209 protein-coding genes and 5 tRNA genes (1 of these 214 cut by a window edge) are annotated in these 228,895 nt (G+C 66.8%); 135 read left to right on the top strand and 79 right to left on the bottom strand.

What is annotated here, in order from left to right:
- On the bottom strand, positions 1 to 679 hold the 5' portion of the coding sequence (locus tag ACOGXD_RS01300) for an NUDIX hydrolase (RefSeq protein ID WP_419917430.1). 80 nt of this gene lie to the left of the window's left edge; 679 of the gene's 759 nt are visible here — the first part of the coding sequence; the start codon lies at positions 677 to 679; its stop codon lies beyond the left edge, outside the window.
- Positions 680 to 813: 134 nt separating this feature from the next.
- Here ACOGXD_RS01300 and ACOGXD_RS01295 point away from each other — a divergent pair, with 134 nt between their 5' ends.
- The gene (locus ACOGXD_RS01295; RefSeq protein ID WP_419916129.1) at positions 814 to 2,169 is read left to right on the top strand and encodes an LLM class flavin-dependent oxidoreductase; all 1,356 of its coding nucleotides are present in this window, start codon (positions 814 to 816) and stop codon (positions 2,167 to 2,169) included.
- 10 nt (positions 2,170 to 2,179) lie between these two features.
- On the opposite strand, the gene ACOGXD_RS01290 is transcribed toward ACOGXD_RS01295, so the two are convergent.
- A complete protein-coding gene (locus ACOGXD_RS01290; protein WP_419916128.1) occupies positions 2,180 to 4,210 on the bottom strand; it encodes a polysaccharide deacetylase family protein in 2,031 nt (676 codons plus the stop codon).
- A 64-nt stretch (positions 4,211 to 4,274) separates the two neighbouring features.
- Between ACOGXD_RS01290 and ACOGXD_RS01285 the strand changes: the two genes are divergently transcribed.
- The 5 genes from ACOGXD_RS01285 to ACOGXD_RS01265 all read left to right on the top strand — a co-directional run bounded on the left by ACOGXD_RS01285 (position 4,275) and on the right by ACOGXD_RS01265 (position 12,479).
- Positions 4,275 to 5,336: a hypothetical protein gene (locus ACOGXD_RS01285; RefSeq protein ID WP_419916127.1), complete on the top strand. Its 1,062-nt coding sequence runs from the start codon at positions 4,275 to 4,277 to the stop codon at positions 5,334 to 5,336.
- 96 nt (positions 5,337 to 5,432) lie between these two features.
- Complete coding sequence (locus ACOGXD_RS01280) at positions 5,433 to 6,407, top strand: hypothetical protein (protein WP_419916126.1); 975 nt, start codon at positions 5,433 to 5,435, stop codon at positions 6,405 to 6,407.
- Positions 6,408 to 6,416: 9 nt separating this feature from the next.
- Entirely contained in the window at positions 6,417 to 7,304 is an 888-nt protein-coding gene (locus ACOGXD_RS01275; protein ID WP_419916125.1) for a hypothetical protein, read from the top strand.
- Positions 7,305 to 7,313: 9 nt separating this feature from the next.
- Positions 7,314 to 9,851: a CaiB/BaiF CoA transferase family protein gene (locus tag ACOGXD_RS01270; protein ID WP_419916124.1), complete on the top strand. Its 2,538-nt coding sequence runs from the start codon at positions 7,314 to 7,316 to the stop codon at positions 9,849 to 9,851.
- Between the two features lie 72 nt (positions 9,852 to 9,923).
- Positions 9,924 to 12,479 (top strand): CaiB/BaiF CoA transferase family protein, encoded by a 2,556-nt coding sequence (locus ACOGXD_RS01265; protein WP_419916123.1) that lies wholly within the window; start codon positions 9,924 to 9,926, stop codon positions 12,477 to 12,479.
- 36 nt (positions 12,480 to 12,515) lie between these two features.
- Here ACOGXD_RS01265 and ACOGXD_RS01260 read toward each other — a convergent pair whose 3' ends face one another.
- A complete protein-coding gene (locus ACOGXD_RS01260) occupies positions 12,516 to 15,953 on the bottom strand; it encodes a carboxyl transferase domain-containing protein (protein WP_419916122.1) in 3,438 nt (1,145 codons plus the stop codon).
- Between the two features lie 248 nt (positions 15,954 to 16,201).
- Here ACOGXD_RS01260 and egtB point away from each other — a divergent pair, with 248 nt between their 5' ends.
- From egtB to ACOGXD_RS01245, 3 genes are read left to right on the top strand one after another with little or no spacing between them, the layout of a single operon-like run.
- Entirely contained in the window at positions 16,202 to 17,503 is a 1,302-nt protein-coding gene (gene egtB / locus ACOGXD_RS01255; protein WP_419916121.1) for an ergothioneine biosynthesis protein EgtB, read from the top strand.
- On the top strand, positions 17,464 to 18,540 hold the full coding sequence (gene egtD / locus ACOGXD_RS01250; RefSeq protein WP_419916120.1) for an L-histidine N(alpha)-methyltransferase: 1,077 nt from the start codon (positions 17,464 to 17,466) through the stop codon (positions 18,538 to 18,540). Before egtB ends, egtD begins: the two co-directional genes overlap by 40 nt.
- Positions 18,541 to 18,594: 54 nt before the next feature.
- On the top strand, positions 18,595 to 19,695 hold the full coding sequence (locus ACOGXD_RS01245; RefSeq protein ID WP_419916119.1) for a zinc-binding dehydrogenase: 1,101 nt from the start codon (positions 18,595 to 18,597) through the stop codon (positions 19,693 to 19,695).
- Positions 19,696 to 19,702: 7 nt separating this feature from the next.
- Here the strand turns inward: ACOGXD_RS01245 and ACOGXD_RS01240 are convergent, their stop codons facing one another.
- Genes ACOGXD_RS01240 through ACOGXD_RS01230 form a run of 3 tightly spaced genes read right to left on the bottom strand, consistent with a single transcriptional unit; the run spans position 19,703 to position 21,899 of the window.
- Positions 19,703 to 20,356: a nitroreductase family protein gene (locus tag ACOGXD_RS01240; protein WP_419916118.1), complete on the bottom strand. Its 654-nt coding sequence runs from the start codon at positions 20,354 to 20,356 to the stop codon at positions 19,703 to 19,705.
- A gap of 7 nt (positions 20,357 to 20,363) precedes the next feature.
- Complete coding sequence (locus ACOGXD_RS01235; RefSeq protein WP_419916117.1) at positions 20,364 to 21,098, bottom strand: SCO6745 family protein; 735 nt, start codon at positions 21,096 to 21,098, stop codon at positions 20,364 to 20,366.
- 60 nt (positions 21,099 to 21,158) lie between these two features.
- Positions 21,159 to 21,899, bottom strand: a complete 741-nt coding sequence (locus ACOGXD_RS01230) for a dienelactone hydrolase family protein (protein ID WP_419916116.1) — start codon at positions 21,897 to 21,899, stop codon at positions 21,159 to 21,161.
- A 151-nt stretch (positions 21,900 to 22,050) separates the two neighbouring features.
- Here ACOGXD_RS01230 and ACOGXD_RS01225 point away from each other — a divergent pair, with 151 nt between their 5' ends.
- The 4 genes from ACOGXD_RS01225 (at position 22,051) to ACOGXD_RS01210 (ending at position 25,303) form a co-directional block, all read left to right on the top strand.
- The gene (locus ACOGXD_RS01225; RefSeq protein ID WP_419916115.1) at positions 22,051 to 22,866 is read left to right on the top strand and encodes an enoyl-CoA hydratase-related protein; all 816 of its coding nucleotides are present in this window, start codon (positions 22,051 to 22,053) and stop codon (positions 22,864 to 22,866) included.
- Between the two features lie 135 nt (positions 22,867 to 23,001).
- The gene (locus ACOGXD_RS01220) at positions 23,002 to 23,244 is read left to right on the top strand and encodes a FitA-like ribbon-helix-helix domain-containing protein (RefSeq protein WP_419916114.1); all 243 of its coding nucleotides are present in this window, start codon (positions 23,002 to 23,004) and stop codon (positions 23,242 to 23,244) included.
- Positions 23,241 to 23,654, top strand: a complete 414-nt coding sequence (locus ACOGXD_RS01215) for a type II toxin-antitoxin system VapC family toxin (protein WP_419916113.1) — start codon at positions 23,241 to 23,243, stop codon at positions 23,652 to 23,654. The genes ACOGXD_RS01220 and ACOGXD_RS01215 overlap by 4 nt, the downstream gene beginning before the upstream one ends.
- Before the next feature lie 107 nt (positions 23,655 to 23,761).
- Entirely contained in the window at positions 23,762 to 25,303 is a 1,542-nt protein-coding gene (locus ACOGXD_RS01210) for an amidase (protein ID WP_419916112.1), read from the top strand.
- Between the two features lie 29 nt (positions 25,304 to 25,332).
- Here the strand turns inward: ACOGXD_RS01210 and ACOGXD_RS01205 are convergent, their stop codons facing one another.
- From ACOGXD_RS01205 to ACOGXD_RS01195, 3 genes are all read right to left on the bottom strand, one after another.
- Positions 25,333 to 26,349, bottom strand: a complete 1,017-nt coding sequence (locus ACOGXD_RS01205) for a transporter substrate-binding domain-containing protein (RefSeq protein WP_419916111.1) — start codon at positions 26,347 to 26,349, stop codon at positions 25,333 to 25,335.
- A gap of 38 nt (positions 26,350 to 26,387) precedes the next feature.
- On the bottom strand, positions 26,388 to 27,323 hold the full coding sequence (locus ACOGXD_RS01200; protein ID WP_419916110.1) for a DMT family transporter: 936 nt from the start codon (positions 27,321 to 27,323) through the stop codon (positions 26,388 to 26,390).
- A gap of 186 nt (positions 27,324 to 27,509) precedes the next feature.
- On the bottom strand, positions 27,510 to 28,865 hold the full coding sequence (locus ACOGXD_RS01195; RefSeq protein WP_419916109.1) for an alkyl sulfatase dimerization domain-containing protein: 1,356 nt from the start codon (positions 28,863 to 28,865) through the stop codon (positions 27,510 to 27,512).
- A gap of 192 nt (positions 28,866 to 29,057) precedes the next feature.
- Here ACOGXD_RS01195 and ACOGXD_RS01190 point away from each other — a divergent pair, with 192 nt between their 5' ends.
- The 5 genes from ACOGXD_RS01190 (at position 29,058) to ACOGXD_RS01170 (ending at position 34,257) form a co-directional block, all read left to right on the top strand.
- On the top strand, positions 29,058 to 29,783 hold the full coding sequence (locus tag ACOGXD_RS01190; RefSeq protein WP_419916108.1) for a hypothetical protein: 726 nt from the start codon (positions 29,058 to 29,060) through the stop codon (positions 29,781 to 29,783).
- 104 nt (positions 29,784 to 29,887) lie between these two features.
- The gene (locus ACOGXD_RS01185; protein WP_419916107.1) at positions 29,888 to 30,460 is read left to right on the top strand and encodes a VOC family protein; all 573 of its coding nucleotides are present in this window, start codon (positions 29,888 to 29,890) and stop codon (positions 30,458 to 30,460) included.
- A gap of 41 nt (positions 30,461 to 30,501) precedes the next feature.
- Entirely contained in the window at positions 30,502 to 32,067 is a 1,566-nt protein-coding gene (locus tag ACOGXD_RS01180; protein ID WP_419916106.1) for a 4-hydroxyphenylacetate 3-hydroxylase family protein, read from the top strand.
- A gap of 85 nt (positions 32,068 to 32,152) precedes the next feature.
- Positions 32,153 to 33,448: an LLM class flavin-dependent oxidoreductase gene (locus ACOGXD_RS01175; RefSeq protein ID WP_419916105.1), complete on the top strand. Its 1,296-nt coding sequence runs from the start codon at positions 32,153 to 32,155 to the stop codon at positions 33,446 to 33,448.
- A complete protein-coding gene (locus ACOGXD_RS01170; protein ID WP_419916104.1) occupies positions 33,445 to 34,257 on the top strand; it encodes an alpha/beta fold hydrolase in 813 nt (270 codons plus the stop codon). The genes ACOGXD_RS01175 and ACOGXD_RS01170 overlap by 4 nt, the downstream gene beginning before the upstream one ends.
- An 11-nt stretch (positions 34,258 to 34,268) precedes the next feature.
- Here the strand turns inward: ACOGXD_RS01170 and smpB are convergent, their stop codons facing one another.
- Positions 34,269 to 34,766: an SsrA-binding protein SmpB gene (gene smpB / locus ACOGXD_RS01165; RefSeq protein WP_419916103.1), complete on the bottom strand. Its 498-nt coding sequence runs from the start codon at positions 34,764 to 34,766 to the stop codon at positions 34,269 to 34,271.
- A 199-nt stretch (positions 34,767 to 34,965) separates the two neighbouring features.
- On the opposite strand from smpB, the gene ACOGXD_RS01160 reads away from it, so the two are divergent.
- The 7 genes from ACOGXD_RS01160 (at position 34,966) to ACOGXD_RS01130 (ending at position 39,976) form a co-directional block, all read left to right on the top strand.
- Positions 34,966 to 35,241, top strand: a complete 276-nt coding sequence (locus ACOGXD_RS01160) for a ubiquitin-like small modifier protein 1 (RefSeq protein WP_419916102.1) — start codon at positions 34,966 to 34,968, stop codon at positions 35,239 to 35,241.
- Between the two features lie 42 nt (positions 35,242 to 35,283).
- Entirely contained in the window at positions 35,284 to 36,231 is a 948-nt protein-coding gene (locus ACOGXD_RS01155; protein WP_419916101.1) for a PLP-dependent cysteine synthase family protein, read from the top strand.
- Positions 36,232 to 36,290: 59 nt separating this feature from the next.
- The gene (locus tag ACOGXD_RS01150) at positions 36,291 to 37,076 is read left to right on the top strand and encodes a hypothetical protein (RefSeq protein WP_419916100.1); all 786 of its coding nucleotides are present in this window, start codon (positions 36,291 to 36,293) and stop codon (positions 37,074 to 37,076) included.
- Positions 37,077 to 37,136: 60 nt separating this feature from the next.
- Positions 37,137 to 37,886, top strand: coding sequence for an MBL fold metallo-hydrolase (locus tag ACOGXD_RS01145; RefSeq protein WP_419916099.1), 750 nt, complete (start codon positions 37,137 to 37,139; stop codon positions 37,884 to 37,886).
- A 34-nt stretch (positions 37,887 to 37,920) separates the two neighbouring features.
- Positions 37,921 to 38,649, top strand: a complete 729-nt coding sequence (gene rph / locus ACOGXD_RS01140; protein ID WP_419916098.1) for a ribonuclease PH — start codon at positions 37,921 to 37,923, stop codon at positions 38,647 to 38,649.
- A gap of 98 nt (positions 38,650 to 38,747) precedes the next feature.
- The gene (gene rdgB / locus ACOGXD_RS01135; RefSeq protein ID WP_419916097.1) at positions 38,748 to 39,275 is read left to right on the top strand and encodes an RdgB/HAM1 family non-canonical purine NTP pyrophosphatase; all 528 of its coding nucleotides are present in this window, start codon (positions 38,748 to 38,750) and stop codon (positions 39,273 to 39,275) included.
- An 80-nt stretch (positions 39,276 to 39,355) separates the two neighbouring features.
- Complete coding sequence (locus ACOGXD_RS01130; protein ID WP_419916096.1) at positions 39,356 to 39,976, top strand: ATP-dependent Clp protease proteolytic subunit; 621 nt, start codon at positions 39,356 to 39,358, stop codon at positions 39,974 to 39,976.
- A gap of 29 nt (positions 39,977 to 40,005) precedes the next feature.
- Here the strand turns inward: ACOGXD_RS01130 and ACOGXD_RS01125 are convergent, their stop codons facing one another.
- The 6 genes from ACOGXD_RS01125 to ACOGXD_RS01100 form a co-directional block, all read right to left on the bottom strand.
- Complete coding sequence (locus ACOGXD_RS01125) at positions 40,006 to 40,452, bottom strand: hypothetical protein (RefSeq protein ID WP_419916095.1); 447 nt, start codon at positions 40,450 to 40,452, stop codon at positions 40,006 to 40,008.
- Positions 40,453 to 40,457: 5 nt separating this feature from the next.
- Positions 40,458 to 41,177, bottom strand: coding sequence for a ribulose-phosphate 3-epimerase (gene rpe, locus ACOGXD_RS01120; RefSeq protein WP_419916094.1), 720 nt, complete (start codon positions 41,175 to 41,177; stop codon positions 40,458 to 40,460).
- A 51-nt stretch (positions 41,178 to 41,228) separates the two neighbouring features.
- A complete protein-coding gene (locus ACOGXD_RS01115; RefSeq protein ID WP_419916093.1) occupies positions 41,229 to 42,458 on the bottom strand; it encodes an acetyl-CoA C-acetyltransferase in 1,230 nt (409 codons plus the stop codon).
- Positions 42,459 to 42,602: 144 nt separating this feature from the next.
- Positions 42,603 to 44,903 (bottom strand): xanthine dehydrogenase family protein molybdopterin-binding subunit, encoded by a 2,301-nt coding sequence (locus ACOGXD_RS01110; protein WP_419916092.1) that lies wholly within the window; start codon positions 44,901 to 44,903, stop codon positions 42,603 to 42,605.
- Positions 44,904 to 45,053: 150 nt separating this feature from the next.
- Positions 45,054 to 45,851, bottom strand: a complete 798-nt coding sequence (locus ACOGXD_RS01105; RefSeq protein ID WP_419916091.1) for an alpha/beta fold hydrolase — start codon at positions 45,849 to 45,851, stop codon at positions 45,054 to 45,056.
- A gap of 42 nt (positions 45,852 to 45,893) precedes the next feature.
- Positions 45,894 to 49,946 carry a hydantoinase B/oxoprolinase family protein gene (locus ACOGXD_RS01100; RefSeq protein ID WP_419916090.1) on the bottom strand — a complete coding sequence of 1,351 codons (4,053 nt, stop codon included), beginning with the start codon at positions 49,944 to 49,946 and terminating at the stop codon, positions 45,894 to 45,896.
- A gap of 122 nt (positions 49,947 to 50,068) precedes the next feature.
- Here ACOGXD_RS01100 and ACOGXD_RS01095 point away from each other — a divergent pair, with 122 nt between their 5' ends.
- The 5 genes from ACOGXD_RS01095 (at position 50,069) to ACOGXD_RS01075 (ending at position 56,495) form a co-directional block, all read left to right on the top strand.
- The gene (locus ACOGXD_RS01095; protein ID WP_419916089.1) at positions 50,069 to 51,403 is read left to right on the top strand and encodes an aspartate aminotransferase family protein; all 1,335 of its coding nucleotides are present in this window, start codon (positions 50,069 to 50,071) and stop codon (positions 51,401 to 51,403) included.
- An 8-nt stretch (positions 51,404 to 51,411) separates the two neighbouring features.
- Positions 51,412 to 52,569, top strand: coding sequence for an aromatic ring-hydroxylating oxygenase subunit alpha (locus tag ACOGXD_RS01090; protein ID WP_419916088.1), 1,158 nt, complete (start codon positions 51,412 to 51,414; stop codon positions 52,567 to 52,569).
- A gap of 80 nt (positions 52,570 to 52,649) precedes the next feature.
- A complete protein-coding gene (locus ACOGXD_RS01085; protein ID WP_419916087.1) occupies positions 52,650 to 53,984 on the top strand; it encodes an aspartate aminotransferase family protein in 1,335 nt (444 codons plus the stop codon).
- Between the two features lie 103 nt (positions 53,985 to 54,087).
- Positions 54,088 to 55,560 carry an amidase gene (locus tag ACOGXD_RS01080; protein WP_419916086.1) on the top strand — a complete coding sequence of 491 codons (1,473 nt, stop codon included), beginning with the start codon at positions 54,088 to 54,090 and terminating at the stop codon, positions 55,558 to 55,560.
- 80 nt (positions 55,561 to 55,640) lie between these two features.
- Entirely contained in the window at positions 55,641 to 56,495 is an 855-nt protein-coding gene (locus tag ACOGXD_RS01075) for an acyl-CoA thioesterase (RefSeq protein WP_419916085.1), read from the top strand.
- Positions 56,496 to 56,608: 113 nt separating this feature from the next.
- On the opposite strand, the gene ACOGXD_RS01070 is transcribed toward ACOGXD_RS01075, so the two are convergent.
- The 5 genes from ACOGXD_RS01070 to ACOGXD_RS01050 all read right to left on the bottom strand — a co-directional run bounded on the left by ACOGXD_RS01070 (position 56,609) and on the right by ACOGXD_RS01050 (position 64,383).
- Positions 56,609 to 57,289 carry a hypothetical protein gene (locus tag ACOGXD_RS01070; protein ID WP_419916084.1) on the bottom strand — a complete coding sequence of 227 codons (681 nt, stop codon included), beginning with the start codon at positions 57,287 to 57,289 and terminating at the stop codon, positions 56,609 to 56,611.
- 1,295 nt (positions 57,290 to 58,584) lie between these two features.
- Complete coding sequence (locus ACOGXD_RS01065; protein WP_419916083.1) at positions 58,585 to 60,864, bottom strand: DEAD/DEAH box helicase; 2,280 nt, start codon at positions 60,862 to 60,864, stop codon at positions 58,585 to 58,587.
- A gap of 16 nt (positions 60,865 to 60,880) precedes the next feature.
- Positions 60,881 to 62,044 (bottom strand): CaiB/BaiF CoA transferase family protein, encoded by a 1,164-nt coding sequence (locus ACOGXD_RS01060; RefSeq protein ID WP_419916082.1) that lies wholly within the window; start codon positions 62,042 to 62,044, stop codon positions 60,881 to 60,883.
- Positions 62,045 to 62,055: 11 nt separating this feature from the next.
- Positions 62,056 to 62,865: an alpha/beta fold hydrolase gene (locus ACOGXD_RS01055; protein ID WP_419916081.1), complete on the bottom strand. Its 810-nt coding sequence runs from the start codon at positions 62,863 to 62,865 to the stop codon at positions 62,056 to 62,058.
- Positions 62,866 to 62,928: 63 nt separating this feature from the next.
- Positions 62,929 to 64,383, bottom strand: coding sequence for an amidase (locus ACOGXD_RS01050; RefSeq protein ID WP_419916080.1), 1,455 nt, complete (start codon positions 64,381 to 64,383; stop codon positions 62,929 to 62,931).
- A gap of 167 nt (positions 64,384 to 64,550) precedes the next feature.
- Here ACOGXD_RS01050 and ACOGXD_RS01045 point away from each other — a divergent pair, with 167 nt between their 5' ends.
- A complete protein-coding gene (locus ACOGXD_RS01045; protein WP_419916079.1) occupies positions 64,551 to 65,231 on the top strand; it encodes a hypothetical protein in 681 nt (226 codons plus the stop codon).
- A 400-nt stretch (positions 65,232 to 65,631) separates the two neighbouring features.
- Positions 65,632 to 68,082: a CaiB/BaiF CoA transferase family protein gene (locus ACOGXD_RS01040; protein WP_419916078.1), complete on the top strand. Its 2,451-nt coding sequence runs from the start codon at positions 65,632 to 65,634 to the stop codon at positions 68,080 to 68,082.
- A 35-nt stretch (positions 68,083 to 68,117) separates the two neighbouring features.
- Here ACOGXD_RS01040 and ACOGXD_RS01035 read toward each other — a convergent pair whose 3' ends face one another.
- The gene (locus ACOGXD_RS01035; protein WP_419916077.1) at positions 68,118 to 69,146 is read right to left on the bottom strand and encodes an isopenicillin N synthase family dioxygenase; all 1,029 of its coding nucleotides are present in this window, start codon (positions 69,144 to 69,146) and stop codon (positions 68,118 to 68,120) included.
- Positions 69,147 to 69,308: 162 nt separating this feature from the next.
- Between ACOGXD_RS01035 and ACOGXD_RS01030 the strand changes: the two genes are divergently transcribed.
- A complete protein-coding gene (locus ACOGXD_RS01030) occupies positions 69,309 to 70,295 on the top strand; it encodes an NADPH:quinone oxidoreductase family protein (protein WP_419855946.1) in 987 nt (328 codons plus the stop codon).
- Positions 70,296 to 70,348: 53 nt separating this feature from the next.
- Here ACOGXD_RS01030 and ACOGXD_RS01025 read toward each other — a convergent pair whose 3' ends face one another.
- Positions 70,349 to 72,034 (bottom strand): AMP-binding protein, encoded by a 1,686-nt coding sequence (locus tag ACOGXD_RS01025; protein WP_419916076.1) that lies wholly within the window; start codon positions 72,032 to 72,034, stop codon positions 70,349 to 70,351.
- A 100-nt stretch (positions 72,035 to 72,134) separates the two neighbouring features.
- On the opposite strand from ACOGXD_RS01025, the gene ald reads away from it, so the two are divergent.
- From ald to ACOGXD_RS01005, 4 genes are all read left to right on the top strand, one after another.
- Positions 72,135 to 73,247 carry an alanine dehydrogenase gene (ald, locus tag ACOGXD_RS01020; RefSeq protein ID WP_419916075.1) on the top strand — a complete coding sequence of 371 codons (1,113 nt, stop codon included), beginning with the start codon at positions 72,135 to 72,137 and terminating at the stop codon, positions 73,245 to 73,247.
- Between the two features lie 322 nt (positions 73,248 to 73,569).
- Positions 73,570 to 74,646: a hypothetical protein gene (locus ACOGXD_RS01015; RefSeq protein WP_419916074.1), complete on the top strand. Its 1,077-nt coding sequence runs from the start codon at positions 73,570 to 73,572 to the stop codon at positions 74,644 to 74,646.
- 457 nt (positions 74,647 to 75,103) lie between these two features.
- Positions 75,104 to 76,189 (top strand): DNA cytosine methyltransferase, encoded by a 1,086-nt coding sequence (locus tag ACOGXD_RS01010; protein ID WP_419916073.1) that lies wholly within the window; start codon positions 75,104 to 75,106, stop codon positions 76,187 to 76,189.
- Positions 76,190 to 76,203: 14 nt separating this feature from the next.
- On the top strand, positions 76,204 to 77,130 hold the full coding sequence (locus tag ACOGXD_RS01005) for a NaeI family type II restriction endonuclease (RefSeq protein WP_419917429.1): 927 nt from the start codon (positions 76,204 to 76,206) through the stop codon (positions 77,128 to 77,130).
- A 98-nt stretch (positions 77,131 to 77,228) separates the two neighbouring features.
- Here the strand turns inward: ACOGXD_RS01005 and ACOGXD_RS01000 are convergent, their stop codons facing one another.
- From ACOGXD_RS01000 to ACOGXD_RS00965, 8 genes are all read right to left on the bottom strand, one after another.
- On the bottom strand, positions 77,229 to 77,684 hold the full coding sequence (locus ACOGXD_RS01000) for a hypothetical protein (protein WP_419916072.1): 456 nt from the start codon (positions 77,682 to 77,684) through the stop codon (positions 77,229 to 77,231).
- Between the two features lie 104 nt (positions 77,685 to 77,788).
- Positions 77,789 to 78,046 carry a hypothetical protein gene (locus tag ACOGXD_RS00995; protein ID WP_419916071.1) on the bottom strand — a complete coding sequence of 86 codons (258 nt, stop codon included), beginning with the start codon at positions 78,044 to 78,046 and terminating at the stop codon, positions 77,789 to 77,791.
- Between the two features lie 125 nt (positions 78,047 to 78,171).
- Positions 78,172 to 79,383 carry an ATP-binding protein gene (locus tag ACOGXD_RS00990; protein ID WP_419916070.1) on the bottom strand — a complete coding sequence of 404 codons (1,212 nt, stop codon included), beginning with the start codon at positions 79,381 to 79,383 and terminating at the stop codon, positions 78,172 to 78,174.
- A 157-nt stretch (positions 79,384 to 79,540) separates the two neighbouring features.
- Complete coding sequence (locus ACOGXD_RS00985; RefSeq protein WP_419917428.1) at positions 79,541 to 79,933, bottom strand: very short patch repair endonuclease; 393 nt, start codon at positions 79,931 to 79,933, stop codon at positions 79,541 to 79,543.
- Positions 79,934 to 79,982: 49 nt separating this feature from the next.
- A complete protein-coding gene (locus ACOGXD_RS00980; RefSeq protein WP_419916069.1) occupies positions 79,983 to 81,344 on the bottom strand; it encodes an HTTM domain-containing protein in 1,362 nt (453 codons plus the stop codon).
- Between the two features lie 228 nt (positions 81,345 to 81,572).
- The gene (locus ACOGXD_RS00975; protein WP_419916068.1) at positions 81,573 to 82,712 is read right to left on the bottom strand and encodes an imelysin family protein; all 1,140 of its coding nucleotides are present in this window, start codon (positions 82,710 to 82,712) and stop codon (positions 81,573 to 81,575) included.
- 20 nt (positions 82,713 to 82,732) lie between these two features.
- Positions 82,733 to 84,055: a di-heme oxidoredictase family protein gene (locus ACOGXD_RS00970; protein WP_419916067.1), complete on the bottom strand. Its 1,323-nt coding sequence runs from the start codon at positions 84,053 to 84,055 to the stop codon at positions 82,733 to 82,735.
- Between the two features lie 100 nt (positions 84,056 to 84,155).
- Positions 84,156 to 85,286: an imelysin family protein gene (locus ACOGXD_RS00965; protein ID WP_419916066.1), complete on the bottom strand. Its 1,131-nt coding sequence runs from the start codon at positions 85,284 to 85,286 to the stop codon at positions 84,156 to 84,158.
- 252 nt (positions 85,287 to 85,538) lie between these two features.
- Between ACOGXD_RS00965 and ACOGXD_RS00960 the strand changes: the two genes are divergently transcribed.
- The 4 genes from ACOGXD_RS00960 to ACOGXD_RS00945 are packed head-to-tail and all read left to right on the top strand — an operon-like array spanning position 85,539 to position 90,302.
- On the top strand, positions 85,539 to 87,716 hold the full coding sequence (locus tag ACOGXD_RS00960) for an ABC transporter substrate-binding protein (RefSeq protein ID WP_419916065.1): 2,178 nt from the start codon (positions 85,539 to 85,541) through the stop codon (positions 87,714 to 87,716).
- On the top strand, positions 87,713 to 88,759 hold the full coding sequence (locus ACOGXD_RS00955) for a branched-chain amino acid ABC transporter permease (RefSeq protein WP_419916064.1): 1,047 nt from the start codon (positions 87,713 to 87,715) through the stop codon (positions 88,757 to 88,759). The genes ACOGXD_RS00960 and ACOGXD_RS00955 overlap by 4 nt, the downstream gene beginning before the upstream one ends.
- On the top strand, positions 88,756 to 89,562 hold the full coding sequence (locus ACOGXD_RS00950) for an ABC transporter ATP-binding protein (RefSeq protein ID WP_419855957.1): 807 nt from the start codon (positions 88,756 to 88,758) through the stop codon (positions 89,560 to 89,562). The genes ACOGXD_RS00955 and ACOGXD_RS00950 overlap by 4 nt, the downstream gene beginning before the upstream one ends.
- Positions 89,559 to 90,302 (top strand): ABC transporter ATP-binding protein, encoded by a 744-nt coding sequence (locus ACOGXD_RS00945; protein WP_419916063.1) that lies wholly within the window; start codon positions 89,559 to 89,561, stop codon positions 90,300 to 90,302. Before ACOGXD_RS00950 ends, ACOGXD_RS00945 begins: the two co-directional genes overlap by 4 nt.
- A 36-nt stretch (positions 90,303 to 90,338) precedes the next feature.
- Here the strand turns inward: ACOGXD_RS00945 and ACOGXD_RS00940 are convergent, their stop codons facing one another.
- Positions 90,339 to 90,908 (bottom strand): peroxidase-related enzyme, encoded by a 570-nt coding sequence (locus ACOGXD_RS00940; protein ID WP_419855959.1) that lies wholly within the window; start codon positions 90,906 to 90,908, stop codon positions 90,339 to 90,341.
- A gap of 84 nt (positions 90,909 to 90,992) precedes the next feature.
- Between ACOGXD_RS00940 and ACOGXD_RS00935 the strand changes: the two genes are divergently transcribed.
- Complete coding sequence (locus tag ACOGXD_RS00935; protein ID WP_419916062.1) at positions 90,993 to 91,562, top strand: carboxymuconolactone decarboxylase family protein; 570 nt, start codon at positions 90,993 to 90,995, stop codon at positions 91,560 to 91,562.
- Here the strand turns inward: ACOGXD_RS00935 and ACOGXD_RS00930 are convergent.
- The 3 genes from ACOGXD_RS00930 to ACOGXD_RS00920 form a co-directional block, all read right to left on the bottom strand.
- Positions 91,555 to 92,100: a beta-class carbonic anhydrase gene (locus tag ACOGXD_RS00930; RefSeq protein WP_419916061.1), complete on the bottom strand. Its 546-nt coding sequence runs from the start codon at positions 92,098 to 92,100 to the stop codon at positions 91,555 to 91,557. The genes ACOGXD_RS00935 and ACOGXD_RS00930 overlap by 8 nt on opposite strands.
- Positions 92,101 to 92,146: 46 nt before the next feature.
- Positions 92,147 to 92,223: transfer RNA gene (locus ACOGXD_RS00925), tRNA-Lys, on the bottom strand.
- Between the two features lie 57 nt (positions 92,224 to 92,280).
- Positions 92,281 to 92,356, bottom strand: a tRNA-His gene (locus ACOGXD_RS00920).
- Between the two features lie 106 nt (positions 92,357 to 92,462).
- Here ACOGXD_RS00920 and ACOGXD_RS00915 point away from each other — a divergent pair.
- The 3 genes from ACOGXD_RS00915 (at position 92,463) to ACOGXD_RS00905 (ending at position 94,415) form a co-directional block, all read left to right on the top strand.
- Positions 92,463 to 92,972 (top strand): glycine/sarcosine/betaine reductase selenoprotein B family protein, encoded by a 510-nt coding sequence (locus tag ACOGXD_RS00915; RefSeq protein WP_419916060.1) that lies wholly within the window; start codon positions 92,463 to 92,465, stop codon positions 92,970 to 92,972.
- A 69-nt stretch (positions 92,973 to 93,041) separates the two neighbouring features.
- On the top strand, positions 93,042 to 93,458 hold the full coding sequence (locus ACOGXD_RS00910; protein WP_419916059.1) for a hypothetical protein: 417 nt from the start codon (positions 93,042 to 93,044) through the stop codon (positions 93,456 to 93,458).
- Between the two features lie 18 nt (positions 93,459 to 93,476).
- The gene (locus ACOGXD_RS00905) at positions 93,477 to 94,415 is read left to right on the top strand and encodes an NUDIX hydrolase (protein ID WP_419916058.1); all 939 of its coding nucleotides are present in this window, start codon (positions 93,477 to 93,479) and stop codon (positions 94,413 to 94,415) included.
- 41 nt (positions 94,416 to 94,456) lie between these two features.
- Here the strand turns inward: ACOGXD_RS00905 and ACOGXD_RS00900 are convergent, their stop codons facing one another.
- Positions 94,457 to 94,930: a cupin domain-containing protein gene (locus ACOGXD_RS00900; RefSeq protein ID WP_419916057.1), complete on the bottom strand. Its 474-nt coding sequence runs from the start codon at positions 94,928 to 94,930 to the stop codon at positions 94,457 to 94,459.
- A 137-nt stretch (positions 94,931 to 95,067) separates the two neighbouring features.
- Here ACOGXD_RS00900 and ACOGXD_RS00895 point away from each other — a divergent pair.
- A tRNA-Arg gene (locus ACOGXD_RS00895) sits at positions 95,068 to 95,141 on the top strand.
- Here the strand turns inward: ACOGXD_RS00895 and ACOGXD_RS00890 are convergent.
- Positions 95,103 to 95,606 (bottom strand): DUF6159 family protein, encoded by a 504-nt coding sequence (locus tag ACOGXD_RS00890; RefSeq protein WP_419917427.1) that lies wholly within the window; start codon positions 95,604 to 95,606, stop codon positions 95,103 to 95,105. The two genes, ACOGXD_RS00895 and ACOGXD_RS00890, sit on opposite strands and share 39 nt — an antisense overlap.
- 232 nt (positions 95,607 to 95,838) lie before the next feature.
- Between ACOGXD_RS00890 and ACOGXD_RS00885 the strand changes: the two genes are divergently transcribed.
- From ACOGXD_RS00885 to ACOGXD_RS00875, 3 genes are all read left to right on the top strand, one after another.
- Positions 95,839 to 96,063, top strand: coding sequence for a hypothetical protein (locus ACOGXD_RS00885; RefSeq protein ID WP_419916056.1), 225 nt, complete (start codon positions 95,839 to 95,841; stop codon positions 96,061 to 96,063).
- Between the two features lie 236 nt (positions 96,064 to 96,299).
- A complete protein-coding gene (gene folE / locus ACOGXD_RS00880; protein WP_419916055.1) occupies positions 96,300 to 96,968 on the top strand; it encodes a GTP cyclohydrolase I FolE in 669 nt (222 codons plus the stop codon).
- An 81-nt stretch (positions 96,969 to 97,049) separates the two neighbouring features.
- The gene (locus ACOGXD_RS00875) at positions 97,050 to 99,878 is read left to right on the top strand and encodes an ATP-dependent DNA helicase UvrD2 (protein WP_419916054.1); all 2,829 of its coding nucleotides are present in this window, start codon (positions 97,050 to 97,052) and stop codon (positions 99,876 to 99,878) included.
- Positions 99,879 to 99,893: 15 nt separating this feature from the next.
- Here the strand turns inward: ACOGXD_RS00875 and ACOGXD_RS00870 are convergent, their stop codons facing one another.
- Positions 99,894 to 100,550 carry an NUDIX hydrolase gene (locus ACOGXD_RS00870; protein WP_419916053.1) on the bottom strand — a complete coding sequence of 219 codons (657 nt, stop codon included), beginning with the start codon at positions 100,548 to 100,550 and terminating at the stop codon, positions 99,894 to 99,896.
- Between the two features lie 77 nt (positions 100,551 to 100,627).
- Positions 100,628 to 101,470 carry an LLM class F420-dependent oxidoreductase gene (locus ACOGXD_RS00865; RefSeq protein WP_419916052.1) on the bottom strand — a complete coding sequence of 281 codons (843 nt, stop codon included), beginning with the start codon at positions 101,468 to 101,470 and terminating at the stop codon, positions 100,628 to 100,630.
- Positions 101,471 to 101,704: 234 nt separating this feature from the next.
- Here ACOGXD_RS00865 and ACOGXD_RS00860 point away from each other — a divergent pair, with 234 nt between their 5' ends.
- Both ACOGXD_RS00860 and ACOGXD_RS00855 read left to right on the top strand, forming a co-directional pair.
- Positions 101,705 to 101,896: a ferredoxin gene (locus tag ACOGXD_RS00860; RefSeq protein ID WP_419855975.1), complete on the top strand. Its 192-nt coding sequence runs from the start codon at positions 101,705 to 101,707 to the stop codon at positions 101,894 to 101,896.
- 140 nt (positions 101,897 to 102,036) lie between these two features.
- Positions 102,037 to 102,110 (top strand) — tRNA-Pro (locus ACOGXD_RS00855).
- Positions 102,111 to 102,114: 4 nt separating this feature from the next.
- Here ACOGXD_RS00855 and ACOGXD_RS00850 read toward each other — a convergent pair.
- Entirely contained in the window at positions 102,115 to 103,611 is a 1,497-nt protein-coding gene (locus ACOGXD_RS00850) for a CoA-acylating methylmalonate-semialdehyde dehydrogenase (RefSeq protein WP_419916051.1), read from the bottom strand.
- A gap of 150 nt (positions 103,612 to 103,761) precedes the next feature.
- Between ACOGXD_RS00850 and ACOGXD_RS00845 the strand changes: the two genes are divergently transcribed.
- The 4 genes from ACOGXD_RS00845 (at position 103,762) to ACOGXD_RS00830 (ending at position 106,518) form a co-directional block, all read left to right on the top strand.
- Positions 103,762 to 104,274, top strand: coding sequence for a VOC family protein (locus tag ACOGXD_RS00845; protein ID WP_419916050.1), 513 nt, complete (start codon positions 103,762 to 103,764; stop codon positions 104,272 to 104,274).
- Between the two features lie 3 nt (positions 104,275 to 104,277).
- Positions 104,278 to 105,228 carry an SDR family NAD(P)-dependent oxidoreductase gene (locus tag ACOGXD_RS00840; RefSeq protein WP_419916049.1) on the top strand — a complete coding sequence of 317 codons (951 nt, stop codon included), beginning with the start codon at positions 104,278 to 104,280 and terminating at the stop codon, positions 105,226 to 105,228.
- 72 nt (positions 105,229 to 105,300) lie between these two features.
- Positions 105,301 to 106,395 carry a glycine cleavage T C-terminal barrel domain-containing protein gene (locus ACOGXD_RS00835; protein ID WP_419916048.1) on the top strand — a complete coding sequence of 365 codons (1,095 nt, stop codon included), beginning with the start codon at positions 105,301 to 105,303 and terminating at the stop codon, positions 106,393 to 106,395.
- A gap of 48 nt (positions 106,396 to 106,443) precedes the next feature.
- Positions 106,444 to 106,518, top strand: a tRNA-Gly gene (locus ACOGXD_RS00830).
- Positions 106,519 to 106,619: 101 nt separating this feature from the next.
- Here the strand turns inward: ACOGXD_RS00830 and ACOGXD_RS00825 are convergent.
- Complete coding sequence (locus ACOGXD_RS00825) at positions 106,620 to 107,228, bottom strand: ATP-dependent Clp protease proteolytic subunit (RefSeq protein ID WP_419917426.1); 609 nt, start codon at positions 107,226 to 107,228, stop codon at positions 106,620 to 106,622.
- 80 nt (positions 107,229 to 107,308) lie between these two features.
- A complete protein-coding gene (gene tig, locus ACOGXD_RS00820) occupies positions 107,309 to 108,868 on the bottom strand; it encodes a trigger factor (protein ID WP_419916047.1) in 1,560 nt (519 codons plus the stop codon).
- A 213-nt stretch (positions 108,869 to 109,081) separates the two neighbouring features.
- Here tig and clpX point away from each other — a divergent pair, with 213 nt between their 5' ends.
- The 18 genes from clpX to ACOGXD_RS00730 all read left to right on the top strand — a co-directional run bounded on the left by clpX (position 109,082) and on the right by ACOGXD_RS00730 (position 129,768).
- The gene (gene clpX / locus ACOGXD_RS00815) at positions 109,082 to 110,347 is read left to right on the top strand and encodes an ATP-dependent Clp protease ATP-binding subunit ClpX (protein ID WP_323673050.1); all 1,266 of its coding nucleotides are present in this window, start codon (positions 109,082 to 109,084) and stop codon (positions 110,345 to 110,347) included.
- Positions 110,344 to 111,768, top strand: coding sequence for a bifunctional folylpolyglutamate synthase/dihydrofolate synthase (locus ACOGXD_RS00810; RefSeq protein WP_419916046.1), 1,425 nt, complete (start codon positions 110,344 to 110,346; stop codon positions 111,766 to 111,768). Before clpX ends, ACOGXD_RS00810 begins: the two co-directional genes overlap by 4 nt.
- A 62-nt stretch (positions 111,769 to 111,830) precedes the next feature.
- Positions 111,831 to 112,319 (top strand): nucleoside-diphosphate kinase, encoded by a 489-nt coding sequence (gene ndk, locus ACOGXD_RS00805; protein WP_419916045.1) that lies wholly within the window; start codon positions 111,831 to 111,833, stop codon positions 112,317 to 112,319.
- Complete coding sequence (locus ACOGXD_RS00800; RefSeq protein ID WP_419916044.1) at positions 112,319 to 113,377, top strand: rod shape-determining protein; 1,059 nt, start codon at positions 112,319 to 112,321, stop codon at positions 113,375 to 113,377. Before ndk ends, ACOGXD_RS00800 begins: the two co-directional genes overlap by 1 nt.
- A 53-nt stretch (positions 113,378 to 113,430) precedes the next feature.
- Positions 113,431 to 114,300 (top strand): rod shape-determining protein MreC, encoded by an 870-nt coding sequence (mreC, locus tag ACOGXD_RS00795; RefSeq protein WP_419916043.1) that lies wholly within the window; start codon positions 113,431 to 113,433, stop codon positions 114,298 to 114,300.
- 13 nt (positions 114,301 to 114,313) lie between these two features.
- Positions 114,314 to 114,850: a hypothetical protein gene (locus ACOGXD_RS00790; RefSeq protein ID WP_419916042.1), complete on the top strand. Its 537-nt coding sequence runs from the start codon at positions 114,314 to 114,316 to the stop codon at positions 114,848 to 114,850.
- The gene (gene mrdA / locus ACOGXD_RS00785) at positions 114,843 to 116,987 is read left to right on the top strand and encodes a penicillin-binding protein 2 (protein ID WP_419916041.1); all 2,145 of its coding nucleotides are present in this window, start codon (positions 114,843 to 114,845) and stop codon (positions 116,985 to 116,987) included. Before ACOGXD_RS00790 ends, mrdA begins: the two co-directional genes overlap by 8 nt.
- Positions 116,984 to 118,153, top strand: coding sequence for a rod shape-determining protein RodA (rodA, locus tag ACOGXD_RS00780; RefSeq protein ID WP_419916040.1), 1,170 nt, complete (start codon positions 116,984 to 116,986; stop codon positions 118,151 to 118,153). Before mrdA ends, rodA begins: the two co-directional genes overlap by 4 nt.
- A 40-nt stretch (positions 118,154 to 118,193) precedes the next feature.
- A complete protein-coding gene (locus tag ACOGXD_RS00775) occupies positions 118,194 to 120,230 on the top strand; it encodes a radical SAM protein (protein WP_419916039.1) in 2,037 nt (678 codons plus the stop codon).
- Complete coding sequence (locus ACOGXD_RS00770) at positions 120,220 to 121,116, top strand: TIGR03936 family radical SAM-associated protein (protein WP_419916038.1); 897 nt, start codon at positions 120,220 to 120,222, stop codon at positions 121,114 to 121,116. The genes ACOGXD_RS00775 and ACOGXD_RS00770 overlap by 11 nt, the downstream gene beginning before the upstream one ends.
- Entirely contained in the window at positions 121,109 to 122,935 is a 1,827-nt protein-coding gene (locus tag ACOGXD_RS00765) for an Rne/Rng family ribonuclease (protein WP_419916037.1), read from the top strand. The genes ACOGXD_RS00770 and ACOGXD_RS00765 overlap by 8 nt, the downstream gene beginning before the upstream one ends.
- Positions 122,936 to 123,000: 65 nt before the next feature.
- Complete coding sequence (gene rplU / locus ACOGXD_RS00760) at positions 123,001 to 123,312, top strand: 50S ribosomal protein L21 (RefSeq protein ID WP_419916036.1); 312 nt, start codon at positions 123,001 to 123,003, stop codon at positions 123,310 to 123,312.
- A 46-nt stretch (positions 123,313 to 123,358) separates the two neighbouring features.
- Positions 123,359 to 123,610, top strand: a complete 252-nt coding sequence (gene rpmA / locus ACOGXD_RS00755; RefSeq protein ID WP_419916035.1) for a 50S ribosomal protein L27 — start codon at positions 123,359 to 123,361, stop codon at positions 123,608 to 123,610.
- Positions 123,611 to 123,658: 48 nt separating this feature from the next.
- Positions 123,659 to 124,915: a GTPase ObgE gene (gene obgE / locus ACOGXD_RS00750; RefSeq protein WP_419916034.1), complete on the top strand. Its 1,257-nt coding sequence runs from the start codon at positions 123,659 to 123,661 to the stop codon at positions 124,913 to 124,915.
- Positions 124,916 to 124,961: 46 nt separating this feature from the next.
- The gene (gene proB, locus ACOGXD_RS00745; RefSeq protein WP_419916033.1) at positions 124,962 to 126,056 is read left to right on the top strand and encodes a glutamate 5-kinase; all 1,095 of its coding nucleotides are present in this window, start codon (positions 124,962 to 124,964) and stop codon (positions 126,054 to 126,056) included.
- Positions 126,057 to 126,089: 33 nt separating this feature from the next.
- Entirely contained in the window at positions 126,090 to 127,322 is a 1,233-nt protein-coding gene (locus tag ACOGXD_RS00740; RefSeq protein WP_419917425.1) for a glutamate-5-semialdehyde dehydrogenase, read from the top strand.
- Between the two features lie 98 nt (positions 127,323 to 127,420).
- Positions 127,421 to 128,302: an AAA family ATPase gene (locus ACOGXD_RS00735; RefSeq protein WP_419865220.1), complete on the top strand. Its 882-nt coding sequence runs from the start codon at positions 127,421 to 127,423 to the stop codon at positions 128,300 to 128,302.
- Positions 128,303 to 128,331: 29 nt separating this feature from the next.
- Entirely contained in the window at positions 128,332 to 129,768 is a 1,437-nt protein-coding gene (locus ACOGXD_RS00730) for a vWA domain-containing protein (protein WP_323673528.1), read from the top strand.
- 86 nt (positions 129,769 to 129,854) lie between these two features.
- On the opposite strand, the gene ACOGXD_RS00725 is transcribed toward ACOGXD_RS00730, so the two are convergent.
- On the bottom strand, positions 129,855 to 131,276 hold the full coding sequence (locus ACOGXD_RS00725) for a class II 3-deoxy-7-phosphoheptulonate synthase (RefSeq protein WP_419916032.1): 1,422 nt from the start codon (positions 131,274 to 131,276) through the stop codon (positions 129,855 to 129,857).
- A complete protein-coding gene (locus ACOGXD_RS00720; protein ID WP_419855998.1) occupies positions 131,254 to 132,120 on the bottom strand; it encodes a sigma-70 family RNA polymerase sigma factor in 867 nt (288 codons plus the stop codon). The genes ACOGXD_RS00725 and ACOGXD_RS00720 overlap by 23 nt, the downstream gene beginning before the upstream one ends.
- A gap of 354 nt (positions 132,121 to 132,474) precedes the next feature.
- On the opposite strand from ACOGXD_RS00720, the gene ACOGXD_RS00715 reads away from it, so the two are divergent.
- Entirely contained in the window at positions 132,475 to 133,068 is a 594-nt protein-coding gene (locus ACOGXD_RS00715) for a nicotinate-nicotinamide nucleotide adenylyltransferase (RefSeq protein WP_419916031.1), read from the top strand.
- Positions 133,069 to 133,070: 2 nt separating this feature from the next.
- A complete protein-coding gene (rsfS, locus tag ACOGXD_RS00710) occupies positions 133,071 to 133,490 on the top strand; it encodes a ribosome silencing factor (protein WP_419916030.1) in 420 nt (139 codons plus the stop codon).
- Between the two features lie 22 nt (positions 133,491 to 133,512).
- On the opposite strand, the gene ACOGXD_RS00705 is transcribed toward rsfS, so the two are convergent.
- Positions 133,513 to 134,334, bottom strand: coding sequence for a DUF3048 domain-containing protein (locus ACOGXD_RS00705; protein ID WP_419916029.1), 822 nt, complete (start codon positions 134,332 to 134,334; stop codon positions 133,513 to 133,515).
- Here ACOGXD_RS00705 and ACOGXD_RS00700 point away from each other — a divergent pair.
- Both ACOGXD_RS00700 and galE read left to right on the top strand, forming a co-directional pair.
- On the top strand, positions 134,321 to 134,830 hold the full coding sequence (locus ACOGXD_RS00700) for a hypothetical protein (RefSeq protein WP_419916028.1): 510 nt from the start codon (positions 134,321 to 134,323) through the stop codon (positions 134,828 to 134,830). The genes ACOGXD_RS00705 and ACOGXD_RS00700 overlap by 14 nt on opposite strands.
- Complete coding sequence (gene galE / locus ACOGXD_RS00695; RefSeq protein WP_419916027.1) at positions 134,827 to 135,834, top strand: UDP-glucose 4-epimerase GalE; 1,008 nt, start codon at positions 134,827 to 134,829, stop codon at positions 135,832 to 135,834. Before ACOGXD_RS00700 ends, galE begins: the two co-directional genes overlap by 4 nt.
- Here galE and ACOGXD_RS00690 read toward each other — a convergent pair.
- Positions 135,792 to 137,390: a hypothetical protein gene (locus ACOGXD_RS00690; protein WP_419916026.1), complete on the bottom strand. Its 1,599-nt coding sequence runs from the start codon at positions 137,388 to 137,390 to the stop codon at positions 135,792 to 135,794. The genes galE and ACOGXD_RS00690 overlap by 43 nt on opposite strands.
- A 94-nt stretch (positions 137,391 to 137,484) precedes the next feature.
- Here ACOGXD_RS00690 and ACOGXD_RS00685 point away from each other — a divergent pair, with 94 nt between their 5' ends.
- Genes ACOGXD_RS00685 through ACOGXD_RS00670 form a run of 4 tightly spaced genes read left to right on the top strand, consistent with a single transcriptional unit; the run spans position 137,485 to position 142,831 of the window.
- A complete protein-coding gene (locus ACOGXD_RS00685; RefSeq protein ID WP_419916025.1) occupies positions 137,485 to 138,885 on the top strand; it encodes a sugar transferase in 1,401 nt (466 codons plus the stop codon).
- The gene (locus ACOGXD_RS00680; protein ID WP_419916024.1) at positions 138,882 to 139,883 is read left to right on the top strand and encodes a glycosyltransferase family 2 protein; all 1,002 of its coding nucleotides are present in this window, start codon (positions 138,882 to 138,884) and stop codon (positions 139,881 to 139,883) included. Before ACOGXD_RS00685 ends, ACOGXD_RS00680 begins: the two co-directional genes overlap by 4 nt.
- A 31-nt stretch (positions 139,884 to 139,914) precedes the next feature.
- Complete coding sequence (locus ACOGXD_RS00675) at positions 139,915 to 141,630, top strand: N-acyl-D-amino-acid deacylase family protein (RefSeq protein ID WP_419916023.1); 1,716 nt, start codon at positions 139,915 to 139,917, stop codon at positions 141,628 to 141,630.
- Between the two features lie 4 nt (positions 141,631 to 141,634).
- Complete coding sequence (locus ACOGXD_RS00670) at positions 141,635 to 142,831, top strand: CaiB/BaiF CoA transferase family protein (protein ID WP_419916022.1); 1,197 nt, start codon at positions 141,635 to 141,637, stop codon at positions 142,829 to 142,831.
- Positions 142,832 to 142,941: 110 nt separating this feature from the next.
- Here ACOGXD_RS00670 and ACOGXD_RS00665 read toward each other — a convergent pair whose 3' ends face one another.
- The 3 genes from ACOGXD_RS00665 to ACOGXD_RS00655 form a co-directional block, all read right to left on the bottom strand.
- Positions 142,942 to 144,276, bottom strand: a complete 1,335-nt coding sequence (locus ACOGXD_RS00665) for a bifunctional o-acetylhomoserine/o-acetylserine sulfhydrylase (RefSeq protein ID WP_419916021.1) — start codon at positions 144,274 to 144,276, stop codon at positions 142,942 to 142,944.
- A gap of 149 nt (positions 144,277 to 144,425) precedes the next feature.
- Complete coding sequence (locus tag ACOGXD_RS00660) at positions 144,426 to 145,451, bottom strand: D-2-hydroxyacid dehydrogenase (protein WP_419916020.1); 1,026 nt, start codon at positions 145,449 to 145,451, stop codon at positions 144,426 to 144,428.
- Entirely contained in the window at positions 145,448 to 146,227 is a 780-nt protein-coding gene (locus tag ACOGXD_RS00655) for a 2-keto-4-pentenoate hydratase (protein ID WP_419916019.1), read from the bottom strand. Before ACOGXD_RS00655 ends, ACOGXD_RS00660 begins: the two co-directional genes overlap by 4 nt.
- Positions 146,228 to 146,316: 89 nt before the next feature.
- Between ACOGXD_RS00655 and ACOGXD_RS00650 the strand changes: the two genes are divergently transcribed.
- Entirely contained in the window at positions 146,317 to 146,760 is a 444-nt protein-coding gene (locus ACOGXD_RS00650) for an ArsI/CadI family heavy metal resistance metalloenzyme (protein ID WP_419916018.1), read from the top strand.
- A gap of 15 nt (positions 146,761 to 146,775) precedes the next feature.
- On the opposite strand, the gene ACOGXD_RS00645 is transcribed toward ACOGXD_RS00650, so the two are convergent.
- From ACOGXD_RS00645 to ACOGXD_RS00620, 6 genes are read right to left on the bottom strand one after another with little or no spacing between them, the layout of a single operon-like run.
- On the bottom strand, positions 146,776 to 147,603 hold the full coding sequence (locus tag ACOGXD_RS00645; protein ID WP_419916017.1) for an acyl-CoA thioesterase: 828 nt from the start codon (positions 147,601 to 147,603) through the stop codon (positions 146,776 to 146,778).
- 60 nt (positions 147,604 to 147,663) lie between these two features.
- On the bottom strand, positions 147,664 to 148,881 hold the full coding sequence (locus ACOGXD_RS00640; protein WP_419916016.1) for an acyl-CoA dehydrogenase family protein: 1,218 nt from the start codon (positions 148,879 to 148,881) through the stop codon (positions 147,664 to 147,666).
- 40 nt (positions 148,882 to 148,921) lie between these two features.
- Positions 148,922 to 149,740, bottom strand: coding sequence for an enoyl-CoA hydratase/isomerase family protein (locus ACOGXD_RS00635; RefSeq protein ID WP_419916015.1), 819 nt, complete (start codon positions 149,738 to 149,740; stop codon positions 148,922 to 148,924).
- 38 nt (positions 149,741 to 149,778) lie between these two features.
- A complete protein-coding gene (locus ACOGXD_RS00630; RefSeq protein ID WP_419916014.1) occupies positions 149,779 to 150,900 on the bottom strand; it encodes an acyl-CoA dehydrogenase family protein in 1,122 nt (373 codons plus the stop codon).
- Entirely contained in the window at positions 150,897 to 152,048 is a 1,152-nt protein-coding gene (locus tag ACOGXD_RS00625) for an acyl-CoA dehydrogenase family protein (protein WP_419916013.1), read from the bottom strand. The genes ACOGXD_RS00630 and ACOGXD_RS00625 overlap by 4 nt, the downstream gene beginning before the upstream one ends.
- Positions 152,049 to 152,076: 28 nt before the next feature.
- Entirely contained in the window at positions 152,077 to 153,702 is a 1,626-nt protein-coding gene (locus tag ACOGXD_RS00620; RefSeq protein WP_419916012.1) for a flavin-containing monooxygenase, read from the bottom strand.
- A 141-nt stretch (positions 153,703 to 153,843) separates the two neighbouring features.
- Here ACOGXD_RS00620 and ACOGXD_RS00615 point away from each other — a divergent pair, with 141 nt between their 5' ends.
- Positions 153,844 to 155,367 (top strand): amidase, encoded by a 1,524-nt coding sequence (locus ACOGXD_RS00615; RefSeq protein ID WP_419916011.1) that lies wholly within the window; start codon positions 153,844 to 153,846, stop codon positions 155,365 to 155,367.
- 23 nt (positions 155,368 to 155,390) lie between these two features.
- On the opposite strand, the gene ACOGXD_RS00610 is transcribed toward ACOGXD_RS00615, so the two are convergent.
- Positions 155,391 to 157,721 carry a hydantoinase/oxoprolinase N-terminal domain-containing protein gene (locus tag ACOGXD_RS00610; RefSeq protein WP_419916010.1) on the bottom strand — a complete coding sequence of 777 codons (2,331 nt, stop codon included), beginning with the start codon at positions 157,719 to 157,721 and terminating at the stop codon, positions 155,391 to 155,393.
- Positions 157,722 to 157,885: 164 nt separating this feature from the next.
- On the opposite strand from ACOGXD_RS00610, the gene ACOGXD_RS00605 reads away from it, so the two are divergent.
- Complete coding sequence (locus tag ACOGXD_RS00605; protein ID WP_419916009.1) at positions 157,886 to 158,293, top strand: rhodanese-like domain-containing protein; 408 nt, start codon at positions 157,886 to 157,888, stop codon at positions 158,291 to 158,293.
- A gap of 38 nt (positions 158,294 to 158,331) precedes the next feature.
- A complete protein-coding gene (locus ACOGXD_RS00600; RefSeq protein WP_419916008.1) occupies positions 158,332 to 160,632 on the top strand; it encodes a N,N-dimethylformamidase beta subunit family domain-containing protein in 2,301 nt (766 codons plus the stop codon).
- A gap of 21 nt (positions 160,633 to 160,653) precedes the next feature.
- Here ACOGXD_RS00600 and ACOGXD_RS00595 read toward each other — a convergent pair whose 3' ends face one another.
- Complete coding sequence (locus ACOGXD_RS00595) at positions 160,654 to 161,370, bottom strand: hypothetical protein (protein ID WP_419916007.1); 717 nt, start codon at positions 161,368 to 161,370, stop codon at positions 160,654 to 160,656.
- Positions 161,371 to 161,463: 93 nt separating this feature from the next.
- Between ACOGXD_RS00595 and ACOGXD_RS00590 the strand changes: the two genes are divergently transcribed.
- Complete coding sequence (locus tag ACOGXD_RS00590; RefSeq protein WP_419916006.1) at positions 161,464 to 162,618, top strand: epimerase; 1,155 nt, start codon at positions 161,464 to 161,466, stop codon at positions 162,616 to 162,618.
- A 60-nt stretch (positions 162,619 to 162,678) separates the two neighbouring features.
- Here the strand turns inward: ACOGXD_RS00590 and ACOGXD_RS00585 are convergent, their stop codons facing one another.
- The 3 genes from ACOGXD_RS00585 to modA are packed head-to-tail and all read right to left on the bottom strand — an operon-like array spanning position 162,679 to position 165,550.
- Positions 162,679 to 163,872, bottom strand: a complete 1,194-nt coding sequence (locus tag ACOGXD_RS00585) for a sulfate/molybdate ABC transporter ATP-binding protein (protein ID WP_419916005.1) — start codon at positions 163,870 to 163,872, stop codon at positions 162,679 to 162,681.
- Complete coding sequence (gene modB / locus ACOGXD_RS00580; RefSeq protein WP_419916004.1) at positions 163,857 to 164,702, bottom strand: molybdate ABC transporter permease subunit; 846 nt, start codon at positions 164,700 to 164,702, stop codon at positions 163,857 to 163,859. Before modB ends, ACOGXD_RS00585 begins: the two co-directional genes overlap by 16 nt.
- The gene (modA, locus tag ACOGXD_RS00575; RefSeq protein ID WP_419916003.1) at positions 164,699 to 165,550 is read right to left on the bottom strand and encodes a molybdate ABC transporter substrate-binding protein; all 852 of its coding nucleotides are present in this window, start codon (positions 165,548 to 165,550) and stop codon (positions 164,699 to 164,701) included. The genes modB and modA overlap by 4 nt, the downstream gene beginning before the upstream one ends.
- Before the next feature lie 58 nt (positions 165,551 to 165,608).
- On the opposite strand from modA, the gene ACOGXD_RS00570 reads away from it, so the two are divergent.
- Entirely contained in the window at positions 165,609 to 166,520 is a 912-nt protein-coding gene (locus tag ACOGXD_RS00570) for an MBL fold metallo-hydrolase (RefSeq protein WP_419856031.1), read from the top strand.
- A gap of 42 nt (positions 166,521 to 166,562) precedes the next feature.
- On the opposite strand, the gene ACOGXD_RS00565 is transcribed toward ACOGXD_RS00570, so the two are convergent.
- Positions 166,563 to 167,687, bottom strand: coding sequence for a DUF418 domain-containing protein (locus ACOGXD_RS00565; RefSeq protein WP_419916002.1), 1,125 nt, complete (start codon positions 167,685 to 167,687; stop codon positions 166,563 to 166,565).
- A gap of 43 nt (positions 167,688 to 167,730) precedes the next feature.
- A complete protein-coding gene (locus tag ACOGXD_RS00560; RefSeq protein WP_419916001.1) occupies positions 167,731 to 168,822 on the bottom strand; it encodes a Zn-dependent alcohol dehydrogenase in 1,092 nt (363 codons plus the stop codon).
- A 179-nt stretch (positions 168,823 to 169,001) separates the two neighbouring features.
- Here ACOGXD_RS00560 and ACOGXD_RS00555 point away from each other — a divergent pair, with 179 nt between their 5' ends.
- Genes ACOGXD_RS00555 through ACOGXD_RS00530 form a run of 6 tightly spaced genes read left to right on the top strand, consistent with a single transcriptional unit; the run spans position 169,002 to position 172,793 of the window.
- Positions 169,002 to 169,268 (top strand): hypothetical protein, encoded by a 267-nt coding sequence (locus ACOGXD_RS00555; RefSeq protein ID WP_323673011.1) that lies wholly within the window; start codon positions 169,002 to 169,004, stop codon positions 169,266 to 169,268.
- Positions 169,269 to 169,274: 6 nt separating this feature from the next.
- Positions 169,275 to 169,598, top strand: coding sequence for a carboxymuconolactone decarboxylase family protein (locus tag ACOGXD_RS00550; protein WP_419916000.1), 324 nt, complete (start codon positions 169,275 to 169,277; stop codon positions 169,596 to 169,598).
- 55 nt (positions 169,599 to 169,653) lie between these two features.
- Complete coding sequence (locus ACOGXD_RS00545) at positions 169,654 to 170,505, top strand: acyl-CoA thioesterase domain-containing protein (protein ID WP_419915999.1); 852 nt, start codon at positions 169,654 to 169,656, stop codon at positions 170,503 to 170,505.
- 21 nt (positions 170,506 to 170,526) lie between these two features.
- On the top strand, positions 170,527 to 171,378 hold the full coding sequence (locus ACOGXD_RS00540; RefSeq protein WP_419915998.1) for an acyl-CoA thioesterase: 852 nt from the start codon (positions 170,527 to 170,529) through the stop codon (positions 171,376 to 171,378).
- On the top strand, positions 171,375 to 172,253 hold the full coding sequence (locus ACOGXD_RS00535; RefSeq protein WP_419915997.1) for a 1,4-dihydroxy-2-naphthoate polyprenyltransferase: 879 nt from the start codon (positions 171,375 to 171,377) through the stop codon (positions 172,251 to 172,253). The genes ACOGXD_RS00540 and ACOGXD_RS00535 overlap by 4 nt, the downstream gene beginning before the upstream one ends.
- A 33-nt stretch (positions 172,254 to 172,286) precedes the next feature.
- On the top strand, positions 172,287 to 172,793 hold the full coding sequence (locus tag ACOGXD_RS00530) for a YbaK/EbsC family protein (RefSeq protein WP_419915996.1): 507 nt from the start codon (positions 172,287 to 172,289) through the stop codon (positions 172,791 to 172,793).
- Here ACOGXD_RS00530 and ACOGXD_RS00525 read toward each other — a convergent pair.
- The gene (locus tag ACOGXD_RS00525) at positions 172,790 to 173,506 is read right to left on the bottom strand and encodes a ubiquinone/menaquinone biosynthesis methyltransferase (protein ID WP_419915995.1); all 717 of its coding nucleotides are present in this window, start codon (positions 173,504 to 173,506) and stop codon (positions 172,790 to 172,792) included. The genes ACOGXD_RS00530 and ACOGXD_RS00525 overlap by 4 nt on opposite strands.
- Complete coding sequence (locus ACOGXD_RS00520) at positions 173,503 to 173,940, bottom strand: hypothetical protein (protein WP_419915994.1); 438 nt, start codon at positions 173,938 to 173,940, stop codon at positions 173,503 to 173,505. The genes ACOGXD_RS00525 and ACOGXD_RS00520 overlap by 4 nt, the downstream gene beginning before the upstream one ends.
- 130 nt (positions 173,941 to 174,070) lie before the next feature.
- Here ACOGXD_RS00520 and mshD point away from each other — a divergent pair, with 130 nt between their 5' ends.
- From mshD to ACOGXD_RS00500, 4 genes are read left to right on the top strand one after another with little or no spacing between them, the layout of a single operon-like run.
- Positions 174,071 to 174,829 (top strand): mycothiol synthase, encoded by a 759-nt coding sequence (gene mshD, locus ACOGXD_RS00515; RefSeq protein ID WP_419915993.1) that lies wholly within the window; start codon positions 174,071 to 174,073, stop codon positions 174,827 to 174,829.
- A 14-nt stretch (positions 174,830 to 174,843) separates the two neighbouring features.
- The gene (gene rlmN / locus ACOGXD_RS00510) at positions 174,844 to 175,959 is read left to right on the top strand and encodes a 23S rRNA (adenine(2503)-C(2))-methyltransferase RlmN (RefSeq protein ID WP_419915992.1); all 1,116 of its coding nucleotides are present in this window, start codon (positions 174,844 to 174,846) and stop codon (positions 175,957 to 175,959) included.
- Between the two features lie 9 nt (positions 175,960 to 175,968).
- Positions 175,969 to 176,610, top strand: coding sequence for an endonuclease III (gene nth / locus ACOGXD_RS00505; RefSeq protein ID WP_419915991.1), 642 nt, complete (start codon positions 175,969 to 175,971; stop codon positions 176,608 to 176,610).
- A gap of 54 nt (positions 176,611 to 176,664) precedes the next feature.
- Positions 176,665 to 177,582 carry an HpcH/HpaI aldolase/citrate lyase family protein gene (locus tag ACOGXD_RS00500; protein WP_419915990.1) on the top strand — a complete coding sequence of 306 codons (918 nt, stop codon included), beginning with the start codon at positions 176,665 to 176,667 and terminating at the stop codon, positions 177,580 to 177,582.
- A 41-nt stretch (positions 177,583 to 177,623) separates the two neighbouring features.
- Here the strand turns inward: ACOGXD_RS00500 and ACOGXD_RS00495 are convergent, their stop codons facing one another.
- The 3 genes from ACOGXD_RS00495 to ACOGXD_RS00485 all read right to left on the bottom strand — a co-directional run bounded on the left by ACOGXD_RS00495 (position 177,624) and on the right by ACOGXD_RS00485 (position 181,942).
- Positions 177,624 to 177,812, bottom strand: a complete 189-nt coding sequence (locus ACOGXD_RS00495) for a hypothetical protein (protein ID WP_419915989.1) — start codon at positions 177,810 to 177,812, stop codon at positions 177,624 to 177,626.
- Between the two features lie 36 nt (positions 177,813 to 177,848).
- On the bottom strand, positions 177,849 to 179,789 hold the full coding sequence (locus tag ACOGXD_RS00490) for a cell wall-binding repeat-containing protein (RefSeq protein WP_419915988.1): 1,941 nt from the start codon (positions 179,787 to 179,789) through the stop codon (positions 177,849 to 177,851).
- A 122-nt stretch (positions 179,790 to 179,911) separates the two neighbouring features.
- The gene (locus tag ACOGXD_RS00485) at positions 179,912 to 181,942 is read right to left on the bottom strand and encodes a cell wall-binding repeat-containing protein (RefSeq protein ID WP_419915987.1); all 2,031 of its coding nucleotides are present in this window, start codon (positions 181,940 to 181,942) and stop codon (positions 179,912 to 179,914) included.
- Positions 181,943 to 182,043: 101 nt separating this feature from the next.
- Between ACOGXD_RS00485 and hisD the strand changes: the two genes are divergently transcribed.
- The 7 genes from hisD (at position 182,044) to ACOGXD_RS00450 (ending at position 188,986) form a co-directional block, all read left to right on the top strand.
- A complete protein-coding gene (gene hisD / locus ACOGXD_RS00480) occupies positions 182,044 to 183,348 on the top strand; it encodes a histidinol dehydrogenase (RefSeq protein WP_419915986.1) in 1,305 nt (434 codons plus the stop codon).
- A complete protein-coding gene (hisC, locus tag ACOGXD_RS00475) occupies positions 183,345 to 184,418 on the top strand; it encodes a histidinol-phosphate transaminase (protein ID WP_419915985.1) in 1,074 nt (357 codons plus the stop codon). The genes hisD and hisC overlap by 4 nt, the downstream gene beginning before the upstream one ends.
- A gap of 81 nt (positions 184,419 to 184,499) precedes the next feature.
- Complete coding sequence (gene hisB, locus ACOGXD_RS00470; RefSeq protein WP_419915984.1) at positions 184,500 to 185,093, top strand: imidazoleglycerol-phosphate dehydratase HisB; 594 nt, start codon at positions 184,500 to 184,502, stop codon at positions 185,091 to 185,093.
- Between the two features lie 10 nt (positions 185,094 to 185,103).
- Positions 185,104 to 185,745, top strand: a complete 642-nt coding sequence (gene hisH / locus ACOGXD_RS00465) for an imidazole glycerol phosphate synthase subunit HisH (protein ID WP_419915983.1) — start codon at positions 185,104 to 185,106, stop codon at positions 185,743 to 185,745.
- Positions 185,742 to 186,545, top strand: coding sequence for a HisA/HisF-related TIM barrel protein (locus tag ACOGXD_RS00460; RefSeq protein ID WP_419915982.1), 804 nt, complete (start codon positions 185,742 to 185,744; stop codon positions 186,543 to 186,545). The genes hisH and ACOGXD_RS00460 overlap by 4 nt, the downstream gene beginning before the upstream one ends.
- 31 nt (positions 186,546 to 186,576) lie before the next feature.
- Positions 186,577 to 187,359 carry an imidazole glycerol phosphate synthase subunit HisF gene (hisF, locus tag ACOGXD_RS00455; RefSeq protein WP_419915981.1) on the top strand — a complete coding sequence of 261 codons (783 nt, stop codon included), beginning with the start codon at positions 186,577 to 186,579 and terminating at the stop codon, positions 187,357 to 187,359.
- A gap of 70 nt (positions 187,360 to 187,429) precedes the next feature.
- Positions 187,430 to 188,986, top strand: a complete 1,557-nt coding sequence (locus ACOGXD_RS00450) for an acyl-CoA synthetase (RefSeq protein WP_419915980.1) — start codon at positions 187,430 to 187,432, stop codon at positions 188,984 to 188,986.
- Between the two features lie 9 nt (positions 188,987 to 188,995).
- Here ACOGXD_RS00450 and ACOGXD_RS00445 read toward each other — a convergent pair whose 3' ends face one another.
- Entirely contained in the window at positions 188,996 to 189,742 is a 747-nt protein-coding gene (locus ACOGXD_RS00445; RefSeq protein WP_419915979.1) for an alpha/beta hydrolase, read from the bottom strand.
- A 25-nt stretch (positions 189,743 to 189,767) separates the two neighbouring features.
- On the opposite strand from ACOGXD_RS00445, the gene ACOGXD_RS00440 reads away from it, so the two are divergent.
- The 12 genes from ACOGXD_RS00440 to ACOGXD_RS00385 all read left to right on the top strand — a co-directional run bounded on the left by ACOGXD_RS00440 (position 189,768) and on the right by ACOGXD_RS00385 (position 199,029).
- The gene (locus ACOGXD_RS00440; protein WP_419915978.1) at positions 189,768 to 190,226 is read left to right on the top strand and encodes a GroES family chaperonin; all 459 of its coding nucleotides are present in this window, start codon (positions 189,768 to 189,770) and stop codon (positions 190,224 to 190,226) included.
- Positions 190,227 to 190,254: 28 nt separating this feature from the next.
- Positions 190,255 to 192,489: an anthranilate synthase component I gene (locus ACOGXD_RS00435; RefSeq protein WP_419915977.1), complete on the top strand. Its 2,235-nt coding sequence runs from the start codon at positions 190,255 to 190,257 to the stop codon at positions 192,487 to 192,489.
- A gap of 5 nt (positions 192,490 to 192,494) precedes the next feature.
- Positions 192,495 to 193,370 (top strand): YgfZ/GcvT domain-containing protein, encoded by an 876-nt coding sequence (locus tag ACOGXD_RS00430; protein ID WP_419915976.1) that lies wholly within the window; start codon positions 192,495 to 192,497, stop codon positions 193,368 to 193,370.
- Between the two features lie 73 nt (positions 193,371 to 193,443).
- The gene (locus tag ACOGXD_RS00425) at positions 193,444 to 193,758 is read left to right on the top strand and encodes a putative quinol monooxygenase (RefSeq protein WP_323673075.1); all 315 of its coding nucleotides are present in this window, start codon (positions 193,444 to 193,446) and stop codon (positions 193,756 to 193,758) included.
- Positions 193,759 to 193,832: 74 nt separating this feature from the next.
- Positions 193,833 to 194,507, top strand: a complete 675-nt coding sequence (locus ACOGXD_RS00420; protein ID WP_419915975.1) for a phosphoribosylanthranilate isomerase — start codon at positions 193,833 to 193,835, stop codon at positions 194,505 to 194,507.
- A 12-nt stretch (positions 194,508 to 194,519) separates the two neighbouring features.
- On the top strand, positions 194,520 to 195,731 hold the full coding sequence (gene trpB, locus ACOGXD_RS00415; RefSeq protein ID WP_419915974.1) for a tryptophan synthase subunit beta: 1,212 nt from the start codon (positions 194,520 to 194,522) through the stop codon (positions 195,729 to 195,731).
- 10 nt (positions 195,732 to 195,741) lie between these two features.
- On the top strand, positions 195,742 to 196,548 hold the full coding sequence (gene trpA, locus ACOGXD_RS00410) for a tryptophan synthase subunit alpha (RefSeq protein ID WP_419915973.1): 807 nt from the start codon (positions 195,742 to 195,744) through the stop codon (positions 196,546 to 196,548).
- A 3-nt stretch (positions 196,549 to 196,551) separates the two neighbouring features.
- Positions 196,552 to 196,950 (top strand): hypothetical protein, encoded by a 399-nt coding sequence (locus ACOGXD_RS00405; RefSeq protein ID WP_419915972.1) that lies wholly within the window; start codon positions 196,552 to 196,554, stop codon positions 196,948 to 196,950.
- Positions 196,947 to 197,360 (top strand): c-type cytochrome, encoded by a 414-nt coding sequence (locus ACOGXD_RS00400; RefSeq protein WP_419915971.1) that lies wholly within the window; start codon positions 196,947 to 196,949, stop codon positions 197,358 to 197,360. Before ACOGXD_RS00405 ends, ACOGXD_RS00400 begins: the two co-directional genes overlap by 4 nt.
- 10 nt (positions 197,361 to 197,370) lie before the next feature.
- Positions 197,371 to 197,841 (top strand): 3-hydroxyacyl-ACP dehydratase FabZ, encoded by a 471-nt coding sequence (gene fabZ / locus ACOGXD_RS00395; protein WP_419915970.1) that lies wholly within the window; start codon positions 197,371 to 197,373, stop codon positions 197,839 to 197,841.
- Between the two features lie 100 nt (positions 197,842 to 197,941).
- Complete coding sequence (locus tag ACOGXD_RS00390) at positions 197,942 to 198,451, top strand: hypothetical protein (protein ID WP_419915969.1); 510 nt, start codon at positions 197,942 to 197,944, stop codon at positions 198,449 to 198,451.
- 41 nt (positions 198,452 to 198,492) lie between these two features.
- Positions 198,493 to 199,029, top strand: coding sequence for a hypothetical protein (locus ACOGXD_RS00385; protein ID WP_419915968.1), 537 nt, complete (start codon positions 198,493 to 198,495; stop codon positions 199,027 to 199,029).
- Positions 199,030 to 199,070: 41 nt separating this feature from the next.
- On the opposite strand, the gene ACOGXD_RS00380 is transcribed toward ACOGXD_RS00385, so the two are convergent.
- The 3 genes from ACOGXD_RS00380 to ACOGXD_RS00370 form a co-directional block, all read right to left on the bottom strand.
- A complete protein-coding gene (locus tag ACOGXD_RS00380) occupies positions 199,071 to 199,490 on the bottom strand; it encodes a putative toxin-antitoxin system toxin component, PIN family (protein WP_419915967.1) in 420 nt (139 codons plus the stop codon).
- Positions 199,491 to 199,492: 2 nt separating this feature from the next.
- The gene (locus ACOGXD_RS00375) at positions 199,493 to 199,840 is read right to left on the bottom strand and encodes a hypothetical protein (RefSeq protein WP_419915966.1); all 348 of its coding nucleotides are present in this window, start codon (positions 199,838 to 199,840) and stop codon (positions 199,493 to 199,495) included.
- Positions 199,841 to 199,929: 89 nt separating this feature from the next.
- Positions 199,930 to 200,763, bottom strand: a complete 834-nt coding sequence (locus tag ACOGXD_RS00370) for an SDR family NAD(P)-dependent oxidoreductase (RefSeq protein WP_419915965.1) — start codon at positions 200,761 to 200,763, stop codon at positions 199,930 to 199,932.
- A gap of 207 nt (positions 200,764 to 200,970) precedes the next feature.
- Between ACOGXD_RS00370 and ACOGXD_RS00365 the strand changes: the two genes are divergently transcribed.
- Entirely contained in the window at positions 200,971 to 201,855 is an 885-nt protein-coding gene (locus ACOGXD_RS00365; protein WP_419915964.1) for an alpha/beta hydrolase, read from the top strand.
- Positions 201,856 to 201,897: 42 nt separating this feature from the next.
- On the opposite strand, the gene ACOGXD_RS00360 is transcribed toward ACOGXD_RS00365, so the two are convergent.
- From ACOGXD_RS00360 to ACOGXD_RS00350, 3 genes are read right to left on the bottom strand one after another with little or no spacing between them, the layout of a single operon-like run.
- On the bottom strand, positions 201,898 to 202,596 hold the full coding sequence (locus ACOGXD_RS00360) for a type 1 glutamine amidotransferase (RefSeq protein WP_419915963.1): 699 nt from the start codon (positions 202,594 to 202,596) through the stop codon (positions 201,898 to 201,900).
- On the bottom strand, positions 202,593 to 203,930 hold the full coding sequence (locus ACOGXD_RS00355) for a cytochrome P450 (protein ID WP_419915962.1): 1,338 nt from the start codon (positions 203,928 to 203,930) through the stop codon (positions 202,593 to 202,595). Before ACOGXD_RS00355 ends, ACOGXD_RS00360 begins: the two co-directional genes overlap by 4 nt.
- The gene (locus ACOGXD_RS00350) at positions 203,890 to 205,197 is read right to left on the bottom strand and encodes a cytochrome P450 (RefSeq protein ID WP_419915961.1); all 1,308 of its coding nucleotides are present in this window, start codon (positions 205,195 to 205,197) and stop codon (positions 203,890 to 203,892) included. The genes ACOGXD_RS00355 and ACOGXD_RS00350 overlap by 41 nt, the downstream gene beginning before the upstream one ends.
- A 127-nt stretch (positions 205,198 to 205,324) precedes the next feature.
- Here ACOGXD_RS00350 and ACOGXD_RS00345 point away from each other — a divergent pair, with 127 nt between their 5' ends.
- Positions 205,325 to 206,707, top strand: a complete 1,383-nt coding sequence (locus ACOGXD_RS00345) for a glutamine synthetase family protein (RefSeq protein WP_419915960.1) — start codon at positions 205,325 to 205,327, stop codon at positions 206,705 to 206,707.
- A 45-nt stretch (positions 206,708 to 206,752) separates the two neighbouring features.
- Here ACOGXD_RS00345 and ACOGXD_RS00340 read toward each other — a convergent pair whose 3' ends face one another.
- A complete protein-coding gene (locus ACOGXD_RS00340) occupies positions 206,753 to 208,057 on the bottom strand; it encodes a glutamine synthetase (protein ID WP_419915959.1) in 1,305 nt (434 codons plus the stop codon).
- Between the two features lie 116 nt (positions 208,058 to 208,173).
- Between ACOGXD_RS00340 and ACOGXD_RS00335 the strand changes: the two genes are divergently transcribed.
- The 10 genes from ACOGXD_RS00335 to ACOGXD_RS00290 all read left to right on the top strand — a co-directional run bounded on the left by ACOGXD_RS00335 (position 208,174) and on the right by ACOGXD_RS00290 (position 216,282).
- A complete protein-coding gene (locus ACOGXD_RS00335) occupies positions 208,174 to 209,400 on the top strand; it encodes an ABC transporter substrate-binding protein (RefSeq protein ID WP_419915958.1) in 1,227 nt (408 codons plus the stop codon).
- Positions 209,401 to 209,498: 98 nt separating this feature from the next.
- Complete coding sequence (locus ACOGXD_RS00330; RefSeq protein ID WP_419915957.1) at positions 209,499 to 210,272, top strand: ABC transporter ATP-binding protein; 774 nt, start codon at positions 209,499 to 209,501, stop codon at positions 210,270 to 210,272.
- Complete coding sequence (locus tag ACOGXD_RS00325; protein ID WP_419915956.1) at positions 210,269 to 211,156, top strand: branched-chain amino acid ABC transporter permease; 888 nt, start codon at positions 210,269 to 210,271, stop codon at positions 211,154 to 211,156. Before ACOGXD_RS00330 ends, ACOGXD_RS00325 begins: the two co-directional genes overlap by 4 nt.
- Before the next feature lie 13 nt (positions 211,157 to 211,169).
- Positions 211,170 to 213,062 (top strand): ATP-binding cassette domain-containing protein, encoded by a 1,893-nt coding sequence (locus ACOGXD_RS00320; protein WP_419915955.1) that lies wholly within the window; start codon positions 211,170 to 211,172, stop codon positions 213,060 to 213,062.
- A gap of 57 nt (positions 213,063 to 213,119) precedes the next feature.
- Complete coding sequence (locus tag ACOGXD_RS00315; protein WP_419915954.1) at positions 213,120 to 213,872, top strand: Phenylacetic acid catabolic protein; 753 nt, start codon at positions 213,120 to 213,122, stop codon at positions 213,870 to 213,872.
- 6 nt (positions 213,873 to 213,878) lie between these two features.
- On the top strand, positions 213,879 to 214,172 hold the full coding sequence (locus ACOGXD_RS00310; protein WP_419915953.1) for a hypothetical protein: 294 nt from the start codon (positions 213,879 to 213,881) through the stop codon (positions 214,170 to 214,172).
- Between the two features lie 50 nt (positions 214,173 to 214,222).
- Positions 214,223 to 214,672: an FAS1-like dehydratase domain-containing protein gene (locus ACOGXD_RS00305; protein ID WP_419915952.1), complete on the top strand. Its 450-nt coding sequence runs from the start codon at positions 214,223 to 214,225 to the stop codon at positions 214,670 to 214,672.
- Entirely contained in the window at positions 214,669 to 215,061 is a 393-nt protein-coding gene (locus tag ACOGXD_RS00300) for a MaoC family dehydratase (protein WP_419915951.1), read from the top strand. The genes ACOGXD_RS00305 and ACOGXD_RS00300 overlap by 4 nt, the downstream gene beginning before the upstream one ends.
- Positions 215,062 to 215,110: 49 nt before the next feature.
- Entirely contained in the window at positions 215,111 to 215,899 is a 789-nt protein-coding gene (locus tag ACOGXD_RS00295; RefSeq protein ID WP_419915950.1) for an enoyl-CoA hydratase/isomerase family protein, read from the top strand.
- A gap of 14 nt (positions 215,900 to 215,913) precedes the next feature.
- Positions 215,914 to 216,282, top strand: a complete 369-nt coding sequence (locus ACOGXD_RS00290) for an MmcQ/YjbR family DNA-binding protein (protein WP_419915949.1) — start codon at positions 215,914 to 215,916, stop codon at positions 216,280 to 216,282.
- 25 nt (positions 216,283 to 216,307) lie between these two features.
- Here the strand turns inward: ACOGXD_RS00290 and ACOGXD_RS00285 are convergent, their stop codons facing one another.
- Positions 216,308 to 216,775, bottom strand: a complete 468-nt coding sequence (locus ACOGXD_RS00285; RefSeq protein WP_419917424.1) for a PPOX class F420-dependent oxidoreductase — start codon at positions 216,773 to 216,775, stop codon at positions 216,308 to 216,310.
- Between the two features lie 157 nt (positions 216,776 to 216,932).
- On the opposite strand from ACOGXD_RS00285, the gene ACOGXD_RS00280 reads away from it, so the two are divergent.
- The 5 genes from ACOGXD_RS00280 to ACOGXD_RS00260 all read left to right on the top strand — a co-directional run bounded on the left by ACOGXD_RS00280 (position 216,933) and on the right by ACOGXD_RS00260 (position 224,350).
- On the top strand, positions 216,933 to 219,383 hold the full coding sequence (locus tag ACOGXD_RS00280; RefSeq protein ID WP_419915948.1) for a CaiB/BaiF CoA transferase family protein: 2,451 nt from the start codon (positions 216,933 to 216,935) through the stop codon (positions 219,381 to 219,383).
- A 510-nt stretch (positions 219,384 to 219,893) separates the two neighbouring features.
- A complete protein-coding gene (locus ACOGXD_RS00275; RefSeq protein ID WP_419915947.1) occupies positions 219,894 to 221,720 on the top strand; it encodes a DEAD/DEAH box helicase family protein in 1,827 nt (608 codons plus the stop codon).
- The gene (locus ACOGXD_RS00270; protein ID WP_419915946.1) at positions 221,713 to 221,946 is read left to right on the top strand and encodes a hypothetical protein; all 234 of its coding nucleotides are present in this window, start codon (positions 221,713 to 221,715) and stop codon (positions 221,944 to 221,946) included. Before ACOGXD_RS00275 ends, ACOGXD_RS00270 begins: the two co-directional genes overlap by 8 nt.
- On the top strand, positions 221,943 to 223,910 hold the full coding sequence (locus tag ACOGXD_RS00265) for an AAA family ATPase (RefSeq protein ID WP_419915945.1): 1,968 nt from the start codon (positions 221,943 to 221,945) through the stop codon (positions 223,908 to 223,910). Before ACOGXD_RS00270 ends, ACOGXD_RS00265 begins: the two co-directional genes overlap by 4 nt.
- Complete coding sequence (locus ACOGXD_RS00260) at positions 223,910 to 224,350, top strand: hypothetical protein (protein ID WP_419915944.1); 441 nt, start codon at positions 223,910 to 223,912, stop codon at positions 224,348 to 224,350. Before ACOGXD_RS00265 ends, ACOGXD_RS00260 begins: the two co-directional genes overlap by 1 nt.
- Here ACOGXD_RS00260 and ACOGXD_RS00255 read toward each other — a convergent pair.
- A complete protein-coding gene (locus ACOGXD_RS00255; RefSeq protein WP_419915943.1) occupies positions 224,274 to 225,260 on the bottom strand; it encodes a DNA-methyltransferase in 987 nt (328 codons plus the stop codon). The two genes, ACOGXD_RS00260 and ACOGXD_RS00255, sit on opposite strands and share 77 nt — an antisense overlap.
- A 110-nt stretch (positions 225,261 to 225,370) precedes the next feature.
- Between ACOGXD_RS00255 and ACOGXD_RS00250 the strand changes: the two genes are divergently transcribed.
- On the top strand, positions 225,371 to 225,499 hold the full coding sequence (locus ACOGXD_RS00250) for a hypothetical protein (RefSeq protein WP_419915942.1): 129 nt from the start codon (positions 225,371 to 225,373) through the stop codon (positions 225,497 to 225,499).
- A 6-nt stretch (positions 225,500 to 225,505) separates the two neighbouring features.
- On the opposite strand, the gene ACOGXD_RS00245 is transcribed toward ACOGXD_RS00250, so the two are convergent.
- The gene (locus ACOGXD_RS00245) at positions 225,506 to 226,498 is read right to left on the bottom strand and encodes a CapA family protein (protein ID WP_419915941.1); all 993 of its coding nucleotides are present in this window, start codon (positions 226,496 to 226,498) and stop codon (positions 225,506 to 225,508) included.
- Positions 226,499 to 226,853: 355 nt separating this feature from the next.
- On the opposite strand from ACOGXD_RS00245, the gene ACOGXD_RS00240 reads away from it, so the two are divergent.
- Positions 226,854 to 228,020, top strand: coding sequence for a serine hydrolase domain-containing protein (locus ACOGXD_RS00240; protein WP_419915940.1), 1,167 nt, complete (start codon positions 226,854 to 226,856; stop codon positions 228,018 to 228,020).
- A gap of 12 nt (positions 228,021 to 228,032) precedes the next feature.
- Here the strand turns inward: ACOGXD_RS00240 and ACOGXD_RS00235 are convergent, their stop codons facing one another.
- Positions 228,033 to 228,839, bottom strand: a complete 807-nt coding sequence (locus tag ACOGXD_RS00235; protein ID WP_419917423.1) for a beta-ketoacyl-[acyl-carrier-protein] synthase family protein — start codon at positions 228,837 to 228,839, stop codon at positions 228,033 to 228,035.
- Between the last annotated feature and the right edge of the window lie 56 nt (positions 228,840 to 228,895).

The following is a 228,895-nucleotide window of genomic DNA, read 5'->3' as shown; positions in this document are numbered from 1 at the left end:
AGAGCACGGCGCCGGTGGGCGCATGGATCAGGTCGCCGCCGATCGGAACCTGCACGACGGGACGGTCGCTCTCCGGGATGCTCACGAATCGGGGAGAGTCGGGCCGCGTCAGCTCTCGCAACGACACCCGATGCACCGATGCCACCTCGGCCGGGTTCGCCACCGGCTCACGATCGTCGGACAGCCAGAACACGAACGGGCTGATGACATAGCCCGAGCGGGTGGGGTAGTCGTCGAGCTGACCGAGCAGGTCATCGCTGGTCAGCTCCAGTCCGACCTCTTCGGAGCACTCGCGGATGGCTGCTTCGAGCACGGTCTCGCCGTCGTCCACCCGGCCGCCGGGCAGCGCCCACTGACCGCGATGGCCGCGCAGATGAGAGCCGCGGCGGGTCAGCAGCACGGCTGCCCCGCCCGCAGTGCCCTCGACGTCGCCCGTGAGCGTCGGGTCGTCGATCGCGCCTGGGATGTCTGCCAGCAGCTCGCGCCGCTCGTCGGCGCCGAGGCCGCTGAATGCGGGATCCGATCCGTGCAGGTCGGCGTCGCTGTCCAGCACGATCACTGCGACCGCAGCGTGCTTGCGACCTCCGCCCGGGTGCTGCCGTACCTCGTGGCGGGCCAGGTTGGCCGCCAGCCGCACCCGCAGCGCGGCGTCGTGCGCGATCTCGCTTGCTTCGGGCATGGCCGGCATGGCCGCAGAGTTTGACACCGCGACTGTCCCTGTGCCGATCCGACAAGCGGGCGATATCGACTGATCGGTGTGCAGGCCGCCGGTGAGCCGCCCTCTTGCGCGATTGCTCTCTACCATCGCTGGGCGTGAACGCTCAGCGTCAGATCGTGCTGGTGGGCTTTCTGCAGGCGCAGAACTGCACGACCATCCCCGCTGCCTGGCGGCACCCCGCTGCCCGCCACGACGTCACCAGCTTCGACTACTACCGCCACATCGGCCACGTGCTCGAAGCGGGCTTCTTCGATCTCGGCTTCTTCGACGACCGGCTGGCGATGCCCGACATGCTCGGCGGAGACCACCGGCACACGGTGGAGGCGGGCATCCGCTGTGTGAAGCTCGATCCGGTCACGGTGCTCACGGCGATGGGCATGGCCACCACCCGGCTCGGCTTGGGCGCCACCTACTCGACCACCTACTACGAGCCCTTCCACGTGGCCCGTGTGTTTGCGACCTTGGACCATCTCACCGGCGGGCGAGCGGCGTGGAACGTCGTCACCTCGGTCAACGACAACGAGGCCCGCAACATGGGCCTTGCTCAAGCGCCTGCGCATGATGAGCGATACGACCGGGCCGACGAGTTCATGGAGGTGGTGCACGGCCATTGGGATACGTGGGAGGCCGACGCGATTGCTGCCGACCGGGCAAGCGGGCTGTATGCGCACGGCGACCGGGTCCACCGGCTCGACCACCGCGGCCAGTGGTTCACTTCTCGTGGACCGTTCACGGTCCCCCGCACACCGCAAGGACACCCGGTGGTCATCCAGGCCGGCCAGAGCGGTCGCGGCACCACGTTCGCGGCTCGCTGGGGGGAGCTGCTGTTCGTCAGCCAGGTGCGACTCGACAGCGCCGTCGAGCACTACGCCGCTGTGAAATCCCAGATCGCGGCACTCGGCCGCGATCCGGACCACGTCAAGATCACCAACCTGACATTCCCGGTGGTGGGCCGCACCATGTCCGAAGCCGAGGATCGCCGTGCCGCCTACGACGAGCTGCCGACGCTGGTGGACGATCTCTCGCTGCTGTCGGAAGGGCTGAACTTCGATTTCGCCAGCCGTGAGCTGGACGAGCCGCTGTCCGACGACGACCTCGACGCCATGACCGGCATCCAGGGCATCCGCAACCAGGTGCTGCAGATCACCGGGAGGGCTAACCCCACCGTGCGCGACTTCGTGCAGGTGTCAGGACGGGGCCGACTGGCGCACCCGACCGTGGGCGGGCCCGTCGAGCTTGCCGATTACTTCGAGGAGTGGTTCACCGAGCGCGCAGTAGACGGGTTCGTGATCGCAGGCACCCACATGCCGGGAGCCTTCGAAGACTTCGTCGAGTTGGTCGTGCCCGAGCTGCAGCGCCGCGGCCTGTTCCGCCGCGAGTACGGCGGCACCACGCTGCGCGACCACCTCAGCCTGCCCCTACCCGAGCCAGGAGCCTGGCGCCTGGCATAGCTGCCCGGTCTCAGCGGAGTGTCGAACGTGCGTGGGAAGCCAGCTCGCTCGCGGTGGCCGTGTGGAGACTGCCGAGTGCGGACACCTGCGCGAGTGCATCGTCGAGCACTTGGGCCCGGAAGGGCTGGCCCGCCAGCCACGGTCGCAGCGTCAGCATCAGCAGGCGGCTTCCGGCCGGGTGGTCAGCACCGTCGCGGTGCATGCGTGTTGCGGCACCGGTGAGGATCTCGCCCCAGCCGTCGAGTGACACACGCCGGTGCCACAGCGCGAACTCGTCATCGGCTTCGAGGAACAGCGGCAGCGACACCATCGGTGCCGTGCCTTCGGGTCGGTGCACACCGGCCAGCACCCCGTCCGTCGTCATGAGCACGGGCTGCTCGTCGTTGGGCCAATCGAGCAGGGTGTCCACCCCGGCCTCGGCCAGCAGCGCCGGCGTGCGGAACGACTCGACCCCCTCAGCGGAGAACCACGTGGTCGAGCGGATGCCAGTGGCCGACCCGATCGCGTCGAGGCTTCGGGCGATGGCATCCCGCTCTTCCTCTTCAGTGTTCTTGGAGGTGATGAGCCGGGTGGCAGCGATGCCCCGTCCGGCGATCTCGCACCCGCGCTCAGCCAGATGCGAGACCAGCCAGCCGTAGTGCTCAGCAGTCAGCGCATCGACGGCGACGGTGGCCGCGATGCCATGGCGGTCCAGCAGGTCAAGCAGGCGGAAGATGCCGACCCGGTGGCCGTATTCGCGGATGGTGAGCTGGGGGTAGTCGGGTGCAGGCAGGCGTGCCAGCCCACCGCTGCGGCGGCGCAGCGAGTAGGCGTCGGGAGGAGGCTCCCACTCGACGTGCTCGAGCACGATGACGGCGCCGACGGCGAGCGGGCTGCGGTCGGGCCACTCGAAACGGGGCCGGCTCGGCAACGGCGACCAGTCGTAGTAGGGGTGGTCCATGCCGTGCTGGTGCTGAGCAGGGCCGAACTCGTAGCCCTGCGCCCAGTCCTCGGTAGCGGCACTCCCGGCTGCGTGGCTGGCCGAGCCGGGGTTGGCAGCAGTGGTGCCGGCCGAGCTTGCGGCCGTCGCCGCAACCTTGGGTCGATCTGCCGGCGGTTCAGGCTCGTGAGCGACGAAGTGGTCGTAGTGATGGTCGATGAAGTGCTGGGCGATCTGGCTGGCCGTGGTCTGCCACACGTCGTCGTGGCTCATCAGGTAGTCGAGCATCGCCGCAAGTCCGTCGACCCGGTGCGGCATGCCCATCAGGTAGGGGTGCAGCGCCACGCACATCACCCGACCGCCGGCGCCGTCGTCGGCTTCGCGGCGCAGGACATCGAGCTGCGCCTTCGCCATCGCCACGAATTCGTCGGTGTCGAAGTGCTGGGTGAACACCGGCACATCGTTCAGCTCCATCGAATAGGGCACCGACACCAGCCGCTGCCCGCTGCGGGTTGCAAGCGGCACGGGCTGGTCGTCGTGAAACCAGTCGGCGTGGTAGATCAACCCGGCCTCGGCCATGAGGTCGGGCGTCGCCGCGGTGTTGGACACGGCAGGGCCGAGCATTCCCCGCAACTGCTGCCCGGTGTGGCTGCGCAGCGCCTCGATGCACTCGATGTAGAACGCCCGCTCGGCGGTCTCGTCGATCGCAGATATGTAGCGGGTGTTGTAGATGCCGTGGGACATGATCTCCCACCCGCGCTCGACCATCGCAGCGCCCACTTCGGGGTAGTGGTCGAACACGGCGAGATTGGTGGAGGCCGTGGCAACGACGCCGAAGCGATCAAGCACCTCTGCCATGCGCCAGAAGCCCACCCGGTTGCCGTAGTCGCGGTAGCTGTAGCCCTGCACATCTGGATGCGGCGAGCGCGTCCAGGTGTTGCGCTGGGGATCCCGCGGCGGCAGGAATTCGTAGTGCTCCACGTTCGGGGCGATCCACAGCGCCACACGCGCATCATTCGGCCACCGGATACGCGGCCGGTCGGTGATCGGCAGGTACCTCACCCGGTGCGGCGCCAAGCTGCCGGGCAGCGGTGCAATCAGGCCAGATGCCGTGTTGTCCATGCCTGCGACGCTACGCGCGTCCCTTGCCGACCATCAGGAGTAGCGGCCGACCTAACATCTGGCCGTGGCCGAGAGCGACGAGCGACCCCGATCCGTGCCGCCGCCGTCCGACGGCGATGGACACGCTCCGTCTTCCCAGGACGATGACGAAGCCGGACTGTGGTCACCACCGCCTCCCGGGCGGCCACGGCCTGCACCGCCTCCTGGATCCAATCCGGGTCGACCACCGCAGTATGTCCCCCGGCGCCGGCCCGGCGACTTGCGCCGCATCCCGCAGCTCTTCGGGGACACCCTCGCGCTTGTCGGACGGCGTTGGCGAGGATTCGGCGAGTATGCGCTGATCGGTGTGGCCGGCTACTTGGTGGCGCTTGTCATGCTGTTCTTGGGCCTGAACGCACTGTTCGACGGCCAGTTCTTCTCCAAGATCGAGGAACTCACCGATCCGCTAGGGGACTCCACTGTCGATTTCGACGCGTGGCTGGAGTCCTTCGAGGTGACGCCGACTCCGCTGGCGATCGGTCTTCTCATGGCCTTCGGTCTTGCGAGCGTCGTCGGTTTCACGCTCCAGGACATCGCCACGACCCGGCTAGCCCTCGACGATGTCCAGGGACGAGAGGTGAACGCCAACCGCACGCTGATGGCGACGCTGCGATGCCTGCCGAAGATCTTCGCCTTCTGTGTCGCAATCGGACTAGCGATCGGTCTGCTGGGGTGCGGCCTCTGTGCGCTCCTGCTCTGGGCAGCGCCTGTGCTCGGCATTCTGTGGGCTCTCGCATTCATCGGCGCGGCACTCGTGTTCGGCCCGCTGCTCGCCGTCTATTTCGTGATGGTTTACGTGGAACCTCGCCTTCCCTCACCGCGCCGCTGGTGGCACTTGATGAAGGGTCGCAAGGCGGCGATCTGGGGGCGGGTTTTCCTGATCTCGCTGGCAGCCGAGTTGGTCTGGCTCGCCTTGTCGATGTCGCTCGGCGCGCTGCCGATTGCACCCCTCTTCGGAGACCTGATCGTCAATGCCATCATCCTGCCGATCGTGTTCATGGTGGTCGCCGTCGCGCATCTGCTGATTTACGCCGACCTGCTCAGCGGGGAGGAATCGGCACCGGCCGAGGTCGAGTCGCCGAGCTGACGTTGGCGCGTCAGACTCGATCCCGCGCCACCGGATCTCGGCCGATCTCTTCGCTGGTTTCAATCCGTGCCTGTTGGGCGGCCACCTCAGCTGGGAATGCCGCAGATCATTCGCCAGATTCCGAGAGCCGAGCCGGCCGACCCGATCGAAGCTCCCGACGCACCGCCTGCAGATCCGCCTGAACCGTTCTTCTGGACCAAGCCATCCGAAACCGACCGGGGCAGGCTGCGGCCGATCTCAGCGCTCATCCGCGACACCTTCTGGTTCAGCGTTCGGAACCTGCGCAGCGCTCTCGTCGTGGCGCTTCCCGCGGTGGCCGCCTTGGCGATCCTGTCGCTCGTGTACGGCTGGGCCCTTCGACCGCTCTTCGATGACACTGTCGACGGCGATATTCAGCTGCGTTTCTTGTTGGCGAGCCCGGTGAGCTTGGTCGTTGGGGCCATTGGCTTCTACTTATTCACCACGGCATTGGCGAATCTCGTCGTGCAGTCCGAGTCCGGCGACACGGTCGCGCCGGGTGCGGCTCTGCGACTGGCAGCACGTCGCCTTCCCAGGGTGATCACCGTCAATCTCATATACGGCCTTCTCGTGTTTGCGGTATTCGCCGCACCGGTGTTCTTCCTGCAGCTGTACTTGTTCGAACGAGACCGTGGTGCGTTGACTGTGTGGCTGTACTTGACCGCAGGCATCGTCGCTTACGCGGCGCCGCAGATCAACGTCTACTTCACTGCGATCAAGATCGAAGAACGACGACCCAGATTCCGCCAGGCCCGCCGGCTCGTTCGAGGCCAGCGTGCTGCTGTCTTGGGTCGGGTACTGCTCTGGCAGATCGTCCGGGTTGCGAGCACTGCGGCATGGGCGATTGTTGCCGTTGACCTCGGAAGTCTCGGCTGGTTCTGCTTCAGCGTCGTCCTCGCGGTCGTTAACGACACCATCCTGACGACGGCCTTCACGCTCCTCTATGCCGATTTGGCGGGAATCTCCGCCAGCAAGGCTGTCATGGAGACGGGCGTCACACGTAGCGAGGAAATGGGCGCCGGAAACAACGCCCCTATATCGCGATCGGCATAGTCTCTCGCCGTGGCATCGGGTGAGTTGCGGCACCGGCCTATTCCGGACCTGATCGGGGGCACCTTCAGCGTTGTGGGTCGGCGCTTTCGTGAGATTGCGGTCATTGCCATCGTCGCGGCTGCGGTAGCCGTCGTTTCTGTCGTTGCGTTCACATCAGCCTTCGACATCATCAACGAGGAGATCCTCGAAAATCCCAGGTTCGAAGAAGTCATGGACCTCACGGCCCAGCAAGAGGTCGAGAGCGAAGAGATTGAAGCGGCGGTCGAAACGTGGCTCGAATCAGTCGAAGGGGACCGTCTGGTCAATGCAGCTTTGCTGCTGGCAGCGAGCCTGCTGATCGGGCTGCTGGGCTGGGCGACCACCATCGCCTTCTCGTTGGTCGCGCTCGATGACGTCGAGGGTCGCCCCTCGGCAATCGGGCAGGCATTCCGCACCGGTCTTGCACGGGTGCCGAAGGCCGTCCTGCTGGGGATCGTGTACCTCGCAGTGTCTGTGGCGCTGCTCATTGCACTCGGCATTGGCATGTTCGTGCTGTCGCTCATGCATCCGTACCTGGGAGTGGCTTTTCTCGTCGTCGGGATCTTGGGCACGATCCTGTACTTCATGCCGCTGGTGCAGATGCACTTCGTCATCGCCTACCTGGAGCCGGGTTTCCCGTGGTTTCCGAGATGGTGGCGACTGCTCGCAGGGAACAAGGTGGCTACGTGGGGCCGGTCGGCGCTGATCTTCCTGGTGAACATCGCAGTGGGGCTGATCCTGTGGCTTGGCCTGCTCGCGCTGCCGAGCCCCTACGGGGACTTCATCTCGAACGCGATTGCTGGACCCATCCTCGGCGCGCTCTCGGCTGTTGCCTATTCGTTGATGTACGCGGACTTGTCGGGTCGGTCTGCGTGCTGAAATGTGCGCATGAGTGGGGATACGAACACTGATGCCCGAGGCGTTCTGGCCGACTACCGCGTCATCGATCTAACCGACGAGCGCGGCCACCTGGCCGGGGCGATCTGGGCCCAGATGGGCGCCGATGTGATCGCGATCGAGCCTCCAGAAGGCTCGTCGGCGCGAAGGCTGGCCCCCTTCGCAGGCGATGTCGAAGGACCGGAGCGCTCGCTGCATCACTGGTCCTACAACCGCGGCAAGCGCAGCGTGGTGCTCGACCTCGGCGCCGCCGATGGCGTCGAGCAGGCCAAGGCGCTCATTGCCGGGGCCGACGTCGTGTTCGAGTCATTCGAGCCGGGCGAGGCAGAAGCGCTGGGCCTCGGACGCGATGTCCTGGCCGAGCTCAACCCTGCGCTCATCCATGTTTCGATTACGCCATTCGGCAGCGACGGGCCGAAGGCCAACTGGGTCGCGTCAGATCTGGCACTGCAGGCCTCTGCAGTGAACATGGCCGTCACCGGCGACAAGGACCGTGCGCCGCTGCGGGCTGGCGGCACGCTGCCCCAAGCCATGCACAACGCGGCCTCCGAAGGGGCCGGCGCTGCGCTCATTGCCCTGTGGGAGCGCCAGACCCGCTCGGGGCTCGGCCAGCACGTCGACACGTCCGCCCAGCAGTCGATGAGCCAGGCATCCATGTCTTCGACGCTCAACACGTCGCTGAATGCCACCGTGACGCAGCGGATCGCCGGCGGCGCCAGCCTGCAGGGCATCGACATCCAGCTCATGTGGGCCTGTGCCGACGGGCATGCCTCGGTGACATTCCTGTTCGGGCCGGGCTTCCGTGCGTTCACCCAGAACCTCATGGACTGGGTGCACGACGAGGGCTTCTGCGATGAGGCCAGCAGGGACAAGAACTGGACTGAGTACGCGATGATGCTGCTCGACGGCCGTGAGCCGGTCTCCGAATACGAGCGGCTCAAGCAGATCCTGACCGAGTTCTTTGCCACCAAGACCAAGGCCGAGCTGCTCGATGCGGCCATGAGCCGCCGGCTGCTCATCACGCCGGTGTCAACGACGGGCGAGGTGGTCGACTCCGAGCAGCTGGCGGTCCGCGAGTACTGGGAGGACGTCGACCACAGCGATGTTGTGCCCGACGCCGGCGCGGGCTCGTTTGATCCCGCCGCGGTCCGCTATCCCGGTCCGTTTGCAAAGTTCAGCGAGACCCCGCTCGTCAACCTGCGGCGCCCGCCCACGCTGGGCGAGCACACCGATGAAGTCCTGGCCGAGCTGAATGCGTCAGAGCGCTTGCCCGCGGTGCCGGCGTCGGTTGCGCCGGTGGCGCACACATCGCCGCCGCTCGAGGGCGTCAAGGTGCTCGACTTCATGTGGGCGATGGCCGGGCCGGCGGCGTCGCGTGTGCTCGCCGACTATGGCGCCGAGATCATCCGCGTCGAATCGGCCAACAAGCTCGACGCGGTCCGATCCATCCAGCCATTCCACGACGACGTTGGCGACCCGGACGGCTCCGGCCTGTTCAGCAACCTGAATGCAGGCAAGCGCGGCCTCGCGCTCGACATGTCCAAACCCGAAGCGCTCGATGTCATCTGGGACCTCATCGACTGGGCCGACGTGATCCTGGAGTCGTTCTCGCCCAAGGCCATGACCGGATGGGGCATGGGCTGGTCCCAAGTACATCAGCGCCGACCGGACGTAGTGATGGCGTCGAGCTGCCTGATGGGGCAGACCGGGCCGCTGGCGATGCTGGCGGGCTTCGGCACGATGGCTGCGGCGATCTCCGGGTTCTTCTACCCGGTGGGATGGCCCGACCGGGCACCCTGCGGCCCGTTCACTGCCTACACCGACTACACCTCGCCCCGCTGGCTGGTGGCCGCGGTGATGGGGGCGCTGGAGCACAGGCGCCAGACCGGCCGTGGCCAGTACGTGGACCTGTCCCAGTCCGAGGCTGCGTTGCACCTGATGGCACCGGCCCTGCTGGAGCGGACCACCAACGGCCGCATCTGGGAATCGGCGGCCAACCGGGACATGGTGTTCGCGCCCCAGGGCGCATACCAGACCGCTGCGGGCAGCTCGGCCGGCGACGACCACGACGACAACTGGATCGCAATCTCCTGCCTCGACGACGGCCAGTGGGCTGCGCTGGCTGGCGCCATGGGCCGCGACGACCTTGCGTCGCTGAGCGCCGCCGAACGCCACGCACGGCACGACGAGTTGGACGGCGTCATCTCGGCGTGGGCCCGCGGCCGCAATGGCAACGAGCTGATGGCTGAGCTGCAAGCTGCGGGCGTGGCCGCCCACATCGTGCAGAACTCGCCCGAGTTCACGGTGGACCCGCAGTTGCTGCACCGCAACGCGCTGGTCGAGGTGCCGCACGGCAAGCAGGGCACCACGACGGTCGAGAACACGCGCTTCGTGCTGTCTCGCACTCCAGCCCAGGTGGACCGCGGCGGGCCGACGCTCGGCGAGCACACCTTCGAGGTGCTCACCGAGACGCTCGCCTACGACGGCGACCGCATCGCCGAGCTGGCCGTGGCCGAACTATTGGAGTAGCTCCGGCATCTTTGCGAGCGGAGCGCGGACCTGAGCCCGGAGCGCGATGCGCGTCCGTGCTGAAATGTGCGGATGCCTGACGCCGCGAGTGATTCTGAGACCGCCTCGATGCTGAGCCCGTTCCGGGTGCTGGACCTGACCGACGAGCGGGGTCATCTGTGCGGGGCAATCCTCGCCCAGATGGGTGCCGATGTCATCGCGGTGGAGCCGCCCGAGGGTTCGTCTGCCCGGCGGCTGGCGCCGTTTGCCGGCGATGTCGAGGATCCCGAGCGTTCACTGCATCACTGGGCTTACAACCGGGGCAAGCGCAGCGTGGTGCTGGACCTGGCGACCGACGATGGCGCAGCCACGCTGCGGGAACTGGCTGCGGCGGCCGACATCCTGATCGAATCGGCCGGCCCGGGCCGGATGGAGGCCCTGGGGCTGGGCTACGGCGCCCTGTCGGAGATCAATCCCGAGCTGGTGTACGTGTCGATCTCGCCGTTCGGCTCCGACGGACCCAAGGCCGACTGGGCGGTCTCGGATCTGACGTTGCAGGCCTCCGCGGTGAACATGGCGATGACCGGCGATTCCGACCGGGCACCGGTGCGCACCGGGGGTCTGTTCCCGCAGGCGTTCCACAATGCGGCCTCCGAGGCAGCGGGCGCCGCGCTGATAGCCCTGTGGGAGCGCCAAACCGTTTCAGGGCTCGGCCAGCACGTGGACATGTCAGCCCAGCAGAGCATGAACCAGGCCTGCCAGTCGTACGCGCTGTCGACGCCACTGGGCGCGACGCCGCCGACCCGCCACGCCGGCGGAGTGCTGGTGGAAGGTCTGCATGTCCAGCTGATGTGGCCGTGCAAGGACGGGCATGCGTCGGTCACGTTCCTGTTCGGGCCGGGCTTCCGCGCCTTCACGCAGAGCCTCATGGACTGGGTGTGCGAGGAGGGCTTCTGCGACGAGGCCACCCGCGACAAGAACTGGACCGAGTACGCCATGATGCTGCTCGACGGCCGTGAGCCGATCTCGGAGTACGAGCGGCTGAAGCAGGTTCTGCACGACTTCTTCGCCACGAAGACCAAGGCCGAGCTGCTGGATGCGGCCATGAGCCGCCGGGTGCTGATCACCCCGGTGTGGACGGCCGACGAGGTGGTGAACTCGCACCAGCTGGCCGCCCGTGAGTACTGGGAGACCGTCGCCCAGGATCTGGAAGACCGGGACGGCAGCCCCGCCGAGGTGCGCTACCCGGGTCGCTATGCCCGTTTCAGCGCCACGCCGATGCAGCCGCTCGGTCCGCCGCCGAAGCTGGGAGAGCACACCGACGAGGTATTGGCTGAGCTCGACGCGTCCGATGCAGCACCGGCACGGACGCGGCCCCGCATCGAGGCCACCGGCGCTGACGTCAGCGCCCAGACGGCTTCGACCGCACGACCGCTCGAGAACGTCAAGGTGCTCGACTTCATGTGGGCGATGGCAGGGCCCGCTGCGGCGCGGGTGCTGGCCGACTACGGAGCAGACATCATCCGGGTGGAGTCCGAAACCCGACTGGAAGTGGCCCGCTCGCTGCAGCCGTTCCGTGACGACATCGGCGACCCGGAGTACTCGGCGCTCTACAACAACATGAACGCCGGCAAGCGAGGCATCTGCCTGGACATGTCCAAGCCGGCCGCGTTAGACGTCATCTGGGACCTCATCGACTGGGCCGACGTGATCGTGGAGTCGTTCTCGCCGAAGGGCATGGCCGGATTCGGGATGGGCTGGGAGCAGGTGCGCGAGCGCCGGCCCGACGTGATCATGGCGTCGAGCTGCCTGATGGGCCAGACCGGGCCGCTGGCGATGCTGGCCGGCTTCGGAACGATGGCCGCAGCGATCTCGGGGTTCTTCTACCCGGTGGGCTGGCCTGACCGGGCGCCGTGCGGGCCGTTCGGCGCCTACACCGACTACACCTCACCCCGCTGGCTGGTGGCCGCAGTGATGGGAGCGCTGGAGCACCGGCGCCGCACCGGCGAGGGCCAGTACATAGACATGTCCCAGGCCGAGTCGGCGCTGCACCTGCTGGCGCCGGCAGTGCTCGACCGCACGGTGAACGGCCGGGTGGCGCACCGGGTGGGCAACCGCGACCGGCACATCGCCCCCCAGGGCGTCTACCAGACGGCAGCCAGCGACCGGTTCCCCGCCGTGGTGCCCGACGACAGCTGGATCGCCATCTCGTGCGTCGACGACGCCCAGTGGCAGTCGCTGGCTGCACTGATGGGCCGCGGCGACCTGGGCGATCTGAGCCTGGCGGAACGCCACGAGCGCCACGACGAGCTCGACGAGATCATCTCGGCGTGGGCCCGAGGACAGGACGGCGTGGCGCTGATGCATCGCCTGCAGGATGTCGGCGTGGCCGCGCACATCGTGCAGAACTCGCCGGAGTACACCGCCGATGCGCAAGTGATCCACCGGGGCCAGCAGGTCGAGGTGCCCCACGCCAAGCAGGGCACCACGATCGTCGACGCCTCCCGCTTCGCTCTGTCTCGCACCCCGGCGCAGGTGACCTACGGTGGCCCGACTCTCGGAGAGCACACCTTCGACATCCTCACCGACGTGCTCGGCTACGACAGCGACCGCATAGCCGAACTCGCCGTCGCCGAACTCCTCGCCTGATTCCCGCCTGCGGCGTACTGGTTGCAGCCTCGGGCGTTACCAGGTGTCGACCATGGGGCGCTTCTTGCCGGTGCGCGGGGGCTGCTTGGGCGCGGCGAGCAGCGCCATGCGGATCCAGTCGCGGCTCTCGGCGGGATCGATCACGTCGTCGATCTCGAAGAACGTGGCCGTGTTGACGGCTTTGCCCTGCTCGTACAGGCGGGCGACGCGCTTCTCGTACTCCGCTATGCGCTCCTCCGGGTCGTCGATGGCCTCAAGCTCGCGGCGGTAGCCCAGCTTCACGAAGCCCTCGAGGCCCATGCCGCCGAACTCGCCGGTCGGCCACGACACGGTGAACGTCGGCGCCTTGAAGCTGCCGCCGGCCATGGCTTGGGCTCCCAGTCCGTAGCCCTTGCGCAGCACGATGGTCATGAACGGCACCGTCACGTTGGCCGCCGTCACGAACATGCGGGCCGCATGACGCACTGTGGCCTCGTACTCCGCTTGGGGTCCCACCATGATCCCCGGCGTGTCGCACAGGAACAGCAGCGGGATGTCGTGCGCGTCGCAGAGCTGGATGAAGCGGGCGGCCTTGTCGCCGGTGTCGGCATCGACCGCACCGCCGAGATGGTGGTTGTTGTTGGCCACCACGCCGATCGGGCGTCCTTCGATTCGTGCCAGCGCCGTGACGCAACCCGGCCCCCAGCCGCGTCGCAGCTCCATCACCGAATCCACATCGCAAAGCTTGTCGATGATGTCGCGTACGTCGTAGGCCCGCAGGCGATTCTCGGGCACCAGGTGCCGCAGTTCGCGCTGGTCGTGGCACTCCCACTCGTCGACAGAGCCCTGGAAGTACGACAGGTACTGCTTGGCGGCCACGATCGCCGCGGCCTCGTCTTCCACCAGCACATCGATGACGCCGTTGGGCCACTGCACGTCGACCGGGCCGACTTCCTCAGGACGGAACACGCCCAGGCCGCCGCCTTCGATCATGGCGGGTCCGCCGACGCCGATGTTCGAGCCCTCGGTCGCGATGATCACGTCGCAGCAGCCCAGCAGCACCGCATTGCCCGCAAAGCAGCGACCGTTGGTGACGCCCACCAGAGGCACCAGGCCGCTGAGCTGGGCAAAGAAGGTGAACGCCCAGCAGTCCAGACCCGAGCCGCCGATGCCGTCAGTATCGCCCGGCCGGCCGCCTCCGCCCTCGGCCAGCAGCACCACTGGCAGGCGGTTGTGCTCGGCGATCTCGAACATGCGGTCCTTCTTGCGGTGGTTGTTCCCGCCCTGGGTGCCCGCCAGCACCATGTAGTCGTAGGACATCACCATGGCTTGAGACTGCTCGGGGCCGAAGAGGTCGCCGTTGACGCTGGCCACGCCGGCCACCATGCCGTCGCCCTGGGTGTTGGCGATCAGGTCTTCCATCGAGCGGCGGCGGCGCTGCGCAGCCACCATCAGCGGGCTGTACTCCACGAACGTGCCCGCATCGACGAGGTCGGCCATGTTCTCGCGCGCCGTGCGGTGGCCCCGACCGTGACGCTTGGCAACAGCGTCGGGCCGGTTCTCGTCGAGGCCGAAGCCGCGGCGGTCGAACACTTCGGCCAGATCGGGCCGGATGTAGTCGAGATCGACTGAGGAGGCTGCTTCGGCGAGCTCCACGGAAACCTCGGCCTCCTCGACGAACAGCAACGAGTGCCCCTCGTACACCGTGTCGCCGGGCGCCACGCCCAGCATCCGCACGATGCCCGTGACCGTGGAGGTCACGACGTGCTCCATCTTCATCGCTTCCATCACCGCGACCTGCTGGCCCTCTGCGACGGGATCGCCTTCGGCGACCGCGAGTGAGACGATCGTGCCCTGCAGCGGAGCCGCAACGGCGATGCTGCCGTCGGGGCCGGTCACGGTCGCTACCGGCACGCCGTGCAGCGAGGCCGTACCCGAGGCCATGGCTTGAGCCCGAACAGCGTCAGATGCGGCCCGGTCGGCAGGGGCGTCATCAATGTCGCCGTGGTGCAGCACGGCGAGCGGATCGTTTCCGACAGTGGCACCAGCACGTCCACCGGCACCGGCACCAGCGGTGGCTGCCGGCTCGGCCGGCGCCCAGACCGATGCCGCCTGCGCAGCAGCGGTGCACAGCGCCTCGGCGTGATCGGCCACGAAGCTGGTGGTGAGATCGTTGCTGGTCACCTCGGGCCGATCGAGCAGCGCGGCCAGGAATCCCAGGTTCGTCGCCACGCCGTCGATGCGGAATTCGCCCAGGGCCCGGCGTGCCCGACGGACCGCATCGGCGTACTCGCGGCTGGGGCTGTAGGCGATCACCTTGGCGAGCAGCGAGTCGAAGCTGGGGTTGGTGCCGTATCCGACGTAGCCGTAGGTGTCGGTGCGTATCCCTGGACCGGTGGGAGGCTCGAAGGCGGCGAGCACACCGCCGCTTGGGCGCGAGGTGCCGTCTGGCTGCATCGTCTCGGTGTTGACGCGGCATTGGATGGCGTACCCGCGCGGCGATGGCACGTCTGGCTGCACCAACCCCACATCGGCCACGCAGGCGCCGCCGGCGATTCTGAGCTGTGCAGCCACGAGGTCAACGCCGGTGACTTCCTCGGTGACCGTGTGCTCGACCTGGATGCGAGCGTTGACCTCGCAGAAGGCGATCGTGCTCGGGTCGTCGGCGTCGATGAGGAACTCCCAGGTGCCCAGGCTGCGGTAGCCGACCGCTCTGGCCATCTCGGTGGCGGCGTCGCAGACCGCTTGGCGGGTATCGGTCGTGAGCGTGGGCGAGGGTGCGATCTCGACGATCTTCTGGTTCTGGCGCTGCAGCGTGCATTCCCGCTCGCCCAGATGGGCGACCGACTCGCCATCGCCCACAATCTGCACCTCGATGTGGCGGGCACGCTCGATCAGCTGCTCCACGTAGAGATCGCCGTTGCCGAACGCGGCGGCAGCCTCGCTGGCACAGCGCTCGTATGCCGCCTCGAGCTCGTCCGCTGAGCGCACCACGCGCATGCCGCGCCCGCCGCCCCCGGCCAGAGCCTTGATCATCATCGGCCCGTGCTCGGCGAAGAAGGCCTGTGCGGCCTCGACCGATGTCGGCTCGGAGGTGGCGGGCAGCAGCGGAACGTCGTGCTGCTGCGCGAGCGCCCGAGCGGCGAGCTTGTCGCCGAAGAGCTCGAGCTGGAGCGCGCTGGGCCCCACGAAGGTGATGTCGGCGGCCTTGCACGCAAGCGCCAGGGCCGGGTTCTCGGCGAGGAACCCGTAGCCGGGGTGGATCGCGTCGCAGCCGGCCCCCGCAGCGGCACTGATCACCTGGTCGATGTCGAGGTAGGGCGCGACACCCCGGCCGTCGAGCGTCACCGACTCGTCTGCGACCCGCGTGTGCAGCGAGGCAGCGTCGTCGTCGCCCGCGATCGCAACCGTGCCGATGCCGAGCTCGCTGGCCGCCCGCACCACCCGTACGGCAATCTCGCCGCGGTTCGCAATCAGCAGCTTCTTGAGGCCCATCGATGCTGTCTCCCTGTTCCCGACCCTGCTGGGCGCCGGCACAAACGGCCGCGAACCCGTCGCGGCAATCACGGCGCGCCATTTCCGCCCTGCGTGTTTACCGCAGAGCGCCCAGTTCGCGTCGATTGAGCGCCTGATCTGTGCCATGGCTATGCGGATTCCGGCCCACGATCGCCAGAAACATGAGCGCTCTTCCATCTGATACTTGCATTGGCTTCATACAGGCCCACTACCCTCCGGCGGGCCCTATGGCCACATCCATGACCAGCGACTCGTTGTCTGACCTGCTCGGGAGCTACCGCTCGGTCCGAGCGCACACCGATGCACTCACCGCACCGCTGAGCGATGAAGACCAGTGCATCCAGACGATGCCCGATGTCAGCCCCACCAAATGGCACCGGGCGCACGTCACCTGGTTCTTCGAGACGTTCCTGTGCAAACCGCACCTCGACGGCTACGTCGAGCACGACCCGGCCTTCGGATTCCTGTTCAACTCGTACTACGAGACCATCGGGAAGCGACACCCGCGCCCGGAGCGCGGCAACCTGTCGCGCCCGTCGTGCGCTGAGATCACGGCATACCGCCGCTATGTCGACATGGCGATGGAACGGCTGCTCTGCGGCGGCATTGCCCCCGAGATCGCGGACCTGGTGACGCTCGGCCTGCATCACGAACAGCAGCATCAAGAGCTCATCCTCATGGACATCAAGCACGTGCTGTCGTGCAACCCGGCGCTGTGGCCGGCGTACCAACAGCCCTGCAACACAGCAGCGATCAGCGCCGACGCGACCTGTGCCGCCGACACCCGCTGGGTGAGCTTCGACGGCGGCGAGGTCGAGGTCGGTCACGACGGATGCGGCTTCGCGTTCGACAATGAGTGGCCCCGTCACCGGGTGCTGACCGAGCCGTTCCGGCTGGCCGACCGCCCGGTCACCTGCGCCCAGTGGCTGGCGTTCATGGACGACGGCGGCTACGACACGCCGACACTGTGGCTGTCTGACGGCTGGGGCCAACGCATTGCTCACGGCTGGGATTCGCCGGCGTACTGGCATCTCGCCGACGACGGCTGGCAGGTGTTCACACTCCAAGGTCTCAAGGCGGTCGCACCCAACGACCTGGTGTGCCATCTGTCGTACTACGAGGCCGAAGCGTTTGCTCGCTGGGCCGGTGCCCGGCTCCCGACGGAATTCGAGTGGGAGCATGCTGCCGACGGCTTGCCCATCGGGGGCAACATCGGCAGCGGTGCCGGGCTGCACCCCGCCCCAACGCCGGCGGTGCCGCAAGCAGGCGCCTCGGGGCCTGCGTCGCTGCTGCAGATGTACGGCGACGTGTGGGAATGGACGTCGAGCCCCTACAGCGCGTACCCGGGTTTCCGTGTCGCTCCCGGCGCCGTGGGCGAGTACAACGGCAAATTCATGATCAATCAGATGGTGCTGCGAGGCGGCTGCTGCGCGACCCCTGAAGGTCACATCCGGCCCACCTATCGCAACTTCTTTCATCCACATACCCGGTGGCACTTCTCGGGCTTGCGCCTGGCCGGCGACGCCTGATGATGCTCCCCGAGGGGGCGGTGCCTCCCGCCGCCGATCCCGTGATCGACAACTGGCTCGACGCCGGCTGGTCGGATCGGGAACTGCGCGCCGATGTCTCGGTGGGCCTCTCATCGAACCCCAAGGAATTGCCGCCGAAGTGGTTCTACGACGACCGTGGCAGCGAGCTGTTCGACGAGATCACCCGTCTCGACGAGTACTACCCGACCCGCCGCGAGCGGGAGATTCTCGAACGGGAATCCGGTGCCATCGCAGCGGCTGCAGGGGCCAACTGCATCGCCGAACTGGGATCGGGCACTTCGACGAAGACGCGCATCCTGCTCGACGCATTCGCGGCCGCCGGCCGGCTCCGACGCTACGTGCCGTTCGACAACAGCGCGGCGACGCTGCGCACCGCTGCGGGTGAAGTGGCCAGGGCGTACCCCGGTCTGGCTGTGCACGGCGTCGTCGGCGACTTCGAGCACCACCTGGGGCACCTGCCGCTTGATGACGTTGACGCCCCGCCCGACTCGCCGCCCCGTGCGCCTGCGATGGTGATGCTGCTCGGCGGCACGATCGGGAATTTCTCGCCGGCACGCCGGCCAGCGTTCCTGGACGCCGTCGCCGGCGCGATGCGGACCGGCGACACGTTCCTGCTGGGCACCGATCTGGTCAAGGATGTCGACCGGCTGGTCGCCGCCTACGACGATGCCGCCGGCGTCACGGCGCGGTTCAACCTCAATGTGCTGTCGGTGCTCAATCGGAGGCTCGGCGCCGACTTCGACCTCGATGCCTTCGCCCACGAGGCAGTATTCGATGCGGACAACGAGTGGATCGAAATGCGCCTGCGTTCCTTACGAACGCAGACCGCGCACATCCCAGCCTTGGAGATGACGGTCGACTTCGCGGCGGGCGAGCGGATGCGTACCGAGATCAGCGCCAAGTTCCGGCCCGAGCGTGTGCGCTCAGAACTCGGCGCCGCAGGCCTCGTGGTGCAGCGAATGTGGACCGATGCCGACGGTGACTACGCCCTCACCCTCGCACGGCGGGTGCTGTGACGCGGTCCGCCGATTCCAGCTAGACAGCGGGGCAGCGCAAGGGAGGGGAATGCAATGCCCGTTGACGCCAGAGTTGTTGTCATCCCGCAGGAGGCCGGCGCCGGGCCTGAAGTGATGGACGTGACGCTGCCCGATCCGTGCGGTCATGAGGTGGTGGTGAAGCAGTACGCGTCGGGTGTCTGCCACAGCCAGCTGCACACCATTCACAACCCGCGGGCGGCGCCGCAGGTGCTGGGTCACGAGTCCACCGGCGAGGTGATTGCAGTGGGCGACGACGTGACCGGCCTTGCCCCGGGGGACACCGTGATGGTCACGTGGGTGCCGAAGGACCAGGAGAGCGCGCGCCGCCGGGGCGGTCCGCTGCGGCTCGATCTCGGCGATGGCCGCACGGCAACCTCCATCAACGTGTTCACCTGGGCCACCCACACGATCGCGGATGAGATGTTCGTGGTGAAGGTGCCCGAGGGCATCGACGTGGAGGCCACCTGCATCATTGGCTGCGCGGTCATCACCGGCGCCGGTGCGGTGCTCCACACCGCCGGAGTGAAGGCCGGGGACAGCGTGGCCGTCTTCGGTGTCGGTGGAGTCGGCCTGTCCGCAGTGGCAGCGGCGAAGGTCGTCGACGCCGACCCGATCATCGCCGTGGACCTCTCCGAGGAGAAACTGGACTTTGCGAAACGCTTCGGGGCCACCCATGGCGTCAACGCTTCCGAAGGCGATCCCGTCGAAGAGATCAGGGCGCTCACGACCGACGAGCACCGCTTCGACATCAGGCGTCAACCGCTTCGCGGCGTCGACTTCGCCTTCGACTGCATCGGGCACCAGAGCACGATGGCCCAGATCCACGAGGCCACCCGCGCGGGCGAGTTCGGCCAGAGCCGCGGCGGAACAGCGGTGCTCGTGGGCGTGCCTCAGCGCAACCTTGAACTCGACACGATGCACCTGTTCATTGGTGAGCGGGCGTTCATCTCCAGCCTGGGCGGCAGTTGCGAGCCGGCCGTCGACTTCCCCCGCTTCTTGCAGTGGCACGCCGACGGCGACTTCGACCTCAATTCACTCGTGACGCAGAGCTACCTGATCGACGACATTGGCCAAGCAGTCGATGACCTTGAGAACGGACGGATCGCTGGCCGGTCCATCCTGGTGTTCGACTGACCGGTCGTCACCAACCGTTCGTGTGAACGAACTGGTCGAAGGGCTTGCGACGGCCCGGCTTGAAATCGGTGCCGATGGTGTGAGCCACGGGCAGCAGCGCCACCTGCTGCACTTCGTCGAAGGGGATGCCCAGGATCTCGGCGATTTCCTGCTCGCGGGCCAGGTGCACCGTTGTCCAGCAGGTGCCCAGACCTCGATTGCGAGCGGCGAGACAGAAGCTCCACGCCGCTTGGATGACCGAGCCCCAGCGCAGTGCCTGCAGCCCCGCAGGAGCTCCGTCGAGGCGACCTTCGATGCACGGCACGAAGATCGCGGGCGTGCGCGGGAAGTTCTCTGCCAAGTAGCGGGCTGAGTCCATCATGCGCAGCCAGTCCGCCCGCGCCGCCGGATCGGTCTCGGCTGCCGCGGCCTTGGCCAGGTAGTTGTCGTCGATCCGGCCGAGCCAGACCTCCTGATAGATCGTGCCGACGGCACGGCACTGCTCGGGATCGGTGGAAACGACGAAGTGCCAGTCTTGGCGCAGCGATCCGGTGGGAGCTTGCAGCGCCAGCTCGAGGCATTCGCGCAATGTTGCGTCGTCGACAGGCCGGTCAAAGTCGAGCCGGCGCCGCACCGCACGGGTGGTGGCCAGCACCTCGTCGGCACTGAGGGCCAGTGTCATCGCTGCGCTAGTCGGCGAGCGCAGCTTCGATGACTGCGACGCCGTCGGCCAACGCCTGGGCCTCGGCGCTGTCGAGCACGCCGTAGATCGGCTCGATCAGATCGTCGGTCAGCGCTTCGGCGGTCTCCCATTTCGCACGATGCTCGTCTGTGACCTGCGCGTCATTCGTCCAGCCGAACATCTCGACGTCGTCGGGCCGGCGCACCCGGTGAGCCATCTCGGTCGACAGGCCCGAGGCCACGATGGCGACCAGGTGCAGGCTGCCGCGCAGCTCGCGCAGCACGGCAACGTTCTGGAACGCGCGGGCAGCGGTCTCATCGCTGCGCGGTTCGGACGCGACTGCTGCGAAGAGTGCCTGTGCGGAACTGTCGGCGAGTCCGGCGTCGATCACCTTGTCGGCGGCGGCATTGAACGCATCGAGACCTGCGACGTCACCGAGCTTGGATGAGCCGTACGCGCCCGCGCACTGCATGTAGAGGCGGCCTCCATCACGCGGCGCCATGATCTCCTTGGCCGAATTCCAGATCTTGGCAACCAGCGCGGGGTTGAAGTAGCCGAAGGCGCTGTGCACCACCGTGGCCTCGACATCGCCCAGCACGCCGCCGCGGCCGAGCACGTACAGGCGGAAGCCGTCGAGGCCGGCTTCCTTGCCGCGGGCCAGCGTTCCGGGGTCGAAATAGAACCTCGAGCCCAGCGCAGCTATCGGCGGGCACACCGTTTGGACGAGTTCACGTGTCTCCATGAGGCGACAGTGTGGCATCGCCCCGCCCCGCATGCCGGGGCGGTCCGGTAACCGTATGGCTCAGTGCAGACGACGGGCGAACATGTCCAGCAGCAGCTCCCAGTGGCGCTCGGCCGCTGGCTTGTCATACACCGGGCGCTCCGGAAACACGAATCCGTGGTGCGTGCCGTCCACCCAGTAGGTCTGCGCGTCTGTGCCGGCGTCCGCGAAGGCCTTGCAGAGCCGGTCGTAGTGCGCCCGATCCACGTAGTCGTCATGCTCGGCCGACATCACCAGCACTTCACCGCGGATGTCTGGCGCCCTTAGGTGGGGCGAGTCGCTGGCGTCGACCGCCAACCGGACGCCGTGAATCGATGCGGCAGCGGTGATCGTGTCGGGGTAGTCGGCAGCGAGCCAGATTGCCATCGGGCCGGTCATGCAGTAGCCGGTGGTGCCGATCCGCTCGATGCTGGCAGCAGGGTCCGCGTCGGCATATCGCATCAGGGCTGCGGCATCACGCGACACCATGGCATTGGACAGGTTGGTCATCAGCTCGAACATGAACTTCCGGCTGGCCGGGTCGTCTCGCTGCACGATGAAGCCGGGAATGTCGCGGTAGTACAGGTTCGGCAGCAGCACGTAGTACCCGACGGTGGCGATGCGGCGGGCCATGTCGTGCAGTTCTTCGCGCTTGCCGGGCGCGTCCATCAGGAACAGCACGGTCGGGAACGGCCCTGGCCGCCGCTCGCTCGGCTCCGGATGCACCACGAACGTGCTCATCTCGCCTTCGCCGGTGTCGATCGAGACGTGGTCTTCAAACATTGCTGCCTCCTCCAAGCTCCGTTTGTGGCGCCGCACCAGCCGAACTGCGGCCACGCATGCCGGCTCTTGTGTAGTGCCTTCGGCACGGCAGTGCTGCTCGCGCTGGAGTCTCCGCTGATCGCAGCCAGCGACCGGCATACGATCCCGGGCCATGCAGGCACTCGACTTCGAACCGCAGTACTTCGTCTACGAGGAGATCCGGCCGCGTGTGGCCCGCATCACCATCAACCGGCCGGAGGTGCGCAACGCCATCAACACCCCGGCCCACAAGGAGTGGTCCGACATCTTGGACCACGCCGCCGCCGATGACGATGTGTGGCTGATGGTCATCACCGGTGTCGGCCGGCAGGCGTTCTGTGCCGGCCGCGACCTCAAGCACCTGTCGATGATCCGTCAGTCCGACGAGGCCACCCAGGCTGCCGACCGTGAGCTGATGAGCCAGGTGACACGGCTGATCGAGCGCTTCGACTATCCCAAACCGCTCATTGCACAGGTGAACGGCGTGGCGCTCGGCGGCGGTTTCGAGGTGGCGATGGCGTGCGATCTGGTCGTGGCAGCAGACCACGCCCAGTTCGGGCTCACCGAGCCGTTGCGCGGCCTGTATGCCGGTGGCGGGGGAGTGCACCGGCTGCCGCGGCAGATCCCGATGAAGCTGGCCATGGAGTACCTGCTGACGGCCCGAACCATGAGCGCGCAGCGTGCGCTGGAGCTGGGCATCGTCAACGACGTGGTGCCATACGACGAGCTCGACGCAGCCACTGACCGGCTGATCGACGACATCATGCGGTGCGCGCCGCTGTCCATCCAGGCCACCAAGCAGGCGGCGATGCGCGGGCTCGACATGCCGCTCGGCGAGGCGTTCCACCACCCGTATCCGGCGGTGGCCCGCCTGATGGCCAGCGAGGACGTGAAGGAAGGTCCCCGGGCATTCGCCGAAAAGCGCCAGCCCAACTGGCAAGGCCGCTGACCAACGGCCGACGTGGCGCTGATCAAGCGGCCTGATGACGCCCTTGTGCACATTTGCGCAGGTGCGTAACTGAGCTGTTGCGCTAAAATAGCGCTATTAGCGCATATTCAGCGCTTGCAGCGCTAAGGTAGCGTCATGGCAACCATCCAAGTCAGGCACGTGCCCGACGAAGTTCACGAGAAGCTCTGCCAACGCGCCGCCGATGCAGGACAGTCGCTGCAGCAGTACATGCTCGAGGCCGTCTGCCGCGAGGCCGAACTGGCGAGCATGGAAGAACTGCTCGCGCGCAAGCGCGTGGAAGCGTTGGTGTACGGCGAGACCAACTTGGATATGGACACCATTGTCGAGGTCATCCGCGCCCACCGCGACGCGGAATGATCGTCGTCGACGCCAGCGTCGCCGTTTCCGCTGTCGCAGATGCCGACGAAGCGGGTCGAGCTGCGGTGCGTCGACTCATGCAAGAGCGGGCGATGGCCCCCCATCTCATCGACATCGAGGTTGCTCACGCGTTGCGATCCATGAATCGGCGGGGCGAGATATCCGCCGCGGCGGCACTTCGTGGGCTCCGCAACCTCGCAGCGTTGCAGATCATGCGGGTCGACCACAGCCTGCTGCTGGAGCGCTGCTGGGAACTCCGCCACAACCTCTCTGCCTACGACGCGTCCTATGTCGCGCTAGCGGAGTTCACCAGCGCGACACTGCTCACTGGCGATGGCTCCCTCGCTCGTGCCCCAGGCATTCGCTGCGACGTGGAACTGTTCGACCCAGCCGCTGAGGCCGCCAATTGATGCGAGCCTGACCGTCGTCAGCAGCCCACCAGCCAGGCACGCTGCGCGAGACTGCGCCGTTGACGGCGGGGCCCTGAGCACCGGGGCCGACGGTGACAGGGGTGATGATGAGCGACGCGACGGCGCAGGCTGAGCAGGTACGAGCTGGCGAGACCGACGCCGCGACGACGGTTGAAGATGCCATTGCCCGCTGCGAGCAGGTGAACCCGTCGATCAATGCGATCGTCGAGCGAACGTACGAGTCGGCGCGGCATCGAGCCGCGCAATTGGATGCGGCGCGGCATCGAGCCGCGCAATTGGATGCGGCGCGGCATCGAGCCGCGCAATTGGATGCAGAGTCCTCGGGCCGCGCCGCTGGTGGACTGCTCGCGGGCGTGCCGACTGCGCTGAAGGACCTGTTCTGCCCGGCCGAGGGCGAACCCGGCTACCAGGGCAACCGCCGGCTGGCCGAGCTCGACTATCGCTACGCCGAGACCGGTGCGGTCGCTCGACGCTTGGCCGAGGCGGGCGCCATCAGCATCGGGCACTCGCACAGTCCCGAGCTCGGCGGCGGCCAGTGCCCCGCCGCAGCGGAGACGGCGCTGTACGGGCCCTGCCGCAACCCGTGGAACACCGATCACACCGTGCTCGGCTCCAGCGGCGGTGCGGCGGCAGCAGTCGCGGCGGGCATCGTGCGCATCGCTCACGCCAGCGACGGCGGCGGGTCGATCCGCATCCCTGCCAGTGCCAACGGCCTCGTCGGGCTCAAACCCTCCCGGGGTCGGATCTCCAGCGCACCGGCGGGTGAAGGCTGGGGAGGCGGCACCACTGACGGCGCCGTCGCGCTCACCGTGCGCGATGCGGCGCTGGCGCTCGATGTGCTCGCCGGCGCCGAGCCCGGCGATCCGTACGCGCCCGCACATCCCGCGCCCGCGGCCGGTTACGTCGCCGAGGTCGGCCAGCACCCCGGCCAACTGCACATCGGCGTGAGCTCGACGATCCCCTTCGAAGTGACCGACCCGCTGTGCACCCAGGCCGCCGAAGCTGCAGCCGGTTTGCTGGACAGCCTCGGGCACCGGGTCGAACAAGCGTTGCCGGAACCGATGGCCAGCAATGACTACATGTACGACTACGTCCGGATCATGCGCGCCAGCGCGACCGCGACCCTGCGGTCCTACGAGTCGGCGCTCGGCCGACCCTGGACCGAAGACGATGTCGAGCCGGTCGCGTGGATCAACTACCAGCGCGGCACCAAGATCAGCGGTGCGGATTTGCTGGCCAGCCGTGAGCGCTTGCACCAATTCACGCGGCAGATCGTGCAGTGGTGGAATGCCGAGCCCGGTCAGGGCGACGGCTTCGACCTGCTGCTCACCCCCACGCTCGGTGTCTTGCCGCCACGTGTCGGCCATCTCGTCGAGGGCGACGAGCGCACGCTGACCAAGCGCCTGGCCAAGGTGACTCCGTACCTGCCGCAGTTCAACGTCAGCGGCCAGCCCGCCATCTCTGTGCCGCTCGGCACCCCCGAAGGCATGTCCCCCGAAGGTCTGCCCATCGGCATCCAGCTCGTCGCAGCACCGGGCCGCGAGGATGTCTTGCTGCGGGTCGCCGCGCAGATGGAGCAGGCAGCTCCATGGGTCCACCGGCGCCCGCCGGTCCACGCTGCCCAGTGACGGGCACTCACCCGAATTGGCTGGGTGGGCTAGCGCGGCGGTTGCCAGGTTTGGGCGCGCTTTGCGAACACTTCGTTGTCGGCGAGCCATTCGCCGATGCCGATGCGTCCGGCGTCGGTGAGCCAGGCCACTGCGGAGTTGAGCTTGTCGAGCAGCTCGGTGTCGTCCACGCTGACGGCGAATCCTCCGAACTCCACCTGCTCGTCCAGCGCGGTCACGGCGAACTGCCCGCCCGCGTCGACCGCAGCCTGCGTGTTGCCGATGGTGCCCCTGGCGATGGCGTCGATCCGCCCGTCGCTCAGCGCGGCGAGCAAGGCCGCCTCGCCGGACTCTTCGCCGAGGTAGACCACGGTGGGACGTGCCGGATCTGCGGGCACGAGGCGGGTGCGGTGCTCGATCTCGGGGGATGCCTCGGCGGCGCTGATGCTCAACGCCCTGTCCGACTCGACGGTCACCACGCCCGCCGGGGTGTGCACCTGGGTGCCTGCGGCCAGCCGGCCTTGGGAGTCGGCGATGCCGAGCAGCTGCAGCAGCCTCGCCTCGCCGGTGGTCGCCGGCAGCGCTCCCACCACGTCGGTGCTGCGCAAGGCATCGTGATTCGGGAGACGGCCGACGTCGTCGGAGCGGACCAGCAGCGACTGGCGGAACTCGATGTGCGGTTCGGCGAACGCGACCACGGTATTGCCGTCGGCGTCGAGTCTGCGGGAGTCCAAGATGGTGATGCCGCCGCCGACCATGTCCACGTCGTCGCGTGACGGCAGGAGCCAGATTCCCGGCCACTCAGCGATCGGCGTCCGGCGGAATCGCAGGCCGAGCCCGCCCATCATCTCCATGGCGGTGAGCAGATCGGCCTCGTAGCCGACATGTATGTCGAACCCAGCAGCGTCAGGATCCGGGTCTGCCGCGGCGCTGACCGGTTCGAAGAACGCGTAGAAACCCACATGCACCGTGTGCTCGGCATCGCCGGACGCAGAACAACCCGCGCTGAAGCCGAGCAGCGCCAGCACCAGCCATGCCAGCCCACCGAGGGAGCGCCGCCAGGTCATGGGGCCAGTCAAGAGGCTCGCCACCCCGTATGGAATCGCTAGGTCAGCTTCGTGCGGGACTGGTCCAGCACGACGGCTGCGAGCGCGAACATCACCACCGCCATGCCAACGAACTGCCACAGCGACACCTGATCGCCCAGGAACACCCAGGCCATCAGCGTGCTGGTGACCGGGATAGCCAGCGTCATCGTGGAGCCCAGCCACGAAGGGATGCGCACCAGCGACCAGTTCATCAGCATGTGACTGGCAACGCCGGGGCCGATCGCCATGATGCCCAGCCACAACCACGCCCCCGCCGATGGCCAGTCGAAGACCTGCCCCGAGGCCAGCGCGAACGGCGTGGCCACCAACGAGCACACCAATGCGCTGCCGCCCGTGTACTGCGCTGCTGCGATCTTCTGCGTGCTCAGCTTCGAGAACACGAAGTAGCCCGTCCAGGCGAACAGCGCACCGAATGCCAGCAGGTCGCCGAACACGCTCCACTCGGTCAGGCCCGATGAGCCCAACACGACGATCGCGATGCCGCCGATCGCCACCAGCGCCAGTCCCCAATGGCGCCGACCCGGCTGTTCGCCGAAGATCCTCGGTGCCAGAAACAGCATCAGCAGCGGTTGCAGCGACGCAACCACCGTGGCGTTGGCCACTGTGGTCATCCGCAAGGCGATGAAGAACAGCATGATGTCGAACGCCAGCGAGAACCCGCCCCAGAACGAGATCTTGATCGACGACAGCCGCAGCGGCGTGCGGTTGGCCCACAGGAACAGCGCGACGAGACCCGTGTAGAGCCACATCCGCCAGAACACGACAGCCAGCGGCCCCAGTTCGGAGATGCCCTTGGCAATCACGCCCGAAGCGGCCCATCCCACCATCGCCACGGCAGCGGCAGGCACGCCGAGCGCGCGATCGGACAGAGCGGGTGCGCCGCGCCCCCCATACGGCGCTCCCGGCGCCGACCCCGATCCAATGTCGGCCATGTGCGTGCTCCAGCCCCGCCGTTCCGGCTAGCAAGTCACGGCCGCGGGCATGCCGAGCTGACACGAGAGTTGCTGCGGGGAACACTACGCCCAGCGAGCACGGCGGGTGCAGTTGCTCGGGGCCAAGACCCAGAGGCTGAGCCGAATGGCAATGCCGCGGCCCGAGCGGCCCGTGAGCGACGCTGACTAGCCGCTCTCGCTGTTCTGGGCGATCTCGCGTGACTCGGCGGCAGCGGCGCTGAAGATTCCGATGGACATGAGTCCCTGCTCCGCCGTCCGCCGGGCTTCGTAGATCTCCGCTCGCACGCCGTGGAGGCTCGTCGATGCGGGATCAGCGGCCACGGCCAGCTCGATCAGGTGGCAGGCCAGCTTGAGGTCGCCGGCCTCAACCAGCTCTTGAGCCCGTGTCGCGAACGCCGCGGCACCGCCGCCCAGTCGCACCAGTTCGTCGGCCAGTTCGGCCCTGGGGGAGGGCTTGAGGTTCGACGGGTCCAGATCCCACCATCCGCCGTACTGACGCCAGACGTTGCGGATGACGAATTCGGGTTCGTCATAGACCGGCCGCATCCACGGGCGCGCCAGCCATTCGGCGGGCAGCGAGACGCCCTGGAGGATCTCATCCAGCGAGGCTCCGGCGTTCATGAGCTCGATCGTCTGGCTCACCAGGGATTCCAACGCTTCGGCCAGCGACAGCAGCACAGTGCCGATGCGCTCACGACCCCGGACCGGCGGCCCGTGCGCTGGGATCAGCAGCTCGGGTTCGAGGGAGTCCATGTGGCGCAGCGCCCGCGCCCACTCCAACGGGTAGCGCTGCACCTTCTGGGGGTTGCCGGCGTTCGGGAACACCCACGCCACCAGGTCGCCGGGGCAGATCGCGCGATGCGAGGGCACCCACGCCCACGTGTGATCGTCGGTCTCGCCCTTGTCGTGGTGCAACTCGAAGTCGAGCCCGCCGACCGACAGCGAGTCTTCCGTGCTGAAGGTGCGGTTCGGCCACAGTGCGTCCGACGGCAGGAAGCGGTCGTCGTCGAAAGCGATACCCACCCCGCGCTGTCGCAGCCCGATTCCGAACTGGCGCCGGTTGATGATGAGGTTGTAGCCGTTGGTGGCGTTGTAGCGCTCGAAGCGAGGGATGACGTTGTCATGCCCGACCACATCGGGCAGCGGCTGGCGGCGCTCCGCGGCATCAGCCGCCAGCGCGCCGCTGCCGCCCACATGATCGACATGGCCGTGCGTGTACAGCAGCGTGTTGACCCGCTCGGCCGACCAGCCGCGCAGCGATTCCACCACGGCGGTACCGCTGAACGGGCCGCTGGCGTCGAAGCACACCAGGCCGTCGTCGGTGCCGAAGGCCACCATGTTGCTGAACGCCTCGACCACAGCGACGTTGTCGTCGATCTCGCTCAGCGCGTTGTTGACGCGCACCACCTGCTCATCGGCCACGCCGGTGTCGATGAGCCGGCTCGACAGCTCGATTGGGTCGATGGTCTTCGAAGGCGCCACAACGCTTCCTTCCGGTTCGAGCGATAGATCTCGCAGCATCGCCGACGCCTAGGCGTCGGGAGCCGCCGATGCGCCAGTCTTGTCGCCGATACACCGAGCGGAGCACCAGCGAGCAGCGACGGGAGCGCGCAGGTGCGACCGGCTTTCGGAAAACGGGACTTGACTACATTGGCGAGGCCCGTCGACACACCGCAACCACACAGCGCAATCGGGCTCAGCAAAGGGGATTCCATGGCCGATGCAGAACACCGCCCAGTGGTGCTCACCGACGACATGCGTATGAAGTTCAACGCGGTGTCCACGGCAACGCTTGCGGGCCAGATGCAGCGGCGTGGGATGCGGAACAGCTTCCTCAACGGCCTGCGACCGCTCAACGAGGGCCAGCGCATGGTCGGCTACGCCCACACGCTGCGCTTCGTGCCCAAGCGCGAAGACTTCGAACGCCGGCTGGAGGGTCCGAACGCGCAGCGCCGGGCCGTGGAATCCATCGAGCCCGAAGAGGTGCTCATCGTGGAGGCGCGGGGAGAGCCGCATGCCGGCACCATCGGCGACATCTTCACCATGCGTATCAAGCACCTCGGCGCTTCCGGCTTCGTCACCGATGGTGCGCTGCGCGACACGCCAGCCGTGGCCGATGTCGGCCTGCCCGTGTATCACCAGTCATCCCATGCGGCGACCCTCGGCCGCGTGCATACGCCGCTCGAACACCAGGTGCCCATCGCATGCGCCGGGGTCACGGTGTTTCCGGGCGACATCATCGTGGGCGACGGCGAGGGGGCCGTGGTCATCCCGGCGCTGCTCGCCGAGGAGATCGCCGACGACTCCTATGCCCAGGAGCTCGAGGAGGAGTGGGCCATCGAGCGGGTCGCTGCCGGTGAGAGCTCGATCGGGACGTTCCCCATCGCTAAGGATCGTCGTGCCGAATTCGAGGAGTGGCTGGCCAAGCGCCAGGGCTGAGGTCGACCGCCCACAGGCTGAAATGCGGGCGGGGCTAGGCTCCTGCGAAGGAAGCAGCGGTCGGCTGGAGGCACCCGCAACACATCCGACAAGGCGGTCAGTCCATGAGCGAAGCGATCAAGAAGCGCACGAGCGCAGTCACGCCGCGGGGCCTGAATCACTTGGTGCTGAACGTACGCGACATGGAGGAGTCGCATCACTTCTGGTGCGACTTGCTGGGCTTCAAGCAAGTCGGCGAGCTTGAGCCGCGCAACGGCAAGCCACCGGCCATGAACATGCGCTTTTACAGCGGCGTCGTCGACGACGTGAACCACCACGACATCGCGCTCGTGGAGCGTCCGGAGCTGCCGGCGCCGCCCGAGAAATGGAGCATGGTCGAGGGCGCGTGCGCGGTGAACCACATCGCGATCACCTATCCCGACCGGGAGTCGTGGCTGGAGCAGGTGCAATTCCTCGAGGAGCGGGGCGTGCCGATGAACGTCCGCGTCGATCACGGCATGACTCACAGCGTTTACGTGAACGATCCCAACGGCTACGGCGTGGAAGTGCTGTACGAACTGCCTGAGGAAGTCTGGAAGCACGACATCAACGGGGCCCTCAACTACGCCAAGCGGTTGCCTCCCGAAGACCTGCTGGTGGACGACACCGACTACGAGACCGACTTCTCACCAGCCTGAGCTGCCTGGCCGATGAGGGCAGGCACACGGGGGCAAACGCGATGAGCAGGTCGACTGAGACATGGTCGCCGATGACCGGCGAGGAGTACATCGAGAGCCTGCGCGACGGTCGCACGGTGTACTTCCATGGCGAGAAGGTGCGTGACGTCACCACTCATCCGGCGTTCCGCAACAGCGTGCGCTCCATCGCCCGGCTGTACGACGCGCTCGGCGACCCCGCCCAGCAAGACGTGCTGACGTGCGAGACCGACACGGGTTCAGGAGGCAGGACCCACAAGTTCTTTCGGGTGCCTCACAGTGCAGACGACCTCGTCGGCGCCCGCGACGCCATCGCCGGCTGGCAGCGCCTGACCTATGGCTGGATGGGTCGCAGTCCCGATTACAAGGCGTCGTTCCTGGCCACCTTGGGAGCGATGCCGGAGTTCTACGACGACTATTCCGACAACGCCATCTACTGGTACCAGCGCAGCCAGGAGGAGGTGTTGTACTGGAACCACGCCATCGTGCATCCGCCGGTCGATCGTCACCTCGGCCCCGATCAGATCCGCGATGTCTGCATGCACGTCGAGCGCGAGACCGACAACGGCCTCGTCGTGTCGGGCGCCAAGGTCGTGGCCACCGGCTCGGCGCTGACGCACTACAACTTCATCGCCCACTACGGCCAGATACCCATTCAGGATCGTGCCTTCGCCATCGTGTGCACCGCGCCGATGGACGCCGACGGGGTGAAGCTGATCTGCCGCAACTCCTATGAGTTGCAGGCGGCTGCCACCGGAAGCGTGTTCGACTACCCGCTGTCGAGCCGGCTCGACGAGAATGATTCCATCCTGGTGTTCGACCAGGTGCTGATTCCGTGGGAGAACGTGTTCCTGTACGGCGACGTGCCCAAGGCCAACAACTTCTTCCCCTCGATCGGCTTCTTGCCGCGGTTCACCTTCCATGGGCTGGCCCGCCTGTGCGTGAAGCTGGACTTCATCGCCGGGCTGCTGTCGAAGGCGCTGCGCGCCACCGGCACCCGCGACTTCCGGGGCGTGCAGGCCAACCTGGGCGAGGTGATCGCCATTCGCAACCTGATGTGGGGTCTGAGCGACGCGATGTGCCGCAACCCCGATCCGTGGGCGAACGGCGCCGTGCAGCCGTCCGCGCTCTACGGCTTGGCCTACCGCACCTTCACACCGCACTTCTATCCCCGGATCAAGGACATTGTCGAGCAGGTGGTGGCGTCAGGCCTCATCTACGTCAACTCGAACGCCGCCGACTTCAAGTCGGACGAGATCCGGCCGTACCTGGAGCGTTTCGTGCGAGGCTCAGACGGCATCCCGGCGCTCGAGCGGATGAAGATCATGAAGCTGCTGTGGGATGCCATGGGCAGCGAGTTCGGCGGCCGTCATGAGCTGTACGAGCGCAACTACGCCGGCAACAACGAACAGATCCGCTACGAGAACGTCCATGCGGCCGATGCGGCGGCGCCCGGTCAGGAGTCCTTGACAGCGATGCTCGAAGGCTTCGCCGAGCAGTGCATGGCCGAGTACGACCTCGACGGCTGGACGATTCCCGGTTTCTTCAACCCCGACGACGTCTCCATCGTGGGCCACGACTGGGACTGAGCCGCCCCCGCAGCGGGCGCACGCTCGATCACAACGCAGAGTCGAACGCGGAGTAGATTTTCTGGCGAGCCGCAAGGAGCACGCCGTGAAGTCGATCTTCTTCCATTTGATGCCCTACCCGGAGCTCCCGCCGGACTTCCCCGAGCAGCACCGCTCGGTCTGGGTCGACATCGACCCCAAGCTGTATGACCCCACCGTCGGGCACCAGACCTACAACGCGTATCTCGACCAGCTCGAGTTCGCGGCCGAATGCGGGTTCGACGCCGTCGGCATCAACGAGCACCACTCCAACGGTTACGGCCTCATGCCCAGCCCGAACATCATCGCGGCGGCTCTGTCACGCAACTGCCCCGACACCAACATCGTCGTGCTGGGCGACTCGGTAGCGCTGTACAACCCGCCGCTGCGGGTGGCCGAGGAGATCGCCATGCTGGACGGGATCACCGGCGGGCGCATGATCGCCGGCTTCCCGGTGGGCTCGCCGATGGACACCATCTACGCCTACGGACAGAACCCGGCCACGCTGCGCGAGCGCTACCACGAGGGCGTTGACCTCATCCGCCAGGCGTGGACGTCGGACGAGGTGTTCAGCTTCAACGGCAACTACAACAAGCTGCGCTACGTCAACGTCTGGCCCCGTCCGGTGCAGCAGCCCCACCCGCCCATCTGGATTCCCGGCGGCGGTTCGGTGGACACCTGGGACTGGTGCGCCGCAGAAGACCTCGTGTACTGCTACCTGAGCTACTTCGGCTACAAGGCCGGTCTGCGCACCATGCAGGGCTTCTGGAAAAAGGTCCAGGAGCTCGGCAAGGAGACCAACCCGTTCCAGGGCGGCTTCGCGCAGTTCATCGCCGTGGCCGACACCGAGGCCGAAGCGTGGGATCTGTACCGCGAACCGGCTGAGTACTTCTTCAACACCTGCCTGCACGTGTACGCCGGCTATGCCGACCCGCCGGGTTACAAGACGCCCAACACGGTGCGTGCCGGAGTGGAAGGCATGGTGGAACGAGCCGCGCGGGAAGCCACCGCCCGACGCGAGGCCAACGCCGCCGATGCTGCCAAGGCCGGCAGCGCCAAGCCCTCATACGGCTCGAAGAAGCTGACCTTCGAGGACATGGTGGAGAAGGGTTACATCATCTTGGGCGACCCCACCCAGGTCACCGAGCAGGTGCACGAGCTGGCCACCACCATGAATGTTGGCCACCTGATGGTGTTCAGCCACTTTGGCAACATGGATCCCGAACTGGTGAAGATGAACACCGAGATGTACGCGACCAAGGTGATGCCAGAGGTTGCGGGCCTGTTCGAGGACGACTACGAGGACCACTGGTGGCCCAAGACCGACCACCAGCTCGCGCCCGTCGGGAGCCGCGCCCAGTGAACGCAGGCGCACCGCTGGCCGGCCATTTCGCACCGGGCACGCTGCCGTACCGAGACGGACATATCGGCATCGTTGAGCTGGGCGAGGGCCCGACCGTGGGCTACCTGCACGGGATGCTCGGCAATCCCGGCGTGCACGCAGTACTCGAGGAGTTGGCCGCAACGGGCCATCGCGTGGTGGCACCGAGCCTGCCGGGCTTCACCGGCTCCAGCGAACCCGAGAGGCTGCGAACCCTGCACGACTGGGTGGTCGCGACCAGCGAGGTCGTCGATCTAGCCGGGCTCACCGGGGTGCCGCTGGTGGCTTCCAGCGTGGGTGCCATGCTGGCGCTCGAGCTGGCGGCGGTACGGCCCGAGGCGTTCGGTTCGATGGTGCTCGTGGCACCGTTCGGCCTCTGGGACGATGGCGATCCGGTCGCTGACCCGTTCGGCACCACGCTGAGCGTGCAGCGGGCGATGCTCACCGAAGACACGGCGGCGTCAGCGGCGTTCTTCGACGACCCAGCCGACCTGCCGGCTGACATGGTGGTGGAGCACGGCGTGCACCGCTATCTCACGCGAACGGCCGCTGCACAGCTGATCTGGCCGCTGCCCGAATGGGGTCTGGCAGAACGACTGCACCGGGTGCTGAACCCGGTGACGCTGGTGCACGGCGCCAAGGACCGGATCATTCCGGCGTCGTACCTAGAACGCTGGGCCGGGGCACTCCCCAACGTCGCGGGCACGCATCTGCTGGACGACGCCGGCCACCAAGCCGACTTCGACCAGCCGGCCACAGTGGCCCGAATCGCCGCTGCTGCCCTGGCCTGAGAACTCAGCAGCTAGACGGATCGGTCGCGCAGCGCCCGGCGGGCCTCGCGGTCCGTTTCTCGCTTGCGAATCGCCTGCCGCTTGTCGTACAGCCGGCGGCCCCGGGCAAGGGCGAGCTCCAGCTTGGCTCGCCCGTCACGGAAGTAGATCTCGAGCGGGATGAGCTGCAGACGGTCCTGCTCAGTCCGGGCCCGCAGCCGGTTGATCTCGGCACGATGCATGAGCAACTTGCGGGGGCGCTCCACCTCGTGGCCCAAGGTGGGCGATGCATGGATCCACGGGGCAATGTGCAGGCCCATCAACCACATCTCGTCGTCGCGCACCCGGGCATAGGCGTCGCCCATCTGGGCGCCCCCGGCACGCAGCGACTTCACCTCCGTGCCGCGCAGGACCATGCCGCACTCGAAGGTGTCGAGCACCTCGTAGTTGCGGCGCGCACGGCGATTTGACGCCACGACGTTCCGGTCGCTCGACGACGCGAGCGAAGGTGAGCCTCCTCGTTGCGTCACCTGTTACCTCCCGCTCTTGTTCGCTTCGCTCACGGGCCGCTCGGGCCACGGCTTCGCCTATCGGCTCAGCCTCTGCTCCATCAACCCGAGGGTACGGCTGGTGCGGCCCGTAGAATCCTGAGTCAACAGGTCAGGAATAGCCGAGGCGGCTTGCAAGTTCCTGGCCAGCAATTGGCTAGCCGCCGAAACGGGAGCTCCGATGGCTGTCACCGTCCGTCTGCCGACCGTCCTGCGTCCCCACGCCAACGGGCAGTCACGGGTTGACGCCGAGGCCAGCACCGTGGCCGAAGCCGTGTCGTGGCTGGTCGGCGAGTTTCCCGGCATCGCCCCCAACCTGCTCGCCGAAGACGGCAGCCTGCACCGCTTCGTGAACGTCTATGTCAACGACGAGGATGTGCGCTACCTCTCCCAGATGGACACCGCGCTGTCCGACGGCGACGAGCTGTCGATCCTGCCGGCCGTCGCCGGTGGCTGAGCCGGTCCGGCCTCGCTCCAATACGCACGACTGAGCCAGCACGTGGCCGTCTATCGCTCTGTCGACGAGCTGATCGGCGCCACACCCACCCTCGACGTCAGCCGCCTCAGCCCCAACCCGGCGGTCGAGTTGTACGCCAAGCTGGAAGGGCAGAACCCGACCGGCTCGGTCAAAGACCGGGTTGCGCTGGCGATGCTGGACCGCGCTGAGGCCGAAGGCCAGCTCGCGCCCGGATCGGTGATCATCGAGCCCTCGTCGGGCAACACCGGCATCGCGCTGGCCATGCTCGGGCAGCGCCGCGGCTACCGGGTCAAGATCGTGCTGCCGGGCAACGTCACCGCCGAGCGGAGGCAGATGCTTGAGATCTTCGGCGCCGAGATCATCGACAGCCCGGCCGAGCAAGGCTCCAACGGGGCAGTGCGGCTCGCAGTGGAGCTGGCCGAGGCCAACCCCGACTGGACGATGCTCTACCAGTACGGGAACGAGGCCAATCCCGAGGTGCACTACCGCACCACCGGTCCTGAGATCGTCGCCGACGTTCCCGGCATCACACACTTCGTGGCAGGGCTGGGCACAAGCGGCACGCTGCTCGGCGTAGGCCGCTATCTCAAGGAGCACTCGCCGACGGTGCAAGTGTGGGCGGTCGAACCTCCGGCAGGCGAGCAGGTGGAGGGCCTGCGCAGCCTCGACGATGGGTACGTGCCGCCCATCTTCGAGCAGTGGGGGGGCGTCGATCTGCTCGATCGCAAGATGATCGTGCGCCCGCGCGAATCGATCGAGGCGACGAGGATGCTGGCGGCCGAAGGGGTGTTCTCGGGCATCTCGGGTGGCGCGGCGCTGGCCGGCGCACGCAAGGCGGCTGCCCGCATCGACGAAGGCGTCATCGTGTTCGTCGTGAGCGACCACGGCTGGAAATACCTGTCGGTCGGCGCCTGGACCGACGACCTCGATGCTGCCGCTGCCCAGGCCGAGAACGTCATCTACTTCTGACCGTCTCTGCAGGCAGTTCGGCGGTTGATCGCCCGAGTCGCTGTCGTACCGTTGCCGGCATGAGGGGCGCCAGATCCCGATGCCGGGCGGCGGCGGTGGCCGTGGTGCTGGCGGTGGCTGCGGGTGCCTGCACGGGTCCGCCGCTGCGGGTGGCCCCGACTCCGCCGTCTACCAGCGCTCTGTCCCTCGACGTCACCGCGACGACACTGCTGCCCTCGCAAACATCATCTGAACGTCCCGCGGCAGTGCTGGTGACAGCTCCGGCGGGAGGCGATGCGGGTACATCCGCCGACGCCGCGTCCGCCACCACAGCGCCCGAAAGGCTGGGCGGGGCGGCAGTGCCCCGTCCCGAAGGCGTCGTGCTCGCGAGTGACGGCCTCGGACTCGTGCCATTCGGCACCGACGCGCAAACTGCCTTGGACGCGCTCACCGTCGCGCTCGGCCAGCCGGTTGCCGACAGCGGCTGGACCGACACGTTCTCCATCTACGGTGACTGTCCGGGCAGCCGCCTGCGAGCTGTGGAGTGGCCCGGCCTCCTGGCGCTGTTCGGGAATGCCGAAGACGGCTACCAGCACCGCGGCGCCGGCGATGAGCACTTCATGACCTGGCGGCTGGGAGCGTTCGGACCCGATCCGTACATGCTGCAAACGGCCGCGGGGATCGGTGTCGGTGCCGGGCGTGCCGAGGTCGCCGAGGCGTACCCGGCAGCCACATTCCACCCCGCAACCGCCAGTGAGCCGGCCTCGGTATCGCTCGCAACCAGCGGTGGGCGGTTGGTCGGCGTCTTCGACGAAGCCGGCGTCCTCCGGCTGCTCGAAGCAGGAACGCGCTGCCCGATCGGCTGAAGTTCTGTTGGGCTGGGCACGATGTGAGAAGCCTCGGCTACCTGCGTAGTATCGGCCTCCGTGAGCAAGCTCTCGGTGACGGTGTTGGGTTGTTCGGGCAGCTACGCCGCCGCTGGCGAGTCGTGCAGCGGGTACCTCGTGCGCAGCGAGGCCACGAACCTGTGGGTGGACTGCGGGCCGGGCACCTTCGCCAACCTGCAGTCCCATGTGCCGCTGGAGACGGTGGATGCGCTGCTGGTGAGCCATCACCACCCCGATCACTGCGCGGAGCTGCCGGTGATCTACAACGCTGCGAAGTGGTACATGGGCATCGAGCACATGCGGGTGCTCGCCACCGAGGGCGTGCGTGAGGTCACCGAGGTGTACGGCGACAGCTCGGATCTCTTCGGCTGGGAGATGGTGAAGGACTCGTCGGAGGCGCGTGTCGGCGACATCGATGTGCTGTTCTCCCGCACCGATCACCCGGTGGAAACGCTGGCGATGCGCTTCGAGTGTGCTGGCAAGTCGATTGTCTATACGTCCGATACGGGGCGTGGCTGGGCACTCTCTTCGCTCAGCCGTGACGTCGGGCGGCCGGCGCCGGATCTCGTGGTGGGCGAGGGCACGCTGCTGCACGCAACCGACAGTCCCGAGATTCCACATGTCAGCGCAGCTTGGCTGGCGGCCGACGCCAACGACGTCGGTGCGCGCCAGCTCGTGGTGACCCATGTACCGCCCGGATCGGATCCGCAGGATCATCTGACCGAGGCGGGCGAGGTGTTCAACGGCGACGTGGCAGTCGCACGCACCGGCGCAACGTTCTGGGCGTGAGCACTGTGCACGACGTGAACGTCGAGAACCGGTCGTGACGCGCGCCGACGGCCGGACGCCGGGTGACCTGCGGCCCGTCACGTTCGAACGCGACTTCACCGACCAGACACCTGGTTCGGTGCTCGTGTCCTTCGGGCGCACCAGGGTGCTGTGCACCGTGTCGATCGACGATGACGTGCCGCGCTGGATGCGCGGCCGGGGAACCGGGTGGGTGACCGCCGAATATGCGATGCTGCCCGGCTCGAGCGGGGAACGCGTCGGCCGCGAGTCCAAGCGAGGCAAGCAGAAGGGGCGCACGCTCGAGATCGAGCGCCTGATTGGGCGGGCCTTGCGGGCCGTGTGCGACATGGCGGCGCTGGGTGAGCGCGAGGTCACGGTCGACTGCGACGTGCTGCAGGCCGACGGGGGCACCCGTACCGCTTCGATCTGCGGGGGCTATGTGGCGTTGCACGATGCGTGCACTCGTCTGGTCAGCAGCGGAGCCATCAGTCGGCATCCGCTCATCGACGAGTGCGCGGCCATCTCGGTGGGGATCGTGGACGGCGAGGCCCGCCTCGATCTGCCCTACGAGGAGGATTCGCGCGCAGAGGTGGACATGAACGTCGTGATGACCGGGCAGGGTCGCTTCGTCGAGGTGCAGGGCACCGCCGAGGGCGATCCGTTCGACGACACCCAGCTCAGCGCGATGCTGGCGCTGGCCCGTTCGGGCATCAGCGAGATCGTCGATCTGCAGCGAACGGCACTGGCCACGCCGCCGACGTGATGTCGGGCACGCCAGGGTGTCGGTGACGGGAAGGCCCTGACGCGGTGCGGCTGGTGATGGCCTCGGCCAATCCGCACAAGGCCGTCGAGATCGCTGCGGTGCTGGCCGAAGCGATGCCCGCTCTAGAGATCGTGCCGCGGCCACCAGAACTCGGCGATGTGGCTGAAGACGGCGAGACGCTGGCGGACAATGCGCTGATCAAGGCGAGGTTCGTGTGCGCGGCGGCTGGTGAGCCGTCCATTGCCGATGACACCGGGCTGGAAGTGGATGCGCTGGGTGGTGCCCCTGGAGTGCACAGCGCCCGCTATGCGGGGCCTGAAGCTGATCCGGTGGCCAATCTGGCCAAGCTCATGGCTGCTTTGGGCGAGGTACCGCCACCTCAGCGGACAGCGCGTTTCCGGACCGTGGTAGCGGTCGTGCTGGCTGACGGCAGCGAGACCCTGGCCGATGGCGTTGTCGAGGGCACGATCGCTTCGGCGCCGCGCGGCGATGGCGGCTTTGGCTACGACCCCGTGTTTGTCCCCGACGAGGCAGCCCCGCTCACCTTCGCCGAGATGTCGGCCGAAGCGAAAAACCAAATCAGCCACCGCGGTCGCGCCCTGCGCGCGCTGGCGGTGCGACTCTGAGTTCGTCTCAACCCTGCTCGGCGGCAGTTGGCGGTTGCACTCCGGCTGGGCTCGAAAGCAGCGTCGGTAGCCTGCGGCGCATGACCGACCTTCCATCGATCACCGTCCCGGCGCCGGGTGCGCAGAGAGCATTCGACGCCAGTGGCGTCTCGGGCTGGACCCAGATCTCGAACCGACTGCTCGACGACCGCATCGTGTTCCTGGGCGACGAGGTCGACGATCAGCTCGCCAACGTTGTCTGCGCGCAGATGCTGTACCTGGAAGGTCAGGACAGGGGCCGCGACATCTCGCTGTACATCAACAGCCCGGGCGGTTCAGTCACTGCCGGCATGGCCATCTACGACACCATGCAGTTCGTGGCCTGCGATGTGGCCACCGTCTGCCTGGGGCTGGGGGCCTCGATGGGGCAGTTCCTGCTGACCGCGGGAGCACCGGGCAAGCGCTATTGCCTGCCGCATGCCCGGGTGATGATGCACCAGCCGTCGGGCGGCGTGCGGGGACAAGCATCGGACATCGCCATCCAGGCCGAGCAGATGGCCTACGTCAAGCGCCTGATGGCCGAGCGCACGGCGCTGCACAGCGGTCAGGACGTGGAGCAGATCCTGCTCGACTCCGAGCGCGACCGTTGGTTCACTGCGGAGGAAGCGAAGGCCTACGGCTTGTGCGATCACGTGATCGTCAAGCGCGGCGAGATGATCTAGCCGGGCGCAGCAGTGCTCGTGCGCCTGGTCTAGCCAGGCGCAGCAGTGCAATTGCGGGTGACGTAGTCGACAACCCGCTGGGTGGCGGCATCCTGCGTCTCGAGGAACGGATCCTGTGCCGCAATCACCGCGGCGGCGCGGTCGAACGTCTCGCGTGAAGCTGTCTCGGCGACGGCTTCGGAGAGCGCCGCAGTCAAGTCGGCCAGCAGAACCATGTCGGGGCGGATATCCGCCGGTGCCGCTGCCGCAGCATCTGCGAACTGGCGGGCTGTGCGATCCATTGCCTCACGGGTGCTCGTGTCATCGTTCGGGTTGACCGTCAGGCTGAGCTGATCCACGACCAGCAGGTGGGCGAACTCAGCGCAGAACTCCTCGACGGAGGGTTCCCCGCTGTCGCGCCACAGCGTGAGTCGCAAGGCAAGAGCGACCGCTACGACGGCGGCGGCGATGAGGAGCCAGCGCCGGCGAGCTGTCACGGTCATCACGCTCGGAACGCAGCCTCCGCACGGCAACGCAGGTCCGCGACGCCGTGCGCGAGCCCCTCGTCATAGCGGTACAGCGCGCTGCCCGATACGAGAACGTTGGCGCCCGCTGCAGCAGCACCGCCGATGGTCTCGGCCGAGATGCCGCCGTCCACCTCGATGTCGATGCCCGTGCCCGATGCCCCAGCTGCACCGCTCCCCGAGATGAGCTGGCGCAGGGCAGCGATCTTGGGCTCCATCGCGGCGATGTAGGCCTGACCGCCGAACCCCGGGTTGACGGTCATGACGAGCACCATGTCGACCAGGTCGAGCACGTGCGCCACAGCGTCGATCGGCGTCGAGGGATTGATGGCCACCGCAGGTTGCGCGCCCAGCTCGGCGACCCGGCCGAGCGTCCGGTGCAGGTGCGTGACCGATTCGGCGTGCACGATCAGCATCTCGCATCCGGCGTCGACGTAGGCGCCCAGCATCGGGTCGGGGTCGGCGACCATGAGGTGTGCTTCGAACATCACGCCCGCGTGCGGGCGGCAGGCAGCAATGACATCGGGGCCGAATGTCAGGTTCGGCACGAACACGCCGTCCATGACGTCCCACTGGATCCGGTCGACGCCTGCCGCCTCCAAGGCAGCGCACTCGTCTCCGAGGCGCGCGAAGTCGGCAGGCAGGACAGACGGGACGATCTGGATGGACCGAGGTGCCGTCGGCGAGGACGTGTTCACCCGGCCAGTGTTGCCGACGCGCCGCCCCGAAGCGCGGCAGTTATCGGCGATCTAGTTGAGGCGCTCCACGATCATGGCCATGCCCTGACCGCCGCCGACGCACATCGACTCGAGCCCGAAGGTCTTGTCACGGTCGGCGAGGCCGTTCAGCAGCGTCGTCATGATGCGGGCACCGGTCATGCCGAACGGGTGGCCCAATGCGATGGCGCCGCCGTTGAGGTTCAGCTGGTCGACGATGTCGATGCCCAGCTCGTCGGCCGACGGGATCACCTGGGCAGCGAAGGCCTCGTTGATCTCGACCATGTCGATGTCGCTCATCGTCATGCCTGCACGTGCCAGCGCCTTCTTGCACGCCTCGATCGGGCCGAGGCCCATGATTTCGGGGTTCAGCGCAGATACTGCCGACGAAATGATGCGCGCCAGCGGCGTGATGCCCAGCTCTTCGGCACGCTTGCGGCTCATCACCATGACCGCAGCAGCGCCGTCGTTCAGCGGGCATGCATTGCCGGCGGTCACCCGGCCGTCGGGGCGGAACGCGGGCTTCAGCTGCGAGACAGCTTCGTAGGTGACACCGGCGCGGGGCCCGTCGTCAGAGCTGACCACGCTGCCGTCAGGCAGTTCCAGCGGGGTGATGTCCATCTCGAAGAAACCACGACCGATGGCAGCCTCGGCCTTGTTCTGGCTCATCACGCCGTACTCGTCCATGGCCTGGCGGCTGACGCCCTTGTGCTCGGCGACGTTCTCGGCCGTCTGGCCCATCGCGATGTACAGGTCGGGCAGGCCGGGTGCGGGAGCCCAGTCGCCGTGGCCGCCTTCGGACCGCACCTTGGTGCGCTCGCCGGGCGCACGGAACTGCGGGTTGGTCGTGCCGGGCAGGCTGTCCGAGTTGCCCTTGTCGTAGCGGCTGACGCACTCGACGCCAGCGGCGATGAAGGCATCGCCCTCGCCGGCACGGATGGCGTGTGCGGCCATGCGGATGGTCTGCAACGAGGACGAGCAGTAGCGGTTGACCGTGGTGCCGGGCACGTCGTCGAGCCCGGCCAGGATGGCCGCGGCGCGTGCGATGTTGAAGCCGGCCTCGCCGCCGGGCTGCCCGCAGCCCAGCATGAGATCCTCGATCTCGCCGTGGGGCAGCTCGGGCACCTTGTCGAGCAGCTTGGTGACGATCTGCGCCGTCATGTCGTCGGGCCGCATCTCGGTCAGCGAGCCCTTGAAGGCACGGCCGATCGGGCTGCGGGTGGTTGCGACGATGACTGGGTCGGTCGCTGCATCTGTACTCATGTGGTGTCCCCTCTGAGGACGCGCCGAACCCGTCTGCAGGGTCGGTCACGCTGCGTGTGCGAGCACAGAGGCTACGTCATTGCCCGGCGCTTCGTCCGGGAAGGCGCGCGCCCTCGCAGGCGAGGAATCGTGCGCCGTGCGGGCTCAGGCGCTCTGGAGTGCTCGCCAGACGTTCTGGGGGCTGCAGGGCATATCGATGTGGTCGATGCCCAAGTGGGCCACCGCATCGCACACCGCGTTGTGCACCGCCGGCGTGGAGCCGATCGTGCCCGACTCACCGATGCCCTTGGCACCCAGCGGGTTGCGGGGGCTGGCGGTCTCGGTGTTGGACACCTCAAAGCTCGGCAACTCGGCGGCCGAGGGGATCAGGTAGTCCATCATGCTGGCGTTCAGCGGGTTCGCGTCGTCGTCGTACTCGACGTGCTCGAACAGCGCCTGGGCGATGCCCTGGGCAATGCCGCCGTGCTGCTGGCCGTTCACGATGAGCGGGTTCATGATGGTGCCGCAGTCGTCGACCGCCACATGGCGCAGCAGCTCGACTTCGCCGGTGTCGCTGTCGATCTCCACTACGGCCACGTGAGAGCCGAACGGGAAAGTCGCATCGGATCCGTCGAAGTTCTCTTCAGCCATGAGGCCCGCATCGAGACCCGACGGCCGAGCGCTGTCGTCGTTGGCCAGCTTGGCAATGTCGGCCCAGCTCACCGAGCTGGTGGGCACGCCGGCCACCGCCAGGCCGCCCTCGGCAACCACGATGTCATCGGCAGAGGCCTCGAGCAGGTGAGCGGCGAGCTGCTTGCCCTTCTCCAGCACAGCCTGGCTGGACAGGTACACCGCCGAGCCAGCCGTTTGCAGTGACCTCGACCCGAGAGTGCCCGCGCCAGAGGGCACCTCGGCAGTGTCGGCGTCGACATGGGTCACGTCGTCCATGGAAATGCCCAGCACACCCTCGACGATCTGGGCGAACGCCGTGGCGTGACCTTGCCCGTGGCTGGAGGTGCCCACCCGGATCGTGGCCGTGCCGTCTTCGTGTACCTCGGTGCTGCCGTACTCCACGTGCAGGCCCACCGGGGCGGTGATCTCCACGTACGACGACACGCCGATGCCCAGCAGCTTCGAGTCGCCGGCGTCACGCCGGGCTTGCTGCTCGGCGCGCAGGTCTGAGTAACCCGATGCTGTGAGCACCGCGTCCAGCGACCGCTCGTACTCGCCCGAGTCGTACACAACACCGGTCTGCAGCTCGGCGGGGAAGGCGTCGGGCTGGAGGTAGTTCTTGCGGCGGACTTCTGCGGGATCCATGCCGATGGCGGCAGCCGCCTTGTCAACAATGCGCTCCACCATCTGGGTGGCTTCAGGCCGTCCCGCTCCCCGGTAGGCCCCGATCGGCGTGGTGTTGGTGATGACGGTGTAGGCCTTGAAGTGGATGATGGGGATGTCGTACACCGCTTGGGAGAGCATGCCGGTGAGCAGCGGCAGGATCGCCCCGATCACCGGGTAGGCCCCGGCGTCGGCCACCACGTTGGCCCGCAGCCCGACGATGCTGCCGTCGCTGCGGATGCCCATCTCGGCGTTCATGACCATGGCGCGGCCCTGCACCATCGAGAGCATGTTCTCGGTGCGGGTCTCGGTCCATCGGACCGGACGGCCAAGCGCTTGGGCTGCCTTGCCCGCCACGATGTACTCGACGTAGCAGGCGGCCTTGGGACCGAAGCCGCCGCCGACCCATGGGGCGATGACCCGCAGCTGGTCGGCCTCGAGACCGAGCGCTGGGGCGAGCGCATCACGCATCGAGTGTGCGGCCTGCGTCGACAGGTACATGGTCATCGAGCCGCCGTCTCCCGGCACGGCGACGCAGCCATTCGGCTCCATCGGCACGCCGGCCAACCGCTGGGTGACGATGCGCTCGGACACCACCGCGTCGGCCCCGTCGAAGGGATCGCTCGAGTCCTGCACCTCTTCATCGGGGGCGATGTGGGCGAAGCAGACGTTCGAGTCCTGGCCCTCCCAGACAACCGGCGAGTCGGGCGACAGCGCAGCCTCAATATCGGAGACGACTGGCAGCGAGCTGTACTCCACGCTCACCATCTCGGCGGCGTCGTTGGCCTGGCTCTGGGATTCAGCCACCACCGCCGCAACGAGGTCGCCGACGTAGCGCGCGCGACCAGACGCCAAGGGCGGCCGGTTGTACGCGACGTCGATCATCGGGAAGCCCTGGAAGGCGTCCATGTCCATGTTGTCGGCCGTGTACACCGCCAGCACACCCGGCATCGACGCTGCTTCAGAGGTGTCGACCGAGGTGATCTCGGCGTGGGCTTCGGGCGAGCGCACAAAGGCGATCTTCGCCGCGTCGATGTCGAGGTCGTCGACATAGTGATTCGCCCCGGTCAGCAGCCCGGGATCCTCCCGGCGCTGAACAGGATTCCCCAGGATCGAACCCGATGCGGCCATCGCTTGCCCCCTTGTGGCTGGCACCCCGCGGGGCGCCGGATTGCATTCAGAACGGTGTGCCCGGCCGAGCACGACCGGGCGTCAGCCGCGACAGTAGCCCAACGCCCACTTGGCGCTGTGCGCCGCAGGATGGGTAGCCAGGCAGGCTGATCAGTCGTTGGCTTGAGCGGTGGCGGCTCTGTCGAGCGATGCCAGCCAGCTCGCCACGGTGTGCGCTGCGAGGCCCGGGTTCTCGCACATCCACCAGTGGCCCACATCCAGCAACTCGGTGACTCGGGCACCGGCGCGGGTGGCGATGCGGCGGTGCATGACACCTCCGCCGGTGAAGTGATCGCCTGCCGCCAGGATGCACAGGCCGGGCCGTCGGCCGGCAGCAGCAATGTTGAAGCCCAGGTCGGCCATGGCGGGCTGAGCAGCATCGCGGTAGAGCGCCAGGATGCACCGGCCCATGTCGGCGTTGATGTGGGGCACCACGGCTTCGGCAACCTCGGGTCCCATGCCGAGCCCCGCGTAGAAGGCGACTCGTTCGGCGTCAGGACGGCTGATCATGCGCTCGATGGAGGCGTCCCCCTCCGGGGTCTGCCACAGCTGTGCCGCGTCATGCCAGACGTAGTCGGGATCGAACAGGCCGATGACGTCGGTGCACCACGAGCGAATGAGGTCCGGGCGCTCCATGGCGATGCGCATGACATGCCCGCCGCCCCAGTCGTGCCCCAGCAGGTCCACGTGCTCAGCGCCTGCCGCGAGCAGTTGCTCCAGCTCGGCTGCGAGCCAGTCCCGGTACTCGTTCATGGTGGCGCCGAATCCGTCGGGCGCGGGCACGCCGAACCCAGGGGGCGACAGTGCCACGACGTCGGAGGGGCCGATGCCGTGGCGTTCGAGGGCGGCGCGCATCGGATCCCAGATGGCGGTTGTCTCGGGGTTGCCGTGAACGAGCACGAGCGTCATTGCGAACGTCTCCCTGTCAGGGAATCAGGATTCTTTGGGGGGTCAGGCGGTCGTTGAAGCGGTCGGACCGTCTGCACGCAGTCGAGCGGTGGCCTCGACATCGACGGATCGGCCATCGTCGCCGATCACCACGCCGTAGTCACGACGGGCGCCCTCGACGCTGACAACGTCGTCCATCACGTCCCGCAGCACTGCGCCGGGCTCACGCTCGAATGCGTCGCCCCAGCCGCCCCCGCCGGGCGTGTCGGCGATCATGCGTGCAGGACCCATCCGCTTCACGCCGTACTTGGGCGGCACGAATGTCGGGCCATCGGCCTCAACGTCGACGGGGACGATCCACTCCAAGCCGATCCCGCCGGTGCCGCCACCGCGCACACCGTGCCCCGACGGCGTGTCCAGCCCCTCGGCCCGGAATGACCAGATGGCGGGCTCAAGAATGTCGGCTTCGTACCGCACCCCGGTGCCGCCGCGCCGCTGGCCCGGCCCGGCGTTGTCGCAGCGTTGTTCGTGGCGGACATACCGCACGGGGTACATCTGCTCGTGGAATTCCAGGTTCGGCAGGTCGAGGCCGCCGAGCGTGATGAGGTGCCCCATCTGCGGGAAGCCGTCGCGCTCGGCCGTCGCGCCGGGCGTGGCCATGGCATGCCACTGGTACATCACCCAGGTGGTGCCGTCGTCGCGGCGCCCGGCGACATGGCCGTGCATGGTCTTGGACCACGCGGCGCAGGCCCGGTCGGGGTCGGCCTGCGCGAGTGCCTGCCACACTGCGATCACGATCTCGTGGGCAACGAAAACTGTGTTCATCGTCATCGGCGCCGGCGGCAGGGCGTTCACGATGCTGCCTTCTGGGGCGATGATCGTCACCGGCCGGTAGGTGCCCTCATTGCGCGGGATCGACGTGTCGAAGAACGACGACACCGCTAGGAACACCGACGAGTAAGTGTTGGCCAGCGAGCTGTTCTTGAAGCCCTCGATCTGCGGATCGGTGCCGGTGAAGTCGAGCCTCATCTCGTCACCCTCGACGCTCAGGTGGACTCGTACGGCGATGTCGGCTGGGCCGAAGCAGTCGTTGTCGGTGCGGTCCTCGCCGTAGTACGTGCCGTCGGGCAGCTCTGTTATGGCGGTGCGCATGCGCCGTTCGCCGTGGGTGAGCACGCCGTCGAGGTAGGCCAGGTAGGGCTCGACGCCCAGTTCGGCGACCAGTCCGAGGACCCGTTCCGCGCCGATGCGTGTGGAGCCCAGCATCGCCAGCAGGTCGCCGTCGAGCAGTTCGGGCGTCCGGCAGTTGATGAGCAGCAGCTCCCACAGGTCATCGCGGACGTTTCCGGCTTCGATCAGCTTCATCACCGGCAGCCGGATGCCCTCCTGCCAGATCTCGGTGGCCTCGGGGTTGTAGGTGCCGGCGAGCCCGCCGCCGATGTCGGACTGGTGGGCCCGGTTGCAGCAGAAACCGACCAGCGTGGGCGCACCGCCGTCGCTGCCCCCGTCGGTGCTATGCCCATGCTCGCCCTCGCGGGCGACGAAGACCGGCCTGGCGATGACCCAGTCGGGCAGGTGGTTGCCACCGGCCACGTAGGGATCCGACAGCAGGAAGACGTCCTCGGGGTTGATGCGGCCCTCGTAGCGCTTCAGCAGCGCACGCACCGCGAACCCGCCGCCGCCGGTGTGAATGGGGATGCCGTCGGCATTGGCCACGAGCGTCCCGTCGGGCGTGGTCACGTAGCAGGAGAAGTCATGGCTCTGGCTGAAAATGGTGCTGCGCGCCGTACGCGTCATCACCCAGCCCATGTGCTTGCTGATCTGGTCGAGCCGGTTCTGCATGACGGCAAGCACGATCGGGTCCAGCTCGACCCCGTTCGACTCGCTGCGGGCTCGGCCCGATTGGACGCTGCGAGACACGGCCGCATCGCCTGACCCTGCGGCGCTCTCCGTCTCGTCGGCGGGTGCCAGGTCGATGAACAGGTCACCGTTCGCGTCCACCCACAGCCGGTCGCCCGGTCGCGCCACGACTGTCGTGGTCAGCTCCTCGACGAGTGCCGGCCCCATGATCGTGTGGCCGCGCCGCAGTACGTCGCCGTCGAACACCGGCGTGTCGCACCAGCCGAACGGGCCGTGCCAGACCGAGCGCGTCTCGATGGGCTCCGGATCGCTCTCTGCGGGCGCCGTCTCGGAGGTGGCCACGTCACCGGTGCTCGCCCGTGCCACCAGGCGCAGCGAGGCCACCATGATCGTGCCGTCCTGCTGGACGTGGCCGTACAGCCGCTGGTATTCGGTTTCGAAGGCGCCGCGCACTGCTGCCGCGTCAATCGTGGACGGGTCGTCGCCGTAGGCCGGAACGCGGATCGTCCAGAGCTGGCCCGGGTGATGCAGCTCCAGTTCGCAATCGAGCGTCACCTGGCTGGCCGCGAAGCCCTCCCCATCCATCACGTCGAGAGCTTGGGCACGCAGGGCCTCGAACCCAGCATCGATCTCGGCGAGATCCAGTTCGTCGAGCGAACCCATCAAGAAGCGGGTGAAATCCTGGCGAACGTCGGAGTGCAGCATGCCGATCGCACAGAGCGCGCCGGCGTCGCGGGGCACGTACACGCGCTCGCAGCCAAGTCCCGCGGCCACCGAGGCACCGTGCATCGGGCCGGCGCCGCCGGCGGCCACCATCGTGAAGCGCCGGGGCGAGTGACCCCGCTCGATCGAGATGTGCTCGGTGGCGCTGAGCAGGTGCTGCTCGACCACCTCCACGATGCCGGCGGCGGCCTCTTCGACGGTCATGCCGAGCGGCCCGGCAACATGGGTGCGGATCGCTTCACGGGCGGCGTCGATGTCGAGGTCGAGCGTGCCGCCCGCCGACTTGCCCGGTCGCAGCCGGCCGAGCACGAGTTGCGCATCGGTGACCGTCGGGAGCGTGCCGCCGTGGCCGTAGCAGGCAGGGCCTGGATCGGCGCCCGCGCCCTGCGGCCCTACGTAGAGCAGGCCGGCCTCGTCGACTCCGGCGATGGTGCCGCCGCCAGCGCCGATCGTGTGAATGTCGATCGCCGGGGTGGAGACGTGGTAGCCGGCGATCATGATGTCGTCGCGGGTGTCCACCTCGCCGCCCGACATCAGCAACACGTCGCATGACGTGCCGCCGATCTCCATCGAGATCAGGTTCCCGGCGACCGCCGAGGTGTTCTCGTCGGTGACGAGCGCAGCATCGGTGGCGTCGCGATACAGGTTCAGCGCACCGATCGCGGCAGCGGGGCCGCTGAGCAGCAGGTTGACGGGCCGCTCGGACACTTGATCGACCGACGCAGCGCCGCCATTGGACTGGACGAGCAGGATCGAGTGGCGCAATCCGGCCGCGGCGAGCTCGTCGTTCAGCTTGCGCAGGTACGAGACGATCTTCGGCGACAGCGAAGCGTTGACCACGGCGGTGGACGTTCGCTCGTATTCGCCCATCAGCGATGAGACCGCTGTCGAAGTGGTGACCCACGTGCCGTCCCACTGCTCGCTCACTGCTTCGGCGGCCGCACGCTCGTGGGCGTCGTTCACGAACGAGTTCATGAATGCGATGGCCACGGCCTCAACATCGTGGCTGTCGAAGTGCTCGAGCACCGGGCCCAAGCCCTCCAGGTCGAGCGGAGCGTGTTCGCTGCCGTCGGCATCGATACGCCCGCCCAGCGTGGCCCGCAAGTAGCGCGGCACGAGCACCGGGGCAAACGGCGCCCGGTGGTTCCACTGGTCCTCTCGCAGGCCACGGCGGATCTCCAGCGCATCGCGGAATCCCTCGGTGGCGATCAGCCCGACGACCGCGCCGGTGCCCTCCAGCATCGTGTTGGTGGCGACGGTGGAGCCGTGCACGAACAGGGCGCAGCCGGCAAGCACCTCGTCTAACGGCATGCCGAGATCCACGGCGAGGCGGGCCAGCGCCGCGTGCACCCCGCGGCTGGGATCGGCAGGCACTGAGGGAACCTTCGCCACCCAGGTCGCGCCCTGTGCATCGGCGAGCACCAGGTCGGTGAAGGTGCCGCCGACATCCACGCCAATGCGCCATGGCGCGGCAGGCCGCCCCGGCGTGCTGCCGCTGCCGTTCTGGGCGGCAGGAGCCGCTCGCGTCGTCATCTGATCAGTCTCGCATCCGAGGCTCCGCAATGACGCCTGAGACGCGTCCCCGGGCGCAGCAAACCGGATGGCAACCGGGACCGGTGACAGACTTGGCCGATGCTCGAACAGGCACGGCGCCCATGACGGCGTCGCCAACCGGGGCGGCGGCGTGGCGCACGGACCACTCCGCAGCGCTGTACGAGCGTGCGCGGCGGTCTATCACCGACGGGACGTCGCGGGACACGCTGCTGCGCAAGGGCGGGCACCCCATCTACGTCGATCACGGCGACGGCGCGTGGGTGACCGATGTGGACGGCAATCGCTACCTGGACTGCAACAACAACTTCGCGTCCATCATCGTCGGTCACGCCGATCCGACGATTGCCGCGGCGGTGCATGAGCGCATGTCGCGGGGCACGGCCTTCTCGTTTCCCAACGACGCCGAGGTGGATCTGGCCGAACTGCTGTGCGGGCGTGTCGAGAGCTTCGAGCTCATCCGCTTCTGCAACTCGGGCACCGAGGCGGTCATGGCCGCCCTCAAAGCAGCCCGCGCCTACACCGGGCGGCCCAACGTCATCAAGGTGGAGGGCGCCTATCACGGCACGTACGACCACGCCGAGGCCAGCCAGTCACCCGATCCCACGAACTGGGGCGATGCGGCTGCGCCGCCGACGGTGCGGTACGCCGCCGGCACGCCGGCATCGGTGGAAGATGAGGTGGGCATCATCTCGTTCAACGATGTCGAGGGTGCCCGCGCCGCCATTCGCCGTGGCGGCGACCGGCTGGCTGCGGTGCTGCTGGATGTGATGCCGAACAGGGTGGGCATGCCGGTCATCGAGCCCGAGTTTCTCCAAGCGATCCGCGACACCACGCGAGAGGTGGGCGCGCTGCTCGTGCTCGACGAGGTCATCTCGTTCCGGCTGGGTTACGGCGGGGCGCAGACGAAGCTGGGCATCGACCCCGACATCACTACGCTGGCCAAGATCATCGGCGGGGGTTTCCCGGTGGGTGCCATCGCTGGCCGCCAGGGCCCCATGGAGACCTTCGTCCGCGTGGCGGGAAACCGGGCCAAGGTGCCGTCGGGTGGCACGTTCGCTGCGAATCCCATCACCATGACGGCCGGCCACGCGGCGATGAGGCTGCTCGACCGTGACGCCTTCGCTCGGCTGGACACGATCGGCGAGAACGTGCGGTCAGGCCTGCGGTCGCTCTTCGATCGCGCTGGCTTGGAATGGCAGATCACCGGCGCCGGCAGCTTGTTCCGTGTGCACCCGCACCGCCGCACCATCCGCAACTACCGCGACTCGCACCTCTCCAGCGACGAGACCGTCGAGATCACCGACTTCGGCCGGCGCATGCAGTCACACGGCGTCTATTTCATCGCCGAAGGCTTGGGCTGCCTGAGCCTCGCGACGAGCAACGACGACATCGAACACTTCCTCGGGGCCGCCGAAGCATCGCTGCCGGGCCCATAATTCGTGTGATGACCGACATGCAGGCTGTGCTGGCCGCGGCTCCCGCCGCCCCGATCCCCATCGATGCGGGGTACGACCCCGACCCTGCCAACTCGTTGTCATTGCATGCCGATGCGTACATCTCCCAGCGTTGGCACGACATCGAGCAGCGTGAGGTATTCGCTCGCAGCTGGCAGTGGGTGTGCCACGTCGAGTCGCTGCGCCACCCCGGCGACTACGTCGCGCTGGAGGTCGCCGGCATGCCGATCGCGCTGGTGCGAGGCAACGACAGCGAGCTGAGAGCCTTCTACAACGTCTGCCAGCACCGGGCGCATCACGTGCTTGCCGGGGCCGGCAACACCGGCAGCATCGTGTGCCCCTACCACGGCTGGGCCTACGACCTGTCGGGCCAGTTGCACCGGGCCCGCGAGACTGACCGGGTGCCGGGGTTCGACCCCTCGCAGATCTGCCTGCAGGCAGTCCGGGCGGAGGAGTTCGGCGGCTTCGTCTACGTCAACCTCGACCCCGATGCCGAGTCGCTGGCGGTCCAATCCGGTGACTTCGGCGCCGAGATCGCGCGTTGGGCGCCCGACGTGGCCGAGCTGACCCACGTCCGGCGCTTCAGCTACGAGATCGCCTCCAACTGGAAGAACGTGGTCGACAACTTCCTCGAGTGCTACCACTGCCATATCGCCCACCCAGACTTCGTGACGCTGGTGGAGATGGACACCTATCGGGTCACCACGCACGGCATCTATTCCAGCCACATGGCACGGGCAGGCCACTCGGACAACTCGGCCTACGACGTCGAGGGCTCCAGCGTGAAGGATCTCGCCGTGTGGTGGCTGTGGCCCAACACCTGCCTGATGCGCTACCCGGGTCGAGGCAACTTCAGCATCATGCAGATGGTGCCCACCGGGCCCGAGACGACTCACGAGACGATCGACTTCTACTTCGAATCGGCGGAGCTGAATCCAGGGGACATCGAGTCGATGCGCTACATCGACGAGATCCTCCAACCCGAGGACATCGGCATCGTCGAGAGCGTCCAGCAGGGCATGCGCACCCCGGCGTTCAGCCAGGGCCGCATCGTGTGCGATCCAGACGGCTCCGGGCTCTCCGAGCACGGCGTGCACCACTTCCACGGGCTCGTGCTGGATGCCTACCGCCGCGCCGGCGCCATCTAGCTCACCTCAGCGATCCAGCGGGCGGTGAAGGCGGCGGGCAGATCAGTCGCCGGTGCGATCGGTTCTGCGACACTGAGCCGATGACAGCACCCAATGGCGCCACCGCCGGCGAGCAGCGCTCAGAGGCACAGTCGGCTGCGCTGTATGCGCGGGCGCAACAGTGGATCCCCGACGGCGTGTCACGCGCCACGCTGCTACGGCGGCCGAACCCGATCTATGTCGACCACGGCGAGGGCGCCTGGGTCACCGATGTCGACGGCAACCGCTACCTCGACTGCAACAACAACTTCACGTCGCTCATCATGGGGCACGCCAATCCCGCCATCGTCAAGGCCGTGAGCGCGCAGATGGCGCGAGGCACCGCGTTCGCGCTGGCGTGCGACATCGAGATCGAGCTCGCTTCGCTGCTGTGCGACCGCGTCGAGAGCTTCGAGCTCATCAGGTTCTGCAACTCCGGCACCGAAGCGGTGATGGGCGCGCTCAAGGCCGCCCGAGCGTTCACGGGCCGGCCCAACGTCATCAAGGTGGAAGGCGCTTATCACGGCACCTACGACCACGCGGAGGCCAGCCTGGCGTCCGATCCCACCAACTGGGGCGATGCCGCGGCGCCGGCTACGGTGCCCTACGCATCGGGCACGCCGGATTCGGTGATCGAAGAGGTCGGCATCATCCACTTCAACGACGCCGCGGGTGCCCGTGCGGCCATCGAACGCCAGGGCGACCGGTTGGCTGCCGTGCTGCTCGACGTGATGCCGAGCCAGGTCGGGCTGCCGACGCTTGAGCCCGAGTTCATCGCTGCGGTGCGCGAGGCAACCCGTGACGTTGGCGCTCTGCTGGTGCTCGACGAGGTGATCTCGTTCCGGCTGGGTTACAGCGGAGCGCAGACGCTGCTGGGCATCGACCCCGACATCACCGCCGTGGCCAAGATCATCGGCGGCGGTTTCCCCGTCGGCGGGGTCGCCGGCCGGGAGGGGCCGATGTCGACGTTTGCGCGGACCGGCGGCGCTCGGGCCAAGGTGCCCTCGGGCGGGACGTTCACGGCGAACCCCGTCACCATGGTCGCCGGCCTTGCGACCATGAACCAACTTGATCACGCTGCTTTCGATCGCTTGGACGAGATGGGCGAGGCCGTGCGCAGCGGCCTGCGCTCGGCCTTCGAGCGGGCTGGAGTCGACTGGCAGGTGACCGGCCGCGGGAGCCTGTTCAAGGTTCATCCCCACACGAGGCACATCCGCAACTACCGCGACGCCCACCTCAGCAGCGATGAAGCCGCTGAAGTCGAGCGGTTCGAGCACGCCATCCAGGCGGGCGGTGTGTACCTGTCCGGCGGAGGCTTCGGCAGTCTCAGCCTGGCCATGAGCGACGACGACATCGCACATCTGTTGGCGGCGGCCACCGCAGCGCTGCCCGGCTGAACCCGGCGCCGCGGCAGCCCATCCAGCCGGCTGTCTCCCGCTCTTGTTCGCTGCGCTCCCGGGCCGCTAGGGCCCTGAGGCTCAGCCTCATAGCCTCGGCACGATGACAGGCGCGAACAACACAGATCCGAACCTTCTGCCGGCGGTCGAGCTGGCTTCGCAAATCCGGCAGGGCAAGGTGTCCGCCGTCGAGGCGCTCGAGGGCGCGTTGGATCGTTACGAGAGATTCAACCCTGCGGTGAACGCGGTGATCGTGACCAAGATCGACGAGGCGCGCCGACGGGCGGCCGAGGCCGACGCGGCGCTCGCAGCGGGGGAGTGCTGGGGACCCCTGCACGGCGTGCCGATGACCATCAAGGAAGCCTTCGACTGGGCGGGCACACCGTCCACGTGGGGCAATCCGGCATGGGCTGACAATGTGGCCGGCACCGATGCGGTCACGGTGACGCGATACCTGGATGCCGGGGCGGTGATCTGGGGCAAGACCAATGTGCCGCTGATGCTGGGCGACTGGCAGAGCTTCAACGACATCTACGGCTGCACCAACAACCCGTGGGACCTCATCCGCACGCCGGGCGGCTCGTCGGGCGGTTCAGCGGCGTCCTTGGCGACCGGCATGGCCTCGCTGGAACTGGGCTCCGACATCGGCGCGTCCATCCGGAACCCGGCGCACTACTGCGGCGTGTTCGGCCACAAGCCGACCTTCGGTCTGGTGCCCGATGGGGGTCACGCGGTGCCGGGTGCGCTGGTGGGCAGCGACATTGCCGTCTGCGGCCCGCTGGCACGCAGCGCTGCCGACCTAGATGTGGCGCTCGATGTGCTCGCCGGGCCGGCCGGTCTCGACGCGCACGGCTACAGCGTGGCGCTGGAGCCCGAGCATCGCGACACGCTCGGGGCGTTCCGGGTGGGCGTGATGCTCGACACGCCGGTGATCCGCAACTCGACGGCCATGATCGACACGCTGCAGCGGGCGGTGGATGCGCTGGCGGCCGTCGGCGCCGATGTCAGCGAAGCCACACCCGACATCGACCAGCACGAGTTCCACGAGAACTACCTGATGCTGCTGCGCGCCGCCACCGGCGCGCTGGCCGACGACGCCATGTGGAACGACGCGCAGTCGCGTGCCCACCGGTACAACGACGGCGACGGCGACTACCAATCGCTGGTCGACTACGCGATGACCATGAGCCACCGCGAGTGGTTCATGCACCACAACACGCGCGAGGGCTACCGGGCCGCGTGGGCGAGGTTCTTCGACGATTACGACCTGCTGCTGTGCCCGATCGCCGCATCGGCGGCATTCGTGCACGACCACACCGGCACCCGGCCGTCGCGCACCATCGACATCGACGGCCGCCAGGAGCTGGGCGTGGACCAGCTCTTCTGGGCGGGTTGGAGCTGCAGCGTGTACCTGCCCGGCACCGTCGCCCCCGTGGGATTGACAGGTGACGGGTTGAATCTCCCCGTGGGCATGCAGATCGTTGCGCCGCACCTGGGCGACCGGCGTGGCATCCGCTATGCGTCGCTCATCGAACGCACCCTCGGCGGTTTCGTCTCGCCCCCCGGCTACGAGTAACGGCGCGTGGTCTGCTAGAGAACTAGGCCGTGACAGACACCCCCGCGACAGACACCTCCGCGACAAACAGCACAGGGGCCGTGAACGCGGCCCTGGACGAACTGCTGGACCAGTTGGACCTGCAGCGCAACGGCGACGGGGCCGACACGTTCCGGGGCAAGGGCTCCGGCTTCGACGAGTTCGGGCTGTACGGCGGCCATGTGCTTGCGCAGGCGGTGGTCGCGGCGCAGCGCACCGTGGAGGAAGGTCGGCTGATGAACTCGGTGCATGCCGTGTTCCTGCGGGGCGGCGACGGCATGGCAGAGGTGGAGTACACGGTCGACCGCGTACGCGACGGCCGGGCGTTCTGCAGCCGTCGAGCGCAGGCCCACCAGTTCGACCGGCTCATCTTCGAGCTGATGGCGACCTTCCACGTTCCCGAGACGGGCAAGGTCGACATCGAGTGCCCGTTGCCCGACGACGCGCCGCCGCCCGAGTCGCTGCCGACCTACCAGGAGTGCATCGCCGAGGTGGGCCCGATCTTCGGCGAGCAGTGGTCGTACATGACCCGCCCCGTGGAATACCGGCTGGCCCACGCGCCATGGGCGCCGACCGGGCCCTCGCCACGCGGCGGCATCGACTACTGGTTCCGCACACCTCGGCGGCTGCCCGACGATCCGGCCATCCACGAAGCGGTCATCGCGTACATGAGCGACGACTGTCTCGCCGACAACGTCATCGTGCCCTACGGCGTCACCTGGCTGGACAGCGAAGTGCAGGTGGTGAGCCTGGATCACGCCATGTGGTTCCACGCTCCGGCCCGCGCCGACGAGTGGATCTACTGCGAGCAGCGACCGCTGATGGCAGGCGGCAATCGCGGCACCGCCGAGGCCCGCTTCTGGCAAGACGGTCGCTTGGTGGCGACCGCAGTCCAAGAAGCCCTCGCCCGCCTCTGATCAGCGCAGGCCGTTGTGACCTAACGAGGAGTCACAGAATGAACTGGAGCTATGTCCTCGGAGTCGAAGCCCCATTGCCAACGTCTCCGCAAGCCGCCTTGCTGAAGCATGTGTCACGCAGGCTCAGCCACTGAAGCGGGGAGCTGATCGAGCATGGCCTCCGTGCGGGTCGCGGAGTCGAACCATGCGAGTGCAGCTGGGCTCACCCAGCTCATGAGTTCCCGCATGTGCTCACGATCGGCTGTCAGGTCGCGCCCGAACACCGGCTCATGATGCGCGATCCGGTTCCGGAGGTCGTTCAGCGAACGCATGCGCTGGTCGGCACCGGCGCGGATCGTTCGCACGTTGCCCCGCTCGGGATGGCCGCTGAGAGATGACGCGAGCGCCGGCACCCACAGCGTGGTCAGGTAGCGCTTGGCGCACAGACTCCGCCAGAATCCAAACGTCAATGCCGCTATGACACGGCCATGCGTTTCGGAGCGTCCTCCATTGCGCACGTGCTGGCGCGCACGGCCGATGGCGTCGTTCGTCTCGCCTGGGAACCAATGGCGCTGGAGGTACCACGGCTGCGTCCACCCCCGTTGCGAGCAGAGACGGTGCAGCGACCGATCGAATGCATTCCTCAGCACCACTTCAAGACGGGCGAAGTCCTCCAGAAGAGCACCGCTCGCAGCGACATTCCAGTCATACAGTGCGGTTGCGACTTGATGATCGCCATTGGCCGCGGCCAGATATTGATGCAACCGCTCGCTGGTGACGAGTTGAGCGAGTGTCTGGTAGCTGGTTGTTGCCATGATTGTGGCCGGACGCTAACGTCGTTCGTGGAAACCCCGGAACCGTCCCTGCCTCGGCACACGGCCGGGGTTTGGCCGTTCTGCCAGAGCGCGGCGATCTGCTGGGGCCGGCATGACACCGGCGAGACGCAGCACCCTGCTGGCGAATTGCTGGTGCCATGACGTTCAGCCCACGATGCCGTCGTTGCGGAGGTCGGCGATCTCGGCGGGGGAGCGGCCCAGCTCGGCCAGCACCTCATCGGTGTGCTCGCCCTTGGCCGGAGCCAACCGCTCGAGCTCGGTGGGCGTCTTGCAGAAGACGAATGAGCGTCTGGGCCGGTTGGAGGAGTCTCAGCGTGGCGTCAGCGACACCCTGAGCGGCCACAGCGCACTCTTGGAGGGAATTGCCAGCAAGCTGGACAGGCTCACCTCCTGAGCTTCGTCCCGCTGCCTAGCACCTCGGAGCAATCTGCGCGAGGTGCTGTGGAGGTTGGGTACACGACTGGCTGACGGGTGTCTCCAGCAGCCGCTCGCCATAGCGGACCCCCGGTGGTGTGCGGAGACCTCCCGCCATCCGCGGCTACGCTTGACGCACAGTTCCGCAGCCAGCGCAGTGCGGCTTTCCCTTCATCAGTAGCGCAGGCGTGAGAAACAGCGCTTTCGCGAGCTTGTTCGTCTTTTTCCACACCAACTCGGTTGAGCCGCACAGAGCGCACGGTTGCTGGGCTTGTGGCCGTGTATGTCGGCGTACCAGCGGATGCGGATCGAGTCCTGCTAATGAGTCGTCGGCTATGTTGCCTTCAGGCTTACGATGTCTGCGTATTCGCGGAGCATCGAATTCCTCGTGTGTCACGACATCAGCGTATCGCTCTATGCCATCGGTACAGCGTGTGAGCCCCGTCAGGCGCCCATCAGGTCACGAAGCGGTCGTTGCGGCGGTCGGCTGTCGTAACGGGGAGCGGCCCAGTTCCCGTCGTCGGCTAGCTGTTGCGCTGTCTTAACCTAGCTGCCCAGCGACCAAAGATGAATCCCCAGATCACGAGCGATCACAGTGATCGGTTTGCCGGTCTCCGTCGCGATCCTCACCGCACCGGCGCGGAACTCTGGGCCCAGCCTTCTTCGAGTCTCTGGCATAGCTCGTTTTCATCTCGTCGTATGCCCCCCAGATTCTCCGGGAAGCCCAATGTGTATCGGCATTCACATTTGACGATACTTCAAGGCCAATTCTAGTGGTCGTATTCGCGTGCCAAGCACATAACTCCGCCTGCAGGCTCTACGAAAGTCACTTCTCGAGAGCGGGATTCCTAGAGCATTTGTCAAGTACGCACCATGAGACCATCTTCGAATATGTGAGTCGGACCGTGCTGTGCAGACGCGAGCAGTCGTTTGGCTAGCTCAATGCCACTTAGTTTGTCGATATGGGCGTTACTGATGTCCCAAGACTTGGCTGGCTCAATACATAGCTGACAACCTGAGGTGCAGCGACACTCCGAAGCGATTTGCATTCCCTTACGCAGTGCTTTGTCCCATGTATGGAGCAGCTTCTTGGCTGCACCGATGCCGCCAGGATAGTTCTCATAGATGTAGATCATTTGTTCATCACCAGCGCGTGAGTGACTGCTCGTATCGAATCGGTCTACAGGTATAACGAACATAGAACCCACCCGGAGCATGTGCTCCAGTGCACCGATCCCATCTGTGCCGAGCTGGCTCCGCGGCAACTCGATCCACAGTGAGTGTAGGTTATTCATAAACTGCGCATCTTCGTTGCCCCCCTCGCGTAGCACCGCATCATTACGTTCGTCAACAAGCCTATAGCCGGTGAAGTTGAGTGTGATATCCAGACTTCCATAGTAGGTTCTGACGTCGCCGTAGCCAAAGCCGTCAAACACTGTAGAGCGGGAGAGCGTCGAATAAAATCGCGGTTCCGTCTTCAGATGGGGTTCGCAATCTTGTAGCACTATTGCTTGTTCTTCATGCGAACTTACCAGATAACGACGTCCGAAGAATGGAAACACCGCACCGAGATAGGCCTCACGGAATCGTCTCATGGCCGAAACCTGGCCAATCTCTTCATTTCCGCGACGTAAACTGAATGACTGCCCTGCCATTCCTCGGAGTTTTAGACGCTGCTGGGGGCTTGTGCCGCTCGGCACGAACCCATCTTGTTGTTTAGCAGCACCGTAGAACGCGGCGCCTAGAACATCTTCGTCCCGCGTCGACAATCGCCCGTTCGTCTCGTCGACTAAAGAAGGTAAGTGCTTCCTAATCAACTCTGGATTTTCATGATCCGCGATGAGTTCATCAAAAGGCTTGTCCAAGAAAGCCGAAAGATTGCTGACAAAGAAGCGATCTATCGGATCATTCATCGCATAGAACACCAAGAATGCATCTCTATCCCAGCTTCGCCCCGCACGGCCAACCTGCTGCCATGCCGACATGATGTTGGGAGGAAAGCCTGCCATGATAATGCCGTCCATCCCACCGATATCCAAACCAAGCTCTAAGGCATTGGTGGCGAATATGACTCTGATTTCACCGCTTTGCGCTAGTTCTTGAATTCTCTGACGTTGGTCCGATTTTAGGTCGGCGTGATATGCCGACACAGTCTCGGGGTCCAACCCAAGCTCAACGGCTTTCCTGCGAGCGTTTCCGAGCGCCGTTTCCAAGAACCGCTTGGTCGGACAAAAGATGAGCGTTTGGAGACCTTGCTCGAGCACGGATATAGCTGCTTGCTCAATTCGAATACGGAGAATCTCAGAGTAGTTGTACTCGGGAATGTCTGGTTCAATGAAGACGAAGTGTCGCAATGGCCGCATAGCATCGCGCGCAGACACAAGTTCAACCTTGCGGCCGGTTAGCGCAAATGCATGTTCTTGAGGGTTTGCACAGGTGGCGGTCGATAAGAAGACTTGGGGCCGCGCTCCAATATTCTTCAAGTATAGAAAGAATCGCCGAAGCAATAGAGCCATGTTGCTTCCGAAGTACCCGCGGTACTCGTGCATTTCATCGATGACTATGTATCGGAGATTTCTGAGGAAGCGGGCACCAGCAGCGTGTTTGTTCCAACTATCTCGACTTCCGAGGAATGACTGATTCAAGTACTCTGGATTGGTGAGCAAGATCTGTGACGGTCGCTGACGTATAGCTCTCTTGTGTTCATCATCAGAGTCACCGTCATAGGACCAAGATTCGATGTCGAGCGGCTCGCAGATTTTTCTGAGTTGCTCACGTTGATCGTATGCGAGCGCCTTCATCGGGTAGATCATCATCGCATGGGAGCGCGGCACTTGTTTTAGCACATGTAACATCGGCACAGTGAACGAAAGCGTCTTTCCGCTCGCCGTCGGAGATTCCAACACGATGTCGTTACCGGCGAGTGCCATTTCCATTGCATGAGCCTGGTGTTGGTATAGCTGACCAATTCCCGACTGCTGCAATGCTTCGCGCACCTGAGGATCTAGTCCTTTTGGCCAGTCAGCTGCCCAGCTCGGTTCTATGCGCCCGACTTCACGCGTATCAATCGCGTCCGTGTCTCGCAAGGCGTCATTCTGACGGAGTCGCTGGAGGAAGTGTTCGATATTGAGAGTGCTCATAATTGGATGTCGAACTTTAGGCGACGATGCCGCCGTTGCGAAGTTCGGCGATCTCGGCGGGGGAGCGGCCCAGCTCGGCCAGCACTTCATCGGTGTGCTCGCCCTTGGCCGGGGCCAAGCGCTCGAGCTCGGTGGGCGTCTTGCTGAACTTGGCCGGAAAGCGGGTGGTGCGCACCTGGCCCGCCACGGGATGGTGGTGGGTCAGCACCGTTCCGTTGTGCTGCACCTGGGGGTCATCGAACACTTCGGTGATGTCGAGCACGGGCGCGCAGGGAACGTCGGCGCTCTCGAGCAGCTTGAGCGCTTCGGCCGTGGTGAACTCGCCGAGCAGCTCGGCGAATTCCTGCTGGTGCTCATTGGAGTTGCGTATCCGGGCCTCGCGAGTGGCAAAGCGAGGATCGTCGGCCAGGTGCGGCACGCCCAACGTCTCGCACACCCGCTCATACTGCGCGTCCGACGGCCAGATTGCTCCCACCCAACCGTCCGTGGTCTTCCAGGGGCTGTACCACTCGCTGTAGGACGGCGTGGGCGTGGCGTCGGGCACCGACTCGTTCCAGAAATAGTCGAGCCACATCCACGACAGCGTCGAGTCGAGCAGGTTGACCTCGACGTGCTGGCCGCCGGCGCCGTTCGCCCGCGCCAGCAAGGCCCCGAGGACAGCGTTCGCCCCCGTCATCGCCGTGGTCTTGTCGGCCGTGGCCGACTTGACGAAGTCGCCGCCCTGCGCCTCGGTCATGCCCGACAGCGACTGGATGATCGGGTCGTACACCGGTTGGTGCGCATAAGGCCCGTCGGGGCCGAAACCCGACACCGACAGGTAGACGAGATCGGGGTTGACAGCGCTGAGATCGTCGTAGCCGATGCGCAGGCGCTCGGCCACCCCCGGTCGGAAGTTCTGGACGAACACGTCGGCACCCTCGACGAGCTGCAGCAAGATCTCGCGCCCGCGCTCGTCGCGGATGTCGAGGTCGATGCCGCGCTTGTTGCGGTGCATCTGGACCCAGCAGCCCGATTGATCACCCACGATCGCACCGGTCAGGCGCATGACATCGGAGGCGCCCACTTTCTCGATCAGCACCACGTCGGCGCCCATCTCGGCAAGGTGCGACGACACCCAGGCGCCTGCGACCGCGCTGGAGACGTCCACGACGGTGATGCCTTCGAGCGGTCCTGTCCCCATGGGTGCCTCCTCTAGCGGGTGGGCAGTGTGTCGGCGTGTTGCCGGATGAATCTGGTGGCAGCGGCGTTCCATCCTGCGGGGTCCTGGGCATTGACCGCATGCGAGGCCGGCAGTTCGGCGATCTCGAGGCCGGGAATCCGGTGCGCTCGCGGCAGGAGCTGCTGGAAGCGGCCCTCCTCGGTGCCGTTGGTGAGCAGCACGGGAACGGCAACGTCCGCCAGGCGCTCCCCGAGCGGCACTCCCGCATTGGTGAAGCGGAACGAGTTGACGAGCCCCGTCGCATCGTGCTCGGAGAATTCGCCGGCCAGCTTGGCGCGCACCGCCGGCGAGATGCGTGTCGATCTCCCCGGGTTGATCCAGCTGTCGCGCAGCACTTCGGCACCGTGCGCCTCGACTTCGAGCGCCCGCTCTTCCACCATCGTCTCGGTTCGTTCCGCCCACACAGCGGGCTCGCTGAAAGCCGATGACGAGTTGGTGAGCACGGCGCCGATGACGTGAGCGGAGTGCGCCAGCACGTAGTGCAAGGCCAGCGCCGCCCCCAGCGACTGCCCGATCATCCAGATCCGCTCAGCGCCGAGTTCGACGCGCAGCCGCTCGAATTCGGCCACGTAGCTGTGCGGCCGGTACCGCTCGGGATCGGCAGGGCTGGGCGACCTGCCGTGCCCCCACAGCTCGATCACCACCGGGCGGCAGACCGCCTGCAGCGCGCCGAGGTTGTCGTCCCAATAGGAGCGACTGCCCAGCGCACCGTGCACCAGCAGCGCCAGCGGGCCTTCGCCGTCGTGGACGACTGCGTGAAGACGTTCTTCGTCCGCGGTCATGGCGCGCTGCGACGGGTTCGCAAGAGGTTCCGGCTCTTGGCTGGAGAACGAACGCTGCGTGGCTCAGAAGCCGGCCGGTTGCTGGAACCCGCCGAGCGCCTCGTTCAGGAAGCGGCCCACGGCCAGCGTCGTGCGGTCCTCCAGGAATGGTCCTGCGATCTGCACCCCGACGGGCAGATCGCCCCCGGCCGCAGGCACGGTTCCCACCGGCACCACGGTGGCGGGCAGCCATGACACGCCGGTGAGCCCCATCCACTTGATGATGTCGAAGTAGGGCCGGCTGTCGCCGTTCACCGTGATGCGGCGGTTGGTGGCGGGGCGGCTGTGGTCGTGGCGGACTGCCGCGGTGGGCGTCACCGGCAGCAGCACCACATCCCAGTCGGTGAAGAACTCCTCCCAGCGCCTGCGCTGCTGCAGCCGGCGCTCGTGCCAGCTCAGCCATTCCCGGTGGCGCATCGCGGCATACCAGATGCCCAGATCGCCCTGAGGCTCATCGCTCGACGAGGCGATCTCCTCCAGCTGGGCGAGCGTCCATGTGCCGGCCTCGGCGGCCGACAGCAGGTGCAGGAACGTGTCGACGGCTTTCTCGAACGTGAACGACGGCCGAGCCTCGGTGTCCACCCGGGCGCCCGCTTGTTCCAGCGCGCTGGCCGCGCCCAGCAGCAGCTCCCGGTACTGGCTGTCGATCGGGCACAGCTCCTCGTCGAGCCACACCGCCACCCGGAAGTCGGAGATGTCGCTGTGGCGGGTCGGCGGCAGGTCGAGCGAATACGCCTTGGAGTTCCACGCGTCGGGCCCGGCGAGGATGTCGAGGGCCATCTCCAGGTCGTCGACGTCACGTGCCATCGGCCCGGCAACCGCGATGTCGGCCTGGCTGAGCGTGCCGGGCATGCCGGGGATCTGGCCCAGTGCCGACACGACGCCGTAGCTGGGCTTGTGCCCAGTGACTCCTGACCAGTGCGACGGGATGCGGATGGAACCGCCGATGTCGGAGCCCAGTTCGAGCGGGGTATAACCCGCAGCCAGTGCCGCCCCCGAACCGCCCGAGGAGCCGCCGGGGGTGTGCTCGACGTTGTACGGGTTGGCGGTGGTGCCGTACACCTCGTTGTACGACTGGGCGTCGCCGGCGAACAGCGGCAAGTTGGTCTTGGCGAACACCACCGCCCCCGCAGCCTTGTAGCGAGCGACGGGATCGGCGTCGCGCTCAGGCACGAAGTCGGCGAGTGCCGGGGCGCCCGAGGTCGTGACCAGTCCCTCGGTCTGGAACGAGTCCTTGATGGTGATGGGAACGCCGTGCAGCGGCCCCAGCTCGTCGCCGCGGGCCACTGCTGCGTCGGCTGCGTCGGCTGCGGCCCGTGCGCGTTCCGCATCGAGTGCCACTACGGCGTTGATCGGACCGTCGAGGCTGTCCACCCTCGCGAGGGCCGCTTCGAGCAGTTCCCTGGAGGAGACATCCCCGGCGGCGATGGCGGCCGCAGTCTCCAGAGTCGTGGCGTAAGCGAAATCATCCACGGCCATGTGCCGGACCTCCTGCACTGACAAGTTGATGGTGGCCGGGCTCGTCCTGGCCACGTTCATGTTGAACGGTGCAGGCAACCTAGTTCGCCGCATCCGCCTGCTGCCTGCCTGCGCCAGCATGCCGAAAATCGCTTGTCTGCGGCGTGCCGCGGCACGACTGTAGGCTGATGCGAAATATCACGAAGTTCATCTTGCTGGGCACGAGCCTGGGCCTGCTGGGCCTTCCGATGGCGTCAGCGGCGTCGGCGGGGCCCGCCCTGTCACTGCGGGGCGGTAGTTCAGCGCTACCTGAGCGGCCACCAGCACGCGATCCGATGCTGGCAGACCTGCGCATCGAGGTGGACAGCCGGGATCCTGCCCACAAGGCCGAGCGCGTCGGCAAGGCCGCCAACTTGGGCCTGTCGTCGCTGTCGTTCCCGCGCCCGGTGCCATTCTTCGCGCCGCCGGCGCAGAGGGTGCGCACATTGGTCGGCATCGATACGTGGTTCTGGGTGTCGGCTGCGAGCTGGCGGCCCATCGTGCGCGTCGTCGCCGCCGGGAAGGTCGTGGTCACCCTCGTCGCTACGCCGGTGACCCTGCAGATGGTGCCCGGTGACGGTTCACCGCTGGTGTCGTGCCCGGGTCCTGGCCTGCCGTGGCTCGTGCCCGGGACTCGCTCGCTGTGCAGTCACGTGTTCCAGCGTGCTTCCACTGCAGGGCTGACTGGCCGTTTCCGCGGCATCGTGCAGACGGTCTGGACAGTGCGCTGGACCTCAAACACCGGACTGAGCGGGATCGCTGGGCCAGTCATTGTTCCGACTCCAGTTTCGCTGAAGGTCGTAGAAGCCCAAGCGGTGCTTGGTCGTTGAGCAGACGCTTGAGGTCTACGTTGTCATGAGGAGGCGCAGAGTGACCGCTTTGGCGATGATGCTTCTCATTGCGGCTACGGCGTCAATTGTCTTGATGGTCAGCGCCGCGTTGCATTCACGGCAGCGATGGCGCCTGCTCGGCGCTGCATCTGTTCCCCTATCGGTGGTCGGAATCCTGAGCTTGCCTTCGTTCGGGATTCTCGTGCTGGTCATTGCCCTTGTGTGCCTTGCTGTCGGTTTGAGGCGTCAAGGAACGCGAATTCGAGGGCGAGGCGGGTGAGGGCTGCACCAGTGCCTGTCTCGTCGCGCGTCGCCAAGGCCAGTGCCGCGTTGGGGCGCTGATCAGAGGCGTCCCGCAGCCGAACTAGGTTCTGCGCGCAACCAACGGAAGGGCGTCGTCGTGCTGGGCTGTCGAGTACTGGACCTGTCGGATCATCGAGGCCAGATGGCGGGAGCGCTGCTGGCCGATCTGGGCGCGGACGTGATCTTGGTGGAGCCACCCGGCGGGTCGGCCGCGCGCGCCGTTGGCCCGTTCGTCGCAGGGCGCGAGGGCGACCCCGAAGCCTCGCTGTGGTTCTGGTCGTACAACCGCGGCAAGCGCAGCGTCGCGCTCGATCTCGACGATCCCGGCGACCAGCAGCGGTTGCGTGACCTTGCAGCCAGCGCTGACGTGCTCATCGAATCCGACGCCCCGGGTGCCATGGCCGCCCGTGGCCTGGGCCCCAGCGACCTGGCCGAGGTCAACCCCGGGCTCGTCTACACGTCGGTGACGGCGTTCGGCCAATCCGGGCCGAAGGCCGACTGGGCGGCCACCGACCTCATTGTCTCGGCGGCAAGCATGTTGTCCAACGTGGTCGGCGACGAGGATCGCCCCCCGCTGCGCATCCCGCTCGACCAGTGCTTCCTGCACGCCTCCGCCGAGGCCGCTGTCGCGTCGCTGATCGCCTTACGGGAACGCAAGCGCAGCGGTCTAGGACAGCACGTCGACGTGAGCGCCCAGCAGGCCGTTACCCAAGCCACTCAGTCGGCCACGCTGTGCCACCTGTACAACTCGCCTGAGTTGCTCCGCATGAGCGGCGGCGCCCGTCTGGGGCCGTTCCGGGTGCGGCTGCGCTCGCCTGCTTCCGACGGCTACGTGTCGGCAACGATCCTGTTCGGCGAGTCCATTGGGCCGTTCGGGGCCCGCCTGTTCGAGTGGATGCACTCCGAGGGCGGCTGCGCCGACAGCGACCTCGAGATCGACTGGATCAACTTCGTGGAAGGCGTGATCACCGGGCGCATCCCGCCCACCGAGTACGAGCGCATTCAGCAGGTCGCCGCCGACTTCACCGCCACACGCACCAAGGCCGAGCTGCTGGAGGTGGCGCTCGACAAGCGCCTGCTGATCGTGCCGATCACCACGGTCGCGGACGTGGTCGAGGCGCCCCAGTACGCCGAGCGGAACTTCTGGCGTGACATCCCCACCGGCGGCCTCGACTCTGTGCGCTACCCCGGACCGTGCGCTCGATTCAGCGCCGCGCCGTTGGATATCTCGACGCCGCCGCCCACGGTCGGCCAGCACACCGATGAGGTGCTGGCCGAGGTGGGCGCCCAGGTCTCGGTGGCGACCTCCGAAGGTCTGGTGGCTGCTGCCGCCGCAGGTCACCGCGACCCGGCACTGCCGCTGGCAGACGTCAAGATCTTGGATTTCATGTGGGTGATGGCCGGGCCGGGCTCGACCCGCGAGCTCGCCGACTGGGGCGCCACGGTGGTGCGTGTGGAGTCCACCCACAAGGTGGAAGCGGCCCGCACCATCCAGCCGTTCCTCAACGACGAGGCGGGTGCGGAGAACGGCGGTCTGTACCAGAACATGAACGCCAGCAAGCTCGGCATCACCATCGACATCTCCAAGCCCGAGAGCCGCGACCTCATCCTGGACCTGGTGCGCTGGGCCGACGTTGTCACCGAGTCGTTCTCGCCCCATGCATTGGCCGACCTCAACCTCGCCTATGACGACCTGCGAGCGGTCAAGCCCGACATCATCATGGCGTCGAGCTGCCTGTTCGGCCAGAGCGGGCCGCTCTCGTCGCTGGCTGGCTTCGGCACGATGGGCGCGTCCATGTCGGGCTTCTATGAGATGACCGGCTGGCCCGATCGCGCCCCCGCTGGCGTGTTCGGTGCCTACACCGACTATGTGTCGCCCAAGTTCCTGAGCGCTGCGCTGCTGGCTGCCTTGGACCATCGGGACCGCACCGGCGAGGGCCAGTACATCGACCTGTCGCAAGCCGAGTCGTCAATGACTTTCCTGGCGCCGGCAGTGCTCGACTACGACGTGAACGCGCACCTGCCCGACAAGATGGGCAACGACCATCCCGCGATGTCACCCCATGGGGTGTTCGCATCGGCGGGCGACGACCGCTGGATCGCCGTGGCGTGCGAGAACGACGACCAGTGGGCTGGCCTGTGCAGCGTGATCGGTGCCGGCGACATGGCTGGTCTGGGTGTCGAGGAGCGGCGTGAACGTGCCGCCGAGATCGCCGACCGGATCACCGCGTGGACCTCGGAGCGAGACAACGTCGAAGCGCACGTCGAGCTGCAGGCCGCAGGTGTGCCAGCCCACGCCGTCGCCAACTCCGAAGTGATGACCAACGACCCGCAGCTGGCGCATCGCAACCACTTCCGCAACGTGCCGCACGGCACCAACGGGACGATGTGGGTCGAGGGAGCGCGATTCGCCATGTCGCGCAGCTCAGACGGCATCGACCACGCGGGCCCGACCTATGGCGAGCACACCTTCGTGGTGCTGGAGCAGCTGCTCGGCTACGACCAGGATCAGATCTCCGAGCTGGCCGTGGCCGGAGTGCTCGAATAGTCGACGGTCAGGCTGGTCGGCCTCGGCGCCGGGGCTCAGCTCTCGAACGTGCCGACCTTCTCGCCGGTGACGTTCTCGTAGTTCCGATTCAGGAACCAGCGCTGGTAGTCGCCGTAGGTGATCGGCTCGTGGCGAGCCGGGCGATCGTCGCTGACCGTGGTGGGCACGGGGTCGACTAGTGCGTCGTCGCGGGCTCCGTAGAAGAACGGCACGGCGTAGCGGTCGCCGGCCGAGAGGTTGCGTGCCCGGTGCGCCGTTGACAGATACACGTTGTTCGTCCAGCGCTTCAGCATGTCTCCGCTGTTGACGAGATAGGAGCCCGCCATCTGCGGGGGCTTGATCCAGTCGTAGCCGGCCGGGCGGATCTCCAGCCCCGGCACGTCGTTGGCCGGCAGGAACGTGAACACCGAGCTGTCTGTGTGCGGTGCGAGGCCCCACTCGTTGTCGTCGTAGTCCATCGGCGGGTAGTGCGACATGCGCAGCGTCACGCTGGGTTTGTCGAAGTGCGGATCGAAGTAGTCGGTGGGCAGGTCGAGCGACAGCGCCAGGATCGGCAGCATCCGTGAGCCCAGAGCGATCAGCTGGTCGATGTACGTCTCGCAGCTCTGTGCGAAGTCCTCGAGCGGCGGGAACTGGTTCTCGGTGTGGTAGCCGTGCCGGTGGCAGAAGAACGCCTCGTTCTGGTTCGGCTTGCGCACGGGCCCGGCAATGTCGGAGGCGTACGACGTTCCACCGCCCATGCCGAGATAGCCGCCTGCCAGCTTGCCCATCGGGATCGAGTCCTTCACCGGCTGGGGGAGCGCATGCAGGCGGCGGGCCTCGTCGAACATGTGCTCGATGGTCTCGGCTGGCACACCGTGGTTCACGATGAAGAAGAAGCCAACTTCGGTGAGGGCGTCGCGCAGCTCGGCGGCGAGGGCAGCTTGAGCCGCTGGATCGGGTACCGGCTCATTGAGCGGCGCCAAGTCCAAGACCGGAATGACGTCGGAACTGCTGTCCGCGTTCTCGCCCGGTTGCCGCTCCGGCGGCGGTGAGGTGCTGCGGTCCTGCGTCGTGAGCGCCACGGTGCCTCCTTGCGCTCTCCCGAGCGTACGCGTGCGACGGCTCGTGTGTCGGGGGCGCTGAGCCCCTGAACGCGTGGCGGGCCGTTGGTACGGTTCTGCCGGATCGGATCGGCTGCATCGAGCCTGCCCGATCTGCGATACGAGCGACTTCAAGGGGAACTGATGAGAGCGTGGCGACTGAACGAGCTGGGTTACCCGTGGGATGTGTTGCAGCTGGGCGAGTACGACTCGCCCGAACCCGGTCCGGGCCAGGCACGCATCACCGTGGAGGCCACCGATCTCAACTTCGCGGACATCCTGCACTGCCAGGGCACCTACCAGGAGCGGTGGGATCCGCCCTTCACGCCCGGGATGGGAGCGTCCGGCACCGTGACCGCGGTCGGCCCCGACTGCGACTTGACGGTCGGTGACCGGGTCATCGGCTCGGGTGTCGGCAGCTGGGGCGGCTATGCCAGCGAAGCGCTCATCAGGGGTGCCACGGCACGGCACGTGCCCGACGATGTGTCGATCCCAGATGCGTGTGCCGCCAACGTGATTTACGGCACGGCGTGGTTCTCGCTGTATCGGCGGGGGCAGATGCAGGCCGGCGAGACGGTGCTGGTGCTGGCTGCGGCGGGCGGCGTCGGCTCGGCTGCGGTGCAGATGGCCAAGGTTGCGGGCTGCACTGTGCTCGCTGCCGCTGGCGGGCCCGCCAAGGTGGAGACCTGCCGTCAGCTCGGCGCCGACATCGTCATCGACTACGACAACGACGACCTGTACCAGTCGGTGATGGATGCCACCGGCGGCCGGGGTTGCGACATCATCTACGACCCCGTCGGCGGCAAGTACTTCGATGTTGCCCGGCGGCTGGTGGCATGGGAAGGCCGCCTGCTGGTGGTCGGTTTCGCCAGCGGCACGATCCCGCAGGCCCCGGCGAACCACTTGCTGGTCAAGAACTACTCGGTGGTCGGCGTGCACATGGGCGGCTACCGGGGACGCAAAGACGAGGTGCTCGACGAGTGCTACGCCGAGATCTGGCCGCAGGTGGCCGACGGCAGGCTCGACCCGCTCGTCAGCCAGGAGCTGCCGCTCGAAGGCCTGATCGACGGCCTGCAGGCGTTGCACCAGCGCAAGACCACTGGCCGGGTCCTGCTCCGCCCCGACCTGTAGACGAACCTGACACGCCCGCTCAGCCGCGGGCCACTGTGGCTGTTGGTGCCCGCTCAGCCGCGGGCCACGGTGTACCCGACTGACTCGCGGTCCCACAGGTCCGCGGTGACGCCGGCGTCGCGGATGGCCTGCTTGCGGATCTTGCCCGAGGCGGTCTTGTCGAGCTCGCGCACGAAGTGCAGGTAGCGCGGCACGCTGTGGCGGGGCATGCGGGGCACGCACCAATCCAGAAAACGGACCGGATCGGGTGCCGGTCCGCTCATGGCGACTACGGCAAGCACTTCATCTTCTCCACCGGCACCCTCGACGCGTAAGCCGACGACCGCGCACTCGATCACGCCGTCGTAGCCGTTGATCACCGTCTCCACCTCGTAGCTGGAGATGTTCTCGCCGCGCCGGCGGATGCGGTCGTTCAGCCGGTCCACAAAGTGCAGCCGCCCGGATTCGTCGAGCCTGCCTGCATCGCCGGTGTGGAACCACAGGTTCCGCCACGCCGCCACGGTGCGCTCGGGCATGCGGTGATAGCCCACGTTGAAGCAGAACGGCACCTTGGGACGCACCAGGATCTCGCCGGTCTCATCGGGCGCGACGGGTAGGTCGGTCTCGGGGTCGGCCACGATGACATCGAAGAAGTCGGCCAGCGGCTGCCCAGCGCAGCCCGACATCACCGGGTCGTCGAAGCTGGTGTAGGCGACCATGTTGACCTCGGTCATCCCGTAGCCCTGCATGATCCGCACGCCGAACCGCTCTTCGAACGCTGCGGCCCATTCCGCCGCCACGGGCAGGGCGATGACGGCCCGCAGTTGATGGTCACGGTCGCGGTCCGTCTGCGGGCTGCGCCAGATGAACTCGGGCATGACCCCGAGAGCATTCGTCAGGGTGATCTGGTGCCGCCTCACCGTGTCGAGCCACTTGCCGGCGCTGAACCGCTTCTCCACGTACACCGAGGCGCCGGCGTGGAGCGACGCAAAGACCTGCATGAACAGGCCGTTCGCGTGAAACATCGGCATGCAGCAGTAGAGGCGGTCGTCCGGGGTGATCTGGAGGCTCCGGGCGGTGCCGAGGCCGAACAGGTAGCAGTGCGCCTGGGGCATCAGCACACCCTTGGCGGGCCCGGTGGTGCCCGAGGTGTACATGATCGTGCAGACATCGCTGGGTTCGGCCGCCAGCACGGCCTCGGGACGCACCTCGGTGTCCAGCAGCTCTTCGATGGAGACCTCCACCGAGCCCATGAGCACACCCCCGGCACCGGCGCCGTAAGCGCCGTCGTCGACCAGGATCGTGGCCTCAATGTCGGTCTCGGACGGGTCGAGCGAGCCGGGCTCGATGTCGTCGAAGCGTTCGAGCAGCCCGTTGTCGACGGCCACGATGCGGGGCTCTGAGTTGTTGACCTGATGCTCCAGAAAGGCACCGCGCAAGTCGGTGTTGATCGGCACGAAGATCGCCTGCCGCTTGTGGGTGGCGATCATCAGCAGCATGAACTCGAGGCTGTTCGTGAGCAGTCCTAGCAACCGGTCGCCTGGCTGAAGGCCGAGATCAGCAAGGGCGGTGGCGAGCCGGTCGGTATGTCTGTCGAGTTCGGCGAAGCTGAGCGTGCGGCCGTCTTCGAACGCAAGAAACTCTCTGTCGCCGTGGGAGGCCGCGGCTTGCCGCACGAGATCGGGCAGCGTCCAGCCGTCAGTGCTGACGCCACCCGCCGCAGCCGTATCGGTGTCGATCCCCTGGTCACGGGTGCCCATTGGCGGAATCGTAGACTTCGCCCGGGCTTCGTGGCCCGAACGGGGTGCGCCCCCTCAGCGGGCGCATGGGGAATTGGGCACCTGCTCGGGAGGTGACCGGATGCTGATCGGATTGCCTCGTGAGCTCAAGGCGGGCGAGCAACGCGTCGGGCTGACGCCGCACGCCGTGCGCGAGCTGGTGCTGCACGACCACCAAGTGCTGGTCGAGTCCGGTGCCGGTGCCGGCATCCGTGTGTCCGATGCCGAATACGAAGCTGCCGGTGCTCTCATTCGCAGCTGCAGCGAGGTGTGGGACAAGGCTGAGCTGGTTGTCAAGGTCAAGGAGCCGCAGGCGTCTGAACGCAAGATGCTCGGCTCGGGCCAGATTCTGTTCGCCTACCTGCACCTGGCACCAGACCCCGACCAGACGGCCGATTTGGTGGAGTCGGGTGCGGCCTGTGTCGCATACGAGACCGTGACCGACTCGCGTGGCGGCTTGCCGCTGCTGGCGCCGATGTCCCGGGTTGCCGGGAGACTTGCCGTACAGGCGGGCGCGTGGGCACTCGAGACCGCACATGGGGGCATCGGCCTGCTGATCGGCGGTGTGCCCGGCGTGCCGCCGGCCAGGGTGGCGATCATCGGCGGGGGAGTGGTCGGCGAGAACGCCGCCGAGATCGCCATCGGCATGGGTGCCGATGTGCGGGTGCTCGACATCGACCCCGCCGCGCTCGACCACCTCGAGCAGCGCTTCGGTGCGTCGGTCGTCACGGTGACGTCCACCCGAGCGACCGTCGAGACCGAAGTGCAGAACGCCGACTTGGTGATCGGCGCCGTGCTGGTGACCGGTGCCCGGGCACCGAAGCTCGTGACGGCCGACTTGATAAAGCAGATGCGTCCCGGATCGGTGGTGGTCGACGTGGCCATCGACCAAGGCGGCTGCTTCGAGACATCGAAGCCCACGACCCATGCCGAGCCGACTTTCGTGGTCGACGGCGTGGTGCACTACTGCGTCGCGAACATGCCCGGCGCCGTGCCGGTCACCTCCACCCGTGCGCTCAGCGACGCCACCCTGCCGAGAGTGCTGGCCATCGCCGAGAACGGCCTCGACGCCCTCCGCACTGACCCCCACCTGCGGGCGGGCCTGAACGTCTACAAAGGCCGCGTCACCGAGCCCCACGTAGCCGCCGCCCTCGATCTCCCCTACACCGACCCCCTCACCGCCCTCGGCTTCTAAGAGGACCAGCGCTGGGCCTCAAGCGAACGATTGCGATCTAGAACTCAACAGTCCGGACGCATGTCGATTTCAGGCTCGCTGAAACGACGCACAGCGGCGAGTTTCAGCCAGGTCCGCATCCGGTCAACCAGGCGAATCGTGCACCGTAGGTAAGTGCGTAAGCCCAATGCTACTTGGGCCGCGTGCCCGAACCCGACAGCCTTGTCTGCCACACTGAGACCGTAAGTGAAGAGATGGGGACTGATTCTGAGAGCTAAACTGAGCCTAAATTGGAGGGCGTGTTTGGTTATTCGAAAGAGACCTTGAACCAAGCAGTTTAAGCATGGCAACATACAACGGGCATGATGAGACGACCAACGAAAGAGATTTGTGCTGCATCGGGTCACAAGGAGATCAGTGGTTTGACAAAGTGCCTGTTGGGACAGGCCTAGAGTTCGATCTTAGAATCAGGATAGAAAAGCCAACAGCAGAACAGTGGGGAATCGGCGTAATGAGCCGCTCCGAAGGTCCGCTTTCTCCACCTGAATTCGTCCGCAACTCAACTATATTTGTCAATAGTGTGACGAAAGCTATCGAAAACGCCATTCAGTGTGCTGATATGTACGGGAGACTCACTCCTACCGTTCTTCGAAACAGCGATCCAAACTACAACACACTTCGAGCCAAGTATATGAATTTCCCGAACCAGCGCGTGTTCCCGCTCATTGATGGAGAGGTATCAGATGACGGGGAGTTTATGCTGAGTGACACTCCCGTCGTTGGAGAGGACAGGTATTTTAGCGTCGTCATGGCCTTGATACAGTCGTTGAGTGCCATTGATTTGGCGTTATTTCTCTACTTGGAATTGACTCACAATAGGGAGATGCTCAATGCCATCCCCCCGGGGATGAAGGCAATGGACCCTCGATACTACGGTATTGGAAATCATCTCGTTCAATCGGGCTGTATGGCTGTCGAGACGATCTTGAAAACAGCGATTCTGTGTGTGGACCGCTCCTATAGTCCGATGAAGCACAACAAGCACACGAGCGATGTGTGGCAGTACATTGTCTCAGAGCACCCAACGCTTGCCGACAGTATTGTTGAGTGCTACAATCGCCTTCCAAGCCCATGGGACGAGTGTTTGGAAATTATTCCGGCGGGCGAACCGGCGCGCACACATGCCACTGTCTCAGACATAGGCTCGATTATGAGCTTGCTCGACGTCGACGGCGGCATCTATAGCAGGTCGCGCTATCCCCATGAGATAGACCGAACTGCACCTAAGGACGCTGACGGCTACCACTACTCCTTCACACACCATGATACCGTTCTGCCCACAATAAAGGTGGCTGTCGCCGTACTCACCTTAGTTGCGGATCAGGTGTCAATTTGGAGAGAGCAGTCTAATGGTATCTGAAATGCGAGACAGCTCCTGGCATTTTGGGTGTGGTTGCAAGCTTGTCTTGAGAGATGCACATTTCATGGCAGTTACATATATTGGTCCTTGCTACTTCGACCGATCGCCGATCTGATGGCGGCGTAGTAGAGCAGCCTGCGAATCGTCTTCTCCACAACGCCGCACAGCAAGGTATGGCTGGCTCTATTGCGAGTGCCCTACAAGCCGCTCTGTCGGCGTGCCATTCTGTGGTGGGTGGCGATGTTTGTGGTTCGAGGCTGCGCAGCCGACACTTGTAGCGCCTCCGCGCAGTGGGTTGTGTGGTCAGTGCGGTCGCATGTGCTGCGCCGTGGGGTGTGCCCACGCAATCACGGCCGCAACGATGATCGACTGATCGCGACAGACGTGTCGCACCCCCTCGGCAACATCCCTCCGCGGGCGAGCGGTGCTTTGTAGCGTCGTAGAGAAGGGAGGGTCCGTGGCCGGAGAGCAACACGATGTGCTGCGAACGATCGACCTGTTCGCGGGAGCCGGTGGGCTCACGCTTGGGTTCCAGATGGCCGGGCGGGATGGTGGCCCCGGCGAGTATGAACCCGTACTGGCTGTGGAGCACGACGCGGCGGCGGCACGGACGTACAAGACGAATTTCGGGGTCACCGTGTTCGACGGGGACATCGAGGCGTTCGACCCAGCTGCGTACCCGAGGGCCGACGTGATCTTGGCTGGACCGCCTTGCCAGGGCTTCTCACCGCTCGGTCGAGATCGCGACGACAGGTCGCGCGCTGAGCTGAATGGGCTCTGGGAGCACTGCTTGGAAGCGATCGCGGTCGTGCGGCCGCTGGCGTTCGTGATCGAGAACGTGCCGCAGTTCCAGAAGTCGGCCGAGTTCGATGAGTTGCTGCGCCGCCTCGGGACAGACCCCTTCCTCCGCCTGTACGGACTCGGATACGGCGTTCTCAACGCCGCCGACTACGGAGTGCCCCAGACGCGGCGTCGTGGAATCCTCGTCGGCGTTCTCGGCCAGGGCGTTGAATGGCCGCCCCCTGCCACACACGGAGCAGTCATCCACGGCCAGCCAGCCGTACGGACCGTGCGTGACGCGATCGGCGATCTTCCGGAGGCACCGACGACCGATCAGCCAGTGATGTGCGGTGACAGGCAAGACCTCCACATCCGACGTAACCCACGGCCAACATCGCTGGAGCGCTACAAGGTGATCCCAGAGGGGGGCAACCGCTTCGATCTTCAGCGCGAGCGCCCCGACCTGACGCCGCCGTGTTGGGCCAACAAGCCGACTGGGACTACGGATGTCATGGGTCGCTTGTGGTGGGACCGGCCCGCGCAAACCATTCGGACGGAGTTCTACAAGCCCGAAAAGGGTCGGTACCTCCATCCCGCGGCCCATCGCCCGATCACGCACCGCGAAGCGGCGAGGCTTCAGAGCTTCCCTGACACCTTCATCTTCGAGGGGTCAAAGATCGAGATCGCACGTCAGATCGGCAACGCCGTGCCTCCGTTCATGGCACGCGCCATCGCGCTACACATCGCAGCAGCCCTCCGATAGATCTGTTGGGTCAGATGCTGATAGCCCCGGACGACGCCGAAGAGTACGACCCCGATTCGGCGCTAACTGAAGTGGCTGCGGCTCTGCGAGGTGCCGATCCTGGCGGGGAACGCACGGCGAGAGTGCTACGTGACACCTTCGATCAGCTCTATGACGGAGTTCGCACGGGCCGCTACCGCTGGGACCAGCTGCGCAAGACCGAAAAGACGCACTTCGGCACTCAGATCGAGATCAACATGCAACGCGCCTTTCGATTTGAGCAGGGTGAGCATCTCGATTACCGCATCGCTGGGTTCGATGTCGATTGCAAGTTCTCTCAATCTGAAGGGGGCTGGATGATCCCGCCCGAGGCACGTGGCGAGTTGTGCCTGTTGCTCTGGGCGAGCGACACGGAGTCCCGTTGGAAGATGGGAGTTGTGCGGGCCAGGCCCGGGATGCTTGGCGGGATGAATCGAGACCGTAAGTCGACCATCCAACGTAAGTATCTCAACGAGATTTGCTGGGTCTTTCCGGAAGGAAGGCTTGCAGAGAACACTCTGTTGCATCTGCCCGAAGACGATGTGGACTACATCATGGATGGCATCTCGGGCGCTGAGCGCGTTCGCCGTCTTTGCCGAACCGTGCAGGGCCGAGTCCTCAGCCGCAATGTCGTCGCGACAGTCGCTCAGCAGGCCGACTACATGAGACGACTTCGCGGCGACGATGGCGCACGCGGCGACCTGCGGCCGGAAGGGATCATCATCCTGGGCCAGTACGAGCGTCACCAACTCATCGCAGAGGCTCTTGGCTTGCCGGTTCCAGGTTCAGGCGACACTGTCACCGCCCGTGTCTTCCCAGCCCTGCCCGACGAGAGTCCAAGCGTCATGATCGATGGCTCATTTTGGCGCTTGGCCAACGAGAGCGACCCAGTCGAGCCTGCCCCCACACTTCCGTCCCAATGACTGGCGGAGGCAGGCGGTGAGCTGCCTCGTGGCTTCCGATGTAGGCACGGCAAGGGCTCTGAGCGTGTCCCCCAACTGATACTGGGTCACCATGGAGTTCAGTTGGGCAAGCGCGCAGCGCGCCGGATTGTTGCTGGCTGGCTGCCACCCGATGCGGGGTCGCCCTGGGGTTCAGTTCCGCGGTTGCCCCGCATCTCCGACAGGATGTCCCCTAGGGCTCGCAGTAGTGCACTCGCAACGAATAAGAGGACAGCTGCCAGCCATGCGATGCCACCATTGCCGGTTGCCAGCTGGCTCACGATCTCGGTGTATGCGTCGCCGCCAAATGCTGGGGAGTCCACTGCCAAGCCGATGCCACCGGCGACCGCGATCCAGCCGAATACCTTGCATGTGCCCGCAGCGCTTCGAATGCGATTCGGGGCACCATGCCAATCCGCCTGTCGTTTCTCGTCCTCCTTGCGGCGACTCTCTCGCCCGCGGCGCTCGATCTTCTCTGCCCGGCGGTCCCATTTCGTTGCCATGTTGCCTCCAGCGTCGAGGTGAGCATTGTGCATGAGTTGCGACGCGCCCCAAGTACCTCAGGCTCCTGATCCGGCGCGCCACAGCTCGGTGGTGACGTTCAGTCGGCGCAATCGATACGAGTCCAGGCCGGGTGCGGTCAGCCGACGATCTCTGGGCGTTCTCCAACTTTGTCGATGAGTTCGGTGAGGTACTCGTCGGCCTCCGACGCTCGCCGGCCTGAGCTGGAGGCCCCCAGGGCCACGAAACTGGGCTGCCGACGCTTGACAGACCGATTCCTGGTGGGCAGCGAAGCGGCCCATTCCTCGATGACGGCGTCGACACTGGTTTGGCGACGCTCGGCTTCGGCGCGCAATCGTGCCAAGGCATCTTCAGAAAGATCCAGCGTCACAATCACGCCAACGAGACTATGCCGCCGGTTGCGAGGGCTCCCGAGGATCTCCGCGATAGATGCCCAGATGCGACATCTTCGACGACGACGGTGTTGATCCCGCGTTCTTTGTCGCGCGAATGCACAGCAACTCAGGCCCAGAGGGCGCAGATGGGGATGGCGTCGATCTTGTCTGAGAGGCTGTACTGGTGGCTGCCGACATGGAGGACGGCACCTGCTGCGAATTGGGGGCCGAGTTCGTCTCGCAGCCACGCGAGGTGGCGGGCGTCGCCGGTGTCGGGGGCATTCGTCGCCTTGATCTCGATGGCGACGATGCCGCGGGCGCCGAAGTCGGCGATCAAGTCGATCTCGCGTCGACCGTCCGCCACTCGCAGATGGCACAACTGTGGACCACGAGTCGTCACCGCTGTCTCGGCCCGTAGCTGGTTGATGACAAAGGTCTCGAGGAGCCTCCCGATCAGGTCGCCGCTGGACATCACGGTGGCGGCGTCGACACCGACGGCTGCGGCCCACAGGCCAGTGTCTGCCACGAGGCGCTTGCGTCCCTTCACGAGCCGGGAGAGCCGATTGCTGTGCCACGCCGGCAATTCGGCGATGATGCCGAGGTCGCTGAGCAGACTGGTGTAGGACTCTCCGGTTCGGCGGTCTATGCCCGCAGCCTTGATGAGCGTGGCATCAGTCGCGAGTCCTGCGGTGTTGAGCGCATAAGCGCCGAAGAAACGGCCGAGGCGGTCGCTGTCGGCCGAGGTGCCCAATGTCGATGGATCGCGGGACACCATGTGACTGAGGTAGCCGTCGAGCCACGCGTCTCGACGCTCGACCTGGTGTTCCAGGACTGCCTCAGGGAATCCGCCCTTCAAGGCCGTCTCCACGTACGCGCGCAGGTCGGGTGGGTCCGCCGGCAGGCGAATGCCCTCACCGGTTCGCAAACGCTCGAGGAACTCGATCCCGTCGAGAGCGCCGACCTGCTCGCGTACCGTCAGCGGATGCATCGCGACCGGGAGCAGGCGACCCGTGCCGGGCCACAGGGCAGGATCGCGGGCCGAGCGGACGGAGCCGCTGAGGATGAATCTGCCTGGCGTGCGGTCGCTGTCCACGGCCCGCTTGACGGCGCCCAGTACCTCGGGAACTGCTTGCCACTCGTCGAGCAGGACGGGCGGCTGGAGATCGCGGAGGGCAGCATCGGGATCGACTCGTACCGCGGCGGCCTCATCGGCGTTGTCGAGTTGAATCACGGTGGCTGCGTGGCGGCGCGCCGTGGTGGTCTTGCCTGTGGCACGCGCACCCGTGATGAACAGTGCTGCGGGAGATTCCGCCAAGAATTCGATCCTGGCGTCTGCCATGCGGGGAATGTACATGGTCACGACTGCAGACTACCGCTTTTGCACATGTATGACTGCCTATTTCACACATCGACGATTACCGATTCTGCACGGGTGCGACTGCTGGTCTCGCACACCTCTGTGGATTCCGGAAGTGGATGCTCCCGAGAACGGCGGCCTAGTCGCTGGCGAGGCGGCGGGCTCGGGTGCGGATGAGATGTTCTATTTCGTCGGCGGCTTTGTCGGGGGGTTCGTGTTCCCAGATGCGGACTGGGGTCCAGCCGGCTGCTCGCAGGCGGGCGTCGGTGTCGGCGTCGCGGGCTCGGTTGCGGGCGATCTTGGTCTCCCAGTACTCGGCGTTGCGACGGGGTTTCGTGCCGTGCTCGGGGCAGCCGTGCCAGAAGCAGCCGTCCACGAAGATCGCCACCCGCAGACGAGGGAACACCACGTCGGCCTCGCGGCGTACGTCGGGCAATGGCCGGCGGTGCACGAAGTAGCGCAGGCCCCGCCGGTGCAGTGCCGAGCGGATGAGCCGCTCCGGCCCTGTGTCGCGGGAGCGCTGCTTCGACATGCGCTCCGATGCCGGGCCTGGCAGCGCCTTCGGCTCCACGTGAGCGGTTCTACCAGTCGTCGGGCTGCAGGATCCACGGTGCGGGGGCGAGCGTGCGTGACTGCGCGGCCAAGTCGACCGTGGGGTCGATGATGCGCTGGGCGGGCCGTCCGTTCATGGATACCCAGGCATCTGCCCGGACCTCGACATCTGCGATGCCGCTGCTCTGGTATTGATCGGCGATGAGGTGCGCCGTGGCCACAATCAGATCGGGGTGGCCGCCGGCTCGTTCGATCTGCCAGTCCTCGAGCACGATGTCGGGTCCGACTATCCAGCGATGACCGGTGGCCGGATCGGTCACCTCGAACTCCAGGTGCGCGGCCTTGTCGGTCAGCATCACCCGCCACGCACCCCAGTAACCCTCCTCGGTCCAACGCACATCGCCGGGATAGGCCAAGTGGCGCAACGGCAGCACAAGCTGCGCGACAGCCAGCAACGCCAACGCAACGAGCGTCGCTCGGCCAATGCGCGTGCAGGTGCTGCCTGAACGGTTCGCAAGGCCGCCGCCCGGCAGGACCGGCAATGACGGGTCTCGTAACCGTGTCGACAGCGTTGAGGCGGCCAAAGCTTGGGGCGCATGCACTGCGCGCTCGGTGGCCCGTCGCCGCCAGCTATGCGTTCGCGCAGATAGCTGCCGGGGCCAGTCGGGGTCGAAGAAGACCAGGGCGGCGGCGATCATCACCCAACCGAAGACGCCGATGGCGAACAGCATCCATGTCGCCACGTGGAAGATGACGAGGACCGCGTACGACCATGGACGGCTGCGGCGCCACAGCAGCCAACCCACGATGGTGCAGTCGAAGGCTGCAGCGGCCCAGCTTGCGGCGAGGGCCAACCACGGCTCGTCGAGCAGCGGGCCCACCAGCCAAGTGTCGGACCTGTCGGCCAGCCAAATCTGCAGCGGCAGCGCCGAGCCGAGCCAGTCGGCATTCAGCTTCGCAATCCCGGCGAAGACGTAGACGACACCGACCTGGGCCCGCAGTGCCCACACCACGCCCGCTGGCACACGTGCGCTGCGTCGGACACGGCCGGCACGGGCGTCCATCGACCAGTGGTGGTGCGCCGGCAGGATCGCCAGCAGCAGCGCGCAGAGCGACACGAACCAGTAGTGGTTGAGGTACAGCGTCGCGTCGATTGCTTCGAGGTAGGCGAATCCGCAGAGGAACGACCAGCACGCCAGCCGGTAGCGCCAACCCAAGGCGATCGCCACACCGGCTGTGCCGACCGCCGCGACCATCAGATGCATCCACGGCGCCGGCAGCGGCTGCACCCAGCCGAACCCGGGGTAGGTGAGGTGTGCACGCGGCGCCAGGTACAGCTGGATCACCCACCCGTTGGCCAGGAAGCGGATCGCCGCGAACGCGGCCAGCATGCCGAATGCGATGCGGAAGACGGCGACGGAGTCGGCTGGAACCGGCCGGCGCGCTCCCGGTGCCCTTGGCGGCACCAACGACAACCGAGACGCCGGGCCGGCAAGCAGAGCTGCCACCCGCGTGGTCTGCAAGCGCGACAACCGCGAGCGAGTCGCCAACCCCGACCCAGCGAGAAGACTCACCTCCGCACGCCTCCGGTCGCCTCGGCGTCGATGAGGCGCCGGTGGCTAGGCGGAGCTGTCGCCGTCGGCATCGCTGAAGCCAATCGTCACGCCGAGCTGGGAGACGACTTCGGTCGAGATCGTCACCTGCAGTGCCTTCAACGCAGCCCGCGCTGCCGACACCGTCTCTGGATCGTGCACGACTGCCTCGCGCAGCGGTCCGTTGATCCGTTCGAGTGCTGTCTTCGCCTCGCGGAACTGATCAGTCAGGCGTGACACGACGTCGTCGTCGAGGAGCAGGCGAAATCCGCTGGACCCGGCGAATGAGAGCTTCCTCCCTGATTCGCTGATGAAGTCGGTCGCATGTTCGGTGCCCAGCAGGACCGTACGCAGACCGTCGAGGTGGGCCAGCATGTCGGCCGCGCCGAGGCCCAGCGGTCCCTCGACGATGGCATCGAGCCTGGCCTCAGCCGAGGTTTCCCCGAGGGCACGCCCCAATTCCATGTCGGTCATGGCCTCCAGCAGGAAGACGGCGCCATTCACGAGCCGGTCCACACCCATCTCGGCATCGGGGGCGATGAGCATGAACAGCGGCGCATCGTCGCTGTCGATGACGAGCCACGCATCGTCCAAGATCAGCTCGGACTCCTCCCGGATCACCTCGACGACGCTGCTGAGGTAGTCGCATCGACGCTGTGCAGTCCCGGCAGGCATCGTCCCGTCACGCGCGACATGCAGCGTGAGCAGGTATTCCGCCGCACCCAGTCCACGCTGATCGGCACCTGAACGCTTCCCGATGCGCTCCGGCGTCAGGTCCTTGGTCTCGTCCAGCAGCAGCGAGGTGATGTCGCCGGTGGAGATCGGCCAGTCGATGACCGCCCAAGATCGGCGCTCCTGCACCGATTCGAGTTGCAGTGACTCCAGGTAGGACCATGTGCGCCGGGTCGCCTCGATGCCGTCGGCCACGCGATCCGCAGCAGCCTCGTCCATCTGTCCTGGCGTTGCGCAGAGTTCATCGACACTGTCTGCCAACGTCGCGGCGTGAGCGTTGAGTCGGACATGGTTGGAGAAGGCATCGGCAGCGGTGCTCGTCACTGCCTCCTGCCGCGGCGTCGGGCCGCTCTCGCAGGCCGCGCCCAGCAGGGCGACGGCTGCCAGCACGGCGCACACCCGCCGTGACGTGCGGCTGACTGTTCTCGCTCTCACGGCGTTCTTCTGCGCAACCGTCATAGGGCCTCCAGGAATGCGATCAGTTTGCGGCGCACTTCTTCTGGCGAGAGACGGAACGCCTCCTTGGCCGCCTCTGCCTCGCCGCCGTGCCACAGGATCGCCTCCTCCAGTGTGCGAGCCCGCCCATCGTGCAGCAGGAAACGCTCGCCGTTCACGGCTTCGATCAGGCCGATGCCCCACAGCGGGGGAGTCCTCCATTCGGAGCCGCCGGCCTCGAAATCGTCCTGACCGTCGGCCAGCCCTTCCCCCATTTCGTGCAGGAGCAGGTCGGTGTAGGGGTAGATGACCTGGTCGGCCAGTGTGGCGATATCCGAGGGGCCGGTGCGGTGTCGGCGCGTGTGGCACGAAGCGCAGCCAAGGTCGTCGAAGGCCTCACTGCCGGCCCGCACGTCTGGGTCTTCGAAGTTGCGCATGGCCGGCACCGACAGCGTCCTCGCGTACAGCACCACCGGCGACAGCCGTGCAGCAGGAATCTCGGGCGAGCCGCCGTTCTGCGCCGCCGCGCAGGCGGACTGCGGGCCCGGGCAGTTCTCGCCGGGGTGGGCGTCAGATGTGATGCCGAGGTCACCGATGAACGCCCCCGTGACCTGTGCACCGACGCTCGCGACGTTGGCTTTCCAGCCGAACCGACCCAGCACCTGCCGCTCTGAGGCGGCATCCCACACCCAATTCGGCCGCCCCGAGATGCCGTCGCCGTCGGCGTCGTCAGGGTCCGCCTGCGCGAGCAGCGACGCCCCAGGGATCCCTTCCAGCAGGCCCATGCCGATGATCTGCGGTGCAAGACGCGGCCCCACCGTCACGCCCGGGTGCAGCGCACCGAACGCCAAGTCGAGCAGCGAATAGGTCGGAGCTCGCAATCCGTACGGCGTGCCGTCTCCATAGGTGCCGTGCACCACCCGGTAGCTGACGCTCAGCGTGCCTTCGGGCTCGACGCCCAGGATGGCCCGGTCCTGCAGCTGCCCGCCGTAGTTCGGATCGCCGAGCTGCGCGCCCGTCACGGGGTCCCGGTCCGGCAGCTTCAGCCGCACCAGCAATCCCAGCCGGGAGACCTCGGGCACCACGCCATCCACGGTCGGAAACGGCGGCAGGCCGCGCCCGTCGCGGATGTGGCACGACGAGCAGGCCTGGGCGTTGAACGTCGGTCCGAGACCGTCGCGGGCATCGGTGGACGCGGGGGCGATCACCCAGTTCTGGGTGAAGAAGCTGTCGCCGACCTCGAATGCCCGACGTTCTTCATTGGTGAGCTGCGGGGCAGGCAGCCCGAACGAATTCTGGGATGCGTCAAGGCGCGTCGTGGCCCCTCCAAGGTTTCGATCCAAGGAGGGGCCACTGCCGCACGCCGCCACCAGCAGCGCAGCCGCCGCAGCTGCTTGCCAGCGGATCGGGAGAATCCGCAGGTTCCTGCTGAGACGGACGGCTCTAGCTGACGTTGATCGTGACGCCAATGGCATCAGCCGCGGCCACGATCGTGTCGGTCTGGTCCTCGAGCAGCTCGATGGCTGCGAGCACCGAGCTCCGTCCCGGATCGTCATCGGAGACATCCTCGGTCAGATGCTGGTCGAACGGAGCGGGGATTGCCTCGGTGGCCACGATGCTGGCCGCGAGCTCGGCACGGAGCTGATCCGCAAGTTCAGCATCGGCCTCGGCGACCACATCAAGGATGCTGGTGCCGGTCACCCCGAGCGGGTAGTCGGCCTCGAGCACCATCGCCACGCCCACCGCATTGCCGATGATGTCGGCATGGGTGTTGTCGGAGAAGCACGAGTGCTCGTCTTCCTGCGAGCGGGCCTCATAGGCGACGTTCATGCGCTCGCCGGCCAGCTCGCCTCGTGACAGCTCGCCGGCGCCCGTGATCGCCAGTCGCAGCGCCTCGGCAGCGTCCAGCGCTTCGAACTCGGCCCGGTAGTTGCCGCCGCCGGGTGCCCACGCGTCCACGAGCTCTTGCAGGTGGTCCACCAGCTGGTGGGTGGCCACGGCGAGGTAGGTGGCCCTGCGGTCTGCATTGTCGGCGGTGGTGTAGTCGCTGACGGGGCGGGCGCCAGGCCCGTCGCCGGTGAGATCCTGACCCCACAGGAGGAACTCGATGGCATGCCAGCCGGTCGAGACGTTGGCCTCGCCGCCGACCTCGTTGAGCGAGACGATCAGATCGGCGTCGATGGTCGGGTAGGTGCCCGGATCGTTGATGATGCCGGCAGTCGGGTTGCCCTCGACATAGTCGATGTAGCCCTCGTCGAGCGGCCAGGCGTTGATGAGACCCTCGGTGCCGGTTTCCTCGTCATCGATCGGACCGCCATAGAAGCGGAACACCTCGGTGGGGCCGTAGTCGTCGCGGGCGATCAGCCACGCACGCTTGGCGCCTTCGAGCGTCGCCGAGGTCGGGTTGTCGAGGAAGGTATGGATGGCGTCGTCCATATCCTGCGCGGAGGCGAGGCTGGCCGAGTAGGCGGCGTGGACGCCCCTCGCGTAGGTCTCGACGGCATCTTCCATGGTTTCGTCCGAAGGGCCGCTGCTGCCGCACGCCGCGGCCAGCAGTGCAAGAGCAGACACCATGGCGAGCAGCGCAACAGCGGCACGTCGCTGGCCCCTGCGTTGGGACGGTTTCAGGGCATTGAGCATGGCGAGGTAGTTAAGCAGACCTAATAAGAAATATCAACTTAAGTGATTTCAATGTGTAGGGCATGCTGACTGTCAACTCTCCTGCGTCGCCTGCTCGCGGGCAGAAGTACCACTGGGGCCGGGCGACCACCTAGCGTTCGAGCGGGATGTGCTGGTGCACAGGGTCGGCCGTCATGGAGCGCTGACGTGCGGATTCTGAGAGTGCTGCTGCTGGCTGCGTTGGCCTGCGCGCTCCCGCTTGCGGCGGCCTGTGACAGCAGCGGTGGCGGAGCAGGATCTTCGGCGCCGCAGGGCGCGTCCAGTGCGCCAACGGAGTTCGACGGAACGGTTCGACTCGGCGCAGCGTTGAGCGAGACCGGCAAGTACTCCGTCGAAGGCAAGGACTCACGGCAGGGGTACGACACCTGGGTGCGCTGGGTCAACGAGGAATATGGGGGGATCCGCATCGGCGGTGCTCGCTACCGGGCCGAGATCGTCTACTACGACGACGAATCCGACGCCGACACCGCAGGCAACCTCGTCCAGCGGCTCATCGACGAGGACGAGGTCGACTTCCTGCTCGGCCCCTACTCGAGCGGCCTGACGACCGGCACCAGCGCCATCGCGGAAGCCAACAACGTGATCATGGTGGAGGGCAACGGCACCTCGGACACCATGTTCGAACGGGGCTTTCAGAACCTGTTCCTCGTGGCCACCATCGCCAGCGACTACACCCGCTCGGGCGTCGAGGCGCTGGCGAACCAGGGCGCCGAGACCGCAGTGATCGCCCACGAGGACACGTCGTTTCCCACCGCCGTCGCCGAGGGAGCGCGGCGCCATCTCGAGGCCAACGGCGTGACGGTGCTGGCGACTGAGACCTACCCCAAGGACATCCAGGACGTCTCGGCGATCATGACCAAGTTCCGCGACCTGAACCCCGACATCTTCGTCGGCGGCGGGCACTACAACGATGCCGTCCTGTTCGTGAACTCCGCCAAGGAGCTGGGTTTCGAGCCCGACGGCATGCTGATCACCGTCGGCCCGTCCAACCCGAAGCTCATCGACGAGCTCGGTACCGACGTCGACGGGGTGCTCGGCCCCACACAGTGGGAAGCCACGATGGCCTACGAAGGCCCGTACTTCGGCCGCGCCGCCGACTACGCCGCCTACTACGAGCGGCTGTGGGGCGAGCCGCCCGTGTATCAAGCGGCGAGCGCCACGGCCGCTGCGCTCGCACTGCACCTGGCCATCGAGGCCGCAGGGTCGACCGACACCGACGCAGTGCGCAACGCGCTGCGCACGCTGTCGGCAGACACGTTCTACGGGCCCATCAGCTTCGACGGCCGGGGCGTCAACGACAGCAAGCCCATGGGGATGGTGCAGGTCCAGCACGGCGAGATCCATGTGGTGGCCCCGGGGTCTGCGGCCCGTGCCCAGCTCCAGTACCCGCTCGGTGACGGCACCGGCCGCACCGCCGGCGAATCGTCGGCATGGGGGCAGCTGCCGCAGGCGCTGGTCAACGGCATCGCGCTCGGCGGCATGTACGCGGTGCTGGTGCTGGGGTTCTCGGTGATCTGGGGCGTGATGGGCGTGATCAACTTCGCGCACGGCGAGTTCGTGATGATCGGCGCCTACCTGGCCTGGCTCGCCGACGAGTGGTGGGGCATCGATCCGTTCGTCTCGGTGGCGGCGGTGTTCGTGCTGATGGCGGCGCTCGGCTACCTCACCCAGCGCGGCTTGGTGAACCGCGTCATCGACCGGCCGCACCTGGTGTCGCTGCTCGTCATGTTCGGGCTGGCGATCATCCTGCAGAACGTGATGAAGCTCATCTTCTCTGCCGATTTCCGCAGGACGAGCACCGCGCTCGACGGCAGCTGGCGGCTCGCCGACGGCCTGACTGTGCCGGTGACGAAGTTCTGGATCCTGATCGTCGCACTCGGTGTGCTCGGGGGCCTCAGCGTGCTGCTGGCGCGCACCAAGCTGGGCAAGAGCATCCGCGCGGCGGCGCAGAACCGCGAGGCAGCCCGCATCGTCGGGATCGATGTCGGCAAGGTGTACGTCATCACCTTCGCGCTGTGCATCGGCATCACGGGCGCCGCCGGGGCCTTGGTGAGCCCGGTGTTGGCCATCCAGCCGTTCCAGGGACCGCCGCTGACGCTCAAGGCGTTCGCGATCACCGCGGTGGCCGGTCTGGGCTCGATCCGGGGGGCGTTGGGCGGCGCCATGGTGCTCGGATTGGTCGAAGCGGGTTTGGCGATCTACGTGGGAGGCGTGGGCACCAACCTGGCTGTGGTGGCCTCGTTCGTGATCCTCGTGGTCGCGCTGGTGCTGCGGCCCCAGGGCATCTTCGGCGGCCTGCGTCCCGTGAATGCGACGGCGACATGACATCCGCCGGAGGCATCAAACGCACGGCTCGTCGCCTGATCGGGGCACTGGTGGCCGTGGGGCTCGCCTGGCTGGTCGTGCTCCCGCTGTGGCCCGGCACCAGCGATTCGATGCTGTTCACGATGACGCTGATGTTCACCAGCATCGGCGTGGCGATCAACTGGAACCTCACCGGCGGGTTCACCGGCTACATCGACTTCGGACATGCCGTGTGGTTCGGCCTGGGCGCCTACACGACAGCGATCATGATGTCGCTGCAGAGCAACGGCTTGGGCATCGGCTGGCCGCCCGTGCCGGCGATCGCGCTCGGCGTCGTAGTGGCCGGCGCGACCGCAGCACTCATCGGGCGGGCCACGATGCGGCTCAAGGGCCCGTACTTCTCCGTCGCGATGCTGGCCACGTTCGTGGCGATGCGCGAGATCGTGCGCATCTGGGGCGGGCTCACCGGGGGAGGCGTGGGCCTCACGCTGCCGCCGTACCTAAACCGCTCGCTCTTCTATTTCGTCGAGCTGGCGCTCGTTGTAGCGCTCGCCGTGTTCGTGTGGTGGCTGCGACGCACCCGTGTCGGGACGGCACTGGTCGCCATTCGTGAAGACGAGGTGGGAGCCGAGATGCGGGGCATAGCGACCACGCGTCTCAAAGTCGCCACCTTCAGCTTCGCGGGCGCATCGACCGGGCTGTTCGGCGGGCTGTGGGCGTTCCAGAACACCTTCGTCGACCCAGACATCGCGTTCACCGAGGTCAGGACCCTCGACGCGATCATGGGCACGATGCTGGGCGGCATCGGGACGGTGGCGGGCCCCATCGTCGGCTCGGCGGTGCTCTACTGGCTGCGCGAGGTGCTGTGGGCCAACCTGCTCGATCTGCACCTCATTGCGCAGGGCGTGCTGCTCATCGTCATCGTGCTGTTCATGCCGCGGGGTTTGGTGGGCTGGTTCGACCGCCGGGGCGTGGCCGTCACCGACCTCTGGCACCGGTGGTCGCGAGCCGGCCGCGAGGTTGAGCGCAGCGACGCGGACAAGCCAGCGGAGGATCGGCCATGACGGCCCTGCTGGAGGCCACCGGCATCGTGAAGCGCTTCGGCGGCTTGGTCGCGGTGGACGATGTCGACATCTCGGTCGCACCGGGCGAGATCGTGGGGCTCATCGGGCCGAACGGGAGCGGCAAGACCACCTTGTTCGACTGCCTGAGCTGCGTGCAGCGAGCCGACAGCGGCGAAGTTCGCTTTGACGGCGACGACATCACCCGCCGGGCACCGCACCAGATCGCTCGGGGCGGCATCGCCCGGACCTTCCAGATCATCCGGGTGTACGGCGCACTGACGGTGCGCGAGAACATCGAGCTCAGCGCGAGCTGGGCAGGCCTCGGGCTGCGCCGCATGCTCAGCCGGACCGACCCGCAGACCCGACGCCGGGCCGATCAGCTCATCGACTTCCTAGCGCTTGGACCGCTGCGAGACGAGCGGGCCGACACGCTCTCTGGAGGTCAACGACGCCTGGCCGAGATCGGCATGGCGCTGATGAGCGAGCCGCGGCTGATCCTGCTCGACGAAGCCACTTCTGGCGTCAACCCGACGCTCATCAACGAGATCAAGGATCGATTGGTCGAGGTGAACGCCTCTCGGGGCGTTGCCTTGCTGCTTGTCGAGCACAACGTGCAGTTCATCGCCGAGCTCTGCGAGCGGGTCGTCGTGCTGGACCAGGGTCGCAAGCTGGCCGAAGGCGCTCCTGCCGACATCATGAACGACCCAGAGGTCATCGAGGCGTACTTCGGAGCCGCTGCAGGCGACGGCGGGTCCGGGAGCCGCACTGCCACGACAAGCACCCCGCAGGACCCGAGCCGATGACCGCCACCGAGTCGACGAGCCCGTTGCTGGAAGTCCGCGACGTGCACGCCGGATACTTGCCGGGCCAGGACATCTTGCGCGGCGTCAGCCTCGAACTCCGTCAAGGCGAGATCGTGTGCGTGATCGGCCCCAATGGCGCCGGCAAGTCCACCGTGTTTCGTGCCGTCTACGGGCTCGTGCGGGTGCGATCCGGGAAGGTCGTCTGCGCGGGCCGTGACATCACCAACATCGCCCCCCAAGAGGCCCTCAGCACCGCGGGCATCGCCATCGTGCCTCAGCTGCGCAGCCTGTTCTCGCAGATGACCGTCTATGAGAACCTGGAACTGGGGATGTACCTGTCGAGTGACAAGGCCGAGGTCCGCGACCGCATCGACTATGTCTTCGGTCTGTTCCCGCGCCTGGCCGAGCGGGCGCGCCAAGAGGCGGGCACGATGTCCGGCGGCGAACAGAGGATGCTGGAGATCGGCCGGTCGCTGATGTGGTCGCCCCGCATGGTGCTCATGGACGAGCCGTCCGCCGGGCTGTCGCCGCTGGTCACCCACCAGATCTTCGAGGTGATCGCGCAGCTCAATCACGACATCGGCCTGACCGTGCTGATGATCGAGCAGAACGCCCGCCAGGGGCTCGAGGCCAGTCACCGCGGCTATGTGATCGAACTCGGTGAGATCACCTACGAAGGCGTTGCGGAGGATCTGCTGGCGGATGCCGAAGTGCGCCGGGCGTTTCTCGGTGCCCGCTGAGCGGAGCTGGTCTGCGGGGACTCGGGGAGCGAGCTGCTAGCGCCCCATTGTGAAGAACTCGTCGTTGGGCCGCATCGACGTCAGGTGGGCCATGCGGTTCGAAAGGGCGAACAGGCCCGTGATGGCGCCGATGTCCCAGATGTCGTCGTCGCTGAATCCGTGAGCCCGCAGCTCCTCGTGATCAGCGGCAGAAGCTGACCACGGCTCGCTGCACATCTTCAGGGCGAAGTCGATCATCGCCCGTTGCCGGTCGGTGAGGTCGGCCTTGGACGGGTCGACTGCCAGCTGATCGGCCAGCAGGGGATCCTTGGCGCGGATGCGCAGGATCGCGCCATGGGCGACCACGCAGTAGAGGCAGTTGTTGGCCCCGCTGGTGGCCACCACGATCATCTCCCGCTCGGCCTTGCTGAGCCCGCTCGGGCCCTCCATGAGCGCGTCGTGGTACGCCATGAATGCCCGCATCTCCTCGGGCCGGTGCGCCAGCGCGAGGAACACGTTCGGTACGAAGCCGGTCTTGGACTGGATGAGCTCGATGCGCTCACGCAGGTCGTCGGGCATGTCCGAGATGTCGGGCACAGGGAAGGTCGAGATGGCTGGCTCGGTCATGCCCGCAGCCTAAGCACGTGCGCCAGTGAACGACCGGGGCAACTTCTCGTACATTCGCGGGACTGACGAGAGGACTGCCCGCTCATGCACCTGCCACGACCCACTTCCCGACGCCTTGAGCCGATCCCCAAGGTGGCCGAGCGAGCCCGCGAGGCCATGGAGAGTTCATTCGCCAACGCCGTCAACGTCATTGCGACCATCGCCCACAGCCGTCCCATCTCCAAGGCGTTCGGCGAGTACGCGCTGGCCATCCTGTACAAGGGCGACCTGTCGCGTCGCGATGTCGAGATTGCCGTACTGCGCATGGGCTGGAACTGCCAGTCGGTCTACGAGTTCGGCCAGCACACGCTGATCGCCCAAGCCGAGGGTATGACCGACGAGGACATCTACTTCGTCACCCGGCCGATTCCCGAGGGCAACTGGACGGCCGCCGAGGCAGCGCTCTTGCAGGTGGTGGACGACCTGTACTCCGACGACTGCGTGTCCGATTCCACTTGGGCCGAGGCGGTTGCCCACTTCAGCGAGGCCGAGATGGTGCATCTCATTGCAGCAGCGGGCTGCTACCGGATGGTGAGCGGGCTGCTCAACAGCACCGGAGTCGAGCGCGACGAAGGCGTCCCCGGCTGGCCAACTGCGCCGACCGCTGTCAGCTGAGTGCCGGCACCTCGTTGAGCAGGCCGGTGTCGACGTCGTAGATGAAGCCGCGGACTGCGGTGTCGTGCTCGATGAACGGTGACGTTCGCAGCGTCGCGATGGCGGCGCGCACGTCGTCGGCGGGGTCTGCGAACGAACAGATGGGCCAGCTTGGCCGGGCGCCCAGGCGCTGGCCGAGGACGTTGCTGAAGGCAGCTTCGTCGAGTCCGCACATGCCGCACTTCGTGTGGTGTATGACCAATATCTCCCGGGTGCCGAGCAGCTGCTGCGAGATGCACAGCGAGCGCATGACGTCATCGGTCATCACACCGCCTGCGTTGCGGATGACGTGTGCTTCGCCGACGGTCAAGCCCAGCTCTGCCAGCGGATCGATCCGGGCATCCATGCAGGTCACCACGGCCACGTGACGGCTAGGCGGCGCCGCCATGCCGGGCGTCTTGACGGCATCGGCCACCTGTCGGTTGCGTTCGATCAGCTCGTCTGCCGCGGGGTGGAATTCGGACGACTCCGGTTCGCTGGCTTCGCTGCCTTGGCCCATCAGACAACCTCATCAGTGCACAAGCCGGAGCGCTCCGGCGAGCCTGTGGTACGCCCCCTGGGACTTGAACCCAGAACCTGCGGATTAAGAGTCCGTTGCTCTGCCAAATTGAGCTAGAGGCGCATGATGCCCCGCAAGGCTAACGACGCCCCCCGACACAAGCGGTCGGCGAGGGCGGCGGGCGGATCGAGGGGATTCGAACCCCCGGCCTCCAGTGCCACAAACTGGCGCTCTAACCAACTGAGCTACGACCCGCACGGGGTGGTCAAGGATGCCACGGGTGACGTGGCCTCGCTACCGGATTTCGGGCGTCTGGTGCCCGTCTTCTGCCAGCAACTGCGCTGACCGCGTACCGTAGGGACGTGAGCGCTGAGACTGTTGCTGCCCGCCAGCCGCCCGTGGAGTACATCCCCAGGATCACTGCCCAGTACATCGGACTCGGTTACGGCGAGTACCGCTGGGTGCACAGCGAGACGCCGCCGCCGTGGACACCGCTGACCAAGCCGATCTTGGAGTGCCGCGTCGGACTGATCGCGACCGGCGGCGTCTATGCCGTCGGCCAGACGGCGTTCCACTACCGCGACGACACGACGTACCGGGCGATTCCCACCGACGTCGATACGCTCGAACTGCGAGCGACGCACTTCGCCTATGACCTGACCGATGCCCGCTCCGACATCAACTGCGTGTTTCCCATCGAGGCTCTGCGTGCCTTGCGAGACAGCGGCGAGATCGGCGAGCTGGGCCCGAACGCCTACACGCTGATGGGCGGCATCTACAGCACCCGGCGTGTGCGTGAGGAGCTGATCCCCGAGCTGGCGAAGCGCTGCGTGGCCGACGAGCTCGACGTGGTGCTACTGGTGCCGGTGTGACCTGTCTGCCATCAGACCGGGGGTCTGATCGCGAGGGCCATCGAGGCCGAAGGAATCCCGACGCTGTCGATGTCGAGCGCACGCGACATCACCCGGGCGGCCTGGCCGCCCCGCGCTGCGTACCTCGACTACCCGCTGGGTCACACATCGGGTCGTCCTCACGAGCCGGGGCTCAACCTGCAAATCCTGCGCGACACGCTGGCCGCCTTCGAGAACTTGCGCGTGCCGGGTTCCATGGCGCACCTGCCGTACCGCTGGTCGGATTCGGACCGGTGGAAGGACCGGGTGTTCGCACCGTCCACCAAGGCCGAGGAATTGCCCGAGTGTGCGGTGCCGACCGGAGAGGCTGCTGCGACGGCGACCTACGACGACGACCGAGTCGAGCGCCATCCGACGCCGCAATACCAGTCTGAAGATGACGCAGCAGCGGCTCGCGCCAGCCATGACGGCGAAGAGTGCCTCGTCTGCGCCGGCATCGACTACTGAGCCGGATTTCGGCTGCCGATGAGTGAGCAACCCGAGCGTCGCGCCTCGGTCGGTGCCAAGTCCCCCGGGTCGGGCGGCGACTACGACCCCGAAGCCGTGCCCGTGCGCGATGCGGCCACGGTGATGATCCTGTCCGACGAGAACGATCCCCATGTGCTGATGCTGAAGCGCAACGCCCGCTCGATCTTTGTGGGCGACATGTGGGTGTACCCCGGCGGCGCAGTCGATCCCGAAGATGCCACCCAGGTTGCCGACGAGACCGTGTCGGGCCTGACCGATGACGATGCCTCGTTTCAGATCGGCATCGAGCGGGGCGGCATCGCCTTCTGGGTTGCGGCCCTGCGGGAGACCTTCGAGGAAGCGGGCATCTTGCTTGCCCATCACGACCACCCGGCCGGTGTGGAGGATCCTCGGGACCTGCCCTCGGGCATCATCGACCTCTCGCCGCCCGATGTGGCCGATCGGTTCTCGCAGTACCGCGACGAGGTCAACGCCGGCGAGCGGGATTTCATCGAGACGGTGCGCAGCGAAGACCTGCTGCTCGACGGCGACAACGTCTATTTCATCGGCCGCTGGGTGACGCCGCTGGGCTCCCCACGCCGCTACGACACCCGGTTCTTCCTCACCGCCATGCCTGACGGCCAAGTGCCGCTGCCTGATCACGACGAGGCGGTCGAGCATCAGTGGGTTCGCCCCGCGGATGCCATCCGGCGCAACGAGACCGGCGACATGGTGATGATGACGCCGACCATCGGCATGCTGCACCGTCTCGCCAGATTCGGAACGGTGGCGGAGGCCGTAGCGGCGGCCGGCAGGGGAACGCCGGACGATGACGAGCACGTGCGGATCCGCTACGACAACGAGGGGCCGCACCGGATCGCCTTCCCCGGCGACCCCGACTACCTCGAAGCCGACGGCCGCACCGAGACCGGCATCCTGCGCTGGCCCTCCCGCTAGCCCTGCTCCAAGGGCTCCACGGGCCTCAGTTGCGCTCGGGGTCAGCTCGCGAGTTCGCGGGCCTGTTCTCTGAACGACTCGATGGTGTTCTCGGCCAGGATGTTGTGGTCGGCGTCGAGCACCTCGAACATCCGCCCCGTCGGCTCGTGCATCGAGAACAGCACCAATGATCCCTCGGGGCCACCGCGCTCCATGTGCACGTCACCGCCCGGGCCGCTGCAGTAGGTGCCGGCGGGCCGCACATCGTGGTGCACCTCGTTGCCGTCGTCATCGATGTCGATGACGTGATGCTCACCCTCGAGCACCAGCGAGGCGGTCGTGGCCACGTGGCGATGGAAGTGGCAGTAGGCGTCTGGCGCCCAGCGAATGAGCAGGTCGAGCCGCCCGACGTCTTCCTGATGGCCGAGCACGGCGATGTCGTAGTCGATCCGGTAGTCGAAACGCGGTCCGCCCTCGTAGTGGATCCACTGGAGTTCGTTGGTGTCGAAGCGGAAACCAAGATCCTTCTCGGTCACGTTCGGTCTCCCTTGAGCGTCGAGGCCATCTGAAGGCCGGTCTCAGAAATGTACCGAGCAGGCCATTGCCGTGCCGTTGAACCCTTGGACCAGCGCCAGTTGGGTGGCAGGATGGCTCGGGGCCCCCGTGACCCCTTGCCCCCGTGGCGCAACTGGACAGCGCAGCGGGCTTCTATCCCGCCGGTTGCAGGTTCGAGTCCTGCCGGGGGCGCATCTGGACATTCCCTTGAGCCTTGCGAGCTTTTCGTTCGGCTTTGCGAGCAGCCTTGTTCGTGAACGCGTTCTCGAGATCGGTGCCCGCAAACTCGCCAGGCACTTCGCCGGTCGTCGCGTAGAGGTACAGCGCCGTCTTGAAGATGCCGACAATGGCCGACATGGCCACAATCACCGTCAGCAGCCATGCCACCCCGACAACGATGCCGAGAACCAGCGCCACCAGGCTTCCCAACCCGACGGCGACGATAAGAGCCGCAAGCACCAGACCCGGCAAGAAGAGCAGAAAGCTGATGAGCTCGAATCCCACCTGAGCGATGAGGCTCTTGCCCCACGTCTTGCGGAACAGGCCGAAAGAGCGCTTGCACGAAGCGACCGGGCCGGTTTCTTCCACCACCAGCACCGGCACGACGAGGTAGGTGACGAAGTACCAGATGTACTCGAGCACCAAGGCCACGATCATCGCCCCGAGGGCGGCGAACTGGCCGACCACGGGGATGTGGCGACCAGCCTGTTCCATGTGACGGAAGAACCTGGGCAGCCGGTACAACAACTCGATGACCACCCCAACCAAGCCGGCGAGGATGGCCCACGGCACGATGACGTGCAGACGGGCCTTGGCAGCCGCTAGGCAGCCATCGAAGGTCGGCGTTCCGCCCCGGAGACGCTCCCAAGCGCCGTAGGTCAGCGCAGCGGTGAAGAAGACCGACACGAACGTGCACAGCAGCACGGAAACCAAGAGCCCGATCCACAACATCGGCTCAGTTGCCCATGTTCCGGGATCGTCAACCGTGGCGGCACTGAGCCCGCCGGTAGCAATCCATACCGCTGCCCACGTCACCACGCAGATGACGGCCACCGCAGCCAGCGTCAAGGCCGGGAAGGCCATGAGGAACCTGTCGCGTTTCAGAACGCCGTAGGACGTTGAGGCCAAGCGCCGCGTCCTGCTCCAGGTGCTCTTCATCTCGCTGAACAGGGCCATTGCGCTGACCCTAACAGCGGCCCGTGGTGAGGGCCGTGGACAATCCTCTACCCAAGGCCCTCGTCGCGCCCCGTTGTCGCGCCCTCTCGGTGCCTCGGCATCTACTTCTCTACATGACACGCTGGCCACGCAAATCGCTATGGCGTCCCCGGCCAACGCCGGTAGGTTCACCGGATGCCGTCCGGCTCAATTTCTGACGCTGACGCTGTGTCGAGCACCTCTGCCGCTGCCGAGGTGCTGTCCATCGCAGCCACCAACGGTGCCGTGACCGATCAGCAAGTGGACACGGACCGCATCGAGAAGGCAGTCCGGGAGATCCTGCTCGCGATCGGCGAGGACCCCGATCGGGACGGCCTGCAGAAGACGCCCAAGCGCGTGGCTCGCATGTATGCCGAAGTGTTCGCTGGCCTGCAGGAAGACCCTGAGCATCACCTGAAGGTGCAGTTCGAGACCGGCCATGACGAGATGGTCATGGTGCGTGACATCCCCTTCTATTCGATGTGCGAGCACCACCTGATGCCGTTTGTGGGCCGTGCCCATGTCGCTTATATCCCCGGCGAGCGAGGCATGATCACTGGCTTGTCGAAGCTGGCGCGGCTCGTGGAGGCCTACGCCCGTCGGCCGCAGGTGCAAGAACGCCTGACGACCCAGGTTGCCGACAAGCTGATGGAGGTGCTCGAGCCGCGGGGCACGCTCGTGGTCGTCGAGGCGGAGCACCAGTGCATGTCGATGCGCGGCGTACAAAAGCCGGGGTCGCTCACCATCACCTCAGCCGTACGTGGGCAGTTCCGCAACACCGCTACCCGTGCGGAGGCGATGCACCTCATCGGCGTCGGCCGCTAGCGGGCCACATGCTGAGCTACAGGCCGGACTGCGGGCACAGCGCTGTGCCCAGGTCACGTTCTGCGTGAGCGCAGCCTGCACATGAGACTGACCGCAGACGCACTGGCAGGCCCGCCCGAGTTGGGGCGCAGCGTCCTGGTGCGACCGGGCGAGGCAGTGCCCGACGCATGGTCTGGCTGCGAACGCGTGCACGTCAGCCTCGGTGACTTCAGCGCGGCGGCTGGCCGCCGTTTGCGTGACGCTTGGTTGCAGCGGACTCGACTGGTCATCGAGCTCGAAGGTGATCTGCCCGATGCTGCGCCGGTGTGGCAGGCGCCGTGGTGGGAGCTCTCGCCCGGGCTGACGATGCGATCGGAGGTGCTGGCGCACCTCCTGACGGCAAACGCCGTGGATTCTCGGGACCGGGCACGGGCACGCTTCGCTCCCGTGGAGGCAGCACTCGAGCTGGGGGCCGTGCCCGTGAGCGGGTCGAGCGCCCGTGAAGCGAGCGACGGCGACGTGCGTACAGACGCAGGGCCGGTGTGGTGCGATGGCGGACCACTGGAGGCGTTCGAACTCGCTGTGCCGGTCGTGCCTGCGGCCAATCTGGCGGCGGGGAGCCTGCGCGGGGCGCAGCCCGCTGCGCCGCCGCGAGCCGAGCTGGCACCGGATCAGCAAGCGGCTGTCGGCCACTTGGGCGGGGCTGCGTGCATCGTTGCGCCTGCTGGGTCGGGCAAGACCCGCGTGCTCACCGAGCGGGCGCGCTACCTCGTGAGGGATCTGGGGGTTGCCGCCGAGGCCGTGTGCCTAGTGGCCTTCAATGTCCGGGCTCGCCGCGAGATGGAAGAGCGCACTCGGGACCTGACGGGGCTGCAGGTGCGGACCCTCAACAGCCTCGCCCTGGCCATCTGCAACGGTTCGGGGCCTTTCGCCCGTCCGGCAGGCCGAAGCCGGGTCGACGTCATCGACGAGATGGGAGTGCGCGACCGCCTCGACGGCCTCGTCAAGCGTCGTCGGCGGGCAATGACCGATCAGCTCGCACCCTGGCTGGAAGCACTCAGTGCTTCACGGCTGGGGCTGCGCGACCCGGCTGATGTCGAAGGCGACTTCCAGCCCGATGTGCCGGAGTTCTCGACGTTGGCACCGCGCTATGTCAAGAGCTTGTCGGCTGATGGATTGGTCGACTTCGACCAGCAGATCATCGGGGCGATCGAGATCCTGCTGGCCGACCCGGCAGCCCGTGCCGCCGCCCGCCGTGCCTGCGCTGTGCTGCTCGTAGACGAATTTCAGGACTTGACACCCGCACACCTGCTGATGATCCGGCTGCTGGCTGGTCCGCGCGCCGACGTGTTCGCCGTCGGCGACGACGACCAGACCATCTACGGCTACGCGGGCGCGTCACCCCAGTGGCTCATCGATTTCGACAAGTACTTTCCCGGCGCAGCAGTCCACCACCTGAATGTGAACTATCGCTGCCCGCCGCCCGTGGTGGGTGCCGCAGTCAACCTGCTGTCGCACAATCACCGCCGTATCGACAAGCGGATCACCGCGCTCCAGTCAGATGACAGCACGGGCGACGACGGGACACTCGCCGTCAAGACTCGGCCGGAGGCGGCTGCGGCACTGCGGGAGACCGTGACGGCCCTACTTGACGACGGTGTCCGGCCATCCGACATCGCAGTGCTGACGAGGGTCAACAGCACGCTGCTCGTGCCGCAGATTGTGCTGGGGGAGATGGGCGTGGCGGCAGATGCACCGCTGGGTCGTGGGTTCATGGAGCGCACCGGCGTCGCGGGCGCGCTGGCGTGGCTCAAGTTGGCGGTCGCGCCCAGGCACGCACTTCCGGGCGGAGCGCTGTCGGACGCCGCGCGCCGCCCGCCGCGTGGAATCTCGCCTCGCGCGATCGAGTGGATCGGCGAGCAGCGCAGCCTCGGCGCGCTGCGTGCGCTCGCGGGCCGTCTCAGTGACGACCGCGCAGCGACCAAGATCGATGAGTACGCGGACGACATCGACATGCTGCGACAGCGAACCGCGAACGAGCAACTCTCCACGCAAGCCATCTTGGAAATTGTCCGCGATGAGCTGGGCTTGGGTTACAGCCTTGACACCCGCTTGGATGCCTCGCGCCGCTCCGTGGACAGATCCGCTCACGGCGATGACCTGCGGGCGCTGATTTCGGTGGCCCACCTGCACACCGACCCGGCCAGCTTCGCGGCGTGGTTGGCCGATCGCTTGTCAGGGTTCGGCGCCGCGGATGCAGTTGGCTTCGGCAACGACGAGACCCGTTCGCCAAGCGGCGCTGCCCCGGCGAATCTGGCGCGGCAACTGGGTGTGCGGCTCGCGACCGTCCACCGGGTGAAGGGCCTCGAATGGCCCCACGTCGTCGTCTATGAGGCCTCGGCAGGCCTGATGCCTCACCGTCTCGCTCACGACATCGAGGAAGAGCGCCGCGTCTTTCACGTGGCGCTGACGCGCTGCTCGCAATCTGTCACCTTCGTCAGCGACGATCCGCCGTCGCAGTTCCTGGCCGAGCTCACCGAGCTGGCGCCGCCGATGCCCCTTGAGCCCGAGCCGACCCTCGCCGGAGCATCGTCGCGAGAGTCCGGTGGTCATGCTGACCCGGACAACGCAGCCGACCCGGCCGTGCTGCCGGGCACCGGCTCGCGGTCTGCGGACCGCCGACCCAAGCCCGAGCCGCCAACTGCTCCGCGTGATGCGGCGCTGTTCGAAGCGCTCCGCGCTTGGCGCCTCGAGCGAAGTCGAGCCGAAGGCGTGCGCGCATTCAGAGTCTTCTCCGATGCGGTTCTGATTGCGCTCGCCACACGGCGCCCCAGCAACGACGCTGAGCTGCTGGCCGTGCCCGGCATCGGGCCGGCCAAGCGGGACTCCTATGGTGCGGAAGTGCTGGCCCTCATCGCCGAACACGCCTGAGCGATCCGCGCCACTTCAGACAGCGAGCGGGCCCTGGCCGGCGAGGAATCGCTGGGCCATCACCATCAGCACCACCCAGTATTCGGCACCCGGCACGAAGTCGTCGAGCGTCACTTCGAGCGTGACCTCGCTGGCGTCGGCATGCCCGGCTGACGAGATGCCCTGCACCGTGATCGAAGGCGTGCCGCCGAACAGCGCGAGCAGGTCGGCGATGGGCGCGTCGAGCACCGCGTCGACCTCGTCGCGGGCCAGCACGTAGTCGGTGAGCGGGCGGTCGTCGCGCAGGAGGTACACGCTGGTCAGCTCGCAGTTCAATCTGCCCTCGCCGCTGTCGTCGGCCAGCCGGCGTATGCCGAGCGGCACGAGGTCGGTGCTGGCGGGGGACAGGCCGAGCTCTTCTTCGAGCTCCCGCACCCCATCGAGCGGTGTCTCGCCGGCGGCGAGATGCCCGGCCGCACTGACGTCGATCAGCCCCGCAAAGGCCGCCTTGGCGCGAGAACGCTGCTGCAGCACCGCGGTCGGCACGCCGTCACGCAGCGTGACGATCTGGCAGTGAAACACCCGGTGCCACTCGCCGCGTTCGTGCACCTCGTCCCGTGGGGCAGTGCGCACGTAGCGCCCCACCTCGTCGACAACATCGAGATGCTCCACGCCGGGCGCGCTGTCAGTCACCGCCACATTGTTCCCGCTGGCGCGGCCGGCAGTGTGCAATCCCGCAGGCCCGAGGCCCGCGGCGGAACGTGAAACTGCTACAGCAGCGCCGTGTACTTGTCGAGGATCGGCAGCACCGTGTCGGCGTCGGCCGGCGGGAGCCCGAGCACCACGCGGGTGCAGCCCGACTCCGCCAAGCTCTCCAGGATCTCCGGCTTGGGGGGCGTGCCGAACTGGCCGAACTCGATCTCATCGGGGTCGCGGCCGGCTTCTATCGCCGACTCACGGATCTGCTTCATCGGCACGTCGAAGTCGTAGCGGCCCGAGATCGGCATCCAGCCATCGCAGAACTCGACGATGTCGGCGATGGTCTTCGGCCCGGCGGCACCGCCGAGGATGACCTTCGGGCCACCTTCCTGCACCGGCTTCGGCCACGCCCACGACGACTCGAAGTTCACCCAATCGCCGTGGAACTCGGCCTCGTCATTGGTCCACAGCTCGCGCACTGCCAGCATCATCTCCCGAGTGATCGCGCGCCGGTCGGTGTACTTCACGCCGTGGTTCCGCAGCTCCTCCTTGTTCCAGCCGTAGCCGATGCCCAGGATGAACCGGCCGTTCGAGATCCGGTCCACCGTGGCGGCTTCCTTGGCCAGCCAGATCGGGTCGCGCTGGGCGACGAGCGTGATGCCGGTGCCGAGCATGATGTTCTCGGTAACCGCTGCAGCGGCACCCAGCGACACGAACTGGTCGTGTGTGCGCCAGTATTCCTCGGGCAGCGGCGGCGCGCCCTCGTTGCCGCCCCAGGGCGTTTCGCGGCTCGTGGGAATGTGGCTGTGCTCGGGGAACCACAGCGACTCAAAGCCTCGTTCCTCAACAGCCTTCGCCAACTCGACCGGCCCGATGGCCTTGTCGGTGGGGAACATCATCACGCCGATCTTCACAGTGGTCCTCCTGTAGGTAAGGGAAGCGATTGCGCTCGTGGCCGGTTGCGGCCGCCGCTGAGAGTAACGGTCAGGAGTCGCCGGTGCCCGACTGCTGGGAGGTGCAGGCGCGCGCCGGAGCGGTGTCGTTCCCGCGGCGACGTGGCGTAGCGTTGCGCTGACGCATCGGGAGCAAGCGTTCGGCTCGCAAGAATGGGAGCCGGCAACCGAGATGCCTGACGAGCTGGAGGCACAGTGAAGATCACCATCGACGTCGACAAGTGCATCGGCAGCGGTTCCTGCGAGATGATCGCTCCGGGAATCTTCGAGGTGGGCAACGACGGTCTCGTACAGCTCCTTGAAGACAGCCCCAGCGCCGAACACCACAGCGCCGTGCGAACCGCAGCCGCGAGCTGTCCCACCCAAGTCATCGCCGTCGACGATTGACCTCACCGCGTCGCACCGATTGCCGGCAACGCGAAGCGCCGGCGTCGATCCAATAATCCACGCAGGCCCTCCGTACCGCCACCGGTACGATCGATCTTCGAAGTCGAACCGTCAGCCCTGCTGACTCAGCTCTTCAGACTCGGGAAGTGGCGCAGCCTGGTAGCGCACCTGCTTTGGGAGCAGGGGGTCGTGGGTTCAAATCCCGCCTTCCCGACTGCCTAACGAGCGGTGGGGAATCCCAGGTCGACGCCGCGGTCTGCGGGGTCGGGCCAGTGCTCGGTGACCGCCTTGAGGCGGGTGTAGAAGCGGATGCCTTCGGGACCGTGCATGTGGTGGTCGCCGAACAGCGAGTCCTTCCAGCCCCCGAACGAGTGGTACGCCATCGGCACGGGGATCGCCACGTTCACGCCGACCATCCCAACCGGGGCCTCACGCCGGAACCGCCGCGCCGCCCCGCCGTCACGGGTGAACAGCGCGACGCCATTGCCGAACTGGTTGTTCTCGATGAGCTCCATCGCCTCTTCGAACGAATCCACCCGCACCAGGCACAGCACGGGCCCGAAGATCTCGTCCTCATACACCTTCATCTCCGCGGTGACCTCATCGAGCAGCGTGGGGCCGACCCAGTAGCCATCGGGGTGGCCGTCCACCACCAGCTCGCGGCCGTCGCGCCGCAGCACCGCGCCCTCGGTTTCGCCAAGGTCGATGTAGCTGAGCACTCGGTCGCGATGCTCGGCGGTCACCAGCGGCCCCATGTCCATGGGCTCGGCGGCGAGGCCGGGGCCGATGCGCAATGCGTCGATGCGCTCGCAGATCGCCTCTGACAGATCGTCGGCGACCCCGCCCACGGCCACGACCACCGAGATGGCCATGCAGCGCTCGCCCGCTGAGCCGTAGCCGGCTGATACGGCGGCGTCGGCCGCTTGGCCGATGTCGGCATCGGGCAGCACGATCATGTGATTCTTGGCCCCGCCGAGCGCCTGCACTCGCTTGCCGGCCATCGACGCCGTGCGGTGCACGTGACGGGCGATGGGCGTGGAGCCAACGAAGCTCACGGCGTCAATCCCCGGGTGCTCGCACAGCGCATTCACCGCGTCGGCATCGCCGTGCAGCACGTTGAACACCCCGTCGGGCAGCCCGGCCTCGGCGAATAGCTCGCCGATGCGCACCGCCACCGACGGGTCTTTCTCCGACGGCTTGAGCACGAAGCAGTTGCCGCAGGCGATGGCCACCGCGTACATCCACATGGGCACCATCGCCGGGAAGTTGAACGGCGTGATGCCTGCCACCACGCCGACCGGTTGGCGCACTGTGTAGGCGTCGTGCTCGGTGCTGATGTCGTCGGTGCGCTCGCCTTTGAGCAGCTGGCCGACACCGCAGGCGAACTCCACCACCTCGATGCCTCGCCGCATCTCGCCCAAGGCGTCGGCCCGCACCTTGCCGTGTTCGGCCGACACCATCTCGGCCAGCTCCAGGCGGTGCTCCTCGAGCAGCTCGCGGAACGCGAACATCACCGCTGCGCGCGACGAGATGGAGGCCTCCCGCCACCCCTCCCATGCTGTGCGTGCCGCGCTCACGACGGCGTCCACATCGCCTGGCGAGGCCATGGGCACCGCGGCGATGACGCTGCCCGCGACCGGGTCGGTCACCTCGAACATCGTCTTCGGCGCGCCCTGCGTGCGCTGACCTCCGATCCAGTGGTCGACCTGCCTCATGTGAGTCCTCCTTGCCGGCAGCGCTCAGCGTCGGGCGAGCGCGCCGAATGTCCATCTCCAATAGGCCCTGATTTTCGCAGCCTTGCGGGGTGGGTGGGAACGCTCAACGGCGGCATCGCGGCCAGCAGGCCGTGGCTAGAGTCCGCGCCCATGAGTGATGTGAATCCGATTCCTGCAGATCGGCCTTTCGTCGTGCCCTACATGACCATCGGAGCCCGAACCGACGGATCTCCCGGAGGAGCGGCCGATGCCATTGAGTGGTACACAGCCGCCTTCGGTGCCCAGGAGACCAACCGCCAGATGGCGCCGGGTGGCGACAAGGTGATGCACGCCGAGTTGGTGCTCGGCGACGGCTTGCTCTTCCTGGCTGACGACTTCCCGGAGTGGGGAGGCGAACCCTCTGCGCCTGCGGCACTGAACGGTTCGACCGTGACGATGCACCGTTACGTTCATGACTGTGACGCGACCATCGAGAAAGCGGTGGCGATGGGCGCGGAGGTGCTGATGCCGCCCGAGGACATGTTCTGGGGCGACCGCTTCGGCAGCATCCGCGACCCGTTCGGGCACAAGTGGTCGATCGCGACCCATATGCGAGATGTGAGCCCCGAGGACATGGAAGCCGCGGCTGCGGCGATGTTCGCTGATGGGCCTCCGGAGGGCTGAGCAATGGCAGTAACTGACTTTGCGGGATGCATCGCCGTGGTGACCGGCGGCGGCACGGGCATGGGCCGTGAGCTTGTTCGCCAGCTCACCGCGGCTGGTGCGCACGTTGCCGCCTGCGATCTCAATACCGACGAACTGGCGCGCACAGCAGAGATGGCCGCCAGCGGCTCAAGCGGAGTGCGCATCACCACGCACCAGTGCGACGTGACTGACGCGGATGCCGTGACGGCATTTGCGGCCGAAGTCGCCGCTTCGCACGACACCGACCACATCAACCTGCTGTTCAACAACGCCGGCGTCGGCGGTGGCGGCAGCTTCGTGATCGACGATCAGCGCGCCGCGTGGGACAAGACCTTCGAGGTGTGCTGGAACGGCGTGCTGAATTGCGCCCGGGCGTTCATGGACATGCTCGTGCGCTCCGAGGCGGGAGCGATGGTCAACACCAGCAGCATTAACGGCTTCTGGGCGACGGTCGGCCCCGGCCTGCCGCACACGTCGTACTGCGCAGCCAAGTTCGCGGTAAAGGGCTTCACCGAAGCGCTGCAGGTTGATCTGGCCCTGCACGCACCGCATGTCAGCGCCCACGTGGTGATGCCGGGGCACATCGGCACCTCGATCGCGCTGAACAGCTTTTCCGCCCACGGGGTTGACATTCCCCTCATCCGCAAGAACATGGCGGCTCGGGGGGTCGACCTCGATGCCTTCAGCGATGAGCAGGTCGAAGCGATGCTCAACGACCGCAACACCCGGTTCCGTGACGACGCGCCGACCAGCGCTGGGCAGGCGGCCGAGATCATCCTGACCGATGTCCTGGCCGGCCGTTGGCGCATCCTGGTTGGAGATGACGCCTACGCCATCGACCAAGCCGTGCGAAACGACCCCGAAGACGCCTACACCGAAGCGTTCATCGAGCGCTTGCGCGACCGAGGGCACTTGCAGGTGCTCGGCCGCTAGCACCAGGTGGAGTTGATCGTCGGCCCAAGAACCAGGGTCACCCCATTCACCGATCGCGCCGCGGCGGCGGGCATGACCAAGGCGATGGTGTACAACCACACAGTCCTGCCGATCGGCACCGACGATCCCGCGGCCGAATACCGGGCGCTCACCCGGGCGGCAGCGATCTGGGACGTGGGCTGCGAACGGCAGGTGCAGATCACGGGGGCGGACGCCCACCGGTTGACCACCTACCTCTGCGCCCGCGACCTGCGCGACCTGCCGGTAGGCGTGGCCCGCTATGCGCCGTTGTGCGATCACGACGGCCGATTGGTGAACGACCCGATGGCGCTGCGAATCGACGAGACGACGTTCTGGCTCTCGATTGCCGACAGCGATGTGTTGCTGTGGGCACGGGCGGTGGCCGGCGAAGGCGGCTATGACGTCGAGGTCACCGAGCCCGATGTCTGGCCGCTGGCGATCCAGGGCCCTCGAGCCGCCGATGTTGTCGCCGCCGCACTGGGGGAGTGGGTACGCGACATCCGCTTCTTCCGGTTTGTCCGACACGACCACCGCCGCCAGGGCGGCAGCGAAACCGACAGCATTCCCCTAGTGGTGTGCCGCTCCGGCTGGTCCGGCCAGGGCGGCTTTGAGCTCTTCCTGATGGACGGCTCCAAGGGCGAGCAGCTCTGGGACCTGCTGTGGGAGGCGGGTGAGCCGTTCGGGCTCGGCGTGGGCGCGCCGAACAACCCCGAGCGCATCGAGAGCTTCCTGCTGTCATTCGGCGGCGACACCGATCCCGAGACCGACCCCGACGAAGCCGGCATCGGCCGCTTCGTCAGCCTCAGCACCAACGCTGATGGAGCCGAAACCTCAGCCGGCCACGACTTCATCGGCAAGGCAGCGCTGCAGGCTCGTCGCGCATCAGGCAGCCAGCGACGCCTCGTCGGTCTTGTGATCGAAGGCGACCCCCCGTCACCACTGCGATCACCACGCTCGATTCAAAGCCCCGAAGGCCACCCCGTCGGCACGCTGCGAGCCCTCGCACGCTCCCCGCGCTTCAAAGCCAACATCGGCCTCGCACTGCTCGACCCACCCTGGTTCGAACCCGACACCGAGCTCCAAGTCAGCGTCGACAGCACCAACCGAGCCGCCACCACGACCCCCCTGCCCTTCAACCTCGACTAAGGGCAATACAGGCCGGTCCGGCGAGCGCCGCTACCCTCGGCGCCCCACGCGGACGTAGTTCAATGGCTAGAACCTCAGCCTTCCAAGCTGATGATGCGGGTTCGATTCCCGTCGTCCGCTCCAGAGAACCTCGGCCTTCCAAGCTGATGATGCTGGCAGCACATGGTGTGCTGCGGGGGGCTCAGTGATTCCCGTCGTCCGCTCCCCGCAGACACCCGCTCCAGCTAGGCGGCGCGGATCGGACCGTCCTCGAGCACCTGGCGGTTTGCGATCACCTCATCGATGATCCCGTATTCCTTGGCGGCGTCAGCATCCATGATGAAGTCACGCTCCGTATCAGTGTGGATGCGCTCAAGGTCCTGACCGGTGTGGTGCGCAATGATCCGCTCAAGGCGCTCACGCATCCGGTCGATCTCCCGGGCCGCCAGCTCGATGTCGGTCGCCTGACCCATCGCCTGCCCGTACGGCTGGTGCAGCAGCACCCGTGCATTGGGCAGCGCCATCCGCTTGCCCGGGGTGCCCGCGGCCAGCAGCACGGCGGCCGCCGAGGCCGCCTGTCCCAGGCAGATCGTGGTGATGTCGTTGCGGATGTACTGGCTGGTGTCGTAGATGGCGAACAGCGAGCTGATGTCGCCGCCCGGCGAGTTGATGTAGATGTTGATGTCCTTGTCGGGGTTCTCCGACTCGAGGTGGATCATCTGCGCGCACACCAGGTTGGCCACGACGTCGTCAATGGGCGTGCCCAGGAAGATGATGTTCTCCTTGAGCAGCCGGGAATACAGGTCGTACGCGCGCTCGCCTCGATTGGTCTGCTCCACCACGGTGGGAACCAGGTAGTTGGTGGCGCGGTGCCGCTCGCCGCCGTGGTCGCCACGGGGATGAGCGTCATGCGTACTTGCGGAGAACTCGGCTGTCACGGTGTGTCCCCTCTGTCGTCGTAGTCAGTTTCTTCAAGATTGTCGTCGGTGTCATCGGCGCCCCCGGCATCGTCAGCCGTGGGAAGTTCGAGCGCCGAACGCTCGATGGTGTCGCCGTCCGGTCCGATGAGTGTGGCGGCTTCTATGGCCCATTGCAGCGCCTTGCTCTTGCAAATGGCTGAGGTCAAGTGTGCAAGCCCATCGGTCTCGGTGATGACCTCACGTAGCTGGTCGGCGCTGCGGCCGTCGGTCGCCGCCATGCGCTCCAGCTCGCCGTCGATGTCATCGTCGTCGGCGTCCAGCGCTTCGGCCGCTGCCACGGCGCGTAGTGCCAGGTCCAAACGGACGCCACGCTCCGCGTCGTCTCGCAGTTCCCCGATGAACGAGACCGGCTCCTGACCGGTTGCCTCCAGCCACTCCTCGATCGTCATGTTCCGCTGCTGCAGCCCGCTGCCCAGCTCCTGCATGCGATCCGCGATCGCCCCGCTGACCATGGCGTCGGGAACCGGTCCCTCCACCAGCTCCGCTATCTGCTTCTGCGCCTCATCCCGCAGCACCATGTTGGCCTGCATGATGCGGCCGAAGCTCAGTTGGCGGGCGGTGGCGTCGCGCAATTCGGCGACGCTGTCGTGCTCGGTGTTGTCATCTACCCAGTCGTCGGTGAGCTCGGGCAGCACCAGCTCTGACACCGTGTTGACGGTGATCTCGAAATCGATCTCCATCTCCGGCTGTACCGGATGGGGCGCGCTGAACGACAAGTCGGCGCCAGCCTCGCAGCCGGTCAGATGCTCGTCGACCTCGGGAACGATGCCGCCGCTGCCGACCTCGTAGAGATAGTCCTGCGCCGAGAGCCCGGGAAGCGGCTCCCCCTCCACGGATCCCTCGATGTCGATCGTGACGCGATCGCCTTGCGCGGCGGCACGATCCACTTCTGCGATATCGGCGAACTGGCGACGTGTCTCATCGATACGTGTGTCGATCTCCTCGTCGGTCGGCACTGGGCTGGGAATCTCAATCTGCAGGCCCTCGTAGCCCGAGACCGACACCACCGGCCGGACCTCGACCGTCGCTTCGAACGCCACCGGGCCTTCGCTGCCGTCGAGCGTGAGCTCCAATTCGGGCTGGTTCACTACGTCGACGTGGTTGTCACGCACCGCTTCTGCGTAATAGCGGGGCAGCGCTTCTTCGAGCGCCTGAGCCCGACCGATCTCGGATCCGAAGTGTGACTCCAGCACGCGACGCGGTGCTCGGCCAGGACGGAAACCGGGAATGCGGACCTCGCGAGCAAGCTTGCGGAACGCAGCTTCGATGTCGGCGTCGAAAGTGTCGGCGTCAACTTCGACGGTCAGCTTGACGCGCGGTCCGATGAACCTCTCGTTCGCGGCCTCGCCGTCGTCTGGGCTGCCCTCGCCCGCCGAGATGTCGGCATTCTCGTCGCCTGCGCTGCCGTCGTCGTCGCCCGCCGATGTGTCGTCGGGGAGGGACGGATCAGGTTCAGTAACTGGCGCGGGCCCGATGAAATCCGCTGGATCGAGCGGCGTCAGCGTCGTCTTCACGAAGCGCGGAGCCTACCGGCGCACCGGCAGAGCCCCGTTCGGCGCGAGGCGCAATGCCTCGTCGCGACGCGTCGTGCCACCGCCGCAGCGGCCCAACGCATCACGTGTTATCGCGCGTGCTGTGCCATCCTTGGCGGACGACTCGGGTGAACGGCCCGGTGTTGCACAGCTGTGCAAGAGTCGGCAAGCTCATTCGCAGGAGGGAGGTGCAGCGTGGCGAAGTTCGGCGAGGGCGGTGAACTGCTCAAGTGCTCGTTCTGCGGCAAGTCCCAGAAGCAGGTGCGCAAGCTCATCGCGGGCCCGGGCGTCTATATCTGCGACGAGTGCATCGACCTGTGCAACGAGATCATCGACGACGAGATCGAGACGACGACCGAGACGCCGTTCGAAGCGGTGCCCAAGCCCCGCGAGATTTTCGCCTTCCTCGACGACTACATCATCGATCAGGACCGGACCAAGACGATTCTCTCGGTGGCTGTCTATAACCACTACAAGCGCATGCGCCTCGAGCCCTCCGGCCCGGGCGCCGCTGAAGACGTCGAGATTGCCAAGTCGAACATCCTGCTGATCGGCCCCACCGGCTGCGGCAAGACGATGATGGCGCAGACGCTGGCGCGCATGCTCAACGTGCCGTTCGCCATCGCCGATGCCACGGCGCTCACCGAGGCCGGTTACGTGGGCGAGGACGTCGAGAACATCTTGCTGAAGCTGTTGCAGGCAGCGGACTTCGACGTGAAGCGCGCCGAAACGGGGATCGTCTATATCGACGAGATCGACAAGATCGCACGCAAGGCAGAGAACGCATCGATCACCCGGGACGTCTCGGGCGAGGGCGTCCAGCAGGCTCTGCTCAAGATCCTGGAGGGCACCGTGGCATCGGTGCCCCCGCAGGGCGGCCGCAAGCACCCGCACCAGGAGTTCTTGCAGATCGACACCAGCAACGTGCTGTTCATCTGCGGGGGAGCGTTCGACGGGCTCGAGCGCCTCATCGCCGACCGTGTCGGCGAGCGCGGCGTCGGCTTCGGGGCAACGCTGCGCAACGCCACAGACAGCTCTGCGCTCGACATCCTGCCGGATGTGCTGCCCGAAGATCTGCGTCACTTCGGCCTGATACCCGAGTTCATCGGCAGGCTCCCGGTGGTGGGCGTCGTCGACCCGCTGGGTCCCGACGCATTGCGACGCATTCTCACCGAGCCGAAGAATGCGCTGGTCCGCCAGTACCGCCGGATGTTCGAACTCGACGACGTCGAGCTCGAATTCACCTCCGACGCACTCGAGGCAATCGTGGATCAGGCGATGCTGCGCAACACCGGCGCCAGGGGACTTCGAGCGATCCTCGAAGAGGTCCTGCTCGGGTTGATGTACGACCTGCCGAGCCGTGATGACGTCGCCCGCTGCATCGTCGACCGGAACGTGGTGCTGGACAAGGTGAACCCGACGCTGGTGCCCCGTTCAACCGTGACGCGCCGCGCATCTTGAACCCTGGGCCGTCAGACACTGGTCACCCAGCATCAGCAGCTGGCCCGCTGCGCGACTACGAGGCCGCTGTCGACTGGTTGGATTCCCACATCGATCTTGAGCGGCTGCTCGGCAGCCCCGAGGCGACGCCGCCCACACTGGATCGCATGTGGACGCTCATGGGTGTCCTGGGCGACCCGCAGGACAGCGTGCCTGCGATTCACATCACCGGAACCAACGGCAAGGGCAGCACGGCACGGCTGGCTGTAGCACTGCTCGGGGCGTGCGGCCTCGCTGCGGGCAGCTACACCTCGCCGCACATCAACCGTGTCAATGACAGGATCGCAGTGGCCAACGAGCCGCTCGACGACGACTCGTTCACGATGGCGGTCAGCGAGATCGCCGTCTTCGAGCCGATGGTGATCGAGCGCTGCGGCGAACGGCCGAACTACTTCGAGGTGATGGCCGCGGCCGCGTACAACTGGTTTGCCTCCGCTGCACATGTCAACGTGATTGAGGTCGGCATGGGCGGGCGCTGGGATGCGACCAACGTGGTGGACGCCGCGGTGGCGGTCATCACCAATGTGGGCGCCGACCATCTCGAGATCATCGGGCCCACGCTCGCAGACGTGGCCCAGGAGAAGGCAGGGATCATCTCCGCCGGAGCCACCGTGATCTGCGGCGAGACGACACCGGAGCTCAGCGACATTGTGGCTGCCGCCGCCAGGCAGGCGGGGGCCGAGCTGTGGCAGCGCGGTGTTGACTGGGATGTCGCCGAGCGTTGGCCTGCCGTCGGAGGTCAGCTGGTGACGGTTCGCACGCCGTTCGGCGAGCACGCCGAGCTCTTTGTGCCGCTGCACGGTGCCCACCAAGCAACGAATGTCGCCGCCGCCATCAGCTCGGTCGAAGCATTCTTCGGACGGAGTCTGGACGGCGACGTGGTTGCGGCTGCGCTGGACGACGTCTCGCTGCCAGCCCGCTTCGAGATCGTCGCCCGGCAGCCGACGGTGGTCATCGACGGGGCGCACAATCCCGCCGGTGCCGCCGCATTGCGCGACACGCTGGCGGAGTCGCTGCTGGTCGATTCGGACGGTGCCGGCAGCGCCAGGGTGCTGGTCATCGGGGCGAACAGACCGCACGATCCCGCTGCGTTCTGCGAAGCACTCGGCCTCGACCAATTCGACGCAGTAGTAGCTACCGCGGCCGACTGGCCGCGCGCCCTGCCGCCTACGGACATCGCTGCGGCCGTGGAAGCTGCTGCGGGTGCTGACGGCGAGACCACCGGCCGCCGGCACCCGCCGGAGATCATCAACACGCCCAGTGTTTCGGAAGCTGTGCACGCCGCGTGTGAAAGGGCCGGTTCCGACGGGATCGTGGTGGTGAGCGGCTCGCTGTACGTTGCCGCTGAAGCGCGGCGACTTCTGGGGGTTGACCCGCATTAGCCTCGGACGCGCAGCCGACGGCGCATCGCGCCACGACGCGAGCCAGGCCGAGGGAGACAGCGATGCGGCAAACGCTGGTGATCTGCAAGCCCGACGCTGTCGAGCGCGGCCTCGTCGGCGAGATACTTGGCAGATTCGAGCGCAAGGGGCTCGCCATCGCGGCCCTGGAGCACGGGGTCATCGAGCGCGACACCGCCGAGCAGCACTACGCCGAACACGCTGGCAAGAGCTTCTACGCGCCGCTGCTGGAGTTCATCACGCGCTCGCCGTCAGTGGTCATGGTGCTCGAGGGTCCCGCCGATGCAGGAGACGACGTGTTCGCGGTGGTGCGCACCCTCATGGGTGCCACCAATCCCGCCACGGCGGCGCCCGGCACGATCCGGGGCGACTACGGGCTGTCTCCGACCGAGAATCTCGTGCACGGCTCCGACAGCGAAGCCTCCGCCCAGCGGGAGATCGCCCTGTTCTTCCCGTCGCTCGCGCAAGCCAGCAACACAGCGAGTAACGGCGCAGCCGAGAGTGCTGCGTCGATCAGTGAGGTGAGCGGCTGATGGCGTCGAACGGGTCATCCCGACCCCGCCGGCGCGGTTCGGTGTTCGGCGGCCGGGACATTGCTGTCGATCTCGGTACTGCGAACACGATCGTCTTCGTCCGCGGCAGGGGAATCGTGCTCAACGAGCCCTCGGTGGTCGCTGTCGACTCCATGACCGGCAACTCGCTGGCCGTCGGCCTCGAAGCCAAGCGGATGATCGGTCGTACGCCGGGCAACATCACCGCGATCAGCCCCCTCAAGGACGGCGTGATCGCCGACTTCGACATCTGCGAGAAGATGCTCCGGCACTTCATCAACGAGGTCAGCCAGACGCGCTGGCCCAAGCCGCGCATGGTGATCTGCGTGCCATCGGGGATCACTGGCGTGGAGCAGCGCGCGGTGCAGGAAGCCGCCGAATACGCGGGCGCCCGCCGCGCGTACATCATCGAGGAGCCGATGGCCGCGGCGATCGGCGCCGGCCTGCCCGTGCAATCGGCGCAGGGAAGCATGATCGTCGACATCGGCGGTGGCACCACGGAAGTGGCGGTGATCTCGCTCGGCGGCATCGTGACGGCTCGCTCGGCACGCATCGGCGGCAACATGATCGACGCGTCGATCAGCGCTCACGTCAAGAAGGAGCACGGTCTGGTCGTGGGCGAGCGCACCGCGGAGGAGATCAAGCTCGCACTCGGGTCGGCGTGGCCGCTGCAGCAGGAGATCTATGCCGAGGTCCGTGGCCGCGACATGGTCAGCGGGCTGCCCGAATCGGTCAGCGTCGACAGCCTGGAGATACGCGAAGCGATCGCGGGGCCGGTCAGCGCCATTGTCGATTCGGTGAAAGCGACGCTCGATGACACGGCGCCGGAGTTGGCAGCCGATGTCATGGACTACGGCATCACGCTCGCAGGCGGCGGGGCGATGCTGCGCGGTCTGCCGGATCGACTGCGCTCGGAGACAGGCGTTGCAGTCCACATCGCGGAGGACCCGCTGTTTGCCGTCGTGCGCGGTTCAGGCCAGACGCTCGAAGAGTTCGACGTCCTCCACGGAGTGCTGTACTCCTCCACCGAGGGGCGCTGACGCCCCCGGCCGTGGCCCGCCGCGCCGGCATTCGGAGACGCACCTGGCTCCGCTTGGCCCTGCTCGTCGTGACGGCCATTGCCTTGCTCACGCTCGACGCACGCGGTTCGGGCGGTGTGCTGGACACTGCCCGCGGCGCGACCTTGGATCTTCTGGGACCGGTGCGGACGTTCGGCGACTGGGTGGCCGAACCGTTTCGCAACGCGTGGCGCGGGATCGTCAGCTACGACGACTTAGAGGCTGAGAACGCACAGCTGCGCGGTGAGTTGGCTGAAGCCGAGGCATCGGTGCTGCGTGTCGGCGAGTTGGAACGGGATCGCCAGGAGCTGCTGGCGCTGGTGGGCGCCCGCGACGCTGCCCCGGCAATCCCCCGGGTCACGGCGCGGGTCATCGACGCACCTGTGTCCAACTTTGAACGCACGATCGAGCTTGCGAAGGGACGGCGCGACGGCATCCGGGAGGGCATGCCAGTGGAGAGCGGCGACGGACTGGTCGGGCGGGTGGTGCAGGCCAGCACCACACGTTCACGCGTCGAGCTGCTGACCGATCCGAATTTCGACGCCGGCGTGCGCATCGTCCGGTCCGGGGACGACGGCTTGGCCTCGGGACGGGGGCCGGGCCGCGACCTGGAGGTGAGCTACATCGAGCTGGAGACCGTTGTCATCCCCGGAGAGACCGTCGTGACCAGCGGCTTTGCGGGCAGCACATTCCCCGCAGGGCTGCTTGTGGGCACGGTCACCGACGTCGAACCGGATGCGGTGCGGGGCGCGCAACGGGTCACCGTGCACCCCGCTGCCGATCTTGAGCGGCTTCGCTGGGTGCAGGTGCTGCTGTACGAGCCCAACGTCCCCGAGCCGGTGATCGTGGATCGCGAACCCGACGACGGCCCGGCTGATACGGGCAGCGCAGGCGGCGAGTCATGACGGGAGGCAGGCGATGATGGCCGGCGCCGGGCCGTTGGCCCGGTCGACGCTGGTGCTGGCTGTAGCCGTCGTCGTTCATGTGGGCCTGCTGGCACACATCACCCCGGCAGGTGTCATCGTCGATCCGCTGGTGTTGCTGGCCGTCGCAGGCGGGATGATGGGCGGTCGCAGTACGGGAGCGTCCTTCGGTGGAGGCTGCGGGCTCGCTTCCGATCTCATCCTGCACACGCCGTTCGGCATGTCGCTGCTCGTGCTGACGCTGGTGGGGTACCTGTCCGGTGCCGTCACCGAGCAGATCCCCTCGGCCGGCAGGCTCGCCCGCGCCGCGATCGCGTCACTGCTGGCAGCGGGCGGGATCGGCCTCTTCGCGGGTGCCGGCTGGCTGATGGACCTTGTCTACGTGACAGAGGCACCGATCGTCCGCATCGCCATCGTGACCGGCATTGCGTCGCTCGTGACCAACCCGCTGCTCGAGCGAGCGACTCGCTGGGCCCTCATCATCCGTCCGCGCATCAGCGCCGCTTCAGAAAGCACGGCGCGCGGTGGATGAGCGGGTCCGCAGGCGGATGGCCTTCATCGGCATCGTGATGGTGGGATTGTTCGGAGCGCTGTTCACCCGTCTGTGGTACCTGCAGGTACTCGAAACCGAGCAGTTCGCGGTGGCTGCGGAATCGAACCAGGTCCGCATCATCATCACGCCGCCGACCCGCGGCCGCATCCTCGACCGTCACGGCGTGGTGCTAGCGGACAACGTCCGCACCGGCGTGGTGACCTATGACCATTCGAGGTACAGCGAGAAACACACCGAAGCGGTGCTGACCGAACTGGCTGACCTGCTCGATGTTCCCGCAGAGCAGCTCCGCCAGGGTTTTGCCGACCAGCGCACGCATCCGCTGGCCCCGAAGGTGGTCGCGACCGGTCTCGACGAAGACGGCCTGCTGCGCGTTGCAGAGCGCTCGATTGCCGGAGTCGAGGCCAGGTGGGACTGGGTGCGGGTGTACCCGCAGAACGAGGTGGGCGCGCACATCGTGGGCTACGTCGGGGCGATGTCGGAGCGCCAGCACCGTGAGTTGATCGATGACGGCTACCTGCCCTACGAGCGCGTCGGCAGGGCCGGCATCGAGGGGCTCTTCGAAGCCGAGCTCCACGGCGAACCGGGGCGTACCAAGCTCGAGGTCGACCGGCAGGACCGTGTGCAGCGGATCTTGGCCGATGTCCCGCCCGAACCGGGTCACGACATCGTGCTGTCTATCGATGTCGAGTTGCAGGCCGCCGCTGAGTCGTACCTGCGGCAAGGACTGATCGCAGCGCGCAAGACCGTGAGCGAAGACTCCGGTTTCTTCTACCCGGCGCTCACCGGAGCTGCTGTGGTCATGGATGTGCGCAACGGCGATGTGCTTGCCATGGTGTCGCACCCGACCTACGACCCCACGTGGATGGTCGAGGGACTGTCGTTGGCGGAGTACCGGTCGGTGTTCGAGAATCCCTACGCACCAGGCGCGCTCAACAACCTCGCCGTGCAAGGCACCTATTCGCCCGGTTCGGTGTTCAAGCCGGTGACAGCGCTCGCCGGTCTGGACGCAGGACTCATCTCGCCGCGCGCTGCCTTCCACGACGTGGGCTACTACAAGATCCCTGATGCGCGGGGCTGCACCGGTCGCTGCACGTTCTTCAATGCAGATCGGGCGGCTCTCGGCACCTTGGACCTCTCCGGTGCATTGACCCGCTCGAGCGACGCCTACTTCTACAAAGTGTCCGATGACCTGTTCTGGATCGACGGCCCCGAGCAGTGGGCGATCCAAGACATGGCCCGCTCGCTCGGGTTCGGATCCCCGACCGGCGTGCAGCTGCCGTTCGAGAAATCGGGCCGGGTGCCTGACGGCGACGTGAAGCAGACCCTCTTCGAGTTGAGTCCCGAGGCCTACAACCCCTACGACGAACCGGCGCGATGGTTCCCGGGCGACAACATCAACACCGGCATCGGCCAGGGGTTCGTCGCCGTGACTCCCATGCAGCTCGCCAACGCCTACGCCACGATGGCCAACGGCGGGACGCTCTTCTCGCCGAACATCGTCGAAGCGGTGGTCTCGCGCCGCGCTGAGACGTTCGGTGAGCCGATGCTGACCTTCGAACCCCGGGTGCTCGATGTGGTGGACTTCCCCGCAGGAAGCGCGGTGGTGAGGGAAGGGTTGAGCAACGTCACGAACTCCCGGCTACGAGGCACCGCCGCGAAGGCTTTCGAGGGCTATGACCATGAGGGCTACCCCGTGTCAGGCAAGACCGGCACGGCCCAGGCGCAGGGTCTGAATGCGGTGCTGCGGCGCAAGAAGGAGGACACGGCGGTGTTCGTTGCGTGGGCGCCGTCACACGACCCCCGTTACGCCGTCGCCGTCGTCATGGAAGAGGCCGGCTACGGCGGCGAGGCGGCTGCACCTGTGGCTCGACGGATCCTTGAGGCAGTGAGGGCCTACGAGCAGCGCTGGCCTGAGCCCCAGATTGCGTTCTCGCCGCCTCAGCCCGAGTGCCCCGAAGTGCCTGAGGCGCTGCGAGGCGATCCGGCGTTCCTGGGCTACGTGCCCGAAGGCTGCCCGTGGGGCATCCAGCTGCCGCGGGCGAACACGCCGACGGATGCGGACGGTGACGGCATCCCCGATGTAGACCAGATCGAGGGAGCTGCCGGGTCATGATCGCACGGCTGCTGAATCGTTCCCAGACACGGCGCGAGCTGCAGTCTCCGGCGTGGTTCGCCGACTACTCATTGGCGCTGGCTGCGATAGCGATAGCGCTGCTCGGCGTCGCGATGAACTACTCCTCCACATGGCGAAGCCTGTCCTTCGAAGGCAGCGACCCGTGGACGGTGGCGCGACGCCAGGCGATCTTCGTGGGCGTCGGCATCGTGGTGATGATCATCGCTGCCGTCATCGACTACCGGGTGCTGCGTTTCTACGCGACGCCCGCCTACCTGATAGCGCTCGGAGCGCTGGGGGCACTGCTGTTCTGGGGGCCCGAGATTCGCAATGCACGGTCATGGTTCGTGCTGCCGGGCGTCGGCTTCCAGGTGCAGCCCTCCGAGTTCGCCAAGCTCGTCGTGATCGTGTCGCTGGCGGCGTTCGTAGCCAGCCACGAGGGATACCTGCGCTTCGACACGTTGTTCAACGCGGGCCTGCTGCTGGTGGTGCCCATGAGCCTGATCTACCTGCAGCCCGACCTCGGCACGATGCTGGTTTTCGTAGCCGTCGCCATGGGCATGCTGCTGGTCGCAGGGGCGCAGCTGCGCCACATCGTGGTCATCTCGCTCACTGGAATCTTGGCGCTCGTGCTGGTGTTCAGCATCGACGCGTTCCAAGGCCCCCGCCTGCTCAGCGAGACCCAGCGAAACCGCTTGACGGCTTTCTTGGACCAAGAATTCGAGCCTCTGGAAGCCTCGTACAACCTGCGTCAGAGCCAGATTGCCATCGGTGCGGGCGGCATCTGGGGCCAAGGCTGGAAGCAAGGCACCCAAACCAACCTGGACTTGGTGCCCGAGCAGCACAACGACTTCATCTTCACGGCGCTGGGAGAGGAATTCGGCCTCGTCGGCGGCACGCTCCTGCTCGCGCTGTATGCCTACATGTCCGTGCGCATCTGGCAGATCGCTCGCGTCGCCAGCGACCCGTTCGGACGATTACTCACCGTCGGAATCCTCTCCATGCTGCTGTTCCAGGTGTTTCAGAACATCGGCATGACCATCGGCATCATGCCCATCACCGGTATCCCGTTGCCGCTCATGAGCCATGGCGGTTCTGGCACGGTCACCGCCTTCGCGGCGGTAGGCATCGTCATCAGTGTCGGAGCGCGGCGCTACACCCTCTAACGCTTCACTATCTGGCTGGGCCGGTAGCGTTGAGGTTGCAATGACAATGCTGTGGCCCCGGCTCGAGCCCTTGCTGCCACGTGTCTCCAAGCCGGCGAGGTACATCGGCTGCGAGGACGGGATGCAACGACCGACCGCCGGCCCGCACCTCACGTCGTGGCTTTTGGCCTATCCCGACACGTACGAAATCGGTTTGCCGAACCAGGGCTTGCAGATCCTCTATGAGCTGCTGAACGAGCGCCCGGATGCCAGCGCCGAGCGCACATACGCGCCGTGGATCGATCTGGAAGCCGAGATGCGAGCCGCGGGGCTACCGCTGTTCTCGGTGGACACGCACCGGGCGGCGGGCGACTTCGACATCATCGCCTTCAACCTCTCGGCTGAGCTCGTGTACACCAACGTGCTGAACTGCATCGATCTGGCGGGGCTGGAGGTGCGTGCAGCCCGGCGCAACGATGACGACCCGCTCATCGGCGCCGGCGGTCATTGCGCCTACAACCCCGAGCCCCTGGCGGACTTCGTGGACTTCTTCGTCATCGGCGATGGCGAGGAAGTGGTCTCCGAGATCACCGAAGCGGTCGGTGCCTGGAAGCGAACCGGCAAGCGGCCGGGCACGCGCTCCACGATCCTGCGAGACCTCGCCGGCATCGAGGGTGTGTATGTGCCGGCGATGTACGACGTTGCCTACGACGGGCCGGCACTCGCCGCCGTCACGCCGAAGTACCCGGACGTGCCGGCGCTGGTCGCCAAGCGCACGGTGGCCGATCTTGCCGAGTGGCCGTATCCGCGGCGGCAGCTCGTGCCGGTGACCGAGGTCGTCCATGACCGGCTCTCGGTCGAGGTGTTCCGGGGATGCACCCGGGGCTGCCGCTTCTGCCAGGCGGGAATGATCACCCGCCCGGTTCGTGAGCGCCCTGCTGCCCAGGTCCGCGAGATGGTGACTTCAGGCCTCGAGCGCAGCGGCTACGACGAAGTCAGCTTGATGTCGCTGTCCACGGCCGATTACAGCGGGATCGCCGAGCTCGTGCGCGACACGGTCACGGGCGGCAACATCACAGCCGGCGCAAGCGACACCGCCGGCGGAGCCGGCGCTAGCAACACAGCCGGCGCTGATGCCAACCGGATCAGCGTCTCGCTGCCCAGCATGCGCGTCGATGCGTTTACCGTCGATGTAGCAGCCCAAGTGTCACGCGCCCGCCGCACGGGGCTCACCTTCGCCCCGGAGGCCGGTTCGTGGCGGCTGCGCCAGATCATCAACAAGCTCATCACTGAAGAAGACCTGTACGGGGCGGTGCGCTCGGCTTACAGCCAGGGCTGGCATCGCATGAAGCTGTACTTCCTCACGGGCTTGCCTTCGGAGATGGACCCCGACACCGAGGCCATCGCCCACTTGGCCGCTGCCTGCACCCAGATCGGGCAGGAATACACCAAGCGCGCATCGGTGACCGTGTCGCTGGGGGGCTTCGTGCCCAAACCGCATACGCCGTTCCAGTGGTTCGGGCAGAACCCGCCCGAAGAGCTGGCGCGCAAGGTGCGGTTGGTGCGCTCGGCGCTGGGCCGCAATCGGCGAGTGCAGCTGAAGTGGCACGATCCGGCCGCGTCGACTGCCGAGGGCATCGCCAGCCGGGGTGATCGCCGCGTCGGGGCGGTCATCGAATACGTCTGGCGCAAGGGCGGCACGTTCCAGGAGTGGAGCGAGCGCTTCGACTTGGCCTTATGGGAAGAGGCCATGGCAGCGTGCGGCCTCAGCCTTGACTGGTACGTGTATCGCCATCGAGGCGAGCACGAGGTGCTGCCCTGGGACCACATCGGCGCCGGGCTGCACCGCGACTTTCTCTGGCACGACTGGCAGGACGCCCTCGCCGGGCATGGCCTGCCTGACTGCCGATGGACCCCGTGCTACGACTGCGGGGCCTGTACTGAATATGGGATCGAGCACATGGTTGCGTCCCCTGTCGCCCCCAATGGCGGCAGTCAGGGGACGGGACAGGATCTCGCGACCGGCCATCTCGTGCCGGTTGAGCTGCGCCCCCGCCAGTTGGCGGGCGCAGGCGCACCGAGCGGGGGTGGCGCATGATGCGCTGGGCCCTGACGCTGGTGCCGAGCTGCAGTGCCGCTCCCACCCTCATGGGTGGGAGATGTCGTTGAGGCTGCGCGTCCGCTTTTCCAAGGTCGGCAAGATCCGGTTCATCGGTCACCGCGACGTGGCGCGCGTCACCGAGCGCGCCGTGCGCAAGGTGGGGTTGCCGGTGGCCTACAGCCAGGGCTTCTCGCCTCGGATGAAGCTGAGCTTCGGACTGGCGCTGCCCACCGGGTACGAGTCGGAGGCCGAGTTCGTGGAGCTGCCGCTCGTTGCAGACGCGGTGCGCGACGGGGGTGCTGCAGAGCCAGGTGCCAGGCATGCAGCGGGTCCTGTGATTGTCTGCCGGGGCGGAACTCACGCACCCTGCGAACGCGGGCTGCCGTCGACTGCCCCGAGCTACTGCACCGTTGCAGGGGCGCTCAGCGAGGCGCTGCCGGTGGGCATGGAGGTGTCGGCTGCGGTGCTGACCGACGGCCGCGGGCCGTCGCTGCAAGCGGCGGTTCACTCGTGCGGTTGGAAGTTCGAGATCGTGGGCCTGGACACGGCCGCAGCAGCGAAAGCGGTTGCAGACCTCCTTGCCGCCGGTACCGTCGTAACTGAACGGGTGCACAAAGGCGAGACCGTGAGTTCGAATATTCGGCCCAGCGTTGAGGTGCTGCAGGTGGTCGGATGCTCGGATCGAGGGGCGGTGCTGAGCGCCGAGCTGTCAGCCACGCCCCGGGTGGTGCGCCCTAGCGAACTGGTGCCGGCGCTCGCGCCGGCACACGAGATGGGCATAGCCCGGAGAACACATCAATGGACGAGCGGCGCCGCGGGACGAGCCGAACCGGCCGTGCCTGCCATGTGCGCCCAGAGACACAAGGAACCCATCAGTGGATGAATCAACACTGAACGACACAACCCCTGCCGTGCGCAAACGACGACTGGTCGTGCCCCCCACGCAGAACGAACCCACCGAGGACAAACCAGAACCCAAGGCAAAACCCAAGACCAAGGCGAAGTCGGCCTCCAAAGCCAAGCCCAAAGCCGGAGCTGGGCCTGAGCAGAAGTCGAAGGCCGATCCCCCTCAAGCCGAGCCTGAGTCTGCGAAGCCGCCGGTGCCGCCGGTGCCGCCGCCGGCTCGCAAGCCCCGGATCGGCGACAGTCGCCCGGCGCCGTCTCAGCAAGCACCCGATAGCGAGGGTTCCGGTGGGCGCCGCCGTCGCAGGAGGGGCGGTCGGGGACGCGGCGGACGAGGCCGATCCAGCGAGGCCGCTACGAGCACCGCGGAGACTCGCAATGGCTCCCATGCGCCCGTCGAAGCCATCCTGGCCGACCAGCGGCCGCTGGAGCTCGACGACGACCAGCTCACCGAGCGCCGCGGCAAGTACCGCAACGGCAAGCCGCTGGGCCGCTACCGGATGTGTGTTCATGTCTCCGAGGGAGCGACGCACATCGCTGTGCTCGAAGGCCGATCGCTCATCGAGTACTACGTGAGCCGTCCTTCCGACGACGTCTCCGAGATTTACGGGAACCTCTATCTCGGTCGGGTACGGCGTGTGCTTCCGGGCATGGAGGCGGCGTTCGTCGACATCGGCACGCCCAAGCAGGCCGTGCTCTATCGAGGCGATCTGACCGTTGCGTCCGACGAGAGCGATGATGACAACGGATCGGAGCGCAAACGGGCCGGCGGGCGCCGGGGGCGTTCCGTGGCGGGGCCCGCGATCGGCGAGCTGATCAAGAATGGCCAGACGGTCATGTGTCAGGTCATCAAGAACCCGATCGGCCACAAGGGCGCTCGCCTGACCACGGAGGTGTCGCTGCCGGGCCGCTTCGTGGTGCTCATTCCGAACAGCAGCGTGATGGGCATCTCGCGCCGCCTGCCCAGCCGCGAGCGGCGCCGTCTGCGCAGCCTGCTGGCCAAGGAGATCCCCGATGGCTTCGGTGTCATCCTGCGGACGGCTGCCGAGAACGTCACTGCGGCCGAAATCCGCCGCGACATCGAACGGCTCACGCAGCAGTGGACCAAGATCTCCGAACTGGCGGAACGCTCCGATGCGCCTGTGCTGCTGTTCCGGGAGCCCGAGTTGGCCGTGCGCATCATCCGGGAGCAGTTCACCGCAGATTTCCGTGAAGTGGTGATCGATGACCCGGCGCTGTTCGAACAGGTCAAGGGCTACATGCACGCGGTGGCGGCACCGCTGGTGGACCGCATCCGGTACTACGACCCGGTCGCTGAACGTTTGCCGCTGTTCGAGCGGGTGCACGTGGCTGAGCAGGTGGGCAAGGCCACCGACCGCAAGGTCTGGCTGCCGTCGGGCGGGTCGCTCATCATCGAGCACACCGAAGCGTTGACGGTGATCGACGTCAACACAGGGCGCAACGTGGGCAAGTCCAGCCTGAACGAAACGCTGTTCCAGAACAACCTGGAGGCCGCTACTGAAATTGCGAAGCAGTTGCGGCTGCGGGACATCGGCGGGATCATCATCATCGACTTTGTGGACATGGACGACAAGCAGCAGCGGGACAAGCTCATGTCGACGCTGAACGAGGCGCTGGCTCGCGACAAGACCCGTACGGCCACCGAACCGATTTCGGACATGGGCATCGTGCAGATGACCCGGATGCGCACCGGTGAGGGGTTGCTGGAGTCGATGTCGGACCCGTGCGAAGCGTGCGAGGGACGCGGCATCCAGCTGCGCGAGTCGCTGTTCGCCTGATGATCAGCGACTGAACCGAAAATCCACTCGCCGATCCGGGAGCCTCTCGGTATCCTCTCCAACCGATGTACGCAGTCATTGCTACCGGCGGCAAGCAGCGCCGCGTCGAGGCCGGCCAGCGGCTCGACGTTGAGCTGCTCGCGGTGCCGCCCGGCGAAGAGGTGACCTTCACGCCGGTGCTGGTGGTGGATGACGGCGCAGTGCTGGCGACGCCCGATGAACTGGTCGGCGCTTCGGTGACCGGCCGAGTGGTCGGCGAGGTCACAGGGCCCAAGATCGACGGTTTCACCTACAAGAACGCCACCACCAACCGGCGCAGGTGGGGACACCGGCAGCGCTACAGCACAGTCGAGATCACCCAGATCGCCACCGCCTAGGGGCATCCCGGCAGGCACTCGAGACCGGACACCAAAGGACAGCACCATGTCGAAGACCAAGGGCGGAGGCTCCACTCGCAACGGGCGCGACTCGGTGGCAAAGCGCCTGGGCGTCAAGGTGTATTCGGGGCAGACGATCGATGCCGGCGGCATCATCGTGCGCCAGCGGGGCACCAAGTTCCATCCGGGGCGGAATGTGGGCCGCGGCAAGGACGACACGCTGTTTGCGACAACTCCCGGTGTGGTGCGTTTCGGCTATCGCCGCGGGCGCCGGCTCGTTGACGTCGTGCCGTCGTAGTTCTCCCGTACTTCATCCCGAGACCCGAAAGCGTCTGCGAGGACGCTGATGAGCGACTTTGTCGACGAGTGCCAGCTGCACGCGAAGGGCGGTGACGGCGGAGCGGGCTGCGTGTCCTTCCGTCGTGAGTCGCACGTGCCGCGTGGCGGTCCCGATGGCGGTGACGGCGGGCACGGCGGCGACGTGTGGGTCGTCGCTGATCGCAACGTGGCATCGCTGCTGGCGTTCCGGGACTTTCCGTTCCGGCGCGCCACCGATGGCGGCCACGGCCAGGGGCGCAAGCGGCACGGCCGCAACGGTGCCGACGAACTTGTGCGCGTGCCCGAGGGCACGATCGTGCGCGACCGTGACGGCGCGGTGTTGGCCGACCTCGTGCATGCTGGCGATCGCTGGCTGGCGGCGCAGGGAGGGCGTGGCGGCCGGGGCAATGTCCGCTTCGCTTCGAATCGGATGCGCGCGCCTCATTTTGCCGAGCAGGCCGAGCCCGGCGAGGAGCGCTGGCTCGGCCTCGAACTGAAGCTCATGGCCGACGTGGCACTGGTGGGATTCCCGAACGCAGGCAAGAGCACGTTCATCAGCGCCGTGTCGGCTGCACGGCCGAAGGTCGCTTCGTATCCGTTCACGACGCTCACGCCCAGCCTCGGGGTGGTGCGGCTAGACGACGGCTCCGGAATCGACGCCGACAGCTTCGAGATGGTGATCGCGGATGTGCCCGGACTGATCGAAGGAGCCGCGCAGGGCAAGGGCCTCGGGCACCAGTTCCTGCGGCATGTCGAACGGGCCCGGGTACTGCTGATCATGGCTGATTTGGCAGAAGTCGCTGATCGTGATCCCCATGAACAGGTTGACGTGCTGCTTGGCGAGCTCGAGCTTCACGACCCCGCACTCGCAGCGCGGCGGCGGTTGGTCGTGGGCACCAAGGCCGACGTGGCCCATCTCGCTTGGGACGGTCCGCGTCTCAGCGCTGTGACCGGCGAAGGCGTGGCGCCGGTGCTGGGTCAGCTACGCGATCTGGTGTCCGAAGCCAGACAGGCTGACGAAGCCCCTGCCCAATACGTCGTGCACCGTCCCGAACCCACCGGTGTTACGGTGCTGCGCCTCGGAGACGGGGTCTTTGAGATCGAGGGCCGTCAAGCCCGCCGCGCCGTAGCGCTGTCGGATCTCACCGATCCGGCTGCGCTGGCATGGGCGCAGCGACGCCTGGAGAAGCTTGGCGTTTCACGGGCCTTGGCTCGCAACGGCGCCCAGTCGGGCGACTTGGTACGCATTGGCGACTTCGAATTCACGTACGAGCCAGATACATGACTCAGGTGACTGTGTTGAGAACCGGAAGACGGCAGGATTGACGTCGATGCCTGACTCACTGCGGCTGATTGCCAAGATCGGGACGTCGTCCATCACCACATGGGATGGGCGCGTCGATCTCGATGCCGTCGCCAAGCTGGCATCGGACGTCGCAGTCGTGCGCGCAGCCGGTCATGAAGTGATCGTGGTCACCTCCGGCGCGATCACCGCAGGCGTGCAGCGGCTGAACGTCGAGCGGCCCACCGAGCCCGAACGGCTTCAAGCGCTGTCGGCCGTCGGCCAGATCGACCTGATGGCCTCCTATCGGGAGCTGTTCGCTGCTGAGCGCATGGTGGTCGGCCAAGTGCTGATCGCGCCGCACGATTTCCGCGACCGCGACCAGTATCTGCACGCCCGAGCCACGTTCCATCATCTGCTTGATCTCGGCGTTGTGCCGGTCGTCAACGAGAACGACGCGATCGCCGACGATGCCATCCGCTACGGCGACAATGATCGGATCGCCGCTCTTGTCGCCAACCTGGTGCGCGCCGATGCGCTGATCCTGCTGACCGACATGCCCGGTGTGCTCACGGCCGACCCGAACATCGACCCGCAAGCCTCGCTCATCTCGGAGATCCTGGAGGTGAGTCCGTCGCTGCAGGCCGCGGCGGGTTCCGCCAATGCAGTGGGCAGCGGCGGCATGGCCTCGAAGCTGGCAGCGGCTCGGATGGCCTCGTGGAGCGGTGTGCGCACGGTGATCGCCTCCGCGCGCCGCCCCGACGTGGTCGCCGACGCCGCTGCGGGCCGACCAGGTGTCGGTACTACCGTGCCGGCACGAGACGCACGCGTCTCCGCTCGCAAGCTGTGGATCGGCTTTGCCGTAGCCGCCAGGGGATCAGTGACCGTTGACGACGGTGCCCGCCGCGCCGTGTCGGCAGACGGCAAGTCGCTGCTTGCGGCCGGCGTCGTCGGGTACGAGGGCTCCTTCGTGGCCGGCGAGGCCGTGGACATCGTCGACCCGCAGGGGGAGACCTTCGCCAAGGGCCTCGTGGCCATTGACGCTGAGGGCCTGCGGGCCACCGCTGGCCTGCGCAGCGACCAATTGCCTGACGGACTGCACCCGCTGGTCGTGCACCGCGACGATCTCGTCGTTCTGGGGTAATGCCATTAGCCTGCTCGGGTGCCTGACGTGGAGATGATCGCCCTCGGCGAGCGTGCGAAGGCCGCGGCGACCGTCCTGGCGCAAGCACCCGGTGCCGTGCGAGACGAGGCCCTGCTGTCGGCTGCAGATCTGCTGGACGAGGCAAGCGACAGCGTGCTCGCAGCCAACCGCGACGACGTGGCCAACGCCGAAGCTGCCGGCACCTCGGCGACGCTCATCGATCGGCTTCGGCTTGACGCAGGCCGCATCTCGGCCATGGCCGCGGGCTTGCGCAACGTGGCGGCCTTGGCTGACCCAGTCGGCCAGGTGGTCGACGGGTGGGTGCGGCCGAATGGCCTGGCAGTGGAACGCGTCCGGGTGCCGCTCGGTGTGGTGGCGATCATCTATGAGAGCCGGCCCAACGTCACCTCAGACGCTTTCGGGTTGTGCCTGAAGTCGGGCAACGCCGCGTTCCTGCGGGGCTCGGGGGCTGCGCTGAACTCCAACATGGCGATCGCCGAAGCGCTGCGGGAAGGCTTGGTCAAGGCGGGCTTGCCCGCAGACGCGCTGGTGCTGGTCACCGATACCCGCCACAGCGCCGCTGCCGAGTTCATGCAGCTGCGTGAACACATTGACTGTCTCATCCCTCGGGGGGGCCCAGCGCTCATCGCCTCGGTGCTCGCCAATGCCACCGTGCCCTATGTCATCGACGGCGATGGCAATTGCCACGTGTACGTCGACACGGCGGCAGATCTGGATATGGCGGCCAACATCGTCGCCAACGCGAAGCTCAGCCGCCCCTCGGTGTGCAACGCTGCGGAGTCACTCCTGGTCCACCGCGACGTGGCCGAGGCCTTTCTGCCCCGCATCGTCGACGACTTGGATGGCGTGGAGCTCGTGGGCGACGCCGCGGCACAGGCCATCTCGCCCCAGATCGGTCCGGCCAGCCTCAGCGATTTCTCGACAGAGTTCCTCGCGCTCAAGATGAGCGTTGCGGTCGTCGATGACCTCGACACGGCCATCGACCACGTCAACCAGCACGGCACAGGCCACAGCGAGGCCATCGTGACTCGAGATCTGGCTGCCGCCCAGGAATTCACCCGCCGGGTGGATGCCGCTGCCGTGCTCGTCAACGCTTCGACACGCTTCGTGGACGGCGAGGAGTTCGGCTTTGGCGCAGAGATCGGCATCAGCACCCAAAAGCTGCATGCCCGTGGTCCCATGGGCCTTGAACAGCTCACGACCACCAAGTTCGTGGTGACCGGAACGGGTCACACACGGGGTTAGCCGTGCCGACAGGTAGCCGCGGCTGCCACACTGTCTGACCGGTTCCCACTGCCGGCAGTCCGGCACCCACTCGTACACCCACAGGGGAGACACCCAGAATGAACGAGACAATGTTCGGAGACCTCTCGGGTGTCCGTGAAGGCTTGGCGAAAGTCGAGTACCTCGCCGACGACGGCATCGCCAGCGTGGTGTTCCTGGCCGAGCGTCTCGGCAAGCCAGTCCTCATCGAAGGACCGGCGGGCACTGGCAAGACCGAGCTGGCCAAGTCGGTGGCCGCGATGAGCGGCGCCCGCCTGATTCGCCTCCAGTGTTACGAGGGGCTCGACGAGGCCAAGGCGCTCTACGAGTGGAACTACAAGAAGCAGCTCTTGCGCATCCAGGCCGACCGGGGTGTCGACGCCGAGCACGAGGATTGGGTGGAGCTGCAGGACGACATTTTCCAGGACGAATTCCTGCTCACCCGTCCGCTGCTCGAAGCGATCAGCGCGCAAGACAAGGTGGTTCTGCTGATCGATGAGGTGGACCGGGTCGAGATCGAGACTGAGGCGCTGCTGCTCGAGATCCTGTCGGATTACCAAGTCTCGATTCCCGAGCTCGGCACGATCATGGCCAGCCAGATCCCGCTGGTGTTCCTGACGTCCAACAACACCCGCGAACTGTCCGAGGCACTCAAGCGGCGCTGCCTGTTCTTGCACATCGACTATCCGGATCTCGAACGCGAGAAGCAGATCGTCCTCACGAAGGTCGCCGGCATCAGCGAGAACCTGGCCGAGCAGATCGCACGCGTCGTGCGCTCCATCCGCCAGCTCGAGCTGAAGAAGGCACCGTCGGTGTCGGAGACCCTGGACTGGGCCCGCACCTTGGTGCTGCTCGGCATTGAGAACATCGATGTCGAGCAGGCGAAGGAGACGCTTCACATCCTGCTCAAGTACCAATCTGATATCGAGAAGGCCGCCAAAGAGCTGACGGTCGAGGCGTAGACGGCGCTCGACGGGGACGGAGACCGGCCATGTTGGATCTGCTCAGCGGCTTCGTCGGAGAGCTGCGCAACGCCGGCCTGCCGGTCTCGTTGACGGAGAACCTCGACGCCATGGAGGCCGTCAAGCACATTCCCATCGAAGACCGTGACGCCTTCAAGTACGCGCTCGCGGCCACGCTCGTCAAGAACGAGCAGCACTGGCGGGCATTCGAGACGGTTTTTGAGGTGTATTTCTCGTTGCGCGGGCCGGAATACAACGTCGGCGACGAGGAGGGCAACGGGGAGTTCGATCCCGACAATCTCGAAGAGTGGATGTCCCAGCAGATGCAGGGCATGGGCGGCCGCGGCGGGGGGCAGGACATGTCGCCCGAGGAGATCGCCGAGATGCTCTTCCGGGCGCTGCTGAACGCCGACGAGGCGATGATGGCGGCCATGGCCCGCGCTGCGGTGACCCAGTTTGCCGGCATGGAGCCGGGCCGGCCCGTCGGCGGCACCTACTACCTGTACCGCACGCTGCGCAACCTCGATCTGGACGGGATGCTGGATCGGCTGATCGAGGAATCCTCGCAGCGCTACGACGGCGAGATGACGCCGCTGGCGGAACGGCTCGAACGCGAGGAGTTCGAGAACCGCATCGAGCAGCTCAAGCGCGAAATCGAAGCGGAGATCCGGCGTCGCCTCGTGGCCGACCGGGGTGTCGAGGCCATGGCCAAGACGCTGCGCAAGCCACTGCCCGAAGACGTCGACTTCATGCACGCCAGCCGCGAGGAGATGGCGAACATCCGCAAGGCCATCCAACCGCTGACCCGCAAGCTGGCCGCGCGCCTGGCGCGCAAGCGCAAGCACAAGCGGCGCGGCCCGCTCGACTTCCGGGCCACAGTGCGGCGTTCGCTGAGTTACGGCGGCGTGCCCGCGGAGCCGCGCTTTCGCCATCCCCGGCCGAACAAGCCTGAGCTCATCGTGGTCGCCGACATCTCGGGCTCAGTGGCAGCATTCGCCCGTTTCACGCTGCACCTCGTGTACGCGCTGCAGAACCAGTTCTCCAAGGTGCGCTCGTTCGTCTTCATCGACGGCATCGACGAGGTCACCCACATGTTCCAGAATGAGGAGGACATCACCAACGCGGTGCACCGGGTGAACACCGAGGCCGATGTCGTATGGGTCGACGGCCATTCCGACTACGGCCATGCCTTCGGCGTGTTCTGGGAGAACTTCGGCAAGGACGTCAACGCCAAGTCGACGATGATGTTCCTAGGCGACGCTCGCAACAACTACCACTCGACGAACGCATGGGTGCTCAAGGAGTGCCAGAAGCGAGCTCGGTCGGTGTTCTGGCTGAACCCAGAGCCCCGGTCGTACTGGGACACGGGCGACTCGGTGATCACCGAGTACTCGACCTACACCGACGGCGTCTTCGAGTGTCGCAATTTGCGCCAGCTCGAGGGCTTCGTCGACAACTTGGCCTAGCCGGCACCGTTCACTGCCGAACCACTTGCTTCCCGCTCTTGTTCGCTGCGCTCACGGGCCGCTCGGGCCCCGGCTTCGCCTACGGCTCAGCCTCTGGCCGACGCGAGCAGGTCGGAGGCCAGGAAGGCCAAGTCGAGTGATTGGCGGCCGTTGAGGCGCGGGTCGCACATGGTCTCGTAGCGGTCGCCGAGCTGGTGCTGAGCCAGTTCGTCGCCGCCGCCGATGCACTCGGTGACCGCATCGCCGGTGATCTCGAGATGAATTCCTCCGGGCCACGTGCCCGCGATGGCGTGAGCGGTGAAGTACTGGCGGATCTCGGCCAGGATGGCGTCGAAATGGCGGGTCTTGACCCCGTCGGGCGTGCTGAAGGTGTTGCCGTGCATGGGGTCGCACTGCCACACCACCGGGTGGCCGGCGTCGGTGACTGCGCGCAGGATGGGTTCGAAGCACGCCACGACGTTGTCGGCTCCCATACGACTGATCAGGGTCAACCGACCAGGGATCCGGTTCGGGTTCAGCGTTTCGCACAGCGCCAGTGCCTCGTCGGGCGTCGCGGTGGGACCCAGCTTCGCGCCGATCGGATTGTGCACCCCGCGCAGGAACTCCACGTGCGCGCCGTCGAGCTCGCGGGTGCGTTCGCCGACCCACAGCATGTGCGCCGAGCAGTCGTACCAGTCGCCGGTGATGCTGTCGGTACGGGTGAGCGCTTCCTCGTAGCCCAGCAGCAGCGCCTCGTGGCTGGTGTACAGCTCCACCTGCCGCATGGCGCTGTCGTCGGTGTCAAGCCCGCAGGCGTGCATGAACCGCAAGGCCGCATCGATGCCGCCGGCCAGCACCTCGTAGCGCTGGCCGGCCGGGCTGGAGGCCACGAACTCCTGATTCCAGTCGTGCACCTGCCGCAGGTCGGCGTAGCCGCCCCGCGTGAACGCCCGCAACAGGTTGAGCGTCGCCGCCGACGTGCTGTATGCCTCCAGCAGGCGCGACGGGTCGGGTGTGCGGGCCTCGGGCTCGAACGCGATGTCGTTGACGATGTGGCCGCGGAATATGGGCAGCGTCTGGCCGTCGCGGGTCTCGGTGGCTGAGCTGCGCGGCTTGGCGAACTGACCGGCGATCCGGCCCACCTTCACGATCGGCAGCCCGGCGGAGTACTGCATCACCACGGCCATTTGCAGGATCACCTTGAGACGGTCGCGGATCTGATCTGCGGTCGACAGCTCGAACGACTCGGCGCAGTCGCCGGCTTGCAGTACAAAGGCCTTGCCGGCGCAGACGTGCCCGAGCAGCTCAGTCAGCCGCCTGGCCTCGCCTGCAAATACCAGTGGGGGACGCCGGCGCAGCTCGGCCAGCGATGCCTCCAGTGCGTCAGCGTCGGGCCATTCGGGCTGCTGACCAGCGGACCGTTCGGCCCATGAGCCGGGATGCCAATCTGGAGCGTGCTCCGGGGATCCGGCGGGGCTGAGCGCGCCGGATGGTGAGGCTGCGTCGTCAGACAGCGTCTGCGTCGGCATCGATGTCTACAAACTCGCCGTCGGCGGCGAGGCTCTGCAGCTCATCGACGGCGCGCTTGACCAGGCGGCGTGCCGCTTCGGCCGTCACGCCCAGCTCTTCGCCGATTTCGCGGTAGCTGCGCTGCTCGCCGTCGATGAGGCCGTTGCGCCGCTTGACTGCGTACTGAGCCCGCTCGTCGAGGCGGCCGAGCATGGAATGCACCATGGTCTTGCGGGCCGACTCGATGGCGTAGTGCTCCGGGCCAGGCGCATCGTCGCCGATGAGGTCGATGAGCGCGCTGTCACCGTCGTCGCCGACTGTCTTGTCGAGCGAAGTGGGCGTGCTGATCCGCTGCAGCCATGCGTTCTCGTCATCGAGCGAGTCGCTGTCGCCCCCGTTGTGCCGCAGCGCGGCCCGCAGCGTGGCGGAGCGGTCCGAAGGCAGGCGGATGAGGCTGCCCTTCTGATCGAGCGCGCGTCCGATCGACTGCCGGATCCAGAACGTGGCGTAGGTGGAGAACTTGAAGCCGCGCCGCCAGTCGAACTTCTCGACTGCATGCTCCAGGCCCAGGTTGCCTTCCTGGATCAGGTCGAGCAGTTCCAGTGTCGGAGGCAGCGGGTACCGGCGCGCGATCGACACGACCAGGCGGAGGTTCGCCCGGATGAAACGGTCACGCGCGGCGGCGGCGGTCTGCACGGCCTTGCGCAGTTCGCGCCGCTCGGCCACGGACAGCTCCTCGTCACTGTCGAGGCGCGTCCTCGCATCGCGTCCTGCTTCGATTTGCTGGGAGAGCATCCGCTCGTCTTCTGCGGTGAGCAGTGCCACCGCACCGATCTCGTTCAGGTACTGGCCAACTGAATCCATGACATTCGCTCCAACCGGCAGGGGGCAGCCGGTTCTTCGTATTCGCTTGCATGCCGCCCTGGCATGCCACCCGGCGGGGGGCACCGGGTATGTTCAGCCTTCGCAGGACTGCGGCAGTCCAAACTCAGGCGTGGCACCGCCGTTGTGGCGGAGCCGATCTTGCTTGTACGCCCGCATGCGATGCCAGGTCCGAGAAACCGGACCTTGCGCAGCACTGCTTTGGGCGGACAGTCAAAAGTAGCACATGGCGCATGACGCGCGCAAACAGCCGCCACCGGGGGCTTGCCGATCAATGCAGTGGCTCCCCGGTGCGCGCTGCAGAAGTGATGTGTGGCGTGACTCTACACTGCTGCGGTGCCGCCGCGACAAGCGATCTTCGGGGGCACGTTCGACCCGCCTCACGCCGGTCACGTTGCCGCCGCGATCTGCGCGAGAGAGCAGCTCGACATCAACCTGCTCCATATCGTCGTGGCGAACGATCCCTGGCAGAAGTCAGCCGAGCGGCTCGTCACGCCTGCGCAGCACCGGTTCGCCATGGCCCAGCTGGCCTTTCGCGACTTCGACAGCATGATCGTGAGCGATCTGGAGATCCGGCGAGGCGGACCGACGTACACCATTGACACCGTCGCCGAGCTCGAGCAGCCGGGGACCGAAACGTTGCTGGTGATGGGCCCCGCCGCAGCCGGCGGCGTCTCGACGTGGCACCGGGCCGTCGAGCTGGCTGAGCGTGTGAGGCTCGCGGTTGTGCAGCCACGTGGCGGGCCGCCCGTCCATGTCGAAGGCTGGCGTACCGAGACTGTGCTGATGGAACCGGTCGAGGCCTCAGCCACTTTCGTGCGCGAGTTGCTGACCCGTCGTGCCCATCAGGAGATCCCGCCTCAGGCAGTTCAGCTCGTGCCGCCCGCCGTCATGAGCTACATCGTCGAGCACAGGCTCTATTCTCCGTGAACGTGGCATCGGTTCCGCAGGCATCCCCGGTCTCTTCCGGGGTTCACGCCCTGCAGCGGGACCCGGTCAACACAGGCGCCGAAGTGCCGCCGCTGGTGCAAGCCGCTGTGGAGGGTGCCGCGGAGATGTCTGCTGAGCGCATCGTGGCACTCGATGTGGGCGATGTACTCGCAATCACCGATTGGTTCATCATCGCGAGCGCCCCCAATGCGCGACGCGTGCGACGCATCGCCGAGCTGATGGAAGCGCACGTGAAAGCGGCCGGCGGTCCCGGGCCGATTCGAACCGAGGGGCTTGACGAGGCGCAATGGGTGCTGCTCGACTTCGGCGAGTTCGTGGCGCACATATTTCACGAGCCCAGCCGCGAGTACTACGACCTCGAGCGACTGTGGTCGGACGTGCCTCGCCACGAGTTCGACTGATCGACGGGCTGAGCCCACCGGATCAGGGGACAATCTCCGCCGTTCCTGCGCGGGCCAGCGAGATCCAGGTGCGCCCGGGTGTCAGTGGCACGATGAGGGCGTTGTCGGAGCGGAACACCGTGACATCGAGCTCCGAGAGGCGCTCCCAGGTGCCTTGCACCAGCATGCCATTGCTGAAGATCCACGCCTCTCCGCTGCCCGTCAGCACTGGCTCTGGGGTGGCAGCATCCGCAGGGCTCTGGCGATACCGCACGAACTGCACGATGACGTTCTCGGGCGCAATGCGCACGCCGTCGAAATCGGTGTGGTCGTTGCCGTTCTGCGTGCGAGCCCAGCCGGCCGCGGCAGCATCCCAGCGGTATGAGGCCTTGATCTGCCCGTAGTCGACATCCACTCCGCTGACCGCCGTGCCTCGCGGCAGCGGCTCGCCCTCGGCGCGGAATCGGAAGTACTTCGGAGGTGTCCTGCCCTCGGCTGCACCTGCTGCATAGATGCGGGCGGTGTCGGTAACGAGATTGTGGGGGGCGTTCTTCTCTGGCGAGCGTTCGAACACGCCCTTTGCAATGGCGGCCCCGTCGATGATGGCGATGGCGTCGACCCTGCGGAGGGCTCGCGCGGTGTAATCGTTGGCTCCCGAGTTCACAAAGATGGGACGGTTGAGGTTCGACAGAAGTGCAAAGTCGCCGGTGCGTGCCGATCGGACGGGGCCGATCACGTCGGCATCGGTGGAATGGAAGATCGCTGCGAATCGAGTGAGACGGGCCTCGACCAGTTCCTCGTAGACGACGTCTGCATCGTTGAGGCCCCACTGCGGCAAGGCTCGGGGGTGGTTGTCGATCTTCACAACTGCGGCGGGTCGCAGCATCTCGGTGGGTGTCGGCAAGCCGGTGAAGGGCGCCGTGAACTGCGGCGCGGCGGCCGTGGTGGCTGTAGCGGGCTCGGTGACGGCCACCGACGTGACCGGCGCTGCAGTAGTCGGCGGTGCCGTCCCGACGGGCGGTGCGGCAGTGGTGGGCGGTGTGACGTTCGGCGCCGACGTGGCTGTCGGTGCGGGTTCGACCTCGGTCGTCTCCGGCGGCACCGTGATGGACGAGCAGGCCGACAGCAACATCAGCACCGCAAGCCATGTCGCCCAGATCAGCGGCCGACGCGTTCTGCTCGCAGCGATCCTGGTACGGCGGCACCTCCTGACCGCGCCTTGGCGGCCGTCGGCAAATGGTTCGCGGACGTGCTCCAAAGGTCTGCTCCTTGACATACGCAGCAGGGCCACCGCGGCCATCCGACCGAATATTCACCATACCGGTCGCCTGTCGCGGGAGGGTGGCACACTGCCCACATGACGACGCTTGTGTCCGGCGGCGCCGGATACGTCGGGAGCCACACGGTGGCTGCGCTGCATGAAGCGGGGCGCGATGTCGTCGTGCTGGATGATTTCTCCAACGCCCGGCGCGACGCGGTAGCTGAGCTTCGACGGCTGACGACGCCAGATTTGGTCGTCATCGAAGGCGATGCAGCGGATCGCACCGCAGTTCGACAGCTCTGTGATGAACATGACTTCGATTCGATCATGCACTTCGCGGCGCACAAGAGCGTCCCGGAGTCGTTTGCCGACCCGCTGCGGTACTACCGCAACAACCTTCTCTCCACGCTGAGCCTGGCCGAGATCGCTGTCGAGCGGGGCATTGATCGCTTCGTCTTCAGCTCGTCGGCAGTGGTCTACGGAACGCCCGAGCAGCTGCCAGTCAGCGAGGAGACGCCTCCTGCACCCCAGAGCCCGTACGGCACCACCAAGCTGATGTGCGAGCGCATCCTCGCCGACACGGCGGCATCCTCGGCCATGCAGGCCGTCATCTTGCGCTACTTCAACCCGGTCGGTGCGCACCCCTCGGGGCGCATCGGGGAGCAGCCCATCACCGCTGGCCAGAATCTCGTACCAGCGGTCATGCGAGCAGCGCTGGGCGCCCTCAGCCGGTTGCAGATCTTCGGCGATGACTACGACACTCGCGACGGCACAGCCGTGCGCGACTTCGTCCACGTGACGGACCTGGCTGCAGGGCATGTGGCGGCGCTCCAGTCCGACCTCGGCACCCGCCGTAGCCGTGTGTTCAATCTCGGTACCGGGGCAGGCACCACGGTGCTTGAGCTGGTGGCGGCGGCGGAGGCTGTCACTGGTCGGCCGATCCCCTGCGAGATCGTTGGCCGCCGCCCCGGCGACATCGCCGAGTCGTGGGCCGACTGCAGCCGTGCAGAAGATGAACTCGGCTGGCGTGCGCAGCGAGACCTGCGCCAGATGCTCGCCGATCACTGGCGATTTGCGAGTTCCTGTGCCGAGATCAGCGTGTAGTCCTCGCCGGCGGCCAGCGGCGCGGCCATCGATTCGGGCGGGACGAAGGAGGGCACCCGGTCGTTGCGCACGAGGATGACGTCGGTGGCGGCGACATAGCCGAGGTTGGCTTCGTCGAGCATCCACACCGGCCGGTCGAGGTAGTACGAGATCCAGCGCGGCGTCCAGATGCCCGAGGTGAACCACACCAATCCCGCTTCGCCGACTCGTGGATCATGTTGTGCCTGTTCCAGCACAGCTCCGGCATCGGCGGGACGTTCGAGGTAGAAGTCCCGCGTGGAGCCCGTCACGACGAAGGCCAGCGTCACCAGCGCCACTGCCGCAGCGGCTGCTCCCAGCGGCGCTCGGAGCTTGGTGGCCGGACCCCGCAGTAGTCGACGGATCGCGTCGGCAAGGGCCGCGATGCCGATGGATGTGGGTGCCACCCACGGGAAGTTCCACAGGCGATGGATCCACGCACCCTGTTGCAGCGCGAACGTGAGCGACATGGCCACTGCGAGCGTCACCACCACCGGTCCGCGGGTTCGCCGGTCGATGAGGCCGGCGATGAGCGCCGGGAGGAACAGCAGGCGCAGCCACCAAGACGTCAGCAGCTCGTGACCGGCGAACGTCCATTGGCGCTGGAGGAATTCGCTGAAGGTGAACTGGGCCCGCTCGGCTGCGGTTGAGACGTCGTTGCCGGTCCGGAAGGCGACCCTCTCGCTGAGTTCGGAGATGTCGGTTGCGTTCAGCAGCCAACCGGCGGTCAGCAGGCCCCCCAGCATGGCGCCGGCGGTGACCGCGGTCAGTGCCGGTGACCATCCCCGGCGTATCCACCCGGCCACGCCTGCGGTTGGCACGGCGCGGGCGCCGGCGTCGTCTTCGGAACGTCGCCGCTGCAGCGTGCCCCAGAACAGCCACGGCAGCAGCAAGCCCAGCGATGCAATGGCGATCCAGGAGTGCATTGCCGTGAGGGCAGCCAGCGCGCCGGCGCCCACGAGCGCCCACCGGGATGGCTGCTCGACCTGGCGCAGCCACGCGATGGCCGCAGTGAGCGCCAGCAGCATCGAGAAGCTGATGCCCATGCGGGCATACACATAGAAAAAGCCGGTGCTCACCATCGCGAGCAAGGCGAGCAGCGTCGGCCCCCAGCGCATGCTCACGGCGCGCAGCAGCGCGGCCATGAATGCCACGGTGGCGGCCCCGAGCAGGAAGTCGGTGATGCGCACCGCCTGCGGGCTGTCGCCGAGCGCGCCCACCGAGACGATGGTGAGGAACTGTTTCAGGGGCGGGTGATGGGCGTAGGTAACTGCCTCGGCGGGCGGTTCGGTCCTCGGCGGTACCTCGAATTCGGCCCTGATGAACGGGTCGGTCCTAGCGCCCAGGCTTGAGTCGAGCGGCCCGATGTCCCAGAAGTTGCGTGCCTGGATGCCTGCGCGGCCGAAGATCCGGCCGTCGTCGCTGTTGCCGAGTGGCAGGTCGAGGTCGGGAGCCCACAGCAGCAGCACGCCGATGCAGATGAGGATCACGGCGGTCCAGCCCGAGCGCAACCGGGCTAGACGTCCTGGAGTGAGCATGAAGGATCCGTCGTTTCCGATCGCCCGATTCTGATCGCTGCAATGCTGATCGCCGCACCCACCGTCTGGAGGGACGCAGCGTAGTATCGGCCCGATGGTGGTCCAGGAGCGGCATCGACTGCCGGACACCACACCGGACATCGCCCAAGAGGCTGAGCCGACAGGCGAAGCCGTGACTTCATCCGCGGTGCCGTCCGGCCGGCGGGGCTTCCGGTTCCTGTACGTCGTCGATGCCGTGACGTTGTTCGCCTTGCTGGTGGCCATCACCGTGGTGCGCTTCGGGCTCGACTGGCCGACGTACCCACAGATGCACTACCTGATCGGCTTCGGGGTGGCCACCTTCTTGCACATGACCGTCTACTACTTCGGCGGGCTGTACGAATTCGAGCAACGGCTGGGGCATCGGCCATGGCTGCCACGCGCCATGCTCCTGACGTTCATGGCGGCGGGCGGCGACGCCACGGTCACGTTGCTGACGGGTCGCTACCTGATGCCCCGGGGGAACCTGGTGGTGCTCGCCGTGGCGGGTGCCGTGCTGATCTCGTTCAATCGCTGGGGTGCGCGTCGCGTGCGCCTGCTGCGGTATGGCAAGCCCCGCATGCTGCTGGTGGGCTCGGCTGCTGACATCGAGTCCGCTGCCGAGCACCTCGCCGATGCGGAGGCTGATGCCGAGGTCGCGGGCAGCCTTACTGACCCTGCGCTGATCATCGGTGAAGCAGATCGCCTCGAGGTCACCGAGCTGCTGCTCCTGTCGGGCCAACCGCTGGAAACCATCTATCCCGAGCCGCTCGGCGAACTGGAGCTGCGCAACGTCGGCGTCTTCCGGCGGATCACGCCGGCGGACACATTGCTCGGCCTGCAGCGCAGTCGGCAGATCGGGGGAATGCCGTTCGTGGCGCTCCGAAACCATGCGCTGCCGGTGTGCCGGCTGCGCTTCAAGCGGCTCTTGGACCTGGCGTACCTGGCGCTGCTCGCCCCGTTCGCGCTGCCGCTCACGGTCGCCGTTGCCATCTACGTCAGGATCGTGGGTGGCCCGGGTGTGCTGTACCGGCAGGAACGCGTGGGGCGCGGCGGAGCGCCGTTCGTGCTGCTGAAGTTCCGCACGATGACGCGTGATGCCGAGATCAACGGTCCGGTGCTGGCTGCCTCGAACGATCCCCGGGTGATGAGCGGCATGGGTTGGCTACGCCGCACCCGGCTCGACGAGCTGCCGCAGCTGTGGAATGTGCTGACCGGCACGATGTCGCTGGTGGGGCCCCGGCCCGAACGACCGCAATTCGTTGCGCGGCTCGAGCGCGAGATCGCCGGGTACGGTAGGCGCCACGACGTGCCGCCCGGTATCACAGGACTCGCGCAGACCCAAGGCCACTACCAGACCGATCCCGGCTACAAGCTCGGTCACGACCTGCAGTACGTCGTCAACTGGTCGCCGGTACTCGACTGGGAGATCATGGCGAAGAGTCTCGTCGTCATGGCCCGCCGAAACGCCCGGTGAGCAGCAACGGGGACTTGCCCTCCGTCTCGGTGGTGATTCCGGCGCGCAACTGCGCTGCTGAGCTGCCCGGATGCTTGGACGCCGTGAGTGCGCAGACGTATCCGGGGCCGATGGAGGTGATTGTGGCGACGGCCCCCAGCACGGACGACACCGAGGCCGTGGCGCAGCGCCGGGCGCACACCGCGGGCTCAAACGTCCGGTCGGCGCGGCCCGTACGAGTGGTTTCGAACCCGGCGGGTACGACGTCGTCGGGTCTCAACTGGGCGATCAGTGCAGCTGCCGGTGAGATCATTGTGCGAGTCGACGCCCAGGCCAGGCTCCCAGCCGAGTACGTGGAGCGAGCGGTGGCAACGCTTCAGCGCACCGGCGCGGCGAACGTCGGCGGTGTGCAGAATCCGGTGGGCCAGGGAGAGGTGAGCCGGATCATCGCCGCGGCGCTGTCGTCGCCATTCGGGGGCGGCCCGGCCGCGTTCCGGCAGGGGAGCGATGAGGGACCCGTGGACACGGTGTACCTAGGCGTGTTTGACGCTGGCGCGCTCGCGTCGGTGGGCGGGTTCGACGAAACGTTGCTGCGGAACCAGGACTACGAACTGAACTGGCGCCTGCGCGAGCAGGGTCACGTGGTGTGGCTGGACCCGAGCTTGGCCGTGGAGTACCAGCCCCGGTCGAGCTGGGCAGGTCTGGCGCGCCAGTACTTCGAGTACGGCGCCTGGAAACGTGTGGTGATCGCTCGCAGCCCGCGCTCGATCCAGCCGCGGCAGCTTGCGGCACCCGCCCTCGTGATCGGCTTGGGTCTGTCCGCGCTGGAGTTGGCGCGAGGGCGCCTGCGCGGAGGGATCGTTCCTGCCGCATATGTCGGCGCAAGCACGTTGGCGGCGGCACGGCTGCGCCAGCGCCTTCCATTGGTCGGCGATCGCTTACGGGCGGCTGCGGCCTTCGCTGTCATGCACCTGTCGTGGGGAACGGGCTTTCTGATCGGCCGCCGCCGAGCCCGGTAGCACTGCGGCCCCACTCAGTACGCTCGCACACATGGCTGATGTCGTGATCCGCAACGGGACTGTCGTTGACGGGAGCGGCGGCCCGCCTCGGACAGCCGATGTCGCCATCGACGACGGGCTAGTCGCCGAGGTCGGCGAGGTGACCGGCCGGGGTAGCCGCGAGATCGATGCCGAGGGGCACCTCGTGCTGCCGGGCTGGGTGGACATTCACACCCACTACGACGGGCAGGCCACCTGGGACCCCGAGATGACGCCATCGTCGTGGCACGGGGTGACCACCGCAATCTTCGGCAACTGCGGCGTCGGCTTCGCTCCGGTGCAGCCCGGCACCGAGGACTACCTCATCAACCTGATGGAGGGGGTGGAGGACATTCCCGGGACGGTGCTCGCCGAGGGGATCGACTTCCGCTGGACCAGCTACCCGGAGTATCTCGATGCGCTCGCAGCGACTCCCCGGGTGATGGACGTAGGCAGCCAATTGCCCCACGGAGCGCTGCGGTTCTTCGTGATGGGCGAGCGCGGCGCCGATCACGCCGAGGTGCCGACAGCCGAGGAGCTCGACCGGATCACCGAGTTGGTCACTGAGGCACTCGAAGCCGGGGCGCTCGGATTCACGACTAGCCGCACCACCAAGCACAAGGCGGCGGACGGCCGGCTGACGCCGTCGCTGTCGGCAGGGGATCCCGAGCTCGCCGCGGTGGCGCGGGCAATGCGGCAGGCCGGCGCCGGCGTGCTGCAGGTGAACTCCGACTTCGGGCCCGGCGAGTTCGAAACCCTGCGTGCAGCCGCCGAGCTGTCCGGCCGCCCGCTGTCAGTGCTGCTGCTGCAGGTCGACAATGCACCGGAGCTCTGGCGGGAGACCCTCGATCACATCCGTGCCGCCAACGCCGCGGGCATTGCCGCGAATGGGCAGGTCGGCTGCCGACCCATCAGCGTCATGCTCGGACTCGACGTGTCGGTGAATCCCTTCGGCAATCACCCGGCCTACCGGCAGATCGCCCATCTGCCCACGCCGCAGCGAGCCGCCCGCATGCGCGACGACGAGAGCCTGCGTCGGGCGCTGATCGAGGATCGGCCGGTGGACGGGTTCGGCAAGTGGATGGACTACGCGCTCACCCGTGCGTTCGAGCTCGGCGACGTGCCCGACTATGAGCCCGATCCCCGTGCTTCGGTTGCGGCCCGGGCTGCAGACCTGGGCGTCAGCCCTTGGGAGCTGGCGCTGGATCTGCTTTCGGACGGCGACGGCGACGCCCTGCTCCTATACCCCTTCGAGAACTACACCGGCGGCAGCCTGGATGTCATCCGCGAGATGCTGGCCGACCCGCACACCATCTGCGGCATCGGCGACGCGGGAGCACACGTCGGCACGATCTGCGATGCGTCGTACCCGACTTACCTACTGACCCACTGGGCTCGGGACCGCAGCCGGGGCGACGGCCTGCCGCTCGAGTTCCTGGTGCACAAGCAGACCCGCGCCAACGCGCTCGCCTACGGGCTGGCCGACCGCGGTCTGGTCGCGCCGGGCTACCGGGCTGACCTCAACGTGGTCGACTTCGATGCCCTCGGCGTGGGGCGCCCGCAGCTGGTGTACGACCTCCCGAGCGGCGGCAAGCGCCTGATCCAGCGGTCGACGGGCTACCGACACACGTTCGTGGCAGGAACCGAGGTGTCGGCTGACGGCGAGTTCACTGGCGCCCGTCCCGGCAGACTCGTGCGTGGTTCGGTGGCCGGCCCGGCGAACCAGTGAGCCGGTGAATCCCCCGCCATCACCGGATACCGCTGAGCTGCCGCTCGCCGGCATCACGGTGCTCGATCTGACGATTGCGCGCGCAGGCCCCACGGCCGTGCGGCAGCTCGCTGACTGGGGTGCCGATGTCATCCGGGTGGATGCCCCCACCGACGGGTTCGAGGAAGGCCGGGAAGCATCGCCGGACCACCTCAACATCCACCGAAACAAGCGCTCGCTGGTCATCGACCTGAAGAACCCGTCGGGCCGTGAGCTGCTTCACCGTCTTGTACGGGCCGCAGATGTGCTCATCGAGAACCTGCGACCGACCGTCAAGTACCGGCTCGGATTCGACTGGGACACCCTGCACGCCGTGAATCCTGCGCTCGTGATGGGGTCGATCTCGGGCTTCGGTCAGGACGGCCCGTACGCGACACGAGGCGGCGTCGACCAGATCGCGCAGGGCCTCGGCGGGATGATGGCAGTAACAGGGCTGCCCGGCCACGGTCCTGTGCGTGCCGGCGTGGCCATCAGCGATGTCACAGCAGGCCTGCAGCTCGCCATCGGCGTCCTGGTGGCGCTCATCGAGCGATCCCGCACCGGCGAGGGTCGCTGGGTGCACACCTCGCTGCTCGAGTCGATGATCGGCATGCTCGACTTCCAGGCGGCTCGCTGGACAGTGGCGGGGGAGGATCCACCGCAGGCTGGCAACGACCATCCCACGATGATCCCCATGGGCACCTACGAGGCCGCCGACGGCTACATCAACATCGCGGCACCCGGCGGGCGGCTGTGGCGGGCCTTCTGCGCCGAGATCGGCCGGCCCGATCTGCCCGACGACGAGCGGTTCTCGTCAACCAAGCTGCGCTCGGCCAACCGGACCGAGCTGAACAAGCTCATCGGCGAGCGGCTCGCCACCGCAGGCTGCGATGACTGGGTCGAGCGTCTGAACGCCGCAGGCATCCCGTGCGGGCGCGTCAACAGCGTGGCCGAAGCCTTCGCCGACCCGCAGGTTCAACACTTGCGCATGGCCGCGCCGGTGCATCACCCGGTGATGGGCGACATCCGCATCGTGCGCAACGCCACCCAGATCGACGGAGTACCCGGTGACATCCGGCGGCCCAGCCCCGCGCAGGGTGAGCACACCGACGAGATCCTGGCCCAATTCGGGCTGGAACCCGACGAGATCGCCGCCCTGCGCGACGCTGGCGCTGTCTGCTGAGGCAACCGCAGGAACCAGCAGGAGTTACCCCGCGCTATCCCGCATGAATTGCATCAGACGGCGGGCTGGCAACCTTGAGCCGCCAGCCCGCCGGCCGTTGATGTCAAGCGTCAGATGCTGCGAGCAGCCTCGAAGCCGGTATCGAGGTCGGCGATGATGTCGTCGATGGTCTCGATGCCGACGGAGAGCCGAACCAGGTTCGGCTCGACGCCGGTATCGGACTGCTCCTGCGGCGTGAGCTGGCTGTGCGTGGTGCTCGCCGGGTGGATCGCCAGACTGCGCACGTCGCCGATGTTGGCGACGTGGCTGTGCAGCCGCAGGCTCTCGACGAACTTCTGACCGGCCTTGATGCCGCCGTCGATGCCGAAAGCCAGCACCGAGCCGGCGCCCTTGGGCAGGTACTTGCGTGCCCGCTCGTTGTAGGGGCTCGACTCCAGCCCCGCATAGAGAACCCACTCGACCTGCGGATGGCCTTCGAGATAGTCGGCCACCGCCACGGCGTTGGCCACGTGCCGCTCCATGCGCAGCGACAGCGTCTCGATTCCCTGCAGGAACAAGAAGGCGTTCATGGGCGACACAGCGGCGCCGATGTCACGCAGCAGCTGCACCCTGGCTTTGAGGATGAACGATCCGGCACCCAGAGCAGGCCAGTAGGCCAGCCCGTGATAGCTGGGATCGGGCTCGGTGAACATCGGGTGGCGTCCTGACGCCCCGAAGTCGAACTTGCCGCCGTCGACGATGAGACCGCCGATGGACGTGCCATGCCCGCCGATGAACTTCGTCGCCGAGTGGACCACGATGTCGGCCCCGTGTGCCAGCGGCTGGCACAGGTAGGGCGAGGGCACTGTGTTGTCCACGACCAGCGGGACGTTCACGCTGTGGGCCGCCTCTGCGACCGCCTCGAAGTCGAGGATGTCGTTCTTCGGGTTGCCGATGGTCTCGCCGTAGAAGGCCTTGGTGTTGTCACGCGCCGCTCCACGCCACGAGTCGATGTCGTCGGGGTCTTCCACGAAGGTGACCTCGATGCCCATCTTCGGCAGCGTGTAGTGGAACAGGTTGTACGTGCCTCCGTACAGCGACGGGCTGGCCACGATGTGGTCGCCGGCCTCCGCCAGATTGAGCACCGCCAGGGTCTCGGCCGCTTGGCCCGAGGCCACCGCCAACGCTCCCGGAAGCCCGACCGCCGTGCGGACGCCGCCCTCGAGCGCGCTGATGCGCTCCTCGAGCACGTGCTGGGTCGGGTTCATGATCCGGGTGTAGATGTTGCCGATCTCCGCCAGCCCGAACAGGTTCTGAGCATGCTCGGAGCTGTCGAAGGTGAACGACGTGGTCTGGTAAATCGGCACCGCGCGGGCGTTGGTGGCGCTGTCTGGCGCTTGGCCCGCGTGGATCATTCGTGTTTCGAATCCCAACTCGGCGAGTGGGTCTGTGGGTGTTTCGCTCATGTCGAGCTCCATTTCTTCGCCCCATAAGGCGGGCTATGCCTGACCCGGCGGGATTGCCGAGCGCGCAGCACTGTACCGGTAAAACCCGACCTGTCCAGTCGGATTTTCTGTGACAGATCGGTGTCGGATTCAGAGGCCGAGTTGCAAGCTCAGAATCCGGTCTGCTTGTCGACGACGCCTTCGAGCGGGCGGCCTTCGCGCAGGGCGACGAGATTGCGGCAGAAGCGCTCCAGGTTGCGCCGTGCACGGTGCTGGCTCGCCCCCGCTGTGTGGGGCGTCATGACGCAGTTGTCGAACTCCCACAGCGGGCTATCGGAAGGCAGCGGCTCGACCGGAGCCACGTCGAGGGCAGCCCCGCCGATCCGGCCTTCGGCCAGCGCCCGCTCTAGCGACGGGCCGTCGATGATCTCACCGCGGGTCACGTTGAGCAGGATGGCGCCGTCGGGCATCAGGGCGAACATCTCGTCGTCGAACATCGACCGGGTGTCGGAGGTGAGCGGCAGCCCTACTGCCAGCACGTCGCTGGTGGCCACGACGTCGCGCAGCGACTCCGGCCCGCCGACTGTCTCGACGCCCTCGCCGGACGGCACTGGGTACAGATCCATGGCCTGCACCTCCATGCCGAATGCGAGCGCCCGGCGGGCGATGTGCCGCCCGGTGCCGCCGAAGCCCAAGATGCCCATCGTGAGGCCTTCAAGTTCCAGCTCGCTGTAGCGCATCTGCTCGCGGAGATCGTTGTCCCAGCCCTCGGGGCCGAGCTTCACGGCGGTTGCGATGCGCCTGACCAGTGCGAGCAGCAGGCCGAACGCGTGATCGGCCAGATGGCTGCCGACCAGTCCCTTCTCGCCGGTGAGCACCACTTCGCTGGAGAGGAACTTGGGGTACATGAACATGTCGACACCCGATGCCGTCGCATGAATCCAGCGCAGGCTCGGGGCAGCGTCGAACAGCCACTCGGGCACGATGCCGAGGATCACCTGTGCCTCGCCGGCCAACGGAACCCCGTCGCGGGGCCGGTCCACGATGTTCACGACGGCGTCGGGCCCGGCCGCGTCGCGAATGGCCGCCTCGTCGGCGGGGCTGACATCGGGCAGCGTGAGTGTCTTGGTGACCAGCACGTTGAGCGGCCCGTCGGGCACGTCGAGGATGGTTGGGCCTGGCGGTCCAGAGTTCATGAGATCGTCGCCTCTACATCTCCGATGCCGCTGTAGCTGGTCACCCAGCGTTGGCCGGCTTCGGCCCGGAAGCGGGCATACGCGCCGGTGATCACGCTCTGTCCCGGCTCGAGTGCCAAGCCGTGCCGGTGCAGTGTGGCCGCGAGCCGGGCAATCGACAGGTAGGGGTTGTCGACCTCGTCTGCGGCGGTGCAGCTGAACTGTTCGGTGCCGTCGCATGCCACTGTCACCACGCAGCGGTCGAGTTCTTCCGCCGGCGGTGCGTCCACGCCCGAGCCGCGCACGATGGCCCAGTTCGTCAGGTTGTCGGCGACGAGCATGGCGAGGTTGCCTCCGACGGCCACTCGCGCCTCGTTCACCTCGTAGCCAGCGCACACCTGCGCGATCCGGCCTGGCACCGAGGCTGGATCGACGTCGTCGCCGGCGATGCGCTCACCGATCACGAAGCACATCTCAGGTTCGATGCTCACTTTGCGAATCTCCGCCGACGGGAGCACAGCGGGCGATGCGAGCACCCGGTTGACGTGCCCGAATGGCCGGTCGTCGATCCCCACGGTCGTGCGGGCCCGGTCCGAGGTGAGCCCGACCTTCCAGCCGGCGTGCACTGCGCCGCTCGCAACAGCTCGTCGCTGCATCTCGCACTGGATGGCAAGCCCGTCCTCGAAGCTCAAGTCGGCGAATGCCTCAACCGGCGCCTCGCCCCCATCGGCGAAGTAGGCGGTCAGGGCGTCTGCAGCCGCGAGCTGGCCGGGGTTGAGCTGTTGTGGCGGAGTCACAGCGGGGCACCTTAGATCGCTGGCGGTCGGCCAGTCAGATGTCCGGGATCGTCCTTTGCCGCACAGGGTGCTCGCCGTAGTGTGAACCCATGAGGTTGCAGCTGGCACTCAATGTGGATGACATCGACGAGGCAGTCGACTACTACTCGCGGCTCTTCGGCGCCGAACCGGCCAAGCGGCGCGACGGGTACGCCAACTTCGCTATCGATGAGCCGCCGCTGAAGCTGGTGCTGTTCGAGAATCCCGGCAACGGGGGCACCATCAACCATCTCGGGGTCGAGACCGAATCCGCCAGCGAGGTGGAACAGGCTCATGCCCGCATGGTCGAGGCGGGTCTCACCACCTCCACCATCGACGAGACCATGTGCTGCTACGCCGAGAAGGTCGAGACCTGGGCCACCGATCCGCACGGCATCGACTGGGAGTGGTACGTGAAGCAGGGCGACGTCGAGGTGATGAACAACGTGGTGCTGTCGCGACGCGGCGACGGCCTGGAGCGCGAGAGTCACGCTGACGACGCCTGCTGCGCCTAGCGGCGCCGGCGGGCCTTAGCTCTGGGGTCGCCTCTCCCGCAGCAGCACTTCCTGGGCAATCGTCGCGACGTGGCTGCCGTCGGGAGCGAACAGGTTGCCCACCGTCATGCCGCGAGCGCTCGTGAGGCCGTGGCAGTCGAACTGGTACAGGTGCCACTCATCGGCGCGCATTGGTCGGTGGAACCACATGGCGTGATCCAGTGACGCGCCCATGAACGTCTCCTGGTACTGCTCGCGGGACACTTGCAGCGGGTGCAGCGAGCGGGCGGCGTTGAACTGGATGGCATCGGAGGTGAACGCCAACCCGCAGATGTGCAGCCGGGGGTCGTCGTCGATGGGATCGACAATGCGCACCCAGCCCATCGACTGGCCCGCCCCCGGATGGCTCGGCAGCGGGCGGCGCTCCATGATCCACGGCCACCGCTCTTCGTCGATGTTGCGGCAGTCCTGCGGGTCGGGGGCGAGCGGGATTCGTGCTGTCTGCACTTCGGCGTCCTGCTCGGCCACATGGAATGAGCACGACAGGTTCAAGATGGCGCCGCCGCTCTGGCGGGCCACGACTGCACGAGTGCAGAACGAGCGGCCGTTGCGGAGGCGGTCCACCTCGTAGCGGACCGGCTCGTCGAGCGTGCCGCCGCGGATGAAGTAGGCGTGCACCGAGTGAGGCACGAACGCCTCGTCGACGGTCTGGAACGCTGCCCACAGGCCTTGGGCGATGACCTGCCCGCCGTAGATCCGGCCCCACATGTACTCGGGGCTGACGCCCACGTAGGTATCGGGGCCGTGCTGCTCGAGGAACATGACTTCGCCGTACGTGGTGGGCGCCGAGATGCCGCTCGTCACAGCAGTCCTTTTCGCGACTGCCGCTGTCTCATAGCAATCCCCTTCGGGATTCGCGCCGGCTCACAGCATTCCCTTTCGGGAATCGCGCCAAGGCACATCACGGTCGAGGCGGGGTTCGCCGGGGAGGCCGAGCACCCGCTCGCCCAGGATGTTGCGCTGGATCTCGTCGGTGCCGCCCCGTATCGACATCGACGGCGCAGTCACCGTTTCGATGTAGCCGTGACCGTCTTCGAGCATGCCTGCGGCTCCCGCGGCGCGATTCGCCAAGTAAGCGCGCCGCTTGTACGACGACACCGTCCTCAGCTTTGCACCGCTGCCGGCCGGTCCCGGACTACCGCCGGACCGGGCCTCGTCTGCTGCCCGCTGGGCGGTCCAGCGCGATGCCATGTCTGCGGCGTAGATCGACATGGCCTCGTCCCGTCTCACCTTGTCGTCGAGTGCCCCGAGCGCGGCCAGATCGGCAATCCACGTGGGAATGCGGGCGCCACGCTTGGCACCGTCGCCACCGCCGCGGCTGCCGGCGCCAGCCCGCTCGTGGGAGAGGATCGTCATGGCAACCCGCCAACCCTCGCCCACATCGCCGACTCGCCATGCGTCGGGAACGACCGCGCCGTCCACGAACACCTCGCTGAAGTGGGCGTCGTTGTTCATCTGCCGCAGCGGCCGCACGTCGACGCCGGGTGCATCCATGGCGATCACGAACATCGTGAGGCCCTTGTGCTTGGGCTGATCCGGATCGGTGCGAGCCAGGCAGATGGCCCACTTCGACCACATCGCCCGGCTGGTCCAGGTCTTCTGGCCGCCGAGCCGCCACAGGTCACCGTCCTGCTCGGCGCTCAGGGCCACGTTGGCGAGATCCGACCCGGCCTCGGGCTCGGAGAACATCTGGCACCAGATCTCGGCGCCCGATGCGATCGGCCGCAGCCAGCGGTCCTGCTGCTCTGCTGTCCCGTGCGCCAGCAGGGCCGGGCCCACCATGCCGAGCCCGATGGCGAACGGGTAGAGGTCGGGCACCACGTACTCGCGCAGCACCGAGCCGATGAGCTGGTTCTCCGCCACTGAGGCATCGCGGCCGCCGTGGGCGGTCGGCCAGGCCGGCACATGCCAGCCGCCGTCCACGGTCGCCGCCAGGTAGGCCTGGCCCTCGTCGAGGTCGTCGCTGCCAGCCCCCATCGACGTCAGGCGCGTCTGGTCGGTGCGACGTTTGAGCAGTCCGTCGAGCGCCGCGCGGATGTTGTCGGCAGTAAGCGCGGCTGATTGCGACGCGAGATCGGACATCAGTCGCGAGCAACGTCGGGCGTTCCGGTGCAACCGGGCATCAGCTGCGGGTGAAGTTGGGCGTCCGGCGCTCGTTCATGGCGTTGACGCCCTCGCGCCAGTCGTTGGTGGTGCGCAGGCGATCCTGCTCGGCCTTCTCGTTGTCGGTGGCCGCCTTGATGGCATCGGCCAGGTGGCCGCGCATCGTGTAGCGGATCGACTCGACGGCCAGCGGCGCCGAGCCGGCGATCTCACAGGCGAAGTCGTAGGCGACTTGGCGCAGGTCGTCGAGCGGTACCAGCTTGTCGGCCAGCCCGATGTCCACGGCTTCGTCGCCCTTGACGCGCCGACCGGTGTAGAGCAAGTCCAGCGCCTGCTGGTTGCCGACGAGCCGGGGGAGCGTCACGGTCAGGCCGAAGCCGTGGTGGAAGCCGAGCCGGGCGAAGTTGGCCGTGAATCGGGCCTCGGGGGCCGCGATGCGGAAGTCCGGGAAGCAGGCCACGCCCAAGCCGCCGCCGACCGCCGCGCCCTGGATGGCGCCGACCACCGGCTTGCGCTTGGAGAACAGGTCGAAGGCTGCGTCGTAGAGGTGGCGCGGACTGCCGTCGGCGTTGGTGGCGGTGATCTCGCCGCCCCGCCGCCCGTCGCTGCCGAACTGTGCGCCGGCGCAGAAGTTCTTGCCCTCCGAGCACAGCACGCTGGCCCGGCAGCCGTCCTCTTCGTCGAGGTCGCCGAACGCGGCAACGAGCCCGTCGATGAGCTCCAGATCGAAGAAGTTGTTCGGTGGCCGGTGAATCTCCACGACCGCCACGTGGTCATCGCTCAGCTTGACCGAGACATCCCCGTACTCGCCGAATTCGTCAAAGGTGCTCTCATCCATGCGGCGAGCGTAGATGTGCCGCCGCCGGAGCGCTTCGCTCAGGCCAGGGCGGCGGTGCCGCTGGTGATGAGGGGGTAGAGGCCGTCGGCTCCGGCGTCGGTGGCCATGTCGCCGAGCACGGCCGACCAGTGGGCGTCGGAGCCGTATTCCTTGCGCCAGCTCCACAGCCGGCGGCTGAAGTGGTGCAGCGGGTACTCCTGGGTCATGCCCATGGCGCCGTGTGCCTGGTGGCAGGCCTTGGTGGCCCGAGCCGCCGCCTGGTTGGCGACGAGCTTGGCAGCGGCGATCTCGAACGGCGCATCGCCCCGGGTCGCTTCGCGGGCCGCGACCTCGGCGGCCATGCGTACCAGTGCTGCGTCCTGCGCGGCCCAGACCAGGTGCTGCTGGACCGCCTGGAAGCGCGCCACCGGACGGCCGAACTGGACCCGCTCGTTGGTGTAGCTGACGGTGAGCTGGCACATCTTCTCGATTGCGCCGGCCATCAGTGCGACGCGCGACAGCGCGCCGCGCTGCGCCAGGGTTCCGGCGTCGACGCCGTCGGGCGCAGGCGCCGCTCGTCCGGTCGCGCCATCGAAGCTGACAGTGTCGCGGGGTTCACCGGCCATGTTCGGCAGCGGCGTGATTGTGCACTCCGACGCCGGCACGGACACCACGGTGGAGTGTCCGTCGCATTCGCATACGCACACGATCACGTCTGCGCTGCGCGCCCACGGCACCCGGTGGGTTTCGCCGCTCAGCACGGCGGTGCCGTCGCCGTTGAGACTCACCGAGCACGTCCCGCCACCCGACCAGCCGCCTTCGGTTGCTCGGGGCGGGACGACCGTGACGAGGCCGTCGGGGCGTTCGAGGCCGGCTTCGGCCAGCAGCCAGCCGCCGAGGATGCCGTTCTCAGCGGCCGGGATCGGTGCCGAGTGGTAGCCGACGAGTCGCAGCACCTCGATGGCCTCTGCGAGCGTGCCGCCCGATCCGCCCGCGTCCTCGGGCACTGCGATCAGGTCGAAGCCGGTCTCGCAGAACGCCTCCCAGATGTCGGGTGCGCCGCCGCTGTCCTCGGCGGCCTGCACCGCTTCGTGCGTGCACAGTTCGCCGAACAGCCGGTCGGCCGTTTCGGTAATGAGCTCGTCGACCACGACCGGCTCGGGTGCCGTCTTGGCCGTCATGCCGGCAGCCCTTGCAGACCCTTCGAGGCCACCGAGCGCAGGATCTCGATGGTTCCGCCCCGGATCGTGTTGCCCGGAAACGTCACCACGCACTGCGCCAGCAGCCGCTCGAACAGCGATTCGGACTCCGGCGAGTATTCCTCGTCGATGAGCTGCACCAGCTTTTCGACGACCTCCTGCTCGTAGCGAGTCCCCATCTCCTTCACCAGCGCCGACTCCACCGACGGCGCCTCGCCCTCGTCGATCAGCCGTGCCACCGACAGCGACAGGTTCCGGATGCCCCACCAGCGAGCCGCCAGTTCGCCGAACAGGTCCGACACAGCGTCTTCCATCGGCGTGCCCGCGGCCTCGCGCAGCAGCTGCTCCACCGTCGAGAACGGGGACAGCCAGCGGTCGGGGCCGCCGCGCTCGTAGGCCATCTCGGTGGTGTTCTGGTGCCAGCCCATTCCCGGCTGGCCCACCACGTTGATGTCCGGCACGAAGACGTCGTGGAACGTCACCTCGTTGAAATGATGGCTGCCGTCCAGGAACGGGATCGGGCTGATCTCGAGGCCCGGCGAGGACAGGTCGATCAGGAACTGCGATAGGCCCGCGTGCTTGTTGCCGTCCTCCATGGGTGCCGTGCGCAGCAGGCAGATGAACCAGTCGTTCATGTGCGCGTTCGAGGTCCAGATCTTGGTGCCGTTCACGACCCACCCGTCATCGGCGCGCTCGGCCCGGGTCGACACCGAGGCCAGGTCCGAGCCGCTGTCGGGCTCGCTCATGCCGATCGAGAAGCCCAGCTCGCCCCGGCAGATCGGCGGCAGGAACCGTTCCCGCTGCTCGTCGCTGCCGAACTTGAGGATCACATTGCCGGTCTGGCGGTCGGCCACCCAATGGTGCCCCACCGGTGCACCCCAGCGCAGCATCTCCTCCACCACGATGAAGCGCTGCACGGCGGTGCGGTCCGAGCCGCCCCAGCGTGAAGGCAGTGCCATGCCCACCCAGCCCCGGTCAGCCATCTTGGCCGAGAACTCCCGGTCGTGGTCGGCGGCCATGCCCAGGCATGGCTCGTGAGTGCCGGGAGGCAGCTCGGCTGCCAGGAACTCGCGAACCTCGGCTTGCAGGTCAAGCTCCGGACCGGTCAATTCGGTGGGCGTGAATCTCATCGGCAGGCCTCCGCGGGAGTTTGGGTGATCAAGCCAGGGCGAAGCCGCGGTAGTTGTCGGACGCCACGTCCTCGCACACCTCGACATAAGGCGGGAAGCCCGGCAGCGGCATGAACACCCGGGTCTTGCCGGGAATGTTCGCTCCCAGGTACCACGAGTTGCACGTGGGATACAGCGTCAGGTCGGCCACAGCATTGACGTAGTCGACCCAGTAGGCCTCGGCGTCGGGTTCGGGCTCGATGGTGGCGGTGCCGCGCTCTCGCAGCTCGACCAGGCAGCGCGAGATCCAGTCGACGTGCTGCTCGATGGACGGGATCATGTTGGTCAGCACCGACGGGCTGCCGGGACCGGACACGGTGAACATGTTGGGGAAGCCCGCCACACCCAAGCCGAGGTAGGTGCGCGGGCCAGCGTCCCAGTGATCGGCCAGTCTCATGCCGCCACGCCCGGTGATGTTCATGCGCAGCAGCGTTCCGGTCATCGCATCGAAACCGGTCGCGTACACGATGGCATCGACCGGGTACTCCCGGCCGTCGACGACCACTCCGGCTTGCGAGATGCGCTCGATGGGTTTCTCGGACACATCCACCAGTTGCACGTGCGGCTGGTTGAACGTCTCGTAGTAGTTCGTGTCGAGGCAGGGGCGCTTGCAGGCGATCGTGTTGTGCGGGGTGAGCTTGGCCGCAGTCTCTGGATCGTCGACAACCTCGGCAATTTTGCCGCGCACGAACTCTGCTACCCGGTCGTTCGACTCGGCGTCCAAGGCGATATCGCCGTAGGCCCGGTAGAAGGTGAAGCCACCCACATCCCACCGTTGCTGCATGCGCTCGTGGAACTCCTCCGCGTCCGCTTCCTTTGCGAGGTCTTCACCGTCTGGCAGCCGCTGCACCATTGCGGCGTTCTGTTCGAGCATCTTGGCCCGCAAGTCGCGATAGTTGGACTTCCAGCGAGCCTGCTCGCCAGGGTCGAGCGGCTCGTTGCGCGCCGGAACCGAGTAGTTCGGCGTGCGCTGGAACACCGTCAGCTCCCGGCACTCCGCGGCGATGACCGGGATGGCCTGCACGGCCGACGAGCCGGTGCCGATGACGCCGACTGACAGGCCGCTGAAGTCGACGCCTTCGTGCGGCCAATTGCCGGTGTGGTACGTGGGCCCGGCGAAAGTGTCTGCGCCGTCGAAGTTGGGCATGTTCGTGGTCGACAGGCAGCCGGTGGCCATCACCACGAAGCGCGCGCGGTAGAGGCCCCGATCGGTCTGCAGATGCCAATGGCGAGCCTCGTCGTCCCAGTCGACGCGCTCGACGGTGGTCTCGAAATGGATGTCGCGCCGCAGGTCGTAGCGGTCGGCGACGTGGTTGGCGTAGCGCAGGATCTCGGGCTGGCCGGAGTAGCGCTCGGACCATTCCCACTCTTGTTCGAGTTCGGGGTCGAACGAGTAGGAGTACTGCATCGACTCGACATCACACCGGGCGCCCGGGTAGCGGTTCCAGTACCAGGTGCCGCCCACGCCGTCGGCTCGCTCAACGACGGCCACGTCGAATCCGAGCCCGCGCAGCTTGTGGAGCGAGTACATGCCGGCGAACCCGGCGCCCACGACGACGGCGTCATGGACCTTCGACACGTTGCCGTTCGAACTGACCCCGTCGGTGCTACTCATCGCCGCAGAGACTACCGATGACGCGGACGCTGAGCCCGGGCCCGAATGGACCGCGAGCGAGAGCAGGAAGCACTGCGCGAATCCGTGCAATGAGGCAGCTGAACGCGCCCGGTAGCGGCCGGCTGTGGCACGCTCCACAGCATGAGTGAGCCCTGTGATCTCGATGCGACGCATGCGCGAGCGCTGCTGAAATCTGGCGAGATCTCAGCGCGCGAGCTGCTGGAGTCATGCCTGCAGCGGGCCGATGCGACTGATGGTGCCGTGAACGCGCTCGTCGTTCGCGACGACGACGCTGCGAAGTCGACGGCGCAGGCGATTGATGATGCCCGAGCCCGGGACGAGCCTCTGGGTCCGCTGGCGGGCCTGCCGGTGGCGATCAAGGACATCCAGGCCACGGCCGGGCTCATCACCACCTACGGCGCCGTGCCGTTCGCAAGCAACGTGCCAACTGCCGACGACGGCATCGTGGCCCGAGTCAGGGCGGCAGATGCGGTCATCATCGGCAAGACCAATACGCCTGAGCTGAGCATCGGCGCCAACACCGTCAACCGGCTCTTCGGCGCCACCGGCAACCCGTTCGATCCGTCGCTGACCTGCGGCGGCAGCTCCGGCGGCTCAGCGGTTGCGCTGTCGTGCGGGATGGCGCCGCTGGCCACCGGGTCCGACCACGGCGGCAGCCTGCGCATCCCGGCTTCGTACTGCGGTGTGGTCGCCCACCGCTCCACGCCCGGCACGGTGGCTCACGACGAGCGCACCATCGGTCGCACCAACTACAGCGTGTCGGGACCGATGGCCCGCACCGTCGCCGACGCGGCACTGCTGCTGTCAGTGGTGGCGGGCCGTGATCGCGATGCCCGGCGCGACCCCATGGCGTTCCCGCTCGATGCCGCTGCGTTCGCCGAACTCCCGGCGGCCGATGCGGCCTCGCTGCGGGTCGGCGTGAGCGCCGACCTCGGCGGGTTGCTGGTCTCCGAGGCCGTACGGACTGTGTTTGCTGACCGCGTCGAACGGCTCGCCGGAATCGTGGGCTCAATCGACGAGGCCGACATCGATCTCAGCGATGCGCTGGACGTCGACTGGCAGCTCCGGTCGGACATCTTCGCCACCAACTATCACCGCAGCATCCACAAGTTTGACCCCGACGCTGCTGGACCTGACGGCGGCTTCAACCCCAACATTCGGGCCACCTACGACGAAGCGCTGAACACCACGGTGCTCGACATCGCCAAGGCCCGGCGGCGCCAGGTGGAGCTGTACCGGGCCACCGATGCGCTGTTCGACACGGTCGACGTGCTGATCTGCCCGGGCGTCAGCGTGCCGCCGTTCGACTGGCACCAGCTGTACCCCGCCGAGATTGACGGCCAGCCCGTGCGCAACTACATGGCGTGGCTGGGGCTGTCGGCAGCGCTCACCGTGGTGGGCCACCCCACCATGGCGCTGCCGTGCGGATTGGACGGCCAGGGCACGCCGTTCGGCCTGCAGATCGTCGGCCCGAGCTACAGCGACCGGCGGCTGCTCGGGATTGCTGCAGCGTTGGAGGCGGCTTTCGCTGACGACCCCGTCACCGCACGCCCCGTTCCCGATGTGGAGCTGCTGAGCGCGCTCGAGACCGCCTGTCGCACCGAGGGCAGGCTGGTTCACGCCTCCGCCCCGCCCCAAGGGTGAGTGCTCAGAGGCTGAGCCGCCGGTTACTGCTGTAGCGGCCGGCCAGTGGCGGTGACGCGCAGCGTTGCTTCCACGAAGAGTTCGCGGCCGTTGCTCGGAGCGGTTCGGGTCTCCCAGTCGACCGTGACGGCTGCGTCGCGAGCACCCGCAGCGGCAGCCTCCGCTCGGGCGGCCGCAGACGCTTGGGCGGTTGCCCACTCGCGCGCTTCGTCGAGGCTGTGCCAGACCGGCGGGTCGTCGCCCCAATGGGCCCGGTAGCTGCCACGGCGTGGTGCGGTCACCGTTATCTGCTTGGTGATCCTCACCCGCGCGACCGCTGCGCCGACCGCGTTCGCCACTTCTGCATGGGCCGGAACGATTGCCTCGGTGCCGAGCAGTGCTCCGACGAGCGGGGCGTAGGTGGGGGCCGGAGCGCCGATGGCAACGATGGGAACCCCGACACCGGCATCGACCCGGGCGAGCGGAGCGTGATCAGGCGGAGTCGCGGCGGCATCCTCCGCGATTGGCACGCTCGCTGACCCGCTGGATTCGAGCAAACCCCACAGCGGGTTGACTCGGCGCTCGCCGTGGGTGTCGCCGGGCTCATCGGCGACGGCTCGTTCCAGTTCCCGATGCCGACGGTCGAGGGCAGTCTGTGCGAGCTGCCGTCTGGTCTCCCCTGGGGCTATTCCGTCCGCGCCGAGCGCGACGCTGAGCAGTGCTTCGGTGGCGCTGCGCAGCACGAGGTTCATGACTTGGCGGCTGAGATCTGCGGCGTCGCTGCCGACGTCGACGCCGTAGCGATCGCGCTGGCGACTGAACAGTTCGGCAGCGGCTCGGGCAGCCGCGGCATTCACTGTTGCTTCGGCGTCGAACAAGCCGAGCACCGCGCAGGCGTCGGTCGGTGTCAGTGCGGCGCGCCGCACGCGGCCGCTGCGTTCGAGTCGCTCAAGGGCGCCGCGCCACCGAGCCGACCGCTTGAGGTTCTCCAGCGGAAGTGCACCGTCGGCGCCGTCGACGAGCCGCATGATCTCGCTGTCGAGGCTGTTCTGGACTGTGCCGCCGCTGTCGTGCGCGGACGATGCCCCGGCTGCTGCCCGCAGCAGTACCTGCCCGAACTCTGCAAGCGGCCGCTCGGCTTCGAGCTGGCGCTGCAGCATCGGCAGCACCACGTCGGGATGTCGCTGGGCAGCGACGCACAGCGGCACCACCCTGCGCGGTCCGACAGCCAGCTCGCCGCGACTCCCGTCAACCGGGATCCGGATCTCGCTGTCGCCGCCGAGGCCCACCGTCAGGGTGGGCAGTGCAGTGACCATCGTGGCGTGACCGCCCACGGTGGCGGTGTCGCCGTCGTCGCTGCCGTCAGCAGCAACGACGGCACCTTCGCGAATCGCCGCAATGTCGGTGGTGGTGCCGCCGATGTCAACCACGAGACCGCCGGCGACGAGCGTTTCCTGCCCAGCCATTGAGGATCTCGCGAGGTGACGTGCACCGATGACGCTGGCCGCCGGCCCCGACAGCACGGTTTCGATCGGTCGCTGAGTCACGAAATCGGCCGAGACGAGGGAGCCGTCTCCCCGGACCACCATGAGGCGGGCGTCGAGCTGGAGCGATTCCATTGCTGCTCGGATCGCTCCGGTGAAGCGGGCGGTAATCGAGATGAGCTGTGCGTTGAGCAGCGTCGTCACCGCCCGGCGAGGACCGCCGAGCCGTGGGGACAGCTCGTGGCTGCAGGTCACCGGCTTGCCGGTGCGTTCGCGAATCGCTTCTCGAGCCTGAAGCTCGTGGGCGGCATTGCGGACGCTGAACTGTGCCGCGACGGCATATGCCTCGACCGACGTATCGATGCGGTCGAGCTCACGAGCGAGCTCGTCGAGATCGAGCGGGTCGCGTTCGTCACCGTGAGCGCCGTGGCCACCGCCAACGATCACGACCGGCGCCGACACAAGGCTGCCGGTCACTCGATCGAGCCCGCCATCGGCGGGGGAAGTGCTGTCTTGCACGCCCGGCGTAGCACCAGTGCCGGTGCGCAGCCCGACACGAGCCAGTGTCTCAGCTTCGAAGCCGATGGCCACGAGCGCGGCGGGTCTCCCGGCGCCCTCGACCAGCGCGTTGGTGGCCAGCGTCGTAGAAACCGCCACAAGCCCAATGTCGGCCGCCCTGACGGCGTCGGCCGAAGCGCCCCGGCCGCCTGCCAGCACGCTCGTCATGGCCTCCACCACGCAGTCGTAGAGATCTTCGTGCCGCGTCGGCGTCTTGGCCGCCGCCACGACCCGGTCGGTGTCGTGGTCGTACACGACGGCGTCGGTGAACGTGCCGCCGGTGTCAATGCCTAGACAGAAGCGGCCTGGCGGCGTCCGGAGCGGCGCTGTCACCGCCGCAAGTGTGCCAGCGTTCGTCCTCTCCAAGTGCAGAGCAGGGCATCGAGTGGACTCAGGCGCTCGCGTCGGTGAGACTGCGGGCACGGAGACCGGTCGACCCGCTCCGGGCGGTGCGACGGTCGACCGGGCAGGGAATCCAGCGCCACCAGGAGGAACCGATGGGCGTCAAGTCAGTCAACGAGATGGTCGCCGAGGCCAAGACCCGTATCGACAACATCTCGCCGGCGGAGGCCCACCGTCGTGTCACCGAGGAGGGCGCGTTGATCGTGGACATACGAGACGTGCGTGAGCTCCAGCGAGACGGGGCCATTCCCGGTTCGATGCACACCCCCCGGGGCATGCTCGAGTTCTGGGTCTCGCCCGACTCGCCCTACACCAAGCAGGAGTTCCTGGAGGACCGGGAATTCATCCTGTGCTGCGCCGGCGGCGCCCGTTCAGCCCTGTCTGCGGACACCATGCAGGACATGGGCGTAGGAAAGGTCAGCCATGTCGAGACCGGCTTCGGCGGCTGGCGAGCTGACGGCATGCCCGTGACCGACTACGACACGTTCAGGTCACAGCGCTGAGCTCCGCAAGCAGCCGAGCCTGCTGAACAAGCAATCTCATGACTGAATCACCCGCGGCTCACGCGAACGCGCCCGGCCCTGCCGATACTGATCCCGATCCCCCTAAGCAGATCACCGGGTACTGCGAACCGTGGACACTGCGTGCGGGCGAGTCGATCCGGCTGATGGCCTCATCGCACCAGCCCGGACCGGCCGACGTCGACATCACGCAGATTGTCTGCGGCGACCCGACCCGCTACGGACCCGGCTTCGACGAACGACCGGCTCCCACAGCCGGCAGCTGGTCGGTGACCCTCGACGAACAGCCGCTCACACCGGGCTCGTACGGCGTTGCAGCGTTGGATGACGTGCCGAGTGCGCGCCGTCTCGGTCTCCGAGTGTGGGTGATGCCAACGCTGCCAGATCGGCCGGCGCGCATAGCGACCCTGTGCGCGCACACCGCAGGCGCACCAGCGGACTCAGCGGCGATCGAGGCGCTGCGCCTGGATCTCACCGCAGGTCGCGCCGTCGCCTCGACGTCAGCGCTCGGCGACGAAATCCGGCTTGTGGTGGACGACTTGCCGCTGACGCGCAATCGGTGGTACCTGCTCGATGCCGAACTGGATCTCGACTCGGGAACCCTGAGCGCAGCGGCGACGACAGCGGTTTCCGACTCGCCGGGGCGCGATGCGGTGGAGGGAAACCGGCTGAGCGACCTGACGGTCTCAAAACTGGACGCAGAGCTGGGCGGGGCGCCACACGACGACGTGTTCCGGCACGGCACCGGCGGCGCGGCAAGCGGCACGACGCCGGTCAACGCGGGCGATCTCGCTCCGACCGAGCTGTGCCTCGCAGCGGGGCCTGCAGGCGAACGCTTCGACGGACGGCTGGCGCGCCCCACGTTCCGGGTCGACAGCGCCACCGTGTCGTGGGATCTCTCCGTCGACATGGCCGGACGGACAGTGCCAGCCGACGATCCTGCATGCGGGCCGATGGTGCTGCACCAGCTGCCGACACGTGCGGTCAGCGGCCCGGCATGGGACGGCTCAGATCATCGTTGGATCGACAATCGGGAACACTTCGACGCCGTCCATTTCCATCACGACGATCTGTACGACGCCGGGTGGGAGACCACGGTTGAGGCGACGTTGCCGGAGGACCTACCGAGCGGGATCTACGCCTTCCGGGTGCGTGGCGATGCGGGCGAGGACCGCGTGCCGTTCTTCGTGCGTCCGGCGCGCGGCGCACGCACGGCCGATGTCGCATTGCTGATGCCGACCGCCACCTATATGGCCTACGCCAATCACCGGATGCTGTTCGAAGGCGCCGATTTCATCCCGACCAAGGCTCGCCTGCGTCCCGAGCATGCGTACATCCGGGACCACCCTGAGATCGGCCTCAGCCACTACGAGAAGCACCCGGACCGCAGCGGCGTCATGTTCAGCTCGCGCCGCCGGCCCGTGCTGAATCTGCGCCCCGGCGCCGACGGCTGGAACTTCACGCCCGACACCGACATCAACGCATTCTTGGAGCATCTCGAAGTCGGCCACGACATCGTCACCGACGAGGACCTGCATGTCGAGGGTGTAGACGCCATCGCGCCGTACCGCGTGCTGGTGACCGGCAGCCACCCGGAGTACTGGTCGACCGCCATGCTGGACGCGCTGGCCGACTGGCAGCGCAACGGCGGGCGGCTCATGTACCTGGGCGGCAACGGCTTCTACTGGAGGGTGGCGTTCAGCGATGACTGGCCAGGTGCCATGGAGCTGCGTCGGGCCGAGGACGGCGTGCGCAATTGGCAGACCGGGCCGGGGGAGAGCTATCACGCCTGGGGCGGCGAGTACGGCGGGATGTGGCGGCGCCAGGGGCGTGCGCCCAACGAGATCTGCGGCATCGGCTTCGCCGCGCAGGGATTCGACAAGGCCACCTACTTCGTGCGCGATCCCGCAGTAGACAGCTCGCGCGCTGCGTGGATCCTCGACGGGGTACCCGGCGAGCGCATTGGCACATCCGGGCTGGGCGGCGGTGCCGCCGGCCAGGAGCTGGATCGCTACGACGTGCGACTGGGATCGCCCGAACACGCCGTGATGCTGGCCTCGGCGACCACGTTCGGGCCCGGCATGCTGCGCACCAAGGAAGAGTTCGAAGGCTCGGTGGACTTCCCGACGCCCGATCCCATGGTGCGCGCCGACATGGTGTTCTACGAAACACCCAACGGCGGGGCGGTGTTCTCGGTGGGTTCGATCTCGTGGTTCGGTGCGCTGGCCCGCGACGGCTACGACAACGACGTCGCACGCATCACGGCCAACGTGGTGCGACGCTTCGCCGATCCTGAGCCCTTCCCGCCGCCAGCTGCGTAGACGGCTGCACGAGGCGGGCGGTCAGCCGTCTTTGCGTGCCTCGGAGATGAGCTCGCTCACCCGATTCGCCGCCGGGGCGTAGTCGGGATCGACCTCGGGGCCCGGCACGAACTCCGGTATCTCGACGCGCTCGGGACCAGACGGCGGCGCTGAACGCTCCGGCGCGGCTGCGGGTGCCGGTGGGGGTGCAGCGGGCGCGGCTGCGGGTGCCGGCGTCGGCTCGGCAGCTGAGCTCTCTGCCGCGTCTGTCGAACTCTCCGCCGCTGGGGCCGGACTGCTCTCGGGGGCCGGGACACCGGTTGCCTCGCGTGCGGACTTGGAACGGGCGAGTATCGCTGCAAGTCGGGGATCCGCTCCGCCGTCATCGGCGGCCGGTGCCTCAGGCGCGGGTGCATCTGCCGCCGCGGCCTCGGCGGGTTCCGCTGCCGGCTCGTCGGTGCTCGCTGCCGGCAGGCCTCGCGACTCAGCAGCCGCAGCACGGGCTTCGGCAATGCGCGCTCGTTCCTGGGCGGCTTCGATTTCCTCTCGCGCCCTGCGGGCCAGGAACTGCGGCCACTCGTCCTCGGGCACCAGCTTGTTGTGGGCCACCGAGATGATCTCGACATCGTTGTCGAAGCGCACTCGGTAGCGCTTGATGGCGAAGCCGAGGCCTCGACCGCACTTGCCTGGCGTGCCTTCGGGGACGCCAGGCAGGTCTTCGTTGACTACGACCCGGGTGCCGCGCCTGTACTCGCTCATGACCCGGTTCCGCTGACGCTCGCGCTCATCGTTGCGGGAGCGTACCGGCGAATGTGGCCGGCTTCACCGGCACCCGTCGTAGATTCAGAAGTCGTGAGCGAGCAGACAGCCTTGGTGGTGGGCGGCACCGGCCCGACCGGACCCCACGTGGTGAAGGGCTTGCTGGAGCGCGGCTACCGGGTGACCATCCTGCACACCGGACGCCATGAGGTAGATGAGATCACCGATCTCGTCGAGCACATCCACACCGATCCGTTCGACGCCGACCAGTTCGTCGCCGCCATCGGGTCGGCCACCTACGACCTGTCGGTGGTCATGTATGGGCGGCTGCGCGAGATCGCCCGGGTGATGGCCGGGCGCGTGGCCAAGTTCGTGAGCATCGGCGGCTTCCCGGTCTACAGCGGCTGGGGCGACGCCGATGCGCTGTGGCCGGCCGGCATGCGGGTGCCGACGCGCGAGCACGATCGCCTGGTCTCTGACGAGCCGCCCGAGTTCCGCGTCAACAACAAGGTTCGCCAGATCGCCAACACGGAGCTTGTCGTGTTCCGCGAGCACCCCACGGCATCGCACCTGCGCTACCCGTGGATTTACGGCCCTGGGCAGATCAGCCCGCGCGAGTGGAAGATCGTGCGCCGCGTGCTCGATGGCCGTACTCGCATCGTGCTGCCCGACGGCGGTGTGACGTTGCAGGCGTCTGCGGAGGCCCGCAATGCCGCGGCGATGGTGCTGGCCGCTGTGGATGCCGGGGCGCGCTCGTCGGGACAGGCCTACAACGTCTCGGACGAGTGGACGCCCACGCTGCTGCAGTGGGTGGAGATCATCGCAGCGGCCTTGGACCACAGCTTCGAGATCGTGTCGATCCCGTGGGAGCACGCAGCCGTGTCCCACCATCTCACGCAGCGCAGCACGCCCCATCACCGCGTCATCAACTGCGACAAGGCGATCTACCAGCTCGGGTATCGCGATGTCGTGGATCCGGTGGAGGGGTTGACGGACACCGCACGTTGGCTCGCTCGTGAAGAGAACCACCCGGAACCTGGCGGCGCCATGGAGCGCTCGATCGTGGATCGCTTCGACTACGAGGCCGAGGATCGGCTGATGGACGCTTGGCAGGCCGCCATCGCTCGCGACGACATCGCCACGGCCGCGGCTGCGGCCGACCCGGGTTTCTTCGATCGCTACGCCGCCGAATTCGACGACCGGCCCGGCGCCGGCAAGGGGTGGACTTCCGTCAGCCGTTCCGGCTGAGCAGAAGGCACAGTCAGCCGTTCCGGCTGAGCGATGGGCACAGTCAGCCGCGCCGGCTGATCAGTCGCGGTTGTCGGGGGCGAGATCGACCTCGGTGGCTTTGACCGACGCCCACAACGTGGTACCGGGCCGGATCAGGAGCTCGTGAGCGGCTCCCGGCGTGATGTCCGCCGTGAGAGGCAGGGGCGAGCCAAGCAGCACACGGGTGATGTCGCCCAGTGGCTCGACCGCATCGGCGGTCGTGCGCCAGACGTTGCGAGGACTGCCGCTGGGCCGCTCCCGGTGAAGCGCAATCGCTCGGGGGTGAATCGTGGCCAGCACGGGTCCGAACGAGGACCTGTCGGCGGCGTGCAACACCACGGCTGAGCGGCGACCGGTGCCAGGCGCTGCCGTCTCCTCGTCGTCCGCCACGGTGATCTCGCCATCACGCGCTGTGCCGCGTATCAGGTTGATTCCCGACAGATCGGCGGCGTATGACGTTGCGGGCGTCCGCCGCAGCTCGTCGGGTGTGCCTGCCTGTGTCAGCCGCCCAGCTTCGAGGATGTGCACACGATCGGCCAGCACGAACGCATCTGCGGGATCGTGCGTGATGAGCAGGCGCGGCATCTCTCCGTTGCCTGGCAGCGGGACGTCCGCTGCGCCGCTGCCTCCATTGTGTCCGCCGCTCAGGTGAGACGCCAGATTGCGCCGCAGGCGGTTGCGCGCCGTGACGTCCAACGAACCGAGCGGCTCGTCGGCGAGGAGGAGATCGGGTTGGCACGCGAGCGCACGGGCCAGCGCCACCCGCTGCCGCTGGCCGCCCGACAGCGCCCGGGGCCTGCGGTGACCGAGGTCGCCGAGATCCATTGCCTCGAGCCACGCCTGCGCCTGCGTGCGCGCCTCGGCACGGCGAATGCCCTGCGCGACCAAGCCGAAGGCGACGTTGTCGAGCGCGCTGAGATGCCGGAACAGGACCTGGTCTTGGAACACCACGCCGATGCGGCGCCGTTCGGGCGGAACGAAGACACCGGAGGCGGGCTCGTCCAGGATCCGTCCGGCGAGGCGCACCACGCCGTCGTCGAGCGGCAGCAACCCGGCGATCGCAGCCACGATCGTGGACTTGCCGGCGCCGTTGGGTCCGAGCAGGGCAGCAGTCTCGCCCGCTTCGACGCTCAGCGACACGTCCAGCTCGAACTCGCCGCGCTGCAGCCGGATGTCGGCCTGCAACCCGCTGACTGCCGCGCCGGTGTCGTCGGAGCTCATCGGCTCGGCCACCAGCGGTCCCGCAGGGCGATCAACAAGCCCAGCGACAGTGCGACAAGCACCAGGCTGATAGCCACCGCCGCATCCCGGTTCGACTCCAGCGCCACGAACACCGCCAGCGGCAGCGTCTGGGTTCGGCCGCCGAGACTGCCTGCAAACGTGACGGTCGCGCCGAACTCGCCCAGGGCTCGCGCCCACGCCACCACCACCGCGACGCCCAGCGCCGGTCCGATCATCGGCAGCGTCACCCGCCACAGCACACGCAGCCGCGACGCGCCCAGTGTGGCGGCTGCGTGCTCGTAGCGACGATCCAGATTCCGCAAGGCACCCTCGACGGTCAGGATCACGAGCGGGGTGGCCACGAAGGCGTTCGCCAGGATGACCCCCCAGATCGAGTACGGCAGCAGCAGCCCGGTGGCGTCATGCAGCGGCCCGCCGACCACGCCCCGGCGCCCGAGCGCGAATAGCAACGCGGCACCGCCCACGACCGGCGGCAGCACCATCGGCAGCGTCACGAGCGCCCGTACCGCCGAGCGGCCCGGGAATGACACCCGCGCCAGCACCCATGCGAGCGGCACGCCGACCAGCGCGGCCACCGCAGCAGCTGCAATGGACGACACCACCGAGAGCACGGCAGCGTCCACCACGAACCGGCTCGACAGGTGTGTCCACAGCCCGGTCCACGGCGCACGCGCAACAAGGCCCACGAGCGGCAGCGCGAACAGCACGACACCGATACAGGCGAGCAGCGCGACCGGCCAAGGCGGCAGGTCACGCGCCGTTCGGCGGGCCGGCCGACGGGCGGGCTCAGGGGCACTGGTGGAGGTGGTCGTGCTGGTCATGGTGCCCCAAAACCGTGGGAGACAAAGGTGTCTCGGGCGGCAGCGGAGTCCAAGAAGTCCACGAAGGCCTCGGCTGCCTGGGTGTTGGGCGCTCCCACGAGCACGGCGGCCTCGTAGGTCGTCTCCGGGGCTGAACCAGCGTCCCAGCCCAGGCTCTCGATTCCGGCGGCGGTCCGTGCGTCGCTGGAGTACACCACGGCGGCGTCCAGCTCTCCGGCGGCCAGCTTGGTGACCAGAGCGCGCACATTGGGCTCGTCGGTGTCGGGCACAGGCTCGATGCCGGCACGGGACAGGCCTGCCCGCGCATGGGCACCGCACGGCACTTCGGCGGCACACAATCCGATCAGCAGCTCAGGGCGAGTCAGATCGGCGAGCGCAGCAACCCCGGCGTCGTTGTCCGCAGGCACCGCGAGCACCAACGAGTTGCGAGCCACTACGACGGGCTCGCCGCTGAGGCCGATCTCCTGGCGGACTGTCCGCAGATGACTCGGGTCGGCGGGAATGAACACGTCGGCCGGCGAGCCGGCGAGCACCTGCTCTCGCAGTGCCGAGCTCCCAGCTCCCGCGATCCGCACATCCACTCCCGGATGGAGCAGTTCGAAGTCACCAGCGAGCACCTCGGCGACCGGCAACAGGGACGCGGCTACCAGCACATGCAGGTTGCCTTCGAGCATCGCGCCGCTGACAGATGCGCTGGATCGGTCGGCTGCATCAGCGTCGCCTTCAGACACCGCGCAGCCTGCTGCCAGCGGCGCCACCGCCAGCAGCGTCAGTGCCGCACAGCGGCGTGTCCACGCCCCACGGTGCGCGACCTCCCGATCGTGCGTCGCCGCGCGGATGCCGCCCATAGCCTCGCCAGTGTGCCCGACGCACAGGGTTGCTGAGCTCGGGCGTATGGTTCCGGGCATGGCTACGACGCTCGACTGGTACGGGTGCGCAACGTTCCGGCTGCGCACGGCCGGCCTCACGGTCTTTCTCGACGCCTACATCGACCGGGCTGACAACGCGGTGGGTCCGGGCCTGACCGCTGACGATGTCACCGAAGCGGACTGGGTGCTGGTGGGCCATTCGCACTTCGACCACCTCTACGGGGCCGAGCGCATCGTGGCCAACACCGACGCCACCCTGATCGCCTCCTACGAGTCGGTACGGGTGATGGCCGAGGCCGGAGTGCCCGAAGAGCGGATGATCTGCGTCGCCGGTGGGGAGACGGTGGATCTCGCTCGGGGAGACCGGGGCGCCGGCGTGCGAGTGTCGGTGTATCCGAGCCAGCACTCCTGCGTCTGGTCGCACACCCAGATGGACCAGCCCGACCACGTCTGCCTGGGCGACCTCGGCGTGACCTGGCAGGAACAGCAGCAGAAGTTCGCCGAGCTGATGAAGTATCTGGCGACGGAGGTCGATGCCGACACCAGCGCGCACATCGCTGCGTCGGCCGCCGGTCACAGCGACCGGGGCGACGGGGGAGCGCTGCTGTTCCTGATCGAGGCGCCGGACGGCTCGGTGCTGTTCCAGGACACCTCGGGTCACTGGTCGGGCGTGATGCGCGACCTGCGCCCCGACGTGGCGATCCTCGCGGCGGCGGGTCGCGGCAACATCGACGGCGAGCCCATCCAAGGCTCGCTGGCACAGTTCATCGGCCGCCAAGCCGACCTGCTGCGGCCCCGCAAGGTCATCCTCGGACACCACGACAACTGGCTGCCGGGCTTCTCGGTGCCGACCGACACGACGTCCATTGCCGCCGAGCTGGCACGGGTCACGCCGAACGTCGAGTTCCTCGAACCGGGCTACATGGAAGCCACGCCGATCCTGCCTTAGTCAAGGTCGCGGCCGACCGGCTGCGTTCGTGCGGCTAGTCCGCTAGCGAGCGCGTATCGGCTGCCAGCGGCGGTACGTGGCGCAGCGCCACAGCCATTCGACGGGGCCGAAGGCGAACCGATCCAGCCAGGCCTTCGACCAGCACAGCTGCAGCACCCACACGGCCACGACGAACACGGCGATGCCGCTGCGGCCCAGGTCCAGATCTTCGAGCAGCGCGCCCAGCACGAGCAGCCCCAGCACTGTCTGGGTGAGGTAGTTGGTGAGCGCCATGCGTCCCGCAGCACGGATGCGCCGCCGCAAGCCACCGTTGCTCGCCGAGTTCCACAGCGCAATCAGGCTGAGGTAGCCCAGGCACAGCGGCACGGTGGCCAGCGTGTTGGGGATGGTGCCGGCGACGGCCCAGTCGATGTCGAAGCCGGTGCCGGCCATCAGTGCGAATCCGGCAGTCGACAGCGGCAGCCCGACGCCGAGGCCCCATGCGGCCATGCGGCGGTAGAACGACGGTGCCCGGTTGCCGCTGATGACACCCGTCCGGTAGAGCGCCGCCCCGATGAGCATGGCACCCAGTGCTCGACCGAAGTAGTCGGCCAGGAACCACGTCTCGATGACGCCGTAGTACTCGCCGTAGTTCCAGAAGTCGATCAGCACACTCGAGAAGCTGCGCAGCGACGACTGCACGAACCACGAGACGACTGCGACTGCGAGGTAGCACGCGCCGCCCAGTACGAGGAGCACCTTGGTGGGCAGGCGTCGCAGTGCGAGCACGACCGGCGCGCACAAGGCATAGGCGAACAGCACATCGCCTTCCCAGAACAACAGGTGCACGATGCCGATGCCCAGCAACAGCGCGTTGCGCCACAGGCTCAGCAGCACGCTGCGACGGCCCTTTGACGCTGCACGCTCGGCGAACAGCACCACGCCGGCGCCGAACAGCATCGAGAACAGGCCCATGAACTTCTGATCGGCGAAGATCTCCCCGGCGCCGCCGACAACCCAGTCCAGCGCCCTGCGCGAGCCGCCGGCATCGAGGTTGGCGTAGGCCGCGGCGGGCAGGCCGAATGCCACGGCATTCATCGTCAAGATGCCGAGCACGGCCACGCCGCGCACCGCGTCGAGCGTCGTGATGCGCTCATCCGCCCGCGTCGCCAGTGGGCCTGACGTCATGGCAGCCGGGCGAGGTCTGGGGACCTGCGGGCCGGCAGCGACCTCAGTCGAAGGTGATGACGGTGCGGGTGGCCTCGCCGGCCTTCATCCAGCCGTAGCCCTCGTTGATCTGTTCGAGGTCGATGCGCGCCGAGATCATCTCGTCGAGCATGAGGCGGCCATCGAGGTAGAGGTCGATCATCATCGGGATGTCGCTGCGGAATTGGTTCGAGCCCATCATCGAGCCCTGCAGCTTCTTCTCCGACAGGAAGTCGATGCCTCGCAGCTCGACCCTCGTCTTCGACGGCACCATGCCGATCACGGTGGCGGTGCCGCCGATGTCGAGCATGTTGAACGCTTGCTGCACCGTCTCGGCCAGGCCGATGGCTTCGAAGCTGTACTCCACGCCGCCCTTGGTCATGTCCTTCACGGTGGCCACCACGTCGTCCACCTCCGCCGCGTTGACGGTGTCGGTGGCGCCCATCTGGCGGGCCGTCTCGAGCTTTGCCTCCGTCATGTCCACGGCGATGATGCGGCCGGCACCCGCGACCCGAGCACCCTGCACAGCCGACAGGCCGATGCCGCCGCAGCCGATCACGCACACCACGCTGCCCACGCCGACGCCTGCGGTGTTCACGGCTGCGCCGAAGCCCGTCGTGACGCCGCAGCCGATCAGGCACGCACGGTCGAGCGGCATGTCGGGGCGCACCTTCACGACGGCGTTCTGATGCACCAGCATCTGCTCAGCGAAGCCGCCGAGCCGGGCCATCTGGTCGACCGATGTGCCGTCTTCGCGGGTCAGCCGGGCTGCGGCATCCCTCGCCCGGGAAGTGGCGCGGACATTGGTGCAGCGGTGCGGGTTGCCCGACAGGCAGCGATGGCACTGGCCGCAGAAGATCGACAAGCACGCAACGACGTGATCGCCGGGTGCGACGTAACTCACATCGGATCCGACTGCTTCGACGACACCCGCCGATTCATGGCCCATCACCATGGGAAGCGGCGTGCGGAACAGCCCCTCCATGAAGTGCAGGTCGCTGTGGCACAGACCGGCGCCCATGGTCTGGATGAGCACTTCGTTCGGTCCCGGCGCGTCGATGCGCAGGTCCTCGAGCTCCAAGTCGCCCGGCTGTTCGCAGAGCACAGCAGCCTTCATGTCACGTCCCCTCGCGTTGTGCGGCCACGTGAGTGGCTTCGCTTGACGCTGCCGAGATTAGGCGCGCAGCCGCGAACGCGTGCCCGCCGCTGCCGATCGCGGCCGGGCCGTCATCGGCCGCCCGGACCGAGGGTGCGGTAGCGTCGTTCCCAGCGAGCCACGGCCGTCGAGGGGGAGTCATGGCGAATGAGCACGGCTACTTGCCGAAGGTGACCGAGCTGGACGACAAGCAGCAACGCCGCTTGGACACGTGGTATGCGAAGGCCTACACCGACGACAACCTCTTCCGGACGCTGGCTGCCGACGAGACCACGATCGACCTGTTCCTCGGCTGGGTCGGGGCTGTGTACGGCGGCCATCCCGACGAGGATCCCGGTGCGCTCGACCGGCACATGATCGAGCTGTGCCGCATCCGGATGGCCAACCGGAACGAGTGCTTCCACTGAAGCCTCGTGCGCAGCGCATCGTTGGTGCGCACCGGACTGACCGACGACGTCGTGGCCCAGCTGACCGACTACGAGGCATCGGACCTGCCCGAGTCGTGGAAGGCAGCCCTCGCGTTGTGCGACCGGCTCTCGGGTTACGAGCACAAGGGCGTGATCCCGGCCGAGCTGTACGAGCGGCTTGGGGAGCACTTCAACGAACAGCAGATTCTGCGCCTGGGCGCGTTGCTCGCGTCTGCCAGCGGATGGCACCGGATGATCGAGGCATTCGGCATCCGACCCGACCACTACCAAGCCGACACATCTGCCCCGTGGGCCGCGGCAGCGGGTTGAGCGCGGGCGCTCGTCGTGAGCTCAGGTTCAGCAGCGCTCGTCTAGCTTCGGCGCGGTGACCCCAGAGGCACGGGACACCGAACCGCTGTCGCCGGGCAGCCGGCTCGCAGACGTCGTCGAGTTCTTCGGCGTACAGGCCACCGACGACGAGCTGCGCTGGCACCTGCCCATCTCGCCGAACGTTGCCAACTACCTCGGAGTCATGCACGGCGGCTGCGCCCTTGCGGCGATCACTGCGGCCGCTGAGACATGGAGCGGGCGGCCGCTCGCAGCGGCTTCGGCGCAGTTCATGGCCCGTGTCCCGCTCGGCGGCAGCGCCGAGATCACCTTCGACATCGGTTCGGCCGGCAAGCGCATGACCCAGGTGCTCGCGCAGGTTGCCGATGCAGCCGACGGCAGCGTGCTGATGCGAGCGCTGCTGTCGCTGGGCGGTCGCCGGCTCGGCATCGACCAGGACTGGGGGCAGCCACCTGACGTTCCCGAGCCGGAGGAGTGGCCACGCCGTTCCGTGCCGGCCAACGCCGTGCCATCGTTCAGCACAGACGCCGACATCCGCTTCGGGCCCTACCGCGCCGGGGATCGAAGGATCCTCTGCTGGGCACGGCTTGCAGGCACGCTGGCGTCCACCCGCCAGGGCTTGATCGCACTGGCGGACACGCTCGCAACCGGAATGCACTTGAGCCTCGGCCGCAAGTGGCGGGGCGCGAGCCTCGACAACACCGTGCGCATCGCGGGTGATGCCGACTGCGAATGGGTACTGCTCGACATCGGAACCGACGGCTTCCACAACGCGGTCGGCCATGGCGTTGTGCGCATGTTCACCCCCGACGGCGAGTTGCTGGCCAGCGGGAGCCAGTCGTTCGCCGTGGCGCGGGTGGCCGGCCCGCTGGAGGGCTTCCGGCTGTAGTCAGCACTAGCTTTCGGCTGCGTGAGCGCCGAAGCTGCCACGAGCGACGCTGCGCCGCAGGACCCGCACGTCGGCGCGGTGATCGAGTTCTTCGGCCTCCAGCCGACAGCCGGAGAGCTGCGCTGGCTGCTGCCGGTCACCTACGACGTGGCCGGCGCCACTGGCACATTGCATGGCGGGTGCGCGCTCGCGGCCGCCGTGGCGGCCCTCGAAAGCGTCACCGGCCGGCCGATGGCTGCTGCATCGGCCCAGTACCTGGCGCGGCTGCCAGTGGGCGGCTGCGCGGCTGTCGCGCTCGACATCGGCGCCAGCGGCAACCGCATGACCCAGGCCTCCGCCGAGATCACCGATGCTGCCGATGGCCGGGTGATCCTGCGTGCGCTCGTGTCCCTCGGCGGCCGGCAGCTGGGCATCGACCAGACATGGACGACCGCCCCGGAAGTGCCGCCACCCGAATCATGCGAGCCCCGCGGCTCCACGTCGATCGAAGGCCGCTCGTTCACCGACCACGCAGACATCCGGCTCGCCGGCCAGCGACCGGGCGAGCGCCACGTGCGGTACTGGGCACGCCTCGACGGCACGCTTGCATCAACGGGGCCGGGCTTGACGGCGCTGGCCGACCTGCTGCCGAGCGGGATGCGCGTCAGCCTCGATGCTGGCTTCAGAGGGTCCAGCCTCGACAACACGGTGCGGATCTCCGGTGAGGCCGAGAGCGAATGGGTGCTCCTCGACATCGAATCTGACGCCGTGCACAACGCCATCGGCAACGGCATCGTTCGCATCTATGCGTCCGACGGGGGACTGCTGGCCACCGGCACCCAATCGTTCGCAATCACCCGCATCACGGGCCCGCTGGGCTCGCCGCAGCAATGACGGGCCTGCGCACGTGGCTGGCCGGGGCACGGCCTCGCACCTGGCCGGCGTCGCTGGTGCCGCCCTTCGTGGGCACCGCGGCGTCCGATGCCGCGGCTGACGGCGGCATCGTGTGGTGGCGGGCGGCCTTCGCGCTGATCGTGTCGCTGTGCATCCAGATTGCTGTCAACTACGCCAACGACTACAGCGACGGGGTGCGGGGCACCGACGTGGCCCGGGTGGGGCCGCAGCGCTTGGTGGCCTCGGGAGCGGCATCTCCGGCCGCAGTGCGGAATGCGGCATTCGCAGCCTTCGGCGTAGCCGCCGTGTTCGGCATCGCGGTGGCAGCAGCCGTGTCGTGGTGGCTTGTTGTGGCCGGCGGGGCGTCGATGCTCGCAGCGTGGTACTACACCGGCGGGCGGCGCCCATACGGCTACCGGGGCCTCGGCGAGCTGTTCGTGTTCGTCTTCTTCGGCCTGGTGGCGACGGCGGGATCGGCGTTCGTGCAGGATGCTCGCCTCACCATGCTGGGCATCGCTGCGTCGGTCCCGGTAGGCCTGGGCTCGGTGGCGCTGCTCATCTCGAACAATCTGCGCGACCTGCCGACCGACGCACAGGCCGGCAAGCGCACGCTGGCGGTCCGGCTGGGCGACGGTCCCACCCGCGCGATGTACGCAGTGGTCGTGGTGCTGATGGTGTTCTCGCCGATGTACCTGTCGTTGCTGCGGCCGTGGACGATGCTGGGGCTCGCCGCCGTCGCATTCGCTGTCGCACCCGTTCGCACGGTGGTCAGTGGAGCCAGCGGAGCCGCGCTGGTGGCGGTGCTCGCAGCAACCGGCCGCCTGCAGATTGTGGTGGGCGCGCTGCTGACGGTCGGCTTGGCCCTGGGGACCTGAGGCTGCGCCTATGCGATCCGCAATGATGTCCCGATGAGCACAGAAGCAGGTTCGGGAGCAGTGCTGGATCATCTCGCTGCGCTGGGCGTGGCGTACGAGGTGGTGGAGTGCGATCCCGACTTTGCCGACACGGCGCAGTTCTGCGAGCGCTACGGCTATTCGATGGATGCGTCGGCGAACGCCATCTGCGTGGTGGGTAAGTCGGCCGAGCGGCCGATGGCGTGCTGCGTGGTGCTGGCGTCGACGCGGCTCGATGTGAACGGTGTCGTGCGGCGGCGGCTGGGCACGCGCAAGGCATCCTTCGCCGACGCCGACGAGACCATCGCACGCACCGGGATGATGATCGGCGGTGTGACGCCGTTCGGGCTTCCCGCAGACATCCCGGTCTGGATCGACAGCCGGGTGATGGATTGCACCGAAGTCATCGTGGGCGGCGGCTCCCGCGACTGCAAGATCCTCTGCCCGCCGGCCTCGCTGGCCGAGCTCCCCACGGCCGAGGTCGTCACCGATCTGGCCAAGGCGATCCCGCCGGCTGACTAAGAGGCTGAACCTTCTCGGGTGGCGGTGATGAGCTGGGCGATGCCGCCGCTCAGCAGGGTCCTGTCGAGGGCGCCGAATCCGGCCTCGGCGAGCTGGGCCAGCAGCACTGGCGCCTCCGGCAGGTACGCCACCGACTCGGGCAGGTACCGGTAGGCAGACCTGCTGGAGAGCAGGCTGCCCACCGCCGGCACCACTTTGCCGAAATACAGCCGGTGACCGGCGCGCAGGAGCGGGTTGGCCGGCTCGGCGACCTCGAGCAGTGCGATCCGGGCGCCGGGCCGGAGTACCCGGGCCAGCTCCGCGAGGAACGGCTCGAGGCTCGTGAGGTTCCGCAGCGCGAATCCGCACGTCGCGCCGTCGAGCGACGCGTCGCGCACGCCGAGCCTGAGCGCGTCGGAGCGCACCAGAGGAGCAGCCGTGGTAGCTGCCGCGAGCATGCCTGCGGAGAAATCGACGCCCACGGGCCGCAGGCCGGCCGATTCGAGCTCATTGCACAGGTCGCCGGTTCCGCAGGCCACGTCGATCACGATTTCGCCAGGTGCCAGACCGAGGGCTGCCACGGCGCGGCGCCTCCAGCGAGTATCGAGGCGGAACGTCAGCAGCCGGTTCAGCAGGTCGTAGCGAGGCGCGATCTCGTCGAACATCTCCTCGACGGCCTGAGCTTTGTCCTCGGGGCTGGGCAGCCCGCGTTGGTTCCGCCGACGAGACCTCACGTGAACCAGACGCGGCGGTGGCTGCGGCTCATCGGGTGAAACAGCATCACCAGCAGCAACGCGTCCCACATGAGATGCATGATCATGCCCCACCCGAAGCTCACGCGGACGCCCCACCACAGCGTCGCCATGGCCGCGTAGATCGCGGCCATGGAGCACAGCCGATGACCCCAACGACGCTCGTTGGCAGTGCCCGCGCCGCCTGCGATATACCCGCCGGCAAGCAGAACAGTGACGGCGGGCGGAACAATGCTGTCGCCCAGATCGGCCGCTGTGCGGTCGCTGGCGAACAGCGAGACGATGCCTTTGAAGATGTCGTACGCCAGTTGCGAGTCGATGCGTGCGCCGAACAGGAACAGCGACCCGGCCGAGAAGTAGCACAGCACCACGGCGCTGAGCAGCGTCTGTGGCTGGCTGCGGTTGAGCCACTTCATCTGGCGCACCTCGCAAGTGTGGCACCCGCTGCCGGCACATGGCAGCCGGCAGTGCAGCCCGCCTGCGGCTGGCGCACCCGTGACCTGCAGCAACCCGGTCAGCGCACTGGGCAGCGTTAGCCTGCGCCCGGTGAGTGCTGCCGTGAGTACCGACCCCGTTATCTCGATCGGTGCTGACCTGCACGGCGCTGTGCTGGAGGCCAACGCCGCACACTGGCCGCCCGGCGCACTGGCTGCAGCATTGCGGCTGCAGCTCCGCGAGGTCTCGGGGTCCGTATCGGTCTGGATCGATCATCCGGACCACGGCGAAGCAGGCGGAGGCGACCTCGCGCCGGCCGAAACTCAGCTCGGGCGGGGGCTTGCCGAGATCGGCCTGACGTTCGAGCGCGACCTCTACCGCATGGAGCGATCGCTGCCGATGGATCAGCCCAGCGGCATCGAAACCCGTTCGTTCCTGGTCGGCCAGGACGAGCAGGCGTGGGTGGAAGTCAACAACCGGGCTTTCTCGTGGCACCGCGAGCAGGGCGGCTGGACGCTGGAACAGGTAGCCGAGCGTCAGGCCGAGCCTTGGTTCGACGCCGACGGCTTCCGGGTGTATGACATCGACGGCGACATCGCTGCCTACTGCTGGACCAAGGTGCACGCGGATGAGGACCCGCCGGTCGGGGAGGTGTACGTCATCGCGGTAGACCCGGAGTACCACGGCCGAGGTCTCGGCCGGGCCCTGACGCTGGCCGGCTACGAGCACCTCACCGATGCCGGCCTGACACGGGCGATGCTCTACGTCGACGCTGACAACACGCCCGCCGTCACGCTGTACCTCGACCTCGGCCTGGAGGTGGCCGTGGTGCGTCGGCTGTTCACCGGCACCGGCCCATCGAACGTGTAGCGAACTGAGCGACCGTGACAGCCTCCAGTGCCGATCCCTCGCTCTGTGATCTGGGCCGGGAAGAGCTGGGGGAACTGCTCGACGGCGAGCCGGCCTACCGGCTGGACCAGGTATGGGACGGCCTGTACCGCCAGCGCCGCCCGCTGTCTGAGCTCACCAACGTGCCCAAGAGCCTGCGCCAGGCCATCGGCGAACTGCTGCCGCCCGCGCTGACGCTTGTCCGCACGCAGTCGGCAGACCGGGGCACCACTACCAAGCACCTGTGGTCGCTGCGCGATGGCCGCCTGGTGGAGTCGGTGCTGATGCGCTACCGGAACCGGACGACGCTGTGCATCAGCAGCCAGGCCGGCTGCGCCATGGCGTGCAGCTTCTGCGCAACGGGCCAAGTGGGCTTCGACCGGAACCTGAGCGTGGGCGAGATGGTCGAGCAAGTGCTGGGAACGCTGCAGGAGGCAGGCTCAGGCGAACGAGCCGTCAACAGCGAGGCCGCTCCCGGCCGAGCCATCAACATCGTGTTCATGGGCATGGGCGAGCCGCTCGCCAACTACGACGCAGTGTGGGCAGCGGTGGAGCGATTCCATGGCGACATGGGCATCGGCGCCCGGCACATCACGGTGTCGACCGTCGGCGTCATTCCCGGCATCGAGCGCCTTGCAGCGGAGACGCTGCCGGTCAACCTGGCCGTGTCGCTGCATGCCGCCAACGACCGACTGCGCAACCGGATTGCGCCCATCAATCGCACGTACCCGCTGCGCGACCTGGCGCGCTCGCTAGCCGACTACCGACGCGCCAAGCGACGGCGCATCAGCTTCGAGTGGGCGATGATCGGCGGGGTCAACGATTCCGACCGCGACGCAGCCGAGCTTGCTGCGTATGCACGGCCTCTGGCGGCCCATGTCAACCTCATCCCGCTGAATCCCACGCCGGGATACGGCCACCAGCCCTCGCCGGCCGGGCGAATCGAGCATTTCGCCGCCGAGCTGTCGTCCCATGGCGTGAACGCCACCGTGCGCCAGAATCGCGGCACGTCGATCGACGCCGCATGCGGCCAACTGCGCGCCGACAAGCTCGTCACGGTTCGCAAGGGCAACCGGCCGACTCGCGGCGCACGCGCTCGGGCGGAGCGCTAGACACTCGCCATGGCCAAGCCGCGATCGCCGAAGGGGCGCGCCCAGCGAACCCACGAGCGACTCAAGGACGAGTACGAGGCCGTCTGCGAGCTGGAGCATCGCAACCCATTCGAGCTGCTGGTGGCAACGATCCTGTCGGCACAGTGCACCGATGCTCGTGTCAATGCCACCGTTCCTGCAGTGTTCGCGAAGTATCCCGACGCCGAAGCGCTGGCGTCCGCTGATCTCGAAGACCTCGAAGAACTGGTGCATCCCACCGGCTTCTTCCGCAGCAAGGCGCGCAACCTGCAGGGAATGGCCCGCCGGCTGCTGGCCGACTACGGCGGCGAAGTGCCGACCAGCCTGAAGGACTTGGTGAAGCTGCCAGGCGTCGGCCGGAAGACCGCCAACGTCATCCGTTCGGTGGCGTTCGATTTGCCGGGGCTGCCGGTGGACACCCACGTCGGCCGCCTGGTGCGGCGCCTCGGCATCACCGCCGAGGAGGATCCGGTCAAGGTGGAGCTGGCCTTGAACCCGATGATCCCCCAGTACGAGCGGGGCGACTTCAGCCTGCGCCTGATCCTGCACGGCAGGCGCGTCTGCTCGTCCCGCAAGCCTGCGTGCGACGACTGTGTGCTCAACGACTTCTGCCCCAGCGCTTTCGCGGCCTGAACCGGCACCGACACCGGCTGCAGTGCGCATGCGAGACCCAAGAGGTGCGACCGAATGACTGAGTCAGCGAATCCCGGCAGCGGCACTGTGCGCAGGTCATCGCACTTCGTGCCCGGTGCGAACGAGCGCATGCTGGAGAAGTCGATCGCAACGGATGCCGACAGCCTCGTGCTCGACCTTGAGGACGCGGTCACCCCCGACAACAAGGACAGCGCCCGCACCACGGTTGCGGGCTGGCTGGCCGATGTCGACTTCGGCGCCAAGGAGCGGGTGGTGCGGATCAACCCGCTCGACACCCCGTGGTGCGCTGCCGATGTCGCCGAGACGATGGTGTCGCCGCCCGACGCCTACTTGGTGCCGAAGGTCAACAACGCAGCAGAGGTCGTCGAGCTCGACAGCATGATCGCCCGCTGGGAGCTGGAGCATGGCCACCCGCCTGGCGGTGTGGTGCTGCTGGTGCTGGGAACCGAAACGCCTCAGGGGTTGCTGAACATCGGCGAACTGGCCCGCCATGACCGGGTGGATGCGCTGAGCTGGGGTGCCGAGGATCTCTCCGCGGCCATGGGCTCGAAGGCCAACCGGGACGCCACAGGCGCCTACCTGCCGGTGTTCGAGTACGCCCGGGTGATGTGCTTGGTGGGCGCCACGGCGTGGGGCAAGCAGCCGCTCGACACGGTGTTCGTGGACTTCCGCGACGACGAGGGGCTCGCCGCTGAGTGCGCCACGTCAGCCGCTATGGGTTTCACCGGCAAGATCACCATCCATCCCGCCCAGATCGACATCGTCAATGCCGCGTTCACACCGAGCGATGCCGAGATGGCCGACGCCCGCGAGCTGCTCGGAGCATTCGCCGAGGCCGAGGCCGCCGGGCTCATGGCATTCGCCCACAAGGGCCAGATGGTCGACGTGCCCCATCTCACCCGGGCCCGCAAGATCGTCGCCACAGCCGAAGCCATTGCTGCACGGTCGTAACCGCGTCGCAGGCCAGCACTAAGCGGCCCCAGACGGGGTGCTCAGCGAAGTGCTTCGGTGGCCTGGGCCAAGCGACGGCGAGCCATCCGCAACGAGCGCTCCACCTCATAAAGCTCCACGCCGACATCCTCGTTCGGCGTGCCCATCAGCTCATCGGCAGCCTGTGCCACGCGGTTGCCCAGCTCACCGACAGCGGTCTCGATCGACGACAGCTCAGCAGCGCTGATCACCCGCGGCACGCTAGCGACACCTTCGCTCAACGGGGTTCAAGCAGGTGGGATTCGCGCGACGACGATCGGACGCTGCGGAATGACCTTGCCGTCGTGAAGGTAGTAGGCAATGAAACGACCGTCAGGCGACCATTGAGGTGCGACTATGTCGGCGGCTTGAAAGATGTCTCCGGTATAGCGGACCACCGTTCTGACCTCGTCGTTGTCGAGGTTGAGCACCTTGATGTAGCTCTCCCATTGACCGTTCTTCAATGGAGCTTTGCCGACCAGTGCGATTCGGCAGCCATCGGGTGACCACGCATACCCGGAGAACTTGATGCGGCTCAGAGTGACTGGCCAAACCGGCTTCCAGTCGGATCCGTCATCTTGTACCGTCGCAACACCTCCGCCGTCCCCAATCGAGACGCGTTCGCCGTCATGGGTCCAGTAGTGACTGCGGCCAAAGAACGCGCGAGTTTCTAGGTTGACTTCATTGCCGCCGTCGTCATCGATGATTGCGAGATGTCGCTTGGCAAAGAACTCTTCTGGCTCCTCCCACAGATCGATCCGCCGGAACAGGATCCGTCGGCCATCTGGAGACCATCTTGGCGCATAGTCCTGCGAGATCGAATTGGTCAGTTGGACTTCACCGGATCCATCGGAGTTGATGACGTGGAGGTGGGCCACCACTTCCATGTACAGCTCCTGACCGGTAAAGCGGGAAAACGCAATGCGCGTGCCGTCAGGCGACCACGCGGGGAATGAACCACGTGTCAGCTTGACCCGATTGCCGCCGTCGATGTCTGCTGTCCAGATCTCCCGGTTGTGCTGGTAGGCGATGCGGCGACAGTCAGGCGACCAAACAGGAAGGATCGCATCGACGTCGTCGATAATCGCCTGGGGCTCGCTGCCAACCTCGAGGTTGCATTGGACGCCAACAGTGGTTCCGCCGACGAGATAGTCGTCGATGGCGGCGTCTGAGATAGCGGCGTTGCCGCCGAATATGTGAACGTCCATGGTGTCGTCGCCGCTTGGCGCGATCACCGAGCGCGCCGAGTTGAGATAGCGGACCGTCGCCGCTGGGATTGCGTCGGGGTCGGCGAGCAGCAATGGGGTGCACAGACGGGCCAGCAGCGGCGCAGCGCTGAATGCGTCGAACGGCACGTGCCCGCGCGCCAAGCCGGCACGGCGCTCGGTGAAGCACGTGAGGCTGAAGCGCCGGACGGCAAACTTGGCAGCTTCTACTGCAGTCTCGTAGCGGGTCGCGCCGGCGAGGCGGGTCACCTTGATGCCAAGTGCGGTGATGTCGTTCTCGATCACTTGGTGCAGCGCCGCCTCGCCACCCATCAGCACAACATGCTCGATGTCTTTCTCGGTCAGGTAGCGGGCCACATCGCGCCGGAAGATCTCCGGCTTGGTCAGCAGAATCGGATGGGATCCTCGCGCCGCGATAGCGCCGGCGACGAGCGCGTCAGCAAAGACCCTGCCATTGGCGACGATCGCAGTGCGGCCCAAGCCCCGCATGTCTCCGGGCGTGCCGAGCCGGCGCGCAGCAGCGACCGAGGTTGCGTACTGGTCGGGCCGGGTGATCCGCTCGGCCGAGATGCCGAGTTCTTCGAGGCCGGCCACGACGGTCGGCCCGACACCCTCGGTGTCACTGTCGGCGCCGATGATCAGGGCCTTCGAGACGCCCGTGCGTTGCAGGAAAGCGGCGGCATCGGGTCGCAGCTCACCCGAGGGCGTCGACAGCACGGGTGCCCCGAGCGAACCGGCGAGTGGGGCTGCGACGACCGCATCAGTCCAATTGCGGCCCGAGACCATGACCACCCAGTTCAAGCTGCCGTCAGCATCGGCCGCCACTGCTTCCGCTACGCGCAGCGAGGTTGCGTAGCGGTCTGCGCCTCCGTAGCGCTGTTCGTCGATGTCAGCTAGCTGTGGCACGGCGCCCGCAGCAGCAACTGGCAGAAAGACAGTTGCTGCCGTGACGACCGTCGCCATGAGCACTGCACCAATCGCCCTCAGTGTTCTCCGGCATATGAAGTCTGCGTACAGGCCGTAGGCGCGGTGAAGTTCGTGCTGACGACTGCCAGGGTCCTGGAGGAGATGCCGAGGGATGTCGATCATCTAGGGGCCGGTACGGGAGCAACATATGTTCGTGCTGCGTCGCCCTGGTGAGTATTGCGCTCGTACATGATGCTTCGGCCGTCGGGAGCCCATTGCGGGCTTCTGATGATCGTGAAGGTTCCCCTGAACGACTCGCGGACTGTGTGGCTGACATAGCGAACGACTTCGGCCATCTCGCCGTCGAGTGAAGCGATGGTGAGCGTCCGGTCGTTGCGCATGCCGTCGCTGTACGTGTCGTCCTCGACGAACTCGAACGTGGTGTATGCGAGGGCGCCGCTGTCCGGCGACCACGAATGACCGTTTGGCGAGTACTCGGAGGCGATCCTGCGCTGCTTCTCGCCCTCGGGATCCATGATCCACAGCTCCTGGTTGTTGTCATACGCAATCCAGCGACCGTCCGGCGACCAAGCTGGGAAGTGGTCTGCCGCATCGCCGCGAGTGAGCGCTCGCACATCACTACCGTCTGCGTCCATCACGGCGATATACACATCGTCATAGTTCTGGTAGCGATGCCGGTTCTCCGGGTGTCCCCGGGAGAAGGCAATCCGCTTGCCGTCCGGGGACCAACTTGGAGATCTGTCAGTCACGTCACCCGACGTGAGTTGCCGTTCTCCTGTCCCGTCGGCATTGATGACGAATATGTGGTTGATCGGTTCCCCGTGACGAAACCGGCCTCCGTATCTGACAAAGGCGATTCGAGTGCCGTCCGGTGACCAAGCTGGCGAGCCGTCTTCCTCGTCACCCGGATAACCGGCGGTCAGTCGTATTCGGCCGGTTCCATCGGTTCGCGCCGTCCACAGCGCCTCCTCGATGTCGAGAAACGCGATCCGTTTGCAGTCCGGCGACCATGCGGAATGGCGAGAGAACATGTCGCCGAGTACTGGCACGGGCTCGTTGCCGAGGCCCGGAACGCACTGGCCTTGAGGTCGGAGCCTGCCTCCCTCGGTGCCCAGCGGGTCAGCGAGATAGTTGTCGATGGCTGCCCGCGATACGGCTGCGTTGCCGCCGAACACGTGCAGGTCGGCACTTCGAGGTGTGCTCGCTCGAATCTTGAGGGCACTATTGAGGAACTCGGCGGTCGAGCGGGGAACGGCATCCGTGTCAGCCAGCAGCAGCGGGGCACACAAGCGGGCGAGCAACGGTGCTGCGCTGAACGAGTCGAACGGAACGTGGGCACGCGCCAACCCGATGCGCCGGGTGCCGAAGCATCCGTTCCCGTAACGGCCGTCGATGAGCTTGGCGGCCTCGACGGCGGTCTCGTAGCGAGTGGCTCCCGCGAGCCGTGTCACCTCGATGCCGAGTTCGGTGATTGCGTCCTCGATCACTGGGTGCAAGGCCGCCTTGCCTCCCATCAGCACGACGTGCTCGACTTCCTTGTCGGTCAGGTAGCGGGCCACATCGCGCCGGAAGATTTCCGGTTTGGTCAGCAAGACAGGGTGTCCGCCCCGTGCGGCGAAGGTGCCGGCGACGAGCGCGTCAGCGAAGACCCTGCCGCTGGCCACCACAGCGGTCCGGCCGAGAGTGCCCATGTTCCCGGGAGTGCCGAGTCTGCGGGCGACGGCGACGGAGTTTGCGTACTGGTCGGGACGGGTGACTCGTTCGGTGGAGATGCCGAGCGTCTCGAGTCCCGCCACAACTGTGGGTCCGACGCCGTCGGTGTCGCTGTCGGCGCCGATCAGCACGGCCTGCGAGACGCCGGTGCGTTGCAGGAACCGCGCGGCATCGGGTCGCAGCTCGCCGGGCGGCGTGGCCAGCACCGGGGCGCCCAGCGATCCAGCGAGCGGCGCGGCGACGACGGCATCGGTCCAGTTGCGGCCCGACACGATCACCACCCAGTCCAGGCTGCCACCGGCATCGTCGGCGACAGCTTCTGCGACGAGCAGCGACGTGGCGTAGCGGTCGGCGCCCCCGTAGCGCTGCACGTCGACCTCGTCGAGCTGATCAACCGCCCCCGCTGTCGAGACGTGCATGACCGCGCCGCCCGCGGCCATCAGGAGAACCACCAGTGCCAGCCGCGTCCTGTGCATCCACTCAACGTAGGCGCCGCGCTTCCTGCGGGTGGCAGCAGGTCGGCGGCGGGTGGGAATTCACAGCAGTGGCGAACCAGGGCGCAGGTACCCTCAGCGCGGTGCTGGAGCGGCTGGATCTGCGAGGTCGGAGCAATGACCTGACTGATCTGCTGCCGCGCCCGCAAGCTGGCGATTCGGTGTCGCAAGATGCCGTCCGGCAGCTGATTGCCCAGGTCAGGGACGGCGGGGACGCAGCTGTTCGCGAACTAACTGCCCGCTTCGATGGCGTCGATGTCGCCGACACGCTGGTGCCGGTTTCGGAGCTGTCTGCGGCATGGGACAGCCTGTCGCCCGGTTTGCGTTCGGCGATGGAGACCGCCCACCGGCGCATCTTGGAGTTTCACCAGGCCGAGGCCGCCATCGGTCATGTCTATGAACGTGACGGCGTCGCGGTTCGGTCGGTCAGCCAGCCGGTGGATCGGGCCGGCATCTATGTGCCGGGTGGCCTCGCTGCCTACCCGTCCACCGTGCTGATGACGGTGCTGGTTGCCCGCGCCGCGGGCGTCGACGACATCGTGCTGTGCTCACCGCCGGGTCCCGATGGCAACCTCGCGGCTCCGGTGCTGGCGGCGGCGCACCTGTGCGGGGTCACCGAGGTGCACCGGGTGGGCGGCGTGCAGGCGGTAGCAGCGCTCGCCTACGGCACCGAGACGATACGGCCCGCCGATGTCGTTGCCGGTCCCGGCAATGCCTGGGTGGCCACCGCCAAGCAGCTCGTTGCCGGTGATGTGGGCGTGGCCTCTGCGTTCGCGGGGCCGTCGGAGATCATCGTGGTCGCCGATGCGACCTGCCCGCCGGCAGCGGCCGCAACCGACGTGGTGCTGCAGGCCGAGCATGGCCCAGGCGGGCGCGCCTGGCTGGTCACGTGGGATGAGAAGTGCGCCGAGGCAGTCTGCGAGGCCATTGGCCAGATCGTCGACCTGTCGCCCCGCCGCGAGGAGACGCTGGCCACGCTGGAGGCCGACGGGTTCGTGTGTCTCGTGGACGGGCCGGCGCAGGCTGCCGACGTCGCCAACTTCGTCGCACCGGAGCACCTCCAGCTCATGTGCGAGGGCGCCGAGGAGCTCGTGGGCAGCATCCGCCATGCGGGTGCGGTGTTCATCGGGCCGTGGGCGCCCGCATCAGTAGGCGACTACGTGGCGGGGCCCTCGCACGTGCTGCCCACCGCCGGCACAGCGCGCTTCGCCGGCGCGCTCACCACCGACGACTTCACCAAGCGCATGCACGTTGTGGACGTGTCCGAAGCCGGCTTCGACCAGCTTGCGCCGGCAGTGGCCGAGCTGGCCGAGGCCGAGGGCCTGTGGGCGCACGCCGCCTCGGTGTCGCGCCGCAAGGAGTGGTCAACCTCCGGAGTGCGGCCGTGAAGCCGCCGGTGCGCGATGACCTGCGCCTGCTTGACGGCTACCACTCGCCCCAGATCGACGTGGACGTGCGGCTCAACACCAATGAGGCGCCCGTGGGGCCGCCGCCGGAATTCGCTGACGCTCTCGCTGCGGAGCTGCGCAACGTCGAGTGGCACCGCTACCCCGACCGCACGGCCGCTGCCCTGCGGGCCGATCTCGCCAAGCTGGCGAGCACCGAGCCGGAACGCATTTTCGTCGCCAACGGCTCCAACGAGGTGCTGCAGACGCTGTGCCTGACCTACGGAGGGGCAGGCCGCAGCGTGGCCACCTTCGAGCCCACCTATGCGATGTACGGCCAGATTGCCCGCAGCACGCAATGCACTGTCGTGGAAGGCGAGCGTCACGCCGACGGCAGCGTGAGCGTGTATGAGCTGGAGCGAGTGATCGAGCGGCACCGGCCGTCGATCGTGTTCCTGTGCTCGCCCAACAACCCCACCGGCACGCCCGAGCGCATCGAGGTGCTCAAGCGAGCGCTGGAGATCGCACCCGGTCTTGTGGTGGTCGACGAGGCCTACGGGCAGTTCGCCGACTGGAGCGCCGTCGACCTGTGCGACAGTGCCGGCGGACCCGACAACCTCGTCGTGACGCGCACCTACTCAAAGACATGGGCGATGGCCGGGGCGCGGCTGGGCTACGCCGTCATTCCAGCGGGCATGGCCGCACAGTTCGAGAAGGTGGTGCTGCCGTACCACGTCGACACCTTCAAGCAGATCGCCGGACGGGTGGCCTTGCGCTTCACCGATGACATGGAACAGCGGATCGCCGCGATCGTGTCCGAGCGAGAGCGGATCGAGGCCGCGCTGAGCGGGATGGGCCTCGACGTCTGGCCCTCGCAGTCCAACTTCATCCTGTTCCGCACGTCTCCCAGCGGGCACAGCGGCGACGGCATCTGGCAGGCGCTCGTAGACCGATCGGTGCTCGTGCGGAACTGCTCGGGGTGGCCCCGGCTCGCCGACTGCCTGCGGGTGACGGTGGGAACCCCGCCCGAGAATGATCGCTTCCTTGAGGCGCTGGCTGAGATCGTCTCGTGAACGTGCGATGGCGAGGGTGCGAAACCTGCGTCGGGGCCGCAGGCTGATGTGGCCGAATCTGCAACACCCAGAGAGTGCACCATGACTGCTCGAACTGCCACCGTGCAGCGCAACACCAAAGAGACCCAGATCGACCTGACGCTGGACCTCGACGGCAGCGGCCAGAACGACATCTCGACCGGCCTGCCGTTCTTCGACCACATGGTCGCCCAGCTCGCCAAGCACGCTCGCTTCGATCTGTTGCTGCGCACCGTCGGCGATCTCGAGATCGACGCCCACCACACGGTGGAAGACACCGGCATCGCCCTTGGCGAAGCGATGCGGCAGGCCTGGGGCGACAAGGCCGGCGTGCGCCGCTTTGCCTCCTATGTGGTGCCGCTCGATGAGGCGGCCGTCGAGGTGGTGCTCGACCTGTCGGGCCGGCCGTTCCTGCACTACGACATCGAGCCGCCCGGCGAGAAGATCCTGGGCGACCCGCCATTCGACCCCCAGCTCTGCGAGGAGTTCTGGCGTGGCCTGGTGATGTCGGCAGGCATCACCCTGCACCTGGTGATGCTGCGCGGCCGCAACACCCACCACATCATCGAGGCCAGCTTCAAGGGCGCCGCGCGGGCCTTCTACGACGCCATCCGCGTCGCCGACGACGTGCTGCCCTCCACCAAGGGCGTCCTGTGAAGGACGTCATGTGAATGGCGATCGTCCTCTCGTAGCGGTCCTCGACTACGGCATCGGCAACCTGCGGTCGGCGCAGAAGGCACTCGAGCGAGTCGGCGCCGACGCCCGCTTGACTGCCGATGCCGGGCTGATCGCCGACGCCGCCGGTGTCGTGCTGCCAGGCGTGGGGCATTTCGGCACCTGCATGGATCAGCTGCGGGCGACGGGCCTGGAACAGCCTGCGCTCGATGCCATCGAGAGCGGGCGTCCGTTCCTGGGCATCTGCGTGGGCATGCAGATGCTGTTCGAAGCCTCCGAGGAGGCACCAGGGGTCCCAGGCATGGGCGTGATGCCCGGCACGGTGCGACTGCTGCCCGACGGCATCGTGCGCCCGCAGATGCAGTGGAACCGGCTTGATGTGCAACGCCCAGGCTGCCCATTGCTGGCCGGACTGACCGACGGCGCCTGGATGTACTTCGTCCACAGCTATGCGCCCGACACAGACGACAGCTTCGTGGCGGCGACCTGCGACTACCCCACGCCGATTACCGCTGTCACTGAGCGCGGCCGGCTGTGGGCCACCCAGTTCCACCCGGAGAAGTCCGGCGATGCCGGCAAGCGGCTGGCACAGAACTTCCTCGCCGCAGTGAGGGCCGACCAATGCCGCCGGTGAGCTTCGATCTGTATCCCGCGATCGACTTGCGTAACGGGCGCTGCGTGCGCTTGGTGCAGGGCGACTACGACCGCGAGGTGCGCTATGACGCCAACCCGGTCGAGGTGGCGCACGAGTTCGCAGAGGCGGGCACCCGCTGGATCCACATGGTCGATCTCGACGCTGCTCGCACGGGTGAGCCGCAGCCGCAGAACCGGGCCGTGATCCGGTCGGTCGTGGCCGCGGTGGGCGACGCCGGTGTGCACGTGCAGGTCGGCGGCGGCGTGCGCAGCCGTGAGCGCGCCGAAGCCCTGTACGACGCGGGAGTCGCCCGATGCGTGGTGGGCACCGCTGCGATCGAGAACCCCAATCTCGTGGGGGAATTGACCTCCGCCGGTCACCGCATCGCAGTGGGTCTCGATGTGCGGGGCACCGAGGTGGCCACCCGCGGCTGGGAGCACCAGAGCGGGGTCAGCCTCGGCGATGCCCTCACCCGGCTGGCCGGCAGCGGCGCTGAAGCGGTGATCGTGACGCAGATCGCCAACGACGGCATGGGCGGCGGGAGCGACCTTGCCGGGCTGCGGGAGGTGCTGGATGCGCCCCAGCGGCCCCCGGCGATGTCGGTGATCGCCAGCGGCGGCGTGGGCTGCCTCGCCGACATCGCCGACCTGCGCGACCTGCGCTCGCCGCACGGGCACACGCTCGCCGGGGCCATCGTGGGCAAGGCCCTCCATGACGGCGTGATCTCGCCCGTCGCCGCGGTGGTGGTGGCCCGCGGCAGTGCAGAGGTAGACGAGCCCGGCCCGGGGCCGGGCCAGTGACCGGGGCACCCGCACGAGAGGCTGAGCCGACATGAAGACCGTGCGGGTCATCCCGTGCCTCGACGTGGACGACGGGCGGGTAGTCAAGGGCGTCAGCTTTGTCGGACTGCGCGACGCCGGCGACCCGGTCGAGCTGGCGGCTGCGTACGACCGCCAGGGCGCCGATGAGATCGTCTTCCTCGACATCACAGCGTCAGCGCACGACCGCGACACGATCATCGAGCTCGCCCGTCACACCGCCGAAGAAGTGTTCATCCCGTTCACGATCGGCGGGGGAATCCGCTCAGTCGACGACGCCCGGGCGCTGCTGCGGGCGGGAGCCGACAAGGTGTCGGTGAACTCGGCTGCGGTCGCCCGCCCAGAACTGGTGCGCGAGATCGCTCGTGAGTTCGGCACCCAGTGCGTCGTGGTGTCGGTCGATGCGAAATCGAACGGCGCCGGTGCCGATGGAAGCACCACCTGGAACGTCTATGTCAAGGGTGGCCGGGAAGACACGGGCATCGACGCGCTCGGCTGGGTGCGCCAAGTGGCTGAGTTGGGCGCCGGCGAGATCCTGCTGACGTCCATGGACGCCGACGGCACCAAGGCTGGCTTCGATCTTGAGCTCACACGGGCTGTCGTGGACGCGGTGGAGATTCCTGTTGTTGCCAGCGGGGGAGTGGGCACGTTGCAGCACTTGGTGGACGGCGCCCTCATCGCCAACGCGGATGCCGTGCTGGCGGCCTCGATCTTCCACTTCGGCGAGCACACCATCGCCGATGCCAAGCGAGCACTGCTGGACGCAGGCGTGGCCGTGCGCCCGCCCACTGCCTGATTGATTGCCGGGTTCGGGCGCCGCTAGACGGTTTCAGTCCTGCTCGAAGGCGCCCGCTAGCTTCCCCGCCATGAGCTATCCCGGCACGTATTCGGCGACCGACTCTGACCGTCCAGCGGTGATCATGGCCCGCGACGGCCAGACCCGGACGTTCGGTGAGCTCGAAGCCCGCAGCTGCCGGTTTGCACAGCTCATGTGGGCTGCAGGCCTCCGGCCAGGGGACCACCTGGCGATCTTCGCCGACAACAACATCGGCTACTTCGATGCCTACTGGGCGGCCATGCGCAGCGGCCTGTACTTCACCACGGTCAACCGCTACCTGACGGCCGAAGAGGCCGCGTACATCGTGAACGACTGCGGGGCCCAGGTGCTCGTGGCGTCACCTGCGGTCATCGATGCGGCAACCGAGATGCTGCCGCTCATCGGCGATTGCGGTATACGGCTCATGCTCGACGAAACCGCCGATGGTTTCGACCCGTTCGAGGATGCCATCGCGGCCCATCCCGCCGAGCCGCTGGCTGAACAGCCGCGGGGATCGGCGATGCTCTACAGCTCCGGCACCACGGGCCGCCCCAAGGGCATCAAGCGACCGCTCGATGGCACCTCGATTACCGACCCCGATCTGCTCGGCGTCGGATTGCTGGGCGGCGTCTTCGGGTTCGGAGAGGGCACTCGCTATCTCTCGCCCGCGCCGCTCTATCACTCTGCGCCGTTGTCGTTCACTACGGGCACGCAGTCGGTCGGCGGCACAGCGGTGGTCATGGACCGCTTCGACGCCGCTGAGGCGCTGTCGTACATCGAGCGCCACCGCATCACCCACAGCCAGTGGGTACCGACCATGTTCAGCCGCATGCTGAAACTGCCCGAGGCCGAGCGCACCCGCCATGACCTGTCCAGTCACCAGGTCGCGGTGCATGCGGCAGCGCCGTGCCCCGTCGAGGTGAAGCACCAGATGATCTCTTGGTGGGGCCCGATCCTGCACGAGTACTACGCCGGCACCGAGCTCAACGGCTTCTGCTACGTGAACTCAGACGAATGGCTCGAACGGCCCGGCACCGTGGGCAAGCCGCTCATCGGGGTCATCCACATCTGCGACGACGAGGGCAGCGAGCTGCCGGTCGGCGAGGCAGGCACCATCTACTTCGAGCGCGAGATCCCGGCCTTCGAGTACCACAACGACCCTGAGAAGACCGCCGAGTCGCGCCACGACGATCACGAGCTCTGGTCGACGCTGGGCGATGTCGGGCGTGTCGACGACGACGGCTACCTGTACCTGACCGACCGCAAGGCCTTCATGATCATCTCGGGCGGCGTGAACATCTATCCCCAAGAGATCGAGGACTGCCTGGTGCTGCACCCCAAGGTGGCCGATGCGGCGGTATTCGGCGTGCCCAATGACGACTTCGGCGAGGAAGTGAAGGCCGTGGTGCAGCCGCTCGCCGGCATGGAGGCCGGCGATGCATTGGCGACCGAGCTGCTGGGGTACTGCAGGGAGCACCTAGCGAACTACAAGGTGCCCCGTTCGGTTGACTTCCGCGACGAGCTGCCCCGCCATCCCACCGGCAAGCTCTACAAGCGCATCCTGCGCGACGAGTACTGGGGCGACCGTTCCTCGCGCATCGTGTAAGCCGCGGCGTTACCGCAGGCCGCTGACAAACGCGGCGATCTTCTCGCCGACTGCTCGTGCGTGTCCCATCAGGAAGTGATCGCCGCCCGAGATCACGTCGAGCTGGGTGTTGGCCCAGCCCTCGGTGATCTCGGACGCTTCGGCGGGGGAGCGGAACTGGTCGTGCTCCGGTACGAGGAGCAGCTTGGGCCGAGGATCGGCTGCGGCGCCCATCGACGCCGGGTCGACGATCCGCAACGGCGCGGCAATGCCGATCCATGCCGACAAGCTGTCGTGGCTGGCCGCCAGCGAGACATCGCCGCCGAACGACCAACCAGCCGAGACGACCGGCGGCGCGGCAGTAGTGGACGATCGGTTCGCTGCGAGGCGCACGGCCGCGTCGAATGCCGCCACGGCGTCGAGCCGCTCGGCCTTGCCGTCGTCGTGGCTGCCGCCGGAACGACCGGTGCCCCGGAAGTTGTAGCGCAGTGTTGCGATGCCGCTCGCGGGCAGGGCCCTGAACAGGTGATCGACCAGCGGGTTCCACATGTCGCCGCCGTAGAGCGGGTGCGGATGAGACAGCACAGCCACCGCCGCAGCAGCGCCGTCGGAATTGCCGCCATCGGCCCCAGCGCTCTCGGGCGGCGGCGAGCTGGGCCAGGCTGCTTCGGCCTCGAGCTCGATGCCGTCCGAGGTCACTGCGGTGACAGCGAACGCCTCGACCGTGAAGGGAGGCCCGGGCGCTGACGCGCCACCGGAATTCTCTGCGTCAATCACGCCGGTGAACGGTACCGTGCGGGCGGTGAGCGCTCCTGAGACCAACAACGAGCACGGCGCCGCTGCGGCGACGAAACCTGCTCGTGCCTCGAAGAGCTCGAAGACCGGCAGTCGCCCCAAGCCCGCTGCCAGCAAGCCGAAGCCGTCTGCCCCGCCCGATTCCGACGGCGAGCGCCGGCCCATCAAGATGCTGCACGACCGGTTGCTGGTGCGGCTGCCCAACGACGGCTCGGAGCGGCGCACCAGCGGCGGGATCCTGATCCCGGCAACCGCGCAGCAGAACAAGCGCCTCGTGTGGGGCGAGGTCATCGGCGCCGGGCCGAACGTGAGGACGGCCCAGGAAGGTGACCGGGTGCTGTTCAGCCCCGAGGATCGCCACGAGGTCGAGGTGCACGGCGACGATTTCCTGATCCTGCGCGAGCGGGATGTGCACGCCATCGCTGCGCCGCGCATCGAGCCCGGCAGCACCGGCCTGTACCTGTGATCGTGCGGCCCTGAGCCCGCTTGGACCCATGAGCCCTGAACAGATGACTACGGGCGAGACGCAGTTCCAGACCGGCGGCGGCATCACCATCTCGCTGACGGCATCGACGGTCGACGGCAACGCCGAGATCGAAGACCTCGTCGACCGGCTGGACGAGGCGCGGGGCGTGCTGCTGTCGTCGAGCTACGAGTACCCCGGCCGCTACACCCGCTGGGACATGGGCTTCGCCGACCCGCCGCTGGCCATCACCAGCCGGGCGCAGGACATCTGGGTGAGCGCCCTGAACGAGCGAGGCACGGTGCTGCTGGAGCCGGTTCATGAGGCGCTGGCGGCGCTGGGCAGCGCTGCGGGCATCGTCGACCTTCGTCACGAGGCCGGCGACGGCTCGGGCGCCGTGGTCTGCCGGGTGGAACGGGCCGATCGGCGTTTCGAGGAAGAAGAGCGCAGCCGCCAGCCGTCCACGTTCACGGTGGTTCGCGCCCTGGTGAACCTGTTCTCCTGCGACGACCCGCACCTGGGCCTGTACGGGGCCTTCGGCTACGACCTTGCGTTCCAGTTCGAGCCCATCGCGCTGACGCTGCCGCGCCCGGCCGAACAGCGCGACCTGGTGCTCTACCTGCCCGACGACCTGCTCATCGTGGACCACGAGGGCGGCATCGCGCAGCGCTTCCATTACGACTTCGACGTGAACGGACGCAGCACCGCCGGGTTGGCGGGCGGCGGCGCACGCGTGCCGTACGAGCCCGACTTCGAGCTGGAGGCGAGCTGCGACCACGAGCCCGGCGGCTATGCGGCCGGTGTGCGGGCGGCCCATGAGTATTTCGCCCGTGGCGACCTCTTCGAAGTGGTCACCAGCCAGATGTTCTCCGAGCCCTGCATCGAGTCTCCCGCAGAGCTGTTCCGCCGGCTCAAGGAGCAGAACCCAGCGCCGTACGGGTTCCTGATCAATCTCGGCCCGGCTTCAGCCGGGCGCAATGGGCACAGTGCGGCGGGTGATACGGGCGAGTGGCTCATCGGCGCCTCGCCCGAGATGTACGTGCGGGTCGAGGGCGAGCGGGTGGAGACCTGCCCGATCTCGGGAACCATCGCCCGCGGCCAAGACCCCATCGACGATGCCTCGCAGATCCTGGCGCTGCTCAACTCGGCGAAGGACGAGTCCGAGTTGACCATGTGCACCGATGTCGACCGCAACGACAAGAGCCGCATCTGCATCCCCGGGTCGGTCAAGGTGATCGGCCGCCGCCAGATCGAGATGTACTCACGCCTCATCCACACCGTCGACCATGTGGAAGGGCGTCTGCGCCCCGGCTTCGACGCGCTCGATGCGTTTCTGTCGCACACGTGGGCGGTCACGGTGACCGGCGCGCCCAAAACGGCGGCGATGATGTTCCTCGAGCAGCGCGAACGCACCGCCAGGGCCTGGTACGGGGGTGCTGTAGGCAAGGTGGGCTTCGACGGCAGCCTCAACACCGGGCTCACGCTCCGCACGATCCGCGTCGCCGACGGACATGCGGAGGTGCGGGTGGGGGCCACGCTGCTGTGGGACTCCGAGCCCGACGAGGAGGAATCGGAGACCGAGCTCAAGGCATCGGCGTTCCTCGACGCCATCCGGCGGCCGCGCTCGGCGGCGGCCACAGGGGTTGCCGCTTCGGCCCCCAGCGACCGGCGGGTGCTGCTGGTGGATCACCTCGACTCGTTCGTGCACACGCTGGCGAACTACCTGCGCCAGACCGGTGCCACGGTGGTGACGCGCCGAGCCGGCTTCCCCACCGAGGAGATCAGCGCCGACGACTTCGACCTCATCGTGCTCTCGCCAGGCCCGGGCCGGCCCGACGACTTCAGCATCGGACCGGTGGTGCGGGCCACGCTCGATGCCGGGCTGCCGCTGTTCGGGGTGTGCTTGGGATTGCAAGGCATCGTGGAGTACTTCGGCGGCGAGCTGGGCCAGCTCGCCACGCCCATGCACGGCAAGCCGTCTGCCATCCGCATCCTCGGCGGGCAGCTGCTCGACGGGCTGCCAAAGGAATTCCGGGCGGGCCGCTACCACTCGCTGTTCGCCCGCCGCTCCGAAGTACCCGATTCGCTCGAGGTGACGGCGGTCAGCCTGGACGACGACATCGTCATGGCGGTGGAGCACCGCGAGCTGCCGGTCGCGGCCGTGCAGTTCCACCCGGAGTCGATCATGTCGCTCGATGACGGGGTGGGGCTAGCGCTGATACGCAGCGCCGTGGACCGGCTGGTGCCCGGATGGAGGGCAGGATGACTGTGGTGCCTGAGCTCGACCGGCTGGTAGCGGCAACAGCGCGGCGCGATGTGCTCGTGGTGACCGGCCCCGAGGCCGCGGTGTACCTGCACGGCCAGATCTCGGCCGACGTGGAGGCCATGGAGATCGGCCAGAGCACCCTGTCGTTCCTGCTGGAACCACGAGGGCGGATCGAGGCGCTCTTCGCCATCAGCCGCACCGGCCCCGAGACCTACATTGCCGACATCGAGCCCGGCTTCGGCGAGGCGACATCCGCATCGCTTGAGCGTTTCAAGCTGCGGACGCGTGCCGATTTCTCCCTGCATGAATGGCAGATGCACGCGGTGCGCGGACCCCTGGTGGCAGGCGAATCGGCGGTCGGCGCTTCGAGCGCCGGCCCGGCCGAAGCCCCTGAGCACGTGGTGCGCCCCACGCACTGGCCGCTGGCCAGTGGCCACGACCTGCTGGTCGGCTCGGGCAGCGAGGCTGCTGCGTTGGCCGACGGCGCCGAGCAGGTCTCGGCGGACGAGTTCGAGGCGCTCCGCATGGCCTACGGCCTGCCGGCCATGGGCATCGAGATCCAACCGGGCGACATCCCCAACGAGACCGGCCTCGTCGAGCGAGCTGCGTCGTTCACCAAGGGCTGCTACCGGGGCCAGGAGCTGGTGGAGCGAATCGACTCGCGCACCGGAGGGCGACGGTGCATTCAGCGCTTCCGAGCTGCGGGCGATGTCTCGCCAGGTGACGGGCTCTGCGGCACCGACGGCGCCGGCATCGGCACCGTGCTGAGTACCGCTTCGCTGGCTGGCGCCGTCGTCGGATTCGCATCTGTGCAACGAGGTGTCGGCGGCGAGGTGCGCGTTGACGGCGGCCCGCCCGTCGCTCTTGCCGACCTGTTCTGATCTCGCCGCTGGGATCGGTGCCGGTACGCTCGCAGGCTGTTGTCGAGTCGAACGGATCGCAGGGAGCAACGACATGGCAAAGACGGCACTCCTGGCCAAGCTGACCGCCAAAGAAGGCATGCGTGACGAGCTGCTCGCAGTGATCGCCGACATCGGCATGAGCAACGTCGCCGGCGAGCCGGGCACCGAGGTATACGCCGCCCACAAGGATCAGAACGACGCCGACGTGGTGTGGTTCTACGAGCTGTACAGCGACCAGGATGCGCTCGCAGCCCACGGCGGCTCGGAGCAGATGAAGGTCTTCGGCCAGGCCACTCGTGAGTTCATGGCGGCCCGTCCCGAGCTCATCTTCCTCGACCCAGCCGTGGCCAAGGGTCTCGATTTCTGACCCTGGCTCAGCGAACAAGAGCGGGACACATGGGCCCGCTGCCGCGAGGGATCGCCTGACATGCCGGTAGTGACATGTTCGTAAAGATCTGTGGCGTCACGAACGAAGAGGATGCGCTGGTCGCCGTCGGCATGGGTGCCGACGCCGTCGGCTTCAACTTCGTGCCCGGGTCGCCACGGCAGATCTCCCCGAGGCTGGCCAGGGACATCGTTCGCCGACTGCCGGGCGGCGTCGTCACGGTCGGTGTATTCCGCAACGAGCTGCCCGAGCGGGTCGTGCAGATCATGGATGGAGCCGGTCTGCGCCTGGCTCAGTTGCACGGCAATGAGACCACGGCCGACAGCCGCTGGATCGCCGAGCGGGTGCCCGGCCTGATCAAGGCATTCGTCGCGGGAGATCCCAATGTGGAACGGGTGCGTGATTACGGCGCTTCGGTGCTCATGCTGGACGGCTCCGAGCCCGGCAGCGGGCGTGTCTTCGACTGGCGGCAACTCGAGGGCCGAGATCGCGGCATGAGACTGCTGCTTGCGGGCGGGCTGCGCGCCTCGAACGTGGCGCAGGCCATTGAGGTCGTGCGGCCGTGGGGCGTGGATGTGGCGTCGGGCGTCGAGTCCGAGCCCGGCCGCAAGGATGTGCTCGCCATGCGCGAGTTCGTCACGGCAGCCAAGGAGGCCGGGGCCCTCTACGAGGAGGCCGACGAGTCGGAGTCGCCAGAACAGGGCGCACCGTACGACTGGCGCGACGACTAAGCGAGGGGCGACATGGCTGCAGCAACTGACGGTCCCACGCCCGGTCACCGGTCGGTCATGGGCGAGCCCACGCCCGATGGGCGATTCGGCGACTTCGGTGGCCGATTCGTTCCCGAGACGCTGGTCGCAGCGTGCGAGGAGCTTGAGGCGGCATTCCGGGAGGCCTGGGCCGACCCGGCGTTCGTGGCCGAATTCGAGACCACGCTGCGTGACTACGGGGGACGGCCGTCGCCGCTGACCGAATGCCGCAACCTGTCGAGCCAACTGGGTGTGCGCTTGCTGGTCAAGCGCGAAGACCTCAACCACACGGGCTCGCACAAGATCAACAACGTCATCGGGCAGGCGCTGCTGGCCCAGCGCATGGGCAAGACACGGCTCGTGGCCGAGACCGGTGCCGGCCAGCACGGCGTCGCCACAGCAACTGCTGCGGCGCTGCTCGGCATGGAGTGCAAGGTGTACATGGGCGCCGTCGACGTCGACCGTCAGGCCCTGAACGTGTTCCGCATGCGCCTGCTGGGGTCCGAAGTGGAGTCGGTGCAGTCGGGCAGCCGCACGCTCAAGGATGCCGTCAACGAGGCGCTGCGGGACTGGGTGGCCACCGTCGAGAACACGCACTACTGCCTCGGCTCGGTGATGGGCCCCCATCCCTACCCGTGGATGGTGCGCACGTTCCACCACATCCTCGGCGACGAGGCCGCGGCGCAGTGCAAAGACCTCACTGGCGGCGACCCCGACGTGGTGGTCGCGTGTGTCGGCGGGGGCAGCAATGCCGCTGGGATCTTCTCGGGCTTTGCCGACGGCGACGCCCGGCTCGTGGGCGTAGAGCCTGCTGGCGGCGCCGCGGTCGGGCGCGGCGTGCCCGGCGTGGTGCACGGCATGACCAGCTATCTCATGCAGGACGAGGTGGGCCAGGTGATGGAGGCCGAGTCGATCTCGGCCGGGCTTGATTATCCGGGCGTCGGGCCCGAGCACGCCTACCTGGCGGCGATCGGCCGTGCCGAGTACCCGAGCGTGACCGACGCCGAGGTGGTCGAGGCGTTCACGCTGATGAGCAGGGCCGAAGGCATCATCCCGGCGCTGGAGTGCGCTCACGCCCTGGCATGGATTGTCCGGGCGGCACCAGAGATCCCGGGCCAGACGGTGCTGATGAATCTCTCGGGTCGGGGTGACAAGGACGTCGACCAGATGATGGATGTGCTCGGGATGCATGGGCTGAGCGAATGAGGGCACGTTCGTGAGCGAGTCGTCATTGACTGGCGCCGCCGGTCCTTTCGGCGCGCTCGAATCGCATCTGCGGGCTCGGCGCGACCGCGGCGCGAAGCTGCTGGTGCCCTACGTCACGGGCGGTTACAAGGGCTGGCAGCGCGCTGTGGAAGCGGCAGCGGCGGCCGGCGCCGATGCCATCGAGATCGGCGTTCCCTTCTCCGATCCGGTGATGGACGGGCCGGTCATCCAGCAGGCTTCGACTGCGGCCCTGGCCGACGGAGCAACCCCGGCATCGGTGCTGGAGGAAGCACGGGAGCTCGATACCGGCGTGCCGCACGCGGTGATGACCTACTACAACCTCTGCCACCACCAAGGTCACGAGCGCTTCGCTTCAGCGCTGCTCGATGCGGGGGTCTGCGCCGCGATCCTGCCCGACCTGCCCTACGTGGAGGCCGGGCCATGGCTGGAGGCCGCGGCCGAGTCGGGCGTCGAGGCAATCCTGCTGGCAGCTCCCACCACGCCCGAGCACCGGCTCGCAGCGCTGTGCGGAGCATCCCGAGGCTTCGTCTACGCGGTCGGCCTGCTCGGTGTGACCGGCGAGCGGACGGCCCTCGCCCGCACGGCCACCGAGATTGCGGCCCGCTGCCTGGCCGTCACTGATCGACCCGTGCTCACCGGCGTCGGCATCGGTTCGCCGTCCCAAGCCGTTGAGGCGTGTGAAGTGTCCGACGGCGTCATCATCGGCTCTGCAGTCGTCCGCACCTTGATGTCCGACGGTCCCGAGGCCGTGGGCGAGCTCGTGGCTTCCTACCGGACGGCGCTGGACCACGGCTGACCGGTGAGCGCCGCCGATCCGGAACCCGCCGAATCGTCGCGAAGAGGTGCCGCGGCGTACGACGACGACTGCGAGCTGTGCGAGGCCGCCCGCTTCACGCACTGGTACTACGAGGACGAGCTGTGCTGGGTGGCCGATTGCGAAGTGTGCGCCACGCCGATGGTGGTGTGGAAGCGGCATGGAACCGAGCCCCCTCCCGATGAGTTGGCAGCGATGCTGGCTCGGCTGGTCGAAGCGGGTGAACTCAGATTCGGGCCCGGAGGTGGGAGGGTGGACCAGGTGATGCGCCAGATCCCCGATCACTTCCACGCCCACTACCGCGATGCCGACTGGATGTCCCGCCGCTGGATGGAGCCGCCGAGCCGCTACACCGGCGTCGGCACGCCAAGGGAGACCCGATGACCGGCCACGCCGCATTCGGCGGTGCTCGCATTCGGCAGCTCGCCCGGGTGCGGGTGATGCCGTTGTTGGTCGCGATGGCGCTCGTCGTCGCTCTCGCACTGGCGGGTTGTGGCGGCAGCGATGCCACGGAAGCCGACTTGGAGCGGCTTGAGCTGGCGTTCGAGAGCGCCGATGTGACGCTCGGAAGCGAAGTCTTCAGTGACAGCTGCTCGGTGTGTCACGGCAGCGACGGAAGCGGCGGCGTAGGCGCAGCGCTCGGCGGCGTCGACGAGCGCCTGACCGTTCGCAGCCACCTGGAGGTGGTGTGGACCGGTCGTGGCTCGATGCCCCCGTTCGGCGGCATCCTCACCGACGCCGAGATCGCCGCGGTAGTCGCCTACCAGCGGAGCACCTTCGGCGACGAGCGGTAGCTTCGCCGCAGTGAATGACGCAGTGAACGACTCAGCGAGCGATCCAGAATTCCCTCGACCCGCCGATCTGCTGCCGCACCGTGCGCCGTTCCTGTTGGTGGATGAGATCGTCGAGCTCCAGCCCGGCGAGCGCTGCGTGGCGCACTGGCACCTGACCGGTGACGAAGCATTCTTCGCCGGTCATTTCCCGGGCCGCCCCACGCTGCCCGGAGTGCTGATGGTTGAAGCCCTCGCCCAGACCGCCGGCCTCGCCGCAGCTTCGGCATCATCGCTCGAAGGCAAGCTGGCGCTCTTCGGCGGCATCGACAAGGCCCGTTTCCGCCGCCAGGTCACCCCTGGCGACACGCTGCGCCTGGAAGCCACCATCGACCGCCTGTCCGCCCGGGCGGGCCGAGCCTCGGGCACGGCCAGCGTCGAAGGCCAGACCGCCTGCGAAGCCTCGATGATGTTCCTCATAGCCGACGCCGCAGACGTGGACTAAGCCCGCCGAGGGCCCTCGCGGCACAGGGCGTTCCGGCCGTTCTCAACCTCAACACTGAGTGAGATTGGCGCATTTGCGCAGGTCGCGCGAGGCTTTGGGGATGCTCCGCGAAGTCGGGGACGACTTCCAAGCCGATTCACGTCGGCAGGGCACTGCATTCGAGCGGCAGGCCAAGGAGTACCTGGGCGCGCTCGGTTTCGAGCTTCACGGCAAGCAGAGGTTCACCGACATCGGCTGTGAGGTTGATGACGTCGCCGAGGCACCCAACGGTGAGCTCGTGTACTTCGAGTACAAGGGCTCGTTCAAAGGGAATCGACCAGGCATGCGTCGAACCGACACGGTCAAGAAGGCGTTGCTCACCGGCTTCTTGCTGCGTTCCATAGGTGACGACACTCCGTACTACGTACTGACCTCGCACCTGCCTGAGGGCGGCGCAGCTCAGCGAATGATCGACTCAGCGGTGAGCGCAAAGGCCGTGTCAGGCGTGCTGGAGCTCAACGACCCAGCAGCTAGTCAAGCGCTCGCAGAGCGCTTTGGCCCTCCCGCAAGGCCCCGCATGGGACCCGAGAGAACCTGGCAGCCATCCCTGCCAATTGCCCGCCGCGCCTGAACGCAGCTTCGATACCGTCGCCATATGTGTCGGATAGAGGCTTGGACATCGACAGGTTTCGCCGCTGGGTGCTCGGTGATCTGGTTGACAACCGGAATAGAGGCCTGTTTGCGGAATGGCTCGTCGGTGAAGCGCTCGGTGTGATCGATGCACGGACGCCTCGACGGGAGTGGGATGCGTACGACTTGATGTATCGCGAGACGAAGATCGAGGTCAAGGCGTCGGGGCGCAGCCAGAGTTGGAGTCAGGATCAGCCGTCGAAGATTCGATTTGGCATCGATCAGAATGTGAGCTCCTGGACGGCCGCGAGCGGTGAGTGGATCCCGCACAGTCAGCCGCTGCGCTTTGCCGATGTGTATGTCTTCTGCCTGCCTGAGCCTGTGCCGGCCTCCAACGCAAATGTTGCCGATCCCGAATACTGGACGTTTTGGGTTGTTGCTACCGATGTGCTCGATCATGAACTTGGCTCGCAGAAATCGCTTGGCATTCGCACTCTCAACCGCCTGACGTCGTCCGTGACGTGGACCGGCATTCGCGCACGAGTGGATGCCTGCGCGGAAACACGGCGGGCCAATTGAGGCGGCGCAGCGACCGGGGCGCATGCGACCTCGATGACTTGTCAGGTGGTCTCGGCGGAGAGTAGGTCTTCGAATGCTGCAGGAGAGACCACTGGTGGCTGCTGCTCCGGCCATTCGAGTAAGTCGTTGTCGCCGCTCACTATGAGGTCTGCGTGTGCAGCCCGCGCAAGGGCGATGAGGTAGTCGTCGTCCGGATCTCGCGTCGCGGCCGCTATCGGTTCGAGGTCGGGCATCTGCGTGGCTTGGGCAGCGAGTGCCAACAGGTAGCGATCCGCTGCTGAAAGCGGGAGCCTGCGCCGCACGTGGACTCGCTCGAGCACGTCGCTGATCTCAGCGATGAGCTGAGGGCATACCACCAGGTCGAACGTCCGCTGACGCACCCAAGCCGCCATGATTCGAGCCGGAGCGCGTTTGCCAATGAGCGCGGACACATGCACATTTGCGTCGACTACGGCCCGCATGCTCAGATCGAGAGGCCAGAGCGTCGTCTTGGGCGTGTCCTCCGCTGTGCTCTCTCGGCGCGAACGGCCTTGACTTCAGCTACGGCGATCTCCATCGCTTCGGCTTCCGAAAGGGCCTCGCTGGACAGAGCGTTCCGTTCGATCGCCGAGCCAACGTCTTGGCGCAATTGCTCCCAAGCCTCTGTGCGGTCGACGCCGATTGCCTCGACAATTTGATGCCACGATGCGCCGGCCGAAGCGGCGCGCCGGATCTCCGAGCCGAGACAGGAAATCTCGGTCTGGTGCGCCGCTGAGCCCCGCAGGACGTCGAGTGCCTGGGCAATCTCGTCACGCTCGCTGACCGTGGTCACGCTGTCATCGTAGGCACGCTGCCAGCCCGCGCCCAAAGGAATTTGCGCTATTGCGATGCGCCAAGCTTGGGGATCAGTGCTGGAACTGGTCAGCGGAGGTGGGTGGGGCGGGGGTCGGCTAGGCGGCCTAGGGGTGATTGGGCTCGCAGGCCGCCGTCGACCACGATGGCTTCGCCGGTGACGAATGACGACTCGTCGCTGGCGAGCCAGGCGGCGACGCTTGCGATCTCGTCGGGATGGCCGAGGCGGCGCAGTGCGTGGGCCGCCAGGTTGCGTTCGAGCGCCACAGGGTCCTGCATCATCCGCTGCACGGGCGGCGTCTGGATCGTGCCGGGGCAGATGGCGTTGACGCGCACGCCGTCGGGGGCGTGATCGGTGGACAACGCCCGCGTCAGGTTGATCACGGCCGCCTTCGAGGCGGCGTACACCACTGAGCCGCCGTCACCGTGCAGGCCGCTGATCGAGGCCGTGTTGATGATCGAGCCGCCGTCGCGAGCCTCCATCGCCGGCACCGCGTACTTGGCACCCAGGTACACCGAGCGCACGTTGACCTTCATCACGAGGTCCCAGTCGCGAGGCTCCAGCTCCACCGCGGTGCCGGGGCGGATGGTGCCTGCATTGCTGTAGAGCACATCCAGGCCTCCCCAACGGTCCACGGCCGTGGCCACCATCGACTCCACATCGTCAGGCTCCGCGACGTTGGCGCCGAAACCGTGCGCCTCGCCGCCGGCTTCCATGATCGATTCGGCCACACCCTCGGCACGTTCACGGCGGATATCGACGACCAGCACCGACGCACCCTCGGCAGCGAAACGCTTCGCGCTCGCCTCGCCGATGCCCGATGCACCGCCGGTCACGATTGCGACCTTGTCCTTGAGCAGCATGCGATTCCCTCCGAGCGCCGCGCCGGGCCCTGCGGACATCGCGAGGCTGAGCCGATCGGCGAAGCCCTGGCCCGAGCGGCCGTGAGCGTAGCGAACACGAGTGGGCAGCAAAGGGCGATGCGGCGGCGAAGCCTCCTGATCCGCGCACGCACCGGCAGTCCACGTCGGGCCTCGTCTTGCCAACGTGGCTACGTTGTGGCGGCCGATCAGATCGTCCCGATGCGGGCCGAATCAGGGGAGGGCTCGATGGCAAGCGAAGCGTTCTACAGGATCCGCGAGATCATCGCGTCGCAGGCCATGCCTGCCGACATCGATGCCATGCGCAAGGGCATCGAGCTCACTGCGCGCCCGCTGCCCGCCGGCGTTACCGGCGAGATGGTGGACGCGAACGGCGTTCCGTGCGAGATGCAGACGCCCGACGAGACGACCGGCGACGCCATCGTGCAGTACGTGCACGGCGGCGGCTATGTCGCCGGGTCCATCGGCTCGCACCGGAACCTCACCGGCAACTTGGCCCTCCAGCTGGGCTGCCCGGTGCTTTCGGTCGACTACCGCCTGGCGCCCGAGCATCCCCACCCGGCGCCGGTGGAGGACTCGGTTGCGGTGTACCGCTGGCTGCTCGACCGCGGTCACTCCGCCGACAAGATCGCCATCGCGGGTGACTCCGCAGGCGGCGGGCTCACGATGTCGACCCTCATGAAGCTGCGCGACCTCGGGCTGCCGCTGCCGGCCGCAGCCGTGCCCATCTCGCCGTGGGTCGACATGTCGGGCTCCGGCGAGAGCGCCGTGACCCGCTCGGACCGCGACCCGATGGTGACCGCCGACGATCTCACCCGGATCGCCGGGGTCTTCCTCGGCCCCGACGGCGACGCCGCCGATCCCTACGCGTCGCCGCTTGATGGCGACCTGTCGGGTCTGCCGCCGCTGCTGATCCACTGCGGCGACGACGAGGTGCTGCTGAGCGACAGCGAGCGGCTGGCACACAAGGCCCGCACGTCTGGCGTCGACGTGACGCTGGAGGTCTGGCCCGAAATGATCCACGTCTGGCACTCGATGGCGGGCCTGTTCCCCGAGGCCGACCAGGGCGTGGCACGGGTGGCCGAATACCTGAGCGAGCGTCTCGGCGTCTGACGCTGCCCGCCTGCGCTGACGGGCCTGACGGCGAAGGCGGGCTTACGACTTCGCCACGTCGTCGAGGAACCAATCCACCAAATCGAAGCAATTGCGTCGGTTAGCCGCCTCGTTGCGCGCGATTTCGGAAAGGATCACCTCGCGGACGATTCCTACCGATGCCAGGTAGTCATCGCTGGCTTCGCGTAGCCATTCGCTGGCCAGCTCGGTGCTGATCTCGGGATGGAACTGGGTGCCCACGCTGCGGCCCATCCGGAACAGCTGGGGGCAGATCTCGGTGCTGGCGAGCAGCTCAGCGCCGTCGGGCAAATGGAAGCGGTCGTGATGCCACTCCATCCACGGCCCCACTGAAATCGGCAGATCGACGCCGTCGGGCGGCGAGATCCGGTACCAGCCGATCTCGGTCTCGGGGGAGAGGTCCACCGATCCGCCCAGTGCCGCAGCCAGCGCCTGACCGCCGAAGCAGATGCCCAGCACCGGCGTGCCCCGCTCGTGCGAACGGCGGATCAGGTCTAGCTCGGCACCGATCCACGGCTCGATGGCGTCTTCATACACCGAGAAGTACGAACCCGTCACTACGAGCACGTCGAAGTCGTCTTCGGGAAGCGGCTGGAAGTCGGCCGGCCGCGAGGTGTCGGGCACCATCACGTGGACATGCAGCTCGACGCCGCGCTCCACCAAGCGGTCACCGACGAAACCGGGCCGCGACGTCTCCTCGTGTGTGACGACCAGCGCCCTCATGCAGCCAGCTCGACCACGTGTACGGGCAGGCGCTTGATGCCGGAGATGAAGTTGGACCGCAGCCGCTCCATCGGACCGTCCTGCTCGACGCGGACCACCCGCCGCAGCAGCTCCTCGAACACCACCTTGATCTCCATGCGGGCCAGCCACGCTCCCAGGCACAGGTGCGGGCCGTTGCGGCCGAACGCCATGTGCTCGTTGTTCGGGCGGGCCAAGTCGAACCGGAACGGGTGGGTGAAGCGATCGTCGTCATGATCGGCGCTGACGTAGTACAGCACCACTTTGTCGCCGGCTCGCACCTTGGTGCCGCGGATCTCGGTGTCGCAGGTGGCCGTGCGCCGGAAGTGCGTCGTGACCGAGCTGGCGCGCAGCACCTCCTCCACAGCGCTCGCGGTCAGGTCGTCGTCGCCCGCGAGCACCGCTGCCCGCCAGGTGTCGAACAGGTGGGGGTGGGCCATCAGCACCCACAGCCCGTGGGTCATCGTGTAGCGGGTGGTGTCGTTGCCCGCTGCGATCAGCAGCGTGAAGAAGTTCTTGAACTCCAGGTCGGTGAGCGGCGTGCCGTCGGTGGTGGGTGCCAGGAGCTGGCTGATCACGTCTCTGGTCGGGCATTCGCGCCGCTGCGCCGCCTGGGCCGCCGCGTACTCGAAGATCTCCACGGTGGCCGGGCTGCGGAACGGCATGAAGCGGAACTCGTCGGTGTCCACCAAGCCGACGGGGTAGTCGGTGAAGTCGGGGTCGGTGTTGCCGAGCAGCGCGTCGCCCCACTCCACGAGCTGGTGGCCGTCGGCGTCGCTGGTGCCCAGCATGCGGCCCAGCATCCGCATGGGCAGCTCGGTGGCAACTTCGGTCACGAAGTCGAATCGTTCCTCGGTCAGGGCGCGGTCGAGCACCTCGCATGCCAGTCCCCGGATGGCCGCCTCATAGGTGTTGACAACCCGGGGCGTGAACCCGCGGCTCACCAGGCGCCGGTAGCGGGTGTGCTCGGGCGGGTCCATCTCCATCATCGTCTTGCGCGCTTCGAGCTCGTCGGGCGCCATGTCCTCGAGCCGGATGCCCTGCGCGGAGGTGAAGGTCTGGGTGTCGCGGCTGATGCGGAACGCATCGTCGTACTTGGTGACGGCCCAGTAGCCGCGCCCGTCCACCTCGTAGACCCAGGCCACGGGGTCCTCGCGGCGCATCCGGGCGAACGTGGCGTGGGGCACGCCGTGCGTCCACACGTCGTGGTCGGAGATGTTGGCGTCGTCAGGCCCGAAATCGTCGAGGTAGGGCTCGGCCCAGGTGCTCACTGCCTCAGGCTCGCACAGCAGCGGGCGGCTCGGCGACTGCAACATCAACAGCCACCTCCACCGAGGCGACGCCGTGAACGAAGTTGGACGGGATGCGCACGAGGTCGGCCACGCTCGCCGGCCGGATGCCGCGGTCGAGCATGGCTTCGAGCAGCACGGTCAGTTCCATGCGGGCCAGGTAGGCGCCGAGGCAGAAGTGCGGCCCGCCGCCGCCGAAGGCGATCTGTGCGTTGTCTGTCCGGCCGATGTCGAACTCATCGGGCCGCTCGAACACCGCCTCGTCCCGGTTGGCCGACGGGTACCACATCACCACCTTGTCGCCCGCCGAGATCTGGGTGCCTGCCAGCTCGGTGTCAACTGCTGCGGTGCGGCGCATGTGCAGGATCGGCGAGGCCCAGCGGATGATCTCCTCGACAGCGTTGGGAAGCAGCTCACGGTCTGCCGCCAGCCGGTCCCACTGCTCGGGGTGCTCCGCGAACGCCATCGTCCCGTGTGTGATCGCGGTGCGCGTCGTCTCGTTGCCGCCGAACACCAGCACCTGGAAGAAGTTCCGGAACTCGGTAGCTGTCAGGCGGTCGCCGCCGACTTCGGCATGTACCAGGTGGCTCACGACATCGTCGGTGGGATGGGCTAGCCGCTCGTCGCCCAGCTTCGCCCCGTACTCGTACAGCCCCCACGCGGCAGGGCTGCCGAAGGGGAGCAGGCGCAGCGGCGTCGTGTTGCCATAGGCGTCGGGCGGCAGCGACTGCGTCTCGGTGGTGCCTTCGACCAGGTGATTCGACAGCTCCACCATGTAATCGGCGTCTTCGGGAGGCACGCCCAGGATCGCGATGATCACCCGGATCGGCAGCGGCGCTGCGACCAGCTCCACCCAGTCGCCGCCGCCCCGCTCGACCACCACGTCGAGCAACTCGTCGGCGATGGCACGGGTGCGCTCGGTGTAGCGGCGCATCTGGCGGGGCGTGAACGCCTTGGAGACCACCCGACGCAGCCGGGTGTGCGCCGGCGGGTCGTGCTCGAGGATCGATCGGCGGGCCTCCAGCGCGTCGGCTTCGAGGTCCCACAGGTTGACGTGCCCGATGGCCGACGAGAAGCGCTCGGGATGGCGCGACACCTCGCACACGTCGGCGTGGCGTGTCACCGCCCAGAAGCCCCCGTCTACATTCGACTCAGCCTCGTACCGGTTCCAGTGCAGCCCCGGCTGTGAGCGCAGCGTCCGGAAGTCGTCCCAGGGGATGCCGTTCCCGTAGCGGCCGGCATCGGCGATGTCGATGTCAGCGGGCGGCTCGCTCGGCGCCGATCCATCGGTCACGATGTCAACTCCATGTTCGTTCGGGCCAATGCGGTTTCGGGAAGCACAGCCGAATGGTAAAGCTGTGCCCGCCCGCGAGCCGACCAGGCGCGTCCATCACACGCGAACTCCACGAAGGAATGAACCCATGAGCGAGATTGCCGACATCCAGAGCACCCTGCGGATGGCCGATGTGCACACCGTCGAGGTGGCCATCGTCGACACCTACGGGCACCTGCGCGGCAAGCGCTTTCCTGTCGACCACTTCCTGCGCTCGGTCGCCGAGGGAGGCTGTCACCTGGCGGATGCCATCTACATCTTCGACCTGCACAACGACCTGGTCGACAGCCCCTACATCAACATGGGTAAGGGCTTTCTCGACACGCATCTGGTCCCGGATCTCGGCACGCTCAGGCTCTTCGGCCACCGTCCCGGCTATGCGCTGGTGTTCGCCGACAGTCTGGAGCCGCCGCACCGTCTCCACCCCATCGCGCCCCGCACGGTGCTGGCCCGCCAGATCGCGCGCTGCCGGACACTGGGCTACAGCCCGCTCGTGGCCACCGAGATGGAGTTCTACCTGTGCGAGGCCGACTGGTCGCATACACAGAGCCACATCCAGTACTCGTCGCTCACCGACCGCTCAGACCTCGAGTCGGTGCTGCTGGCGATGCGCCTCGCGATGATCGATGCCGGCATCCCGGTCGAATCGTCGAATCCCGAGTACGGACCCGGCCAGATCGAGATCAACGTGCAGTACTCCGATGCCATGACCACGGCCGACAACACCGCGCTCTACAAGAGCATTGTGAAGGAGATCGCCGAGGAGACCGGGCTGAAGGCCACGTTCATGCCCAAGCCGTGGACCGAGCCGTCGGGCAGCGGCATGCATGTGCACACGAGCCTCGTAGACGTGAGCCACCGCGCTCCTGGCGGCGGCGAGCAGCCGCACGAAGCAGCGAGCTCCAACGCGTTCGCCAGCTCCGAGGAGCGGCCCAACGACGTGATGTCGCACTGGCTCGCCGGTCAGCTCGACAACGCCGCGGCGCTGTCGCTGCTCGGCAGCCCCGTGCCCAACGGCTACAAGCGCGTGCGTCCCTACACATTCGCTCCCACTCACGTGCACTGGGGGCTCGACAACCGCTCGGTGATGTGCCGATGCACGGTCGGCGCGGACAATGCGAACCGCGTGGAGTTCCGGTCTGCGGGCGCGGATGCCAACCCGTACCTGATGATCGCTGGCCTGCTGGCAGCAGGCGCCGACGGCCTCGAGCGCCGCGCCGACCCGGGCCCGATGAGCGTGGGCGACATGTACGACGATCCTGGCGACGCGGTGCCGCTGCCCGCCAACGCCGCCGACGGCATCGCGGCCTTCGAGGGCAGCTCGCTGGCCGCTGCACTGGGGGAGGAGTTCTCGACCAACTTCGTGCTGATGGCCAAGGCCGAGCTCGACAAGTTCACCGAGGCCGGCTGCGACCCGACAGGCGACGAAGTGACCGATTGGGAGCGAGATCGCTACCTCGAATTCACCTAAGGGAGAGTTCGCCCCGCTGAGATCGCCAGTTGGGCAGGAACTTGCTCAGTGGTAGGGGAGGTACTCGTTGATCTCCCATTCGCTGATGTCGTCGGAGGGTTCGCCGACGGCGGCTGCGTAGCGTTCCCACTCGGCGTCTTTGATGGCGAGGAAGTTGTCGACGAGGTCGCTGCTGACGGCTTCGGCGAGTGCAGTGTCAGCACGCAGATGGTCCAAGGCGTCGGTCAGGTTGAGCGCTGAGGTGACCTCGGTGTTCCACGCTTCCATGCCGTCGTTGGTCTCCGGATCGGGGCAGGGCAGCTCGTCGATCACGCCGAGGCGCGCCGCCTGGAGCACCGCGGCGATGGCCGTGTGGACGTTGCACGTGCCGTCGGCCAGGCGTGACTCGATGCGTGTGCGCGCCCCCCGCTCGGGCGGCACACGAGTGCCGACCACACGGTGGTCGTAGCCCCAGTTGGCCCGCCGTCCGCTGAACGTGAACGGCCGCAAGCGCCGGTAGGCGTTCACCGTGGGGGCGCACAGCGGCGTGAGCCCTTGGTGATGGGCGCACAGCCCGGCCAGGCAGCTCTTTGCCAGCTCCGACAGGCCGTCGACGGCACTGGTGTCGGCAAGCGCATTGTTGCCGTCGGCATCGACCAGCGAGAAGTTCACGTGGACGCCGTTGCCTTCCAGCTCCGCATACGGCTTGCCGAGGAACGTGAGGCGGCGGCCACGATCCATGGCGCATTCACGCGCCAGCACCTTGAACAGAAAGGCGTCGTCGGCAGCCCGCAGCGCATCGGCGTAGCGGAGCGTCAGCTCGAACTGGCCCGAGTCGAACTCGGCGTTGACCGACTCCAGCACGATCTCGCTTCCGGCCGCGAGGTCCACGATGTCGTCGATCAGACCGATCGGGTCCACGTAGCGCCCGGTGCCGTAGACGTACGACTCGGGCGTGTCCCACCGCTGCCAGCCGTGCTCCGGGGTGTGCTCGAGCACGTATGCCTCGAACTCGATGCCCACCATCGGGCGATAGCCCAACGCCTCCCAGTCGGCGACGGCCTTGCGCAGCGCATATCTGGCCGAGAAGCGGAACGGCTCGCCTCGCTGGGACAGGTCGCAGACAGCCACCTGGGTGCGGTCGTCATCCCAGCCGGGCCGCAGGTCGGCCTCGTCGAAGGTGGCGTGCATGTCGGGAAAGCCGTCGAGCACGCCCGAGCCAGGCGCAGCGATGAACGAGCGGTCGTAGGCCAGGCTGAACACGGCTGCCGCATGGCCGGTGCCATCGTGTGCGAAGGCGGACGGCACGTACTTGCCCCGTGCGAGACCCAGATGGTCGGGCCACAGCATGCGGACACGTTCATTGGCCATGGCTGTTCCTTGTCGCTGTTCGGATCGCTATACGGGCCGGGGCGATCAGCAGAAGCTATACGAGCCTTTCTCAGCGGAGGGCTAGCATCGGCTCCGATCCACGGGAGGGGTTCATCATGAAACGACGCGCATTGGCCTTGCTGGCCGTAGTTGCGCTGCTCGGTGCCGCATGCGGAAGCGACGACGACACCACGGGCAGCGACGCCGCCGGCGAGACGATGTCCAGCATCGACATCGATCACATCCTCAGCGCCGATCTCGCCAACTGCGAAGAGGCGCCCACCGGCGACCCGATCCGTGTCGGTATGGCGATGGACTTCAGCGACGTGGTCGGCTTCGTCGACATCCCGGGCTCGAAGCTCGTGCCGTACATCGCCGAGCTCGCCAACTGCCGCGGCGGCTTCAACGGCCGGCCGGTGGAAGTGCGCGTGGCCGAAGTGGGCGACGACGCTGCGCTCGCCACCGAAGACCTCCTGGACTGGGGAGCGCACTTCCTGATCGGCCCGCCGTTCGCCGACTTCGCGCTGCCGATCCTGCAGACCACCGGCGGCGACGTCCCGCTGTTCGTGGCGGCATCCACCGAGCCGACGCTGGCAGATGCGTCCATCAACTCGTACTTGGTCACCTTCGACGACCACCAGATGTCGGGTGCGGCCGCCCAGTGGGCGCTCGACCAGGGCATCACAAGGGCCATCGTGTTCACCGAGGGCGAGGGCATTCCCTACACCGGAGTCAATCCCGATGCGTTCATCGCTGCGTTCGAAGCCGGCGGCGGCGAGGTGGTGAGCGTGCAGACCTACGTCTGGTTCGTCGACACCGACTTCTCCTCGCAGGTGAACGAGATCGCCCAGATCTCCGAGAACAACGAGGTGGTCTTCTCGGCGGCCCTGGGCTTCCAGGTCACCGCGCTGCGGGGCCAGCTCGAAGGCCAGGGTCTCGACAGCCTCACCTACGTCGGCACCGACGCGCTGGATGCCACCGGCATCCAGGTGGAGGCGAACAACGAGGGCATCGCCCACACGCCGCACACCAGCATCACTGCGGGCGACCGCATCGATTCGATGCTCGCTGCATTCGAGGCTCACGAGGGCGAGGCGCTCGAGAGCCGTGGCTTCATGGCGCTCTATGTCGACTCGATGTTCATCGGCATCCAGGGCATGCTCGACTGCGGCTGCGACGACACCGCCCAGATCGGCGAGGCCGTCCAGCAGATCTCCGGATTCCAGGGGCTGTCGGGCGAGATCACCTACGAAGGCACCAACGGCATCCCGCCGAAGGCTGTGCCGATCAACCGCATCGTGGACGGCGAGGATGTGCTCGTCGACACCATCACCATCAAGTAAGCGCAACATCAAGTAGCGCGCCCTCGAGCAGGTCCGTTCCGGCACCGTCGCAGCGGACCCCAACGCCCAGCGGACATGGGCAGCAGATTGCGAGTTCGATGCTCGAAGTCGAAGGCCTCACCGCTCGGTACGGCTCCATAGCCGCACTGCGCGGCGCGGCCCTCAGCGTCGGGTCCGGTGAGGTTGTCGGCCTCATCGGGCCCAACGGCGCGGGCAAGACCACCTTGCTGTCGTCCATCGCCGGGCTGCTGACGCCGGCCGAGGGGCGCGTCACCTTCGAGGGGCGGGACATCACCGGCCGCTCGCCCGAACAGCTCCTGCGCTCGGGCGTGGCGCTTGTGCCCGAGCACCGCCGCATCTTCGCTGACCTCACCGTGGAGGAGAACCTGCGGATCGGGGGCGTCACCGTGCCTGCGTCGAAGCGCGCAGAGCTGCTGGACGAGATGGCCGAGCGCTTCGTGGTGCTCAAGGAGAAGTGGGACGTCCCGGCCGGCTATCTGTCGGGCGGCGAGGCGCAGCAGCTCGCCATCGGGCGAGCGCTGATGTCGGCCCCCCGACTGCTGATGATGGACGAGCCCTCGCTGGGCCTCGCCCCCGTGCTGGTGGACCTCGTGTTCGAGCTGATCGGCACGCTGCGCGATCAGGGCCGTACGTTGCTCGTCGTGGAGCAGAACGCCGCACGGATGCTCGAGGTGTCCGACCGCGCCTACGTGCTGCGCAGCGGCGAGGTGGTGGCCTCGGGCACGGGCCAAGAGCTGAGCCAGCGGGACGACCTGTTCGACACCTTCGTCGGATCGGTCGTGGCGGCCGATGAGGGGCTGCCCGCCGCAGGCGCGCCCGCGCCGAACGGCACCGGAGGCAGCGCGGCGTGACTGAGCTCGCGCAGAACCTCATCGACGGCCTCGGCCGGGGCAGCATCTACGCGCTGCTGGCGCTGGGCGTAGCGGTCGTCTTCGGCGTCATGCACCTGCTGAACTTCGCCCACGGCGAGCTCATCACCGTCGGCGGCTACGTTGCGCTGTGGACCCTCGGTGCAGGCTGGTCGTGGTACATCGTGACGCCGCTCATCGTGTTGAGCGCGGTATTGACGTCGTTGGCGATCGAGCGGGTGGCATTCTCGCGGGTGCGGGGCAGCTCAGATTTCACGCTGTTGCTGACGTCGTTCGGCGTGCACTTCGTGATCTCGGCGATCTTCCTGCTGTACGTGTCGGCGTCGGTCAAGCCGTTCGACCGGCCCTCGTGGGTCACCAACACCTACTCGGTCGGCCCGCTCAACATCGAGGTGTACGACACCGTCGTCATCGTGGTGACCGTGCTGACACTGATCGGCACCACGCTGCTGCTGCAGCGGACCATGTTCGGGCTGTCGTTGCGGGCGGCTGCCGCCGACTTCGACACGGCCCGCCTGATGGGCGTGCGCTCCGACACCGTGATCCGGGGGGCGTTCGCCCTGTCGGGTCTGCTGGCGGGCATCGCCGGGGTGTTCTGGCTGATGCGAGCCGGCAGCATCAGCCCCGGCGCCGGCATCACGCCCATGCTCAAGGGCGTGCTGGCCGCGCTGATCGGCGGTCTCGGCAGCCTTCGCGGGGCCGTGATCGGCGGGCTCGCGCTGGGGCTGGCGGAGGTGCTGCTGCGCTCACGCCTGCCCGACAGCATCGCCAGCCTCACCGAGGGCGTGGTGTTCCTGCTGATCGCCCTGCTGTTCATCTTCCGGCCGCAGGGCCTGGTCACCGTCAAGCACGCCGTGCGGGTGTGAACGAGCGCATCTGATGTTCCCGCGCCCCGCACGTGATGTCGGCTTCCCCATAGCCGGATGCGCCCTGCTCTTCGCCGTATTCCTGGCCGGCGGCCTCATCTACGAGAGCTTCCAGGGCCGAGCCGCCGAGCGCCTGGTGACGGTGATGCTGATCGACGCCGTCATCGTGCTCGGCATCCAGATCTACGTCGGCAACACCGGTGTGCTGTCGTTCGGGCACATCGGCTTCGGCGCGATTGCCGGCTACGCCTTCGCGGTGTTGGCCATCAGCCCCGAAGAGAAGCTCAAGCGCATCCCCGACGCACCATTCGGCTTGAACGACGTGCTGCTGAACCCGGCGCTGGCCGTTGTGGTGGCCATCGGGGTGACCGTGGTGGTGGCGCTCGTGGTGGGCATCGGCCTGGCGCGCTCGGGTGCCGAATCCGGGGCCGTCGCGGCCACGGTGATCACCCTGGCGCTGCTGTTCGTCACCCATGAGGTGGCGCGCAACTGGCCTGACCTGACCGGCGGCAACCGCGCAGGTCTCACCTTCAAGGTGGGGGCCGCGCTCGACAGCAGGATCCCGATCTACCTGTGCCTGCTGGGGGCGTTGATCCTGGCGAGGCTGTTCGCGCAGAGTCGCAGCGGCAAGCTCGCCGCTGCGGCCCGTGAGGACAATCTGGCCGCACGCGCCATGGGCGTGAACCCGCTCGTGCAGCAGACCGCGGCCCTGCTCATCTCCGTGGTGGTGGTGAGCGTCGGGTCGTCGCTGCGGGTGTACGAGAACGGCTCGATCCTGCCCGACGACTTCTTCTTCAACTACACGCTGCTGACGCTGGCCATGCTGATCGTCGGCGGCCGCAACAGCGTCACCGGGGCGCTCGTCGGCGTGGCGGTGATGACCGTCGGGCGCGAACTGGCCCGCCGCCTCGGCCAGGACGGCTTCGAGGTGTTCGGGCTCAGCCTCGATGCGGGGCCGCTCGACTGGATCTTCCGTGAGAACCTGCAGACGGTCTTCTTGGGCCTGGCGATGCTCGGCTTCATGATCTTCAGGTCCGACGGTCTGCTGGGCGACTGGGAGCTGGACGCGTGGCTGTGGCGCCGTTGGCGGCGCCGAATACGGGAGGATCAGCCCGAGCCGCTGGCAGAAGTCGCGCCCGTGGGGTTGCACGCTGAGGTCGATCGCGAGGGCGCAGCCCTGGAGGTGCACGATCTCGCTGTCGACTTCGGCGGCTTCCGGGCGCTCGATGGCGCAGGGCTCTCGGTTGCGCCCGACGAGGTTGTGGGCTTGATCGGCCCCAATGGCGCCGGCAAGACCACGCTGGTGAACGTGATCACCGGCATCGTCGAGCCGTCTGCAGGGTGGTTCAAGCTGGGCGAGCGAGAGCTGACCGGTGCGCCGAGCCACGAGATCGCCCGCGCCGGACTGCTGCGCACGTTCCAGAACCTGCGGCTGTTCGGCGCACTGACCGTGCGCCAGAACGTGGAGCTTGCTGCTCGAGTAGCCGCCCAGCACCGGCCGGGGAGCCACCCCTCGGTTGACGCGCTGATCGCCGAAGCCGGACTCTGGGATGTGCGCGACCGCCGCGCCCGCGAGCTCGACTACGGCAGTGCGCGACGGCTGGAGTTGGCCCGAGCGGCCGCCATGGCGCCGGCCTACCTGCTGCTGGACGAACCCACCAGCGGCATGAGCGACGCCGAGTCTGCGGAGATGATCGGGCGTATCCGGCACATGGCTGCCGCGGTTGATGCAGGCGTGCTGGTGATCGACCACGACCTGAACTTCATCACCGGCATCAGCGATCGCATCTACGTGCTCGATCAGGGCCAGGTGATCAGTGCCGGCACGCCCGACGAGGTGCAGGCCGACCCTGCCGTGCGAGCGGCCTACCTCGGAGCCGAGAGCGACGCTGAGGGGCGAGCCTGAGTACTCTCGGATGCTGCGGGCGGGGAGTCGCCGAGACCCTGACGATGTGAGGATGACATGAGCACGTCAACGCTGGAACGCCCTGAGCTCTCCCGAGATGGCGAGCCGCAGCGCATCTGGAAAGAGGGCGATGCCGACATTCCCGCCGAGTTCCACGAGCTGCTCGTGCGAATGCTCAGCTACCACGTCGAGAACAGCGCCAACCCGCACTACACCGACCTGCTCACCAAGCTGTGGGACCGCTGCTTGCGATTCGCGCCCGACGAGGCCACCAAGGGATTGCTCGTCAAGCTGATGCAGCAGGAAGTGGAGCACGGGATCATCAATGCCCAGATCCTGGCGGGCTTGGGTGTCGACCATGTCGACCGGCCGATCGAGCAGTACGCGTTCCGGCACCCGATGGAGACGTTCTGCGACCTGTCGTACTTCCATGCGCTCATCGACCGGGTGGGCGTGTACATCGGCGAGACCTGGGACGGCGTGCCCTACAAGCCATTGCTCGACATCGCGACGCGCGTGCACAAGGAAGAGCTGTTCCACTGCACGCTCGGTTTGCGGAATCTGCGGCTCATCTGCAAGACGCCCGAGGGCCTCGCCGAGGCCAACGAGAAGATCCACTTCTGGTGGCCCGCGGCGCTGGACATGTTCGGTCGGTCAGACTCCGACTTCGGCGACGCGTACGTGCGGTGGGGCCTGCGCAAGAAGAACAACGCTGATCTCCGCAGGCAGTACATCGCCGACACGAGGCCCTTGCTCATCGATCTGGGGATCGAGGTGCCGCCGAACCGGCTCAACCGCCGGTTCCTGTAGCCGGCTATGGACCCCGCAGCTGCGGGCGGGCTTGCCGTCAAGGTGACGCGGCCGGCGCCTGAGGTGGCCTTCATCGAGACGTCGTCGTCGGCGCACTGGGAGTGCTTCTGGGTGGCCGAAGGCGAGCACACGCTCGTGGTGGGTGCGTTCGACCGGGGCGACCGCTCGACACCGGAGCCGCGCATCCATGTCATCAACAAGCCCTACGGCTGGGACATGCGGCCGGCATCTGATCCGCCCACAGCCGGCGACGACGAGGACCTGCTCGTAGCGGTCTGGCAGCTGCTGAGCTCGAACTGAGCATGTCGGATGAGAGCGTCGGGCGAGATGGTGTGTAGCGAGGTGTCGAGGTGAACCTGGAGACACTGGGCCAAGTGCTGGTAGAGACCGAGGTGGTGGTGGAACCCGACTCGGTGGCGCTGCTCGTCGATGCGCTGGGCACGCCTCATGCGGAGGAAGTGGCGCTGCGGCTGCCGTTCTTCGGGCCGACCGTGGGCGGCGGCGACTCGGTGGTCGGGCCCATCGATCTCAGCCTCGAACGGGGTCTCGCCGGCGGCCAGTCGTTCGAATGGCACCGTTCGTTCCGCCCGGGCGAGCGGGTGTCGGTGGTGGTGTCGGTGGAGGACATCATCGACAAGGGGACGTTGCATCTGGCCACGGTGCTGTCGGAATACCGGGATGCAGACGGCGAGCTGATCCAGCGTCAGCGGACGGTGTTCGTGGAGCGCAAGCCGGCCGGCGAGCTGTCGCAGGATGCTGCCGCAGATGACGGCAGCGCGGCGGAGGAGTCAGCATCATGAGCGAGCAGCGCATGAGCGAGCTGGACCTGTCGCCGGTGACCGCGCCTGCCATCACGCCCGAAGCCATGCGCAGCTTCGTCGACGGCGTGAGCGACCCCAACCCGGTGCACACCGACCCGGAGTTCGCGGCCACAGCGGGGCTGCCCGATGTGGTGGTGCAGGCTTCGCACACGACCGCTCTCGCACTCGATGCGCTCATCGCACGGTTCGGCGCCGACGCGATACTGAACCTCGACGTCCGCCTGCGGGGGCCGATCTTTCCCGGCGACGAGGTGACGGTGTCGCCGGTGAGCTTCGGCGAACTGGATCGGGGCGTGGAGCTGCGCAACCAGCGGGGCGACGTGGTCGCCACCGGCATCGTGGTGATGCGCGGTGACCCCGACGAGTGACCAGCACGGGCAACCCCGCCCGAGCAATCCTGACGACGAGGGAGAACCCATGAGCTATGAGCACCTGCTGAGCGAAGACCGCGACGGTGTCCGCGTCCTGACGCTGAACCGGCCGCAGAAGTTCAACTCCTGGAACGCCGCCATGCGGGCCGAGATGCGCGACGCCGTCGAGGACACGGCAATGGCCACCGGCATCAGGGCGCTCATCATCACCGGTGCGGGTCGGGCGTTCTCCGCTGGCGAAGACGTCTCCGAGATGGGCGATCTGACCGAGATGGGGACCCGGGGATTCCGTGCCGTGGCCCGCGGCATCCACTCAGTGTTCGATCTGATCGAGGCGCTGGAAGTGCCCGTCATCGCCGCGGTAAACGGGGTGGCCGCGGGCGGCGGCTTCGAGCTGGCGCTGTCGTGCGATTTCCGGGTGATTGCTGAGAATGCCCGCTTCGTGATGCCCGAGGCCAAGGTGGGGCTCATTCCCGGTTCGGGCGGCTGCTCGCGGCTGGTGCATTACGTCGGGCTGGGCCGTGCCAAGGAACTCGTGATGCTGTCGCGCAACGTAGGTGCCGACGACGCCAAGGCGATGGGCCTCGCAACCGAAGTGGCCCCCGAGGGCGGAGCGGTGGACGCGGCCTTGGAGCTCGCGGCAGAGATGTCTGCCTTCGCGCCGCTCGCGCTGGGCATGGCCAAGACCGTCCTCAACACCTGCACCGATGTGGACCACGAGACCGGCCGGCGCCTCGAGCGTCTCGGCCAGAGCGTCCTCAAGACCACCGCCGACCACGCCGAAGGAGCGAGCGCCTTCCTCGAACGCCGCACTCCCGACTGGCAAGGCCGCTAGCGGGCGCGTTCTAGATGGCCACGTTCGACGATGTGCGGCGGCTGGGCATGGCTCTGCCGGAGATGGCCGAATCGACGTCGTACGGGACGCCGGCGCTGAAAGTCCGCAAGAAGCTGGTCTGCCGGATGTGGAGCGAGCGTGAGCACAACCGCGACTCGGTGCTCGACACGGAGGTGCTCGTGGTGTTCTGCGAGCTCGACATGAAGCAGGTGCTGCTCGACAACCATCCCGATGCGCTGTTCACCGTGCCGCATTACGACGGCTACGGCGCCGTGCTGGTCCGCATGGCAGACGTCGGCCTCGACGACCTCGCCGACTGGATCGAGGACAGCTACCGCCTCAAAGCACCTCCGACCCTCATACGACAGCTCGACGGCGAATGAGCTGATGAATGCCTGAGCACCACCGCTAGTCGCCGGCGAGGCGAGCGGGGAAGCCTCCCTTGGAAATCGGCCCCCAGCTCTCGATGTGCAGGCGCAGCAGCACCTTGTCTTGGCGGGCCATGGCTTCGCGGTACTCGTCCCAGTCGGAATGCTCGCCGCTGATCACCCGGAAGTACTCCACGAGGCCGTCCATGGCCTCGGGCAGGTCCTCGACCTCGCCGCGGCACTCGAGCTGCACCCACTCGCCGTTCCACGCATCAGACATCACGACGACCCACGCTTGGGGGTTGCGCCGGAGGTTGAGCGACTTGGCCCGGTCGGGGTAACTGCTGACGAGCACCGCATCGCCGGCCTCGTCGAGACCCATGGTGACTAGCGATGCCTGCGGGCGACCGTCCCGCCGGAGCGTCAGCAGCACGCCGTGATGCCGTTCCCGCACGAACTCCTGCAGCTCGTCGCATTCCACGATCCGGTCAGTCGCTATCGACACCATCTGGTACTCCCTGGCTCGGCCCAACAGCTCGGGCAGTCTCGCCGATCTTCTGCCGTTCGGCACTGCGGAAGCCGCTCCCGGCCCGTTGGTTCACATGACCGGCGCGTACAGGGAAGAATCAGCCCCACGCCGTGCGTCGAGCCGGCACATATGAGGGGTGACATTCGAGATGTTGCAGCACTACCGGGTCTTGGATCTCTGCGGGGGCATCAGCCAGTTCGCGGGCTACATGCTCGCCAGCCTGGGCGCGGAGGTGATCTGCGTCGAACCACCTGAAGGGGTGCAGAGCCGCCACAGCGGTCCCTTTGTCGACGACGAACCAGACCCGGAGCGTTCGCTGGCTCACTGGGCCTATAACCAGGGCAAGCAGAGCGTCACCGCAGACCTGTCGACTGCTGAGGGCCGCGAGCGCCTGCTCGGCCTCGTCGCAGGCGCAGACGCACTCATCGAGGACGCGCCGGTCGGCCACATGGCGTCGCTGGGACTCGCCTACGACGATCTGGCGGCCGTCAATCCCGCCATCGTCCACGCATCGGTGACGCCGTTCGGCTCGACCGGTCCCCGCAGCACCTGGGCAGGCTCCGACTTGACAGCGGTGGCCGGCAGCGGCTTTCTGCATGCCAGCGGCGACAAGGACCGCGCTCCCGTGCGGGTCTCAGGTGTGCCACAGAGCTTCCTGCAGGCTGCCGGCGACGCCGCTGCAGCGACGCTCGTCGCGCTGCGTGAGGCGCAGCGCAGCGGCCGAGGCCAGCACATCGACATCTCTGCCATGGAGTCGATGACGCACGGTCAGCCGCAGAACCTGTCGCCGAGGGTCAACGCCAACGCCGTGGAACGCCTCGCAGGTGGGCTCAGCCTCGGCGGTATCGACATCCCGATGATGTTCCCCTGCGCCGATGGCAACACCATCTGCGTCGCGCTCATGGGTGCCGCATTCGCGCCGTTCACGCAGCGGCTCGTGGAGTGGGAGGCCGAGGAGGGCTTCGCCGACGAAGAGCTCCAGGCGGTCGACTGGGAAACTGTCGCCACCGAGGTCCTGAGCGGCCAGCGCTCGCCCGAGATCATCGGCAAGTCGTTCGCTACCCACACCCGCTTCCTGGCCACCAAGACCACCGAGGAGTTGTGGGCGGCCGCGTTCGACCGGAACATCTTGATCACACCATCGGCGCTGGTCAGCGATCTGCTGTCCAACCCACACTTCGCCGATCGCGAGTTCTGGCGCGACATCGAATTCGATGACGGTCGCACAGCTCGCTATTGCGGCCCGCTGGTGCACTTCAGCGACGACGCTCCTGAGCGCGCGCCCGTCGTTCCCCAGCTCGGTGCCGGCAACGACACCGTCGACACCAACCGGCAACCCCATGCGACGACGGCGGTTGCCGCTGACGGCCCTGCCTCCGACGGCAGCGAGCTGCCGCTGGCCGGCCTGAAGGTGGTGGAGTTCTCGTGGGTGATCGCCACGCCGTCGGCAGTGCGGATCCTGGCCGACTACGGCGCCACGGTCGTCAAAGTCGAGACCGAGAGCCGGCCCGACACGATGCGCACGGTCAACCCGTTCGTCGACGAGGAAGCCCATCCTGACAACAGCGTCGGCTACGGCGTGTACAACGCGGGCAAGCGCAGCCTCAGCCTCGATCTGAGCAAGCCCGAGTCGCGCCAGGTGGTGGAGGACCTGATCCGGTGGGCCGACATCACCACCGAATCCTGGGCGCCGGGAGCGGCGGCGCGCATGGGCTTCGGCTACGACGACTTCTCGGCCATCAACCCGCGGATCATCATGCTGTCGAGCTCGCTGCTCGGCCAGAGCGGGCCGTACTCGAGCCTGGCCGGCTACGGGTTCATGGCGGCGGCGATCGCCGGCTTCTACGAGATCACCGGCTGGCCCGACCGCGGTCCCGCGGGCCCGTACGGCCCCTACACCGACTTCCTGGCGCCGCGGGTGATCGTGGCGTCGCTGATGGCGGCACTCGAACGACGCGACCGCACCGGCACCGGCTGCTACATCGATATCTCCCAGACCGAAGCGGCGCTGCACTACCTAGCGCCGGCCATCCTCGACGCTTCGATCAACGGCCGGGACCAGCAGCGGTGCGGCAACGAGGATCCGCACATGAGCCCTCACGGCGTCTATCCGAGCACTGGCGAGGATCAGTGGGTGGCGATCGCCTGCACCGATGACCGGTGGGCGGCGCTGGCCGGCACCATCGGGCTCACCGGCGAGGATGCCGCCGGCTGGGATCAAGCCGCACGCCGCGAGCGAGCGGCGGAGATCGACGAGGCCATCTCGGCATGGACCTCGGGGCGCGGCAACGCTGAGGCGGCCGAAACGCTGCAGGCCAGCGGCATCGACGCGTACCCGGTCAACAACGCCCAAGGTTGCTGCGACGACCCGCAGCTGCAGGCGCGCGAACACCACATCAATGTGCCCCAGAGCTATCGCGGCACGATGTGGACGCAACACTGCCGGACGCGCATGTCCCGAACGCCACCGGTGGTCTGGCGGGGCGGGCCGTGCCTCGGCGAGGACAACTTCGAGGTGCTCACCGAGTACTTGGGCTACGACGCCGACCGGGTCGCCGATCTCGCCGCCGCCGAAGTGCTCGGTTGAGCAACTTCGGCCAGCAATATTCGGAGGCGACGGGCTCGGCGCTGCAACGTGCTAGCACCCTCACAGCCCGCGGCAGGGTACCTAGTGATTCTGGCTACATGATGGCCACGTAGACACCGTCATGTCGCAGTGCGCTGCCTTGGTGATCGATGTCGAAGCTAGCGTCCCGCAGCTCCGGTCGCGAGCAAGTATTTGAACTACGCTGCCCGGCGATTGAGCTGTAGTGGAACAATCGAACGCGGATCTCGGATAGCGATACCAAACGTGCTACCAAGCTATGACTTCAAGTCACTCTACGAAGCGAGCACGAGCGATCTCGTCGATCATTTCTACCTTCCAGCTCTAACGCGTGCGTGCACATACGATAGAGCAGTTGGCTACTTCAGGAGTTCGGTATTTCATCTTGTACCGATAGCAATATCCGACTTTATACTCCGCCAAGGACGCATGCGCCTAATATGTTCACCGAGTTTGGCGCCAGAGGATCAGGTAACTATAAGGCAAGCATCAATGTCCTCACCGGAAGCTGATAATGCGATCCTTCGGGACATTCAAGACGCCCTACGGAACCCGGACACTCTGCCAGTCATCGAACTGCTCGCAACAATGATTGTGGCTGGGTCATTGGAAGTAAAGATCGCGTACAATCCGACAGAACTAGGTATCTTTCACACCAAGGTCGGCATATTTGGCGATCGTGAAGGCAGTTTCCTTAGTTTCGAAGGCTCCCCGAATGAGACCTACATGGCTTGGGCTCATAATGAAGAGCGATTTCGAGTATTTCGGTCTTGGATCAGTGGTGATCGAGAACGTGTATCGGAAGATCAAGTCTATTTTGATGACTTATGGCAATCGAGGCGGCCGAGGGTAGTTGTAAGGGCCTTGCCTGATGTCGCTGAAGAGCTATTGCGGGAACATGCCCAACCAGATCCCCAGATCGCAATTGAGCGTGTACGAATGGGTTCACGACGTACGACCCGACGGTCGGTCGCGGCCCCGAAGCGACTTCATGATCACCAGCTGCAGGTTCTGGATGCGTGGCGTAGTGCACGTCGGGGTATTGTTGATCATGTAACGGGAGGCGGCAAAACCATAACAGCGATCGCCTGCATACGGGACTGGCTGGCATCTGAGCCGGATGCAACAGTGCTGATCGTAGTACCAACTGATCTACTAACTGATCAATGGCAACGCGAACTACGCCAAGAGCTGTCAGAGTTCGAACTAGCAGTACTGCAGGTCGGTGGCACAAATGCTGACCCGCGATGGCGCACCCACCTTCGGAATGCACTAGCACCGGGGCGGAGAAGTCGGCGATTCATTACTATCGCTACGATGGATTCGGCAGCCACTGTTGATTTCATACGACATAAACATGCAGCTCGGAACATGTTGTTAGTGGTTGATGAAGTCCATAAGGTCGCCTCGCCGCTGAGAAGGAACGTATTGGAGTTTGATGCTCGCGCACGTTTAGGGCTTAGTGCTACACCAGAACGAATGGGGGATCCGGAGGGCACGGGGATCATATTCGACTATTTTGGAGATATTTTGGAGCCGCCGTTTGGTATCAGAGAGGCGCAGTTGGTAGATCCTCCTCGCCTGGTGGAGTACATGTACCACTTACACCTGGTGACATTGACCGAGGACGAGGAAGAAGAATACAACAAAGCGACCCGACGCATTGCTGCGTTGCAGGGGAACTCAGATAGTTCGGCTGACGGCCAATTGGATGCTTCCGTCCTGATGGCCTGTATTCGCCGGTCGCGGATCCTCAAGAATGCAAGTGAAAAGGTCGTACGTGCACAGCAGATCTTAGAGGAGCAATATGACACAGGCCAGCGTTGGCTCGTGTACTGCGACTCTACAAGACAACTTGATCTACTCCAGGAGGCGCTTGAGCCTAGCCGGCTGCCGGTTGCACGCTATTTGGCTTCGATGGACTCGTCCAAACCTGACACACTTGATCGATTCGAGTCCATAGGTGGCATCCTGCTATCTGTACGATGCCTTGACGAAGGCATAGACATCCCGGTAGTGACTCATGCGCTCGTATTGGCTTCATCTAGCAATCCAAGAGAGCACATACAGCGACGCGGCCGAGTTCTGCGTACAGCACCGGGCAAACTTCGCGCCTCGATCCACGACTTCCTTGTTGCACGCAACGATGAAGAATATGGAGTTCAAGTATTCGGCTCGGAACTAGAGCGCGCGCGAACATTCGGCGCCGACGCGATCAACGCCCGTCAGGTCCGATGGCAGCTCGATGGCTGGTCAAATTACTACGAAGACGAGCATATTGACTACGAGAACGGAGAATTGGAGGTCGAGAGTGACTGAATTGGCTGAAGTTGACGATCTAAGCGAAGAGGCGCGTCGAATTGTACGCGAAGCCTTGCAGCGATCAATTTTGGAATCAGAGGATGAGCTTGACTGGCTACCTGACGATTTCGCCGACAGAATAATCGGACTTGCGTGGCAGCATCAGTTCGATATCGATAAGGCCGCCTTCCGCCGCCAGTTCCGCGCCTACATTCGCACAGTGGCAGAGGCGGTGGAGTCATGAGGCTGAAGCGAATTACGCTCGAGAATTTTCGATCATATTTTGGCCGTCATCAGTTGGAACTCGACTGCGGCGAGGACGGCGGCCTAGTAGTTCTTTTCGGCGAAAATATGTCTGGGAAGACCGCACTCTTTTTGGCGCTGAACTGGTGCCTGTATGGCCGCGCCATTGGCAGACGTGGCGAGATGATTCCAGTGTATGACGCGTATGGCGCCGATAACAACGTGTTGGTCAACAATCGTGCTGCAGATGCCGAGACGTGGCACATGCAAGTGTCCCTGGAATGGACACATCAAGGCAATGAATGGCGGCTGGACCGCAGCATTAGATCTGCCCCCGAGGGAGGTGGGGAGCCTGGTCCCGAAGAAGTGTTCTTGCAAATTGACGACAGCCAGATTGTACGGCAAGAGATTCCTCAGCGAATCAATCAAGTATTGCATCGTGATGCATCTCAGTTCTATTTCTTCGATGGTGAACTACTGTCTCAGTACGAGCGATGGCTAGAGGATCCTCAAGAGAAGGATAGGCGCGTAAAGGCAGCTGTCGAGTTGACGGTTGGGACGGCGGCCTTGAGGCTCTATTCGGAAATGGACTCTATCGCGAAGGAAGCCGGCGAGGCTCAAGCAAGCTTGGTACGCAAGGAACAGAGAGAAAACCGCTTAGCTGACCAGCTTCAAGAAGCGCGCCATAGGTCGTCTGAATTGACATCTGAGATAGTGCAATACCGGGACCAAGTGGAGGATTGGAAGACCCAGGCCGCTGAAATCCAATCGAGGTATGGTGCACTCGTTGAATTCTCAGGAGAACTGGGCCGCCTTTCGACTCTTGAACAAAACGTATCCCGGAACACGGAGAAGCGCGAAGAGACTGAGCGACAAATGCAAGCCATTGTTTCGGAGCAGTATTGGATAGCTCTATCTAACGCAAATGAAGAGTTGCGAGACCAGACAGACCGACGCATTCAAGAATTCCTCGCGACCGGGATCGAAGGTTCGATTGAACGTCTGGTTGAGAAATCAGTGCTTCAGGGATTTTGCGAACTGTGCGGCCATGAGCTAGATGAGGTTGCCTCCGAGTATATTGAACGTCAGGCCACTTCAATTTCCGGTGATCAACAGGCGGATCAAGCCATTGCATCGCTACGTGATTGGTTTGACCGCCTTGAGGCACTAGAGGAGTTTCGTCCGTCCGGCGGACGTGAGCTGCTGAACAGCCTTGAAAACCACCGTCTAGATCTCATCTCGGAGATCTATGCGGATGGCAATGAAGCCGAGTCATTGCGTCGACAACATAGTGATCGACCGCGAAGCGATCTCGAAGCTGAAATGCAGCGACTAGTGGATATCAACGACAACATTACGAATACCGAAGGCTACATTGAAGCCACGCAGTCTGATCTAGACGAACAGGACGCGCTAATCGAGAAGCTACAGGCTCAGATCAATAGAATTTCAATTGATCCTAGCATCCAACGTCAAGCACAGGCAGCACGAATAGCAGTGAACGCGATGCGATCAGCATTGATAGGGTTTCGCGAACAAGCGCGTTCACGAGTCGAAGACGGAGCGAGCGAAGTATTCCAGCGTCTTATGGCAGATGAAAGCTCAGGAGCGATTCGCATCGACGAGGATTATCGTGTTTCTCCGGTAGATGATAACGGCGACATCATGCCAATTCCATCTGCGGGAGGACAGCAACTGGTGACGCTGGCGCTTATTGGCGGACTCAATCGGGCGGCAGTGCATGATGCGCCGATGGTGATGGATACTCCAGCCGGCCGGATCGACCGCGGCAACCGTAGTCGAATTCTAAAATGGGTAGGCACTCTACCGCAGCAAACAGTACTTATGGTTCACTCCGGTGAGTATACGGCGGAAGAAATTGCTGCACAGGGAATCACCCCTTCGAGAAGTTATCACATCACGTTTGATGAATTTGAAGGCAGTTCAGTAACGGAGTCAGTTTGATGGCAGACAATGATGACCTTGCGCAAGTTGGACTCAGCGAGACGGCAAATGAGCAGATTACCGATATTCTGGACAAAGTCCCCTATTTCCGTGAGGAAGCAGATTTGTACCGTTGGGGTGTCGCCATAGCGCTGGCCAGGGGAGTAACAGTCACTGATGCCATGAAGCGGCAGCGACTGGTGAATAAGTTTCGGGTAGTCGCAGGCCCCGAGTTAGAAACCGAGAACATAGCGCGCCTCGATACAGCAGAAGGTACTCTAGCGAAGATGATTAGGTGTCATCGTCCGGAATACGGCGCTGATCCGTATCGGCAATCGCAGTACTTGGCAATCGCAGGGATCAGCTTCCTGCATAAGCAGTTGGTCACGAATGAGCTAAATTTGGAGCAGTTCTTGGATGATATGCTTGCGCCGAGTGATTCAGAAGACTGTGCTGTGTAAATCTTCCGATCGAGCCGGCGACATAATCAGCGTTCGGTTCTACCGTTAGCCACCGACGGCCGAGATCTTCGGCGACGGCACCTGTAGAGTTGCTGCCGCCAAAAGGATCGAGCACGAGATCACCAGGCTCCGTCAAGAATTCTACGAAGAATTGAATAATACCTAGCTGCATGCGAGCTGGGTGTATGGGTAGATCATTATCGATACAATACTGCCGGTAGGGGTCGGTTGATTGCGTGTTCGCATATTCGAGCACGTTGGATGGAATTGCCCCGCCATTATCGGCAAGAAATGTGTCACCACTGATGTTGTGACCCGACGGTCGAGTGCTTCGATTATAGTCGCGCCTTTTGAGAAGACGCTTCATGGATTCACTGTATGGTCGCAGTACTCGTCTGTTATCGGCTTTAGGGTGGGGTGTCTTTGAAAGCCACCATATATTGGTGAAGGAATCCTTAACCCGTACTCGTTTTATGGTGACCCATTGGGCGGGCCCAGGTAGACGAGCTGGATTGTGACCTACAAACTGTTGGCATAGGTGCAGATTGGCTGCTTCTTGGAATTCCAGGAGTGCTTTTAGAGGTAGCGTTGACATTGCCGGTTTTCCCGGCTCCCATGCATTGCCGATTTCGAGGACTATGGAGCCGTTGGGAGCCAGGAGGCGCGTCAATGGCGGGGCCAGTTTGCGAAGCCAATTTACGTATTCTGAACCCGTCAAGTTGCCGTAGCTCTTTTTGCGGTTGAGGGGAAATGGGGGTGAAGTCAGGATTAAGTCGATTTTGCCCTTGACCTGCTGCATTTGCTGGCTCGATAGAGCTTCTTCGATGGTGGACGTGAGCATCAACCCATTGGGTGTCGCGTAGCCCTTGGCAGGACCTTGCCGGGGTCCTAGAGAAGCCGGTTGCGACACAGCGATGATGGTATCCCGTGCCTTCCCTGAAGCTCGGGACATTTTGCTGCTGAGACGTATCGATGAAGGGGGCATGCTCGCCGGAACCACCTTTGCCAGATGTGCGCTACGTGAAGACACCGTTGGTGTGGCGGGGCGGGCCGTGCCACGGCGAGGACAACTACGAGGTGCTCACCGAGTTCCTGGGCTACGACGCCGACCGGATCGCCGATCTCGCCGCGGCCGAAGTGCTCGCCTGAGGCGCGCTACTCGCTCTCGTCGTCTGACTCGACTTCGTCCTCGGGGTCTGCCTCAGGTTCCGGCGCCGCGGTGGTCGGGGGCGGCTGGTGTCGGGCGCAGTCGCCCGACACGATGTCGTTGATCCGATCGACCCGAGCGCCTTCAACGGCAGGCACGGGCGCTCCGTTGATGTCGAGCAGGTGCGGGTGGAACGACCAGCCCACGATCTCGGCACCGTCGAAGTCGATCTGCAGCACGCCGGTGTCACCGGTGATGCCCGACCGGTAGTGCCACACGAAGTTGCCGAGCGAGTAGGCCACGAGCTTGCCGTCGTCGAACACGACTGGCTGCAGCACGTGGGGGTGGTGGCCGATGACGGCGTCGGCACCGTTGTGCAGCAGCTCGAAGGCGAAGTCGCGCTGACGACCCTCCGGGCAGGTCATGCGCTCGATGCCCCAATGGAGCACGGCGATCACCACGTCGGCCTCGCTCGCAGCCACCCGTACGTTGGCGAGCACGCGGTCGCGCTGGTACGCCGACGCAATGCCCGGACGGGTCTGGGTAGCCGGAAACCCGAGCGGCACCACCATCGAGGCGCCCACGAACGCAACGCGCACACCGGGGCGCACCTCGATCACCCGATGCCCGTACGCATCGCCGCTGGTCGCGCCCGCGCCGAGCGCTATCACGCCGTTGGCCTCGAGGACGTCGACCGTGTCGACCAGTGCGTCGGGGCCGTAGTCCATGGCGTGGTTGTTCGCGAGGTTGGCCACATCCACCCCGGCCGCAGCGATCCGCTCGGCCGCCGAAGGCGGCGCCCGGAATACGTACTTCTTGTCGGCGGGCTCACCACGCTCGCTGATGACCATCTCCACGTTCACGACCGCTATGTCTGCTGTTCCCAGAGGCGGCTCAATGCCGCCGAATGGCTCGACGCCGGCTGCTTCGCTGCGGTCCATCAGCACGTCGCCACCCGCCAGCAGCGTCCACGTCAGATCCGGTTGTGTCGTTGTGGGCATGACGGCAGTCGTCGAGGTTGCTGCAGCAGTCGTTGATGCGGCTGACGTGGCGGAGGCGGTCGACAGTGTGACTTCGCCCAATGCACCACCGGACCCGGCTTCGGTGGTTGCCGGCTGAGCGATCGCCGGAGCCTCGGTTGATTTGGGAGGGGGAGGCACGACTCGCACGGGGCTGGTGCTGCACGCCACCGCCAGAAAGGCAAGTGTCGCAATGAGTGAACCAGCGCGGCGCAACGCCATGGCGTGGAAGCGTATGGCAGGCGTTCTGCACCGTTCGGTAGCCAACTAGCGTCGCGCTCGCAGCGCTGCAACAAGCCCGTTCCGGCGCTGCATCAGGCTGATCAGGAGGTCGCACATGTCGCTCGGAGACACAGTTCAAGGGATTCTCGACCGGGGCGTCGCCGACGGCGACGTGGTGGGCGCCGTGGCCAAGGTCATCAGTGCCGACGGCGAGATCTGCTCGGCTGCGGCTGGCACCCGCGGCGCCGACAGCGCCGTTCCGATGTCGACTGACACCGTGTGCTGGATCGCCTCGATGACCAAGGCCATCACCGGTACGGCGGCGATGCAGCTCGTGGAGCAGGGCAAGCTCTCGCTCGACAGCCCAGGCAAAGAGGTACTCCCGCTGCTCGGCGAACTCGACGTGCTGACCGGGTTCGACGACGACGGCAACCCGGTCACCCGTGCCCGCAACGGCGACATCACGCTGCGTCACCTGCTGACCCATACCGCCGGCATGGGGTACGACATCTGGAGCCCAGAGCTCGGCCAGTACGAAGAGGCGACCGGCACGCCGGGCGTGATCGAGTGCCAGAAGCAGACGCTGACCATCCCGCTGCTGTTCGACCCGGGCGATCGCTGGTTCTACGGCACCGGCATCGACCACGCGGGTCAGATGGTGGAGGCCGCCTCGGGGATGTCGCTCGGCGAGTACATGGCCGACAACATCTTCGAGCCGCTGGGCATGACCGACACTGCATTCAAGATCAGCGACGACATGCGCTCCCGCATCTCGGCGATGCAAGCGCGGATGGAGGACGGCTCGCTGGTGGAGATGCCGTTCGAGATCCCGCAGGAGCCCGAGTTCGAGATGGGCGGCGGCGGTCTGTACTCCACCGTCGACGACTACTGCCGCTTCCTGGCCATGATGCTGAACGGCGGCAGCCTCGACGGGAACCAGGTGGTGGCGCCGAGCACGCATGCGCAGATGGTCAGCAACGCGATGGGCGACCTGCGTGTCACCATGCTCCCGACGGCCATCCCGCCGTACTCGTTCGACGCCGAGTTCTTCCCCGGTGTCGAGAAGTCGTGGGGCCTGACGTTCCAGATCAACGAGGAGCCAGCGCCGACGGGCCGCCCTGCTGGGGGCCTGATGTGGGCGGGGCTGGCCAACTCGTACTTCTGGATCGACCTGCAGAATCAGGTGGCCGGCTGTTACATCAGCCAGCAGGTGCCGTTCGCAGACCCGCGCTCGTACGCCCTGTACGAAGCCATCGAGACTGCCACGTACGACAGCCTCTAATCGCGTGCCCGCTCAGGCGGGGCCGAGCACTACGCAGCCGTTATGGCCGCCGAAGCCGAATGAGTTGCTGATCGAGGGGCCTGGCTCCCAATCGGCCGCCTGACCGGTCACCAAGCGGAACTCCGCGAGTTCAGGATCGGGTGTCGTCCAGCCGGCCGTCGCCGGGATCTTGCGGTGGTGCATCGCCAGCAGCACGGCGATGGCCTCCAGCGCGCCTGCTGCGCCAAGCGCATGGCCCGTCACACCCTTGGTCGAGGTCACGAGCGGACCGTTGGGCCCGAACAGCTTGTTGAGCGCTTCTGCTTCAGCTGCGTCGTTCAGCGGGGTCGATGTGCCGTGCGCGTTCACGTGGACTATGTCGTCGGGCGTGAGGCCAGCGTCATCGATGGCGAGCTGCATGCAGCGCAGCGCGCCTGCGCCGCCGGGCGCCGGTGCGGTGATGTGGTGGGCATCGGCATTCGAGGCGGTGCCGAGCACCTCGCCCCAGATCGTGGCACCCCGCGCGACAGCCGAGTCCCATTCCTCGAGCACCAGGGTGGCGGCGCCCTCGGTCATCATGAAGCCGTCGCGGTTCTTGTCGAACGGCATCGAGATGCCGCTGTTCGACAGGGCGGTCATGTTGACGAATCCGGCAGTGCCCACCGGCGTCATCACCGACTCGCAGCCGCCGGCCACGATCACATCGGCGACGCCGAGGCGGATGAGCCGCGCCGCGTACCCGATCGAGTGCGTCCCTGCCGCACATGCAGTCGTGAGCACCTCGCAGGGCCCGGCGAGGCCGTACCTCATGGAGATGGCCGCACCAGGGGCGTTCGGCATCATCATCGGGACCATGAATGGCGATACCCGGCGCGCGCCCTTGCGATCCAGCACGA

Origin of the sequence: Candidatus Poriferisodalis sp., assembly GCF_965204125.1 — a bacterium.
Taxonomy (GTDB): Bacteria; Actinomycetota; Acidimicrobiia; order Acidimicrobiales; family Poriferisodalaceae; genus Poriferisodalis.
The sequence above is the reverse complement of the archived record's forward strand: the minus strand, read 5'-3'. Positions and strand labels throughout refer to the sequence as shown.

Excerpts from the sequence above, each read along its gene's own strand:
- ACOGXD_RS00660 (WP_419916020.1), bottom strand. The coding sequence starts at position 145,451 with ATGAACTCTGGACCGCCAGGCCCAACCATCCTCGACGTGCCCGACGGG.
- ACOGXD_RS01225 (WP_419916115.1), top strand. The coding sequence starts at position 22,051 with ATGCAGGCACTCGACTTCGAACCGCAGTACTTCGTCTACGAGGAGATC.
- ald (WP_419916075.1), top strand. The coding sequence starts at position 72,135 with ATGCTGATCGGATTGCCTCGTGAGCTCAAGGCGGGCGAGCAACGCGTC.
- ACOGXD_RS00605 (WP_419916009.1), top strand. The coding sequence starts at position 157,886 with ATGGGCGTCAAGTCAGTCAACGAGATGGTCGCCGAGGCCAAGACCCGT.
- ACOGXD_RS00365 (WP_419915964.1), top strand. The coding sequence starts at position 200,971 with ATGGCAAGCGAAGCGTTCTACAGGATCCGCGAGATCATCGCGTCGCAG.
- ACOGXD_RS00730 (WP_323673528.1), top strand. The coding sequence starts at position 128,332 with ATGTTGGATCTGCTCAGCGGCTTCGTCGGAGAGCTGCGCAACGCCGGC.
- folE (WP_419916055.1), top strand. The coding sequence starts at position 96,300 with ATGCCGTCCGGCTCAATTTCTGACGCTGACGCTGTGTCGAGCACCTCT.
- ACOGXD_RS01270 (WP_419916124.1), top strand. The coding sequence starts at position 7,314 with ATGAGTGGGGATACGAACACTGATGCCCGAGGCGTTCTGGCCGACTAC.
- ACOGXD_RS00650 (WP_419916018.1), top strand. The coding sequence starts at position 146,317 with ATGAGGTTGCAGCTGGCACTCAATGTGGATGACATCGACGAGGCAGTC.
- ACOGXD_RS00635 (WP_419916015.1), bottom strand. The coding sequence starts at position 149,740 with ATGGATGAGAGCACCTTTGACGAATTCGGCGAGTACGGGGATGTCTCG.
- ACOGXD_RS00955 (WP_419916064.1), top strand. The coding sequence starts at position 87,713 with ATGACATCCGCCGGAGGCATCAAACGCACGGCTCGTCGCCTGATCGGG.
- ACOGXD_RS01065 (WP_419916083.1), bottom strand. The coding sequence starts at position 60,864 with ATGAGCACTCTCAATATCGAACACTTCCTCCAGCGACTCCGTCAGAAT.
- ACOGXD_RS00425 (WP_323673075.1), top strand. The coding sequence starts at position 193,444 with ATGGCAAAGACGGCACTCCTGGCCAAGCTGACCGCCAAAGAAGGCATG.
- ACOGXD_RS01085 (WP_419916087.1), top strand. The coding sequence starts at position 52,650 with ATGACAGCACCCAATGGCGCCACCGCCGGCGAGCAGCGCTCAGAGGCA.
- ACOGXD_RS00485 (WP_419915987.1), bottom strand. The coding sequence starts at position 181,942 with ATGCACAGGACGCGGCTGGCACTGGTGGTTCTCCTGATGGCCGCGGGC.
- ACOGXD_RS00315 (WP_419915954.1), top strand. The coding sequence starts at position 213,120 with ATGAGCACGTCAACGCTGGAACGCCCTGAGCTCTCCCGAGATGGCGAG.
- ACOGXD_RS01220 (WP_419916114.1), top strand. The coding sequence starts at position 23,002 with ATGGCAACCATCCAAGTCAGGCACGTGCCCGACGAAGTTCACGAGAAG.
- ACOGXD_RS01200 (WP_419916110.1), bottom strand. The coding sequence starts at position 27,323 with ATGGCCGACATTGGATCGGGGTCGGCGCCGGGAGCGCCGTATGGGGGG.
- modA (WP_419916003.1), bottom strand. The coding sequence starts at position 165,550 with ATGGGCGGCATCCGCGCGGCGACGCACGATCGGGAGGTCGCGCACCGT.
- ACOGXD_RS00935 (WP_419916062.1), top strand. The coding sequence starts at position 90,993 with ATGCACCTGCCACGACCCACTTCCCGACGCCTTGAGCCGATCCCCAAG.
- ACOGXD_RS00835 (WP_419916048.1), top strand. The coding sequence starts at position 105,301 with ATGACCAAGGCGATGGTGTACAACCACACAGTCCTGCCGATCGGCACC.
- ACOGXD_RS01290 (WP_419916128.1), bottom strand. The coding sequence starts at position 4,210 with ATGGACAACACGGCATCTGGCCTGATTGCACCGCTGCCCGGCAGCTTG.
- ACOGXD_RS00965 (WP_419916066.1), bottom strand. The coding sequence starts at position 85,286 with ATGGTGTCTGCTCTTGCACTGCTGGCCGCGGCGTGCGGCAGCAGCGGC.
- ACOGXD_RS00500 (WP_419915990.1), top strand. The coding sequence starts at position 176,665 with ATGACTGAGTCAGCGAATCCCGGCAGCGGCACTGTGCGCAGGTCATCG.
- ACOGXD_RS00740 (WP_419917425.1), top strand. The coding sequence starts at position 126,090 with ATGATCGCCCTCGGCGAGCGTGCGAAGGCCGCGGCGACCGTCCTGGCG.
- ACOGXD_RS00435 (WP_419915977.1), top strand. The coding sequence starts at position 190,255 with ATGAGCCCTGAACAGATGACTACGGGCGAGACGCAGTTCCAGACCGGC.
- rodA (WP_419916040.1), top strand. The coding sequence starts at position 116,984 with ATGATCGCACGGCTGCTGAATCGTTCCCAGACACGGCGCGAGCTGCAG.
- ACOGXD_RS01130 (WP_419916096.1), top strand. The coding sequence starts at position 39,356 with ATGACCGACCTTCCATCGATCACCGTCCCGGCGCCGGGTGCGCAGAGA.
- ACOGXD_RS00990 (WP_419916070.1), bottom strand. The coding sequence starts at position 79,383 with ATGGCAGACGCCAGGATCGAATTCTTGGCGGAATCTCCCGCAGCACTG.
- ACOGXD_RS00360 (WP_419915963.1), bottom strand. The coding sequence starts at position 202,596 with ATGAGGGCGCTGGTCGTCACACACGAGGAGACGTCGCGGCCCGGTTTC.
- ACOGXD_RS00335 (WP_419915958.1), top strand. The coding sequence starts at position 208,174 with ATGAAACGACGCGCATTGGCCTTGCTGGCCGTAGTTGCGCTGCTCGGT.
- ndk (WP_419916045.1), top strand. The coding sequence starts at position 111,831 with ATGCGGCAAACGCTGGTGATCTGCAAGCCCGACGCTGTCGAGCGCGGC.
- ACOGXD_RS01205 (WP_419916111.1), bottom strand. The coding sequence starts at position 26,349 with ATGACCTGGCGGCGCTCCCTCGGTGGGCTGGCATGGCTGGTGCTGGCG.
- ACOGXD_RS00370 (WP_419915965.1), bottom strand. The coding sequence starts at position 200,763 with ATGTCCGCAGGGCCCGGCGCGGCGCTCGGAGGGAATCGCATGCTGCTC.
- ACOGXD_RS01280 (WP_419916126.1), top strand. The coding sequence starts at position 5,433 with ATGCCGCAGATCATTCGCCAGATTCCGAGAGCCGAGCCGGCCGACCCG.
- ACOGXD_RS01060 (WP_419916082.1), bottom strand. The coding sequence starts at position 62,044 with ATGGGGACAGGACCGCTCGAAGGCATCACCGTCGTGGACGTCTCCAGC.
- ACOGXD_RS00845 (WP_419916050.1), top strand. The coding sequence starts at position 103,762 with ATGAGTGATGTGAATCCGATTCCTGCAGATCGGCCTTTCGTCGTGCCC.
- obgE (WP_419916034.1), top strand. The coding sequence starts at position 123,659 with ATGAGCGACTTTGTCGACGAGTGCCAGCTGCACGCGAAGGGCGGTGAC.
- ACOGXD_RS01030 (WP_419855946.1), top strand. The coding sequence starts at position 69,309 with ATGAGAGCGTGGCGACTGAACGAGCTGGGTTACCCGTGGGATGTGTTG.
- ACOGXD_RS01110 (WP_419916092.1), bottom strand. The coding sequence starts at position 44,903 with ATGGCCGCATCGGGTTCGATCCTGGGGAATCCTGTTCAGCGCCGGGAG.
- ACOGXD_RS01005 (WP_419917429.1), top strand. The coding sequence starts at position 76,204 with ATGCTGATAGCCCCGGACGACGCCGAAGAGTACGACCCCGATTCGGCG.
- ACOGXD_RS00945 (WP_419916063.1), top strand. The coding sequence starts at position 89,559 with ATGACCGCCACCGAGTCGACGAGCCCGTTGCTGGAAGTCCGCGACGTG.
- ACOGXD_RS01190 (WP_419916108.1), top strand. The coding sequence starts at position 29,058 with ATGGCCGATGCAGAACACCGCCCAGTGGTGCTCACCGACGACATGCGT.
- ACOGXD_RS01245 (WP_419916119.1), top strand. The coding sequence starts at position 18,595 with ATGCCCGTTGACGCCAGAGTTGTTGTCATCCCGCAGGAGGCCGGCGCC.
- ACOGXD_RS01055 (WP_419916081.1), bottom strand. The coding sequence starts at position 62,865 with ATGACCGCGGACGAAGAACGTCTTCACGCAGTCGTCCACGACGGCGAA.
- ACOGXD_RS01070 (WP_419916084.1), bottom strand. The coding sequence starts at position 57,289 with ATGGCAACAACCAGCTACCAGACACTCGCTCAACTCGTCACCAGCGAG.
- ACOGXD_RS01025 (WP_419916076.1), bottom strand. The coding sequence starts at position 72,034 with ATGGGCACCCGTGACCAGGGGATCGACACCGATACGGCTGCGGCGGGT.
- ACOGXD_RS00310 (WP_419915953.1), top strand. The coding sequence starts at position 213,879 with ATGGACCCCGCAGCTGCGGGCGGGCTTGCCGTCAAGGTGACGCGGCCG.
- trpB (WP_419915974.1), top strand. The coding sequence starts at position 194,520 with ATGGCTGCAGCAACTGACGGTCCCACGCCCGGTCACCGGTCGGTCATG.
- ACOGXD_RS01115 (WP_419916093.1), bottom strand. The coding sequence starts at position 42,458 with ATGAGTACAGATGCAGCGACCGACCCAGTCATCGTCGCAACCACCCGC.
- hisF (WP_419915981.1), top strand. The coding sequence starts at position 186,577 with ATGAAGACCGTGCGGGTCATCCCGTGCCTCGACGTGGACGACGGGCGG.
- ACOGXD_RS00615 (WP_419916011.1), top strand. The coding sequence starts at position 153,844 with ATGAGTGAGCCCTGTGATCTCGATGCGACGCATGCGCGAGCGCTGCTG.
- ACOGXD_RS00690 (WP_419916026.1), bottom strand. The coding sequence starts at position 137,390 with ATGCTCACTCCAGGACGTCTAGCCCGGTTGCGCTCGGGCTGGACCGCC.
- rpmA (WP_419916035.1), top strand. The coding sequence starts at position 123,359 with ATGTCGAAGACCAAGGGCGGAGGCTCCACTCGCAACGGGCGCGACTCG.
- ACOGXD_RS00240 (WP_419915940.1), top strand. The coding sequence starts at position 226,854 with ATGTCGCTCGGAGACACAGTTCAAGGGATTCTCGACCGGGGCGTCGCC.
- ACOGXD_RS01150 (WP_419916100.1), top strand. The coding sequence starts at position 36,291 with ATGAGGGGCGCCAGATCCCGATGCCGGGCGGCGGCGGTGGCCGTGGTG.
- proB (WP_419916033.1), top strand. The coding sequence starts at position 124,962 with ATGCCTGACTCACTGCGGCTGATTGCCAAGATCGGGACGTCGTCCATC.
- ACOGXD_RS01050 (WP_419916080.1), bottom strand. The coding sequence starts at position 64,383 with ATGGCCGTGGATGATTTCGCTTACGCCACGACTCTGGAGACTGCGGCC.
- ACOGXD_RS00490 (WP_419915988.1), bottom strand. The coding sequence starts at position 179,789 with ATGGCGACGGTCGTCACGGCAGCAACTGTCTTTCTGCCAGTTGCTGCT.
- ACOGXD_RS00875 (WP_419916054.1), top strand. The coding sequence starts at position 97,050 with ATGAGACTGACCGCAGACGCACTGGCAGGCCCGCCCGAGTTGGGGCGC.
- ACOGXD_RS00950 (WP_419855957.1), top strand. The coding sequence starts at position 88,756 with ATGACGGCCCTGCTGGAGGCCACCGGCATCGTGAAGCGCTTCGGCGGC.
- ACOGXD_RS01180 (WP_419916106.1), top strand. The coding sequence starts at position 30,502 with ATGAGCAGGTCGACTGAGACATGGTCGCCGATGACCGGCGAGGAGTAC.
- ACOGXD_RS00275 (WP_419915947.1), top strand. The coding sequence starts at position 219,894 with ATGTCCTCACCGGAAGCTGATAATGCGATCCTTCGGGACATTCAAGAC.
- ACOGXD_RS00725 (WP_419916032.1), bottom strand. The coding sequence starts at position 131,276 with ATGCCGACGCAGACGCTGTCTGACGACGCAGCCTCACCATCCGGCGCG.
- ACOGXD_RS00355 (WP_419915962.1), bottom strand. The coding sequence starts at position 203,930 with ATGTTGCAGTCGCCGAGCCGCCCGCTGCTGTGCGAGCCTGAGGCAGTG.
- ACOGXD_RS00790 (WP_419916042.1), top strand. The coding sequence starts at position 114,314 with ATGATGGCCGGCGCCGGGCCGTTGGCCCGGTCGACGCTGGTGCTGGCT.
- ACOGXD_RS00570 (WP_419856031.1), top strand. The coding sequence starts at position 165,609 with ATGGCTACGACGCTCGACTGGTACGGGTGCGCAACGTTCCGGCTGCGC.
- ACOGXD_RS00595 (WP_419916007.1), bottom strand. The coding sequence starts at position 161,370 with ATGAGCGAGTACAGGCGCGGCACCCGGGTCGTAGTCAACGAAGACCTG.
- ACOGXD_RS01090 (WP_419916088.1), top strand. The coding sequence starts at position 51,412 with ATGACCGACATGCAGGCTGTGCTGGCCGCGGCTCCCGCCGCCCCGATC.
- egtB (WP_419916121.1), top strand. The coding sequence starts at position 16,202 with ATGGCCACATCCATGACCAGCGACTCGTTGTCTGACCTGCTCGGGAGC.
- ACOGXD_RS00565 (WP_419916002.1), bottom strand. The coding sequence starts at position 167,687 with ATGACGTCAGGCCCACTGGCGACGCGGGCGGATGAGCGCATCACGACG.
- ACOGXD_RS00675 (WP_419916023.1), top strand. The coding sequence starts at position 139,915 with ATGGCTGATGTCGTGATCCGCAACGGGACTGTCGTTGACGGGAGCGGC.
- ACOGXD_RS00685 (WP_419916025.1), top strand. The coding sequence starts at position 137,485 with ATGGTGGTCCAGGAGCGGCATCGACTGCCGGACACCACACCGGACATC.
- ACOGXD_RS00320 (WP_419915955.1), top strand. The coding sequence starts at position 211,170 with ATGTTCCCGCGCCCCGCACGTGATGTCGGCTTCCCCATAGCCGGATGC.
- ACOGXD_RS00630 (WP_419916014.1), bottom strand. The coding sequence starts at position 150,900 with ATGACGGCCAAGACGGCACCCGAGCCGGTCGTGGTCGACGAGCTCATT.
- ACOGXD_RS00450 (WP_419915980.1), top strand. The coding sequence starts at position 187,430 with ATGAGCTATCCCGGCACGTATTCGGCGACCGACTCTGACCGTCCAGCG.
- ACOGXD_RS01160 (WP_419916102.1), top strand. The coding sequence starts at position 34,966 with ATGGCTGTCACCGTCCGTCTGCCGACCGTCCTGCGTCCCCACGCCAAC.
- ACOGXD_RS00245 (WP_419915941.1), bottom strand. The coding sequence starts at position 226,498 with ATGCCCACAACGACACAACCGGATCTGACGTGGACGCTGCTGGCGGGT.
- ACOGXD_RS01240 (WP_419916118.1), bottom strand. The coding sequence starts at position 20,356 with ATGACACTGGCCCTCAGTGCCGACGAGGTGCTGGCCACCACCCGTGCG.
- ACOGXD_RS00980 (WP_419916069.1), bottom strand. The coding sequence starts at position 81,344 with ATGCTGGCCGCGTTCGCGGCGATCCGCTTCCTGGCCAACGGGTGGGTG.
- ACOGXD_RS01195 (WP_419916109.1), bottom strand. The coding sequence starts at position 28,865 with ATGCTGCGAGATCTATCGCTCGAACCGGAAGGAAGCGTTGTGGCGCCT.
- ACOGXD_RS00600 (WP_419916008.1), top strand. The coding sequence starts at position 158,332 with ATGACTGAATCACCCGCGGCTCACGCGAACGCGCCCGGCCCTGCCGAT.
- ACOGXD_RS01095 (WP_419916089.1), top strand. The coding sequence starts at position 50,069 with ATGACGGCGTCGCCAACCGGGGCGGCGGCGTGGCGCACGGACCACTCC.
- ACOGXD_RS00840 (WP_419916049.1), top strand. The coding sequence starts at position 104,278 with ATGGCAGTAACTGACTTTGCGGGATGCATCGCCGTGGTGACCGGCGGC.
- ACOGXD_RS00665 (WP_419916021.1), bottom strand. The coding sequence starts at position 144,276 with ATGAGCGAAACACCCACAGACCCACTCGCCGAGTTGGGATTCGAAACA.
- ACOGXD_RS01235 (WP_419916117.1), bottom strand. The coding sequence starts at position 21,098 with ATGGAGACACGTGAACTCGTCCAAACGGTGTGCCCGCCGATAGCTGCG.
- ACOGXD_RS00520 (WP_419915994.1), bottom strand. The coding sequence starts at position 173,940 with ATGAAGTGGCTCAACCGCAGCCAGCCACAGACGCTGCTCAGCGCCGTG.
- ACOGXD_RS00800 (WP_419916044.1), top strand. The coding sequence starts at position 112,319 with ATGGCGTCGAACGGGTCATCCCGACCCCGCCGGCGCGGTTCGGTGTTC.
- ACOGXD_RS01015 (WP_419916074.1), top strand. The coding sequence starts at position 73,570 with ATGGCAACATACAACGGGCATGATGAGACGACCAACGAAAGAGATTTG.
- ACOGXD_RS00775 (WP_419916039.1), top strand. The coding sequence starts at position 118,194 with ATGACAATGCTGTGGCCCCGGCTCGAGCCCTTGCTGCCACGTGTCTCC.
- ACOGXD_RS00285 (WP_419917424.1), bottom strand. The coding sequence starts at position 216,775 with ATGGTGTCGATAGCGACTGACCGGATCGTGGAATGCGACGAGCTGCAG.
- ACOGXD_RS00985 (WP_419917428.1), bottom strand. The coding sequence starts at position 79,933 with ATGTCGAAGCAGCGCTCCCGCGACACAGGGCCGGAGCGGCTCATCCGC.
- ACOGXD_RS01230 (WP_419916116.1), bottom strand. The coding sequence starts at position 21,899 with ATGTTTGAAGACCACGTCTCGATCGACACCGGCGAAGGCGAGATGAGC.
- ACOGXD_RS00535 (WP_419915997.1), top strand. The coding sequence starts at position 171,375 with ATGACGGGCCTGCGCACGTGGCTGGCCGGGGCACGGCCTCGCACCTGG.
- nth (WP_419915991.1), top strand. The coding sequence starts at position 175,969 with ATGGCCAAGCCGCGATCGCCGAAGGGGCGCGCCCAGCGAACCCACGAG.
- ACOGXD_RS00930 (WP_419916061.1), bottom strand. The coding sequence starts at position 92,100 with ATGGGCCAAGGCAGCGAAGCCAGCGAACCGGAGTCGTCCGAATTCCAC.
- ACOGXD_RS00940 (WP_419855959.1), bottom strand. The coding sequence starts at position 90,908 with ATGACCGAGCCAGCCATCTCGACCTTCCCTGTGCCCGACATCTCGGAC.
- ACOGXD_RS01100 (WP_419916090.1), bottom strand. The coding sequence starts at position 49,946 with ATGACGACGCGAGCGGCTCCTGCCGCCCAGAACGGCAGCGGCAGCACG.
- ACOGXD_RS00910 (WP_419916059.1), top strand. The coding sequence starts at position 93,042 with ATGTCGAGCGCACGCGACATCACCCGGGCGGCCTGGCCGCCCCGCGCT.
- ACOGXD_RS00620 (WP_419916012.1), bottom strand. The coding sequence starts at position 153,702 with ATGAGTAGCACCGACGGGGTCAGTTCGAACGGCAACGTGTCGAAGGTC.
- ACOGXD_RS00265 (WP_419915945.1), top strand. The coding sequence starts at position 221,943 with ATGAGGCTGAAGCGAATTACGCTCGAGAATTTTCGATCATATTTTGGC.
- hisB (WP_419915984.1), top strand. The coding sequence starts at position 184,500 with ATGACTGCTCGAACTGCCACCGTGCAGCGCAACACCAAAGAGACCCAG.
- ACOGXD_RS00720 (WP_419855998.1), bottom strand. The coding sequence starts at position 132,120 with ATGGATTCAGTTGGCCAGTACCTGAACGAGATCGGTGCGGTGGCACTG.
- ACOGXD_RS00735 (WP_419865220.1), top strand. The coding sequence starts at position 127,421 with ATGAACGAGACAATGTTCGGAGACCTCTCGGGTGTCCGTGAAGGCTTG.
- ACOGXD_RS01265 (WP_419916123.1), top strand. The coding sequence starts at position 9,924 with ATGCCTGACGCCGCGAGTGATTCTGAGACCGCCTCGATGCTGAGCCCG.
- galE (WP_419916027.1), top strand. The coding sequence starts at position 134,827 with ATGACGACGCTTGTGTCCGGCGGCGCCGGATACGTCGGGAGCCACACG.
- ACOGXD_RS00625 (WP_419916013.1), bottom strand. The coding sequence starts at position 152,048 with ATGAGATTCACGCCCACCGAATTGACCGGTCCGGAGCTTGACCTGCAA.
- ACOGXD_RS01045 (WP_419916079.1), top strand. The coding sequence starts at position 64,551 with ATGCGAAATATCACGAAGTTCATCTTGCTGGGCACGAGCCTGGGCCTG.
- ACOGXD_RS01215 (WP_419916113.1), top strand. The coding sequence starts at position 23,241 with ATGATCGTCGTCGACGCCAGCGTCGCCGTTTCCGCTGTCGCAGATGCC.
- ACOGXD_RS00290 (WP_419915949.1), top strand. The coding sequence starts at position 215,914 with ATGGCCACGTTCGACGATGTGCGGCGGCTGGGCATGGCTCTGCCGGAG.
- ACOGXD_RS00850 (WP_419916051.1), bottom strand. The coding sequence starts at position 103,611 with ATGAGGCAGGTCGACCACTGGATCGGAGGTCAGCGCACGCAGGGCGCG.
- ACOGXD_RS01105 (WP_419916091.1), bottom strand. The coding sequence starts at position 45,851 with ATGACGCTCGTGCTCGTTCACGGCAACCCCGAGACAACCGCCATCTGG.
- ACOGXD_RS00905 (WP_419916058.1), top strand. The coding sequence starts at position 93,477 with ATGAGTGAGCAACCCGAGCGTCGCGCCTCGGTCGGTGCCAAGTCCCCC.
- ACOGXD_RS00260 (WP_419915944.1), top strand. The coding sequence starts at position 223,910 with ATGGCAGACAATGATGACCTTGCGCAAGTTGGACTCAGCGAGACGGCA.
- ACOGXD_RS00330 (WP_419915957.1), top strand. The coding sequence starts at position 209,499 with ATGCTCGAAGTCGAAGGCCTCACCGCTCGGTACGGCTCCATAGCCGCA.
- modB (WP_419916004.1), bottom strand. The coding sequence starts at position 164,702 with ATGACCAGCACGACCACCTCCACCAGTGCCCCTGAGCCCGCCCGTCGG.
- ACOGXD_RS00530 (WP_419915996.1), top strand. The coding sequence starts at position 172,287 with ATGAGCACAGAAGCAGGTTCGGGAGCAGTGCTGGATCATCTCGCTGCG.
- ACOGXD_RS00390 (WP_419915969.1), top strand. The coding sequence starts at position 197,942 with ATGCTCCGCGAAGTCGGGGACGACTTCCAAGCCGATTCACGTCGGCAG.
- ACOGXD_RS00380 (WP_419915967.1), bottom strand. The coding sequence starts at position 199,490 with ATGCGGGCCGTAGTCGACGCAAATGTGCATGTGTCCGCGCTCATTGGC.
- ACOGXD_RS00420 (WP_419915975.1), top strand. The coding sequence starts at position 193,833 with ATGTTCGTAAAGATCTGTGGCGTCACGAACGAAGAGGATGCGCTGGTC.
- ACOGXD_RS00295 (WP_419915950.1), top strand. The coding sequence starts at position 215,111 with ATGAGCTATGAGCACCTGCTGAGCGAAGACCGCGACGGTGTCCGCGTC.
- ACOGXD_RS00555 (WP_323673011.1), top strand. The coding sequence starts at position 169,002 with ATGGCGAATGAGCACGGCTACTTGCCGAAGGTGACCGAGCTGGACGAC.
- ACOGXD_RS01185 (WP_419916107.1), top strand. The coding sequence starts at position 29,888 with ATGAGCGAAGCGATCAAGAAGCGCACGAGCGCAGTCACGCCGCGGGGC.
- ACOGXD_RS01000 (WP_419916072.1), bottom strand. The coding sequence starts at position 77,684 with ATGCACAATGCTCACCTCGACGCTGGAGGCAACATGGCAACGAAATGG.
- ACOGXD_RS00235 (WP_419917423.1), bottom strand. The coding sequence starts at position 228,839 with ATGCCGAACGCCCCTGGTGCGGCCATCTCCATGAGGTACGGCCTCGCC.
- rplU (WP_419916036.1), top strand. The coding sequence starts at position 123,001 with ATGTACGCAGTCATTGCTACCGGCGGCAAGCAGCGCCGCGTCGAGGCC.
- ACOGXD_RS01080 (WP_419916086.1), top strand. The coding sequence starts at position 54,088 with ATGACAGGCGCGAACAACACAGATCCGAACCTTCTGCCGGCGGTCGAG.
- ACOGXD_RS00890 (WP_419917427.1), bottom strand. The coding sequence starts at position 95,606 with ATGATCGTGGCCTTGGTGCTCGAGTACATCTGGTACTTCGTCACCTAC.
- ACOGXD_RS00340 (WP_419915959.1), bottom strand. The coding sequence starts at position 208,057 with ATGGCCAATGAACGTGTCCGCATGCTGTGGCCCGACCATCTGGGTCTC.
- ACOGXD_RS00345 (WP_419915960.1), top strand. The coding sequence starts at position 205,325 with ATGAGCGAGATTGCCGACATCCAGAGCACCCTGCGGATGGCCGATGTG.
- ACOGXD_RS00300 (WP_419915951.1), top strand. The coding sequence starts at position 214,669 with ATGAGCGAGCAGCGCATGAGCGAGCTGGACCTGTCGCCGGTGACCGCG.
- ACOGXD_RS00640 (WP_419916016.1), bottom strand. The coding sequence starts at position 148,881 with ATGTCCGATCTCGCGTCGCAATCAGCCGCGCTTACTGCCGACAACATC.
- ACOGXD_RS00400 (WP_419915971.1), top strand. The coding sequence starts at position 196,947 with ATGACCGGCCACGCCGCATTCGGCGGTGCTCGCATTCGGCAGCTCGCC.
- ACOGXD_RS00560 (WP_419916001.1), bottom strand. The coding sequence starts at position 168,822 with ATGAAGGCTGCTGTGCTCTGCGAACAGCCGGGCGACTTGGAGCTCGAG.
- ACOGXD_RS01210 (WP_419916112.1), top strand. The coding sequence starts at position 23,762 with ATGAGCGACGCGACGGCGCAGGCTGAGCAGGTACGAGCTGGCGAGACC.
- ACOGXD_RS01260 (WP_419916122.1), bottom strand. The coding sequence starts at position 15,953 with ATGGGCCTCAAGAAGCTGCTGATTGCGAACCGCGGCGAGATTGCCGTA.